This window comes from Prosthecochloris marina, assembly GCF_003182595.1.
GTDB lineage: Bacteria > Bacteroidota > Chlorobiia > Chlorobiales > Chlorobiaceae > Prosthecochloris > Prosthecochloris marina.
This window is the reverse complement of sequence record NZ_PDNZ01000001.1, coordinates 1-230,686: the sequence shown is the minus strand read 5'-3', so window position 1 is coordinate 230,686 and position 230,686 is coordinate 1. Positions and strand designations below refer to the sequence as shown.

217 protein-coding genes and 1 tRNA gene (1 of these 218 cut by a window edge) are annotated in these 230,686 nt (G+C 46.3%); 94 read left to right on the top strand and 124 right to left on the bottom strand.

Features of this window, described 5'->3' with window-relative positions:
• From CR164_RS01095 to folD, 3 genes are all read right to left on the bottom strand, one after another.
• A protein-coding gene (locus CR164_RS01095; protein ID WP_110022068.1) for a phage holin family protein crosses the window boundary here: on the bottom strand, positions 1–8 show its 5' end (the start). The gene continues 334 nt to the left of window position 1, outside the view; only the first 8 of its 342 coding nucleotides appear in the window; the start codon lies at positions 6–8; its stop codon lies off the left edge, out of view.
• Between the two features lie 270 nt (positions 9–278).
• Positions 279–1,646, bottom strand: coding sequence for a DNA repair protein RadA (radA, locus tag CR164_RS01090; RefSeq protein WP_110022067.1), 1,368 nt, complete (start codon positions 1,644–1,646; stop codon positions 279–281).
• Positions 1,647–1,654: 8 nt separating this feature from the next.
• A complete protein-coding gene (gene folD, locus CR164_RS01085; protein ID WP_110022066.1) occupies positions 1,655–2,551 on the bottom strand; it encodes a bifunctional methylenetetrahydrofolate dehydrogenase/methenyltetrahydrofolate cyclohydrolase FolD in 897 nt (298 codons plus the stop codon).
• A 118-nt stretch (positions 2,552–2,669) separates the two neighbouring features.
• Here folD and CR164_RS01080 point away from each other — a divergent pair, with 118 nt between their 5' ends.
• The 7 genes from CR164_RS01080 to CR164_RS01050 all read left to right on the top strand — a co-directional run bounded on the left by CR164_RS01080 (position 2,670) and on the right by CR164_RS01050 (position 9,006).
• Positions 2,670–3,221, top strand: coding sequence for a DUF3109 family protein (locus CR164_RS01080; RefSeq protein WP_110022065.1), 552 nt, complete (start codon positions 2,670–2,672; stop codon positions 3,219–3,221).
• Positions 3,208–4,653: an RNA polymerase factor sigma-54 gene (gene rpoN, locus CR164_RS01075; protein WP_110022064.1), complete on the top strand. Its 1,446-nt coding sequence runs from the start codon at positions 3,208–3,210 to the stop codon at positions 4,651–4,653. The genes CR164_RS01080 and rpoN overlap by 14 nt, the downstream gene beginning before the upstream one ends.
• A 60-nt stretch (positions 4,654–4,713) precedes the next feature.
• A complete protein-coding gene (gene hslV / locus CR164_RS01070; protein ID WP_110022063.1) occupies positions 4,714–5,262 on the top strand; it encodes an ATP-dependent protease subunit HslV in 549 nt (182 codons plus the stop codon).
• Between the two features lie 116 nt (positions 5,263–5,378).
• Positions 5,379–6,851 (top strand): ATP-dependent protease ATPase subunit HslU, encoded by a 1,473-nt coding sequence (gene hslU / locus CR164_RS01065; RefSeq protein WP_110022062.1) that lies wholly within the window; start codon positions 5,379–5,381, stop codon positions 6,849–6,851.
• Positions 6,852–7,051: 200 nt separating this feature from the next.
• Positions 7,052–7,783: a Bax inhibitor-1/YccA family protein gene (locus CR164_RS01060; protein WP_110022061.1), complete on the top strand. Its 732-nt coding sequence runs from the start codon at positions 7,052–7,054 to the stop codon at positions 7,781–7,783.
• Positions 7,783–8,229 (top strand): type II 3-dehydroquinate dehydratase, encoded by a 447-nt coding sequence (gene aroQ / locus CR164_RS01055; protein ID WP_110022060.1) that lies wholly within the window; start codon positions 7,783–7,785, stop codon positions 8,227–8,229. Before CR164_RS01060 ends, aroQ begins: the two co-directional genes overlap by 1 nt.
• Before the next feature lie 168 nt (positions 8,230–8,397).
• Positions 8,398–9,006 carry an outer membrane protein gene (locus tag CR164_RS01050; RefSeq protein WP_110022059.1) on the top strand — a complete coding sequence of 203 codons (609 nt, stop codon included), beginning with the start codon at positions 8,398–8,400 and terminating at the stop codon, positions 9,004–9,006.
• A 163-nt stretch (positions 9,007–9,169) separates the two neighbouring features.
• Here CR164_RS01050 and CR164_RS01045 read toward each other — a convergent pair whose 3' ends face one another.
• The 6 genes from CR164_RS01045 to rlmN all read right to left on the bottom strand — a co-directional run bounded on the left by CR164_RS01045 (position 9,170) and on the right by rlmN (position 15,834).
• Entirely contained in the window at positions 9,170–10,015 is an 846-nt protein-coding gene (locus CR164_RS01045) for a tetratricopeptide repeat protein (RefSeq protein WP_110022058.1), read from the bottom strand.
• A 111-nt stretch (positions 10,016–10,126) separates the two neighbouring features.
• Entirely contained in the window at positions 10,127–10,627 is a 501-nt protein-coding gene (locus CR164_RS01040) for a DoxX family membrane protein (protein ID WP_110022057.1), read from the bottom strand.
• Between the two features lie 180 nt (positions 10,628–10,807).
• On the bottom strand, positions 10,808–13,237 hold the full coding sequence (gene priA / locus CR164_RS01035) for a replication restart helicase PriA (protein ID WP_110022056.1): 2,430 nt from the start codon (positions 13,235–13,237) through the stop codon (positions 10,808–10,810).
• An 81-nt stretch (positions 13,238–13,318) separates the two neighbouring features.
• The gene (adk, locus tag CR164_RS01030) at positions 13,319–13,975 is read right to left on the bottom strand and encodes an adenylate kinase (RefSeq protein WP_110022055.1); all 657 of its coding nucleotides are present in this window, start codon (positions 13,973–13,975) and stop codon (positions 13,319–13,321) included.
• A gap of 20 nt (positions 13,976–13,995) precedes the next feature.
• Complete coding sequence (locus CR164_RS01025; protein WP_110022054.1) at positions 13,996–14,730, bottom strand: hypothetical protein; 735 nt, start codon at positions 14,728–14,730, stop codon at positions 13,996–13,998.
• Positions 14,731–14,745: 15 nt separating this feature from the next.
• A complete protein-coding gene (rlmN, locus tag CR164_RS01020) occupies positions 14,746–15,834 on the bottom strand; it encodes a dual-specificity RNA methyltransferase RlmN (RefSeq protein ID WP_110022053.1) in 1,089 nt (362 codons plus the stop codon).
• A gap of 167 nt (positions 15,835–16,001) precedes the next feature.
• On the opposite strand from rlmN, the gene CR164_RS01015 reads away from it, so the two are divergent.
• Entirely contained in the window at positions 16,002–16,373 is a 372-nt protein-coding gene (locus tag CR164_RS01015; protein ID WP_110022052.1) for a winged helix-turn-helix domain-containing protein, read from the top strand.
• Here the strand turns inward: CR164_RS01015 and CR164_RS01010 are convergent.
• Entirely contained in the window at positions 16,333–17,217 is an 885-nt protein-coding gene (locus CR164_RS01010) for an SDR family oxidoreductase (RefSeq protein ID WP_110022287.1), read from the bottom strand. The genes CR164_RS01015 and CR164_RS01010 overlap by 41 nt on opposite strands.
• Before the next feature lie 202 nt (positions 17,218–17,419).
• On the opposite strand from CR164_RS01010, the gene CR164_RS01005 reads away from it, so the two are divergent.
• The 9 genes from CR164_RS01005 to CR164_RS00960 all read left to right on the top strand — a co-directional run bounded on the left by CR164_RS01005 (position 17,420) and on the right by CR164_RS00960 (position 26,363).
• Positions 17,420–17,746, top strand: a complete 327-nt coding sequence (locus CR164_RS01005) for a hypothetical protein (protein ID WP_110022051.1) — start codon at positions 17,420–17,422, stop codon at positions 17,744–17,746.
• Between the two features lie 288 nt (positions 17,747–18,034).
• The gene (locus tag CR164_RS01000; RefSeq protein ID WP_110022050.1) at positions 18,035–18,286 is read left to right on the top strand and encodes a UPF0175 family protein; all 252 of its coding nucleotides are present in this window, start codon (positions 18,035–18,037) and stop codon (positions 18,284–18,286) included.
• Complete coding sequence (locus tag CR164_RS00995) at positions 18,279–18,767, top strand: PIN domain-containing protein (RefSeq protein WP_110022049.1); 489 nt, start codon at positions 18,279–18,281, stop codon at positions 18,765–18,767. Before CR164_RS01000 ends, CR164_RS00995 begins: the two co-directional genes overlap by 8 nt.
• Before the next feature lie 358 nt (positions 18,768–19,125).
• Complete coding sequence (locus CR164_RS00990) at positions 19,126–21,660, top strand: DEAD/DEAH box helicase family protein (RefSeq protein ID WP_110022048.1); 2,535 nt, start codon at positions 19,126–19,128, stop codon at positions 21,658–21,660.
• Positions 21,661–21,672: 12 nt separating this feature from the next.
• The gene (locus CR164_RS00985) at positions 21,673–24,111 is read left to right on the top strand and encodes an N-6 DNA methylase (RefSeq protein WP_110022047.1); all 2,439 of its coding nucleotides are present in this window, start codon (positions 21,673–21,675) and stop codon (positions 24,109–24,111) included.
• Positions 24,108–24,371, top strand: a complete 264-nt coding sequence (locus CR164_RS00980) for a hypothetical protein (protein ID WP_193525185.1) — start codon at positions 24,108–24,110, stop codon at positions 24,369–24,371. The genes CR164_RS00985 and CR164_RS00980 overlap by 4 nt, the downstream gene beginning before the upstream one ends.
• Positions 24,372–24,515: 144 nt before the next feature.
• A complete protein-coding gene (locus CR164_RS00975) occupies positions 24,516–24,806 on the top strand; it encodes a hypothetical protein (RefSeq protein WP_110022046.1) in 291 nt (96 codons plus the stop codon).
• A 5-nt stretch (positions 24,807–24,811) separates the two neighbouring features.
• Positions 24,812–25,183: an HNH endonuclease gene (locus CR164_RS00970; RefSeq protein ID WP_110022045.1), complete on the top strand. Its 372-nt coding sequence runs from the start codon at positions 24,812–24,814 to the stop codon at positions 25,181–25,183.
• 247 nt (positions 25,184–25,430) lie between these two features.
• Positions 25,431–26,363, top strand: a complete 933-nt coding sequence (locus CR164_RS00960; protein ID WP_110022043.1) for an HpcH/HpaI aldolase/citrate lyase family protein — start codon at positions 25,431–25,433, stop codon at positions 26,361–26,363.
• A gap of 101 nt (positions 26,364–26,464) precedes the next feature.
• Here the strand turns inward: CR164_RS00960 and CR164_RS00955 are convergent, their stop codons facing one another.
• Together CR164_RS00955 and CR164_RS13335 are read right to left on the bottom strand one after the other, a co-directional pair.
• On the bottom strand, positions 26,465–27,001 hold the full coding sequence (locus CR164_RS00955) for a flavodoxin domain-containing protein (RefSeq protein WP_110022042.1): 537 nt from the start codon (positions 26,999–27,001) through the stop codon (positions 26,465–26,467).
• A gap of 93 nt (positions 27,002–27,094) precedes the next feature.
• Positions 27,095–27,322, bottom strand: a complete 228-nt coding sequence (locus CR164_RS13335) for an AbrB/MazE/SpoVT family DNA-binding domain-containing protein (RefSeq protein ID WP_420820789.1) — start codon at positions 27,320–27,322, stop codon at positions 27,095–27,097.
• Positions 27,323–27,524: 202 nt separating this feature from the next.
• Between CR164_RS13335 and CR164_RS00945 the strand changes: the two genes are divergently transcribed.
• Positions 27,525–27,881: a hypothetical protein gene (locus tag CR164_RS00945; RefSeq protein WP_110022041.1), complete on the top strand. Its 357-nt coding sequence runs from the start codon at positions 27,525–27,527 to the stop codon at positions 27,879–27,881.
• 163 nt (positions 27,882–28,044) lie between these two features.
• Here the strand turns inward: CR164_RS00945 and pepN are convergent, their stop codons facing one another.
• On the bottom strand, positions 28,045–30,588 hold the full coding sequence (gene pepN / locus CR164_RS00940; RefSeq protein ID WP_110022040.1) for an aminopeptidase N: 2,544 nt from the start codon (positions 30,586–30,588) through the stop codon (positions 28,045–28,047).
• 82 nt (positions 30,589–30,670) lie between these two features.
• On the opposite strand from pepN, the gene CR164_RS00935 reads away from it, so the two are divergent.
• Positions 30,671–30,874, top strand: a complete 204-nt coding sequence (locus CR164_RS00935; protein ID WP_110022039.1) for a hypothetical protein — start codon at positions 30,671–30,673, stop codon at positions 30,872–30,874.
• A gap of 154 nt (positions 30,875–31,028) precedes the next feature.
• Complete coding sequence (locus CR164_RS00930; protein ID WP_110022038.1) at positions 31,029–31,775, top strand: Fic family protein; 747 nt, start codon at positions 31,029–31,031, stop codon at positions 31,773–31,775.
• Positions 31,776–31,848: 73 nt separating this feature from the next.
• Here the strand turns inward: CR164_RS00930 and CR164_RS00925 are convergent, their stop codons facing one another.
• Positions 31,849–32,739: an SDR family oxidoreductase gene (locus CR164_RS00925; RefSeq protein ID WP_110022037.1), complete on the bottom strand. Its 891-nt coding sequence runs from the start codon at positions 32,737–32,739 to the stop codon at positions 31,849–31,851.
• 193 nt (positions 32,740–32,932) lie between these two features.
• Here CR164_RS00925 and CR164_RS12975 point away from each other — a divergent pair, with 193 nt between their 5' ends.
• A complete protein-coding gene (locus CR164_RS12975; protein WP_153303682.1) occupies positions 32,933–33,103 on the top strand; it encodes a hypothetical protein in 171 nt (56 codons plus the stop codon).
• Here the strand turns inward: CR164_RS12975 and CR164_RS00920 are convergent.
• The 3 genes from CR164_RS00920 to CR164_RS00910 form a co-directional block, all read right to left on the bottom strand.
• Positions 33,090–34,019: a hypothetical protein gene (locus tag CR164_RS00920; RefSeq protein WP_110022036.1), complete on the bottom strand. Its 930-nt coding sequence runs from the start codon at positions 34,017–34,019 to the stop codon at positions 33,090–33,092. The genes CR164_RS12975 and CR164_RS00920 overlap by 14 nt on opposite strands.
• A 181-nt stretch (positions 34,020–34,200) precedes the next feature.
• A complete protein-coding gene (locus tag CR164_RS00915) occupies positions 34,201–35,472 on the bottom strand; it encodes a nucleotide disphospho-sugar-binding domain-containing protein (RefSeq protein WP_110022035.1) in 1,272 nt (423 codons plus the stop codon).
• A 6-nt stretch (positions 35,473–35,478) separates the two neighbouring features.
• Positions 35,479–35,823, bottom strand: a complete 345-nt coding sequence (locus CR164_RS00910; RefSeq protein WP_110022034.1) for a hypothetical protein — start codon at positions 35,821–35,823, stop codon at positions 35,479–35,481.
• Between the two features lie 102 nt (positions 35,824–35,925).
• On the opposite strand from CR164_RS00910, the gene CR164_RS00905 reads away from it, so the two are divergent.
• The 8 genes from CR164_RS00905 to CR164_RS00870 all read left to right on the top strand — a co-directional run bounded on the left by CR164_RS00905 (position 35,926) and on the right by CR164_RS00870 (position 46,467).
• Complete coding sequence (locus CR164_RS00905; protein ID WP_110022033.1) at positions 35,926–37,230, top strand: TolC family protein; 1,305 nt, start codon at positions 35,926–35,928, stop codon at positions 37,228–37,230.
• Entirely contained in the window at positions 37,223–38,182 is a 960-nt protein-coding gene (locus tag CR164_RS00900; protein WP_110022032.1) for an efflux RND transporter periplasmic adaptor subunit, read from the top strand. Before CR164_RS00905 ends, CR164_RS00900 begins: the two co-directional genes overlap by 8 nt.
• Before the next feature lie 8 nt (positions 38,183–38,190).
• Positions 38,191–40,149 carry an ABC transporter permease gene (locus tag CR164_RS00895; RefSeq protein WP_110022031.1) on the top strand — a complete coding sequence of 653 codons (1,959 nt, stop codon included), beginning with the start codon at positions 38,191–38,193 and terminating at the stop codon, positions 40,147–40,149.
• A gap of 316 nt (positions 40,150–40,465) precedes the next feature.
• On the top strand, positions 40,466–41,830 hold the full coding sequence (locus CR164_RS00890) for a hypothetical protein (RefSeq protein WP_110022030.1): 1,365 nt from the start codon (positions 40,466–40,468) through the stop codon (positions 41,828–41,830).
• Positions 41,824–42,396, top strand: coding sequence for a nucleotide exchange factor GrpE (grpE, locus tag CR164_RS00885; protein WP_110022029.1), 573 nt, complete (start codon positions 41,824–41,826; stop codon positions 42,394–42,396). The genes CR164_RS00890 and grpE overlap by 7 nt, the downstream gene beginning before the upstream one ends.
• A complete protein-coding gene (locus CR164_RS00880) occupies positions 42,380–43,999 on the top strand; it encodes an Hsp70 family protein (RefSeq protein ID WP_110022028.1) in 1,620 nt (539 codons plus the stop codon). The genes grpE and CR164_RS00880 overlap by 17 nt, the downstream gene beginning before the upstream one ends.
• The gene (locus CR164_RS00875; RefSeq protein ID WP_239994414.1) at positions 43,996–45,612 is read left to right on the top strand and encodes an AAA family ATPase; all 1,617 of its coding nucleotides are present in this window, start codon (positions 43,996–43,998) and stop codon (positions 45,610–45,612) included. The genes CR164_RS00880 and CR164_RS00875 overlap by 4 nt, the downstream gene beginning before the upstream one ends.
• Positions 45,613–45,636: 24 nt before the next feature.
• Complete coding sequence (locus tag CR164_RS00870; protein ID WP_110022026.1) at positions 45,637–46,467, top strand: formylglycine-generating enzyme family protein; 831 nt, start codon at positions 45,637–45,639, stop codon at positions 46,465–46,467.
• 93 nt (positions 46,468–46,560) lie between these two features.
• Here CR164_RS00870 and CR164_RS00865 read toward each other — a convergent pair whose 3' ends face one another.
• From CR164_RS00865 to CR164_RS00855, 3 genes are all read right to left on the bottom strand, one after another.
• Positions 46,561–47,385, bottom strand: a complete 825-nt coding sequence (locus CR164_RS00865) for a M48 family metallopeptidase (protein ID WP_110022025.1) — start codon at positions 47,383–47,385, stop codon at positions 46,561–46,563.
• Positions 47,386–47,406: 21 nt separating this feature from the next.
• Complete coding sequence (locus CR164_RS00860) at positions 47,407–48,357, bottom strand: DNA glycosylase (RefSeq protein ID WP_110022024.1); 951 nt, start codon at positions 48,355–48,357, stop codon at positions 47,407–47,409.
• A 255-nt stretch (positions 48,358–48,612) separates the two neighbouring features.
• On the bottom strand, positions 48,613–49,917 hold the full coding sequence (locus CR164_RS00855) for a KamA family radical SAM protein (RefSeq protein WP_110022023.1): 1,305 nt from the start codon (positions 49,915–49,917) through the stop codon (positions 48,613–48,615).
• A 284-nt stretch (positions 49,918–50,201) separates the two neighbouring features.
• Between CR164_RS00855 and CR164_RS00850 the strand changes: the two genes are divergently transcribed.
• From CR164_RS00850 to CR164_RS00790, 13 genes are all read left to right on the top strand, one after another.
• Positions 50,202–50,420: an AbrB/MazE/SpoVT family DNA-binding domain-containing protein gene (locus CR164_RS00850; RefSeq protein WP_110022022.1), complete on the top strand. Its 219-nt coding sequence runs from the start codon at positions 50,202–50,204 to the stop codon at positions 50,418–50,420.
• Entirely contained in the window at positions 50,371–50,784 is a 414-nt protein-coding gene (locus CR164_RS00845) for a type II toxin-antitoxin system VapC family toxin (protein ID WP_110022021.1), read from the top strand. Before CR164_RS00850 ends, CR164_RS00845 begins: the two co-directional genes overlap by 50 nt.
• Positions 50,785–50,896: 112 nt before the next feature.
• Positions 50,897–51,826 carry a cache domain-containing protein gene (locus CR164_RS00840; protein WP_110022020.1) on the top strand — a complete coding sequence of 310 codons (930 nt, stop codon included), beginning with the start codon at positions 50,897–50,899 and terminating at the stop codon, positions 51,824–51,826.
• Between the two features lie 189 nt (positions 51,827–52,015).
• Entirely contained in the window at positions 52,016–53,371 is a 1,356-nt protein-coding gene (locus CR164_RS00835) for a uracil-xanthine permease family protein (protein WP_110022019.1), read from the top strand.
• A gap of 35 nt (positions 53,372–53,406) precedes the next feature.
• A complete protein-coding gene (locus CR164_RS00830) occupies positions 53,407–55,095 on the top strand; it encodes an AMP-binding protein (RefSeq protein ID WP_110022018.1) in 1,689 nt (562 codons plus the stop codon).
• Between the two features lie 291 nt (positions 55,096–55,386).
• A complete protein-coding gene (locus CR164_RS00825) occupies positions 55,387–56,412 on the top strand; it encodes a hypothetical protein (protein WP_110022017.1) in 1,026 nt (341 codons plus the stop codon).
• 3 nt (positions 56,413–56,415) lie between these two features.
• Positions 56,416–57,768: a radical SAM/SPASM domain-containing protein gene (locus CR164_RS00820; protein WP_110022016.1), complete on the top strand. Its 1,353-nt coding sequence runs from the start codon at positions 56,416–56,418 to the stop codon at positions 57,766–57,768.
• Between the two features lie 211 nt (positions 57,769–57,979).
• On the top strand, positions 57,980–58,249 hold the full coding sequence (locus tag CR164_RS00815) for an RNA recognition motif domain-containing protein (RefSeq protein ID WP_110022015.1): 270 nt from the start codon (positions 57,980–57,982) through the stop codon (positions 58,247–58,249).
• A gap of 186 nt (positions 58,250–58,435) precedes the next feature.
• A complete protein-coding gene (locus CR164_RS00810) occupies positions 58,436–58,738 on the top strand; it encodes a TetR/AcrR family transcriptional regulator (RefSeq protein ID WP_161953464.1) in 303 nt (100 codons plus the stop codon).
• A 64-nt stretch (positions 58,739–58,802) separates the two neighbouring features.
• On the top strand, positions 58,803–59,435 hold the full coding sequence (locus CR164_RS00805; protein WP_110022013.1) for a TetR/AcrR family transcriptional regulator: 633 nt from the start codon (positions 58,803–58,805) through the stop codon (positions 59,433–59,435).
• A gap of 58 nt (positions 59,436–59,493) precedes the next feature.
• Positions 59,494–60,891, top strand: coding sequence for an efflux transporter outer membrane subunit (locus CR164_RS00800; protein ID WP_110022012.1), 1,398 nt, complete (start codon positions 59,494–59,496; stop codon positions 60,889–60,891).
• A 3-nt stretch (positions 60,892–60,894) separates the two neighbouring features.
• The gene (locus CR164_RS00795) at positions 60,895–62,052 is read left to right on the top strand and encodes an efflux RND transporter periplasmic adaptor subunit (protein WP_110022011.1); all 1,158 of its coding nucleotides are present in this window, start codon (positions 60,895–60,897) and stop codon (positions 62,050–62,052) included.
• Between the two features lie 39 nt (positions 62,053–62,091).
• Complete coding sequence (locus CR164_RS00790; RefSeq protein ID WP_110022010.1) at positions 62,092–65,235, top strand: efflux RND transporter permease subunit; 3,144 nt, start codon at positions 62,092–62,094, stop codon at positions 65,233–65,235.
• 78 nt (positions 65,236–65,313) lie between these two features.
• On the opposite strand, the gene CR164_RS00785 is transcribed toward CR164_RS00790, so the two are convergent.
• Positions 65,314–66,759: a DUF4403 family protein gene (locus tag CR164_RS00785; protein WP_110022009.1), complete on the bottom strand. Its 1,446-nt coding sequence runs from the start codon at positions 66,757–66,759 to the stop codon at positions 65,314–65,316.
• Positions 66,760–66,899: 140 nt separating this feature from the next.
• Positions 66,900–67,076: a hypothetical protein gene (locus CR164_RS12970; RefSeq protein WP_153303681.1), complete on the bottom strand. Its 177-nt coding sequence runs from the start codon at positions 67,074–67,076 to the stop codon at positions 66,900–66,902.
• A gap of 270 nt (positions 67,077–67,346) precedes the next feature.
• Here CR164_RS12970 and CR164_RS00780 point away from each other — a divergent pair, with 270 nt between their 5' ends.
• Positions 67,347–68,123, top strand: a complete 777-nt coding sequence (locus CR164_RS00780) for an SDR family NAD(P)-dependent oxidoreductase (protein WP_322113418.1) — start codon at positions 67,347–67,349, stop codon at positions 68,121–68,123.
• Positions 68,124–68,291: 168 nt separating this feature from the next.
• Positions 68,292–68,561: an RNA recognition motif domain-containing protein gene (locus CR164_RS00775; protein WP_110022008.1), complete on the top strand. Its 270-nt coding sequence runs from the start codon at positions 68,292–68,294 to the stop codon at positions 68,559–68,561.
• A gap of 78 nt (positions 68,562–68,639) precedes the next feature.
• Here CR164_RS00775 and CR164_RS00770 read toward each other — a convergent pair whose 3' ends face one another.
• Positions 68,640–69,110 carry an RDD family protein gene (locus tag CR164_RS00770; RefSeq protein WP_110022007.1) on the bottom strand — a complete coding sequence of 157 codons (471 nt, stop codon included), beginning with the start codon at positions 69,108–69,110 and terminating at the stop codon, positions 68,640–68,642.
• 273 nt (positions 69,111–69,383) lie between these two features.
• Between CR164_RS00770 and CR164_RS00765 the strand changes: the two genes are divergently transcribed.
• The 3 genes from CR164_RS00765 (at position 69,384) to CR164_RS00755 (ending at position 72,984) form a co-directional block, all read left to right on the top strand.
• Complete coding sequence (locus tag CR164_RS00765) at positions 69,384–71,102, top strand: cation:proton antiporter (protein ID WP_110022006.1); 1,719 nt, start codon at positions 69,384–69,386, stop codon at positions 71,100–71,102.
• 22 nt (positions 71,103–71,124) lie between these two features.
• Positions 71,125–72,069 carry a universal stress protein gene (locus CR164_RS00760; RefSeq protein ID WP_110022005.1) on the top strand — a complete coding sequence of 315 codons (945 nt, stop codon included), beginning with the start codon at positions 71,125–71,127 and terminating at the stop codon, positions 72,067–72,069.
• A gap of 108 nt (positions 72,070–72,177) precedes the next feature.
• A complete protein-coding gene (locus CR164_RS00755) occupies positions 72,178–72,984 on the top strand; it encodes a phosphatase PAP2 family protein (RefSeq protein ID WP_146204121.1) in 807 nt (268 codons plus the stop codon).
• A 22-nt stretch (positions 72,985–73,006) separates the two neighbouring features.
• Here the strand turns inward: CR164_RS00755 and CR164_RS00750 are convergent, their stop codons facing one another.
• On the bottom strand, positions 73,007–73,861 hold the full coding sequence (locus CR164_RS00750) for a GNAT family N-acetyltransferase (protein ID WP_110022004.1): 855 nt from the start codon (positions 73,859–73,861) through the stop codon (positions 73,007–73,009).
• 139 nt (positions 73,862–74,000) lie between these two features.
• Between CR164_RS00750 and CR164_RS00745 the strand changes: the two genes are divergently transcribed.
• Both CR164_RS00745 and CR164_RS00740 read left to right on the top strand, forming a co-directional pair.
• On the top strand, positions 74,001–74,684 hold the full coding sequence (locus tag CR164_RS00745; protein WP_110022003.1) for a DUF1847 domain-containing protein: 684 nt from the start codon (positions 74,001–74,003) through the stop codon (positions 74,682–74,684).
• 137 nt (positions 74,685–74,821) lie between these two features.
• Complete coding sequence (locus tag CR164_RS00740) at positions 74,822–75,847, top strand: NAD(P)-dependent oxidoreductase (RefSeq protein WP_110022002.1); 1,026 nt, start codon at positions 74,822–74,824, stop codon at positions 75,845–75,847.
• A gap of 151 nt (positions 75,848–75,998) precedes the next feature.
• Here CR164_RS00740 and CR164_RS00735 read toward each other — a convergent pair whose 3' ends face one another.
• From CR164_RS00735 to CR164_RS00720, 4 genes are all read right to left on the bottom strand, one after another.
• The gene (locus CR164_RS00735; protein ID WP_110022001.1) at positions 75,999–77,168 is read right to left on the bottom strand and encodes a radical SAM/SPASM domain-containing protein; all 1,170 of its coding nucleotides are present in this window, start codon (positions 77,166–77,168) and stop codon (positions 75,999–76,001) included.
• Between the two features lie 14 nt (positions 77,169–77,182).
• On the bottom strand, positions 77,183–77,365 hold the full coding sequence (locus CR164_RS00730) for a hypothetical protein (RefSeq protein WP_146204120.1): 183 nt from the start codon (positions 77,363–77,365) through the stop codon (positions 77,183–77,185).
• 135 nt (positions 77,366–77,500) lie between these two features.
• Positions 77,501–78,091, bottom strand: a complete 591-nt coding sequence (locus CR164_RS00725; RefSeq protein WP_110021999.1) for a YdcF family protein — start codon at positions 78,089–78,091, stop codon at positions 77,501–77,503.
• 86 nt (positions 78,092–78,177) lie between these two features.
• Positions 78,178–81,870 (bottom strand): hydantoinase B/oxoprolinase family protein, encoded by a 3,693-nt coding sequence (locus CR164_RS00720; protein WP_110021998.1) that lies wholly within the window; start codon positions 81,868–81,870, stop codon positions 78,178–78,180.
• A gap of 362 nt (positions 81,871–82,232) precedes the next feature.
• Here CR164_RS00720 and CR164_RS00715 point away from each other — a divergent pair, with 362 nt between their 5' ends.
• The 4 genes from CR164_RS00715 to CR164_RS00700 all read left to right on the top strand — a co-directional run bounded on the left by CR164_RS00715 (position 82,233) and on the right by CR164_RS00700 (position 85,310).
• A complete protein-coding gene (locus CR164_RS00715; RefSeq protein WP_110021997.1) occupies positions 82,233–82,496 on the top strand; it encodes a hypothetical protein in 264 nt (87 codons plus the stop codon).
• Positions 82,497–82,511: 15 nt separating this feature from the next.
• Positions 82,512–82,703 carry a 4Fe-4S dicluster domain-containing protein gene (locus CR164_RS00710; protein WP_110021996.1) on the top strand — a complete coding sequence of 64 codons (192 nt, stop codon included), beginning with the start codon at positions 82,512–82,514 and terminating at the stop codon, positions 82,701–82,703.
• A 511-nt stretch (positions 82,704–83,214) separates the two neighbouring features.
• The gene (locus CR164_RS00705; RefSeq protein ID WP_110021995.1) at positions 83,215–84,282 is read left to right on the top strand and encodes a DUF4332 domain-containing protein; all 1,068 of its coding nucleotides are present in this window, start codon (positions 83,215–83,217) and stop codon (positions 84,280–84,282) included.
• Positions 84,283–84,428: 146 nt separating this feature from the next.
• A complete protein-coding gene (locus tag CR164_RS00700; protein WP_110021994.1) occupies positions 84,429–85,310 on the top strand; it encodes an SDR family NAD(P)-dependent oxidoreductase in 882 nt (293 codons plus the stop codon).
• A gap of 9 nt (positions 85,311–85,319) precedes the next feature.
• Here CR164_RS00700 and CR164_RS00695 read toward each other — a convergent pair whose 3' ends face one another.
• From CR164_RS00695 to lipA, 3 genes are all read right to left on the bottom strand, one after another.
• A complete protein-coding gene (locus CR164_RS00695; RefSeq protein ID WP_110022283.1) occupies positions 85,320–86,027 on the bottom strand; it encodes an SDR family oxidoreductase in 708 nt (235 codons plus the stop codon).
• A 240-nt stretch (positions 86,028–86,267) separates the two neighbouring features.
• Positions 86,268–86,846 (bottom strand): hypothetical protein, encoded by a 579-nt coding sequence (locus CR164_RS00690; RefSeq protein ID WP_161953463.1) that lies wholly within the window; start codon positions 86,844–86,846, stop codon positions 86,268–86,270.
• 59 nt (positions 86,847–86,905) lie between these two features.
• Positions 86,906–87,757, bottom strand: coding sequence for a lipoyl synthase (lipA, locus tag CR164_RS00685; RefSeq protein ID WP_110021993.1), 852 nt, complete (start codon positions 87,755–87,757; stop codon positions 86,906–86,908).
• Positions 87,758–87,884: 127 nt separating this feature from the next.
• Here lipA and can point away from each other — a divergent pair, with 127 nt between their 5' ends.
• Positions 87,885–88,508 (top strand): carbonate dehydratase, encoded by a 624-nt coding sequence (gene can / locus CR164_RS00680; RefSeq protein WP_110021992.1) that lies wholly within the window; start codon positions 87,885–87,887, stop codon positions 88,506–88,508.
• A 51-nt stretch (positions 88,509–88,559) separates the two neighbouring features.
• Here can and CR164_RS00675 read toward each other — a convergent pair whose 3' ends face one another.
• The 4 genes from CR164_RS00675 to CR164_RS13120 form a co-directional block, all read right to left on the bottom strand.
• On the bottom strand, positions 88,560–89,051 hold the full coding sequence (locus CR164_RS00675; RefSeq protein WP_161953462.1) for a Spy/CpxP family protein refolding chaperone: 492 nt from the start codon (positions 89,049–89,051) through the stop codon (positions 88,560–88,562).
• A gap of 69 nt (positions 89,052–89,120) precedes the next feature.
• Positions 89,121–89,615 carry an anti-sigma factor family protein gene (locus CR164_RS00670; protein WP_110021990.1) on the bottom strand — a complete coding sequence of 165 codons (495 nt, stop codon included), beginning with the start codon at positions 89,613–89,615 and terminating at the stop codon, positions 89,121–89,123.
• On the bottom strand, positions 89,602–90,153 hold the full coding sequence (locus tag CR164_RS00665; protein ID WP_161953461.1) for an RNA polymerase sigma factor: 552 nt from the start codon (positions 90,151–90,153) through the stop codon (positions 89,602–89,604). The genes CR164_RS00670 and CR164_RS00665 overlap by 14 nt, the downstream gene beginning before the upstream one ends.
• A gap of 242 nt (positions 90,154–90,395) precedes the next feature.
• Positions 90,396–91,313, bottom strand: coding sequence for a hypothetical protein (locus tag CR164_RS13120; RefSeq protein WP_193525184.1), 918 nt, complete (start codon positions 91,311–91,313; stop codon positions 90,396–90,398).
• Between the two features lie 258 nt (positions 91,314–91,571).
• Here CR164_RS13120 and CR164_RS00650 point away from each other — a divergent pair, with 258 nt between their 5' ends.
• Positions 91,572–92,123, top strand: coding sequence for an META domain-containing protein (locus CR164_RS00650; RefSeq protein WP_110021988.1), 552 nt, complete (start codon positions 91,572–91,574; stop codon positions 92,121–92,123).
• 263 nt (positions 92,124–92,386) lie between these two features.
• On the top strand, positions 92,387–92,794 hold the full coding sequence (locus CR164_RS00645; RefSeq protein ID WP_110021987.1) for a GNAT family N-acetyltransferase: 408 nt from the start codon (positions 92,387–92,389) through the stop codon (positions 92,792–92,794).
• 97 nt (positions 92,795–92,891) lie between these two features.
• Here CR164_RS00645 and CR164_RS00640 read toward each other — a convergent pair whose 3' ends face one another.
• The 8 genes from CR164_RS00640 to CR164_RS00605 all read right to left on the bottom strand — a co-directional run bounded on the left by CR164_RS00640 (position 92,892) and on the right by CR164_RS00605 (position 101,853).
• On the bottom strand, positions 92,892–93,875 hold the full coding sequence (locus tag CR164_RS00640; RefSeq protein WP_110021986.1) for an NAD-dependent epimerase/dehydratase family protein: 984 nt from the start codon (positions 93,873–93,875) through the stop codon (positions 92,892–92,894).
• Positions 93,872–94,150 (bottom strand): nucleotide pyrophosphohydrolase, encoded by a 279-nt coding sequence (locus tag CR164_RS00635; RefSeq protein WP_110022281.1) that lies wholly within the window; start codon positions 94,148–94,150, stop codon positions 93,872–93,874. Before CR164_RS00635 ends, CR164_RS00640 begins: the two co-directional genes overlap by 4 nt.
• Positions 94,151–94,313: 163 nt before the next feature.
• Complete coding sequence (locus CR164_RS00630) at positions 94,314–95,822, bottom strand: efflux transporter outer membrane subunit (RefSeq protein WP_161953460.1); 1,509 nt, start codon at positions 95,820–95,822, stop codon at positions 94,314–94,316.
• 19 nt (positions 95,823–95,841) lie between these two features.
• Positions 95,842–96,981, bottom strand: coding sequence for an ABC transporter permease (locus tag CR164_RS00625; protein WP_110021984.1), 1,140 nt, complete (start codon positions 96,979–96,981; stop codon positions 95,842–95,844).
• Positions 96,978–98,132: an ABC transporter permease gene (locus CR164_RS00620; protein WP_110021983.1), complete on the bottom strand. Its 1,155-nt coding sequence runs from the start codon at positions 98,130–98,132 to the stop codon at positions 96,978–96,980. The genes CR164_RS00625 and CR164_RS00620 overlap by 4 nt, the downstream gene beginning before the upstream one ends.
• Positions 98,129–100,081 carry an ATP-binding cassette domain-containing protein gene (locus CR164_RS00615; protein ID WP_204901771.1) on the bottom strand — a complete coding sequence of 651 codons (1,953 nt, stop codon included), beginning with the start codon at positions 100,079–100,081 and terminating at the stop codon, positions 98,129–98,131. The genes CR164_RS00620 and CR164_RS00615 overlap by 4 nt, the downstream gene beginning before the upstream one ends.
• A complete protein-coding gene (locus CR164_RS00610; RefSeq protein ID WP_110021981.1) occupies positions 100,078–101,187 on the bottom strand; it encodes an HlyD family secretion protein in 1,110 nt (369 codons plus the stop codon). The genes CR164_RS00615 and CR164_RS00610 overlap by 4 nt, the downstream gene beginning before the upstream one ends.
• A 45-nt stretch (positions 101,188–101,232) precedes the next feature.
• A complete protein-coding gene (locus CR164_RS00605; protein ID WP_110021980.1) occupies positions 101,233–101,853 on the bottom strand; it encodes a TetR/AcrR family transcriptional regulator in 621 nt (206 codons plus the stop codon).
• Between the two features lie 353 nt (positions 101,854–102,206).
• Here CR164_RS00605 and CR164_RS00600 point away from each other — a divergent pair, with 353 nt between their 5' ends.
• Entirely contained in the window at positions 102,207–103,070 is an 864-nt protein-coding gene (locus CR164_RS00600; RefSeq protein WP_110021979.1) for a hypothetical protein, read from the top strand.
• An 88-nt stretch (positions 103,071–103,158) separates the two neighbouring features.
• On the opposite strand, the gene CR164_RS00595 is transcribed toward CR164_RS00600, so the two are convergent.
• Positions 103,159–104,991 carry a citrate/2-methylcitrate synthase gene (locus tag CR164_RS00595; protein WP_110021978.1) on the bottom strand — a complete coding sequence of 611 codons (1,833 nt, stop codon included), beginning with the start codon at positions 104,989–104,991 and terminating at the stop codon, positions 103,159–103,161.
• 59 nt (positions 104,992–105,050) lie between these two features.
• Entirely contained in the window at positions 105,051–106,247 is a 1,197-nt protein-coding gene (locus CR164_RS00590) for an ATP citrate lyase citrate-binding domain-containing protein (protein ID WP_110022280.1), read from the bottom strand.
• Positions 106,248–106,481: 234 nt separating this feature from the next.
• Between CR164_RS00590 and lgt the strand changes: the two genes are divergently transcribed.
• Positions 106,482–107,339 carry a prolipoprotein diacylglyceryl transferase gene (gene lgt / locus CR164_RS00585; protein WP_110021977.1) on the top strand — a complete coding sequence of 286 codons (858 nt, stop codon included), beginning with the start codon at positions 106,482–106,484 and terminating at the stop codon, positions 107,337–107,339.
• Between the two features lie 144 nt (positions 107,340–107,483).
• On the opposite strand, the gene CR164_RS00580 is transcribed toward lgt, so the two are convergent.
• The 3 genes from CR164_RS00580 to CR164_RS00570 form a co-directional block, all read right to left on the bottom strand.
• Positions 107,484–108,275: an ABC transporter permease gene (locus CR164_RS00580; protein WP_110021976.1), complete on the bottom strand. Its 792-nt coding sequence runs from the start codon at positions 108,273–108,275 to the stop codon at positions 107,484–107,486.
• Positions 108,272–108,940: an ABC transporter ATP-binding protein gene (locus CR164_RS00575; protein ID WP_110021975.1), complete on the bottom strand. Its 669-nt coding sequence runs from the start codon at positions 108,938–108,940 to the stop codon at positions 108,272–108,274. Before CR164_RS00575 ends, CR164_RS00580 begins: the two co-directional genes overlap by 4 nt.
• Positions 108,941–109,021: 81 nt before the next feature.
• A complete protein-coding gene (locus tag CR164_RS00570; protein WP_110021974.1) occupies positions 109,022–109,681 on the bottom strand; it encodes an ion channel in 660 nt (219 codons plus the stop codon).
• Positions 109,682–109,884: 203 nt separating this feature from the next.
• Here CR164_RS00570 and CR164_RS00565 point away from each other — a divergent pair, with 203 nt between their 5' ends.
• A complete protein-coding gene (locus CR164_RS00565; RefSeq protein WP_110021973.1) occupies positions 109,885–112,440 on the top strand; it encodes an ATP-binding protein in 2,556 nt (851 codons plus the stop codon).
• A gap of 36 nt (positions 112,441–112,476) precedes the next feature.
• Here the strand turns inward: CR164_RS00565 and CR164_RS00560 are convergent, their stop codons facing one another.
• From CR164_RS00560 to CR164_RS00535, 5 genes are all read right to left on the bottom strand, one after another.
• Complete coding sequence (locus tag CR164_RS00560; RefSeq protein WP_110021972.1) at positions 112,477–115,521, bottom strand: efflux RND transporter permease subunit; 3,045 nt, start codon at positions 115,519–115,521, stop codon at positions 112,477–112,479.
• Between the two features lie 12 nt (positions 115,522–115,533).
• Positions 115,534–116,634, bottom strand: a complete 1,101-nt coding sequence (locus tag CR164_RS00555; RefSeq protein ID WP_161953459.1) for an efflux RND transporter periplasmic adaptor subunit — start codon at positions 116,632–116,634, stop codon at positions 115,534–115,536.
• Positions 116,635–116,707: 73 nt separating this feature from the next.
• Complete coding sequence (locus CR164_RS00550; protein ID WP_110021970.1) at positions 116,708–118,090, bottom strand: efflux transporter outer membrane subunit; 1,383 nt, start codon at positions 118,088–118,090, stop codon at positions 116,708–116,710.
• A gap of 501 nt (positions 118,091–118,591) precedes the next feature.
• Positions 118,592–119,233, bottom strand: a complete 642-nt coding sequence (locus tag CR164_RS00540) for a TMEM165/GDT1 family protein (protein ID WP_110021968.1) — start codon at positions 119,231–119,233, stop codon at positions 118,592–118,594.
• 79 nt (positions 119,234–119,312) lie between these two features.
• Positions 119,313–119,798, bottom strand: coding sequence for a lipocalin family protein (locus CR164_RS00535; protein ID WP_110021967.1), 486 nt, complete (start codon positions 119,796–119,798; stop codon positions 119,313–119,315).
• A 161-nt stretch (positions 119,799–119,959) separates the two neighbouring features.
• Between CR164_RS00535 and CR164_RS00530 the strand changes: the two genes are divergently transcribed.
• The 3 genes from CR164_RS00530 to CR164_RS00520 all read left to right on the top strand — a co-directional run bounded on the left by CR164_RS00530 (position 119,960) and on the right by CR164_RS00520 (position 122,679).
• A complete protein-coding gene (locus tag CR164_RS00530) occupies positions 119,960–120,421 on the top strand; it encodes a GNAT family N-acetyltransferase (RefSeq protein ID WP_110021966.1) in 462 nt (153 codons plus the stop codon).
• A gap of 135 nt (positions 120,422–120,556) precedes the next feature.
• The gene (gene rd, locus CR164_RS00525; protein WP_110021965.1) at positions 120,557–120,721 is read left to right on the top strand and encodes a rubredoxin; all 165 of its coding nucleotides are present in this window, start codon (positions 120,557–120,559) and stop codon (positions 120,719–120,721) included.
• Between the two features lie 317 nt (positions 120,722–121,038).
• Positions 121,039–122,679 (top strand): glutamate synthase-related protein, encoded by a 1,641-nt coding sequence (locus CR164_RS00520; RefSeq protein WP_110021964.1) that lies wholly within the window; start codon positions 121,039–121,041, stop codon positions 122,677–122,679.
• Between the two features lie 89 nt (positions 122,680–122,768).
• On the opposite strand, the gene CR164_RS00515 is transcribed toward CR164_RS00520, so the two are convergent.
• From CR164_RS00515 to CR164_RS00500, 4 genes are read right to left on the bottom strand one after another with little or no spacing between them, the layout of a single operon-like run.
• Positions 122,769–124,028, bottom strand: coding sequence for an FtsX-like permease family protein (locus CR164_RS00515; RefSeq protein WP_110021963.1), 1,260 nt, complete (start codon positions 124,026–124,028; stop codon positions 122,769–122,771).
• A 50-nt stretch (positions 124,029–124,078) separates the two neighbouring features.
• On the bottom strand, positions 124,079–125,344 hold the full coding sequence (locus CR164_RS00510; protein WP_110022279.1) for an ABC transporter permease: 1,266 nt from the start codon (positions 125,342–125,344) through the stop codon (positions 124,079–124,081).
• A gap of 36 nt (positions 125,345–125,380) precedes the next feature.
• Positions 125,381–126,730: a GGDEF domain-containing protein gene (locus CR164_RS00505; protein WP_110022278.1), complete on the bottom strand. Its 1,350-nt coding sequence runs from the start codon at positions 126,728–126,730 to the stop codon at positions 125,381–125,383.
• 56 nt (positions 126,731–126,786) lie between these two features.
• Positions 126,787–127,707, bottom strand: coding sequence for a PstS family phosphate ABC transporter substrate-binding protein (locus tag CR164_RS00500; RefSeq protein ID WP_110021962.1), 921 nt, complete (start codon positions 127,705–127,707; stop codon positions 126,787–126,789).
• A gap of 249 nt (positions 127,708–127,956) precedes the next feature.
• Here CR164_RS00500 and argC point away from each other — a divergent pair, with 249 nt between their 5' ends.
• From argC to argH, 8 genes are all read left to right on the top strand, one after another.
• Complete coding sequence (gene argC, locus CR164_RS00495) at positions 127,957–128,973, top strand: N-acetyl-gamma-glutamyl-phosphate reductase (RefSeq protein WP_110021961.1); 1,017 nt, start codon at positions 127,957–127,959, stop codon at positions 128,971–128,973.
• Entirely contained in the window at positions 128,951–130,252 is a 1,302-nt protein-coding gene (gene argJ / locus CR164_RS00490) for a bifunctional glutamate N-acetyltransferase/amino-acid acetyltransferase ArgJ (protein ID WP_110022277.1), read from the top strand. Before argC ends, argJ begins: the two co-directional genes overlap by 23 nt.
• A gap of 26 nt (positions 130,253–130,278) precedes the next feature.
• Positions 130,279–131,160: an acetylglutamate kinase gene (gene argB / locus CR164_RS00485; RefSeq protein ID WP_110021960.1), complete on the top strand. Its 882-nt coding sequence runs from the start codon at positions 130,279–130,281 to the stop codon at positions 131,158–131,160.
• Positions 131,161–131,181: 21 nt separating this feature from the next.
• Complete coding sequence (gene argF, locus CR164_RS00480) at positions 131,182–132,189, top strand: ornithine carbamoyltransferase (RefSeq protein WP_110021959.1); 1,008 nt, start codon at positions 131,182–131,184, stop codon at positions 132,187–132,189.
• Between the two features lie 13 nt (positions 132,190–132,202).
• Entirely contained in the window at positions 132,203–132,649 is a 447-nt protein-coding gene (locus tag CR164_RS00475; RefSeq protein WP_110021958.1) for an arginine repressor, read from the top strand.
• Between the two features lie 11 nt (positions 132,650–132,660).
• The gene (locus CR164_RS00470; protein WP_110021957.1) at positions 132,661–133,869 is read left to right on the top strand and encodes an argininosuccinate synthase; all 1,209 of its coding nucleotides are present in this window, start codon (positions 132,661–132,663) and stop codon (positions 133,867–133,869) included.
• 180 nt (positions 133,870–134,049) lie between these two features.
• Complete coding sequence (locus tag CR164_RS00465) at positions 134,050–134,973, top strand: hypothetical protein (protein WP_110021956.1); 924 nt, start codon at positions 134,050–134,052, stop codon at positions 134,971–134,973.
• Between the two features lie 413 nt (positions 134,974–135,386).
• On the top strand, positions 135,387–136,787 hold the full coding sequence (argH, locus tag CR164_RS00460; protein ID WP_110021955.1) for an argininosuccinate lyase: 1,401 nt from the start codon (positions 135,387–135,389) through the stop codon (positions 136,785–136,787).
• A gap of 104 nt (positions 136,788–136,891) precedes the next feature.
• Here argH and CR164_RS00455 read toward each other — a convergent pair whose 3' ends face one another.
• The 18 genes from CR164_RS00455 to CR164_RS00370 all read right to left on the bottom strand — a co-directional run bounded on the left by CR164_RS00455 (position 136,892) and on the right by CR164_RS00370 (position 151,530).
• The gene (locus CR164_RS00455) at positions 136,892–138,889 is read right to left on the bottom strand and encodes a carboxy terminal-processing peptidase (protein WP_239994413.1); all 1,998 of its coding nucleotides are present in this window, start codon (positions 138,887–138,889) and stop codon (positions 136,892–136,894) included.
• A 346-nt stretch (positions 138,890–139,235) separates the two neighbouring features.
• Complete coding sequence (locus CR164_RS00450; RefSeq protein ID WP_110021953.1) at positions 139,236–139,694, bottom strand: hypothetical protein; 459 nt, start codon at positions 139,692–139,694, stop codon at positions 139,236–139,238.
• Positions 139,691–140,254 carry a glycosyl hydrolase 108 family protein gene (locus CR164_RS00445; protein ID WP_110021952.1) on the bottom strand — a complete coding sequence of 188 codons (564 nt, stop codon included), beginning with the start codon at positions 140,252–140,254 and terminating at the stop codon, positions 139,691–139,693. Before CR164_RS00445 ends, CR164_RS00450 begins: the two co-directional genes overlap by 4 nt.
• 2 nt (positions 140,255–140,256) lie before the next feature.
• Complete coding sequence (locus tag CR164_RS00440; protein WP_110021951.1) at positions 140,257–140,574, bottom strand: hypothetical protein; 318 nt, start codon at positions 140,572–140,574, stop codon at positions 140,257–140,259.
• 589 nt (positions 140,575–141,163) lie between these two features.
• Positions 141,164–141,880 carry a hypothetical protein gene (locus tag CR164_RS00435; protein WP_110021950.1) on the bottom strand — a complete coding sequence of 239 codons (717 nt, stop codon included), beginning with the start codon at positions 141,878–141,880 and terminating at the stop codon, positions 141,164–141,166.
• 1 nt (position 141,881) lies between these two features.
• Entirely contained in the window at positions 141,882–144,284 is a 2,403-nt protein-coding gene (locus CR164_RS00430; protein ID WP_110021949.1) for a hypothetical protein, read from the bottom strand.
• Complete coding sequence (locus tag CR164_RS00425; protein ID WP_110021948.1) at positions 144,281–145,534, bottom strand: phage head spike fiber domain-containing protein; 1,254 nt, start codon at positions 145,532–145,534, stop codon at positions 144,281–144,283. The genes CR164_RS00430 and CR164_RS00425 overlap by 4 nt, the downstream gene beginning before the upstream one ends.
• Complete coding sequence (locus tag CR164_RS00420; RefSeq protein ID WP_110021947.1) at positions 145,534–146,499, bottom strand: hypothetical protein; 966 nt, start codon at positions 146,497–146,499, stop codon at positions 145,534–145,536. Before CR164_RS00420 ends, CR164_RS00425 begins: the two co-directional genes overlap by 1 nt.
• Positions 146,483–146,686, bottom strand: a complete 204-nt coding sequence (locus CR164_RS13330; RefSeq protein WP_353844495.1) for a hypothetical protein — start codon at positions 146,684–146,686, stop codon at positions 146,483–146,485. The genes CR164_RS00420 and CR164_RS13330 overlap by 17 nt, the downstream gene beginning before the upstream one ends.
• 23 nt (positions 146,687–146,709) lie before the next feature.
• On the bottom strand, positions 146,710–147,066 hold the full coding sequence (locus tag CR164_RS00410) for a hypothetical protein (RefSeq protein ID WP_110021945.1): 357 nt from the start codon (positions 147,064–147,066) through the stop codon (positions 146,710–146,712).
• Positions 147,066–147,473: a phage tail tube protein gene (locus CR164_RS00405; RefSeq protein WP_110021944.1), complete on the bottom strand. Its 408-nt coding sequence runs from the start codon at positions 147,471–147,473 to the stop codon at positions 147,066–147,068. The genes CR164_RS00410 and CR164_RS00405 overlap by 1 nt, the downstream gene beginning before the upstream one ends.
• 18 nt (positions 147,474–147,491) lie before the next feature.
• Positions 147,492–147,842 carry a hypothetical protein gene (locus tag CR164_RS00400; RefSeq protein WP_146204119.1) on the bottom strand — a complete coding sequence of 117 codons (351 nt, stop codon included), beginning with the start codon at positions 147,840–147,842 and terminating at the stop codon, positions 147,492–147,494.
• Positions 147,843–148,230: 388 nt separating this feature from the next.
• On the bottom strand, positions 148,231–148,452 hold the full coding sequence (locus CR164_RS00395; RefSeq protein ID WP_110021942.1) for a hypothetical protein: 222 nt from the start codon (positions 148,450–148,452) through the stop codon (positions 148,231–148,233).
• 2 nt (positions 148,453–148,454) lie between these two features.
• On the bottom strand, positions 148,455–148,904 hold the full coding sequence (locus CR164_RS00390) for a hypothetical protein (protein WP_110021941.1): 450 nt from the start codon (positions 148,902–148,904) through the stop codon (positions 148,455–148,457).
• On the bottom strand, positions 148,873–149,799 hold the full coding sequence (locus tag CR164_RS00385) for a DUF4373 domain-containing protein (protein ID WP_161953457.1): 927 nt from the start codon (positions 149,797–149,799) through the stop codon (positions 148,873–148,875). Before CR164_RS00385 ends, CR164_RS00390 begins: the two co-directional genes overlap by 32 nt.
• A gap of 749 nt (positions 149,800–150,548) precedes the next feature.
• Positions 150,549–150,875 carry a helix-turn-helix domain-containing protein gene (locus tag CR164_RS00380; RefSeq protein WP_110021939.1) on the bottom strand — a complete coding sequence of 109 codons (327 nt, stop codon included), beginning with the start codon at positions 150,873–150,875 and terminating at the stop codon, positions 150,549–150,551.
• A 121-nt stretch (positions 150,876–150,996) separates the two neighbouring features.
• Positions 150,997–151,212 carry a hypothetical protein gene (locus CR164_RS00375; RefSeq protein WP_146204118.1) on the bottom strand — a complete coding sequence of 72 codons (216 nt, stop codon included), beginning with the start codon at positions 151,210–151,212 and terminating at the stop codon, positions 150,997–150,999.
• Positions 151,213–151,272: 60 nt separating this feature from the next.
• Positions 151,273–151,530, bottom strand: coding sequence for a hypothetical protein (locus CR164_RS00370; protein ID WP_110021937.1), 258 nt, complete (start codon positions 151,528–151,530; stop codon positions 151,273–151,275).
• Positions 151,531–151,630: 100 nt separating this feature from the next.
• On the opposite strand from CR164_RS00370, the gene CR164_RS00365 reads away from it, so the two are divergent.
• A complete protein-coding gene (locus tag CR164_RS00365) occupies positions 151,631–152,365 on the top strand; it encodes a LexA family protein (protein ID WP_110021936.1) in 735 nt (244 codons plus the stop codon).
• Between the two features lie 384 nt (positions 152,366–152,749).
• Here the strand turns inward: CR164_RS00365 and CR164_RS00360 are convergent, their stop codons facing one another.
• Positions 152,750–153,844 carry a tyrosine-type recombinase/integrase gene (locus CR164_RS00360; RefSeq protein WP_110021935.1) on the bottom strand — a complete coding sequence of 365 codons (1,095 nt, stop codon included), beginning with the start codon at positions 153,842–153,844 and terminating at the stop codon, positions 152,750–152,752.
• A gap of 241 nt (positions 153,845–154,085) precedes the next feature.
• Here CR164_RS00360 and CR164_RS00355 point away from each other — a divergent pair, with 241 nt between their 5' ends.
• On the top strand, positions 154,086–155,060 hold the full coding sequence (locus tag CR164_RS00355) for a class II fructose-bisphosphate aldolase (protein ID WP_110021934.1): 975 nt from the start codon (positions 154,086–154,088) through the stop codon (positions 155,058–155,060).
• A 91-nt stretch (positions 155,061–155,151) separates the two neighbouring features.
• Here the strand turns inward: CR164_RS00355 and CR164_RS00350 are convergent, their stop codons facing one another.
• The 5 genes from CR164_RS00350 to CR164_RS00330 form a co-directional block, all read right to left on the bottom strand.
• Positions 155,152–156,384: a M20 metallopeptidase family protein gene (locus CR164_RS00350; protein ID WP_110021933.1), complete on the bottom strand. Its 1,233-nt coding sequence runs from the start codon at positions 156,382–156,384 to the stop codon at positions 155,152–155,154.
• A gap of 36 nt (positions 156,385–156,420) precedes the next feature.
• Positions 156,421–157,110, bottom strand: coding sequence for a CBS domain-containing protein (locus CR164_RS00345; RefSeq protein ID WP_110021932.1), 690 nt, complete (start codon positions 157,108–157,110; stop codon positions 156,421–156,423).
• Between the two features lie 206 nt (positions 157,111–157,316).
• The gene (rpiB, locus tag CR164_RS00340; protein ID WP_110021931.1) at positions 157,317–157,745 is read right to left on the bottom strand and encodes a ribose 5-phosphate isomerase B; all 429 of its coding nucleotides are present in this window, start codon (positions 157,743–157,745) and stop codon (positions 157,317–157,319) included.
• A complete protein-coding gene (gene ppk1 / locus CR164_RS00335; RefSeq protein WP_110022276.1) occupies positions 157,742–159,880 on the bottom strand; it encodes a polyphosphate kinase 1 in 2,139 nt (712 codons plus the stop codon). The genes rpiB and ppk1 overlap by 4 nt, the downstream gene beginning before the upstream one ends.
• A gap of 14 nt (positions 159,881–159,894) precedes the next feature.
• Positions 159,895–160,485, bottom strand: coding sequence for a 5-formyltetrahydrofolate cyclo-ligase (locus tag CR164_RS00330; protein WP_110021930.1), 591 nt, complete (start codon positions 160,483–160,485; stop codon positions 159,895–159,897).
• 303 nt (positions 160,486–160,788) lie between these two features.
• Here CR164_RS00330 and CR164_RS00325 point away from each other — a divergent pair, with 303 nt between their 5' ends.
• The 3 genes from CR164_RS00325 (at position 160,789) to CR164_RS00310 (ending at position 164,988) form a co-directional block, all read left to right on the top strand.
• Complete coding sequence (locus CR164_RS00325; RefSeq protein WP_110021929.1) at positions 160,789–161,514, top strand: fumarylacetoacetate hydrolase family protein; 726 nt, start codon at positions 160,789–160,791, stop codon at positions 161,512–161,514.
• Between the two features lie 27 nt (positions 161,515–161,541).
• Positions 161,542–162,864, top strand: a complete 1,323-nt coding sequence (locus CR164_RS00320; RefSeq protein ID WP_110021928.1) for a dihydroorotase — start codon at positions 161,542–161,544, stop codon at positions 162,862–162,864.
• Positions 162,865–163,077: 213 nt separating this feature from the next.
• Complete coding sequence (locus CR164_RS00310; protein WP_110021926.1) at positions 163,078–164,988, top strand: hypothetical protein; 1,911 nt, start codon at positions 163,078–163,080, stop codon at positions 164,986–164,988.
• A 106-nt stretch (positions 164,989–165,094) separates the two neighbouring features.
• Here CR164_RS00310 and CR164_RS12915 read toward each other — a convergent pair whose 3' ends face one another.
• The 5 genes from CR164_RS12915 to CR164_RS00290 all read right to left on the bottom strand — a co-directional run bounded on the left by CR164_RS12915 (position 165,095) and on the right by CR164_RS00290 (position 168,956).
• Positions 165,095–165,346, bottom strand: a complete 252-nt coding sequence (locus CR164_RS12915) for a hypothetical protein (protein ID WP_146204117.1) — start codon at positions 165,344–165,346, stop codon at positions 165,095–165,097.
• A gap of 84 nt (positions 165,347–165,430) precedes the next feature.
• The gene (locus CR164_RS00305; protein WP_110021925.1) at positions 165,431–165,769 is read right to left on the bottom strand and encodes a hypothetical protein; all 339 of its coding nucleotides are present in this window, start codon (positions 165,767–165,769) and stop codon (positions 165,431–165,433) included.
• A gap of 122 nt (positions 165,770–165,891) precedes the next feature.
• Positions 165,892–166,893 carry an L-histidine N(alpha)-methyltransferase gene (gene egtD, locus CR164_RS00300; protein ID WP_110021924.1) on the bottom strand — a complete coding sequence of 334 codons (1,002 nt, stop codon included), beginning with the start codon at positions 166,891–166,893 and terminating at the stop codon, positions 165,892–165,894.
• A 42-nt stretch (positions 166,894–166,935) separates the two neighbouring features.
• Positions 166,936–168,204, bottom strand: a complete 1,269-nt coding sequence (locus tag CR164_RS00295) for a rhodanese-like domain-containing protein (protein ID WP_239994412.1) — start codon at positions 168,202–168,204, stop codon at positions 166,936–166,938.
• Between the two features lie 104 nt (positions 168,205–168,308).
• Positions 168,309–168,956: a CDGSH iron-sulfur domain-containing protein gene (locus CR164_RS00290; protein ID WP_110021922.1), complete on the bottom strand. Its 648-nt coding sequence runs from the start codon at positions 168,954–168,956 to the stop codon at positions 168,309–168,311.
• 219 nt (positions 168,957–169,175) lie between these two features.
• Between CR164_RS00290 and CR164_RS00285 the strand changes: the two genes are divergently transcribed.
• Positions 169,176–169,874 carry an alpha/beta hydrolase gene (locus tag CR164_RS00285; RefSeq protein ID WP_239994411.1) on the top strand — a complete coding sequence of 233 codons (699 nt, stop codon included), beginning with the start codon at positions 169,176–169,178 and terminating at the stop codon, positions 169,872–169,874.
• 9 nt (positions 169,875–169,883) lie between these two features.
• On the opposite strand, the gene CR164_RS00280 is transcribed toward CR164_RS00285, so the two are convergent.
• The 11 genes from CR164_RS00280 to CR164_RS00230 form a co-directional block, all read right to left on the bottom strand.
• Complete coding sequence (locus CR164_RS00280) at positions 169,884–170,873, bottom strand: radical SAM protein (RefSeq protein WP_110021920.1); 990 nt, start codon at positions 170,871–170,873, stop codon at positions 169,884–169,886.
• A gap of 257 nt (positions 170,874–171,130) precedes the next feature.
• A complete protein-coding gene (dsbD, locus tag CR164_RS00275) occupies positions 171,131–172,948 on the bottom strand; it encodes a protein-disulfide reductase DsbD (protein ID WP_110022275.1) in 1,818 nt (605 codons plus the stop codon).
• Between the two features lie 72 nt (positions 172,949–173,020).
• Positions 173,021–173,611, bottom strand: coding sequence for a TlpA family protein disulfide reductase (locus tag CR164_RS00270; protein WP_239994409.1), 591 nt, complete (start codon positions 173,609–173,611; stop codon positions 173,021–173,023).
• A complete protein-coding gene (soxB, locus tag CR164_RS00265) occupies positions 173,611–175,365 on the bottom strand; it encodes a thiosulfohydrolase SoxB (protein WP_110021919.1) in 1,755 nt (584 codons plus the stop codon). The genes CR164_RS00270 and soxB overlap by 1 nt, the downstream gene beginning before the upstream one ends.
• A gap of 51 nt (positions 175,366–175,416) precedes the next feature.
• Entirely contained in the window at positions 175,417–175,722 is a 306-nt protein-coding gene (locus CR164_RS00260; protein WP_110021918.1) for a SoxAX-binding protein, read from the bottom strand.
• A 13-nt stretch (positions 175,723–175,735) separates the two neighbouring features.
• Entirely contained in the window at positions 175,736–176,587 is an 852-nt protein-coding gene (soxA, locus tag CR164_RS00255; RefSeq protein ID WP_110021917.1) for a sulfur oxidation c-type cytochrome SoxA, read from the bottom strand.
• 25 nt (positions 176,588–176,612) lie between these two features.
• Entirely contained in the window at positions 176,613–176,918 is a 306-nt protein-coding gene (soxZ, locus tag CR164_RS00250) for a thiosulfate oxidation carrier complex protein SoxZ (protein ID WP_110022273.1), read from the bottom strand.
• A 30-nt stretch (positions 176,919–176,948) separates the two neighbouring features.
• Complete coding sequence (gene soxY, locus CR164_RS00245; protein ID WP_110021916.1) at positions 176,949–177,410, bottom strand: thiosulfate oxidation carrier protein SoxY; 462 nt, start codon at positions 177,408–177,410, stop codon at positions 176,949–176,951.
• A gap of 45 nt (positions 177,411–177,455) precedes the next feature.
• Positions 177,456–177,806 (bottom strand): sulfur oxidation c-type cytochrome SoxX, encoded by a 351-nt coding sequence (soxX, locus tag CR164_RS00240; RefSeq protein WP_110022272.1) that lies wholly within the window; start codon positions 177,804–177,806, stop codon positions 177,456–177,458.
• A gap of 65 nt (positions 177,807–177,871) precedes the next feature.
• The gene (locus CR164_RS00235; RefSeq protein ID WP_338053110.1) at positions 177,872–179,155 is read right to left on the bottom strand and encodes an FCSD flavin-binding domain-containing protein; all 1,284 of its coding nucleotides are present in this window, start codon (positions 179,153–179,155) and stop codon (positions 177,872–177,874) included.
• A gap of 110 nt (positions 179,156–179,265) precedes the next feature.
• The gene (locus CR164_RS00230) at positions 179,266–180,393 is read right to left on the bottom strand and encodes a putative porin (RefSeq protein WP_110022271.1); all 1,128 of its coding nucleotides are present in this window, start codon (positions 180,391–180,393) and stop codon (positions 179,266–179,268) included.
• A gap of 450 nt (positions 180,394–180,843) precedes the next feature.
• Here CR164_RS00230 and CR164_RS00225 point away from each other — a divergent pair, with 450 nt between their 5' ends.
• Together CR164_RS00225 and CR164_RS00220 are read left to right on the top strand one after the other, a co-directional pair.
• Positions 180,844–181,038, top strand: coding sequence for a hypothetical protein (locus CR164_RS00225; RefSeq protein WP_110021914.1), 195 nt, complete (start codon positions 180,844–180,846; stop codon positions 181,036–181,038).
• A 281-nt stretch (positions 181,039–181,319) separates the two neighbouring features.
• Positions 181,320–182,099 (top strand): class I SAM-dependent methyltransferase, encoded by a 780-nt coding sequence (locus tag CR164_RS00220; RefSeq protein WP_110021913.1) that lies wholly within the window; start codon positions 181,320–181,322, stop codon positions 182,097–182,099.
• 129 nt (positions 182,100–182,228) lie between these two features.
• Here the strand turns inward: CR164_RS00220 and CR164_RS00215 are convergent, their stop codons facing one another.
• The 5 genes from CR164_RS00215 to CR164_RS00195 form a co-directional block, all read right to left on the bottom strand.
• On the bottom strand, positions 182,229–182,927 hold the full coding sequence (locus CR164_RS00215) for a 3'-5' exonuclease (protein ID WP_110021912.1): 699 nt from the start codon (positions 182,925–182,927) through the stop codon (positions 182,229–182,231).
• Positions 182,920–184,872: a DUF294 nucleotidyltransferase-like domain-containing protein gene (locus CR164_RS00210; RefSeq protein ID WP_110021911.1), complete on the bottom strand. Its 1,953-nt coding sequence runs from the start codon at positions 184,870–184,872 to the stop codon at positions 182,920–182,922. The genes CR164_RS00215 and CR164_RS00210 overlap by 8 nt, the downstream gene beginning before the upstream one ends.
• 12 nt (positions 184,873–184,884) lie before the next feature.
• Positions 184,885–185,886 (bottom strand): SDR family NAD(P)-dependent oxidoreductase, encoded by a 1,002-nt coding sequence (locus tag CR164_RS00205; protein WP_110021910.1) that lies wholly within the window; start codon positions 185,884–185,886, stop codon positions 184,885–184,887.
• Positions 185,887–186,471 carry a hypothetical protein gene (locus CR164_RS00200; protein ID WP_110021909.1) on the bottom strand — a complete coding sequence of 195 codons (585 nt, stop codon included), beginning with the start codon at positions 186,469–186,471 and terminating at the stop codon, positions 185,887–185,889. It lies immediately after the preceding gene.
• An 88-nt stretch (positions 186,472–186,559) separates the two neighbouring features.
• A complete protein-coding gene (locus CR164_RS00195) occupies positions 186,560–187,570 on the bottom strand; it encodes a BMP family lipoprotein (protein ID WP_110021908.1) in 1,011 nt (336 codons plus the stop codon).
• A 329-nt stretch (positions 187,571–187,899) separates the two neighbouring features.
• Between CR164_RS00195 and CR164_RS00190 the strand changes: the two genes are divergently transcribed.
• The 3 genes from CR164_RS00190 (at position 187,900) to CR164_RS00180 (ending at position 190,356) form a co-directional block, all read left to right on the top strand.
• Positions 187,900–189,456: a CHAD domain-containing protein gene (locus CR164_RS00190; protein ID WP_110021907.1), complete on the top strand. Its 1,557-nt coding sequence runs from the start codon at positions 187,900–187,902 to the stop codon at positions 189,454–189,456.
• Position 189,457: 1 nt separating this feature from the next.
• Positions 189,458–190,201: a ParA family protein gene (locus tag CR164_RS00185; RefSeq protein WP_110021906.1), complete on the top strand. Its 744-nt coding sequence runs from the start codon at positions 189,458–189,460 to the stop codon at positions 190,199–190,201.
• 84 nt (positions 190,202–190,285) lie between these two features.
• Positions 190,286–190,356: transfer RNA gene (locus CR164_RS00180), tRNA-Cys, on the top strand.
• A 94-nt stretch (positions 190,357–190,450) separates the two neighbouring features.
• On the opposite strand, the gene CR164_RS00175 is transcribed toward CR164_RS00180, so the two are convergent.
• Positions 190,451–190,990, bottom strand: a complete 540-nt coding sequence (locus tag CR164_RS00175) for a DUF2939 domain-containing protein (protein WP_161953456.1) — start codon at positions 190,988–190,990, stop codon at positions 190,451–190,453.
• Between the two features lie 387 nt (positions 190,991–191,377).
• Here CR164_RS00175 and CR164_RS00170 point away from each other — a divergent pair, with 387 nt between their 5' ends.
• A complete protein-coding gene (locus CR164_RS00170; RefSeq protein ID WP_110021904.1) occupies positions 191,378–193,207 on the top strand; it encodes an AMP-dependent synthetase/ligase in 1,830 nt (609 codons plus the stop codon).
• Here the strand turns inward: CR164_RS00170 and CR164_RS00165 are convergent.
• The 8 genes from CR164_RS00165 to ffh all read right to left on the bottom strand — a co-directional run bounded on the left by CR164_RS00165 (position 193,204) and on the right by ffh (position 199,418).
• Entirely contained in the window at positions 193,204–193,953 is a 750-nt protein-coding gene (locus CR164_RS00165) for a Mut7-C RNAse domain-containing protein (RefSeq protein WP_110021903.1), read from the bottom strand. The two genes, CR164_RS00170 and CR164_RS00165, sit on opposite strands and share 4 nt — an antisense overlap.
• 38 nt (positions 193,954–193,991) lie before the next feature.
• Positions 193,992–194,807, bottom strand: coding sequence for an HhH-GPD family protein (locus CR164_RS00160; RefSeq protein WP_110021902.1), 816 nt, complete (start codon positions 194,805–194,807; stop codon positions 193,992–193,994).
• A gap of 36 nt (positions 194,808–194,843) precedes the next feature.
• On the bottom strand, positions 194,844–195,743 hold the full coding sequence (locus CR164_RS00155) for an MBL fold metallo-hydrolase (protein ID WP_239994408.1): 900 nt from the start codon (positions 195,741–195,743) through the stop codon (positions 194,844–194,846).
• 88 nt (positions 195,744–195,831) lie between these two features.
• Entirely contained in the window at positions 195,832–196,191 is a 360-nt protein-coding gene (gene rplS / locus CR164_RS00150) for a 50S ribosomal protein L19 (protein ID WP_110021901.1), read from the bottom strand.
• A 16-nt stretch (positions 196,192–196,207) separates the two neighbouring features.
• Positions 196,208–196,921 (bottom strand): tRNA (guanosine(37)-N1)-methyltransferase TrmD, encoded by a 714-nt coding sequence (gene trmD / locus CR164_RS00145; protein ID WP_161953455.1) that lies wholly within the window; start codon positions 196,919–196,921, stop codon positions 196,208–196,210.
• 85 nt (positions 196,922–197,006) lie between these two features.
• Complete coding sequence (rimM, locus tag CR164_RS00140) at positions 197,007–197,513, bottom strand: ribosome maturation factor RimM (protein ID WP_167392925.1); 507 nt, start codon at positions 197,511–197,513, stop codon at positions 197,007–197,009.
• A 95-nt stretch (positions 197,514–197,608) separates the two neighbouring features.
• A complete protein-coding gene (rpsP, locus tag CR164_RS00135) occupies positions 197,609–198,025 on the bottom strand; it encodes a 30S ribosomal protein S16 (RefSeq protein ID WP_110021899.1) in 417 nt (138 codons plus the stop codon).
• 43 nt (positions 198,026–198,068) lie between these two features.
• Positions 198,069–199,418, bottom strand: a complete 1,350-nt coding sequence (gene ffh, locus CR164_RS00130; RefSeq protein ID WP_110021898.1) for a signal recognition particle protein — start codon at positions 199,416–199,418, stop codon at positions 198,069–198,071.
• A gap of 221 nt (positions 199,419–199,639) precedes the next feature.
• On the opposite strand from ffh, the gene rfaE1 reads away from it, so the two are divergent.
• Positions 199,640–200,617, top strand: a complete 978-nt coding sequence (gene rfaE1, locus CR164_RS00125; protein WP_110021897.1) for a D-glycero-beta-D-manno-heptose-7-phosphate kinase — start codon at positions 199,640–199,642, stop codon at positions 200,615–200,617.
• A gap of 104 nt (positions 200,618–200,721) precedes the next feature.
• On the opposite strand, the gene CR164_RS00120 is transcribed toward rfaE1, so the two are convergent.
• The 3 genes from CR164_RS00120 to CR164_RS00110 all read right to left on the bottom strand — a co-directional run bounded on the left by CR164_RS00120 (position 200,722) and on the right by CR164_RS00110 (position 203,769).
• Positions 200,722–201,345, bottom strand: a complete 624-nt coding sequence (locus tag CR164_RS00120; RefSeq protein ID WP_110021896.1) for an START domain-containing protein — start codon at positions 201,343–201,345, stop codon at positions 200,722–200,724.
• 74 nt (positions 201,346–201,419) lie between these two features.
• Positions 201,420–202,076, bottom strand: coding sequence for an START domain-containing protein (locus CR164_RS00115; protein WP_110021895.1), 657 nt, complete (start codon positions 202,074–202,076; stop codon positions 201,420–201,422).
• Between the two features lie 58 nt (positions 202,077–202,134).
• A complete protein-coding gene (locus CR164_RS00110; protein ID WP_110022268.1) occupies positions 202,135–203,769 on the bottom strand; it encodes a S41 family peptidase in 1,635 nt (544 codons plus the stop codon).
• A gap of 22 nt (positions 203,770–203,791) precedes the next feature.
• On the opposite strand from CR164_RS00110, the gene CR164_RS12965 reads away from it, so the two are divergent.
• Positions 203,792–204,073, top strand: coding sequence for a hypothetical protein (locus CR164_RS12965; protein WP_153303680.1), 282 nt, complete (start codon positions 203,792–203,794; stop codon positions 204,071–204,073).
• A 116-nt stretch (positions 204,074–204,189) separates the two neighbouring features.
• The gene (locus CR164_RS00105) at positions 204,190–204,678 is read left to right on the top strand and encodes a DUF192 domain-containing protein (RefSeq protein WP_110021894.1); all 489 of its coding nucleotides are present in this window, start codon (positions 204,190–204,192) and stop codon (positions 204,676–204,678) included.
• A gap of 5 nt (positions 204,679–204,683) precedes the next feature.
• On the opposite strand, the gene CR164_RS00100 is transcribed toward CR164_RS00105, so the two are convergent.
• On the bottom strand, positions 204,684–205,154 hold the full coding sequence (locus CR164_RS00100) for a RidA family protein (RefSeq protein ID WP_110021893.1): 471 nt from the start codon (positions 205,152–205,154) through the stop codon (positions 204,684–204,686).
• Between the two features lie 120 nt (positions 205,155–205,274).
• On the opposite strand from CR164_RS00100, the gene CR164_RS00095 reads away from it, so the two are divergent.
• The 3 genes from CR164_RS00095 to thiD are packed head-to-tail and all read left to right on the top strand — an operon-like array spanning position 205,275 to position 207,379.
• A complete protein-coding gene (locus tag CR164_RS00095; protein ID WP_110021892.1) occupies positions 205,275–205,907 on the top strand; it encodes a thiamine phosphate synthase in 633 nt (210 codons plus the stop codon).
• Positions 205,908–206,534 carry a thiamine phosphate synthase gene (thiE, locus tag CR164_RS00090; protein ID WP_110021891.1) on the top strand — a complete coding sequence of 209 codons (627 nt, stop codon included), beginning with the start codon at positions 205,908–205,910 and terminating at the stop codon, positions 206,532–206,534.
• A complete protein-coding gene (thiD, locus tag CR164_RS00085; protein ID WP_110021890.1) occupies positions 206,522–207,379 on the top strand; it encodes a bifunctional hydroxymethylpyrimidine kinase/phosphomethylpyrimidine kinase in 858 nt (285 codons plus the stop codon). Before thiE ends, thiD begins: the two co-directional genes overlap by 13 nt.
• Here the strand turns inward: thiD and CR164_RS00080 are convergent.
• Positions 207,328–208,680: a UDP-glucose dehydrogenase family protein gene (locus tag CR164_RS00080; RefSeq protein ID WP_110021889.1), complete on the bottom strand. Its 1,353-nt coding sequence runs from the start codon at positions 208,678–208,680 to the stop codon at positions 207,328–207,330. The two genes, thiD and CR164_RS00080, sit on opposite strands and share 52 nt — an antisense overlap.
• Positions 208,681–208,904: 224 nt before the next feature.
• Here CR164_RS00080 and CR164_RS00075 point away from each other — a divergent pair, with 224 nt between their 5' ends.
• Positions 208,905–210,395, top strand: coding sequence for a dicarboxylate/amino acid:cation symporter (locus CR164_RS00075; RefSeq protein WP_110021888.1), 1,491 nt, complete (start codon positions 208,905–208,907; stop codon positions 210,393–210,395).
• Here the strand turns inward: CR164_RS00075 and CR164_RS00070 are convergent.
• The 4 genes from CR164_RS00070 to CR164_RS00055 all read right to left on the bottom strand — a co-directional run bounded on the left by CR164_RS00070 (position 210,376) and on the right by CR164_RS00055 (position 214,584).
• Positions 210,376–211,230: a Cbp1 family collagen-binding glycoprotein adhesin gene (locus tag CR164_RS00070; RefSeq protein ID WP_110021887.1), complete on the bottom strand. Its 855-nt coding sequence runs from the start codon at positions 211,228–211,230 to the stop codon at positions 210,376–210,378. The genes CR164_RS00075 and CR164_RS00070 overlap by 20 nt on opposite strands.
• A complete protein-coding gene (locus tag CR164_RS00065; RefSeq protein ID WP_110021886.1) occupies positions 211,212–211,916 on the bottom strand; it encodes an esterase/lipase family protein in 705 nt (234 codons plus the stop codon). Before CR164_RS00065 ends, CR164_RS00070 begins: the two co-directional genes overlap by 19 nt.
• A gap of 9 nt (positions 211,917–211,925) precedes the next feature.
• Positions 211,926–213,443, bottom strand: a complete 1,518-nt coding sequence (locus CR164_RS00060) for a leucyl aminopeptidase (protein ID WP_420820787.1) — start codon at positions 213,441–213,443, stop codon at positions 211,926–211,928.
• Between the two features lie 70 nt (positions 213,444–213,513).
• On the bottom strand, positions 213,514–214,584 hold the full coding sequence (locus CR164_RS00055) for a DHH family phosphoesterase (protein ID WP_110022267.1): 1,071 nt from the start codon (positions 214,582–214,584) through the stop codon (positions 213,514–213,516).
• 217 nt (positions 214,585–214,801) lie between these two features.
• Between CR164_RS00055 and secA the strand changes: the two genes are divergently transcribed.
• Genes secA through CR164_RS00040 form a run of 3 tightly spaced genes read left to right on the top strand, consistent with a single transcriptional unit; the run spans position 214,802 to position 221,827 of the window.
• Positions 214,802–217,909: a preprotein translocase subunit SecA gene (gene secA / locus CR164_RS00050; protein ID WP_110021884.1), complete on the top strand. Its 3,108-nt coding sequence runs from the start codon at positions 214,802–214,804 to the stop codon at positions 217,907–217,909.
• 33 nt (positions 217,910–217,942) lie between these two features.
• Positions 217,943–220,225 carry a phosphoribosylformylglycinamidine synthase subunit PurL gene (purL, locus tag CR164_RS00045; RefSeq protein WP_110021883.1) on the top strand — a complete coding sequence of 761 codons (2,283 nt, stop codon included), beginning with the start codon at positions 217,943–217,945 and terminating at the stop codon, positions 220,223–220,225.
• 6 nt (positions 220,226–220,231) lie between these two features.
• Positions 220,232–221,827, top strand: coding sequence for an NAD(P)H-hydrate dehydratase (locus CR164_RS00040; RefSeq protein WP_110021882.1), 1,596 nt, complete (start codon positions 220,232–220,234; stop codon positions 221,825–221,827).
• Positions 221,828–221,934: 107 nt separating this feature from the next.
• On the opposite strand, the gene CR164_RS00035 is transcribed toward CR164_RS00040, so the two are convergent.
• The 4 genes from CR164_RS00035 to CR164_RS00020 form a co-directional block, all read right to left on the bottom strand.
• Positions 221,935–223,158: an LL-diaminopimelate aminotransferase gene (locus CR164_RS00035; RefSeq protein ID WP_110021881.1), complete on the bottom strand. Its 1,224-nt coding sequence runs from the start codon at positions 223,156–223,158 to the stop codon at positions 221,935–221,937.
• Between the two features lie 234 nt (positions 223,159–223,392).
• Complete coding sequence (gene sbtM / locus CR164_RS00030; protein ID WP_239994407.1) at positions 223,393–224,973, bottom strand: thio(seleno)oxazole modification radical SAM maturase SbtM; 1,581 nt, start codon at positions 224,971–224,973, stop codon at positions 223,393–223,395.
• 330 nt (positions 224,974–225,303) lie between these two features.
• The gene (gene sbtA, locus CR164_RS00025) at positions 225,304–225,564 is read right to left on the bottom strand and encodes an SbtA family thio(seleno)oxazole RiPP natural product precursor (protein WP_110021880.1); all 261 of its coding nucleotides are present in this window, start codon (positions 225,562–225,564) and stop codon (positions 225,304–225,306) included.
• A 179-nt stretch (positions 225,565–225,743) separates the two neighbouring features.
• Complete coding sequence (locus CR164_RS00020; RefSeq protein ID WP_110022265.1) at positions 225,744–229,352, bottom strand: DUF3683 domain-containing protein; 3,609 nt, start codon at positions 229,350–229,352, stop codon at positions 225,744–225,746.
• 745 nt (positions 229,353–230,097) lie between these two features.
• On the opposite strand from CR164_RS00020, the gene CR164_RS00010 reads away from it, so the two are divergent.
• Positions 230,098–230,370 carry a CopG family ribbon-helix-helix protein gene (locus CR164_RS00010; protein ID WP_110021878.1) on the top strand — a complete coding sequence of 91 codons (273 nt, stop codon included), beginning with the start codon at positions 230,098–230,100 and terminating at the stop codon, positions 230,368–230,370.
• A gap of 37 nt (positions 230,371–230,407) precedes the next feature.
• On the top strand, positions 230,408–230,611 hold the full coding sequence (locus CR164_RS13325) for a type II toxin-antitoxin system RelE/ParE family toxin (protein WP_420820786.1): 204 nt from the start codon (positions 230,408–230,410) through the stop codon (positions 230,609–230,611).
• Positions 230,612–230,686 lie beyond the last annotated feature (75 nt).

Sequence of the window (230,686 nt, the reverse complement as noted above, 5' to 3'; positions counted from 1 at the left end):
TAAGCCATAATCGTCCTCTGCTTGAATCTAAGTTGATTGTATACCGAACTAACAGTGCCTTTGCATTGAACTAAGCATAGGGCCAGAAGAAATGTAAGGCTTTTCAGTCTGAAGCCAAACCCGATCGTTTAACTATCTAGACCCCTTTGAAACGATAGGATATCTTGCGCTTTTGATGTCTGATACCTGATCCTTGAGTTCTTGTCGGTCTCAAAGTGATGAGTATTTTAAGAAGTGTAAATTATTTACAACGTCCCCTATGGTGTAGAGCTTTGAGTTTAGAGGTGCATGTGATTCAGGGCTTCTTGTAGGGAGTTGCAGCCTGTTACCGTAACGGGAAGTTTGCGGATGGAGGTTTTCAGTTCTCTGGTGTTCGCTTCCGGCAATATAATCGTGTCGAATCCGAGGTGGGCGGCCTCGCGTATCCGGCGTTCTCCGTCGCTTATCGCTCTGAGTTCACCCGAAAGTCCGATTTCCCCCGCACATACCATACCGGGGGATAGAGCGGTATTGCTGACTCCGGAAGCGACCGCAGCCGCCACCGCCAGATCCGATGCGGGTTCAACCAGTTTCAATCCTCCCGCTACCTTGATGAAAACATCCTGTCCCCAGGTAGGTATACCAAGCCTTTTTTCGAGAACGGCGAGAATGATTGTTATTCGTTTCAGATCGACCCCCGAACTTATTCGCTGTGGCATCGGGTAGTTTGTTTTACTGACCAATGCCTGCACCTCTACCAGCACAGCCCTCGATCCTTCAATGGCGGCAAGCACCGAGTTTCCCGGTACGCCGGTGGAGCGGCCGGATATAAAGAATTCCGAAGGATTTTTTACTTCTTCGAGCCCTTTTTCATCCATCCGGAATACACCGATCTCGTTTGTTGGTCCGAACCGGTTTTTGACCGAACGGATCATTCGGTACCACTGATAGCCTTCACCTTCGAACTGGAGAACCGTATCGACCATATGTTCGAGTGTTTTCGGACCGGCAAGTGAACCGGTTTTGGTGATGTGGCCGATGACGAGCAGGATGAAGTTGCGGCTTTTGGCTGAGCGGATGAGCTCCGAGGTGCATTCTCGTATCTGCGTTATTGTTCCGGCCGAACTTTTGTATTCTCCGGAATAGAGCGTTTGTATCGAGTCGATGATGACGATATCAGGCTGATCACGTTCGATGACCCCGATTATTTTTTCAAGATTGACTTCCGGAACAAGCTTCAGGTCATTGGATATGATGGATAGTCTTTTGGCACGGTCCCTGATTTGTGACGGCGATTCTTCTCCCGAAACATAGAGAATATTCAGGGGTGAAGTATGTCGGGCGAGCTGGAGCATCAGGGTTGATTTGCCAATGCCCGGTTCGCCGCCGATAAGGATTGCTGAAGCCGGCATCAGGCCTCCACCGAGTACCCGGTCAAGTTCTCCGATTCCTGTTGAAATTCTTTGCTGAGACACAGAATTTTCAGGGTGCTGCAACGTTTCCGAAGCGGGTAGAACATTGTCGGTGGAGGTTTTGCCCGCCAATGGTTCTTCGATGGCCGATTCTTCAAGGGTTCCCCAGCTCTGGCAGGCAAAACATTTACCGGAATATTTAAGCGAGACTGCACCGCAACTGGTGCAGATATAGCGGATTGCTGATTTTGCCATCTCGTATGTTACAGGGCTTCAATGGAATTGGCTCGCATGAACGACTGGAGTGTATTTTTCAGCAACATGGCTATGGTCATCGGGCCGACGCCTCCCGGAACCGGAGTGATGGCCGAAGCGTTTTCGGAGACAGGGTTGTAATCCACGTCGCCGACAAGCCGGTAGCCGGATTTTCGCGATGCATCTTCAATTCGATTCATGCCGACGTCGATGACTACGGCACCGGGTTTGACCATATCTTTCGTGATGAAATTTGCTCTGCCGATAGCTACAATCAGAATATCCGCCTGCCTGGTCAGTTCAGACATGTTTTTCGTTGCCGAGTGGCATATGGTGACTGTACAGTTTGTTGCTTCGAGTTTTTGCAGCATCAGGTTCGCCATAGGTTTCCCGACGATGTTGCTCCTTCCGACAACGACACAATGCTTTCCCCTGGTTTCGATGTTGTATCGTGAAAGCAGTTCGAGAATGCCATAGGGGGTACAGCTCAGGAAGCATTTATTCAGGTTGCCGAGCACCATCTGACCGACGTTTTCCGGATGGAACCCGTCTACATCCTTTGAAGGGGAGATTGCCATGGTGACCGCGTACTCGTCGATATGCGGGGGAAGCGGTTGCTGAACGAGTATGCCGTGGACTTCCGGGTCTATGTTCAATGCTTCTATTCTGGAAAGAAGCTGTTCCTGGGTTATTTCTTTCGGGAGTTCTATGACTTCGGAGTTCATGCCGATTTCTTTGCAGCTTTTAGCCTTGTTTCGTACATAGACCTGTGATGCAGGGTCTTCCCCGACAATGATTACGGTGAGACCCGGTACGGCATTGACTTGCTGTTTGCATGCCGCAACGGAGGTTTTCAGTTCATGTTTGATGTCGCTTGAGATCTTTTTACCGTCAATGATTGTCATAGTATGCTTCTTACTGATAATTGGATTAATACGAATGGTTTTTAACCTTGCTATATAAAAAAATAACTCTTGATGATGAGTAAAATAGAATTTTATACAACGATTTTTTCTGACCTCGATGCTTGCTATTGATGACGTGCTCATAGATGACGGGGTTCCCGGGGCATTTTTTTCTTGTGATCTTGTTTTGTGCAAGGGTGCATGTTGTGTTGAAGGGGAACTCGGAGCTCCGGTGTTGGAAGAGGAGGCGGATTCTCTGCGTGAAATCACAGGTACGGTCACTGAAAAACTTCCGGAAAAAAACAGACGCTATATCAGACGTTACGGCTGCCTGGAAATATATCAGGGTAACTTCTATACCCGAACCATAGAAGGACGTGAATGTGTTTTCGCCTTTCGTGATAAGGAAATAACGTTTTGCGCCATAGAAAAGAGAAAACCGCTCTCATGCAGGTTGTTTCCGATCAGGATTAAAAAAAAGTTTGGATTGGATTATCTTGTCTATGAGCGGCATGCAATGTGCCGGCAAGCTGCAAAAGGAGGGATCGACAAAAGTGTTCTTCTTGTTGATTATGTTGCAGAAGCCTTGATTGAGTGTTACGGCTTGACATGGTATCGCCGCTTGAAAGACTTATTAGCGAATTCTCCCATGAATTATGCCAGACATTAAGCTTCAGCAAAGCCAGAGAACTCAGCTGTCTTCTCAACAGATTATGACAAGTCAGCTGCTCCAACTTCCGTTAATGCATCTCGAGCAGCGGATTTTCGATGAGTTGCAGGATAATCCCATGCTTGAACTCGAGGAGCAGAAAGGGGAATCGGTAGATGATTCCGGTGGAAAGAGTGGTGATGAACCTGAAGAGGGGATGTTCGATTCTGTCGATCGCTTTGAAAAAGACGGGGCGGGGGAAACCGATGGAGGAAAAAAGGACGATCAGGAAGGAAGGCTGCAGTTTACCATTGATAATCGTCCGAAAGAGAGTTTTATCCAGGCGGTTCAGCAGGATTCGTGCGAGGAAAAACTGTTGAAAGACCTTTCATTACAGGAAGGAATCGGTACCAGGGAGTTGCTGATAGCAATTGAAATTCTCGGAAATCTCGATGATGACGGTTATTTGAAGGAAGATTTTCCGGTTATCGTCTACGGACTCGGACAAAACGGTATCGAAGTTGATGAGTGGGAAGTGAAGAGCATTCTCAAAAGGATACAGTATCTGGACCCTCCGGGTATAGGTGTTCATAATCTTCAGGAACGGTTGCTTATTCAGCTTGAAGCGAAAACCGGTAGAGACAAGACCCCGTCCGATACTCTGGCCTTGCATATTCTTGCAGAGCATTACGATGATTTTCTCAATAACCGTTATGAGCGGATCCTCAAGCAGTTACAGATCAGTCCGTCACAGCTGGAATCGGCAATAACTGTCATTTCCACACTTGACCCTCATCCTTTTGTTGCCGGGGTCAGTGCTGACGAATACATCGTTCCCGACTTCATCGTGACATATGAAAACGGTCGCCTTACTGCAGTGCTGAATGATCGAAGCAATATGACGGTTCACGTCTCGGGAGAGTACCAGGATGTTCTCAAGAGTAGGGGGGTTCCCACCGAAGACAGGAAGTACATGCGCCAGAAGTTGAGTCGTGCAAAAGAGTTCGCAAGTGCCATTGCCCAGCGTCGGAACACTCTCATCAAGGTCATAGAGGCTTTGATGAATTTTCAGTATGATTTTTTTGTTACCGGTCCTGAGAAACTCGTGCCTCTCGTTATGAAAGACGTAGCTGAAAAAACAGGGTTCGATCTTTCGACGATCAGCAGGGCGGTGAATGGCAAGTATGTTCAGACCAGGTTCGGTACCTTTGAACTCAAATATTTTTTCAGTGGTAGCTTGCCTACCGAAGAGGGTGAGGATCTTTCGACAAAGATCATCAAGCAATATATAAAAGAGCTGATTGATGCCGAAGACTCTGCAAAGCCGCTGAACGATGATAAGCTTGCAAAGATGCTTGAGGAGAAAGGCATAAAGATTGCTCGCAGAACGGTTGCAAAATACCGTGAACAAATGCAAATTCCAGTAGCAAGATTAAGAAAAAAAATATTTTAATGCGTTCGAGTCTGTTTATGAAGCAACAGGCTCTGGCACAAGTTTGGAAGAGGAGCAGTAATGGAGATGAATGGGAAGCCGAAGCTGAGAGCCACAACGGTCCTCGGTGTTATCAGAAACGGGAAAGCGGCTCTTGGCAGTGACGGCCAGATGACTCTTGGAAACACGGTTATTAAACACAGTACGAAGAAAATACGAAGATTGCGTCAGGCAAATCTGATTACCGGATTTGCCGGAGCCACCGCGGATGCAGTGACGCTTCTTGACCGCTTTGAAGAAAAGTTGCAGGCTTACGGTGGCCAGCTTGAAAGAGCTGCCGTTGAGTTGGCCAGAGACTGGCGTACCGATAAGTATCTGCGTCGCCTCGAGGCGATGCTTGCGGTTGTGGGCCAGGAAAAAGCGCTGATCATATCAGGTACGGGTGATGTTATCGAGCCTGAAGACGGTATCGTTGCAATTGGCAGCGGAAGCATGTTTGCTCTTGCTTCGGCTCGTTCATTGTTGAAACACACCGCATTGGAGGCATCGGATATTGTAAGGGAGAGCCTGAAGATCGCAGCTGACATATGTATTTATACCAATGACCACATTATTCTTGAAGAAGTATGACTCTGCCTGAGCATTTCTCATTGTTTCGTCCCGGCTTTGCCGGGGTTGGATCGATAGTGGGGTCAAACGCAGTTCTTATCAACACATTTTATTATTGTAAACGAACGTAAACGGATATGACAGATCAAAAACAGCCAAAAGTTCTTGAAATAGCTGAAAATACAACAGTGAATAACTCTTTAATCAGTAACGAATTTCTTACCCCCAATCAGATTGTTTCTCGCCTGGATAAATATATCATCGGTCAGCAGGAAGCAAAGAAAGCCGTCGCGATTGCGCTCAGAAACCGTTTGCGCCGTCAGAATGTCAGTGAGGAACTGCGTGATGAGATAATGCCCAACAACATTATTATGATAGGGCCTACCGGGGTTGGTAAAACCGAAATTGCACGCAGGCTTGCAAAGCTTGCAAATGCTCCTTTTGTCAAGGTTGAGGCTTCCAAGTTCACGGAAGTAGGATATGTGGGACGTGACGTCGAGTCGATGATCCGCGATCTGACGGATCAGGCGGTCAATATGGTGAGGAATGAAAAATCCGAAGAAGTCAAGGAAAAAGCAGCCAATCTGGCTGAAGAACGCTTGCTCGATATTTTGTTGCCGACAGTACCGTCATCCCCTTATGAAAGAGAAGAAGATGATGCAGTGGATGGTGCCGGAGATGAAAAAGCAAGTGCCGATCTTGAAGATGCCATCAACAAAAAAAGCCGGGAGAAGATGCTGGAACGCCTCCGTTCGGGAAGAATGGAAGATCGTCAGATAGAGATGGAACTGAGTACCGATTCACAAGGCGGAATGATGCAGATTTTCGGTCCTCTCGGACAAATGGAGGAACTTGGGGGAATAATGCAGGATCTGATGAGTGGTCTTCCGAAAAAACGCAAAAAAAGAAGGGTGACGATCGCTGAAGCGAGAAAGCTGCTTGAGCAGGAGGAAGTGCAGAAGCTTATCGATATGGATGCGGTTATAAAGGAGGCGGTTTGCAAGGTGGAAGATTCCGGTATTGTGTTCATCGATGAAATCGATAAAATTGCCGCTCCTACAACCGGTGCCGGTGGTAAGGGGCCGGATGTCAGCCGGGAAGGCGTCCAGCGTGACCTGCTTCCTATCGTTGAAGGTTCCAATGTCGCGACGAAGCATGGGATGGTCCGGACCGATCACGTTCTTTTCATCGCTTCGGGGGCGTTTCATGTGGCCAAACCTTCCGACCTGATTCCTGAATTACAAGGGCGTTTTCCTATTCGTGTTGAACTGAAAAGTCTTACCGAAGAAGATTTCTACAAAATCCTTACCCAGCCGAAAAACGCTTTGATCAAACAGTACAAGGCTCTTTTACAAACCGAAGGGGTTGAGCTTGATTTTACTGATGAGGCAATCAAGGAGCTCGCGGCCATTGCCGCTCAGGTCAACGAATCGGTTGAAAATATCGGGGCGAGAAGATTGCATACCATCATGACCAACCTTCTTGAGGAGCTCATGTTCGCCATTCCGGAGAAATGCAGTGATGAAAAAATCGTCATTGACAAAGCGATGGTTGGCGAGAAGCTGAGTGTGATAATCAAGGACAGAGATTTGAGCCAGTATATCCTTTAATGAAGAGGGAATAAAAAGCTCTGAGTGCAGTGCTAAGTGTTTCATCGCAGGGTGGCTTGAGGGTGTGTCGTCCCAAGAGTGGAAACAAAGGATTGCAGATCGAGGGTTGATTCTTCAACATAAAGAGAGAGTGCATGTTGCACTACTCGTATAGTCATTAGTCGATAGTCAATTATTAACATGAACAACGAACAATACATATGATACAACGTAACCAGATGGCTCAGTCTGCAGCAGCAGGAGCCGTAGCGGCACCGAGAGTTTCAGTCGACGTACAGACGAGGGTGGTCAACCAGGTGTATACCTGGATGACGCTTGGACTTGCATTGACGGCAACGGTCGGCTACTATGTTTCGGGAAATGAAATGCTCAGAAACATCATTTTTTCGAACAATCTCATCTTGATCGGGCTGGTTATAGCGCAGCTCGGAATAGTTGTTGGCTTGAGCGCAGGGATCAATCGCATGTCCGGCTCAGTGGCAACGGGTCTGTTCATTCTTTATTCCGCACTGACCGGTCTGACCTTTTCTGCTATTTTCATGGTCTATACTTCCAGTTCCATTGCGAGCACCTTTTTCGTGACATCCGGGACGTTTGCGGCCATGAGTGTTTTTGGGCACACGACCAAACGTGATCTTACAAAGCTTGGCAACATTGCTTTCATGGCGCTTATCGGTATTATTCTTGCTTCATTGGTCAACATGTTCATGCAGAATTCCATGCTTGAACTTGTTATAAGCGTTATCGGTGTTCTGTTGTTCACCGGTTTGACTGCTTATGATGCTCAGCGTATTAAAGAAATGGCTGCCATGGTTACTGATGGAGAATCCGAGGCGAAGGTATCGGTAATGGGAGCATTGTCGCTTTACCTGAATTTTATCAACCTGTTTCTTATGCTTCTCCGTTTTCTGGGAGTGGCACGTGATGAATAATGGATATTATTTCAATTCTTATACTCAACGGCCCGAACCTTTCGAGGCTTGGCAAACGTGAGCCTGAGATATACGGCAGTCGTACCCTCGATGATATCAACAAGGAACTTGTCGATACTTTTCCCGGGGTATCGTTTGATTTTTTCCAGTCCGAAGAAGAGGGTGAGCTTCTGGAAAAGCTCTTTCATTGTGAAGACCTGGGGGGATACAGTGGGGTAGTGCTCAATGCCGGAGCGCTGACCCACTACTCCATTGCATTGAGGGATGCGATCAGTGCGATCACGATACCTGTCATCGAGGTTCACCTTTCCAATATCTATGCACGTGAGGAGTTTCGAAGAACATCTGTGATTTCAGAGGTTTGCAGTGGTGTCGTCAGTGGTTTTGGGGCAAACAGTTATCACCTTGGGGTTCGTGGGCTTATGGGTATGCTTGAGCTCGACTGAATGTTTTTTCGTTGAATCCTATGGGATTCAACGAAAAATATTATATTATCCCTTTAATATAGGTATCGTGTGTACGATTGCACTGTGAACGGAGAGTAATGTGTGCACAGATATGTCACTGAGTGTTGTTAAGTGACGACTGTGTATCTTTATTGCTCGGGAGGATGAATGGTAAGAAAGTATACGAAAGGGATATTGTGTCTTATCGGTGTTATTTTCTCTTCTTTTCCAGCGCAGGCAGCTTCCCCTTATGCCGGATTGACTGTTGGGCTGGCGTATTTAAATGATTCAAGTCTTAAAGGTTCGAAACGTGGTGATCTGAGCTACGAGGATGGTGAGGCTTATAGCTATGCTCACGGTCTTGACCTTGGTTGTTTTCGGCTCGAGGGGGAAATCGGTTACCAAAAAAACGATTTCGAGACATTCGAGCCTGGAGGTATAGCTACTGACGGTGACCTTTCCATTCTTTCACTGCTTGCAAACGGCTATTACTATTGTCAGATCGGTGACAGCAGAATTGTTCCCATTCTCAGTGCCGGTATCGGTGCTGCAAATGTGGAGTATGAGGATGAAATTGACGAATTCAGCGAGGATGATATCGTGCTTGCCTATCAGGTTGGTGCAGGATTGGGCATAAAGGTTTCTTCTTCGGTGAGTGTTAATGCAATGTACCGATACTTTGCAACACAGGATGCCAGTTTTCGTGAAGGCAATGAAGACATAGAGCTCGATATCTCAAGTCACAATGTGCTGATCGGTCTGAAAGTCAACTTCTAAGGCACACCAAAAAACAGGCTTGGCATTCCGATAGCTGTATTGGGAGCTACTCGGAATCCTCATCTTCCAATGTACACACTCCGGTTCCTGTGTTTCGTCCGCTTTGCTCTCGAAACGTCCGCTACGTTTTTTCGATGCGCCATTCAGCCAGCCAGTTCTCTCCTTAACCATCGATCTTTTTTGAAAGTTTTTTGATCATCTTGCGGATATTTTGAAGTCTTCGCTCGTCACTTTTCATCAGTACCGGTTTGTTTAAAGCTTCATTAAGCACTTCGACCGCCTCCTCGTACCGTTTCATATCCTTATACAGCTTTCCCAATTCATGGTAATGTCTTATGATCCGAGGGTTTATAGCTATGGCTTTTTTGAGCATTTTTTCTGCTTCTTCCTGGCTCCCCTTGGGTAAAGAGCCTAAAAATGTTTTGGCAAAAACTTTTTCAAACCATCCCATATCGGCAATTTCACGGTTGAAAGAGCCAAGAATGGATAGGGCGACATCATCATGTGGGTTGAGTTCGAGTGCACGGTCGAGTTCGCTTTTAATGATATTGGCACGTTTTATTTTCTCTCTCGGGCCTATATTGTCTGCAAGAACTCCAAGAGATGCTGCAAGCCAGGTGTGCCCGTCCGCAATATTCTCATTATTTTTAATGCTTACTTCGGCGTGTAGGACCGCTTTTTCGTAGTATGGTTGACGTTCTTCCGGTTTTTCGGGAGGAAGGGATTCCCCCATGCTGACATAGAGCCTGGCAAGTTTCCAGTTTGCGTCAGGGTTTCCCGGATCGGTTTCGAGCACCGAAGAATAGAGCGAATCGGCAGCCTCGTAATTCATTGCGTAAAAAGCCTCATCAGCTTTGCCGATGGTGTATGAGAGATCGTGTCTGGATGAAGTCTTTTTGAATTTCGAGGCGTAAGAGACGTTTGCGCCGGTTAAGAAACCTGAAAAGACCGCACAGAAGATAAGCGGGGGCAGCAAAATAAAAGCCGGGGTCTTTGTAATGCAGCTCATAACTCTCTTTGAATGTCCCGGTTAACGTTACTAATACATGTTTTTCCAGTTTTACTACTGATTGGGGTGTAATGTAAACGCAGTTTCGTTTTGATATAGTTCCGCTTGCCGTTACTGGAACCAGAGTGAGTTCGGATACTTTTCGTGAAGCTTTCTGTCCATTCCCAGCCAGTGTCCTGAAGGAAGAAGCATCATGAGCACTGAGTATACCATGAACGGCGGAAGTGTAAGGTTGTAGTATCCTCCCGCAGCGAAATTAAGTACCAGAAAGAGAGCGAAAGCCGCATTTACACGGACAGTGAGTCCGAGAACAAGGCATATGCCAATGATAAGCTCGCCGACAGTAACAATCCAGGCAATCGGCATTGCCAGCGGGATGGCGAACTGTTCGAGATAAACTGCCTGAAAAGAACCCGGAACAAGTTCGCCAAGTCTTTCGGTGAAATGGCCGTGCATAATGTCGGTCCAGAGCCAGCCTTTGACAAGTTTGTGCCAGAAGCCATAGAGAAAGAACGCCGCAAAAAGGTATCGGCCTACAAGGAAAAAGAAAATACCGATGGTTTTAAAAGGATACTTTTTCAGGTAATCTGACGACCATTCGAAACTTGTCATGACAGGAAGTGTAAAGCATTAAAGAAATTACAACAATATAAGCAATCCAGGAATTCGGAGTGAATGACTTGTTAAAGGCAAATGGCAAAAGTGCATCCTATGGAGTCGATGTGTTTGATTGACGGGTCGGATATGAAGGTGATTGAAAAAAAGGTTCTGCAACTAAGCTTATCGTAATCCTCACATCATACTTTGCGGATCGACATCGATGGTGATGGACAGATTGTTCCTGCTGTATTTACTCATCAGAGAATACCTCATCTTTTTCAGGAAGTCTGCGGAAATTTTTTTACCGGGAAGCTTCAGCAGAACCTGATAGCGGTAACGCCCTCTGATACGTGCTATACCTGCCGGAGCCGGTCCAAGCACAAGAAATGTTGCTGAATGAAGGTGAGGCTTGAGCGCTTCGGCAAATTCTTCTGAAGCTTTTTGTGCGATGTCTTCTTCCGTTGAAGAGAACTCACAGGAAACAAGCTTTGCATAAGGAGGGTACTGCAGTGCTTTTCTTGCCTGCATGTCCAGATGATAGTATTTTTCATAACTGCCGCGCAGAAGAAAGGAGAAAACATCGTTATCGGTATTGTATGTTTGAAGATAGACTTCTCCGGGAATCTTTGATCTGCCCGCACGGCCCGCCACCTGCATGAGAAGCGCAAAAAGCCGTTCTCCAGCCCTGAAATCCGGAATATTCAGTCCAATATCGGCCATCAGTACGCCGACAAGGGTGACATCGGGAAAATCGAGACCTTTGGCGACCATTTGTGTTCCGAGAAGTATCCGGGCTTTCTTTTCATGAAAATCATTCAGGATCATCGCATGAGCTCCTTTGACACCTGTGGTATCGACATCCATACGGAGTATCTTTTCTTCCGGGAAAAGTTTGTGCAGTTCCTCTTCAATACGTTCGGTTCCACTGCTTTTATAAAGAATGTTTGCCGAAGAGCAATGAGGGCATTGTTCGAGGTAGAAGACCGTATGACCGCAGTAATGGCAGCGTAACTGCCGGGTGGCAGCATGATAAACCATAGGGATGTTACAGTGTTTGCAAGTGGGAATCTCGCCACAATCAAGGCAGAGCAGGCTCCCTGCAAAACCCCGTCTGTTCTGCAGGAGTATAACTTGTTCGTTGCGCTCGAGTCTCTTTTTGATTTCCTCGTAGAGAACCTCCGAAATGGAAAAAGAGACCTTTCTGTTTTCCCGCATGGGAATTAGCTTTATGGAAGGCATTGTAGCGCCATCGACTCTTTCCGGAAGAGTTAACAGGCTGTATTTTTTGCTCTTCGCATTGTAGAACGATTCGAATGAAGGGGTAGCCGATCCGAGAACACAGAGGGCTCCTTCAAGTTTTGCGCGCATGACAGCAGTGTCACGACCGTTGTAACGTGGCGTTCTGTCCTGCTTATAAGCCATGTCATGCTCTTCGTCGACAATGATGGCTCCGACATTTTGAAGTGGTGCGAAAACCGTTGAACGAGCCCCAAGCGCGATCTTTGCCTTACCCGAGCGAAGTTTTTGCCAGGCATTATATTTTTCCTGATTGTTCATTGCACTGTGCAAAATCTGGATATCGTTCCCGAAGTACTGACGGAAACGGGATGCGGTTTGGGGGGTTAACGATATTTCCGGTACCAGGACAATAGCGGTTTTGCCTGCAGAAAGGACCTCTTTCAATAGCTCGATATAGATGATTGTTTTACCGCTTCCTGTAATGCCATGCAGGAGATACGTCGCGAAACTTCCGGATCGAAATCCTGATAAAAGACTGTTCAGTACGCGCTGCTGTGAGTCGGTAAGATGTTTGATGGTTTTTTTTGATTCTGAAAATTCGGTTGAAAATTCAGTCCCGGTTTCAACCTTTATCGGCTCGAATATTCCTTTTTTAACCAGTTCTCGGGCAATTCCTGTTGTAATACCTAATTGTTCGGGAAACCCCCATGATGTTTCCAGGGCATGCAGCTGCTTAACGGCTGCCGCTTGACGAGGTGCGCGTAGCAACTCTTGCTGCATGTAGGGTTGCCGAAAGCGGTAAGCTGTTTTGGTTTTGGGCTTTGCGACTTTGAATGCTTTTTTTAACGTCACCAGTCCACCTCGTTCCATTTCGATCAATGTTCGGTAGAGATTTTGCTTTCCGAGCTGGTTTTCAAGTTGCTTTACCGTCAGCTTTTTCCTCTGTTGCAATAGCTTCAGGATTTCTTTGCGCAATGAGGTCGAGACAACCTTTCGATTATTGCCGGCGGTGAGCTGGAAGTCGGTCAATTCGACTGTTTCACTGACTTTTGTTTTCAGCGGGGCAGGGAGGATTGCATTGATTGCTTCTATCGGATGCGTCATGTAATAGTCGGCTATCCAGATCGAGAGCTGTAGGGTTATCGGGGTAAGAACAGGTTTTCCGCTGTTGAGAATATCGGTTATGATCCCCTCCGGCTGATTTGGCTGGGGGGGATCGGTTATCTCGGTCACATAACCGATAACACTCCGTCTGGTATTGTTTACCGGGGAAAACAATACCTGGCAACCCGGCTGTAGCTCTCCAACCAGATCGTCTCCAACGGTTACGAGTAACGGTTCATCACGTAAATAATTGTTGGCGTATAATAATGCGAAGTGCATGGATAACGGGTGTACAATAAAAAAAGTCAGTGTGCCTTTTCTACACTGACTTCTATAATAAAAAAATGTGAGAAGATAATCTCAGGATCGTAAGATATCCAGGATAGAGTTCTTGATCTGTTCGACACTTCCAGTGCCGTTTACACTGCTGAACCGAGGGGCTTCCGGGTCTCCGCTCTGCTCCCATTTTTGATAGTAATCGATAAGAGGAGCTGTTTGGCAGTGATAAACTTCGAGGCGTTTGCGAACGGTTTGCTCACTATCGTCTTCACGCTGAACAAGTGGTTCTCCTGTTACATCGTCAAGGCCTTCCCGAACAGGAGGGTTGAAGAGAACATGATAGGTTCTGCCGGAGGAAAGGTGAACACGCCTGCCGCTCATGCGTTTGATGATTTCGTCGTCATTGACATTGATATCTATGACATGATCGATTTTTATAGAGTCGTTTTTCAGGGCTTCAGCCTGTGCGATTGTGCGGGGAAACCCGTCGAACAGACAGCCGTTTTTGCAATCGTGTCTATCCAGCCTTTCTTTTACCAGTTCCAGAATGATCTCATCCGAAACCAGCTTACCATCATCCATAATTTTTTTTGCTTCCATGCCTAGCGGAGTCCCCTCATTGATTGCAGCTCGAAGCATGTCACCGGTTGAAATCTGTGGAATGTTGAACGTAGAGGAAATAAACTGAGCCTGAGTCCCTTTGCCTGCGCCGGGTGCCCCAAGTAAAATAATTCTCATTATGCCGGGTTGTTAAATTACTATTTTTTAAGTGTGATAACCTTTACCTTCGATCTGGATGGTTTATTCCCGGGTGAGGATTTTTCGCTGGTTGCTACAGGATTGGTCGAGGTTTCGGGTTGTTGTGGAGGAGAGTTTTTTTCGGAAGTGCCGTTCGATTTGGAAGAGGCTTTGAATGGAATTGCTTGTTTTGCCGTTTTTTTCTTTTTTTCTGCCGGTTTGTTCTGAGTATCGTTTTTATCGAACTGTTCCTGAAAATTCAGAATCTGACCTTTTGGATCAAGCGACCGAAAAAGGTATTCATCATCTCTGACAAGTGCTTTTCTGAATTCAAAATCGAGAGCTGACAGCATCATTCGAATAACCCGTCGGCTTTCTCCTAAATCTCCTTTCGATGCAATTTCGGTTTCGGCTTTTGAGTTGATTGTGGTAATTGGTTGACCGTTGCGGTCGATTTCTTCAGTCAGCCCGAATGTCACTGCGATTTTTGTGCCGAGGAGGGCGAATGAAGACACTTCGGCGCGAATCATCGTCATGCCTCCAACAGAGGTTTTTTTGCTTCTGAGGTCCCAACCGATCCAGTGCTCTATTTTTTCGACAATGAAATTTGTGGTTTGAGAAAGCGGCCTTGCAAAGCGCCTGACTTTCAACTCATCGAAAACAGGATTCTCCGAGGTTTGGTTAGCGTTGTCGGTAAGGCCGTGGTACGCTTTGTTAAACTCGTTCTTAAAGGGGAGAAAATCCAGTAAATCCATAATGTGCTGTGCGGTTTATTTAATGAAACGGTCAGCAGGCAACGTTTTTTCTTTTAATGCCAATTGACCGCACGCTGCATTTATCGATGTCCCATAGCTTTTGCGTACAGTGACATTCAAACCTGCACCGACAAGAATCCGGATAAAACGGTCTCGCCACTCTGTTTCGACAGGCTTGAACTTCATATTAACGATAGAATTATAATCAATCAAATTTATTTTGCATAAAAAACCACTGCAGAACGCTACAAGGCTTTTTGCATCCTCCATCGTGTCGTTTATTCCTTCAAGAAGCATGTATACCAGCGTTACGGGTTTGCCTGTAAGGTCAACATATCGCTCAAGAGCATTATGCAGACCGTCAAGAGTATGTTCCTTTGCTACAGGCATGAGAGATGCCCGCTTTTGCTGATTCGCTGCATGCAGAGAAACCGCAAGTTTTGTTTTAATACCGGATCGAGCAATCGCATCTATTTGAGGAATCAGCCCGACGGTTGATATTGTTATTTTGCGTTGGGGAAGTGAAAAACTGTAATCCTTATCGGAGAGGGTTTCGATTGCTTCAATAACATTGGAGGTATTCAGCAGGGGTTCTCCCATGCCCATGAATACTACATTGGTAACGTGGTTTGTGGGGGTGGCTGTAAGAAGGTTGTTGACGAGGTAAACCTGTTCGGCCATTTCCGCCGCATTGAGATTGCGTGTGAATCCCATGTAACCTGTCGCGCAGAAGGTGCAGCGGAGCGGGCAGCCTACCTGGGAAGAGACGCATACCGTGTTTCTGTCTTCTGCCGGAATGAGCACGGTTTCCACGGTTTGCTCGTCATGAAGTTTTACCAGAAACTTCGATGTTCCCATGCCGTTTTTTTTCTCCGGATCAAGCTGTTTTTTTACAATCGAGCATGATTGAATGACATACCGGTTCGAAAGCCTGTTTCTCAGTTTTGCTCCGAGATTGGTCATGCTTTCGAAGTTTTCTACTTGCTCATTGAAGAGCCACCGATGTATCTGGTTTGCGCGGTATCCTGGTTCACCCAATTCAGCAACAACATGTTGCAGGTCTTTGCGTGAATATGACTTGATGTTGACTTTTTCAGTGTGCATACATTGATATTTAATCCAAATATGGAAAAAAGTATAGCAAATATTTCTTTGGCTTTTTTGATGATTCTTGTTTTTGAGAGTACTTTATTAAATAAAGAAACATCCAGCAAAAGCAGTGTCATGCTTTTGAGACTCTTTTCAAAGATATCGATTAATCGGCATGCGCTATGAATACTCAATCCAAAGTGCAGGGGAGTGACCTGCAAAACGAAGAGAAAGATTACAATTACAAACAGCTCGACAAGGTGATCCATTCCAGGATCCGTTTTGCAGCGCTATGTTATCTTGATTCTGTCGATCAGGCGTCTTTCGTTGAAATCCGTGACGGTATAAGTGCCACCGACGGTAATCTCAGTGTGCATATGAGAAAGCTCGAAGCTGCAGGTTATGTATACTGTGATAAAACATACAGCAAACGGGTGCCTTTATCGACATATCGTATAACCGATACCGGGAGGAGTGCGTTTACGGAATACCGCAGTAAACTCGGTGATTTTTTCAGCCTGCCTTTTTCGACAGTTCACGATAAAAATCTTTGAGATAATGCGTTCCGCTCATAGGGGCGACATTGTCGATTCTATTGACCGTTATCGCAAAAGAGAGCAGTCCGGCTAATGTTTTGCTGAAAAAGCCGGTGATGAACAGGGCAGCATCCCCCATCCATAGGGGAATGTGTGTTATCCATGGTTTCTTGCCGACGGCATCGAAGGCCATGCTGATGACTTCATTGAACGTAAAGACCTCGGGTCCTCCTGTTCCAACTTCTTTTTCGTGACTTTCAACCGCATCGACACAGACTTTTGCCAGGTCTGCGCCATGTATGGGGTTGACCTTGTTTTCACCATCTCCAAGCAAAAACATATGACCTGACTTTACCATCGAAAAAAACATTCCCATATCGGAAAAGTAGCCTGTGGGTCTTATGATAGCATAATCCATATTGGATGAGGTGAGCGTCTCGACGAACAGTTCATGTGCCTTGACAACATCCACATCGGACATTTTCGAAGCATTGAAAACCGAGACATAAATGAATTTTCGGACTCCATGCGACAGTGCGTCATCGAGAATAGCCTTGTTGCCGAGGTAGTCGATATCGTAATTCGTTGCATTGCCCTCTGGCATGGTCAGGCCCATAGCGGAAAATACGACATCGATGTCTTTGCATACATCTTTCAGCGTTTCAGGTTTGGTTGCATCTCCGGTCACGATCTCATCGGCAACATTTGTAATCGAAGGTTCGAGATTCGGGCCTTCCTTGCCAGCTTTTTCCGGATTTCTGACCAGCGCCCTGACGAAATACCCCCGTTTCTTGAATTCATGTACGGCGTATCGCCCAAGATAACCCGACGCTCCTGCTACAAGCACTTTTTCTTTTTCCATGATCATGAGCCGTTGATTGAAAATATCTGCCTATTCTAACGAACAGGAGCGGTTAAATGTTCTTTACCGAATCGACCTTGTTCATTCGTTTTTTGTTCGTAACTGTCGGTAAAATAATGTGAAAATGATGAAAATAAACGAAATGTCGCTATCATTGGTGGAAAGATGAAACGTGAATCTCAAAATCTATCGGAGAAAAAATATGGAACTCGAAATAACCTGGGGAAGAGTGATTCGTGTCTGGTGGGCATACCTGTGGCGCAACTTGGTTGCTATTCTTGTGGCTACGATCTTGGGCGCAATAGTCGGAGGGGTAATGGGGGCCATTCTCTACATGTCGGGAGTTACCTCCGTTGAAACACTCCAGCTTGTTATAACACCGATTAGCATCGCTATAGGTTTGGTTATTTCATTATTTCCGATCAAAATGATTCTCGGGAAGGATTTCGGAGAGTTCCGGCTGGTACTGGTTGAAAATGGTAGCACGACAGAAACAAAATCAGGGGAATTAGGGGGAGTGGTTCAATAAGGATAAAAGGGAAAAGGCTGCCGAAGAAATCAAAATATTTCTGAATAACAGGAAGCGCAGTATTGGTGTCGGAGGATTTGAAGGCGGGGTATGCGCCTGGTTGATGGTGAATGGTTTTTACAGTGGACTTTTATCGCTAATAAACAACGTTCCCTAGTCTTGCTTCCTTGGTTGTGAACGTCCCTCATAATACTCAGGGGGCGAATTATTGATAAGTTTTATATGTTATTACAGTTGTTAATAACAAGAATGATAGTTCATTAACCGAAAGTGTAAAGAGGGTAAATCATGGCTGCTCAGCATATTACAGTTGATATTCCTGAAAAGATATTGCTCGCAGAAAAGACCGATGCTCATGCTTTTGGAAAGGAGTTGCGTGTGCTTGCTGCTGTCAAGTTATTTGAAATGGGACGGCTTTCTTCAGGTCGTGCAGCCGAACTTGCCGGAATGGGCCGGGTGGAGTTTTTACTCAGCCTGAGCCGATACAATGTTTTCCCCCTCGCTTCCGAGTTACACGATTTAGAAGAAAATCATGCTTAACGCAATAAGCAACACCTCTCCATTACTTTATCTATATCGTATTGAGGGCATTGAATGGCTCCCAGAGCTTTTCGGGGAAATTTGGGTGCCTGCAGCAGTAAAGGCAGAACTACAGGATGGACGAAATAAAGGCTATGATGTGCCAGATCCAAAAAATTTTTCTTGGCTAAAAACAGTCAACCCAAAAGTGCAATCTTCTGAATGGTTGTCTTTAGATCTTGGTCCAGGCGAATTGGCTGCAATGTCTCTTGCGCTTGAAAATCCACAATATGTTGTTTTGCTTGATGATATGCTTGCCCGACGAACAGCTCGTGCGGCGGGTTTGCAAGTTTGGGGAACCCTAAAAGTATTATTGGAAACAAAAAGTAGGGGGTTCATCAAAAAGGTTGAACCTTATGTTGAACGTTTGATAAGTGCCGGGATGTGGATTACCGATGATGTGAAGCAGAGAATTTTGGTTTTGGCTGAAGAAAAGGATTGATTGCAGCTTTCTTACTTATTCAACAATCACCATATCTCAATTCCCCGTAGGCCGCGCTGGAAAGGTATACTCGTTATCGTTTCAACGCATGTGCCCGTGGATGGGTGCTGCCACTTCTGAACGCTGAATAACAGGAAACGTAGATTAGGAGCTGGAGGATCTGAAGGCGGGATAGGTGCCTGGTTGATGGTGAATGGATTTTAAAATAGACTTTTATCTCTAATAAACAACGTCCCCTAAAATGCTATACCTTTTCTATTCTCATTGTTTGCCGTGGTTTTAAGGTGATTTATTATTTATTTTGTTTTCAATGAGTTAAGGGTGGAATTTTTTCTGCATTGATAAGACTGTATTTCCTATGGCAAAAGAAGCAGCAGCCAGAATCAAAATCAACAAGCTACTGGAAGACGCCGGTTGGCGTTTTTTTGCTGATGAGCATGGACCTGCCAACATACAGCTTGAGCCACAGGTTAACATAAGTAAGCAGGAGCTTGACGAGTTTGGAGAGAACTTCGAAAAGACCAGCAAAGGGTATATTGATTTTCTGCTGCTCAATGAGAAAGGATTTCCACTGCTCGTGCTCGAAGCAAAGTCAGAGGATAAGAACCCGTTAGTCGGAAAAGAGCAGGCAAGGAGGTATGCTCGTGACCAGAACTGCCGTTTTGTTATCCTCTCCAATGGCAACCTGCATTACTTTTGGGATCTTGAGCGAGGCAATCCCTATATCATCACTACGTTCCCTACACCGGACTCTGTTACGGGATATCAGAAAGTCAGTAGTGACCCTGTTGTACTGGTCAATGAGGGGATTGAGACTGATTACATCGTACTTACCCAGCACCCCCGATACAGTAGTGATGCCGGGTGGAAAAATGAAGAGGAGCGTTCCCGCTACATACAGGAAAACAAGCTCAGATTTCTGAGGCCATACCAGTTGCAGGCTATCAGGGCATTGCAACAAGCGGTGAAAAATGGCAAAGACAGGTTTCTGTTTGAAATGGCTACGGGTACAGGAAAAACCCTTACTGCCGCTGCTGTCATTAAACTGTTCCTGAAAACAGGCAATGTTCAAAGGGTGCTGTTCCTTGTTGATCGTCTTGAGCTTGAAGATCAGGCAAACAAGCATTTCAAGGCTTATCTTTCCAATGACTATAAGAGCGTCATTTACAAGGAAAACCGGGATGACTGGAGACGTGCCGAGATTGTTGTCAGCACTGTACAGTCTCTGCTTGTCAACAACAAGTACCAGAACCTGTTTTCTCCTATGGATTTTGATCTGGTAATTTCAGATGAAGCTCACCGTTCCATTGGAGGTAATGCCAGGGCTGTCTTTGATTACTTCATAGGCTACAAGCTGGGACTCACAGCAACTCCTCGTGACTACCTGAAAAAATATGATGGTTCCAAAAACAGGTCAAAAGACCCTCGTGAGCTGGAACGTCGTTTGATGCTCGACACCTACAGAACCTTCGGATGTGAAAACAGTCAGCCTACGTATCGGTATTCCCTGCTTGACGGAGTCAGAGACGGATTCCTTATCAACCCTACGGTTATTGACGCACGTACAGAGGTAACGACCGAGCTGCTATCACAAGAGGGTTTTATAGTATCTTTCACTGATGTTACCGGTGAGGATATAGAGGAGACATTCCGGCAGCGTGAGTTTGAGAAACGCTTCTTTTCTCCAAGCACCAATATGCTGTTCTGCAAGACATTTCTTGATAATGCCTTACGTGACCCTGTCAGTAGTGAGATCGGCAAATCCATTATCTTTGCCGTAAGCCAGCATCATGCAGCAAAGCTTACGCAGATCCTTAACGAGATTGCCGACAGGATGTATCCCTGCAAGTACCAGTCTGATTTCGCAGTTCAGGTAACTTCCCAGATACCTGATGCTCAACAGTTCACGATCAACTTCACGAACAACAACCTGCTTGGTTCAGGCAATTTCCTTGAGACATACAAAACGAGCAAGGCAAGGGTGTGTGTCACTGTTGGCATGATGACCACAGGGTATGATTGCCCTGATATCCTGAACTTGGGATTGTTCCGTCCTATCTTTTCTCCTACAGACTTTATACAGATTAAAGGCAGGGGAACACGCAGGCATGATTTCCGCGAACAGCTCTTTGATGATGAGTTGAAAGAGAAAATACTGAATCCTGAAAAAATAACCTTCATGCTCTTCGATTTTTTCGCTAACTGCGAGTACTTCGAGGAGAAATACGATTATGATAAGGTCATAAAGCTTCCTCGTGGAAAATCAGGAAAGGGTGGTGAAGGGCCGAGGCCAGGACCTGAAGAAATTGAAACTTATGAGCATCTTGGAACCGATATTCTTGCCACTGTTAGGGAGGAACCTGTAGGACCTGAAGGTATGAGAATTGACAGGATGTTTTTTGAGCAGTTTGAAGACACTGTAAGGGAAAATGATTTTATAGTTCAGAGTGTTGAGGAAGGCAAGTGGGATCAGGTAATTGATTACGTCAACAAGGAGGTATTCGACAAGCCTGAAGAATATTATAACCTCGACAAACTCCGCAAGGCAGCTGCTATTGACAGGAGACTGACCCTGAGGGAGATTCTGGAGAAGATTTTCGGGCTTATACCCCGGTTCAAGTCAAAGGATGAATTGCTTGAAGAGGAATTCTCAAAATTTATTGCAGATTATAAGCCGGAAGAGGTAAACGCTATTCCGGCTATGAAACATTTTTTCAAGGCATATGTGACCAGTGATCAGATACGTCATATCATCAATAACAAGCATTATAATGAACTGTACACCAATCCTGTGTTCTCAGCACGTGACCTGAAGGCTGTTCCCCTGAAGTACAGGGAGATTATACCCGAGTACATTAAAGATTACGTTTCTCTCAATCAGTTTGCAGCATAACGAAGTACCCAGATGCTCGATACCAACACAAAGCGTCGTATTGATACGGCTCGTGACATCCTTGTCGGAAAAGTTCCTGACCCGAAATCTCAGGTTGAGCAAATTACTATTGCCCTGATCTACAAATTCATGGATGACATGGATGCAGAAAGTGAAGAATTTGGTGGTGAGAGAAGGTTCTTTTCCAATGGGTATTCAAAATACAGCTGGGCAAAACTGATGCGTTCAGGTCTTGGCGGGTATGAGACTCTCAACCTCTATGCGGAAGCAATTGCAAAAATGCAGGAGAATCCAGCTATTCCTGTCTTGTTCCGTTCGATTTTCAAGAATGCTTATCTCCCTTACCGCGACCCTGAAACCCTCAAAAGCTTCCTGAAAGTCATTGACGAGTTCGAGTATGATCACTCAGAGCGTCTTGGTGATGCATTTGAATATCTCTTGTCAGTCCTTGGCTCACAAGGTGATGCCGGGCAGTTCAGGACGCCACGGCATATTATCGACTTGATGGTAAAGATTATCAATCCAAAAAAGCATGAGAAAATCCTCGATCCGGCATGTGGAACGGCAGGATTCCTGATTTCATCCTACAAACATATTAAAGATGCTAATAAAGAGACTCCACTGACTCCTGATGAAATGGGCTCACTTGCGGCTAACATCAAGGGCTATGACATTTCACCGGATATGGTGCGTCTCTCGCTGGTGAACATGTATCTGCATGGGTTCTATAATCCCCATATCGAGGAATATGATACACTTTCATCTCAGGATAAATGGAATGAGTATGCTGATGTTATCTTAGCCAATCCTCCCTTCATGTCTCCAAAAGGGGGCATCAAACCCCATAAACGGTTTTCTGTGCAGAGTAAGCGGAGTGAGGTTCTGTTCGTGGATTACATGGCAGAACACCTCACGCCTACCGGCAGAGCTGCTATCATTGTTCCTGAAGGGATCATTTTCCAGAGAGGAAAGGCATACCAACAACTACGAGAAATGTTGATTAATGACTTCTTGATTGGTGTGATATCATTGCCATCAGGAGTATTCATGCCCTACACGGGCGTAAAAACATCCATCCTCGTTCTTGATCGTGTAACGGCTAGAATAAAAGATGATATCCTCTTCTCAGAGGTTAAGCATATTGGTTTTAGTCTTGGTGTCAAACGAACCCCAAGTAATCACAATGATCTCCCCAATATTTTGAATGACTACGAAGCATACCACAACGAAGGTGATTTATCGGCATGTTCTTGGGTGGCTTCTCGGCAGGAGATTTTAGAAAACGATTGTGTTTTAACAGGTAGCCACTATCGCTCAATTGATATCAAAGGAGAAGAAAGGCTGGTATCACTTTCTGATGTTTGTAGATTCACAAAAGGAACATTCTCAAGCACAAAAACAGAGCCAGGACCCTACCCATTAATACTCACTGCTGCAGAGCCTAAAACAGCCTCAAAATACCAGCTAGAAGGTTCTTCTGTATGTTTACCTTTGATCTCTTCATTAGGCCATGGCAAAGCAGCACTCCACCGAATACACTTTATCACTGGCAAATTTGCGCTAGCCAATTTGTTGGTAGCCTTACAGCCTCTTGATGACAATGAACTTAATACCAAGTACCTTTTTTTCATTCTTGATGCAAAAAAGCCCGAAATTGCATCTTTAATGCGCGGGGCAGCTAATGTAGGAATGAAGCCTCAAGATCTTGCGAGATTCCAGATCCCCCTTCCCCCTCTCGAAATCCAGAAGGAGATCGTGGCAGAAATCGAAGGCTACCAGAAAGTTATCGACGGAGCCCGTGCTGTCATCGACAATTACAAGCCTCAGATTCCGATTGATCCTGAGTGGGAGATGGTTTCAGTTGCCGATGTATGCATGGTTAATCCAAAAAAATCCGAATTGAGAGATTTGGATGAAAATACTGAGATTTCTTTTGTTCCGATGGCAGACATTGGAGAGAACTCGATGAGCTTTGAGCCAAAAAAAACCAAAAAGTTGAGAGAGGTAACAGCCAGCTATACCTATTTCAAGAATGACGATACCCTTATTGCCAAAGTCACACCATGCTTCGAGAACGGAAAAGCTGGTATTGCTCAACATTTGAAAAATGAAGTTGGTTTCGGTTCAAGCGAGTTCTATGTGCTAAGGCCAGACAAATCTAAGATAGTCCCTGAATGGTTATATCTGACTGTAGCAACACCAGCATTCCGTGCTTGGGCCACTCCACAGATGACAGGTACCGGTGGGTTGCAACGTGTGCCTCGATCAGTCCTTGAGGACTATACTATTCCTCTGCCTCTCATTGAAAAACAGCAGGCAATCGTCGCTGAAATCAGAGCTGAACAAGCACTGGTAAACGCTAACCGTGAACTTATTGAACGCTTTAAGAAGAAGATACAGGCAACTATAGCCCGTGTATGGGGTGAAGATAAAACCGAATCAGAATCATGAAGAGCTATTACCGTGTAATGCTGGGGCGAAAAAGTGCTTATGCGTCAGACTGTTTTCGTGATGAGTGCATTGGCGCTGATTATACAATTAAGGAAGATCTCAGCAGAAAGCTGCCAGAGGAATGGCGAGACTTCAACAAGCAGTATATCCCTGTGTTTCTTGCCAACAATCCTGATAAAACAAAGATCGGTGCAGGACTCGCTTGTGGGGCACTATGGACAGTATCAAAAGGAATCAAGCAGGGAGATATCATCCTTTGAGGAAAGTAGTAGTAGGGGACGTAGTTTATTATGTTTAAAAGTCCAGGTGCTCTTTCCATTTACTCTTTCAGCGCCTTGACGGAGATGTAGGTTTAACTTCGCTGATAGGTTTGGAGAAATAATACTGTTACAATCAAAATTACAATGACTGATAACGACAAGCCGAAAAACTTCAAAATCTCTGAAGGGGTCCGGAAAATCTGGGAAGACCCTACGGTAAGGGAAACAAGGCGTCAACGCTATGGTGTCAGTGTGCTCAGAAATAGAGTATCAATTGGTGAGTACACATCACTTTACCAGGCATTCAAGGCATTGGGTCTGCCGGAAAAGAAACACATTCCCTTCCGCAACAAGTTGAAACAAGCTGGTTCATTGCCGTTCTACGACGGTGATAACATTTATGCATTTACCATCATTCCGTCATTGAAGAAATAGTGATCATGCTGACACAAACAGAGGCAATTTCAATACTCAAAAATGAGCTTTCATGGTCCGACGTACAAGTTCAAATAGGCAGGCGTGCTGGCTTTCGATGCGAATACTGTGGCAAGGATTTACTCGCCTCTTATGAGAATTATGATCTCTGGCAGGTCGATCATATAATCCCCAACGGAAACAACGGAATAGAGAACCTCGCACTGAGCTGTAAACTCTGTAATTTCGTTAAACGGGGAACTGATCCATCAAAGACAGCAAAGTCGAATCAAAGAGACGACCTTATTAATGCAGCAAAGGAGATTATCAATATTAGGCGAAAGCAGAAAGAGGCCGTTTATGTCAAAACCCTTGAGGCTGTGATCACTTTACGTTAATGACAAGGGGACGTAGTTAATTAGGTTTAAAAGTCAAAGCACTACTCCCGTTTGATCTCTCATATCCCTGGAAATTATGTCATGTATTTCCTTGGATTGATTGTTGATATGATTCTCCAGGGTATCCTTAAAAATAGCTGCTCTATGCATATATTCCGTCAACACACCCGCCCACCTTACAGGGAGAGGGTGTGACGTTCCCGACCTGTGTCGAGGTTGGTATTTCATTGCAAAATCCCTGTTCCTGATGATTTTCAAAGCCATTACCTGGCTGGACAGTGCCAGTATTGAAGCGATCGAACAGCAGTTGCCTGAAACTGTTTCCCGGCGTCCCCTGACTCGCGGTCTGCGCCGAAGCGCCCTTATGGTTTCGGCCCATCGGGTCAACCATCTGAACAAACTGGATGTACTGGCAGCTGATATGGCTGTCATCAATCTGGAGGATGGCGTTGCACCGCAAGAGAAGCCCCGCGCTCGTGCTCTGGCCGCGCTGTTTACCGCCCATGCCCGAGAGGCGAAAACGGAACTGATTGTACGGGTCAATCCCCTGGGTGAAGGGGGAGAAGAAGATATCCGGCTGATCAACCGGGCAGTGCCGGACGCAATCCGTATCCCCAAGGTCAGAACCGCTCAGGAAGTCGAACAGGCTTGTCGCCTGGTAGATCCTGCGATTCGAGTCCATCTCTCTATCGAGACCGGTGAGGCGCTGAAGAAACTTGCCGATCTGAGGGTTGAGGAGCGGGTGGATACGGTCTATCTGGGTATTCTGGATTTATGTGCCGATCTCGGATTAACCCAGTCGGTGATCACGCCGGGGAACCCAACGGCCAGCTATCTGCTTTCACGCTTTCTGGTGGATGCCCTCACAGCAGGTTTTCATCCGGTATCGTTTGTCCATCAGGAGTACAAGGATCTGAAGACCTTCGAAAAATGGTGCCTCCTGGAACGGAGCATGGGCTTTTCAGCCAAAGGCTGTATCTCTCCGGGGCAGGTGGAGTTGGCCAACCGGGTTTTCGCTCCCAAGCCAGAGGAGCGCGCGCGAGCAATAACCATTGTGCGCTGTTTTGAGGAGGGGGCAAAAAAAGGCAACACCGGCTTTGTGCATGAGCAGTACGGGTTTATCGATGAGCCTGTTTACAGAGGAGCATTGGCTGTCCTGGCTGCAACCGATCAGGAGTAGGAGACATCCGTAACTCCAATAAGTCGAGGAAAAAAGATGGCCGATGCTATACCATCGGCCTTACCATTGATACACTGGATTAGCTATTAACGAGCATATCTTTATGCAGGCGATACCTGCCCGATACCCTCTTTCTTGAGCGTTTCTGCAATATCTTTAGCCCAGGCATTGATCTCGTCCCATCTGCGGAAATCACCAACAGGTACTTTTGCGACCTTGATCATAAACTTATGCAATAAGCTGAGCTTGTCTTTATCTATTTTGCCGTGAAAGACCGCAATATCCCGGGGGGCAATGCGGTCGGCTATGGGCTGAAGCTTTTGAGGGAATCGCCAGCCTTTGGAATCTTCTTCAACAGACCCTTCGCCAAGCGGGCCGCTGGAAAACAGCCACACCATCTTTTCCGAAAGCACCTTTTCATTGGTTTCAAGGAATTTAGCCGCCTCTTCGCACCAATTGCCGGTAAAAACCGCGCTTCCCAAAATGACGGCTTTGTAGAGCCCGAGGTCGCTGATCTGATCAATGGAGAAAACATCGGCACCCAGGCCGCCTTCAGCAAGCACTTCTCCGATCTTTTGGGCAATCTCCCGGGTTGCGTTGTACTTGGTCTCGTATGCGATGATGATCTCATTAGCCATAATGAGCTCCTTTTTAATAGTGAGGGACGTAGTTTATTGGGTTTAAAAGTCCAGGTGCTATTTCCATTTACTCTTTCAGCGCCTTAACGGAGATTATTTCAAGGATGTTGTCTGAGTGAATGTTGAGGTCGTTTTACCCCATGTTCCTTTAGCGACACCGGCATATGCCATCACAGATCGTTTATTTCCTTTCCTGCCGGCAGGAACTATGGTTACAACATCATTTATGTAGGTGATTTCAAGTACGTCGTCCGGCTTGATATCAGCTTCTTCGGCAATGCGATGCGGGATGGTGATCTGGTTTTTTTGTCTTACTCGTATCTTTGGCGTAAAGCATGGGGTTTGTTGGAAAATCCAACTTCAATATGCCATTCTTACTCATGCTATCCAAGAGCGAGAAAATGGTGGGGGGAACTTCCGGTGGCGCGTTCCGATGAATTAAAGGGTTTTTGTTGTATGTTATTTTTCTTTGGACCATTTACACGTTTTCGCTCACAAGAAAACCCTTATATCAGGAGGAACTATGGCAGACGAGAAGAAACAAGGCGGCTGGTTTTCACGATTGAAGAAAGAGACACCGGCAGGGGCTCCTTCGGCAAAACCGGCACCTGCTCCAAAACAGACCGCGGCATCTCCCAAGCCTGCCCCTAAAGCAAAACCGGCATCTGCATCACAACAGGCAGCTCCGGTCAAGAACGCTGAAAGCCCGGAAAATCCTGCAAAGAGAGAGTCTGTCGATACAGTGGCATCATTCCAGTACTATATCGACAGCCTTATAAGCCTGAGTGCCAGCCAAATAAAGATAGTGGGAATGGTGCTGCAGGGAGTCTCCGACTTTATTGAAAAACAGACACTGAGCCTGAAAGAGAATCAGAAATAGCTTTGATATGAGTTGGTGAGTCGGGGGCTTTACCTCGCGATTGCGTCCAGGCTTCTGAATCTCCCCGAAATTGGATATTGAGCCGATTCGTTCTTATACCTATCGGCTCAACTCTTTCTGTGATAGCGTTCTGATGGTTAAAAATGTGGACTAAGGTGCTTACCTAGCCCCGTTGTTTCTCCAGGATCGGCAAGATCCGTTTCAGGTCGTCGGCTTGTTCGATCAGCTGTTTTCTGAGCAAGGCAGGCAAGCGGTCGCCGTTTTTGCCATTCTCATCCAAAAAGGTCTCAATTTTGTTGAGCATGTCCGGTGTTTGATGCCAATGGGGAAAGAGGTCGTGGCCAAAGGCTCCGGCGTAATGCACATCGCGCTCGGTATAGATTTTTTCAACTGCCTCAAAAAAACTATCGACATAGGGCGCCAGCAGATCTTTCTGCATGTGCCAGTGAAAGCCTTTCATGCCGTAGCGGAGAAAATCCGTGGAGCGGGAAGATTGTTCTGTAAAAACCTGCCAAGAGGTTGCCTTTTCTGTGCTGTCGGGCCTCGAGGCCTGCACCATAAAGGCTTTTTTCAGCCCAAGGTCGCTTTTATCCAGCTCTTTTTCGTTGCTGAAGAGGTTTTCGGCTTCACTGTGGCCGCAGGCCATCAGGCGGGTAATGATGTTCCAGCGCTTTTCCTTGTCGATCTCGAGCGAAGCTATGGACTCGGCCCCTGTGACAAGGCCGTGCAGGTAATCCAGCTCATCGGACAGGAGAGCGGTTTCAAGCAAGAGACCGAACCAGATGATCTGTTCTTCTTCACTGTTATCAGTCTTGGCCAGGCGTTCGTGGGCTATGGTGTTGAGTTTGGGCATCCAGATCGCTCTGTTTTCATCGGTCAGGTACACCGACACGATGGCTTTGATCTTTGCGATAATATGGCTGTTGAGGATGGACAGATCCTTTTCTTTCATGGCCAGTTCAATACCCATCTCGATAAATTCGGTCGGGGCGAAGGCGTTGTCGCGCATCATCTGCCAGAGGCTTCCCCAGACGAGTCGCCGGGCAAACGGATCTTCAATGGTATGGAGAGACTTGCGGGCGGTGGCGAGAGCAGTCCGGCTGTAAAACACTTTCACGTAATCGTGATCGTGCGTATTGAGGATCACGAACGCTGTATCGGGTTTCAGCGGCGCGTCGGCGGTTTTTCCGTCAATGATGATTTTCTGAGTTTCATTTTCGACGAGTGCGCTGCCGCTTTGGCGGTAACCGGTGAATTCTATGGCATGCTGCCGGATGAGGTTGTTGTCGGCCGAGCCCTGTTGCTCGATCCTGAGCCTGCCGTTCTCGATACGGCTCATGAGGGTATTGACACCGGTGGTTTGCAGCCATTGGCGGCTCCAGGCTACGATGTCGATGCCGCTTTTTTCCGACATGATCGAAAGAAAATCTTCAAGGGTGGTGTTCTGTTCGGCGAACCGTTTGAAGTATTGGCCAATGGCGGTGCGGAAGGCCTCATCGCCGATGTAGTACTGAAGCTGGCGAAGCACCGAGGCACCCTTGGAGTAGCTGATGCCGTCAAAATTGCTGAAGGCCTCGATGGTATCACGGGCCGAAGCGGCTATGGGGTGGGTAGTTGCATACTGATCCTGCTGATAGGCCCATTCTTTGCGAACATACAGATGTTCCAGCGCATCACCGAACAGCGTGCCTTTGGACATGGCGAAATAGGAAAGGTAGTCGGCAAAGCTTTCGTTGAGCCAAAGGTCGTTCCACCATTTCATGGTCACCAGGTCGCCGAACCACATGTGCACCATCTCGTGGGTGATGGTGTTGGCGCGGTTCAGGTGCTCGCTGTAGAGCTTTTTATGGCGAAAGATATAGTGTTCGGTAAAGGTGACGCAGCCCACGTTTTCCATGGCCCCGAAATTGAATTCCGGGACAAAAACCTGGTCGTACTTGTCGTACGGATAGGGGTAGTCGAAATAAGCCTCCAGGGTGGCCATGGATTCCCTGGTGATGGCAAAGATGTTCTCAGGGTCCATGTATTTTTCGAGCGACTTCCGGCAGTAGATCCCAAGCGGTATCCGGTTGTAGCGATCTTCCCACCTGGCATACGGACCCACAACCAGAGCAAAGAGGTAGGTGGAAAAGACAGCCGTGCGTTTGAACGTGATCGTTATCTCGTCACCCTTTGTTCGGGTATGCTCCGGCAGGGTGTTGTGGATATACGTCCATTTTGATGGCCCGTTTACCGTGAGCCGGTACGAGGCTTTGATATCGGGCTGATCGAAGCACGGGAAGAGGCGGTGCGCGTCGTAGGGCTCAAAATCGGTATGCATGTACTCTTCACTGTCTTCGGGATCGTGAAACTTGTGAAAGCCCGAGCCGGTGTTGTCGAACAGGCTGGTATAGGTGATCTCCAGCGTATTGCGGCCCTCTGTCAGATGATCTCCTTTGAGATAGAGGGCAAAATCACCGTTGAGATACTCCTTCGCAGGTTTGCCATCGAGCGTAACAGCATGGATCTGTTTGGTAATGAAATCAAGCTTGAGGTACTCTATACCGCCCCGGCGGTAGTCGAACTCGACAATGCAATGCCCCTGGTACTCGGTGGCGTGCTCTTTCAGGGTGAGTTCAAGGGTGTAGCGGGCATTGGAAACCAGGTTGCTGCGGGTTTCAGCCGCTTCACGGGTGAGAATGTTTTCAGTATCAATGGAATATGTCATGTAAAACGCTTTACAAAGAGAGGCTTAGAGAGATGCTGGTTATTTATCAGGTGCACTTTTTTATCTGTTTGTGGTCTGTTGTTTGGAAAATAAGATACTTGGTTCAGCAAAAAAAAAGTCCAAGCATTATTTTCATTTCCTCTCTCAGCGCCTTGACAGAGAGTATTTCAAGGATGTCATCTTTGTGATTGTAGAAGTCATTGGTGATGAAAAAGGAGGCGCCGGAGCGGATTGCAGTTGCAATTATCAAGACCTGGAAGAGAATGTGCAGGGCATTGTTCGATAAGTGAAAAAAGATTATAAAGTATTAGGTGTTTAGTCCTTTTAATAGGTTAGAATAGAATTGCTGAGGTCCGAGGGAGAGTTTTGGACCGTAACGGTTTAATGCGAGGCACGTCCCAACGGAGAGGTGATTTCGCTTGAATTTGATATTCTGGATAATGCCTGATTTTGAAAAGATAGACATACTCAAGAAAACACTTGACTCGTATCGTCCTCTTCCGCCTGAGATTGTCTCCAATCTTCATGAGGATCTGGTTCTTCGATGGACGTATAATTCAAATGCTATCGAAGGTAATACGCTGACGCTCAAGGAGACCAAAGTGGCTCTGGAGGGAATCACTGTTGGCGGGAAAACCATGAGAGAGCATTTCGAAGCGATCAACCATCGTGAAGCCATCTATTTTGTCGAAGATCTGGTTAAGCGGAACGAGCCTCTATCGGAATGGCAGATCAAATCCATTCACCAGTTGATTTTGAAAAATATCGACGATGAATATGCTGGTGTCTACAGAAGAACCAATGTGATCATTGCCGGTGCCGATCACATGCCGCCTGACGCATTGCATGTCGAAAGCGAAATGCAGAGGTTCATCAACTGGTACAGAAAGCAGGCACCTGCGCTTCACCCGATTGAACGTGCGGCTCGTGTCCATGCAGACTTTGTAAAAATCCATCCCTTCACAGACGGAAACGGCAGAACATCTCGTCTCCTGATGAACCTTGAGCTGATGAAGGACGGTTATCCTCCGGTCGTTCTTCCGGTAGAAAGGCGATTGGAGTACTACGAGGCTCTGGATGCTGCTCATACGAAACAGGATTACAAACCATTTCTGAATCTGAGCGTTGAAGTAGTCGAGGCCGGATTCAAGCCATATTGGCATGCTTTGGGAGTGAAGCCAGTGTAGATGCAACCAGGGGAATTGGTTGAATAAGTTAAAAGTCCCTGCCATATTTCACTTCATACGATATCAGTAAAGCTCAGTCTGTTCTGTTTTTTCCTCCAAACGTTTCAAAGAAATCCTTCATATGCCGTTCGCCGTAACGTGGCGCGGTGTTGTCGATTTCGTTGACGGCAATGGCGAAAGCGAGCATGTCGGCGATACGGGCGTTCAGGGGTTTTATGAAGGAATGAAGGCCTTTGACGATCCAGAGGGGGATGAAGATGATTCGGGGTTCCTTGTCGATCGTTGTGAAGGCAAGGGTGAACATCTCTTTATAGGTAAAGATATCTGGTCCGCCGATATCGATTTCCTGATGACCGGGAGCGGCTGTATCGACGCAGATATCTCCCATATCCTCTCCATGGATCGGGTTGATGCGTAAGCTACCGTCACCTGGCCAGATGATAACTCCCGAAGTTGCCATTTTCTGGAACTGCAGCATGTCGGAAAAGTAGGCGTTCGGTCGCAGGATGGAGTAGTCGATGCCGGAATCCTTGAGCGCCTGGACAAAGTCTTCGTGAGCCTTGACGATCTGCATTTCCATCATTTCATCGGCTTTGAAAATCGAGACATAGATGAATTTCTGCACATCGTGAAGCATGACTTCCTGGAGAATATTGGCGTTGCCGAGATAATCAATGTCATGGTATGACATGCCGGGCTTTGAGCTTCTGAGGCCCATGGAGGAAAAAACCGTGTCGATGCCGTCTGCGATACCGAACAGCGTATCGGGTTTGGCTGCGTCGCCTGTTACGATTTCATCCACCACGCCTTCAAGCAAGGGTTCTCCGAATGGGCCGGGACGTTTGAGTTTTTCAGGGTCACGTACCAGCACACGCACAAACCAGCCCCTCTTTTTGAAAGCAAGAGCTGCATACCGTCCGATATGTCCCGAAGCTCCGACTACAAGCACTTTTTGCATTGCCATCTCGTTGATCTGTTACGCATCATGAACTCTCCGTTGCTTCCGGCAAACAGGATCTCTGTCAGCTTTATTGTCGGGTCGTCACGATGATTCATGGGGATTGCCGCGAATTTGCGGCAATGTTCTGTTGCAATGATAACGTAGATGACCGGTGTTTCGTTGAGTCCGTGACCGGAAACGGGTGATAAAAATAAAAATGACGAAAAAATCCCCGGGCAAGACCGGTGAAATAGTTGTTTATGATTTCAAGGATCGAGTCCGGGGATGGCGACATAAAGATAAGGGCACCTCTATAAATTGTCGTGAGCGCCTTGAGTACAAGGCGAACGGAGCGCTGGAACCGGAGAAGTGTGTCAGGGGGTCGTGACTTCGTAACTGTAGTCGAGCTGCAGTTTATCCGGTGTGGTGATTAATGAATTCATCGGAACGCACACATGAAACCATTTGCCTGCCATCAGGCTGGGCTTGTTGAATGAATGCGTTTGTCCGGGCCATAAGGTGAACAGTATTTTTGTGTTTTGACCGGGAAAGCACTTTGCGCCACCGGTAAAAAACTTGTCTTTAAAGGTCATTTTGACCTGTGTGTTATTGGTGACGCTCAACAGTTTTGCATTTTTTATCGAGGGTATACTTCCGGAAAATGGAAGATCCGCAAATGTCGCTTTAGGATCGTTTTCCTTGCGTAATGTCACAATATCGTTTTTGGTTACTGTGATTGGGTCCGGTGGGGGCGAAGTTTTTTTGCAATTGTTCAGGTATTGTTCTCTTTGTGTATTGTATGACTCTACACCCAGAGCGTTCGTTCCTTGGATACACCATTTGTAATGGTATTGGTAGTTGGAGCTCCACCAGTCCGGATTATCTCCTTTCGGACAACCTGACGCGATTCTTTTCTCGTTTTGCGCTACTGCTGTTTTGGCATACGTGTCACAATTGTTCGATATGCATTTTGCCAGAAACGCTTGTCGAGGCTTGATATCAACGGCGTTTCCCTGGAGGCATTTTTGATAGTAGTATTGATAAGAGTCCGAGTAATTGAAGCTTGGTCCGCAATTCCCGAGTTGTTGCAATGCCTTGGATATTTCCAGGTTATCCTTTGCGTTTTTATCGCAGTAATCCTCTTTTGTCATAATATGCTTTTCAATCCCGGGTGCTTTCTCGGCCTGAGTTACGACGTTTTTCTCCTGTTGCTCGAACATTGGAGAAGGTGCAGCAAAGCCGTTACTGAAAAGCAGTACAAAAGATACCACAAAAGCTGCTCCGATCGATAGCGGTGATTTCATATATCTGAAAGAAGAGATTTTACAAAAGGTGCGGAAAGCAGTAAGATACAAAACAGGATTATAATGGGGTAGTGGTTATGTTCAAATTTCAAAGGCCAGGACCGGGGACGAGAGAGGCATTGATGCAGTTCTTTCCGGTAAGGTGGTAGATGATCGTGGTCATTGCAGACCTTTGTTGCGTTTATGGAAGATCGTGCCGGGGTTTCAGTTCTCCCTTTTCCAGCGCATGAAAGAAGTTTCTTATTTTCTGATTGCGCGATCCCAGCCATGCTTTGAGGTGATCGGCATAGTGCATGGCCGATGTTTTTGCATTGCTGTCGGTCAATAATTCCAGAATGGCCTTGTTTACAGATTCTGAATCGAGCCGTGTTCTTCTTATACGGTGAGCGAATCCCTTTCTGACAAGACAGTCGATATTGTATTCCTGCTCGTACATCATTCCAATGCCTAAAACGGGTTTTCCTGCCAATGCGGCCGTCATAACGGTGCCGATTCCTCCATGAATGACCGATATATCGGCAAGACGACTCACGTCGAGCGCCGGAAGCCAATCGGTCAGGAGAACATTCGGCGGCACTTTTACGTACAGCTCCTGCAGCTTTGTTTTCATCGGTGACACCACATTGAATGGTTGATCCCGGAATCCTTCCAGAATCCTTTTGATGACTTGCGGCTTTCCGGAGCTGCCCATGGAAAAATAAACCAGCGGCTCTTGCTTCGCTGCAAGCCGGTTTATCTCTTCTGGAACAGGGCTGGCTAAATCAGCGATCAGTGGGCCGATGTAGTAGTAGGTGTCCGGTACGCTTGACAGGCCGGAAAAATCGGGTGGTTCGGCAAGAAGATTGTGGTCGCCCTGCCAAAGGTCGCGAAGATCGTACAGTTTTTCAATGCCGTACTCTTTTGCGACAGTGTTCAGCGGACGAAGAATTGTCCCGCCAAGCCAGGAAAAAGTCTGCCTGGTAAGCCATTTCAGTACAGCATCCGGCAGCAGCCTGAGCCCGGCCATGTCCAGGTCATCGGCATAGGCTCCAAGCCCTTCGTCGATCATGGCCTGGATGTCCCATGTCGACTGGGTCAGCCAGATCAGTGGTACATCGGCAGCCCTGCTGGAAAGTGTGATGGTTACGTTGAATCCCGTTACGGCAGCCAGCGGCCGCTCGTTTCGCAGAAAAGCAGCTTCCTTCTCGACCCGTTGCCGGGTTTGCTTTACCGTAAAGAACGATCCGATTTTTTCACCCTGGTCAACCTGGTAGAGATGCTCGATCTGTTCGTCGGTAAGTCCCGGTTCAAGGCGTGTCAGAGGAAAACCTTCATTTTCGATAAGCTCTTCGAACTGGCCGCCGTGAGTGGCAAATACGATATTGAATTCATTTCTGCAGGCTTTTGCCACTTCGAGCGTCCGGGTGGTTTCAGCCAGATTCCATGCTGCAGGAAACATTGCAATTGTTTTCATGGGGATTCAACCATTCGATGGGGTATGAGCGAGAAAAGGCTGACGGTCTCTTTTTATATAAAAACTTTTCAGAACATTCTCTTTCATCACCATGGTTTGTTTGCCGAGCTTTTGTCGTTCTTTGAAATCCCTGCGTAAAGGCGTCTCGGCGATCAAGATCGGGGGCTGCATGCCTCGTCGGTAAGGCCACATTGTGGAAAAATGAAAAAAATGAAACCTTTTTGCATGTTCGAGCATAAGATAAATGATGATGGCTGATAGCTTTCCCCTGATCGAAGTGAAGACCGGTTCGGGTAAATGAACATGGGGAGATAATGCAAGCAATGCGGGAGAAGAAGTGATGAACAACATGGTGAGTGCACTTTTGTCAAGGCTTTGGGGCAAGAGGATACGTGGCGGCAGGGTTGCTGTTTTTTGTTTGATGGTTGTCCCGAAATGTGAGGCTCGGAGGATATGAGAGACAGTAAGGGCGCGGTGCGTTGTTTTACAAAAACCGGCATGTTGTTCATGCTGTTTTTTATTCTCCAGAGTTGTTTAACGGGACACCCGGTTTATGCTCAGGAAGTGTTGCAATGGCAACAGTGTGTCAGTGAGGCGCTGCAGTCCAGGCCGGATCTCGCTGCCGCCGAAGCATCGCTGCAGCAGGCTGAAGCGCAGAAAAAAATTACCACTTCGGCTGAACGTCCTCAGATAAACGCCAGCTTGAGTGGCAAACGCAGCGATTCGACTCAAGAAGAACTCGAGAGCGCTTCTACTTTTTCCTATGGTCTCTCGGCCTCACAGCTACTGTATGATGGAGGGGTTACCGGCAGTAAAATCGAAGCCAGTAAAGAAGCACTGAACGCTGAAGAGCAAGCGTATCGTCTCGCGTCTTCGGATGCCAGATTGTCGTTACGGCGAGCTTTTGTAGAACTTCTCAAGGCACAGAAGCTTGTCGTGCTTGCAAAAGAGATCGAGCAGCGTCGTCGAGAAAATGTAGCGTTTCTGAAGTTGCGTTATGAAGCGGGTCGGGAGCATATAGGATCACTACGCCGTTCCGAGGCTGATCTTGCCGAGGCGGAATTCGAAGTTGCCCAGGCCGAACGTGGTGTTGTGCTCGCCCAGTCACAGCTTGCCTCGGCCCTTGGGCGCGATGTGCGTTCCACTTTGGTTGCAGAGGGTTCATTTGCGGTTGAAGAGCTTGCTGAAAAATCTCCTGATTTTCCTGCATTAGCGAAAGAGCATCCTGAAGTTCTTCAGTTCGAAGCAAACACACGTTCTGCTCGTTACGATCTCGAAGCTTCGAAAAAGTCGTTTTTTCCCGAGCTTTCGCTCAATTCTTCTTTTGGTAGAAGTTCCTTTGAAAGCTGGCCGCCGGATGAGCTGGATTGGAGTGCCGGGTTTGAGCTTTCGCTTCCTCTGTATACGGGGGGAGGCACCAAGGCAGCTGCAGCTAAAGCTCTTGGGGTAGTCAATGAACAGATCTCCAGAAGCCGGGGCGTTTATCTCGAGGTGCTCGATACGCTTGAAGAGCGTTGGAAAAATGTTCAGGATGCCACCGAAAACCTCGAGGTACAGGAAAAATATCTTGAATCGGCCAATCTTCGATCTACCATTGCCAATGCCCAGTATTCGAATGGTTTGATTTCTTTCGATGACTGGGTGATTATCGAAGACAATCTTGTCAGCTTAAAAAAATCACATCTCGATGCCCAGGCCCAGCTGTTCGTGGCCAGGGCTGAATGGACACAGGCAAAAGGAGTGGGACTGAATGAATAAAAAAGTGCTTGTCGGTGCAGCAGTGTTTTTCGCAGTAATCGTATTTGCCGTTGTGTGGGGAATGGCTCTTCGGAAGCAAGAATCCGCCACCAAACTGCGTGAGGTGCAAGCTGGAACCGGAACGATTCGTGAAACGGTTTCTACTACCGGTGTCGTAGAGCCACGGAACAGATTGAAAATCCAATCTTCGGTAGCCGGCAGGGTTGAGGAGGTTCTTGTCGATGAAGGGGTCATGGTCACGAAAGGAGACCGGCTTGCGTTGCTCAGCTCCACCGAAAGGGCGGCTCTTTTGGATGCTGCAAGATTGAGGGATAAGAAAGAACAGGCTTATTGGGAGACCGTCTACAGTAAAGCAGCCATTCTGGCCCCAATTGAAGGTCAGGTGATCGTGCGCAGCATCGAACCTGGTCAGACGGTTACCACCAGTGACTCTCTCTTTGTGCTTTCGGACCGGCTGATCGTAATCGCTTATGTCGATGAAACCGATATCGGCAGGGTATCACAGGGTCAGGACGCGACAATAACGCTCGACGCCTATCCGGATATTGTGGTCAGGGGGAAGGTCGAACATATTCACTATGAATCACATCTTGAAAACAACGTCACCATCTACCATGTCGATATCATCCCTGAGACCATTCCAAAAGTGTTCCGTTCCGGTATGAGCGCCAATATCGATATCGTCGTCGATGAAAGAGAAGGTGCTGTTTTGATTCCGGCCGGGGCCGTGCAAAATCATGACGGCCAGAGTGTCGTTATGGTCAAGAACCTTCAGGGAGATGCACAGGGAACCTATGTCAAGGTCACTACAGGTTTGCAGGATGAAGATCTCGTTGAAATCAGGGAGGGTATCGAAGCAGGTACTACGCTTCTGGTTCATGACGATTCGTTTGTGCTGCCTGAAAACAGCGGTAGCGGCAATCCTTTTCTTCCGCAGCGAAAGAAACGGTAATTCCGGCAATGATTACACTTGATAACATTCAGAAGACCTATAGTATCGGTGAAAGCTCCGTTCATGCACTCAGGGGAGTTTCACTCACTATCGAGCAGGGCGAATTCATTGCCATTATGGGGGCATCGGGTTCTGGAAAATCCACACTCATGCACATTCTCGGCCTGCTGGACACGCCTGACACTGGCGATTACTTCCTTTCAGGGCGCAATGTCAACTCATTGAAAGAGGATGAACTTGCCGCTTTACGCAACCATGTAGCAGGTTTCGTGTTTCAGCAGTTTCATCTGCTCAAGCGTATGAGCCTTGTCGATAATGTCCGTTTGCCACATATCTACAGCGGTGAAGAAGGGGATTTCCGAAAGGAGGCGATAGAACGTTTACGACTTGTCGGGCTCGAGGACCGGACTGATCACAGGCCGAATCAGCTTTCCGGAGGACAGCAGCAACGTGTTGCCATAGCCCGGGCACTCATACGCAATCCAATGATTATTTTTGCCGATGAGCCCACCGGCAATCTCGATACGAAGAACTCTTCGGAGATCATGAACATTCTCAAGCGGCTTCATGGAGAGGGAAAAACCATCATCATGGTGACGCACGAGGACACCATTGCGGCATATGCCGATCGGATTATCACCATGTCAGACGGCCGGATTGTCAGCGATGAACGTAAAGCCGGAAGAACTGATCGGCAGTTGCTCCGGAAGGAGCCCGTAAATCCGAACACCCATATCCCCTTGTGGCGCAATGGCCGTTTTTCCGGTTTTGTCCTGCAGGCGATGCAGTCCATTCTTTCCAACAAAGTTCGCTCGTTTCTCTCCGTGCTTGGCATTCTGGTCGGAGTGGCGTCGGTTATCGCCATGTTGGCTCTCGGTGCTGGAGCGCAGGTGTCGATGGAGGAGAGTTTAAAATCCATGGGTTCCAACCTGCTTTCTGTCAGAGGGGGATCTGCATCCGTCAGGGGAGCTGCTCAGGGGGCGGGAGCCGTTACCCGTTTTACCTTCAATGATGTTGAAGGTATAGCTGCAACGACGTCACTTGTAAAGCGTGCTTCGGGTATTGTGAGAGGTAGTGCGCAGATCGTGTATGGCGGCAATAACTGGAGTACTTCACTAGATGGGGTTGGTTTCGAGTATGGTGAAATGCGTGCTGCCATTCCAACTATCGGGCGATGGTTTACCGAGCAGGAACTGAAAAAACGTGAAAAAGTCGCAGTTGTCGGGATGACGGTTGCCAAGGAGCTGTTCGGCAGCAGCATGAGTCCGGTCGGCAAAACAATCAAGATCAACAGGATCAATTTCACGGTTATCGGGGTGGCTCCTGCCAAGGGGTTTTCAGGGCCTCGTGATGGGGATGATGTCGTGCTGATTCCGGTGACTACGGCGATGTACAGGGTTCTTGGAAAGGATTACTTCGATGGTATCTACGTTGAGTCGGTCTCTCCGGCCATGATTGAACGGACCAAGGATGCTGTCGAGCGGATCATTCGCAAGCAGCATCGTCTTGGTGACGATGATGATTCTTTTTCGATCAGGGACATGACCGAGATTAAACAAATGCTCTCCAGTACGACTCAGACCATGAGCCTGCTCCTTGGGGCCATCGCGGCAATCTCTCTCGTTGTCGGTGGCATAGGCATCATGAACATCATGCTGGTATCGGTTACCGAAAGAACAAAAGAAATCGGACTTCGAAAGGCGATAGGGGCACGAAAAAGCGATATCATGCTGCAGTTTATTGTTGAATCCGTAGGTATGACCCTCTCAGGCGGTTTGTTCGGCATTGTTGCAGGAATAACCGTTGCATGGGGGCTGTCGGTTTTTGCCGGCTGGGCGGTGCAGACATCGATGTTTGCGATTGTGCTCGCTACGGGTTTTTCGATGTTGATCGGTTTGAGTTTCGGACTCTGGCCGGCAAAAAAAGCGGCCGATCTCAAGCCGGTCGAAGCCCTGCGGTATGAGTAGCCGTCATTGATATTTCTCTTTTTCCATTTTCTGTAGGGCACTTCTGCTTTTATTATTCCGAGCTTCAATTACTTCGTTGATCCCTGCATGTGTCGAGGAACTCTGGTTATCCATGTTGTTCCTTTGAAATGAGCGGCCGGATAAGATATAAGAATTATAAAGCAAGGATGACTTGTGATGGGAAAAACAATTCCTGTGTCCGGAAATTGCGGTTTTGCGGAAAAATTCTTTTTATACAAATCATCATGCAGGTGATTACTGGTGCAACGTCCTCATGCATTCGCAAAACAAACAGTTCTGTTACGAACATCGGTCAATGAACCTCGAACAAGCTAAAAAACGCCTTTTTAATGGCACTTTTCTTCTTGGGCGGAGTCGCAGGGGCAAAGCTGTCGATGCGTTATTTGCTTTCGGCAGTGCCGAGGCGGCGGTTGTGCTGGTTGACGCGGTCGGGCGTGAGCATCCTGAGGCCGATGGTATTTTGAGCAGGCTGCTGACGATTGACAGCAAAGCAAAGCACGAGATGCATGCGGCCGTATGGGCTTTCTGGAAAAGGCAACGTTATGCGACCCTTTTGAACAAGGCCCGGAGTTCAGAAGCATTGAGAAACGTTCTTTATGATGCCCTGCGTGTTATGCCTCGTGATGATGAAGGCGACAGAACGGTTTTTGCACTGTGGCATCGGCTTGATGACAAAGTGCTTGCGGAGATGATCTCGAACCAGTCGAGGCATGCACCAGGGCTTGAAATGGATGCTCTTTTCGGTTTGGCGCAAGGAGATGCAGAGCGTTATCTCGTTCTTGAAGATCCTGACTGTTCAATCTTCGAGAAAGCATATATCATGGCTTCGGATGATCAGAAACGCAGGATCAACAGTACGGTATTGAAAAATCTGGACCCCCGCCTCGTCAAAGCCTATGTTCTTGCCGGTGCCGGAGGGCATGAGCAGGAACTTGTGCTGGAAGCTCTCAAGATCTCCGGTGATCAGGACGGATTGTTCGAGCAGGTCAGAGGAATGACGCTTCAAAACATGCTTGAGCTTGTTGCTTACTGGGAGCACACCGGAAACCTTCCTGACGACTCTTCCCGAAAGAAAACGGTCGAGCGAGCAGTGGCCCTCTATCGTGAACTTTGTTCACTCAATTTCAAAGCATCGGACGAGGTTCCGGCTGGTACAACAGACATGATACACTTCTGGGAGAAGCGCGAGGTTTCGGATGAAAAATTGCAGGCAGAACTTGGATATGACGATCCCATGGTAAGGGCCGGGGCGATCTATATAAGCGCGAAAAGAGGACGCATTTCGCAATCTCGTCTTCGTGATATAGCCAGAACGGGATCGTGGCTTGAAAAACTTGCTGCAAGACTTTATCTGCCGGGTGAGTTTCCGGAAGAGGAGTATGAGCATGTGGTATGGCTCAGGAAAAACGACAGAATCGATGCACGTATATTCAACGCTGTCATTCCCGGAACGATAGATGACAGTCAATTCTTTCTGGACAGCATGCGGGTACTTGGCGAAAGTGAAGATGCTTCCGATAAAATGTTGTTTACACTTCTTGCCATTTTGACCACCTTTCAGGGTCACTTTTTGCGCGGTATCGTTACGCTTGACGAAAATGATGACGCTACGCAAAAAGGGGCGGTCGAAACTGAAGACGCACCAGGGATTGAATGGTAGGTGTTCAGATATCAGAAAAAGAAGCATTGGATACAAAGATGTACAAAGCGCTGCAAAAGCTCCTTTGCAAGGAAAGGGAAGGTAACAACTCGGGTGCGGCTCTCCTGAAAGTCGAGCTTCAGGAAAAAGAGGCCGAGCTGCAACGTCTTCGTCGGGAATCTCGTCTTGAAAGAGAGCGTACTACTTATCTGACTGAAGCCGGCATTGAAAAGGCACTCGAAGAGGTTATGACAAACATCGCGGGCCCTTTGGCAAACCTGTCCGCAATGCAAGCTCGTTATCGGCAAGAAGGGAATATCAAAGTGGCGGATTTACTGAGCGTTGCCATAAAAATTGAAGCCTCCCTGCATGATTTCGGGTTTGAAGCATTCGGTGCGGTAGGAGAAACAACCTCTTTCGATCCCGGACTTCACCACCTTCTCGATGCAGATATTCCCGTAGAAAGTGAACCTGTTGTTGTAAGGTTTACGGGATATCGTTACAAAGGCAGAACGATACGCAAAGCAATGGTGAGAAAGGTTTCAGAAATAACAAAAGAGCAACTACCGGATGGCACTGGCATTTGATTTCGGAACCAGCAATAGTGTTGTCGTGCGTTGGAACGAAGTTCTTTGTAAAGGGGAGGCAGTCATGCTGCCGAATCTAACCAGAACGTATCCTTTACGACGAGGCGGGAATGCCACAGTTATCCCTTCATTGATTCATTACGGAAAAAATAGTATGCCAATGATCGGTGCACAGGTCGAAGAGGCTGGTTTGGCAACCCATCCCGGTACTTTTCGTTGGTTGAAAATGGATGTCTTGAGGACAGGCGGAGCGAATCGAGGTCGTCGTGTCAACGGGGAGGTTATTTACCCTCGAAAAGCAGCGGACGAGCTTGTTGATCACATTTTGATGTTCGTGCGGGGCCATTATGGTGATCTCGATGATGAACTTGTGGTTACTGTTCCTGTTGAGGCATTCGATCATTACCTGGACTGGTTGCAGGAAGCTGCTTTGAAACGTTTCCCGGGTGGCGTCCGGTTTCTCGATGAAGCGACGGCCTGTATCATGGGTTATCTGGACCAAATTCTCGACCGTAAACCGTATTGTATCGTTGATTTTGGAGGTGGAACCCTCGATGTATCTGTTGTTCGTACAGATTTGTCAGCTTCCGGTAATACGCGATGCAGGGTGCTTGGTCGAGCCGGAGAAGAAATCGGCGGGATCATGGTCGATAACTGGCTACTGGAGTATATACAGAAGCGGGAAGGGCTGGATGATGAAGATATATCCGTTGTCGGGTCTGCACTGCTCCGGCAGATCGAACAAGCAAAAATATCGATTTCCAACGGAAAAGATAAAGCTGAGATCAGCCAGTACAACGATATAAGCGGTTTGCTGATCAACTGTACCATAACCCGTGAGGTGCTCCAAGAGGCGCTTGAAAAGCAAAGAGAGCCAAACAAGCATAACCTTTACCAGATTATCGTACGGACGCTCGATCGTGCGCTTGACCAGGCACGTGACCGAGCGGGGATACGCAAGACGGAGCTTGAAGGAGTTTTTCTCGTTGGCGGAAGCAGCATGCTACCGGGTATTCATGAGAAAATCCGGGACTATTTCCCTGACAGCGAGCTTCACGGTGATAATCCATTCGAGGCAGTGGCGCTTGGTGCGTGCCGGTATGGAGGAGGAATGATCGAGCAGGCTCTGGCGCATGATTATTGTATGAAGAGCTGGAACCGCGAACTGCGTGATTTCGAGCTTGTTCCGGTAGTGCCTCGCGGGACGCCATATCCAACTGAAAAACCGGTGACAAGCAAATATATAAAAGCTGCCTGTGATGCACAGCAGGTGCTTGGGCTTGTCATATACGAGCGTTCAGTCATGGAGCGACCTGTTATAAGTTATGTCAACGGTGCCGAAGGACTTCGCCCCGTGCGAGAGGAAATGAGACAGGAGGCCAGGGAGAAACCGCTCAATCCGGATGATCATGAATTCATTCATGCAGATCCCCCCTCTGTGGTTGGTGAACGACGGTTTATTGCAGGATTCGGAGTCGATGAGCATCGTCGCCTGACACTCTGGTTGCGCGACAATCTCGAGGGGAACAAATCATTTATTCAGCTCAGGGACGGGATCAGAATTCCTCTTCCTGTTGCCAATTTTCCAGTGGTTAAGCTATGAACAATAATCTGGCTGAGAGTGTAAAAAAGTCGATTGTGATGAAAGGCTGGCTCGACGAGCTGAAACTGAATATCAATGCTCGTATCGCTCTTCTACAGTTAGTGACGATTGACGAAGAGGATGCGATGCATACCCTTGATGCATGGACACATGCCGATGATTGGCCGCAAGAAGGCATGGGGCTCATATCATGGGATAGCGGAGATCAGTTTATCGAAATAAAAGAACCGGCCGTTCCATTCGGTAAGCGCTTGGCTTCGCCGGAAACGGTGCTTGGCATCATCGATGATTATCAAGGAGCTGCCATATTTATCCTGAAAGATTTTCATCGTGCCTGGGAGCATCGTCCATCCGTGTTGCGTATGCTTCGCAACCTCTCGGCCCGTCTTCCTGCACGGGAGCAGCCTGTCAATATTATCCTGACAAGCCCTGAGCGCAACCTGCCGGTTGAGCTTCGACAGGATATTCCGGCAATCGATGTCGGCAAACCCGGGACTGAACAGATGAGAGAGCTCCTCGAGCGTCTTTCCTCTTCGAGCAACGCACTCAGAAACGTATCACCCGGTCTGATGGAAAGGCTTGTTGAGAGCGCGCTCGGGCTTTCGGTCGTCGAGGCTGGACGGGCATTTCGTAAGGCCATAGTGCTTGCCGGGAAAGGTGGACTTGATGAGCGTGCAGTCAGGCAGGTGTTGAATGAAAAACAGCACATCATCCGTGAAAGTGGTGCTCTTGAATTATATCCCTACACCGGTATGATGAGCAATGTCGGGGGGCTGGGAGCGCTGAAAAAATGGCTTGATGAAAGGCAGGAAGCCTTTAGTCAGGAAGCTCGGGATTATGGTTTGTCAGCACCAAAAGGCGTCGCTCTTGTCGGGATACCCGGTACAGGAAAAAGTCTCTGCGCCAAGGTTACTGCAGGGCATTGGGGGATGACGTTGTTGCGCATGGATGTCGGCGCGGTTTTCAGCGGGCTTCTTGGATCGAGTGAACGCAATATTCGCGAGGCAATACGAATTGCCGAAGTGATAGCCCCCTGCGTTCTCTGGGTAGATGAAATAGAGAAGGCTTTTGCCGGTTCAACCGGGGACAGTGGTACGGCCAGCCGTGTTCTGGCAACCTTCCTTACATGGATGCAGGAGAAGAGTGCTCCTGTGTTTGTATTCGCGACGGCGAACAATATTGACCGGCTTCCTCCGGAATTGTTCCGCAAAGGACGTTTTGATGAGATTTTCTTTCTTGATTTGCCGACAAGAGCCGAGAGAACGAGAATTCTCGAGGTGCATCTTAAACAGCAGGGCATTAGCATGATATCTCAACGCTTCAACCTCGATGCGGTCGCAAAGATGACTGAAGGATTTGTCGGTGCGGAACTGCAAGCCCTGGTCAATGATGCCATGTTTCCGGCATTTCGTGATAACCGGCGGGAGATCGATACCGATGACCTGCTTGCTGCCGCAAGAGAAATGGTTCCTTTGGCAAAATCCCATGAAAAACATATTGAAACACTGCGGCTCATGGTTGATCAAGGGCTGGTGCGCAATGCTTCCGATAATCTTTCAGGTGAAAAAGTAGACCTTGAAAGCATCCCCGAAAGCCGCCCGCGTCTTGATTGACAGGACCAAGTCAGAATGAGACACATGACAAAGAGATCAACGAAAGAACAGAGGAGTATTGAACTGGAGAGGCTCCTTGCAGAACTCCGAAGGCGTTCACTGTACACCCAAAAGCATAGTCTGCCGCCACTTGTCGTCAATAACGTCGATGCATCACCTATGGTACTTGTCCCTGGCGGTAAATTTGAAATGGGGGACGGGCTTGATGAGGATTGTGGTAAGCATAGCGTCTATCTGGATTCTTACTATATCGGAATGTATATGGTGACGAATCGACAATACAAGGTTTTTATCGATGCTACAGGTCATCGGGCACCAAGCCAAGGGGCATGGATCGACGCGGTGAGTGTCTGGCAGGGAGACACATTCCCTGAAGAATTCGCCACACATCCGGTTGTTTGCGTTAACTGGGATGATGCGAAAACCTATGCCGAGTGGGCAGGATGTATGCTGCCGACTGAAGCACAGTGGGAAAAAGCCGCAAAAGGGCTACAGGGGTATCTTTATCCATGGGGTGACGATTGGGACGAAGACAAGTGCCGAAACAGGAGCAACCGTTTGCAGGATCCGACAAGTGAAGTCTATGGCTATCCAGATGGGGTATCCGGTTACGGTACATGGAACCAGAGTGGTAATGTTTATGAATGGTGTGCCGACTGGTACGGGGAACGATATCCTGAGACCGGTTCACGGGAAAACCCAGAAGGGCCTGATGAAGGATCTTTGCGCCATGAACGGGGGAGCTGCTGGCGCTATAGCGATTCATTGTCGTTTCGGTGCTCGAAAAGAAGTTTTTGCGTTCCGGGAGCGCTCAACGATTTCAGAGGATTTCGAATCGTGAAACGCCTTTCGTGACAGGCGATGCTTTGTATGAGTAAGCCAAACAAAACAGATTAACGTGTTCACCGTACCTGGATTCACAATTCAGGGATCGTGATGCCAAGCGGTTCACTTTTTATAGTATTTCATCGCATCCGGTATCGCGTTTCGAATCTGGCGGATTCTGGATGCATCGGACGGGTGAGTGCTTAAAAACTCCGGTGGTTTGCCTCCTTTTGAACTTTTCGACATTCTTTGCCAGAAGCTTACAGCTTCATTCGGGTTGTAACCGGCCATTGCCATGAAGATCAGGCCAATCTTGTCAGCTTCATACTCGTGCAGGCGACTGTAGGGGAGAACGAGGGCAACCTGTGAGCCGACACCGAACGCTGTCAACCAAAGACTGCGTGTTTTTTTTGGACTTGATTGTAAGGCGCTACTGAGAGCCATTCCACCCATTTGGGTCAAAAGCATCTGGCTCATGCGTTCATTGCCGTGTTTTGCTACGGCATGGGCGATTTCATGGGCCATAACCACGGAAAGTCCTGCATCGGTTTTTGTATAGGGAAGGATGCCGGTGTAAACGACGATTTTTCCACCGGGCATGCACCAGGCATTTGGTGATTTATTTTCTATAAGGTTGAATTCCCATGAATAATTTCTCAGTTCGGAATAGAGACCACGCTGACGGAAGTACTGTTCAACTGCAGTTTTCAGCTTGCGGCCAACCCGCTTTACCCTTGCGGTTTCGACACTGTTTTGGCTCCGCTTGTTTTTTCTCAGAAACTCATTGTATTGTTCGTTACTCAAAGAGAGCATCGATGAAGCGGGAACGATATTGAGCTGTGAACGCCCGGTCACCGGAACGGTTGCACAGGAACCGAGAAACATTGCTGTAACAAGCAGTGCAATGATTCTGCTCTGCTTTAAAACGGGTGAGCTTTTTCTTGTCATGGCAGCATGAGTGATTGGGGATTAGTAGGTTGTCAGATGTTTAATCTCTTTTCTCCAGCTGTGGAAAAGTATGTGTCCGGCAAAACCGGCAAATTCAGGTTTCAATAGGCGTAAGGCCTGATCCTGTAGAAAAAGATAATTCTTTTGGGTCAATGTTTGTAACGCATCACCGACTGAAAACCATGATGCGAGATACTGCCTTACGTGCGTGTCTATGGGAAATGCCGAGAAACGATGCAGTCCGAACAGCAAAATGCAGTCGGCTATTTTATAACCTATCCCCGAATGGGCACAAAGACGCTTTCTGGCAGTTTCCAGGGGCATTTCAGGGTCTTTGAGACATTCCAGATCAAGTACACCCGACGCAACACTCTTTGCCGCATCGATGATGTTTTTCGCCCGTATACAGTTGTTGTTCGTGCAAAGCCTGAGAGATTCAGGGTTTGTTCCCGCAAGGGTTTCCGGAGAGGGAAAACCATAATATATAAAGGGTTTACCCTCTAGGGGCACGGTGTATTGTTCACCATATTCTTTTGCCAGATACGATATCTGTCTCCGTATGATTTTCATGCCAAGTCCCTGTGCGCACATGAACGTTATCAGGGTTTCAAATGCATTTTGCCGTAGAATTTTCAACCCTAAATAAGGCTTTATGAGCTTCCATATTCCAGGATAGCGTTCACTGAATTCGACAGGGAAGAGTTCGTTTGGATCGATATCGAGACAAAAATAGTTATTCATGAATTCATGAAATGCTTCATCATGTGAAAAGTTTTTTGATGTTGTAATGGTATAGCTTGTTTGTTTAGCCTTTTTTATGATGAAGATATTGTCATCTATTACGCCAAAATATATCTGTTTTCCATTACGAAGATAATCCCATCTAAAGCATTGTCCGCTGAATAAAGATCCCTCAATGTCGATGGACCTCAAATCTTTTTTTACTGTTTTTAATTTTTCTGTTTGCGTCATTACTGTGCGATATATGAGAGTTTTTTTTGGTTATAATTTGTTTGCTCTATTAGTATTAAGTTATTTTAAAATAAGTCTTTGGTATCTTTTGTATAAACTTTTATTTATTATTCGTGGTGCTTATTTCTGTTTTTTTTATTTTTTTATTCTTTTTGTTTTTATGGTTCTTTAGTTGTTTTTCTTTAATGAAAAAAGCCAAAACAACTTTTTTGTGATGAGTTGTTTTGGCTTTTTTTACTTTCTCTTCAGCTGTTGTTAACAGTAAGAGTAAAGGGCTTCCATTTCTTTTTCAAAGAAGAATTCTTCATGACCAAATGCGGGAACAAGGTCATCTAACCATGAAGCTGTTTCGCTGTATTCGGCAAAGAATAACTTGTTCGTCCACTCGGGATTTCGGCTTTGAGTGAACTTGAGGGCAAATATTTTTTCTCCATTGATTTCCAGGATATCTTCAACAATAATTTTGCCCGGTGAACAGGACATCGATGGTCCGCGTACGGTGCGGCCGAGTCCCGACATCTTTTGATAAGCGCTATTGAATATTTCGACTGCTTGAGCAAGAGGGACTTCAAAATAGTGTTTGGCTCCGGTATCCCTTTCCAGGAACATATAATAGGGTATGATGCCCTCCTGAAGCTGTTTTTGCCACATGGTTTCCCAGGTGCCTACATCATCATTGATGTGTCGAACGATTGGTGATTGACTGCGTATGACAGCCCCGGTTGACCGAATACGCCGAACGGCGTCAATGGCTATGGATGTTTCGATTTCTCTAGGATGGCTGATGTGCGCCATTATGGCAAGATGTTTGCCGGAGGAGACGACCTCTTCGAAAAAATGAAGCAATTCGTCGGAATCGTGATCGGAGGTAAATCGATGAGGCCACCAGCTCAGTGCTTTTGTGCCGATCCTGATGGTTCTTACGGTAGGGATGTTCAAGAGGGGCTTGATATATTTTTTTATCAAGCCGGTGTTCATCACCATTGGATCACCACCGGTAAAAATAATGTCTTTTACCTCAGGATGCTCCTGAAGATAGTTGACCAGCAGGTTGATGTCGTTGTTTGCGAATTTAAGATTTTCAAGACCTGAAAATTGAGGCCATCTGAAACAATACGTACAATAAGCGTGGCAAACCTGGGCTTCGGACGGGAAAAACAAAACACTTTCCCTGTATTTGTGCTGAATGCCGTGAAGAAAGTCGCCATTCATGCGAGGAGTGTTGAGTTCCATTTGCCCGGCAGGATTGGGATTCTGCAAGAGTTGTATCTCCCTCGCAGCTTGTTGGATCGCTTCCGGTTCAGCTTCTCTTCGCACAAGTTCGGATATTCGTTCAAAATCTACAGGATCAAGCATTTCGCTTTGAGGAAAGCTCAATCTGAACATAGGGTCATCCGGGATGTTCGACCAATCGATAAGGTTTTCTGTAACGTAGTTGTTCACCCTAAACGGATAGACGGCGGCAACGGTTTTGACAACGTGAAGCTGCTCTTCCGGTATTTCTCCGTATTGAGGGAGTGTGTGAAGATTATGTGCTGCGTATGAGCGATATTTCAGCATAACAACTGCTTTTGATGGTTGCTAAAATATCGGCAGAGCGTAAAAGGAATTGTAAAGCTCTAACCTGTATGATTAAACAAGACTCCTCGATACCTACGAGGTAATCTGTACATATATGTACAATTATTGGGTCAATAAACCAAAACTCATAAGGTTCGATGGATGAGGATGTTATAAAGGTGTTTTTTACCATGATTGTTTATCGATTAGTGTTTCGTATTACGATAATTTGTTTCTAAATTATGTCGTATTACGCTTTTTTGAACGATAATGCTTGCTTTTCTATGCAACAGGTTACTATTTCACCAAAATTTCAGGTTGTGATACCTCGAAAAATCAGGGAATCGCTGAAGCTCGTTCCAGGACAGAAAATTCAGGTTGTTCAATACGGAGAACGTATCGAGCTTATTCCACATAAAGAGGCGCATGAAATGAGAGGGTTTCTAAAGAAATATGAGACGAGGTCCAGTGGTCCGGAGGGGGGCTATGAATCTTGTGGATAGTTCCGGCTGGATAGAGTTTTTCAATGATGGCCCCTATGCTTCCTACTTTCTTGAAGCGCTTCGTGATATGGATAAGGTTATCGTACCGACTCTCTGTTTTTATGAGGTGTTTTCCTATGTCATGAAAAATATGAGTGATGCTGAAGCGCTTCAGGTCGTGGCTTTCATGCAGCAATCTCAATCCGTTGACCTCACGGATGCTGTAGCAGTGCTGGCTGCGCGTTTGAGCGCCAAACACAATCTTCCATTTTCTCCCGGGATCACACTTGCTACAGCTCAGCTCAATCATGCGGTGGTCTGGACTCAGGATCCGTTTCTTAAAGATTTTCCTGACGTAAAGTATTATCCGAAAAAAAAAGACTGAGTTCTCTTTTTCCTCTTGACGGATTGAGTAAATCGTTTCCTTGTATCTATATTCCTATTCGGCTAAAAGCCTTAGTGACCAGAGGGTTTGGCAACAGCAGAAGTTTGCATCTATGAAATTCCAGAGCAGAAGGATTTGTCGTCAGCTTTCCCTTTTTCTTTTTTCGGCTTTTCTTTTTTCAACTTCGGGTTGTCAAAGCAAATATCCAGACCTCGGTCTCGGAATGTACCTGTACCGTGATACGAGGGATCTTGTTCGTTTTGTCTATGATGCTTCTCTTGTTCTGCAAAATGAGGGTATTCAGGGCATCGACCAGTTCAAGGATAACCTCACGAAGTATACTACTCCCGACTATTACCTCTATATTTATTCTCTCGATGGCACGAACCTCTTTCATGGCGGAATGCCGGAATTGGAGGGTAAGAACCTTCTCGATGTTACCGACAAAAACGGCAAGCAGATAACAAAGCTTATCCTGAGGGCTATTGAAAATCCGAATAACCGTCATGGGTGGGTTCATTATACTTGGTGGGAACCGGGGAAATTTTATCCTGTTCCTAAATCTTCTTGTCATTTCAAGGTTACTTCCATCGATGGCAAGGATTTTTTTATCGGGGGGGGAATTGATTATCCTCATGAAGAAAAAGAGTTTATCAGAATTATCGTTGATGATGCTGTCGAACGCATAAACCGTGAAGGAGCATCGGCTATCTCATCGATCGCCGATCCTTTTTCCGAGTATAATTACCGAGACGTCCGTGTTTTTGTGTTTCATGCGGATGGTACCGCATTGATTTCACCGGTTGTGAATAAGCAATTTCAGAAAAGGAACATTGTCGATTGTGTTGATGAAGCCGGACACCGGCCTTTTGAAAAAGCATTGAAACGACTGAATGAAAAAGAGGCGACATGGGAAGTTTTTCTTGCAAAAAGCAGATACCAGCGTGGCTTGATAAAAAAAAGCCTTTACCTTCGAAAGGCGTTTCTGGACGGTAAGCTGGTATATGTTGGTGCGGTTACCGATCTTCCACAGCCACCATGAGTCATCGGGCAGTGGAGCAGAGATAGATTGTTTGTGGATGGTTTCATCGTTGGGAGAGCTGCATGATGAAACAAGGATGGACATGACCAATAACTGTCTGCAATCGGGTTGATATTGTGATGTTTTTGTAAGTTTTTTGATTTGAAGGCTATATGGTTTTTTAGATGTTCGTTTTTAACCGGTAATTTTATGACATCGGAAAAAGATTCAGCTCTCGAGTATGCGGTCAACGAGGTACCTCCAGTCGGGCATTTAATCGTTCTCTCCATTCAGCATGTGCTGTTGATGTTTGTTTCGGTCGCCCTACCGATTATTTTTACTTCCCAGATCAGTGAGACTTCCGAGTTCGGTGCAACGCTGGTTACCTTTTCCATGATTGCTGCTGGTTTGGGCTCGATCGTACAGTCGGTTGGACTTCCGTTTATCGGTTCCGGTTATCTGTGCCCGAATGTTTGTGGACCATCCTATTTCAGTGTTTCGCTCTCAGCCGCCTGGATGGGGGGACTTCCCCTGATGCGCGGAATGATTCTTATTGCCGGTTTGATTGAAATGGCGCTTTCACCGGTTGTTCAGAAGTTGAAACGTGTTTTTCCGAAGTTCATTGTCGGGCTTGTTGTAGCCATGGTTGGAGTGAGCGTTATCAAGATGTCCGTTACATCTCTTTTCGGCCTGGAGTACAAAGGAGATGCAATTCGAGCGGAGGATATCGTTATCGGAATGATGTCTCTTATGGTCATGGTGCTCAGTAATCTCTGGGGGAAAGGGTTCGTTAAGATATACTGCTTGCTGATTGGGATGATTGCAGGATGGGTGTTTGCCGTTGTGCTGGAGCCGAAGTACCTGCATAGCCTCATCAGGATTGCAGAAATACCTCTTTTCGCTCTCCCTTCAGCGGGGCCGGAGTTTCGACACATTACTTTCGATACCGGTCTTCTTGTTCCCTTTGTGATTATCGCTGTCAGTGGTTCCTTAAAATCTTTCGGTAATCTTCTCGCCGCGCAGAAAATCTCTGAACCTGAACCTGAACGTGAATCGGTTGATTATGTGCCTATCAGGAAAGGACTGCTCGCAGACGGTTTTTCAACAGCGCTTGCAGGTTTGTTGGGAGGAATGGCGGTAGATACATCCTCCAGCAATATAGGGCTCGCCGGTTCCACCAAAGTGTTGAGCCGCTGGATAAGCGTTGCTGCAGGAATTATTTTTATTCTGCTTGCTTTTTGTCCTAAACTGACCGTGGCCCTGACGCTCATGCCCAAACCGGTCTTGGGCGCTTCTATCATTTTTGCCGGATGTTTTATGATCTGTACCGGTTTACTCGAAATGTTTGCCGAAGAGTGGGGACCCCGAAAAACGTTCGTCGTGGGTATTGCCTTGATGTTCGGATTGAGTACGGCTTTTCTTCCCGAGCTCTATGCGCGTGCCCCCGAACTGGTGAAAATGTTTTTCACCGATCCTCTGCCGACCACGACAATTCTTGCTGTGATTCTGCATCAGGTTCTGAATCTTGACAGACTGTTTACGAGCTTGAAGCACACTGCAGGTTGAGGTATCACCTTTTTCAATCAAACAAAAAATAATATATGGCTGCAGAACCATGGATCAAGCATTATGATGAGGGGGTCCCTCCTTCACTCCAACCTTATCCTCTTCACACCATTGTCGATATCGTACGCAAACGGGCTCGTAAAATACCGCAATGCCCGGCACTTTTTTTCAAGGGTGCCTCGATGACCTGGGGGGAACTTGAGCGGATAAGCAATGCATTCGCACTGGCGCTTCAGGCTGCAGGATTGAAAAAAGGAGGAAGGGTCGCTTTGCTTGTGCCGAATTCTCCCCAAATGATTATTTCCGAACTGGCGATCTGGAAAACAGGTGCTGTCGCTGTTCCGATGAATCCTCTTTATACCGAGCATGAACTTGTGTATGCATTGAATGAATGCGGTGCGGAAATAGCGATTGTTCTGACTCCTTTTTACGAAAAGGTCAGGTCGGCAATCCCCTCTACCAGTTTGCGAAAAGTCGTAGCGAGTAACATCAAGGAGTATCTTTCTCCACTTAAAAAAATTCTTTTCACCCTTTTCAAAGAAAAGAAAGATGGCCACGCGGTAACGCTTCATGAGGATGATCTTCTCTTTTGTGATATGATCAAAACTCATCTGGGGTTGCCGGAACCCGATATTTCGACGCTTCCGACCGATCCGGCGTTGTTTCTCTTTACCGGTGGAACGACAGGAATGCCGAAATGCGCTGTCTGTACCCACCATGCTTTGATTATCAGCGGTATGCAGATTGCCCGTTGGTTCAGTGTTGTGCTTGACAGGGGCAACGATATCGTCATGATCAATATGCCTCTTTTTCATGTTTACGCTCAGGTCGGCATACTCGGGGCTGCTTTAGTCGATGAATATCCTTTTGTGTTGATACCCAATCCCCGTGACCTCGACGATCTTGTCGCTACGATCAAAAAGTACAGGCCGTCCGTTCTCCCCGGCGTTCCGACATTGTTTAACGCCCTTGCCGATCATCCAGGCGTAAAAAAAGATCGTAAGGCCCTTAGTTCTCTGAAGCTTTGTGTTTCCGGTGCGGCTCCACTGTTGCTCGAAACGAAGAAACGTTTCGAGGAGTTGACAGGGGGGAGAATCATAGATGCCTACGCTCTGACCGAATCAATGATAGGAGCTGTTCTGACCCCTGTTCTGGGTACCTATAAAGAAGGTTCGGTCGGCATACCGGCTCCGGATGTGAAAATTAAAATCGTCGATCAAGACGACGGGAAGTGTGAGTTACCTCCAAAAGAGGTCGGGGAAGTGATCATGCGTGCTCCACAGCTTATGAAAGAGTACTGGCAGCGCCCTGGCGAGACCATGGAAACCGTCCGGGATGGCTGGCTTTATACCGGTGACCTCGGTTACCTCGATAATGACGGCTATCTTTTCATTATTGACCGAAAGAAAGATCTCATCAAGCCGGGCGGGTTTCAGGTTTGGCCAAGGGATGTCGAGGAGGTCATCGCAGCACACCCGGATGTGCGTGAAGTAGGGGTTGCCGGCGTACCTGACAGCTATCAGGGGGAAGCTGTTAAAGCGTGGGTCGTGCTGCGTGAGGGGGCTCGGCTCGATGCCGAAGACTTGCGTGAGTTTTGCAGAAAGGAGCTGGCTGCTTACAAGATCCCGAAATTTTTCTCTTTCACACGTAGTCTGCCAAAATCTCTGGTTGGCAAGGTATTGCGACGTGAGCTCGTCGAGGAGCATTGTCGAGAGGTATCCTGAGAACTCCCGGCGATTTTGCACTGCATGTTTTCTTTCAGCAATTGAACAATATGGTTCTGTCATTCAAGGAGTTGTTGCTCCCGGGCAGTATGTGAAACGTTCGAATTGAGCCGTTCATCAGAGCGAGGTCTATAGCAAAAAAGGTTTTTTACGTTATTTATGCTGTTGTTCTTACATTGAATGTAAAGCTTGGCCATAACCCTCAGGCAAGTATTACAGTTTTGACTTGATTTCCAAGAGGGGAGAGGTAGTGTGGTCTCTTTTGCATAATCAATTTGAACGGAGGTATCCATGTCTAACGCTATCCTGCTCAATTGGGTGAATTTGTCGAGTGCAATTTCTGCATTGCCGAAAAAAGATCAGCCTCTCGGCCCCAAAGCGTTACAACAGGTTTTTCATGATTTGGTCGAATGGTACAGAGCATTTACCGACATTGCTGATGCTGAGCTCAAGCAGGCTGCCGGGCAATATGAAAAGACGGTGAAAGAGGCTGGGAAAAAAAACTCGACCGGGTTGCATGGTGCTGTTCTTTCTGCAGTAGAGTTTTTGAGGGCCTATCAGGAACCGGCTGAAATCGTCAATATGGCCAGGTTTGGGGCCGGCAGAAAAGAGCGTACTGCTCTGGCGTCGATGACTGGACGAATAACTTCGTTTCATGTCGAGAGAATGAAGTCTCTCGACTGGCTCGTCGGATGGTTGGAAAAAAACGATCCACTGTTTCCATCAGCAACCTATAGAAACAAGCTGGCCTGCTGTTTTTCCGAGGTAAAGCAAAAACATTGTTTCACCAACTCGAGGGCATGTATTTTCGAGCCGGTCCTGTCCTGGATAAAGGTTCCGTCAGCAACATTTTCCGGCGCTACATCCAACGATGACTGTTGCCATGGTGCCACTCTTTCTTCGTGTTCCGGGGGAACGCTGAGTTGTGATTGCGTTGCCGGAAACACCGGCTGTGACTGTAAGGCGCCAAACAAACTTTGCGAGCAGAACAATAAAAATGTTCTGGTTGCGGCGGCTGGGTTCAGTGATGTCAATTGTTATGATCTGGCGACAGACGAACAAGAACCGGAACCGGGTCTGGTGAATTTACCGTGTCTGGTTTTTGATCCTGTTCGCAACAGCGGCTGTATGCTCGATCGTTCTGACATGCTCTACCGCGGACCTTTGTGTTCTCTGCTCGATGCCGGTAAAGGGCGTTTTATGATTGCAGCTTCGGGCATTCCTTTTAATCTCGGACGGCTTGTCTTACAGGCAAAGGACTGTGATCAAACGGGTTTTTGTCCACCGAAAGCTCCGGCCTGTACGGGGCTTTGCTGAGGTATGCTGTATCCATCCCGGTATAACGTGATTGTGCCTGACGGGGATGACGTCTTGCTTTTCAATACGCATTCTCTTTGTTTCGGGCGTCTTCGTGCATCACTCTATAACGATGCTCTTGAACTGGTTGAATCGCTTCATGCGGAGACTGATACGTCGAATTTCAGCGATCAGACAAGGGCTGTTGCCTTTGAAATGCGTCAGAAAGGTTTTTTCGTGCCGGATCCATCTGCCGAAAGCACGGTTGTAACAAACCGGTTCGAGCAGCGTAAAAACGCACGCAACCATCTCGGGTTGACAATAGCTCCTACGGTTGATTGCAATTTTGCGTGCCCTTACTGTTACGAGTATACGGATTATTCGATAATGCCCAACCGGGTTCAGCATGATGTAGCTGCATATATTGATAGAACTCTTGCTTCAGGCAGGTACAGGAGCATGCATGTTACCTGGTACGGGGGAGAACCGTTGTTGGGGGAAAGTTTCAGCGCGCTCGAATTTCTTTCAGGCAAGATCATAACGGCCTGCAGAAACAGCGATATTCCATATTCGGCGAACATTATAACCAATGGTTATCTGCTGGATCGGGAAACTGCCGAACGCCTTGCTGCATGTAACGTTTCGTTGGCCCAGATTACCCTTGATGGTCCCGGAGAACTTCACGATCAAACCCGAATGCTGAAAAACGGGCAGGAAACCTTTGACCGTATTCTGCAGAATATCAAAAATAGCCGTGATTTGCTTCGTTTCAGCATACGCATGAACGTCAATGAAGCAAATGCATCTTCAGTAATGCAATTGAAACAAATCCTGCTTGAAGAAAGGATTCTCGATGACAATGGACGGGTTGCATTTTACCTTTCTCCTGTCCGCTCCTACACGTCTTCATGCCAGAGCGGAGACTGTCTCAGCAATGTATCTTTTTACAAGCTTCAGCTCGAGCTTATAAAAAAGGGGATAAACAACGGCGGTTTTCAAGTTGTGGAGGAATATCCTGTATTGAAAGAAAGTGTGTGTACCGCTGTCGGCCCCGACTCTTACGTTATCGGACCGTCAGGCGAGTTGTACAAATGCTGGCTCGATCTCGGCCGCCATGAGCATTCTGTAGGACACATTGATCGCAAGGGGCTTCACCTCAATGCCCGAATAAACAAGTGGCATGATTTTCTGCCTTTCGACGAGGAATCACAATGTGCTTCCTGTACTATGCTACCGATCTGTATGGGAGGGTGTCCGGAACTGAACATTCGCAGCAGGTACGAGGAGGAAAACCGTGCATGTTGTAATTGGAAATACTATCTTCAGGAACATCTTCTTCACCTGGCAAATCTTGAAAAAAGTGTACATACCTTTTGAAGATACTATATGCGTAACCCTCTGTTTCATGACTTCTTAGCGATAATGAAAAAGCAACGTTCCCTTTTTTTCTTTTTGAATTCATTTCTGCAAAAAATTATATTATTGCGTTAGTCAATGGTTGGCTGAACGCTTTCAGGTGATTTGTGCTTTTGATTATTTGATGGCGTTTCTCTTTTGATCAAAGCACAAATTACCATGAGGTAAGAACATGAACATTTATATTGGCAACCTGGAGTACGGTGTAACAGAAGATCAATTGCGTGATGCATTTGGCGAATTCGGAGAAGTCTCCAGCTCGAACATCATCACCGATAAATTCACTGGCCGTTCCAAGGGTTTCGGATTCGTTGAAATGCCTAACGATGAAGAGGCTAATGCTGCTATCGATGCTTTGAATGATGCTGAATTAAATGGTCGTCCTATAAGGGTCAATCAGGCAAGACCTCGCGAAGAAAGACCGGCAAGGCCTCGCTACTGAAAACAGGATATTTCTTGAGATAGACCAATGCCGCTGTGCTTCTGCACAAGCGGCTTTTTTTTGGCACGATTAATCATCTTTTCTCTGTTTTTCGGGGAAAAATGTCACTTTGTATATTTTTTTTCGAACAAGTGTTTGAAACGTTTGTTCGTTTTTGTATATAGAGCTCAAAGGAAAATTTTAGCTATGTCAAGGAGCTCGGAAAAGGCAAGGGAGGAACTCGTCGAGGCGGCTCTTCGGCTGTTTGCCGAAAGAGGGTATTACGGAGTGACGGTGAGAGATGTTCTTGAAGAAGCCGATACACATCTCAGCGTGCTGAACTATTATTTCAGGTCAAAGGATGCTCTCTACAGGGAGGCGCTTTTGAGGGCATGCGAGAAAGCTTCTTTTTCTCAAAAAGACCGGGAGGCCTTGTTGCAGCTCGAACCGCACAGGGCGTTATACATTGTGAATTTACAGTTGAAAATTCAGGATGATAGATTTTTGTGAGGAAAAAAGTTTTGCAAGGTTTTTTGCACAACAAGATTTGTTCAAACCAGTCGAAAATTGAAATATGGGATCGACAAAAAGTTCGGAAAAAACAAGGGAAAGGCTCGTTGATGCGGCAGGCCGACTGTTTGCCGAGAAAGGTTTCAACGGCGTGACCGTAAGAGATATAGTTCAGAATGCAGAGACGCATCTCAGTGCGCTGAACTACCATTTCAGGTCAAAGGAGGCCCTTTACCGGGAAGCTCTTTTGACGGCATGTACCAAGGCTTCTTTTTCCCCAAAAAACCGCGAAGAGCTGTTGCAACTCGAACCATACGAGGCGCTGTATACCATTATCAACGAGTCGTTGAAATGGCATGATCAGAGGCCGGTAAAAAATTGGGAAAATGATATCATCGTTCGTGAATGTTGGGAGCCGAGCAGCGTTTTCGGGGAGGTTGTTGAAAAGTATTTCAAGCCTCAAGTGAGTTTCATGGCAGAGATCATTGGAAAAATTGCTGGTAAACCGCCTGATGATCCAAAGGTGCTTTATGCGGTAATTGTGCTCATAGGGCTGGTTGATACGTTTGGCGAGTACAGGCTTTTGATTGATTCCGTTGCACCAAATCTGACCGGCCATTTCAAGCAGGGGAATCTGCTTACCAAAGAACTGTTCAATACTGTGGTTCAAACAGTGAAAACATCTATCGATGAATGATGAAAAGCACCGGGAAAGAGCACGATGCGTTTTGTGATGACATAAGAAAACTTGGGCGATGAAAAAGCCTGTCACAGTATTGCTTGCGGCCAGTTTAATTTTCATCACTGCCTGCTCAGGCATACGGAAATTTCCTGAAACAAAACTTCCTGAAGATCTTCCTGCCGCATGGAAAACTGATTTCCCGATAGAAAGGTTGCCGGTAACTTCGGGTTTGCTCGATCTGTTCGACGACAAGCGCTTACGTGTGTTGGTTAACGAAGCGGTTTCCAGTAACCCGAACCTCAAGGCAACGGCTCTTCGTTTGAGGGCTTCAAATTATTTACTAAGTGGCATGGGATCAAAATTGCTGCCCCGTGCAGATATCGATTTTTCCCGGGAAAAGAGTGACCAGGGAGTGGATGCATTGACCGGGAAACGTATACATGAAGATAAATACAGGGTTTCTCTTGGGGTGAGTTGGGAGATTGATCTCTGGGGGAGGCTGGCGGATGAACATGCTGCATCGAAACATGCGTTTTATGCTCAGGAACACGATTATCTGCACGCAAGAGATGCGCTGGCCGCCCGCGTTATTCAAATGTGGGTTGAGCTGGCTGCCGTTCGCCGTTCATTGGCAATGGAAAAAAAACGCCTCGGTTTTTTGCAGCGTATCGAAGAGGTTGCGGTTGAACGGTACAGAAGCGGTGTCGGAACTTTTGGTGAATTATCGGACGCGAAAAGCTGTACAGAGGTTGCCAGAGCTGATATAAGTGAGCAAAAAGCAGCTTTTCACCGGTCAATACGGTCACTGGAGGTGCTGTTGGGGAGATATCCGACAGGACAACTGCTCTCGAATGAAGAGCTACCCTCGATTGCCCATCCTCACGTTGAAATTCCCGCTGTTACGCTCCTGAAACGTCCGGATATACGGGTGGCTCTTGAACGGGTAATATCGGCGCAACATCTTTCACGTTCAGCAGAAAAAGCAATGCTCCCGCAATTGAGTCTATCAGGAAAGATTTTCAAGGAGTCAGCCAGTCTAAATGCTATTGCCGGTTCAGCTCCTTACTGGGGTGTTCTTGGGTCATTGTTTCAACCTTTGTTTGAAAGCGGGCGGATTATTAACGAATCACGTGCACGAAAAGTCGAGGTTGAAGCTGAATTGGCGGAATTGTATGAAACAGTCCTTCGTGCGTTGAAGGAAGTGGAGGATGCCTTGAGCAACGAGCGGGAGCTCGAAATCCAGTCTCATGCGCTCAGGATCGCGGTCAGGGAGTCTGAAAAAAGCAGCCGCTATCATGAAGAGAGATATCGTCAGGGGCTGGACAATATACAGGACATGCTCAGGGCGAAAGAGCAGGAGGTTGCGGCAAGACTGCGCTTGAACGATGTGGATGCCAGGAGGTTAAGTAACCGGATCGAGATGTCTCTGGCTTTAGGGCAGGGTTTTTCCAATCATGTACAGAAACATTGAACGATGTCTTTTTGTAAACGGCATACATGGCAAAAAAAGAAACGGTTATGGGGATTTCTGGTGGTGGTGGCGGTGTGTGGTTTTCTTGTCGTTGTTGCGCTGTCATCGAAACCTCCGGAAAAAAGCGCTGCCGGGAAAGCTGATACGAAGGAAAGGGGAATGCCTGTCTCTGTCGAGCGAATTGAGCCGGGCACTTATTCGGCTGTTATTACCGTGTTTGGGGAGGTTGTCCCGTTATGCGAAGCTACTGTCAAGACGCAGGTTGAAGGACAGATTGTCTTTTTTTCGGAAAAGCTGTATGCAGGGAGCACTGTAACACGAGGTGAATTGCTCTTACAAGTTGAAAAGAGCAATTATGATATGGCTGTTGCCGAAGCGAAAAATCGTCTGGCAGTGGCTAAGGTCAATTTGTTGACGGCACAAGGAGAGGCCCGAGAGGCAAAAAAGAATTGGCAGAGATCGGGAATAAAGGGTGAACCCGCTTCTCCGCTGGTATTTCGTGAACCGCAACTGAAGGCTGCGCGAGCTGAGCTGGATGCAGCCCGTTCAGCACTTGTGCATGCTGAAAGGTTGCTTGCAGATACGGAAATTCGTGCTCCGTTTGATGCTGTCGTTATGCAGCGAAACGTTAATCCCGGGGAATCGTTGTTCGCCGGTGATGAAGTGGCTACGTTGTTCGGCATGGAAACTGTTGAGGTGTCGGTTCGGCTCAATCCTGACCAATGGGCTCTTTTGCCGGAATCGATATTCGGTACCGAGGTCGTATTGAAAGATTCTTATCAGCATGCAGAATGGAGGGCTGAAGTTGTGCGTGACAGTCGCCGTCTGGTTCGTGAATCACGCATGCGGACGATTTTTATGCAGGTGAACAAGCCTTTTGAGCAACGATCACCTCTGTTGCCCGGAGCGTTCGTTCGGGTTGAATTGACCGGAAAGGATATACCTGATTTATTACGCATTCCCGAAGCATCACTGACCAAAGAAGGATTTGTATGGTTCGTGGATAAAGATAACAGGCTGCAGGCTCGAAAACCTGAGCCGGTGTTTTACGGGCAAGGGGAGATATATGTCTCTGTTCCGAAAAACATGGAAGGGCCTCTGAGGGTAGTTGTATCACCAAACTCGAGTTTTGTCAGTGGTTTGGCTGTCCGGCCGATCTAATGAATAAGTAGAGGGTAAAAAAAGTAGAGGGTAAAAACGATGCATGCGTTATCGTCCTGGTTTGTCAGGAATCCCGTGGCTGCGAATCTTTTGATGCTGTTGGTTCTTGTTGCAGGTTTTTTTTCACTCCAGTCAATCAGGATTGAAGGGTTTCCAGCTTTACCTCCTACATCGGTATCGATAACAACCGTGTATCCCGGAGCCAGTGCCGAACAGGTGGATCGAGGGGTTTCGCGCAGGATTGAAAAAGCGCTGGAGGGCATGCCCGGCATCAAGAAGATCTCGTCAGTTTCCCAAGAGGATCTTTCGACCCTTATGGTTCAAAAAGTGAGCGGTTTCGATATGAACCGTTTTCAGAACGAGATAAGAGCAAGAGTCGATGCTATCGGCAGTTTTCCTCAACTGGCCGAACGCCCTGTAGTGGCCAGGGATGAATTCAACGTTGAAGCTTTGCTTGTACAGGTTTACGGCGATGTTGACACCTATACTCTGCAAAAAGTGGCACGTAGTGTTAAAGCTGCCCTGCAGGAGCACCCCGCTATTACAAAGATGACTCCTTTTGGTTTGTTGCCTTATGAGATTCGTATAGAAGTCGATGATAGCAAGCTTCAGGCCTATGGTATTGCAATCGATGATGTCAGCCATGCGATTGAAAATGCCTCTCTGGATTACCACACAGGAAAGCTGAAAAGCGAAGCTGGCAATGTGGTGATCCGGGCAGACCGGAGAGCCTTTAACTACACCGAATTTGCTTCCATACCATTGTTGACCCTGTCCGATGGAACAAGGATTCAGGTCAAGGATGTAGCAAACGTTATCGACGGGTTTGAAGAAGAAAATCTCTTTGCCCGTTTTCAGCAAAAACCTTCGGTCGGTATGCAGGTTTTTACAAGCAAGAAAGGGCACTTGATAGCGGTAAGCGATGCGGCTCATGAGATCCTGGAAAACATCCGTCCACAGCTTCCTGAAGGAGTGGAAGTTGATATATGGGGAGAGTACAGTGTTTATATGAAGGCAAGGTTAGCCCTGCTTGCAACCAATGCGTGGCAGGGGCTGTTGATTGTTTTTGTTCTGCTTGCGGTTTTCCTCGATTTCAGGTTGGCATTCTGGGTGGCAATGGGCGTTCCGATTTCTCTCGCAGGTACTGTTGTGTTCATGGGAGATCGGTTTATCGGCACATCCCTTAACGATCTTACGACATTCGGTATGATCGTTGTTCTTGGAATATTGGTGGATGATGCAATAGTTGTCGGCGAAAGTGTTTTTGAAACAAGAAGCATGAATAAAAACCCGGTTGAAGGGACCATCCAGGGGGTAAAACGTGTATCCACTGCAACGGTATTCGGATGTTTTACCACCATAGCCGCTTTTTACCCTCTGCTTTTGATTGACAACGAAATAGCAAAAATCTTTGCCAATATTTCTCTTGTTGTCATTGTTGCTCTTCTTGTATCGCTTATTGAAAGCAAACTTGTTTTGCCGGCCCATCTTGCAGCGGTTCGTATTGACGGCATGCATGCTCATAAAAAAAAATTCCGCCTATGGCAGCGTATTCAGTCAGTTAATTCCGATTTTTTGTCTTTTCTGAACAACAGGGGGTATCAGCCGTTGTTGCGCATGGCATTACGCAATCGCTTCGCTACGATGGTGATTCTTCTCACCGTCGCTGTATGTGTTATCTCGATGATTTTCAACGGATGGGTGCGGACGGTTTTTTTTCCTGAAGTTCCCGGGCAGATCATTGCTGTAAACATGGCGATGAAAAGCGGCAGTTCTCCGGGGCTGACAATGAAAAACGTCACCACCATCGAAAAAGCTGCTGAAGCTCTGAATGTCGAAACAATGAAAGAGTTTCAGAGCGATAAACCTCCCATAGCCCGTATTATGACAGCAATGACCGGGCCATACAAGGCGGAAATATACGCTGAACTTCAAAATGAAAAGAGCCGCAAACTTGAAACATTGGAAACACTGCGTCGCTGGCGTGAACGGGTTGGAACACTCGAAGGGACTGAAGAATTAAGCTTCAGCGGGTCGTTCGAAACAGGCGGCGGATTTATTATCGAACTGGGCGCACGTGATGAGGCGGTACTACGTGATGCGGTTGAACGGTTTACCATGGCCTTATACCGTATCGATGGGCTTTACAATATCCGGCATGACTTCAGGCAGGGAGAGCCGCAGATAATGCTGCATCTTAAGCCTGAGGCTCAGCATCTGGGTCTTACCACTGCAGATCTGGCTCATCAGGTCGGCGATGCTTTCGGTGGTCTTGAGATCCAGCGACTTCAGCGCATGGACGATGAAGTGAAGGTGTTGGTTACGTACAAGGAACAGAAAAGACGTTATATGCTCGATATGCTTGATATGCAGATCAGGACAAATAGAGGAGTGCTGGTGCCGCTTACTTCTGTAGCAACGATTGAGACCGGATATGTTCCTTCGTCGATGCATCGTCACAATGGAAGGCGGGTGGTACAGATAAGCGCTTCACTCGACAGGGATCGTATCGGTTCTGGTGAAGCGTTTCGGATGATCAAAGCAACCATAGCTCCTGAACTCACCTCTCTTTATCCGGGTCTGACTATCAGGGGGGCGGGCGAGCTGGAAGAAATGGGGGAAATCAAGGGAGACATGAAAGGGGTCTTTGTTATGATTTTAATTCTGATTTACGCTCTTCTTGCTGTGCCGCTCAAGTCATACTGGCAACCGTTGGTGATTATGTCCGTGATTCCGTTTGGTTTTGTCGGTGCAACCATTGGGCATGCTGTGTCAGGGTTTCCGCTCAGTATCGTTTCTTTTTTCGGCATGCTTGCTCTTATGGGTGTTGTTGTCAATAACAGTCTTGTATTGCTGACCAGATTCAACGAAATGCATCGTGACGGAACCTCTGTCGGGGACGCATTGGTTCTATCGGGCGGCAGCCGTTTTCGGGCAATCATCCTTACCACGGTAACGACGGTTTGTGGATTGACTCCTTTGCTTTCCGAGACTTCCGAACAGGCGCAGTATTTGATACCTGCAGCGATCTCGATTGCGTGGGGCGTACTTTTCACCGCACCGATAACGCTTTTTATTGTTCCGGTACTGATCAGCCTCAGTCATGATTTCAATATTATGATGATGAGAGGCGAGTTGTCCCGCATCCTTTACAAAAACAATCAAAACAGGAAACAAGGATAAGGAGCAGGAGTAGTATGTAACGGTGAATAATGCTGGGGAAAAGAGAGAAAACAAATTGTTATGCACAACTGATAAAAATCAATTGTCAGTAATGGTAATTCTTTTGCCGGTTTTTATTCTTTTCAGGTGTATATTCGCTTCTGTAAGCACATTGGCTACGATGTGGATTTTTTCTGCTCCCAATGCGATATCACAATTTTTAATGGTTAATCCGTCGAGGGTTAGGCTGATTGTTTTTCCTGCTTTTTCTTTGGAAACAGCTTGATGGACCAGTTCGGGGACTCTTTCGATTACCGAACCCAGGTTTACGTTGAGTCTTGATGTGATGGCCTCTTTTATATTGTTGTGCAGGATTTCTTCCCCTGCTTGCATGAACATGTTTTTTGATTCGATGGTAAAATCGAAGTTATGGATTTTCAGTTTTTGAGTTGAAGCTTCAAAAACAGGTTGTCCACTGATAAAAAAACTGCTATTGAGAATTTTATCTGTTTCCACTTCGACCGTCAGTCCGTTTACAGAAGCATATGCCCGTATGTTTTTTATACGAGTACTGAAACCTTCTGCTGAAAAGGATTTGTTTCTGAGAAAACGGTTTAATTGTTCATTTAATGTATCGAACGAGGTATAGGCGTAGATGAAAATATCGGATTGCCTCGTTTGTCTATCTTTGTCCAGAGTCTTGAATGATGGTAACGGTAGAGGAGTGGAGCTCTTTGTCGTGTCGGTGATGATCAATGGTTTGGCTTTCAGGCTGGCGAAGCAGGTGATTTTTTCCTGATCCAGTTCTATGTTTCCCTGTATATCTTCACATACAAATTTTAACCAAACAGCAGTCGGTCTTTTATTGATGAGGATCGGTCTTTGCAGATCTTTCCAGACTCCTGCCACCGTCGGTTGGAGGGAAACTTCTTCGTTGATCTGCTCGTCAAGCATTCGGGTCAATTCATGGCTTTTCTGCTGTATTTCCTTATCGAGATGTTCTTTAATGTCTATTTTAAAAGGCCCTATCTGTAAAATCGGCTTGCTCAGCCACTCGTATCCTTTTATTTCAAAACGGGTGGAAAGGTTCCAGTTGCTGTCCAGACTAACCGGGGTCGCCAATGTAATGGAAAGGCTTGTTGAAACCGGTTTGAACAGTTTGGAAAGCGTTTTTCCCAAACTGCTGTTAATCAGTGTGCCGTCGACGGTCAATGGCAGGGTACAGATCAGTTGTTTGCCTGTCGAAGAAACGGTTATTTTCTCTTTTTTTGTCAGAGTCAGGTAAATCTCTTCTTTTCCAGAGTTTAGAAAAATATTTTTTTCGAGAAAGGTGCCGGTGATCTTGTTGTTAAGATAGTTGGCAAGCTGTTCGACCTGATAAGTGATCGGCAGATTGATTGTCGAGGCAGGAACGGTAACCGAAACAGTTTTTTGGACAGCTTGAGGAGGTTTGGGCTGCTGTATTTCAATGAATAGAAGAAAGGCCAAGACTATTGAAATGGTTACAGCAAAAAAAATTCCGATTATAATGAATGCTTTTTTCATTGTAATCTCCTGCAGGTCGTCGGATATGCAAATGATGTTCAGTTATTGGTCGATTATCACATAGGCAACAATTCACCACTCTTTTCCTTATAGTGAAAATGCTTTTCAGGCACCTTTTTTTGTGACTGTTTTGTGTTGCTTTATCGATAGTATTTAAAATATATCATCATTGTGTTAATATCACTGGCCATATCTTTCATTTCGCCAACAGCATTTTCTGATGATTTTAAGGCGTTATTGACAGTGCTTTTCGCTGCATCATAAATGGCTCCTGATGCGCCTTTGGCGCCCGATGCGACTACGTCGAATATGTCCATAGTGTTTTCAGCGTTGAGTGTTGAAAAGAGAACGGTCGTCGTTATTTTTTTGCATGAAAAACCTTAGTCAATGTGCCATAGACAAATACACAATTTATAAGGGCGCTCTTCGATAATCATGTTGAAGACGTTTAGTCATACCATGAAATTTGAATAAGATCGCTAACTAAAAGTATACGTTATTTTTTCCGTCACTCTCTTTTTTTTAGAGGTCTCTTATCGGAGCAAGCGGTCACAGTAATAGCTTTTGATGTAATCGGATAAGCGTAAATGGTTTATATTAACGGCATGAAACTTCCTGGAAAAACAGCTCTGGTTACCGGTGCCGCCGGGGGAATCGGCAGTGCGGTCGCGCAATGTTTTGCTGCTGAAGGGGCATCGCTTGTTCTGAGTGATTGTAACCGGGAGGGATGCTCGGCAATTGAGGAGCAGATCAGGAAAAAAGGCGGGAATGCACAGGTGATTCTGGCCGATGTCACCAGGGAAGACGAGATTCTTGATCTTTTTGCGGAAATTGAGGATTCTTTTTCCTCTCTTGATATAGTTGTGAACATTGCGGGTGGTGATGTTGAGCCGGTGGTTGACGTTGAGGCGATCGATTACGAACGTATGAGCCTGAACCTCGATCTCAACCTGAAATCATGCATTCTGATTTGCCGAGAAGCCTGCAGAAAAATGCAGCCGAGAAAGTATGGCCGGATTGTAAATATGAGCTCGCTGGTTTACCGCGGCAGTCCGGGACAATTTTCATATTCTGCGTCTAAGGGTGGTATTTTCTCGTTTACCCGTTCTTTAGCCATGGCAATGGGGAGCCACAATATTACTGTCAACGCACTTGCTCCGGCCCTGGTCGATGTGCCGGTTTTCAGCAAGGTGCTCGGTGAAGGGCGCTGGGAAAAAATGGCTGAAGAGGCTGCGGCACGTTATCCGCTGCAAAGGATAGCTACCCCTCTTGATGTCGCAAAAGCGGCTCTTTTTCTTGCTTCTGACGATGCTTCGTTCATAACAGGTCAGATTCTCGAAATTTCAGGTGGAGCAAGGTTGTGAAGAAAAAGCAGATACTGATTTTTTTTCTTCTTGTTTTCCGAACAGTAAAAGAGTATAATCATGATTCAGCCAATGGTTGGCTGAACCGCTCTCAGGTGATTTGTGCTTTTGATTATTTGATGGCGTTTCTCTTTTTGTTTAAAGCACAACTTACCATGGGGTAAAAACATGAATATTTATATTGGCAATCTCGAATATGGTGTAACTGAAAACGATCTGCGTGATGCTTTCGGCGAGTTCGGTGAAGTTTCCAGCGCAAACATCATCACCGATAAATTCACCGGTCGCTCAAAAGGTTTCGGTTTTGTCGAAATGCCGAACGATGGTGAAGCGAATGAAGCCATCGAAGCTCTTAATGACAGCGATCTCAACGGTCGTTCGATCAAGGTCAACCAGGCACGTCCCCGTGAAGAACGCCCTTCAAGGCCGCGCTATTAAGCCTGAAAAATATTCTCTTTGAATATATTTGCTTCTCGAGCCGTCGTACAATCCGTACAGACGGCTTTTTTTAATTCTTTATTTGCTTGTATTTTCATCATGGATGACGAAAGTTCCGGCCATAATATCATGGAGTCCCCGTTTCCTGCTTGTCCAGCCGACCATCATGTACCCTATGCAAAAAATTGCGGCAGAAATAATTGAAGCAAAATATCGACCGGTTGCACGTCCGAAAGAAATGCGGCGCCCGTTTTCATCCACCACTTTCAGGCCGACGACTTTTTTCCCTAAGGTGGCCTGCCATGCAGAAGACTGAAGTGCGGCGCAGTAAATCCAGTCAAAGATTAAACTGTTAAGAAGAATACTGAATTCTTGCGCTATCTGATCAATTTCGGTGGTTGCCCCTTGCGTAAGTTCACGCTGGAGAAAGGCAAAAAGCATACTGGGGATAAGAAGCACTATATAGTCGATGATGCTCGCAGCGACACGAATCCAGAATCCGCCGTACTTAACGGGTTCCCGGTATTGATGGATTGACGGTGCGCTCATTATTTCGCTTTGTTTTTATCCTTTGTTGATTGCGGGTTCGAAATAATCATTCCAGTTTCAGGCTTTTAATTTTTTGCGTAACTCAAATTAAAAAAATAAGATACGTCTTTTGTCCCTTATATCAACGCGATTATCGTTTTTTAAAAAAATTTGAGAACATAATCCCTTGGCCAATTAACGCTTATAAATAGTTGAGCAAGCATGAACTTTTCCACCCTGGAAAGGTATTGTATGTAAGTGTATTGCGTAGTTATTGCAAGAGAAATTTTCAGCATGCCCGATCTCAGTATTATTCATACTATTCCGTTTTACGAGATTACCTCATTACTCGTGCTGGCTGCGGCAGTCGGCGCCTTGAGTCTTTTGTTGCGTCAGCCGATGATTGTGAGTTTTATCGCTGTCGGTATACTTGCGGGTCCGTCCGCGCTCGATATAGTACAATCGAGCGAAAAGGTGCAGTTGTTGGCTGATCTCGGAATTACACTTCTTTTGTTTCTGGTTGGATTGAAGCTCGATCTCAAGCTGATACGTTCAATGGGTCTGGTATCATTGGCGACTGGCCTGGGACAGGTTCTTTTTACATCGGTCGCCGGTTTTTTTATCGGGCAGTTGCTCGGGCTTGATACCACAACTTCTTTGTACGTTGCCGTAGCGCTTACGTTTTCCAGTACGATCATTATCGTCAAGCTGCTTTCCGACAAGAAAGAGGTCGATTCACTGCACGGGAGGATTGCAATCGGGTTTCTTATTGTTCAGGATCTGGTTGTTGTGCTTGCGATGATCGTTCTTTCGGCTTTCGGGGTTGATTCCCAGCCGGGTGTTGAAAGCAGCGCCCTGATGAGGACCGGGACAATCATGATCTACGGTATCGCCATGCTGTTGTTTGTCGCCGTTTTCATCCGCTTTGTCGCAACACCGGTAATCAGTCGAATGGTGCAGTCCCCGGAATTGCTCGTCACCTTCGCTATAGGATGGGCGGCTCTTTTGGCTTCGCTCGGCAGTTATTTTGGCTTCAGCAAGGAACTCGGGGGGTTGCTTGCCGGCGTTTCTCTGGCTTCGACCCCTTTCCGCGAAACCATCCTTTCGCGTCTTTCCACGGTACGCGATTTTCTGCTCCTTTTCTTTTTTATCTCTTTGGGTATGCATATCGAACTTGCATTGCTCGGGAGTCAGATCTATCCGGCGATTCTTTTTTCATTGTTTGTGCTTATCGGTAATCCGCTGATTGTCATGATCATCATGGGATTTTTGGGTTATCGGAAACGAACGTCGTTCCTGGCAGGGCTCACCGTGGCACAGATCAGCGAGTTTTCCCTGATTTTCATTGCAATGGGGCTCAATCTGGGGCATGTTTCTTCAGATGCTCTCGGCCTGGTTACGCTGGTAGGATTGATTACCATAGCGCTCTCCGTTTACATGATAACCTATTCACATATGCTCTATGCTTTCCTGGAGCCCGTGCTGGGAGTTTTTGAGAAACGTGTTCATAAAGGTCAGGAGGTGGCAGATCGGGAAATGCTTGGGGCAAGGAGTTATGACATCATACTTTTCGGGTTGGGGCGTTATGGGTCAGCGGTTGCGCAGTATCTGAAAAATGATGGTTACCGTATTCTCGCCATTGATTTCAACCCCGATGAAGTACGCAGATGGAAAAAGCAGGGATTCGATGCTGTGTATGGTGATGCTTCCGATCAGGAATTCATAGGTTCATTACCTCTTGGAGGTGTGCAGTGGGTTGTTTCATCGGTAGCACAGCATGATTTTCTCGGGTTGACTCATGAGGATCCCCGCATCGCACTGATCGATGCGCTCAAGCAGCAGCGTTTCAGAGGAAAAATCGCCGTGTCGACACAAAAGGTCGATGAGCGGGAGATATTGATTTCCAAAGGAGCCGATGTTGTGTTTTTGCCATTTTACGATGCTGCGGAACGTGCTGCAAAGAGGTTGGCTGAGGCTATGCAATGTGAGCTGCCGATAGCAAAGGACATTTAAGAATCTGGCCAGGAGGTGGACCATGCGAACATTTAACTCGATCCTGTATGTTACAAATGGGATCTTTGATGAAACTGCAGGACTGAGGCAGGCACTGCAGCTTGTTATGTCAAACAAGGGAACACTTGATGTTTTACTTGTCTATCCTGCTCTCCTGAAAGCGCAGAAAGCTTATACCGAAACGTATTCGAAGTATCTCGAAGAGCAGCTTCACCTGGCTCTTGAAAAGGCTTGTGAGGCACTGAACTTCGACAAAGACAAGGTACCGGTTCGTATCATACAGGAAGAAGTTGTCATTCCTCCTGCGATAAAGGTGATTCGACATGTTCTTCGTGAGGGATATGATCTTGTGATCAAGGAAGCCGAGCCAAGAGAGCACGACAAAGGCTTCGGGGCGATGGATATGACGCTTCTTCGAAAGTGTCCCTCTACCGTTTGGCTTGCAAGACCCGTACTTCACAAACAAGAAAAATTCAGGTTTGCGGTGGCTATTGATGCGGAAAGCCGAGAGCCTTCAGAAAAAGCGCTTTCCATAAGGCTATTGGAACTTTCACGATCCATGGCTGATAAGTTTAACGGATCGTTAAGCGTTCTTTCCTGTTGGGACTATGAATATGAACAGTTTCTGCGTTACAAGGCTTGGGCGAACATCTCTGAAGAAGAACATGAAAAGAACATCAAAGAGGCGGATTCCGATCATCAGGCGCTTTTGAATGCATTGATTGAAGAGTCGGGTATTGGTGCCAATCATGAAGTTTTCCGTATGAGAGGATGGCCTGATACTCTTATTCCTGAATTTGTCGAAAGAGAGCATGTCGATATTCTTGTTATGGGAACGGTTGCCAGAACGGGTATTCTCGGGTTTCTCATCGGAAACACGGCAGAAAATATTGTAAACACCATGAATTGTTCCTTGCTGGCGTTGAAGCCTTCCGGTTTTGTTTCGCCGGTAAAGGCATTTTCCTGATGCGCCACATCGCTGGAAAGTATAAGAGGATTGAATATATTTTCCTTTTTTAGCCAAAAATAAACGCCTATTGCCGGGAATTGAGGCATTGGCGTTCTAACCGGGAAAATGAAGAACAACTTTTTCAGAGAATTTGCCGTTTCGCTTGCTTTTTTTGTGTTGCTTACCGCACCTTTTCTGGTGTGGGATATTGATATTGCCCTGCAAAAAATGCTTTACAGCGATGGAGAATGGGTGTTTCGAAACCAGGCGCTATGGGTGTTTTTATACGATTACGGTCCGGCTCCGGCCATGATCATCTCTATCATCGCTCTCTTGTTGTGGTTCATCGGCACATTCACCGGTTTTCAGAAGCAGAACAGGAGAGTTTTTGCATTCATCGCCATGCTTATGGTCTTAGGGCCGGGGCTATTGGTCAATGCGGTGTTCAAGGAATACTGGGGACGACCGAGACCGAGGGAAATTGTCGAATTCGGGGGACAACGTGCTTTTGTTCCTCCTCTTGTAAAGGGAGAGTTTGTCAGTTCACGGAAATATGAAAAAATGCTTGAATCCAGTCAGGGGGCTGTCGAGTGGGATATCTTTCGCAATGTGTACCGGATAAAAGGTAAATACAACTCGTTTCCCAACGGACATGCTTCAGTAGGATTTTTCATGATATTTCCATACTTCATTTACCGGCACAGGAAAAAAGTGCTGGCGATGGTCTGGCTTGCAGGGGGAACCTGTTATGGGATATTGATGGGAGTCGGCAGGATGGCGCAGGGAGGCCATTTTGCAAGCGATTTTCTCTGGTCTTGCGCTATGGTGTATCTTGTTGGGATTGCACTGTATTATGCTCTGCGCATGTACGAACAGGATTTCAGCTTTAAGGAGTTCCTCGCCGGTTTTTTACCTAAAAAAAAGCCTTCCTGACCGTAGCGATACCAAGTCTGCTTCAGCCAAGCTCAAAAGATGTAACCCCGAAGATCCTGTTCAGAGGAAGCCTGGGCGCTTTGCCTTTATACATGCGGGCTGTTTCAAACACAGTCTCCATCTTGTGCTTTCCTGCCATTTCCAACGCCGCATGATTTGTTTCAGGGAGATCGAGAAAAACCGGAGAGCCTTCGGGTACTGAAGATGTGAGGGCACAGAACAGTTTTTCGGCAAGGTCAGGTTTATCGGCAAAAAGAGGGCCGATCTTATATCCGGAACGGCAGGAACGGATAACCCCGTATCCGGCAAGTCGGTCATGGTCCATTACCCCGAGTGCCGTGCAGTTTTTCTGGTTTATCCAACACTGCAGAAACGCTTTTCGTTTATCGGGAAAGAAGCTTTGATCATATGCATTGACATCATCGAACGGGAGTTCAGAGAGCAACCCTATTTCTTCATGTTTGGATTTTGTTCTACCGCTCTTTCCCTGAAATCGAATATTACGATAAGCCAGGGTGAATCCGGATTTTTTGTAATTATCCTGCTGTGCGACAACCCCGTCGAGCCCTATCGATCTGCCTTCAAGCCTTTTCAGACCAGCGTTCCAGATGTCAAAACCCAGGCCCATACCGCGAAATTCCTCACGGACAATGAAAAAACCGAGAAAACCAAAAGAACTACCATACTTGACTGCTGAAATAGTGGCTACGGGTTCACCGTCAAGTTTTCCGATAAGAAATCCTTCAGGATCGGTACGAAAAAAACATTCCGCATCACCGATTCCGGGGTTCCAGCCTTCTTTGGCTGCCCAATCAATGGCTATATTGACTTCGTCACGGGTCATGGTTCTGACAGTGTAGTCCGGGTATGTTGTCATCTATGTAAGTTTGAGGAGTAACACTCTTCTTCATTGAAGATATGCGGGCAAAAAAAGTAATCTTTCAGGAAAATGTTTATAATCGTTATTTGACCATCTTTGCCTTGCATGAGCAAGGTAAGCAACTGTTTCTGTTTTCATGAGTTCGAAGAAAAAAAATAAAAAGAATGGCGGAGATTACAAGATTGGCTGTTCCGAATGTGGTTTTTTGAACTGTTATCGCCAGGAGAAAAGTTTTCCGGATTTCTGCCCGGGAAAAGCTGTTGAACCGAACGATCTCGCAAACGTCACGCTCGAGTATTGTGAAGACTCTGGCGATGCAAAGATTGCACGGGCTGCTGCTGAAGTTGAGGGGCTCTATTATGGTAAGCTGACCCGCGTCGAAGAAATTCTTGCGTTTGCCAGACGTCTCGACGCCCGTAAAATAGGGCTTGCAACATGTATCGGACTGATCGAGGAGACTCGAATTTTTTCAAAAATAGTGAAAAAAAACGGTTTTGAGCCCTATGCTGTACTCTGTAAAGTCGGTTCTGTCGACAAGAGCGGAATTGGGCTGGATGAGAAACTGAAAATCAGACCTGATAGCTTCGAGGGAATATGTAACCCGATCCTGCAAGCAAAACTGCTTGATGAATGGGGGGCGGATCTCAATGTGGTTATCGGGCTCTGCGTCGGTCACGACGCGCTTTTTTGCAAACATTCCAAGGCGCTCGTAACAACGCTTGTTGTCAAGGACAGGGTTTTGGGGCACAATCCTGCAGCTGCCCTCTATACAAGCAATTCATATTATAACCGGGTGTTGGAGAAAGGGCGTGAGCTGTAGCGGTTCAACCGATACGAATCGTTGCAATCGTTTTTGAGGACGTTGGCTGGTCAACTGAAATATTTGCTATATTTCACACCCGTTTTTGAAATCAAACAGGCATAAAAGCTTTACTAACGACAATCCTTCATTGAGCCGTGAATTCATTTTCTCCATCTTCCGGAACAAAACAGTCGAAACGTGTTTTTGTGGTAGGGGCAACCGGATATATTGGCAAATTCGTTGTTCGTGAACTGGTTGCCAGAGGGTATCAGGTGGTGAGTTTTGCCCGTGAGCGTTCGGGTGTTGGCGCTTCGACGAGCGCTCAACGGACCAGGGAAGAACTCAAAGGGTCCGAGGTACGTTTCGGAGATGTGACCGAGCTTGATTCACTCATGAACAACGGCATCTGCAAAGAGCACTTCGATGTTGTCGTGTCCTGCCTGACATCTCGTACCGGAGGCGTAAAGGACTCCTGGAATATTGATTATCAGGCTACAAGAAACGCACTCGATGCAGGACTTTCTGCTGGCGCGAAGCAGTTTCTGTTGCTTTCGGCAATCTGTGTTCAGAAGCCCCTTCTGGAGTTTCAGAGGGCTAAACTGAAGTTTGAAAAAGAACTGATCGAATCCGGACTGACCTACTCGATCGTGCGTCCAACGGCTTTTTTCAAATCCATAGCAGGTCAGGTAGAATCGGTGAAAAACGGGAAGCCGTTCATTATGTTCGGCAACGGTGAGCTGACCTCTTGTAAACCAATCAGCGAGGCCGACCTTGCGCGTTTCATGGTCGATTGTTTGGAAGATCCTTCAAAGCAAAACAAAATTCTTCCGATCGGCGGACCGGGAGATGCGATTTCCGTCAGGGAGCAGGGAGAGATGCTTTTCGAGCTTCTGGGAAGAGAACCGAAATTCAAACGTATGCCGATTCAGATGTTCGGCATCATTATTCCGGTATTGGGTTTTCTTGCGAAGATTTTCCCGAAACTCGAAGACAAGGCGGAATTTGCCCGTATCGGTAAATACTACTGTTCTGAATCGATGTTGGTGCTGAACCCTGAAACAGGACAGTATGACGCTGATGCCACGCCTTCCTACGGAACCGATAAGCTGAGGGATTTCTACAAGCGTGCATTGGAAGAAGGGCTTGCCGGACAGGAACTGGGTGACCACGCAATGTTCTGAAAAACCCTGTGACAGGCTTTCTTATCCTTTTTCAGGATACCGCTATTTACTATGCAGTGCATCATGATTACTTCGTTGGGTGCTCAAAATCCTCATGCACTCCGGTGCGCTCCGTACGCATACCGCACACGACAATGTATAGTGGTATCCTTCAGTCATTGAGCGGCATGAAGGATTTTGGTTTCATGGTGATTTGTTCCATAAGGAAGTCATACCGGTCAGCTTGTTTAAACCACTCTATTGTTTCAAGGCAGATGCTGTGCCATATGTTCATGAGTTTTTGCTGCTGCAGCAAGGGCATGGTGAACAAGCCGTTGATTTCCTGGTGAAGAGCTATGCAGCCTCCAGCACAGAAATTTTCCGCTGGGCACTCTTCACAACGGGTGTAACAGCCAAGGATATGGCGTCGGTCATATCGGCGGAAGGGAAGGGTTTTGACCGGATCGATTCCGTCATAAACCGACCCGAGTCTGAATTTCATGCGGTCGGAACCGGTATAACTGACAAATCGGTGGCATGGATAAATATTGCCTTCGACATCCACTCCCACGAAAGTTTTACCGGCACCGCAGGCGACATCGACTTCATGGTTGCTGGTGATTTGTTCAATACCGTTATCGAGAAAGTGCAGGTGAACGTAGTCGTTCACGATGGCTTTTTCAGTGACATATACGGCGGCATCACGGCATTGCCGGTCGAAAGCTTTCCACGATTCATGATCATCTATCTGTTCGAGTGCCGTGCAGGGAGAAATGAACCGAAAGCCGAGTTCTTCGTTGAGAAATCTGATGTTCGAAGCGAGGGCAGGAATATTTTCCTTTGTAACCGTCATCCGGGCGGCAACATTGGGGAACCGCTCAAGCAGGCGTAACGCATTGTTGCAAATTGTTTCAAAAGGGCTCGAACCATCCTTGTAAAGTCTGAAACGGTCATTGGTTGCCTTGTCGCCGTCGATACTGAAAAGTACACTGATATTGTGTTCTTCAAAAAAATCGAGCATTGCTGTGTTCAACAATGTTCCGTTAGTCGTAACGGAAAAAATCATCTTTTTTCCGTACCGGTCTTCGTGTTGCTTGCTGTATTCGACAAGTTGTCGGAGGAGAGAAAATCGTAACAAGGGTTCACCACCGAAAAAAGAGACAATCAATGGATCTTCATGAAACCCTTTGGTGTTCTCGTAAAGCCAGTCTATTGTTTTCCTGCCGGTTTTCAGGCTCATGGAGTCAAGACCTGTCCTGCTTGCAAAACAATAGCTGCAACAGAGATTACAACTGTTTGTCAGGAAGAGAACCGCATAAGGCACATGCCATTTTCCAGCCATTCAATACTGTGTCTTTAAACGTCTCCGCCTGGAATTTTAGCGCATTCCATGCACTGGCAGATTTTGCAGCTTAATGAACATGCGGCAAAGGTGTCTATCTCTTCGGTTTCCATGAGATCGAGCATCGACTCTTTCTCGAGGAGTTCTTCGAGAAAAGTGGTTTCAGGGCTGATTGTCGGAAAAGCATGCTCTTGCATGATTATCTCCATTTATTCCGTGAGCAGGATTATGAGAATACATCAAACATACCATGTTGTAATTTAAAAACATAACCATTAAATCCCAGGATACGATAGAGTTCTGTGGTTCCTTGATACAAAAGAAACGGAAAATCAGAAATGCACGACGGCGTAATAGAGATTTTTCTGGAGTTCGCTGACCACAAACCGATAACTCGTTTTGTTGCTCCACCAGAATAAAGGGTCCCACCATTCCGGCTGTGTCGAAATAAGAATGATTTTTTTCTGAGAATCCTCGACAGCTCTTTTCCACGTATGGTGAAGACGAAACATGTGTGGAGGATCACTGACCACGATTGCTTTTTTCCAGCCTTTTTCAGTCATCGTCTCAACCGAGTTCATTGCTTCTTCCCAAGTTGTCTCCGACCTGATGTCAACCAGGATAGCCTGCTCGGGAACACCGATATCCAACAAACGACGTTCACGCCAGTTTGGTTGTGAAGGTTTGTAATATCTGCTGTCGATGCCTGTCACCAGAATGTTCGGTGCATATCCTGCCTTGTACAATTCACCGCCTTGTTTTACCCGAAGCCCGTCATCTCCTCCCAACACAATGATTACATCGGCTTTTTCCGGTGTTCCCTGGTATAGAGAGACCAGAAAGCCAAGGCTTGAAAATGCCGTTACCCCTATGATGCTTGCGATTACAAGCAGTGTCAGGATTTTTTTGAAAAAGGCTTTCATAAAAAAGGGGTTGCTGTCCTTGAGGTCTTGCTTCTATCTTATAAAAAAATGACGATAAATCAAGCTACATCGTTTTCATAGTGCAGTTATGTGTTTGGCTTTCCATATCCACCGCCTCCTGGGGTCTTTATCAAAATTGTTTCTCCAGATTCGAAGATCCGATCGACCTTGTGTTCGAGCCTGGTTTCTGTGCCATCGGGAGAGATGAGCAGGTTGATTCCCTTGGCTCCGTCACTACCGTTATGAAGACCGAACGGAGCCGTAACCCTTCGTTCGGAAATGACGCTGACATGCATGGGTTCGTTGAATCGAAGGGCCCTTTCAATACCCTCGCCTCCGTTCCATCTGCCGGTTCCGCCTGAACCCTTTCTCATTGCAAAACGGGTTATGCGAACTGTCGGGAAGCGTTGTTCGAGTATCTCGGGATCGGTAAGTCTGGTGTTTGTCATGTGCACTTGTACGCCGGATGCACCGTTATGACCTTCCGTAGCACCGCTGCCTCCGGGTATGGTTTCGTAGTACTGGCTCCCGGTGTTGTCGGGTTTTCCGAACAGAAGGTTGTTCATGGTTCCTTGTGATGCAGCGGCTCTTCCAAGAGCTCCGAGCAGTACATCGACAATCCGTTGCGAGGTTTCAACGTTGCCGACAGCAACAGCCGCACCAGAAGAAGGATTGAGCAGTGAGCCTTCCGGAATGATAATGGTAACGGGTTCGAGGCATCCAGCATTCAGTGGTATATTTTCTTCGATGAGGCACCGAAGTGCGTAGAGAACAGCTGCTGTCGTAACTGCGGCAGGGGCGTTGATGTTCCCTTGATCCTCCGCACTCGTGCCTGTAAAGTCAACCACGATTTTTGGTTCCGTTTCTGCAGCGGCGGTTATACGAATGGATACGGCGATCACGGCACCGTTATCCATGCTGTCGGAAAACGTTGACTCGAATGTTCCCGTCGTGCCGGCAAGCCTTTCGAGAGCCCGGTTAACTGCATGCTTTGCATTTTTTCTGATGAATGACATGTATCGCAGAACCGTTGGGGTTCCATAATCAGTATTCATTCTCATCAGTTCTGTCATGCCTTTGTTATTGGCGGCTACCTGTGCTTTGAGATCGGAGAGCCTTTCGGAAAGGTTTCTTGCCGGGTGGTCTCCGGATGAAAGTAGTTCAAGGACTTCTTTTTCGCGAAATGTTCCTTCACGAACGAGAAGAAAGGTTCCCACTACGATGCCTTCATCTTGAATGGTTCGGCTCGAGGGTGGCATGGATCCGGGAGTGATGCCGCCGATATCTGCATGATGTCCACGATTGGCCAGATAATAGGATGGTGTGTTTTCTTCGCAGAAAACAGGAGTGACTATCGTGATATCCGGCAAATGAGAGCCGCCTTGATGGGGGTTGTTTGCGAGATACATGTCACCTTTCTTCATGGTGTCACGGTTTTCTTTTATGATGTGCCGAACCGTAGCTTCCATGGCTCCTAAATGCACCGGTATGTGCGGAGCGTGAGCGATGAGCTTTCCCTTGTCGTCGAACAATGCACATGAAAAATCAAGACGTTCCTTCATGTTCACCGAGTGAGCCGTGTTCGCGAGGGTGTAGCCCATCTGTTCGGCGATGTTCATGAAAAGGTTGTTGAAAACTTCGAGCATTATCGGATCAGGTCTCTCGCTGTCGTTTTGCTGTTTTGTATTCATCGTCTCAGAGGTATGGGTTTCATCCCTGAGAATGAGGTTATGCATGGCGTCGATCGTGGTTTCGAAACCTTCCTGAACGAAAAGTGTCAGCTGGTCATCGACGATCATGGCGGGTCCGTCGATCTGATGACCGGGTTTCAGCGAGGTTCTGTCTAACACGGGGACCCGTCTGTATTTTCCCGATATCCATACCATGCATGAAGAGCGCGCATGAGCTGGTGCCGGTTTATCAGGTAGCAGGGAAGGGGTGTTTGCCGATGGTACAAAAGAGGCTGAGGAAACTTCGGTACGCATATTCACCACCTCGATAGTATCGGCATCGGGTCTGAAGCCGAACCTGCTGAAATATTCCTTTTTGAAACGTGAAACTATATTCTTCATGTTTTCGAAAGAAGCGGATTCGCGACCTGTTCCTGCCGGAATGGAAAGCCAGGAATCACTCCCTTTTGGCCTGAGATCCAAAAAAAGCCTTGTTGTTATTTCCGCTTTGTTTCCTTCATCTCGAAGTCTCTCGGCGAGTTTTCCGGCCTCGGTTTCCGCTTTTTTTTCAAGACGTTGAAGCAATCGGGTCGTCAAAACCTCCATGACAGCCAGTACTGTGCGTTCAAGCCGGTCAGCCAAGGCTATACCGTATGCTGAAAGAACGCTTGAAAAAGGATGAACGATGATTGTTTTTATGCCGAGTATTCTGGCCATGTCGCATGCATGCTGGGGGGCCGCTCCTCCAAAACACATGAGAGCATGGTCCCTGATGTCATAGCCTCTCGATATTGAGATTTTCTTCATCGCTCTGCACATTATTTCATTCGCTATTCTCAGGTAGCCTTCAGCGAGTTTTTCCGGTGTGTAGGTATGGCCGGTTTTTGCACTGACGGTGGTGGCAAGAGCCCTGAATTTTTCTTTTGTCTTTTCCTTATCGAGGCGTTTATCATGGCTTGTCCCGAATACATTGGGGATGTATTTCGGGATTATCCTGCCAAGCAGAAGGTTGGCATCGGTAACTGTTAATGGTCCGTCGAGTCCGTAACAGGCAGGGCCGGGATTGGAACCGGCGGATTCAGGTCCTACGAGGAGCCGTTCTCCGTCAAAAGAAAGAATCGAGCCTCCTCCGGCTGCGACGGTCTCCACATCGAGCATGTCGGTGTAGAAAGGAACTCCAGCCACTGAACTTTCAAAAACATGGTTAAGGTCACCGTCGTAACGGGATACATCGGTTGATGTTCCTCCCATGTCGAATCCTATGACTTGTTCAACACCGAGTTGTTCGGATAGTCTCGCTGTACCGGTCACCCCACCTGCCGGTCCCGATAGAATCGTGTCTTTTGCATGGAGATTGTCGGCGCTGACAAGCCCTCCCGAGCTCTGCATGAACTCGATTTTTATCGGTCCAGCCAGCTTTTTCAGGGTGTTGGCATAGTTGAAGAGAACCGGGCCGAGGTAGGCCTCAATCATGGTTGTTTGTCCGCGTTTGAGAAAGTTAATGAGCGGCATGACTTCATGAGATGCGACAACATGGCGAAATCCAGCTTTTTGTCGGGCTATGTCGATCAGTTTTTTTTCATGCAAAGGGTTTATCCAGGAGTGTTTCAACACTATTGCAAGGTTTTCGTAACCAAGTGAACGGATTTCCTGAAGAGATTTTTCCGCTTTTTCAGGATCGAGTTCGGTGAGGACAGCGCCACTGGTATCTATTGTTTCCTCGATACCGCAAACATGACTGTAGATCGGTGAGGGTTTGTCTATTCCGAGATTGAAAAGCTCCGGGCGGGTTCCATTGCCGATAGCAAGAAGATCTTCAAAACCTTTCGTTATGCAAAGTGCTGCAGGTGCACCCTTTCTTTCGAGGAGGGCATTGGTGGCAACCGTTGTTCCTATACGGATCGACCCTATCAGGTTGGGATCGAGAGGGTTTTCAGGTGAGAGATTCAGGATTGTCCTGATTCCTGCAATTCCGGCATCTTCATATGCGTCGGATATGGATAGCAGTTTGTGAGTGTGTGCCCGTCCTTCCGGATCGAAACTGACGATATCGGTAAAAGTACCGCCTCTGTCTACCGAGAAATACCACTGTTTTTCGTTGCTGTTCATGTGCGCGATCTGTCTGAAAGTAGCCCTGTTTCGATAGGAATTTTTTTTGAACGGCACCTCTATTCATTTACTGCGCACTATGATTACTTCGTTGATCGGTACTCAGAATCTTCATGTACTCGGTGTACACTCCGTTTTCTTCCCCCCATCTCCTCGTACTCAAGCCGCTTGTGACATCGTATAGCGGTGCTTAAAAAAAGAGTATTGGCGCAAAGTACCTTTTTCCATTGTTTTTTGCCTAAGCCATTTTTTTCCTGTTCAGCGGAATTTTTTAAAAAAGTTGATCATTATATTTGATATTTATGGGCATATGCTTATAATTGTGTTGTGGCTTTGTAAACATCTATAAACGGAGTTCTATTATGAAAGAGAGAATGTTCTATTGTGCGGACTGCAGACATACATGGTCGGTTCCGTTTGGAGCCGGAAGGCCTCAAACCTGTCCGAAATGTGGCAGTAATGCGATTCACAGGGAGCATGTCGATGAACCTGCCGGTCCTCTTGGGCTTGGTCAAGCAAGGCGTTCCGGTAGTGGCTTCGGCGGCCGGGGAGCATGTGGCGCCGGGCGTCCCGGAAGAAACCGCGGAAGAGGTTTGGGGGCAGGAAACGGATTTGGCAATCATTAACAAGGAGAAAACCTGATGGCGTACAAGATTCTTGAGAGTTGTGGCTGTTGTGGCGTCTGTGTCGATGAGTGTCCGGTTCAAGCGATTTCACCAGGTGATGATATCTTTGTAATCGATGAAAAGGCGTGTGTTGATTGTAATGGATATTATGATGAACCGGCTTGCATTAACGTTTGTCCAATGGATTGCATTGTAAAGATGTCCTGAATTCGTTCATACGATCAAATTGTTTCAAGCAGGTTGACAATGATGGAGATCGTTTTGAAAGATTGGTAAGCCATTTTCTGAAACGATCTCATCCCTGTTTTTACCCATTATCAGTAGATAATTTTGTGCGCCGTCAGGCGGAAACAATAACCTCCGGTAATGAACCTCAGGTCTTTGTGAATGGAAAGGAACATTGGGGTGGACATAAATGCGCTCTTTCCTGAGGCATGATAATAGATTGACTTGAAATTAGTTCTTGTGGCGATGCAGACGGTCACGGAGGACGAATGTTGAAAGCATAAGCGTATAGTCCGTTTCTTTACAAGTTTCATCGGCATTGGTATTGGGTTGGAGGCTGCCACAAAAGGGCAGCCTCTTGTATTTTCTTTTCACAGAAGACCTTTAGTCGATATCCCGACCGGCTTTTTGCCGTTATTTTGCTAAATTTCAAATAAATATTGATGAACCAGTGATCTGATTTTTTATATAACCGATTCAATTAAAAATAGTTATGGATATCCTTATCAATGACAAGTCATGCACGGGAGAAGTTGGTGAGAAACTTTCCAAAGTGGCGCTGGAAAGCAAGGCTCATGTTGGTTATGTTTGTGCCGGTCTCGGGATCTGTCAGACATGTTATGTTACTGTTCTCGAGGGAGGGGATTGTCTTTCCGGCTTGAGCGATGTCGAAGAAGCTTTTTTATCCGAGAAGCAGATAAAAGATGGAGCGAGGCTGGCTTGTCAGGCAACCATTGAAAGGGATGGGACAATACGCATTCTTTCCCGTCCTGAAGAGGTTCGGCGTATGGCTTTAAGTAATCCTCTTTCCCTTTTCAGCTACAGTGTTGAAATGGGTAAGGCTGCAGCTGAAAGATTTGTGCCCGGGGTTACCAATGTGATAGACAGGATACAAAAGGGGGAGGTTCGTGGTCAGGCTGCATTGGATGAAGCGTTTTCAGGAATGGGATCGGCCCTGCAACTCAGTATCGATACGGCTACCCAATCAATTCCTTTCAAAGAACAGATAAGCGGTATGGTTGATTTTTGCAAAAAAATGCTCCCTTTTTCCGAACGTTCTCAACACCCGGCTATAGATGAAAATATTCAGCATGTAGCATTACATCGCAAAGGTGAACAACAGGAAACCGGAGCAGATGATCCCGTTGCTGACAGCACAATCGAAACAGCCGGGTTCGAGTCGCTCGGATTCGTTGTTGCCGACAAACTCGGAAGCGCAGGCATTTTCACCTTTACAGACTTGCTCGAGCGGGGAAAAACATCGAAGGGTAGGGGAGAACTCTCGTCCATTTGCAATTTGTCGAAGAAAGAAGTGCTTACACTGGTTAATTATGCTGATTTGTGCAGGGTAAGAGGGATCGATGTACAAACAGCGACGCTTCTCGAGGCGTCTGGGGTCGACACTGTTCCGGAACTTGCACATCGTAATCCATCCAACCTTTATGAGAAAATCCTCGAGGTCAACAAAAAGCAAAGCATTATCGCCTGTGATCCTTCACAGCAGGATGTTGATTCATGGGTAGCTGAGGCTAAGACTCTTCGAAAAGTCATTACTTACTAAATAAGATTGTTTTGTGACCGGCCTTTATGAATACTTTTTTGTTCAAATATAAAGTACTTTAAAAAACAAAGCCCTTTGCACAAACCCAAAAAAGTACTAGAGCAGGCATTTTCCTTTGCGGATGGAAAAATATTACTTTTATATCTATGGACTTACCCTACACAGAGTCCCAAGAAGCTCTCGGTATCGTCGTCACGGGTGGCAGCAGAGGGTTGGGTTATGCACTTGCGCGAGAATTTCTTTTGAAGGGTGATCGCGTCATTATCTCCGGAAGGAACCCCGAGCACCTCGAACATGCTGTTGAATCACTCAAAGCCGAGATCCCAGGATGTGAGATTTATGGAGTTTGCATGGATGTCGGTAATCCTGAAGAGCTCGACTTGTTCACCTCTTTCATCATTACACGCCTTGGTCAGGTTGATCGATGGATAAACAACGCCGGTACATCGGGTCTGCGCAAAGCTCCTCTTTGGCAACTCGAAGCCTCCGATATTCTGGAAACTTGTACAACCAACCTTGCGGGCTCAATGCTGATGTCGAAAATAGCGACTGAAATAATGAGAAACCAACCCAGCGAAGATATACCGTTGTATCACATATTCAATATGGGTTTTTCAGCACCCGGAGCTAAATTTTCCCGATCAAACATTCCCCACAAAGCCTCGAAACTCGGTGTTGCCGCTGTAAGTCATTTTCTCTGCCGGGAATTGCATGAACAGGGAATAAGGGGTATCGGTATACACGAATTGAGTCCCGGTCTGGTAAAAACCGATCTGCTTTTGCGTGACACATCTCCTGAAACGAAAGAATTTCTGGACTTGATAGCTGAATCACCGGAAAAAGTCGCTCGAAAACTGGTTTCGAAAATCAGAGAGGCAAATGGAAGGAAATCACACATCCGTTATCGATCGATCGCCGGTATGGGTCTGCATGCATTAATGCAACTTACTTTGAAAAAAGTCGGCAGTCCGTTGAGGGAGAGGATTCTCGATCTCAGCAGCCGGAAAAGAGGAGATGAGCCACTATGAGGAACAAATTCACCGGCTTTGAGTAGCCTGTTTGTAATAAAGCTCAAACGAATCCTGGGAGAGTGCATTCTGCTGGATAAGCTCGAACGTCAGATTTTGGGCCTCCTGAACCCATAACGCCTCAACAGCGGCTTGAGCTACATCGCTACGATTGATCTTACCTGTCTCGATTCTATCTCCGGTATCGAATAACATCGAATGCTCTAAAGGCCCGTCTTCGTCGATCAAACCGCCTGGCCTTAGAATAGTATAGCTATATCCCTTTTCCCCGTAAAGTCTTCGAACCTCGTTCTCCCCCTCGAGCTTCATGGTTAACACGTTGCCATATTTATTCAGCGGATGATCGGGTTTCGTAACCGCCAGAGAACTGACAAGAATAAACTGCCTTACACCATGCTTTTTCGATCGATGAGCAAGTCGTATAACACCATCTCTGTCGATAACTGAAGGAGGTGGTTGATCGGGGTCCATAACATTTCCTCCGATAGCGCAGATCACTGCATCGGCACTCTTCACCGCAGCATCTATCTCATATTCATTTTCTATACTCCCGATAGTGATTCGATCGACAATCTCCGGTCCGAATGTTTCAAGAGCTTTTTCGCCAGAACGCACGAAAAGGCGATAGTCTATACCATAGTGCTTCAGGCGTTTCACGACCCATTGACCTGTTCGTCCGGTAGCTCCGGCAACCAAAACTGTTCCCGAGTATCTCATATGCTTGAAGTCAAAATTCAAAAAGTAAAAGCCAAAAGCGTGATGCAGCCTAAGAGCTGCCCTGCGCTTGACGCGGAGCATAAAAAGCTTTTCACAGAGCCATCAAACACTACATCCCAAAAAGCCGTTGTGAGCATTCCAAGAACAAGGCGGACAGAGCAGAGGAACCGGAGTGTACACTAAGTACATGAGGATTCCGAGCACTGCCCAACGAAGCTATTGAGATGCGCAACAGGTTTTTTAACCGAAAAGAGAGAACTTCACATTCAAGATCATGGTCAAATCCACCAAACCATGCAGCACGAACACCGACGGCAGATCGCGGTACCAGAAAAAGCTCAACGCCCAGCTTCCAGCGATGAGGATCTGCGTAGGCATGAACAATGGCTTGAGAGGACTCTCCTGGTTGACATGCTCGGGTAACAATTCAATCCAGAACAATCCGTGAATCAATCCGCTATAAACCATAAAAAAAACAAAGCCCCCAATGAACAGCGCCATGGAATTTTTGGAAGCAAAACCGACAAGCTTTTCACCGATGACAAACGCGGCATAGAACATGAAGGTTTCCGCAATACCGTTTCCGACAGTAAAGAGCAGAACAGAAGCAATGTCGAGAGGCCTCCCGCCGTCATAGGTCGAGTTGGTATAGACAAAAGCATTGAAAGCGACAATCAAAAGTGACAAGGAAAGCAGCACTTTGCGGCGCGTATCGAAATTCGCATTGAACGTGAAGGTTTCTTTCCTGAAAAACAGCAGCCCGACAACAATGGCGATGAACCAGTAGGCAAAAATTTTCATCGGAATCGACCACTCCATAACTTATTTTATTTTAAATGTTTAAAAAAACCGAAAAAGAGAATTCAGCCTCTGTTTTTTTACACAGTTTCAGCGGCATGATAGGAACTCCTGACATACGGTCCCGACTGCACTTGCTGTATTCCCAATTCATGTGCATAGATCCTGTAACGCTCGAAACAATCCGGCGTAACATAGGAACGAACGGGGAAGTGCCGTAAAGATGGCTGGAGATACTGGCCAATGGTAAGATGATTGCATCCGATACCCGCAAGATCATTCAATACTTTTTTAACCTGCTGTTCCGTTTCCCCCATTCCAACCATCAGCCCCGATTTGGTCCTGAGATCATATGTTCGTTTTGCAACCCTCAGTACTTCAAGGGATCGAAAATAGTCCGCCTGTGGCCTTACCGAATCATAGAGAGCGGGAACGGTTTCTACATTGTGATTCAGGACATCAGGCTTCAAACTCATAACCCTGTCAAGATCTTCATATTTTCCCTCAAAATCAGGAATAAGACATTCGATGGTTACATCCGGATTTTCCCCTCTTACTGCCTTGATGGTTTCCGCCCATGCAGCCGAACCGCCATCAGAAAGATCGTCGCGGGTAACACTTGTCAGAACAACATGGTTGAGCTGCATCCTCCTGACTGCATGGGCGATTTTTCGAGGCTCATCGTCAGAGGGTAACGGCAGCTGAGTTGCTGATGCCGTTATCGCACAAAAACGACAACTCCTCGTACAGACGTCCCCCAACAACAGAAACGTTGCCGTACCTGACGACCAGCATTCCTGCAGATTCGGGCACATAGCCGATCGGCAGACCGTATTGAGCCCGTACTCTCCGATCAGCTTTTTCGTTGTAGCAAAATGCTCAGTTCCTGAAAGCCGTACCTTCAACCATTCCGGTTTTTTCAGAATCTTCATATCAAAACATACGTTGCCGATCCTCTTTAAAAATCAGAATATATAAAAGATACCGCCGTTTTTCCGTACTTTTCAGGGAAAGTTTTGTGCACCTTATGATAAAAAACATTATCAAGCCATACATACTATGAGAGTTCTGAAAAATCTTTTCGAACAAAACAAGGAATGGGCGGAAAAAGTCAAAGAATCAGATCCTGATTTTTTTTTGAAGCTATCCAAACAGCAAAGTCCGGAATATTTATGGATAGGCTGTTCGGATAGCCGTGTCCCCTCAAACCAGATTGTAGGCATGCTGCCAGGAGAAATCTTCGTGCATCGCAATATTGCCAATGTGGTGGTTCCTTCGGATCTGAATTGTCTCTCTGTTATTCAGTACGCAGTTGAAGTGCTGAAGATAAAGCATATCATAGTTTGTGGACACTACGGATGTGGAGGAGTCAAGGCTGCCTTGGAAAGCAGGGAACACGGACTGATCGACAACTGGCTCGAGCATATTCGGGACGTCTATCGAACACACAGCGAAGAAATAGATGCTATCGACGATAAGAACGAAAAGCTGGACAAGATGTGTGAGCTTAACGTTATCGAACAGGTAATCAACGTCTGCAACACGACTACTGTTCGAAACGCATGGAAATCAGGTCAGAAACTGTCCGTTCATGGATGGATATACGGTATTGAAGACGGAATTTTGCAAGATCTGAATATCTGCGTAACCGGCCTCGAAGAAATTCCCGGTCATAACGGCTAAAAAAAACCCCATTCGATCGTAAAATCGAATGGGGTTTACACCGTTTCCGATCTATCGTCTTTTACCTCCCGTTTTCATTCCCCGCATCATGCCGAATTCCAAACGATGAGCATCCATAATCTTTCTTTGATCATCGTTCAAAATACTTCGCAGGTAAACAATCGACTTTATCCGTTCGGCCGTCATTTGTCCATGAATATTCCCGACTTTTCTTGACATAGCGTCTATTGACTTCATATCGGGATTTTTACGGTTAGCTGCTTCCGCAAGATCAACCTGCAACAACTGTAGCTGCGAATGCAGGTTTATCATGGTTTTTCGCTTCTCAACCTTTTTCTTCTCGAGCAGGTCAATCTGCTCGGCAGACAGATTCAAGTCATTCATGACTTGCGGTCCGGCAGCCATCAAACCTGGCCCCCCTTTAGGACCACCACCCGCATCGAAACCCTGCCCAGCGCCAAAAGGCTTTGCCTGAACAACCGACAATGGTAAAACAATAGCAACAAGAACTGCCGTGAATAGTCTTTTCCTAAGTTGAAACACCGTTTCCCTCCTTTTTTTCAGATTTATCAAAATATGCAGACAGTTGTGATTAAAAATATCCGGGTCTCTTTACTCAATGAGATACTCGCTTACCGTATCTGAAACCCCGTAATGTTCATAATTGAATTCAGTGTTATACATGGTGTAATTGTAGTCGTTTTCCATACCGGTGGCTTCGAGGTCCTCTGCATATGCTTCGAGAACTTCAAGTCGCGTCATATCGCTGCCGTTACCCGAAAAAAACATGGGGCTGATGACAATGGCAAGAAAAACTGCCGCTGCCGCCAAAACCGGCACTCCAAGCTTCAGCAGCTTAACGTTATGGTTGCTTTTTCTCTCCAAACCCGAAGAAACAACACTAACAACACTTTCAACCTCTTCCGCAGAGATCATCCTTTCAGAAACTCCGGCCTTTAGTGCTTCCACTGCAACAGAATAATGCTCGGCTTCCTGCCGACAGTGAGCACATACCGAAAGATGATCCTCCAACTCTTTTCTCTTGCTTTCGGAAATAAATCCAAGAGCCATCTCTGCAATTACATGTTCTGCCTCAGTACACTTCATTGAGCCCTCCTACTTTTACATAGGCTTCTTTAAAAGCCATCAATCCTCTTCGTAAACGGGTTTTCACTGTTCCAAGTGAAATACCCAACGTTTGTGCAATCTCATGAAGCTGCATATCGGCTTCAAAGCGTAATGCAAGACACTCACGATACTTTGGCTTCAATTTTTGTAGCGCATGCCGGACCAGATCCTGTCTCTCGCCCTGAATAAAACTCCGTTCAGCTGTTTCTTCGACCATTTCTACCGGCATGGATTCACTCCTCGGCACTTCACGCCTCTTTCTTAAACGCTGCCTACCAAGATTCAAGGCAAGTTTATAAAACCAGGGTTCAAAGGGCCTATCGGGATCATACTTCTGTCGTTTTTCATACGCATGTACAAACACATCCTGACTGTAATCCTTTGCATCTTCAACTGTACCCATAAGCTTGAGACCAATCCCGAATACAGAACCCTGGTAATTCTCAATAATTTCTTCAAGAGCCTTCAAGTCTCCGTCATGAAATCTCTGTGTGATGTCTCGATCGATTCCTGTCATTGGCTCTTTTATAGTTTCTATGCATGAAAGCATAGAAAGGTTTCATTTTTTTTCTGACTTAAGACATTTGACGTCATGAAGACAAGAGAGCATTCGCCGTAAACAGGAGGGTAGGGAAGTATAAAGCAGGGAAGAATTTTGCTGATCACTGAAAGCCCCGTTCCCCGAACACACAGCAGGGCGGATAGCACCAACGACACTATGAGTTCGGGATTGGCAAGAAAAAATAGGGGTATGCAGTATCAGTTTTCCTTGTCAATGAACTGGATGACATTGCCTTGTTCATCAAGAACGCAGACACCTTTGTGATATCCAGCGGCTACCTTGACACGATAACGACGGTTCTTTTCGTTGAAACTCGAGCTTACCGGGGTTGCGCTTCCACGCCGAAGCCCCCAGAACTTTTCGGCTTCGTGAAGTGCACTTCTTTTGATCCGGCCATCAGCGGCATGTCGGTTTTTCTCCCATTCGTTACGCCGATTGTGACCGATGCGAAGATCACGTTCATGCTGTCCTGACTTGTAACCGTCACGGTAAGCCTGTGTTTTATTGTAGTTATTCGATGAAGCATTGTGCAGACCATCACGGTACCCCCTTTCGAATTCTGCCTTGTCCTGATGGCTATCATAACGGGTGCCTTCGGAATAATGCCCGTCATGGTGGGAGAGTGCGGCAATACCCAGTAGCGCGGCGGCTGCAATAGCTGTAGCGGTACCATTTCCGTCACTGACAGAGGTTGTTCCGCTCACACCGATATTCAGGGTGAAATTGGCTGTTTCGTTTCGGCGAGCGGCATTCCGCATCAGATACACCTGAATGGTGTATTTACCGGACGCTGGCAGTTTACCTGAAAAGCTGTTGCCTTTAGTCGAACCGATGTACATGGCCTGGTCACCCGGCCCCTTGCCGGGTTTGTAAAGGTTAAAATAGTTTGAAGTGTTATTTGTCTTCAGATCGACAGTCATGGTCTGACCAGCTTTTGCATCAAGAGTGTAATTGACTGACTGATAACCGGTTATCGAGGACTTGATAGCTGTACTGCTCGCCCCACGCGCGAACCGTACTTTCTCGTAGCGTTCCTCCTGAGAGTACGCATCGAAAGAAAAAACCAAGGCAAGCACCATGAGAAGAAACAGCCTGAAAGGGTTTCTCATTTCCATTTTCAATCTCCATTAAATTGATTATAACAGAAACAAATAGATTGAAATACAAACAGCTTATAGATAAAAAGAACATTTATAACGCAAATAATTCATTATTTTTTTCAATAATTTACAGCAAACGTAACATGTACTTTCTACCCGCCCTCAGAAACTGACGAAAAAGACGAGACAGACGTTGCCGGAACCTCGGGAGTTGATTTACAGTTATTGATAACACAAAAGGCGTTTTTACTGGATCACAAAATTCTGTTGATCATGAAGAGATATTTTCAGCTTTCACCGGCTTTCCTGATGGTATTTTTGCTGACATCATCCCTGTTCCTCCTTTCTTCCTGCAGCCCTGACGGTGCAAAAAGCGAAAAGGAGGCTGTAGTAGCTTCGAAAGAAGATGAAGGTGCCGTGAATCAGGATGTTTCAGAAAAAAATGTCAATCCTCTGGTCGAGACACAATGGCGTCTGGTGGAGTTCCAGTCGATGGATGATGAAATAGGAATACAAAGGCCAAGCGACCCATTGCTCTATACCATGGAGCTGAAAGGGGACAGTACGGTTCACATGCGTCTCAACTGTAATAACGCAAGCGGCACCTGGACTTCTGAAGCTTCTTCCGACCCCTCGAACGGCAGCTTCGAATTCGGTCCTCTCGCGACGACAAAAGCTCTTTGTCCTCCTCCAAGTATGGACGAGCAAATCGCCTCGCATGCTCAATATGTCCGGTCTTATCTGCTCAAAGAAGGAAAGCTTCACCTGAGCCTCATGGCTGACGGTGGCATCTACGTCTGGGAGCCCCATGGGGAAACACCTTAATATGTCACTTAAGGTCACCTCCCGGAAATAATCCGGATCGATCATATCAGCAAACGATCAAACAGCTACTCAAGCAAGGAAATGATTGTTTTTGTATAGCCGTTCCTTTTGCGCGTGAGACTTGAGCAGTCTGAATGCGCGATCAAAATCATCAAAGCGCTAAAAAAACAACGTCATCGGTGGAATGGAACATTCATCAGTTCAAGGGGGGAGAAGGGAAATGTATTATATTTCAATAATTTAAAATCAAAAACAAATTTCGAATGAACGTTGAAATTAAAGAAACAAAAGAAATACCTCCCGAGTCCATTCTTGAACTCTATAAGCTCAATAAATGGTCATCCGCTGAGAAACCAAACCTTCTCTATCAAGCTTTGATACACTCAAATACACTCATTTCCGCCTGGATAGATCAGAAACTGGTAGGCATAGCAAATGCGATCTCCGATGGCCATCTTGTCGTTTACTACCCTCATTTTCTTATACACCCGGACTATCAGGGCAAAGGTATTGGCAAGAAAATAATGGAAGCCATGCAAAACATTTATGGAAACTTCCATCAGCAAATGTTGATGGCAGATGAAAAAGCAATCGGGTTTTACAAAAAATGTGGATTCGAGAAAGCTGGCAAGACAGAATCCATGTGGATCTACCAAGGAAATGACCATTGAATATAGCGACTCTGCAGACCCTGAGACACCTGTTTTATAACACCTAATTATGTAAAGCTTATGCACAAATTTACATAATTTATATTATACAACAAACTCATTCGACAGGGAAAGGACAATCATCAAACTCCGTAGAATGATAACCCTTCACCCCAATGATGTGCGCTAAAGGGCTCAGTAGTTTTTCATTCGCTTTCAGCCTTTCGAGGACATTGCTGAAATTATGTTGAGGAACCCAACCGAGCTCGTTCCTTGCTCGTTCGTTGACATAGATCCTATCAATCGAGGGAAACATTTTCCAGCCACGACGTTTATACTCGGCTTCATAGTCAGGAACTCTTCGTTTGAGCACCGCAGCTGCGTCAGAACGTAACTCAGGCAAATCATCTTGTAAAAATGGAGTCGTTGCACTGATGACATATCTGGCAAAACCCAATGTTGTTGCTTTTTCCATAGCCAGTAAATGTGCCGTCACTACATCTTCAATATCGACCCGGCGAAACAGAAATTCATTGGCTTTGACATTACTATCCTCATATTCTTCTCGTACTTGTTTTTTATCGTCTTCTTCCGGGAAAAAACGAGAAGTCCTCAAGATTAGACACGGAAGATGATGGTTACGATGAAACAGTTGACAAAGATTCTCCGCTGCTACTTTGGTCACTCCATAAATATTTTTGGGAACTGGCATCACATCCTCGGTTATCCAAGCGGCCGAAGCACCTGCAGTGGGAATCAACGCATCACCAAAGGCGCTGGTTGTACTCGTATAGATAAACGAGTTTACTCCGGCTGACACTGCCGACTCTAAAAGGCTGAGCGTTCCTGTAATATTGCTATCAATAAAACTTTGCCGACAATGAGTGACAACATGAGGCTTGTGCAAAGCTGCTGTATGGAAAACGGTATTTATTCCTTCCATACATTTTTTGACAAATTTTTGGCTCGATATTGTACCTACTTTATCGGTAAAATCGGAATCAACAATATCGATGCCTACAACATCATGCCCCTGACATTTCAGAGTCCGAACAAGTGCTTCCCCTAAATGACCGGCACTACCTGTTACCAAAACTTTCATAATAGTTTAGGGTTGTTTCTATGGCGGTCTTTATCACGCAGAGTTTTTTTCTCGAGATTTTTTTTAATGGCCTGTGTCAAGTCCACCCCAGTCTGGTTGGCAAGGCAGCAGACAACAAAGAAGACATCAGCTAATTCATCGCCCAAGTCAGATGAATCATCTCCGGGTTTGTAACTCTGATCCCCATAGGATCGTGTCATGATCCGAGCTACCTCCCCAACTTCCTCCATGAGAATACCAAGGTTGGTCAATTCACTGAAATATCGTACTCCCATGGTTTTTATCCACTCATCCACAAGCTTCTGACAGCCACTTACGGTTAATTCCTCCAATCTATCTCTTTTCACAAGCCAGACCCTCCCAAAAAGTTACCTTTTAGCGCTCCCAAGCCTTTTTCAATGAAAATACTCTTGAAAAGCAGTATTTCAAGCAGTTCGATCATAATGCTGTTTTCTTGCTACCACTCCCCCAGCCGCCGCCAAGCGCTTTATAGAGTGAAACCAGCTGAACCGATAAAGAAATCTCGTTTTGCACCAGCTCATCCTGTGCAACAAGAAGCGTACGCTGTGCTTCAAGAACTTCCAGAAGATTGAATTTCCCTTTGTCATACAGCTCTTGCGACAGGTCCGCGGTACTCTGCAGCTTTCTTACTCTACGATAGAGCTTTTCATGGCGACGTTGCTGGGCACTGTACGTCGCAAGGTTATCTTCAACTTCTTTATAAGCAGCGAGCACGGCTTTCTCGTACTTGATCAATGCCTGCTCCTGTTGTGCCGTTTTTACATTGATGTTTGAGCGAATACGGCCGGCATTGAAAATAGGCAAAATAAAGCTTGGCCCGAAGCTTGAAGCGCGACTGTCTGAATCTGTAATCCGGTCAAAGTCGAGAGCTTCATAAGCAAACAAAGCACTGAGACTCAATCTGGGCAGCAAATCAGCCTTGGCAACGCCTACACGTTCTGTAGCTGCAGCCAGCCGCCTTTCCGCCTCCCTGATATCCGGGCGGCGATCCAGCAGTTCAACAGGCAAACCTACTTCAACATCTGCAGGTAAATCTGGCAAAGGTTTTTCCAATGAAAGCCGTTCAACATACTTCCCGGGCAATTCTCCGAGTAACGTTGAAATCGCATGTATTCTTTGACGAACCTCTCCTTCGAGAACCGGTATTTCAGCAGTCAGCCCAGCCAAGTTTGCAGACACTTCATTCACCTCGACTTCCGACGCCAAACCTGCCTGAAATCTTTTTTCGGTCAGCATCAATCTTTTCTGTACGGTAGCCATATTCTTCTCGATCAATGCCACTCTTCTTTGGAAGCCCCGCAACTCAATGTAGCTGCAGGAAACCTCACCAATGACCGAGACAAGAACATTGCGCAGATCTTCAAGGGCAGCACCTTCTTCGGCTTTTTTTGCTTGCTTTTCATGACGAGCACGCCCCCATAAATCAATCTCCCACGACGCATCGAAACCCACCCTGTACTCGTTATAATCGAGGTCGGACAAATAGCCGTAAGGACCATTTTCACTCTCATGCTGACGCTTGTAACCCGCACTGCCCTTCAACTGAGGATAAAGCGCGGCCTTTGAAACCCCATAAGCAGCCCTGACTTCACGCAGCCTTGCTTCGGCCAATCGAAGATCATGATTCGAATCGACTGCTTTCTCAATGAGCTCCCCCAACATCGGATCGTTGAAACAATCCCACCAAGAGACCAGATCGACCTGCTTCGATCCCCGGATTCCAATGGGGACTCCCGGCTTATCATCAATCATCGGATTCTGGAGTGTTGCCCAGCCATCGGGTGTTTCAACCGTAGGCTTTGTATATTTCGGCCCAACCATACAGCCTGAAAACCCCATGGATATAATGAGGACAAACAAATAGAAGGACTTTTTGGAATTAATATTCAAACCGTCGATACAGCAAACTTTCTTCGTCTTTTCCATTATCACAACTCCCCTTCTGTTAGCGTTTAACATGCCACAAACCAAACCCAAAAGCTATAGCCCCTATAGCGGACAAACCAAGAATGGAATGCCATATTTGCCCTAAACCAGCATCTCTGAATATGATCCCCAAACCTGCTTCGAAATAATGATAAAGCGGTGAAACGATCATGATTTTACGAGCTATATCAGGCATGGCTTCCGGCGGTGTCCAGGAACCCGACAACAGAAGCATGGGCATGACCAGCAAAACCACCAGCATGGCAACCTGGCCCTGGGTACGCACTATGGATGCCGCTGCGATACCAATTCCCGCCGTCGCAAATGCATAGAGCGCGGTGACAAGGAAAAAAACCGGCAAATTTCCATGAAGCGGCATATCGAAAAACGGATGAATTACGAAAAAGATGCTGACAAAAGTTCCTCCAAGAATCACCAAAGTCATGGACAATATTTTTGGCATGATGATAAGCATCGGGGAAAGCGGAGAGACTCGAAGCTGTTCGATAGTACCCTTCTCTTTTTCACGCACGTACGCCGCTGCCGGCAGCATGATGGACAGTATTGATATAATGGTGAAAAGCTCGATGACGGCCATGAACCAGGAATCTTTGAGATTCGAATTGAACCATACACGTACCTGATCGTCAACCTGTGGAAGGGTAGGTATATCCGATCCCGAAAATCCTTTAGGATACATACCTGCTGCCTCGAAACCGTAGTCGGAAATTATCTGCTCTGCATAACCTGAAAAGAGTAACGCCGGCACGTTGTTGGTTGCATCGATATTTATCTGAACTTCCGTTTGCCGACCTTCACGGAGGGACTCATAAAAATCCTGTGGGATTTCAAGTCCGGCCAATGCTTTCCCACGGTCAAGAAAGCCCATTGCTTCTTCCGCCCCTTGAACGTCAGCTACGAATCGAAAGATCGGTTCATTGAAGCGTCCTGTCAACTCCCTGGAAAATTCGGAACGATCGTTGTCCAGCAGAACAAAAGGAGCGTTTCGAAGTTCGAAGGTAAACCCGGCTCCAGCCAGGTACACATCGAAGACAAATCCATAAATAATAAACAGCAGCAACGCTGTATCTCTGCCAAGTTGCAACAGCTCTTTGCGGGTCATGACCCGCAACCGATTGAACCAGAGAAACCGTGTCATGTTTTTGGCCTTTTTGTGAATTTAGTGTATCCCACAACCAGCAAAAGAGCTGAATAAACCGCCAAAACAAGCAGGTTAGGCCATAGAACAGTCAACCCGACATTCCTCAGAAACACACCGTCAACAATTTCAGTGTAATACATGGCCGGCAGGAGATGGCAAAAAAGCTGATTGTCTTCCGATAACATACTCACCGGTGTAAGCACCCCGGAGTAAAGTGTCCCGCCGACAATGGTCAAAATTGCCGTAATCAATACTCCGGCCACCTGCGTTCTCACAAAAACAGAGATGACCAAACCAATCAAGGTCGTACACAAAACATACAGCAGCGTAGCAGCGACGAAGAGTACGGCACTTCCCTTGAAAGGTGCCTGAAACATCACTACGGCGATAGCCCAGAGTATGAAAGCGTTGATGGTTGCAATGATCATATAAGGCATTAATTTCCCGATCAGATACTCTGTTCGGGAAACATTGGATGCGTACATATTGTATATGGAACCATTTTCCTTTTCGCGCACGATACCGACAACGGTGAGAAAAGGAGAAGCGACCAGGAGTACAAGAACCATGAGCCTTGGTGGAAGAGACTGAGAACTTTCTACCGCCTGGCTATAGAGATAACGGATTTGGACCTTGATTGGTGTAAGCTGTTCGGTAACTCGCTGAGGGGGTACTCCAAGGCATTTGGCGAAAAAATTGATGAGGATGTCTTTTTCAAAAGCACGGGTAATGGCCGTCATATAACCCTTTACGGTCCTCGCGCGAGTGGTGAAGGTACCATCCAGCAGATGCTGCACCGGCGAAGGTCGTCCTTCAAGAAGGTTACTCTGAAAATGTTCCGGAATCACAATTGCCGCGCGAATGTGCTGTGTCGTCAACAGTTCGTCGATTTCATCGGGATGTTCGAGATATCCCTTGAACTTGAAATACCTCGAATCTTTAAAACAGTGGATGTATTCACGGCTCAGTTCACTCCGATCCTGGTCAAGAACGGCAATTGGAATATCTTCCACATCCAGCGACAGACCATAGGCAAACGCGATCATCATCGTGATAGGGAAAACAAAAGCCAACGAAAGAAACAGACGATCCCGGTAAATTTCTTGCCATTCACGCTTTGCGACGGCAAGGATACGTTGATAGTTCATGCTTGCTGCCTCTGCGATGCGTGTTTCTCCAGAGCCATTACCCTGTGTACAAAAACATCTTCCATACTGATAGGTATCTCGTCGACCTTGTGTAAAGAGAGGTTGTTGGACTCCAAAAGGAACCGAATTTTCAACACGGTATCACCGATGTTTTTGGTCAGCAAGTGTATACAATTCCCGAAAATCGCAGCATCACTCAATCCATTCTCTTCAAGTACTTCAAGAACCCGCACCGGTCGGTCCACAGTCAACTCCAAAAGCTCTCCGGCCTCTTTTCGTAGTGCCAGCTTCATCCCTGCTGGTGTTTCATCGGCAACGCTCCGGCCGGCATACATGAGAACCAGATGATCGCAATGCTCGGCTTCGTTCATGTAATGAGTCGTTACCAATATGGTCACCCCTTCCTCACGGGACAATTGAAACAAAATTTCCCAAAATCGCCTGCGACCAAGAGGATCGACTCCCGAGGTAGGCTCATCGAGGAAAAGGATAGATGGACGATGAAGCAGAGCACAGGAAAGAGCAAGCCGCTGTCGAACCCCCATCGGCAACCCCTGAGTCATTTCACTCTCATACCCCTGCAAACCGGTAAGAGCCAGAGTTTGCCTGATCCTTTCTTTCAGTCCAGTACCGGACAAACCATAGATACCTCCATAGAGTTTGAGGTTCTCGTGAGCGCTCAGATCTTCATAAAGGGAAAATGCCTGCGACATGTATCCCACACGCGACTTGATAGTTTGCGCCGCCTTCTGCATATCGACGCCCGCAACCTGACCGTTACCGCTACTGGATGGGAGAATTCCTGTCAGCATCTTTATAGCCGTTGTTTTTCCTGCGCCGTTGGCGCCTAACAAACCGAATATTTCACCCTGTGAAACTTCAAAGCTCAGATGGTCGACTGCCCGAAAGGCACCGAAATTCTGCACCAGATCTCTCGCCACAATTGCAGGGCCATTTCTTTTCCCGTTTTTTCTGCCCATTGTCTTGAAGACCGGACCCGAACCGACATTTTTATGCTCATTCCGGTCGATAAGCATAGTGACAAGGACATCCTCAAGTTCCGGCCTCATCGAATAACATTCTGCAATTTCCAAGTGGGACAAGCTGTCTTTCACAGCACTTTCTGCCTGTTCGGAATTTTGTTTTCCAACAAAGACACGAAGATGATGCCCTATCGGTTGTACTTGCGGGTACTGAGATTTCAGAATTGCAAACGCTTCGATCTGGGAAGATGCCTTGACGACAACAACTGTGCCGGACACTAAAGCACGTATTTCTTCCGGTTTACCCTGCGCAAGCATCTCACCTTTGTACATAAGAGAGACACGATGAAATCGAGAGGCCTCGTCCATATACGCTGTCGAAACGATGGCCGTAGTACCGTATTCTTCGAGCAACTGAGAAAGGATTACCCAGAAGTCACGTCTCGATACCGGATCGACACCGGTTGTCGGTTCATCGAGAATAATCAGTTCGGGCTGATGTATCAGGCTGCAGACAAGGCCTAATTTCTGTTTCATTCCTCCCGAAAGATGCTTCATGGGCCGCTCCCTGAACCGCTCCAAGTGAGTCATTTCGAGCAGGCGGGTTTTTCTCGGCTCAAGATCCGCCGGAGCAACCATACGCAGTCGAGCAAAAAAGTCGATGTTTTCCTCCACAGACAGCTCCGCATACAGGTTCTGCCCCAACCCTTGTGGCATAAACCCGATACGCCCTTTGATCCGTTCCGCTTCTTCCTCCGAATTCACTCGTTGACCGAACACCCGGATAATACCGTGCTCGAAGTCAAGCACACCGGCAATCGCTTTCAAAAGGCTGCTTTTCCCGCTACCGTCCGGCCCGATCAGCCCATGGATTTCTCCCCTTTGAACCGTTACGCTAACATTGCTGATGACATCGAGTCGCCTGTACCGCTTACCAAAATTCTCAACATCAATGATCGTACTCATTGTACCGGCAACCTCCATGAAACATCTTCTTTCCAGCGAATAAGGGCATCTGCCGGCATACCCGGCGACAAACTATGTTCGGGATTTTCATTCAGATACAATTTCAGGGCGAAAACCTGTTTGACACGCTCCTCCTTGGTTTGCACCTCTTTGGGAGTGAATTGAGATCGCGAAGCTATGTAGTCGACTTCAGCAATAAATGGTTGGTCCGGAAATGCATCGGTAAACACATGAGCTTCCAAACCACGTCTTATTTTACCAAGATGCGGTTCGGGCAAGTACGCTTTCAGATACAACTGATCGAGATCGACCATGTCGAACAGTGGTGAACCTTGCGCGAGGGTCTCGCCAAGCGAAACAAGCTTGGCGGTCACAGTACCGGAAGCAGGTGCCCTGATGATATATTTATCAAGCACACAGCGAATTTCTTCCACAGCATTTTGTGCCTTGTCCCGTTCGGCATACAATGCTTCGAGTCTCGATTGCTGTGCCAGAATGCGCTCCTCCTCCAGTTCCGCTGAAGTCAATGCCGCTTGCGCTTGATTCAAGGAAGCTCGTGCAATAGCGGCATCCCTGCCAGCAGTATCCAATAACAATTCGACTTTTTCAAGGTAATCTTCGGATACCGCCCCGCTCGGGCGAAGTTCACGGGCACGCTTTGCATCACGCAGTGCCTTTTTTTCCTTTGCCTCAGCTTTCTCGAGAGCTGCTGAAGCTTGCAAGACACCCGCTTCCGCCTGCCCTATGGTTAAAGGCATTTCCTTTTTCTGAATACGCAGGTTTGCTTCATCGGCTCTAACCTGCTTCTGAAGGACCTCGAAAGCATCTTTTGCCTGTGAAAATTGCTTCTGCAGTCGCTCATTATCCAAACGCGCCATTATCTGTCCAGCCTCAACCAGGTCACCTTCTTTAGCATCGAGTTTCCAAATCTTCCCGGAATATTCAGTTGAAACGGTAATCCGATCCCCTTCGAGCCTGCCGTTTACCTGGATAAGCCCTTCAGGCAGGGAATCCTTACTGATGAGCCATAGACTGGATACAACAATGATGATGATCGCTCCCGGCAATACGTACCGTTTGAAAGTCGTGGTAGTGTTAAAACGCATTATCTGCTCCGGTCTCCAATGAAAAAAAACTTGCTTCCATTATTGCTATCCCTTGCGTAAATCTGGTTTCATGCCTCGAACAAGAACATCGAGAAAGCTGTTCATGTAACTCGAGATATGTATAGAACGATCGAACAACGACTGCAACAATACCCCATCGAATGCACTGACCAGCATTATAGCTATTGCCGTTACATCCATATCCCTACGAAATTCTCCGCTTGCCTGTCCTTCCCGAAGCATCTCCTCAATAGAGGTTCTGAAAGACGCATACATTTCCTTCAAGCTTGTGGAGAAACGTTCGTTATCCGATCCGGTACTTGCCATAGCCCATACTTCGAGCGGGATCGGACAAAAATCGATATAACGAATCACCACCTCCGTCCAAACGCGAGCAGCTGTCCGTAGCTTCTCCTCCGAACCGGTACACTCTTTCAAGGCTTCGGCAGCTTGATCTATTGTCATCTTCATGAACCAGTCGAAGCAGGCATAAAAAAGATCTTCTTTGCTTCCGAAATATTCATATATAGTTCCCTTACCGATACCCGCACGCAGGGAAACTTCTTCCATTGAAGTCCCCTTGAAACCTCTTTCCGAAAAAACACCAACGGCAGCTTTGACCAATTGTTGGCGCTTGAGCTTTTTATCCACGATTTTTGGACACATGCATATTTCCTTTAGTCATTTTTCCTTTCTTATGTATAGCCTTTATTGACCGACTGGTCAGTCAATAAAAGCTAAAAAAAGTCCGGTCTTTTTCAAGCGCTTTTTTAAAAGAACGTTAACCTCTTTTCCCTTTCCGCCGTTTTTTCTCCCGCAGCATCGTTTATGAAGCGCGGGGGTGAGCGAGAAAAAATACAAAAAGCTTTTTTCATGCGATTATGCTGAAGCGACAGATATAAGTACATTTATTCTCGATCCGACAGCCGAAAAGCTTTGTCAGAAGACTTGAAAACCTGAACTGTATACTTGCCTGGCAGAGCCTTGTTGTTATTGTTTTCGATATAAACTCGAGCATTATGAAAATGAAAAAACCGTTTATCGGCACCACTGCTTTTTTTATCGTTCTGTTGACAATGCCTCTCGGGCATGCGGCTGTAATTTTGATCGAAAAGGGGCTGGGCCTCGAGAATGTCTATTATGGAGCGGTATTGCTGGGTTGCCTCGGAACCGGTTTGCTTTTGGCGGGAATGAATACAACCAATGCGTTGATAGCTACCCTTCTGGGTATGTTTGGCGCTCTTTTTGTGTGGGGAGGATGGATAGAGTTTGCCTTTTCGTACTACGCCAATCGAACCGGCGTTCAACCGCTCATGCAAAACGGCGAAATTATCACCAAGGCTGAATATCTGATCATGCCTTCTTCTTTGGGATTTTTCGCTGTCATTATGCTTTACTATCTCTTCGGAGTCCGCAGTGGATGCCGTTTTTTTCTCTGGTTACAGCGAGCATTGAAAATCGACAAGATGATCGAACTGGCGAAATCGTCTCGAAACACAGCGATGGTAACGTTCATGGAGTTCATTGTGCTTCTGTGGGGGTTTTACATGATGCTGCTTTTGGCTTACGATCAGAATTTCGCCGGGGACAGGCACCCGGTAACATATTTTATCGCTTTTGGCTCAGCTTTATGGTCATTCATTTTGTTCGTGAAGCTTATAAAAATCAGCCAGCTGGCCTATGCTATCCGCTACGCGATACCGACGGTAATTATTTTCTGGAATTTTGTCGAGATACTCGGAAGGTGGAACGTGTTTACCGAGGTATGGATCGAGCCGTCGAATTACCTGCTGGAAATAGTGCTCATGGTGATTGTTTTGCTTGTCTTGACCGTCACTGTGTTGTTCAGCGAAAAAAATGTGCAGCAAGAGGCAAGTCAGTAATAACCTTTTATCGGCTCATAAAAAAAGCATGGCCACCAGAAGTTGGCCATGCATTGCAAAACAGAATAACGCTTTATTTAAAAAGCATTTACTTTTTGTCAGGCACTTCCCTTTCATCTTCAACCGCGTAGTTGATGAGATAGTCGTAGAGCCTTATCAGGCGTGAGTTCTGTTCGTTCTGATCGATCCAGTGGCCTATCATACCGATCGTGCGGGCAAGAACGAAGAAGCCGTTCAACGAATGAATCGGGAAACCGAGGTCCATCAGGATGGCACCCATGGTTCCGTCGACGTTCAGGATAAGGTTATCCTTTTTCGCTGTGGTTACCTTCTCAACCTCAAGTGCAAAGTCGAGACACGGCGTATGGAGCGAGGTCTCGTTCTTTACATAGGAGATCAGATATTTTACACGCTTGTCAGGATTTTTCAGGCTCTTGACACGATGGCCTATACCGGGAACAGGACCGACGTTTTTCTTCATCCAGGCAAGAAAGCCGGGGATGTCGTTCGGGAAGTCCTGGACACCTTTCTGGAAGTACTTTCCGGCATTGGTTACCGCACCGCCGAAGCGTGGGCCGATCATGGTCATACCGGCAGAAACAGCCTGAGGCATGTCGATTCCGGCACAGGCACCGAGAATGGCCCCATAGGCACCTGAAACAGCAGGACCATGGTCTGCAGAAATCATGATGATTCGTTTGATGATCTCGGATTCTTCCTTTGTCGGAAGTTTCTTGTTCCAGAGAAGACCGATGACATCTTCCATGCCGTAACCTTTTTCACAAAGCTCTGAAGCCGCATAGCCTCTGTAACGTGGCTCTTCGCCTCGGTCGTCGGAAATGGTAGTCCTGACAAGAGGCTCGACGATGACTTCACCTTCTTTTATAACCTTCTGAACTTTTGGCGGCAGATCCGGTAGCAGGTCATCGGAAATCGGTTCTTCAGGCGCAATAGTGCCGTCTGCAAGAAGTTCGTCATAAACCTGCTTGATGGCTTTGCTCAACCCACCGAATGTGTCAGGCACAAGCGCACCAGCCTCTCTCAGCGCGTTCATTTTCGAACGTGCAGAACCTGCGCCTTTTTTCCCTTCTTTCGCACCGGCATGACCGAACTTCATGCCTTGGGGGAGCACTTCCTGGCAGGTACCGCCAATAGCGGCGACGACTCTTATGCGGCGTTTTTCCGCGGCAAGCCACTCTGCAGCTTCCTCTTCAAGTGAGCCGCCGACCTCGCCGATGATGACAACCGCTTTGGTATCGGGATCTTTTTCGAACATTTCAAGATACGTGACAAAATCGGTACCGGGATAGGCGTCACCGCCGATAGCCACTGCGGAAGTAACCCCGTTTCCATTCTGGGCACACAGCCACATTGCCTCGTTGGAAAGACCGCCGGATTTGGTAAGAACACCGAAAGAACCCGGCCTGTAGAGGTTACATAGTTTGAGGTTCTTGTATTCACCGCCGATCACGCCCAGGCGACACTCACCTGCAGACATGACACCGATAGAGGACGGTCCGTTGAGGATTTTTCCTTTTTTCTCGGCAAGAATACGAAGTTTTTTAGCATCTTTTTCAGGAACACCTTCGGTAATAACCGAAACAAGCGTGATGTTTTCAGACTCGAGGGCCTCCTGTGTAGCCTTGGTCGCGCGTGATGCGCCAAGATAGACCAATGCCGTATTGATCTGCGGGTTATGGGCAAGTGCTTCTTCAAGCGTGGAATACACTTTGACGTTTTTGAGTTCACCACCAAGGAAAATCTCTTTCTGCTGGCCTTCTTCGGGAGGATAGACAAATGCCTGTACGGTCAATGGGCGTTTTACAAGAAAGTCGAATTCGGCCATCTTCTTTGCCGCATTCACGCCTGCTGCTCCACCAATGATGACAGCGCGTGTTTCTTTATTGATTACAATGCTCACAGTTCTTATCCGGTTTAATGAGTTTTCAATGCTATTCTTTCTTTATACGATGTCTCGTATCAGGAATTCAGAGCCAGATCGACGATATCGGTCATCGGCATGTTTCGGTCATAAACATGGATGTCGAATCCTTCATCCTTGAGTTTGCTGATTGCAGCAAGCCCCTCAGCCTCGTTCGGGCCTCCACGACGAACCCATATTTTAACACCTTTCAGATAACCGTTCGCCTTGCTCTCACGCAACCCGTTGATAATACCGCCGAATGTCGCCTTCACATCGGTAAAGTTTGCGATAGCACCGCCAACAATGATATGTTTGATGTTCGGGAGCCTGGATAGCGTCTCGGTCAAAGCTTCAACAGCCCAGTCCGGAGGCGCACCGGAATATTCGGCATAGTTGGCGATTGTACCGCCACGAGCAACAACCGCATCTGCATAAAAGACCGAAGCACCTCCACCAGCAGTCAGCAGAGCCACTTCCCCACCAGGAACTTCGACGAATTTTACGGAACCTTTGATCCGTGAATCAAGCTCCATCATCTGTTGCTCGGCTTCTGTGTATGGACGCCCGATTTCCGATACCGGTTTGAAATCCCAATCAGGATGACGGAACCTGGCATCCCAGTCCACGTTCATAACCGCGTCAAGTGCGGCAAATCTCATATCGCTTTTCCGAATCACAAGCGGATTGATCTCTATGGACTGAGCGTCTTCATTGTCAAAGCAGAGAACCAGCCTGGAAGCGATCTTTCCAACACGTTCTGCAATTTCACCCTCAAAACCCGCCGCTTGTGCAAGAGCGGTCAAACTCTCGATGGAAGGCGCTTCGTCAACAGGGATATGGATACGCTTGACTGTATCCCAGTTATCCTCGATATCCACTCCACCTTTGTTTGAAACAAGCAGTTCAGCACCATCCTTGTTCCCGCTCATCGACATATAATACTCGGCATCGTGATCGAGCATCTCGGCAACGATCACCTGGCGAATCTCGGCTGTACCAACTTTTTTACCGATCATTTCGCGAGCTGCAGCAACAGCTTCTTCAAGGTTAAGGCCAAGCTTGACAAGGCCTAGTTTATACCTTCCGCCGATAGCCTCATGAGCTTTGACAACGAGTTTGGATTCCCTGAGCCATTTGTTCGCCTCACCAAGCTGAGCGAGCCTGTTCGGATCCATGACAACAACATAGTTCGGCACCGGAATGCCCCACTTGTCGAAAAACTTCATAGCCGAACCTTCAAGTATCTTTGCCATTCTATTCGTATTTTTTTTGTTAAACAGTACGAAATTGAGAAAAGTAAAAAAACGCAAAACATTAATATAGCTATATTTCTTCTCGTACCAAGCATTTTTACCTTGCAAATGAACATACTTGTAGCTTTTTTATGCCTACGTTCCCTGAGAACGGCCTTTTTTGTAGGTTTTCCTGCTCAATCAAACACCAGCTACCCAACATTGTAGTTTCAAAACTGTCATATATGTAAGGCTATGGATAATTTTATTTTCTGGTGGCAAACACTTCCTTCACGGATGGACCCCGTTATCTTTACCGTAGGAAATTTTCCGGTTCGCTGGTATGGAATGATGTACATCATTGCATTTGGAACCGTTTACCTGCTTACGCAATACAGAATAAAAAGTGAAAACCTTTCCTATTCCCCGGCTTTTGCCGGTGACGTGCTTACCTGGGCAATCGTAGGAGTTCTACTGGGCGGTCGATTGGGTTATTTGCTGTTTTACAGTTTCCCGGAATTCATAGCAAACCCACTCGGCTCGATCATTCCATTCAGTCTTTCGGGCGGGAGTTGTAGTTTTTCCGGTATTGCGGGGATGTCTTACCACGGAGGTGCTATTGGTGTGATCATAGCTGTATGGCTTTTTACCAAAAACCAAAAAAAACCTTTTCTGACAACAATTGACCTCTTCATTGTATCACTCCCCCTTGGCTACACCTTTGGCAGGCTCGGCAACTTCATAAATGGAGAACTATACGGCCGGGTAACCGATGCAGCAATCGGTATGCATTTCCCTATGGCCCCAGGCAATGAGCTCCGTCATCCTTCACAGCTCTACGAAGCCTTCTTCGAAGGGATATTCCTTTTTATCATACTCTGGACATTGCGCAAAAAAGCCCCATATCCCGGCTTTCTTTCCGGCCTCTATCTTTTCGGTTACGGTTTTGTCCGTTTCTTTATCGAATTTTACCGCGAACCGGATGCGCACCTGGGCTTTGTTTTCATGCAGTTCTCCATGGGGCAGCTGCTTTGTCTTGCCATGATAGCCGGTGGTATCGGCGTTATGATCTTGTGCAAAGGGCTGGGCGGCAAAGTAGCCAGTAGCCAGTAGAACGAGAATAGTTACTCAGAAAACTGCTGCGACAACAAGAAAGTCGAGGTTGTCTCATTAGTCTTGCAATGAGTCTTTATGTAGGGCACCTCTATAAATTGTCGCGAGCAGCATGAGTACGAGGCGAACGGAGCACAGATTTATTTACTTGTCACTTATCGACAGCAGCAGTTCCTCTCCCCTGCCGAAACAGCGCTTTCTTACAATCAGAATGGAAATAATTGACGTCGTTGCGGTTGAACCTACCAGCATGAGCATAATGATGATTTGATAACGAATTGCCTGGAGCGGATCCGCTCCGGCAAGAATCTGACCGGACATCATGCCTGGAATAAACACAAGCCCAACCCCCATCATAGCATTGATTGAAGGAATCATTCCGGCAGTAACTGCATTTTTAAACATCTCCGAGCTTGCTTCCTTGTAATTGGCCCCCAGACAAAGCCTGGTTTCAATTAGCCCTTTCTGCTGACGCATCTCTCTGAAAAGGCGCTCAAGCGCGATTGCCAGGGCCGACATCGAGTTACCGATAACCATTCCTCCTATCGGTAAAAAATAACGGGGCTCCCACCATGGCGTAACACCGATGATAAGGCCGGTAACGAACAATGCGGTAACGAAATAGCTGATAAACATCGTCACAAAGGTCGGCAGTATGTAGGGAACCTGCTTTTCTTTTACCCTTCCCCGTACAATGAAAGAGGCCGAAACCGCCATAACCACGAAAATACCAAGAGTAAACCATAGGTTTTCCAGTTGAAAAATAAAGGTAAGTGCGTAACCCATGAGAAAAAGCTGGGCAAACGTTCTTACCGTGCCGACGGTTATGTCACGATTCAGGCCGAGATGGTGGACAAAAGAAGCTATCTGGGCAATGAGAATAAACAACAGACCCAAAAAAAGCTGCCAGAGGCTGATTTCGACGATCTGGTTCATATTTTTCGAAGTTTACTCTGTTCAAGCAGGTATTCGACCGGCGATATAGTGCTCAGTGAGCGGTTGCTGTGCGTCACCATAATGATTGTTTTTCCCTGTCTTGTGTTCAAGTGCTCGACGATTGAAAAAACCATCGATGCACTCTTTGCATCGAGCGCCGATGTCGGTTCGTCAAGAAGTAGTATTTCCGGATCAAGCAAAAGGGCTCTCATTAGGGCAATGCGCTGTTGTTGACCGACTGAAAGGTTTCGTGCCTGCTGAAGCAGGCTGACATCCTGTAAATAAAACTGTTCGAGCATTTCTGTAAGCCTCGCGTCAGCAGGCTCCGCCATACTGCCGTTAACGGCGAAAGAGAATGGAAAAAGAAGGTTCTCTCTCACACTTGCATCTATCATCGAAGGAATTTGCGCCACATAGATGATAGACCGGCGAAGCTCGGCAGGCTTATAAGACTCTATACTTCGGCGCTTGAAAAGAATATGCCCTTCATCATAAGCCTGAAGCCTGCAGATAAGGCGCAACAAAGTAGACTTTCCTGTTCCGGAAGCACCTTTTACAACGATAAACTCTTCCTGGCCCACAGAAAGGTTCAACTCACTGAAAACAGGCGAGAAAGCGTTTTCATAGGAAAAGCCAAGGGATTCGATTTCCAGCAAAATCGGCATAAAATTTTGTTAAATAGCAAAGTGAGTCATCCATCTATAAACAGACTCCAAATAATAGCGCTCATACAAGACAGCTCTCCCTTATGTTTTCTGCTGCATATGCAGTCCAACAAGCCTTGCAATGATAACAGTCAGATAAATCTGACCTACCAGAGCCTCCATTGCTGCAAGTGACCTGGCCGAAGCAGACAATGGCGTGATGTCACCATAGCCGAGAGTTGTCAATGTTACTATGCTGTAATACATGAAGACATTCATATCAACCGATGACATCTGTTCACCCGCAACGTCGTAGGAGCCTGGCACGTACGCCTCTACCAACCCATGCAGTAAAGCCCATACCACACTAATCAGAAAATAGACACAAACAGCTCCGAGAATAATATTTATATCGATCACTCTTGATGTGAATATTTTCTTCAAGAGCATAACGATGACATATATAAAAAAAAGGGCCGAACTAAACGCCACCAAAACCGGAAACCCCTCTTTTGTATACAAAAAAGCCGTAGCATTGGAAATAAGCATCGGCGCACCCAGGAGTAGAGCGACGAAAAAGCTTATTTTGGTATCACCGACAATGATTACCGAAAAAACCAGCATCAGTACGAGAAAGACATTCAATAGCCGGGAGGCTGTCTCCTCTTCTTGAAGAAAAGGTGTAATTGCAAAAGTGAACACAATGCAGAGTAACAGCGCAAAAAAAATATTCCGTTCCCAGAACGAGGTATTAAATCGCATATTTTATTTCTCCGGATTTTCTTGAACCGTGTCTCGTCCAAGCTTGTTATTGAAGGTTCACCGGAAACAGAGTTTAAAACATCGGCCTTTTTGAAAAATAGACATCTCTTAAGACTAATTACACCTTGGCAGGCATTCTGATGACTCGATTCAGGTAAAAAAATGCAATTGTTTTGACATTAAATTGAAAGGGGTAGTGCCCAATGATTATGTCCACTGAAAAGCTCGGATCTTTTTTCCTCGGCGATCAATATGACCTGACGGCTAAAAAGCGCCTCGATGTCCCCATACACTACGATTCACGCGATCTTACGACCCATGCAGTATGCGTGGGCATGACGGGAAGCGGTAAAACCGGATTATGCATAGGATTGCTTGAGGAAGCGGCTCTTGATAAAATCCCGACGATCATGATCGATCCCAAAGGGGATATCACCAACCTTCTCCTGCAATTTCCAGAACTGAAACCGGAAAATTTCAAACCATGGATAAATGCGGACGATGCACGAAGAAAGAATATGAGCATCGAGGCCTACGCCAAAGTAACTGCTGAAAAATGGAAAACCGGTCTTGCCGACTGGGGCATCGGTTCGGAACGCATGAACGCCCTCAAGGACTCTGCTGATTACACAATCTTCACGCCGGGCTCAGGAGCCGGCATACCGGTCAGTATTCTTGGCAGCCTCGCTGCGCCCAAGCTTGATTTCGAATCCAACAAGGAATCCATCCTGGAACGCATTAATGGTACTGTCACCGCTCTTCTGGGTCTTGCCGGCCAGAACGTAGACCCGCTTAGAAGCCGTGAAGCAATTCTTCTGGCAGGCATTTTTGAGCACTTTTGGAAAAAGGGACAAAACCTCGACCTCGGTAAACTCATTCTTTCGATCCAGGAACCACCAATGCAACAGGTCGGAGTATTCGACATCGATACCTTTTTCCCCAAAAAAGAGCGCTTCCAGCTTTCCATGTCGTTCAACAACCTGATGGCTTCCCCAGGGTTTGAAAACTGGCTTCAAGGAGATACGCTGGACATAGACCAAATGATGTTTACAGCCGACGGCAAACCCAGACACAGCATTTTCTACCTGGCCCACCTGCCAGACAGTGAGCGGATGTTTTTTGTCACCCTGCTGCTCGAAAACATGCTCACCTGGATGCGGACTCAACCTGGCACTACAAGCCTCAGAGCCCTGCTTTATTTCGATGAAGTCTATGGATTCCTTCCTCCAGTTTCCGAACCTTCATCCAAGCGTCCGTTGATGACCATGCTCAAACAAGCACGGGCATTCGGACTTGGCTGTGTCCTCGTCACGCAAAACCCTGTCGATATCGACTACAAAGGTCTTACGAATGCCGGCACGTGGTTCATAGGAAAACTGCAGGCGGAACGTGATAAGGATCGTGTACTGGAAGGATTGAAAAATGCTATAAACGAAGCTGGAGGAAACAGCGAAGCCGTCGATTATGATAGTATGATCGCCCAGCTTGGTAGCCGTATCTTTCTTTTACATAACGTTCATGACGATAAACCCATCGTATTCCATACCCGGTGGGCGATGAGTTACTTACGAGGCCCCTTGACAAAACCACAGGTCCGGGAACTCATGCAGCAAAAAAAGTCGTCGACCAACCCCTCTGCCCAGCCTTCTCTTTCAGCGAAAAAGCCAGTGCGATCCGACATACCTGTGCCTCTCCCCGATCTCAAGCCTGCAACTCCTGAAGGTTATTTACCCCAAAAACCTTCTCTCGACCCATCCATTCGCCAGATCTTTCTGCCGTTGATGGTTAGCCCTCATGAAGCACTTCAGTCAGTCGAAGAAGGGTCTTTGAGTAACTCGTATTCCATTGGATTGATATATCAACCTGCACTGTTCGGTCTTGCCGATGTGTATTTCGTCGACAAACGAAGAAATATCAAGGAAAAAACCGAAAAAAAACTGCTGCTTCGACTTACTGAAAACAGCATCGTTCCCGACTGGAACGATGCCGAAGAGTTGATGATCGATACGAAACTGATGAACCGTAACCCTGAGAGACCGGACAATGCTCTCGGCCCCTTCTTCAAACCCCTTAAAGACACTGTGAACAGTGAGAAAAAGATCCGTACACTGTCCAAGCAACTCGAAGACCAGCTTTATTACAACGAACGAAAATCCATTGCAGTCCATGATGATTTGAAGCTTTTCCAGCACCCGGCCGAACCCTTCAGGGATTTCATGATTCGCATTTCGCAAGCGGCGAGGGAAAAAAGAGATGAAGAAACAGATGCACTCGAGGCTACATTTGAAAAACAGGTGGAACGGCTGGAAAAGAAACTTCGCAAAGAACAACGTGAGCTTGCCGAGGATGAATTGGAACACGAGAACCGCAAAAGGCAGGAGTTGTTCAGTATCGGAGAAACCGTATTGGGTTTTTTCATGGGCAAGCGCAGCACCAGCAAAATCGGAACTGCCTTGAACAAACGCCGTATGACTGCCAAAGCGAAGGCCGATATTGAGGAATCACATGAAGAAATCGAAGAACTCCGGGAAGAAATAGAGGAGCTTGAAGAGGAGCTGAAAGCAAGAGTCGAAGCAATCACCAACAAATGGGAAAACATTCGGGAAACTGTCGGCAAAGACGAACTTGCACCGCGCAGAACCGATATTGTCATCCATTCAGTCAACCTTGCATGGCTTCCCTTCTGGTCAATCGCATGGGATGACGGCGTAGTTGAAAAAAAGAAAACGATAGAGGCTTTCCGGCAGTTAACCAGCTGAGTGGCTTCCTGATTGTTCGTGAAATTAACGGCAGTCTCACGTCTCTGTGAAAAACAAGCTATAGAGTACAGGAACGAACCCAAGCGTCAGGATCGTTCCCACTGCCAGACCTCCCATAATGGCCCAGGCCATCGGATACCACATTGCTCCTCCAAAAAGGGCCAAAGGAACAAGCCCTAAAATTGTGGTCAATGTTGTAATTAATATGGGACGTAAACGAGCCTGACACGCTTCGAAAATGGCTTCCCGAACACGTAATCCCCGGGTACGCTCAAGATCGATGCGGTCAATGAGCACAATGCCATTGTTCATAATGATGCCGACAAGACTGTATATTCCCAGAATCGCCGTAAAGCTTAAAAAAGCGTTGCTTACCAGTAAACCCAGAACCGCACCTATAATCACCAGCGGAATGGTTAGCATTATGATGGCCGGGCGACGGAAAGAGTTGAACTGTATAACGAGTAATACGATCATACCCAAAAGAGCATACGGCAGGTTTGCAGCGAGAGCGCTGTTGCCTTTTTCGGAATTTTCTATTTCTCCACCAACGTCTATGTCATATCCTTCAGGAAGAGTCAAAGTCTGAATAAACGGCCACAATAACGTATGCAATTCTGCTGCTTGCATAGTCGTGTGCAAACAGGAAACCGTAAGGGTGCGCTCCTGATCTTGTCTGATTAATTTTCCGGGTGCGATGTAGCTTTTAAAATCCGCGATCTGCATAAGGGTCACAGACTCGCCGTTTTCAGCTCTAATTGGCAAAGTCCTCAATCCACTCCAATCATCACGGGTTTCATCGCCTTGCACAACAATCGGAATTATCTTGTCCCCTTCTCGAAAATCACTTATCTGAACTCCTTCGAAATATGCATTCAAGGCATTGGCGATAGATTTGCTGGTCACTCCTGCACGCCGGGCGCGGTCCTGGTCGACTTCAACCCTTGTGCGAATTACCGGCTCATTCCAATCATTTTTGACATCAACCGTTCCACTGATGCCGTTCATCTCATTTTCTATAGAACGGGCAATACGGTAGAGTTCCGTAACATCTTCACCGGTGATCTTGTATTCCACTATGCCGATCTCCCCTGCCCCCAATGACATCCTTTTCGACCGCCCTCTAGCCTCGGGAAGATTCTCGAGAATAAAGCTATCGACCTTTGCCATGGCAGGGACGACCTCTTCGGTAACGTTTGTGTTGACAACCAGAAAAGCCACATTGTTGCTTGGATTGGGTGGAGTGAGTGTAAGAAAAAAGCGGGGTCCGCCATAACCCATATAGGCGATATTACTTTGAATATCGGAGTTTGCCTGAGAATCGGATAGCCACCGCGTTAAGCGCCTCGTGACCTTGGTCGTTTCATCGATATGCGTTCCGGCGGGCATATCGATGTATACTAAAAACTGATTACGGTCTGAATAGGGCATCATCTGTTTGGGAATGAGCGAAAAACCATTAACGGCTAAAATAAGAGCAGCACCGAGAAAGGCGATGAACCTGACTCTATAACGCATGAGCATCTCAAGGATTGCCCTGTATACCACATACATGCGGCTGTTATAAGAAGAAGGCTTTTGCTCTGCGGCTTTTACTTGTTTTTTCTCGTCGAGAAACCAGTAACAGAACGTCGGTGCCGCAAACATCGCTAAAAACCATGACGACAGCAACGCAATAATTACCACCTGGGAAAGAGAACGCAAATATTCACCTGAAACATCATCGGCCAGCATGAGCGGCATGAAGGCAAGAATGGTGGTCAGAGAAGAAGTCAAAAGCGGTACACCGAGACTTTGAGCCGCGTTTACAGCGGCTTCTTTTTTGTTTACTCCCATATCCAGCCTGCGCTGCATATCTTCAGTAATGACAATACCGTTATCAACCAGAAGACCCAGCGATATGATGATGGCAGCTATGGACATGCGTTGCAAATCTATGCCCCAGATACCCATAACAATAAAAGACAGCAGAACGGTGAGAGGAACGATTGTGCTGACGAGAATCCCTGTACGAACCCCCAGGAATGCAATTACCACAATCAGTACTACCACCACCGTCTGGAAAAGATTGTTTACAGCACTATCGACAGCTTTTTTTACCAACGAGGGTTGATAGGTGGCATAGTCAAGTTCGATTCCAACTGGCAACTCTTTCTCCAGCTCATGAATTTCAGTCGTGACTTGTTGGCCAAAATCTTCAATGTTGTATCGAGGTACCATAGAGATAGCCAAAATCACAGCGGGCCTATCGTTAAAAAAAGCTGCGTATTCGGATGGCTCTACATAGCTGCGCCTGACATCGGCGATATCCTGCAGATAAACAACCTGTTCAGTGTCCGGAACCTGTACCTGAATGTTCTTTATATCTTCGATTGTCCGAAAGTTACCGGACGGTTCGATCACGATAATGCGCCCTTCAGCGTTGATGCTACCACCCGGCAGAACTACATTTTGATCGTTCAGTTCCTGAACGATACTGCCAAATGAAAAACCGTAATATGCCAACCTGGCAGCATTGATTTCGAGATAGACACGCTCTTCCTGTATACCCATGACATCGACTTTATCGACGCAATCCATCGCATTGATCCTATCCTGCATATACAAGGCGATTTCACGCAGTTCCTTCATGGTAAAGCCGTCTCCAGTCATAGAGACCGTAGCTGAAGAAACGCGGCCGAAATCATCATTGACAATAGGCCCGATCGACCCTTCCGGAAGGTCTTTTATTACGTCATCCATTTTGTTGCGCAGATCTTGCCAGATCGGAGCCAAATCAAAATAAGAGTCATCAACTTTAGGCTTGATCAAAACCTCCCCGGTTTTGACCGTGGTATTGATCTCGCTTACTTCCGGGATTTCATTGATTTTTTTCTCTAAAGGCTTTGCGATGAGGTTTTCAACCTGGTCTACGGGCATGCCGGGAAAATAAACACTGACCTGTGCATCTCGGACAGTAATTTCCGGATCCTCCCGAGAAGGCATTGTCAGAAAAGCTTGGATACCGACTATAACGATACAAGCAAGCACTAAAATCGTGACGCGGGAATTCTCGATAGCAAACTGTGTGATGCGACCCATACCCGTTCAGAATTACTGTGAAAGATTAATTGTCGCAGGAACGTTATAAGCAGGTTTCCACTGTTTGACTTTCTGACCCTCTGTCAGGAACGGCACACCCGCAACAATGACCATATCTCCAGACTTGAGACCTTCTTTTACTTCCAGTTTGTTGCCGAAGATATCACGAATAATGACTTTACGCTTTTCGACAACGTTTAGATCCGGATTAAAGACATAAACCGTAGTCTGTTGTTTGACACTTTTTTCTCCCTCTACAGGAATTCGCACATCGAGCGCAGAAACGGGTATCAGATAAACCGGCGCATCGCCAGCTTCGCCAAGATTGAAAGTAACCTGTGCCGTCATGCCGGCAAAAATATCGTAAAAAGTTCGAGCCAGTTCTGCAGTCACAATAAACGCATTGCCTGTTTCAGCCTGTGCCCCTATCTGCGAAATCCTCCCGCTTACAATAGCTTTTTTTAATGTCGGAAACCTGACTTGGACAGGATCACCATAGTTGATGTCACGAATAAACGTTTCCGGCACTAAAACTTCAACTTCAAATCCCCCTTCGCCTTGCAATTCAAACGCTGTTTTTCCTGCAGTTATTTCAACAAAAGGGTCGATCAGACGTTTTGCGATCCTGCCGGAAAAAGGTGCCCGGAGCACCGTTTCGTCAAGATCATTCCGGGCGGTTTTGAGTCGTGTTTGCGCAACATCATAACTGCTTTCAGCAGCTTGATAAGCCGCCTGAGCCTGATCTACCGCAGCTTGAGAAACAAAATCTTTTTTCTTCAGGTTTTTCTGGCGCTGCAGCATATTTTTCTTTTCAATCAAATCGGCTTTTGCTTTAGCAAGGTTAGCCTGGGCTTCTTCCAGAGCCAGTGTGTAATTTTTTTGTTCCAGCGCAGAAAGAACCTGATTCTTTACCACACTATCTCCTGCTTTAACCTCGACTTTCGCAATACGGCCACCAACCTGAAAGCTCAACTCGGACTCATTTGTTGCTTTGACAACCCCTGCTATCTGCCGGGAGTTGGCATCACTTGCTTCTGATACGGTAAGAGTTTTAACAGCACGCACCGGTTCTTCAACAGCTTCTCCCCCCATACAAGCAGTTAGCAGCAACATTGGGATCACGAATAAAAAAAGTGTCTTCATTATCCCCCCTTTTGGCCAGATCTTTTTAAATTTTCGGCTTGTCTTAAAAACCTCCTCCAAGACCAAGATACAGGTTCACACGCTGGACAAGCAGATCATATTCCATTCTTAGATAAGCACTTTGCGTTGAAATCGTGGAACGTTGCAATTGAAGAACATCCAGAAGCTCCCCTTCTCCCATTTTATATTTTTCTATGCTTATCTCTTCTGCCAACCTGGCATGTTTATAAGCAATTTTCAGACTTTCAGCTCGTCTTCTGAATATTGTCTCATTCGACAGCGCAGTTTCAATCTCGCCGAAAGCTGCCAACGCTGTTTTTTGATAATCAGCCAGTGCTTGTTTTTGGAATGCCTCAGCTGCTTCAACCCTGCCCTCCAGCCTGCCTGCATCAAAAAACGGGAACATCAAACTTGAAACAACATTCCAAGCGATATTTGCGGGATTGGTTAAATCTGATAATCCATCGCTTACACTGCCCAAACTCCCGGTCAGGTCAATGCTTGGCAATCTTGCCGCTTTAGCTTCTCTGGTTTCATCAAAAGCTGCCGCTACACGACGCTCAGCAGCAATGATATCCGGACGGCGTTCAAGAACTTCAGATGGAATGCCGGCAGGAACCGGGGCAGGAAGACCCGGAAGATCACCTGCAATATCAACAGCCGCTGATGGGTAACGGCCCAACAATGTTTCCAGACTGCGAAGAGCTTGTAAATGAGCACTTTGAGCATTCCCTAAAGCATCTTCCGCAACGGCTTTTTCCGATCTGACGAGATAAACATCCTGAACAGAAACCATACCCTCATCGAAAAAAGCTTTTACTATTTCAAGCGTTTTGACATAATTAGCTACGTTGTTTTCTGCCAGTTGCTGCTGCCGTAAGGTTTCAATTGCCAGAAAGTAAGCTTTCGTTGTTTGCGCTACCAATGAGAGTCTCGCATACGCATAATCCATTTTTGCAGCAACAAGCTCTTCTATCGCAGCTCTCTGTCCGCTACGAATTCGACCCCAGACATCCAGTTCCCAGGCTATATCCAGAGAAACTCCCACCGAAGAAATATCTTCAGATAAGGCACTGTCCATATTGCCCTGATTGGTGCCCTGCAAGGCAAGTATCACGGCAGGACTTAAATCCGCTCCGGCTTGCTTTGCTAAAGCAGCTGCCGCTTCAATCTTGGCGGCAGCAATGCGAAGGTCGAAATTCCTTACAAGAACTTCTTTCACCAAGGCATTCAGCTTGGTATCGTTAAATATCTCAAGCCAGCCGGGTTGAAGACCCGAGCCAGGAGCCTCCTGTGCAGCAATGCTTCTAAAATCTGCAGGAATATCGAATTCAGGGGCAGTTGAAGGAGACTCCCTTTGCACTGTAGTACAATTGGAAAGAAAAGCGGTTAAAGCTATCAGTGTCGGTATCGTTAATCTTTTCATGCTTTTCAAATCCTACACAGCTCCATATGTAGTTGTCAATCATTTCCGATTCCGAACAATCAGAGAGCCATTAACCGTCCACATTTTTTTTAGTCTACAACATATGAGTCCTGCAAGTCTGACAGTGATAGCTGTGAGCTATAAAAATTGAACATTCTTCTTCGGTAACAGAAAGGACATCACATCGAAAACAAACATCGATATACTCAAGGGCACTTCTAATAATATCGTAATAATGAAGCACATTTTGGCACTTCCGGCAATAATTACGAAAAAACCCGAGACTACCACAAAGACTCTCCACTTGCTGCGGAACTATGCTTTTTTCTTGAAGAAAGGGGAAGATGGAAAAAGTAAAAAGACGATATACTTATCAGCAACACCGATCACAACTCTTTCTGGAATGACTATACAGAATGCGAGCACCTCGAAACGTCATACTTCTGGTATGAACAGCATACCGAGCGGCACAAGACAATAGAGGCTTCCGTCAGTTGACCGTTACGCAGCTTTTTTCCTGAGAAAAAAATAACCGGTCAACACAATAACACACAGGGCGACAAACCATACGCCGGGAGAAAAACCAGCACCACCTTCATACATGTTGAAAGCGCCAAAAATAAAGAAAATACCTGCGGCTCCGACCTTGATGATGTTTTCCGATAACTTTTTGCCAAGGACTTTCCCCACTACAATCGCCAGAGCATCGGCAAGTACCATGCCGAGGGTTGAGCCGATCCAGACAGGGAAAAAAGGGTTCGTCGTAGCAAGAGAAAGAGTGCTCAGCATGGTTTTATCGCCAAGTTCGGCAATAAAAAATGTACTGAATACAAGCCAGAAGGGATGAACCGCCGTTTTGCATGATCCGTTTCCATCATCGAGACTGTCCCCTCTCAATGTCCAGAAACCATAAACGATAAAGGATATCCCGGCAACGAACAGTACCCAGTCGACGGGAAGCAGTCCTCCTAAAATATTCCCGGCAGCTGTAGAAAAAACATGCACTACGATGGTTGAACAGAATATTCCCCACAAAACGACTTTCGCATTGAAGCAAGTGGCGAGAGTCAGGGCAAGAAGCTGTGACTTGTCGCCAAGTTCAGCAATAAATATCAGAGCAAGAGACAACCAGAATGCATCCATGGCAGGTACGAACAAGGCAATATTCTCTAATAACGGGGACAATATTATCGAAAAAAAGTGAGTTAAACAAGTAAGCCATTCAACCCCGTTGGTTGGTTTTCACAAGACGTGCTGTATCGAAACCGCGGTCTTTCAATCGCCCAATGATGTCATCATAGACTACTCCCTCCATATAAGGAGTACGGCTCAAAATCCAGAGACTTCGCGACGTAGGCGTCGATACAGCCGCCCAGGAATAATCGTCGGCAAGATCAACAACCCAGTAGTCACCTTTGAAAAATCTGAAAAACTGTACCTTGAGCTTAGCATTTCCACTTTCCGGGACGGAATATGCTTTTGCCCTTACAGATTTCTCCCTTCCTTTTCGTTGACACGAGTTGCGAACATCGACGTACCCTTCCTTGTTGAGGGTGTACTCGGCCTTTGTTTTTATGCACCCCTTCTCTTCTTTCGGGGCAAAAGAAGCTATCTCATACCAGGTCCCGCAATATCTTACAACATCAACTGACGGCACTGTCGATGGTTCTCTGGAGGGAGTTTTTTTTCGGAAGATTTTCTTTAACATAGCGCAAAGTAATTGGTTAGGGTAACAAGATCATAAATCATTTTTTCCCACACAATCCCCGACTCATTTCACCTAGCCATTAATTGTTTATTTTTTATTGTCATGCAGACATGGCACTTTCAAAAACATTCGATGTAACTCCAATCTTTAAACGATAGTGCATGATTATTCGATCCGCAACCCTTGACGATATCGATCGCTGTATTGAACTCCTCATCTGTCTTTTTGATCAGGAAGCTGAATTTTCCCCGAACCCTGCACGTCAGAGAAAAGGACTGCTTATGATCATTCAAGATCCTTCCCGAGGAACCATTCTTGTTGCTGAAGACCCGAAAAGGGGGTTCATTGCAGGCATGACAGTCCTGCTTTATACCGTCAGTACCGCTCTCGGCAGGAAAGTCGCACTTCTCGAAGATCTTATCATTGACCCTGCGTATCGTTCACAAGGCATTGGAACACACCTGGTCACACATGCAATCCACCTTGCTGAAAACGAAGGATTCGCTCGCATCACCCTTTTAACGGATAAAGATAATGGAACAGCTCAGGATTTTTATCAAAAGCAAGGATTCACCAGATCCGGTATGGTTGTTTTCAGAAGAATAATTTCACCTCTGCGATGAACTTTTTACCCTTGAAACTATTTTAGATGAATATCTTTGGAAGATGATGATTCTGATTCATCGCCAACCCAGAAAAACAGATGTTCTTTTTGTTCCTTGTTTTCTTGTAATTCATAAACCAAAGGAGAAACAGCTATGGATAAATGGATATGTGAACCATGTGGTTATATTTACGACCCTGATTACGGAGATCCTGATAACGGCATAGAACCTGGAACCCCCTTTGAGGATATTCCCGATGATTGGGTATGTCCGGTTTGTGGTGTCGAAAAGAGCTTTTTCGTAAAAGAAGAAGAGTGATCGACCCTGTTTTTGCACTCTTTGCAAGGCGGCGTCATCATCGAAAAACGCCGCTTTTTTCTTCCCTCCCGTTCAACCGGTATTTCCGCCTATCCGGCTTTATGCTTCAACGTTGACAACCCTGCCGCAAAAAAGCCGTGCGAAAAATGCGGTTAATTTCACGATCTACAGTGAAATAACTATTTTGGGCTATATTTTCTGTTCTTTACTGCAAGCATCTCTACAGCCTATGCCATTCTTGATTATCCCTGCGCAGCATGCTTTTCATGGAGAAACCGCTTTTTATAGACCTGCCAGTAACTTTAAGTAGAAAAATCATGAAACAATGGCGCAAAAGAAATGACGCTCTTGGAACAGTCAACCGGGGTGATCCCTGTGAATCGGGGCTTTGCACACTCTGCACATCCGACTGCAAAGGCAAATGTGAAACCTGGCTCAGCTCACTTATGGGCAGAAAACTGCTTTATCCCCTACATTTCGGAGAGACAACCTCCGGCTCTGCTTCGGTAACTACCGAAGGTGCCGGATATCATGCCCTTAGAATTCAAGGCTATGCATACGGAGCCGAAGGTCTTCCGGAAGGGCTTTCCAATGATCCCGACGACTGCATTTTCCCAAACGTATCCATTGAAACCTCATTTGGAACCGAGACTGAAACCAAATGCCGCGTACCAATAATGACAGGTGCCTTGGGATCGACATTCATCGCAGCAAAATACTGGAACAGCTTTGCCGTTGGAGCGGCTATTTGTGGTTTTCCAATTGTGATCGGTGAAAATGTTGTCGGTGTTGACAGGAATTCGGTACTTAACAACGGTACCATCAGCTCAGCACCCGAACTGGAGCGTAGAATAGACATTTTCCAACGCTATTATGACGGCTACGGTGGTATTATCATACAAATGAACGTTGAGGACAGCCGAAACGGTGTTGCCCGCTACCTTGCCGAAAAATATTGCGATGATGTAATCATTGAACTGAAATGGGGACAGGGAGCAAAAGATATAGGTGGTGAAATACAAGTAAGCGATCTGCAATACGCGAGGTTTCTCAACGAGCGGGGCTATGTCGTCGACCCCGACCCATTCAACCAGCTCTCGGTAGCCTCGTTCGAGAATAAATCCCTGACTTCCTTTGCGAGGCATAGCCGCCTGGGAGCAACCGGTATATTATCTTCTGATGAATTGCGTGAGAGGTTCAGCGAAAGTGTTCGAGAATTACGGGAACTGGGCTTTAAACGTATCACCCTCAAAACCGGGGCTTATGGAATGGAAGCGCTTGCCCTGGCAATCAAATGTGCATCGGAAAACAACCTCGACCTGCTTACCGTGGACGGAGCAGGAGGAGGTACCGGCATGAGTCCATGGAACATGATGGAACAATGGGGAATCCCTTCATTGCAATTACACGCGAAAACGTGGGAATACTGCAATATCCTTGAGAAAAACGGCATAACCGTACCAGACATCTCTCTTGCAGGCGGGTTTGCTCGTGAAGATCATATTTTCAAAGCTCTTGCTCTCTGTTCTCCTTATGCAAAGCTAGCCTGTATGGGAAGAGCTCCCATGATTCCTGGCTTTCTCGGCAGCAACATTGAAGGCGTATTCAAACCTGACAAAAAAACCGAGCTTTTCGGCCAGTGGGAAGAACTGCCTGCGGCAGTGAGAGAAAACGGCACAAGCCCTGAAGAAATCTTCGCCGGATGGGAAGCCGTAAAAGCAAAAGTCGGCACCGAAGAGATGGATGCGATACCTTTTGGAGCGATTGCCCTTTACGGTTATGTTGATAAGCTTTCCTGCGGATTGCAGCAGTTCATGGCAGGAGCGAGAAAATTTTCGATTCCATCGATCCACCGTAGCGATATAATGGCTGCAAACCTTGAAACTGCGGAAGTAACCGGAATCCCTTACTTGACCGATGCCCAGAATGATCTGGCGAAAACCATACTTCTCAGCTGACATCCCATTACAACTTTCCGGGCCGGGCCTCTGGTCAAAGATTTCATGACAGGCCTTGCCCGGTTTCCCGGTGGTAACGGTTACCCGCGTTAGTTAGCCTGATCTGAAAGGTTTTTACTGCCGGCAATTCCTGCTGCCTTGAACGCCGGATAGAGACTTACCAACAGCGACACGGCAATGGTTGCCACGGAAACGACCACAAAATCGGAAGTCTGCATGCTGACCGGGTAGGCTTCGATGATAAAAGCACTTTTCGACGGAAGCTCGATCAATCCGAAAGTCTTTTGGACTGAGCAAATCACCCAGGCAACAGCTGCCCCGATCGCTGTTCCCGCAAACCCGATCATTCCTCCCTCCATGATGAAAATCATGATAAACTGAGGTTTCTCCAGCCCGAGACACCGCAAATAAAACAGCTCTTTACGCTTATCTATGGCCGTCATGGTAAGAGAGCCGGTCAGGCTCAGCGCAGCCACTACGATAACCAGCATCAACACACTGAAACTCACCCATTTCTCAATCTCCATCACCCCAAAAATATCCCGGTATTTTTCTTCTAAAGGCCGAATCACATAAGAGTCTTCCAAACCATTTTCCTGAACCCAGGAACGGAGATTACGTACAAGTGCTGCATGCGTCGCGCGGTCATCACTTCCTCTTACATCGATACCCGAGTAAAGGTTTTCTTCCTGAAGAAGAATCCTTCTCGCCATTTCTCTCGATGTCAATACGTAGTGATCATTGAAGATACGTTGCAGGGAAAAAACCGACTCGACCTGCACGACAGGAAATGTCAGGGCAGGAAGAAGATAGGGTTGAGAAAGTGACTGCAATCCGAGAGCTATAAGCTCCGGGCTGAAGATTTTTACTTCGGCAGCCGGAGCCAGTTTGGCCTTGTATGCCAGCACCTCTCCAACAGAAACCGTCTCTCTGCTAAAATAAGGCACTTCCCGGCCAGTCTGTTTCATCAAACGATCATGCGCATTCCGGGAAATTCCCTTCACCATGACAAGTTCACTGTTCTCTTTACCAGAAAGAATCGCGGAACCTTCTGCAAACGGTTCCGCCGATACAACACCCTCGATCCCGCCAATCTGTGCAAGAAGTGAATCGGGAACTTCCATATGCGTTCCTTCTGCCGGCAATACCTGTGCAGGACTTTCAACTGTAACGAAAAGATCCCAGGCAATTTGTTGAAAACCATTCAAGACACTCATGACGACAAGCAGAGTACTGACCCCGAGAATAATTCCCGTCAGACTGATTGCAGATATGATATTGATAACCCTGAACCGCTTTCTTGCGAAGCTGTAACGCAGTGCTATCCATAAACCCGGAGCGAAACGCATGAATACGTGTTGAATTATTTATTATGCATTGAATTTTTGGAAGTCTTTCATCAGCTTAACAGTGCTGTGCCCGGCTTCAAGGCAGCTGCCACCCTCGCTGGAATGAAGGCAAAAACAAGCGTCAACAGGCCGACAACACAAGAAACCATGAGGTAATCGAACAACTCTATCTGGATCGGAACATGTTTGATGAAATAATTCTTTTGAGGCAATGTTATAAGATGAAAATGAAGCTCGAACACCGAAAAGCCCAAAGCAAGCATGTTTCCTACAAGGATACCTATAAGGGCGATCAAAAATGCCTGGGCAAGAAATATTCCGCTGATTTTTCCCGGAACAAGTCCTAAAGCACTCAGCATGCCGATCTCTTTTGTCTTTTCAATGATCAACACGAGCAGTGTGGAAATAATATTGAAAACCGCCACCACCGTAATGGTTATGATCAGAAGCGGAGTGATGTTCCGCTGCAACTTCAACCACTCGAAAAGGTTGGCATAGCGCTCAAAAACCGTATAACCATAAAAAGGATAACCCAGTGCATCAACAGACTCGGTGGCTGTGGCATTCAGCCGTTCTATGTCTTTCACCATAACCTCGTAACCGCTAAGGAGTGCTTTTTCAGCATTGAAAAAACGCTGCATCGCTTCAAGATCTGCGATGACCATGTAATCATCAAATCCTTCGTTGAGTCCTGTTTCATAAATACCACTGACTGTAGCCAACTCGAGTTCCATTGAGGAAAGAAGATCGACAATATTGTCGCCAGCCTGAATCAGTTTTCCTGAAGTCCCTTTTGCAGTGCTGATTATCATGACTCTGCTGCCCGGAGACAGCCGAAGAGATTCAGCGAGGGGTTTTCCCACAAGGATATGCAAAGACGGCAACGTTTCATCGGGAAACCAGGCTCCGTCAACGATGTTCTTCTGCAGAAATGCCGGAGGATTTTCTCTTGAAACCCCCTTGAGCATGGCTGGTTTAATCAGTTCATTCTCTCCCTCCCTACTCTGGAGAATGATACTTTTTTCCATGAAAGGAGTAACGGAATCGATATTTTCGATGTTGTTCAGACGAAGCGTATCGGCAGGAAGAGGATAAAAAAGATTTCCCTGAGCCTGTCTGATCTGAAAATGTGAGCTGAAGCCGATCAGCTTGCTTTCAATCTGTGTTGAAAAACCCTTGACAATAGAAAGGGTAAGAATAAGCGCAGCAGTCCCCAACGCAATTCCCGCAACCGCTAAAAACACGATAAACGTCGGCTTCGATGATGAACGGGGCTTGAAAGCAAACCTTCGTGCAATGTATAACTCTGATTTCATACCTGGCATCTATCCTCTATTACCCAACCACTTTTATCACTCGCCCGCTTTTTTCTCTTCTCCTTTCTCTTGCTCACTCTCCCCTTCTTCTTCTATCTCAACCTCTCTGAAATGAACAACCTTGTTCCGCCCTGTCTGCTTAGCCCGATATAGTGCTTTATCCGCCTTATTTATAAGAGAATACCAATCAACCGCATCATCAGGGTAGGTGGCAATTCCCGCACTTATCGTCAATTGTCCACCAGGAACCGCTTTTTCATGATAAAACGGTTCTGCCGCTATTATCTCCCTTAACCGGTCAACGATGTCAATAGCCTTTCTGCTGTTCGTACGGGGAAACAAGATCGCAAACTCTTCCCCGCCAAATCGAGCAGGAATATCGGCTTCTCTGCACTCTTCACGAATGATTCTTGCCATTCGTTCCAGAACGATATCACCTGCGACATGACCATTTGCATCGTTGTATGCCTTGAAACGGTCGATATCGATCATTGTCATGGAAACCCTCTCATTATAGCGTTTCGCCCTCGCTACATCAACGATGAGATGATCCTTGAAATGGCGGTAATTGTATAAATTTGTTTTTTCATCTTTTATAAAAAGCTCGTCAAGCTTCTTGTTTTTCAGTTCTATATTCTGGCAAAACCTTACGATTGAATCCGTTATCTCGTTTACATCATTTGAGAACTCTTCAGGTCGTATATTTTTCTTTACCTCTTCAGCGGTATCATGAAAACTTTCCGGAAGCTCCTCGTTGAGCATTCGCAGTTTTTCCGCTAACTGATTGAGCGGCATGACCGTCTGTCGATAGTTGCTGACAATCACCCATCCTGCAGAAATAATGATAACCACAAGAACGGCAAGCACAATGAAAAAAAAGAGCTGAACCGTATCGTAAACTTTTCCACTTGAAAGTCTTACGTCAATAGCGGTTTTCAGAATAATATCATCGAGCTCAAGAATCATCAGGGAAATACGGTTCCCCGCCTCAACTCTTTTCATTTCGATATCGACAATCATTTTTTCCAGGACCAACTGGTTCGATTTCATCCAGGAAGCAAGATCATGCATACGATTTTTTTCGGCTCGAGCTTGAAAATTGATCGAACGGAACTGAAGCAGCTTGGTATTCCGGATAATGTTCTGCAAAACCTCGGGACGATCGTGCGTAACACTTAACTGCTGATCTATAAGCGTCAGGGTTGATCGAAAATCGAGAAGATCCTTGTAAATCATCTGTACCTCGTCGGCTCTTTTCTGCAGCTTCCCCTCATAAACAATGAAACCCGCTGTCCCGCCGAACAGCAAAATGGCAAAGAGCACCCCGGCATAGATCGTCGGCTTGAACGAGATAGGACGAAAAGATGTTTTAGCGGTTTCAGGCATGTAAGACATAGCTTACTTTTGGATACTCATAGCTGCTCGCGGTTGAATATCATGGTTCATTTAAGCTGGATGAGATATGCAGGATTTCTATAAGGAGCCAGAGAGCTGCTTACAAACCCTTTCTGCCCCTCTTTTGCCAACCAGGCACCGAAACCCGCGGCCAAAGCTCTTTCCTTTCGATACATATAATAAACAATAAAGCTAAGAGGATATTTTCCTTGATAGATCATGTCCTGCGAAGGCATTACCGGAGCATCCCCTTTCTTTTTGCAGAGAGGCACCACCCTGAATGCCGAAGAGACCTGCCCCGAACTTCTTCCCCCCTTCAGCCTTGACAAAGGCAGGATACCTATAGCACCTTTCTCTCCTGCAACAAGCTGCATGACTTCTTCGTCATTTTCTGCATGCCATGCAGTCAACGTGCTTTCAGTTGGAACCGCCATTGCAAGAAACTGTTCCTGCAGTCTGAGATCCTTATTGTTAAGATATGCCTTGATCTCCCCACCGTTATCCCAGTGGACTTTCCTTGCTGTGTAGATCTTCGCCAGATCCTCTACACAAAGAAATGGAACAGGATTGGCTTCGTTGACAATGCAAACAACCGCACTTCTGGCGACGGGTTCCAAACGATAGTTCATTTTTTTCCTTTCAAGAAGAGAGACTTCATATCCCCCCGGCTTGCCACTCCAAAGCATCGCCCCGATGTCTTCCTGCAGAAACCGGTTAAAAAGATCGGTAAAAAATCCAGTTTCAAGCACTATTGAAGCGTCGGGATAATAATGGCTGAAAACAGGAACAATATCTTCTGCAGTCACACTGAGAGCTTGTTCGACACCGACTCGAAGCAAACCGCTTTTTGCAGTTTCAGTCGTAACCGCACTACCAGGCCGGTTGCTCGCTATTCTGAAAATAGCGACTGCAGCGACACAGATGACAGCCAGCACCACAACAAAGACAAATCTCTTTTTGCCGAGCATACCAAAACCTCATATCTACGTTGTTCTGTTCATCATATTTGAGCAAAGATAGAGAAAAAACCACCTTCCTAAAACCTTGCAATCAACACAGAAATCGCTATTTTATCCATATTAATGAATATTAATTCACAGAAAGAATATATATTCAATATTATAATTCATTTTATTTCAATAAATTACCTCAAATTCATCCATTTTTACGGATAGTATCTCAAGCGATGAATAGGTTTTCAATGTAATAGTAAAATCATGAGAGGCTACAAAAAACCCACAGTATCGGTTATCGGTGCTTCAGGTTACTCGGGTGCAGAACTGACAAAAATTCTTCTCAGACACCCTTCGGTAAAACTTGAAAAACTCTACGCACATACTCAAGCTGGAAAGAAGGTTCAAGACGTTTACCCTTTTCTCGATACCGATGCTGTCTTTGAATCTTATGGAGGAGAAAAAGACACAGACATTTATTTTCTTGCCCTGCCTCACGGAGAGGCGTCCTCGATAGTTCCCAAACTCGCTGATGCGGGAAAGCTGGTAATTGACCTTTCGGGGGATTTCCGTCTGAAAAACCCGGAAGAGCACTTGAAATATTACCTGAAAAGCAAAGATCCCGATGCTGTTCTTACCTATGCAATGCCTGAGCTTTTCCATGACGAGATACAACAGGCCAAAGCAGTAAGCAATCCCGGATGCTATGCAACGAGCATCATCCTTGGAATTGCCCCGCTTGTTAAAAAGCCGTTGAACAGTGCACTGGTAAAAAGCATAAACTGTTCAGCCATATCCGGAATATCAGGTGCCGGCAGGTCGAGTAAAGTCGAGCTTTCTTTTTCGGAAATGAGCGGAAACATACGTGCATACAAGGTAGGCAAGCATCAGCATACCCCTGAAATTCTTCAAGCGCTCGATACGGATACCGTTGAACCACGTTTTGATTTTCTCTTTACTCCGATGATTGCCCCGCTTGTCAGAGGAATCTACGCGGTTTTGAATATTCAGCTTGATAAACATCTTCCGGTTTCACAAATTGAGAAGCATTTCAAGGAATTTTACCGCTCGGCTCCCTTTGTCCGGGTAAGACCAACCATGCCTGAAATACAACATGTGGCTTACACCAACTATTGCGACATCCATATTGCAGAAAGTACCGATAACGGTTCAGCGGTGATTGTCACGGCAATCGACAACCTGGTAAAGGGTGCTGCAGGACAGGCGGTACAAAACATGAACATTTTGCTCGGCTATGATGAAACTCTCGGATTACTCTAAAGGACACAAAGCTGTTTCAGCTATCAATGCACTTGCCACCGAAACAATCTGGCCTGAGCACACAACGCCTCTCAATACCAGGGATGCTGAAAAAAAGCAGTTCTGGCCAAAAGGTTTTTCTGCCGGCACAGCACATGCAGGAATCAAGCCGGCCAAAAAAGATCTTGTGATCATCAAGTCTGACGAACCTTCGTCGGCAGCAGCTGTTTTCACCAGAAACCTTTGCAGTGCCGCACCTGTAGTTGTATCGAAAGAGCACCTCGAGCAATCGGCTTCTTCGATACGTGCCATAATCTGCAACAGCGGCAATGCAAATGCCGCTACCGGAGAAAAAGGATTGACGGATGCCAGAACAACGGCAGAAAAAACAGCCCGAATCCTTGGCATATCATCTCAGGAAGTCCTTGTTTCGTCAACTGGTGTCATCGGCTCCTTCCTGCCGATGGAAAAGATAAACAGCGCGATCGACTCACTTTCAGCGGTTCTGTTCGAAGCTTCGTGTGCAAAAGCTGCCGAAGCAATCATGACAACCGACACCTTTCCGAAATATTTCGGGCTGGACATATCACTTTCAATCGGCACCGTTCGTCTCTCGGGCATAGCAAAAGGATCGGGAATGATCTGTCCCGACATGGCGACTATGCTCGCTTTTCTTGTGACCGATGCGAAAATAGAACAGAAGCTGCTTCAGGAAATGCTCTCGAAAGCGAATGAAAAAAGCTTCAACACCATTACGGTCGATGGTGACACAAGTACCAACGATATGGTAGCCTTGTTGTCAGGATCGTCTTCGAACACCAGGATTCTACCCGGCAGCCGCGACGCTCAAGTATTCTATGAGGCACTGGAGAGTCTCATGACGTTTCTCGCAAGACTGATCGTCATGGATGGCGAAGGCGCGACCAAACTGGTGAAGATCCGAGTGGAAGGAGCCGCAACCGATCTCGATGCTCAAAAAGCTGCACGAACCATTGCCAACTCCAGCCTGGTCAAAACCGCTCTTCATGGAGAAGATGCAAACTGGGGTAGGATCATCGCGGCTGCCGGAAGATCGGGTGCCGTCTTCAACCCGGAAAACGCCTCGATACAATTTGACGATCTTCTCATTCTCCAGCCGGGCTATGTTTCGGATTTCTCGGAAGAGAATGCAAAAAAAATTCTCAGCCGCAACAGCTATACGATTATCGTATCCCTGGGTGACGGAGCGGGCAGCGCTGTGGTCCACACCTGCGATTTAAGCAAGGAATATATAGAGATCAACGGCAGTTACAGAACATGAAAAACCTTTAATTCGGCAGGCGTTCAATGAAAGAATCTCTTGAAAATCTCACTCAATCCACCATTGGTCAGGTACTCATCGAAGCCCTGCCCTATATCCGGAAATTCGAGGATAAAACCTTTGTGATCAAGTATGGCGGTGCCGCCATGAAGGACGAGGTGCTCAAAGATGCCTTTGCGCAGAACATCACCCTTTTACGCAAAGTGGGTATCAACGTCGTTTTGGTTCACGGTGGGGGTGATGCAATTACCAAAACAGCGGAAAAGCTCGATGTGTCGACGCAATTCATCCATGGAAAAAGGGTCACCGACAAGGAAATGATCTCGATCGTGCAAATGACCCTTGCAGGAAAAGTCAACCAGGATATCGTCCGCCTCATCAGCGAACACGGAGCAAAAGCCGTTGGTGTAAGTGGTCTGGATGCAAATACAATCAAGGCCATCCCCTGTAAGGAAGCGGCATCACTCGGTCTTGTTGGTGAAATCATCCGAATAAACACCGGTTATCTCGACCTGCTTTGTCATGCCCGACTCATCCCGGTTATTGCACCAATCGGGTTCGACGATGAAGGCAACGTTTACAATATCAATGCAGACGATGCTGCCAGCGCAATCGCCATTGCGCTCAAGGCGGAAAAACTTATTTACGTCAGCGACGTTGCCGGGGTTTATCATGGCGAAACAATCCTGAAAAGCGTCTGCAAGGCAGAAGCCGCCGACCTTATCGAAGACGGAGTGATTTCAGGCGGTATGATACCTAAAGCACTTTCAGCGTACAAAACACTTGATGGAGGCGTCAAAAAAATTCATCTTATCGACGGCAGACTCATTCACTCTCTACTGCTGGAAATTTTTACCGACCAGGGTATAGGAACACAGTTCGTTACGGAAAGAGATTCAGACCTTTAACCACATTCATGGAGATATCTATTGGAAACTCATAGCGACAAAAGGGATTTTCTCGGCTTTTCCCATTTGGATGCCGGAAAAATCATAGAGCTCTTCGACTTTTCCCTGTTTATCAAAAAACAGCGCCAGGCAGCTTCTTCCTCCGAGTCCTACAAACCCTTATCAGGGAAAACAGTTGCCATGATATTCAACAAGCCATCACTCAGGACAAGGGTTTCATTTGAGATAGGCATACACGAGCTTGGCGGCTATGCTGTTAACCTTGAGGGAAAATCAATAGGAGTCAACTCACGCGAAGCTGTCGAAGACATTGCCCAGCTTCTTTCACGTTACAATGATGCAATTGTCACGAGGCTTCACGAACACAGCGTAATCGAGTCGCTTGCCGAAAACGCCACAATACCTGTCATCAACGCACTTACCGACCTTTCTCATCCTTGTCAGATCCTTGCCGATGCCTTTACACTCTATGAAAAAGGATTGTGGAACGACAATATCAAGGTGGTCTTCGTCGGTGACGGCAACAACGTAGCGAATTCCTGGATAGAACTTGCCGGGCGGCTTCCCTTCCATTTCGTTCTTGCATGTCCTGAAGAGGAGGAGCATCAACCTGATGCCTTCATTCTTGAAACAGCAAGAAAAAACAGTGCGAGCACCATAGAGATCATTCATGACCCAATGAAAGCGGCGCGAGACGCTGACGTTCTTTATACCGATGTCTGGACCAGTATGGGCCAGGAAGATGAAACCGAAAAACGGCTTGAAACCTTCAGTAAATACCAGATAAACTCCGAGCTACTCGGCGTTGCGAAACCTTCTGCAGTGGTCATGCACTGCATGCCGGCTCATCGTGGCCAGGAAATAGCCGCGGAAGTAATGGATGGCCCACAATCCATTATCATGGACGAGGCAGAAAATCGCCTTCATGTCCAGAAAGCGGTTCTCGTTAAACTTCTCAACCATGAAGAGTATCGAAGGTTTCATTTGACCCACAGGCTTCAGAACGTTGCAAGCAAACTCACCTCCTGATCCCGGAAAAGCCATGGGAAAACAGAACCGGCAACGAAAAATCAAGGAGCTCCTTCAGAACAATGAGGTAGGGAATCAACATGAGCTCCTGCAACTGCTGCTGAACGCTGGCATCGATATCGCTCAGGCAACATTGTCGAGAGACTGTTCTGAGCTTGGTGTCATTCGTTCGAGGACAACGAAAGGGTACCGTCTCGTGTTCCCCGAAGACACTCCCGGACAGATGATCAAAGGCCTCGTGGAAATGGAAATACAGACCATCGATGCCAATGAAACAACGATAGTCATCAAGACACTTCCCGGTAGAGCACATGGTGTCGGTTCTTTCATCGATCACTTCAAGCATCCGAAAATTCTGGGAACACTCGCAGGAGACGATACGGTTCTTGTCGTCCCGGCGTCCGTTAACGATATACGCTCAATCCTTGAGTATATTCAATCCAATCTTTTTAAAACCTGATCAAAGAGCATATGAAAAAGGAAAAAATTGCTATCGCCTATTCAGGCGGACTCGACACCTCCGTTATGATAAAGTGGCTGAAAGATAAATACGACGCCGATATCGTTGCCGTTACCGGTAATCTCGGACAACAGAAAGAGATCGAAAATCTCGAAGAAAAGGCCATCGCTACAGGAGCCTCGAGCTTTTCTTTTTTAGATCTCCAAAAGCCGTTCGTCGAAGAATACATCTGGCCCGCACTCAAAGCTGGAGCCCTCTATGAAGATGTGTATCCACTTGCAACGGCTCTTGGACGTCCACTGCTTGCCAAAGCCCTTGTAGACGTAGCACTTTCCGAAAACTGCACCATGCTTGCGCACGGCTGTACCGGAAAAGGAAACGACCAGGTTCGATTCGAAGTCACCTTCGCCTCTCTTGCGCCACACCTCAAGGTGCTCGCCCCTCTTCGTGAATGGGAGTTCACATCAAGGGAAGCGGAAATCGCCTATGCGGAGGAACACAATATCCCGGTATCGGCAACAAAGAAGAGCCCTTACTCCATCGATGAAAATATATGGGGGATAAGTATCGAATGCGGCGTCCTCGAAGACCCTATGGTCGCTCCACCTGAAGATGCCTATCAGATCACGACATCCCCTGAAAAAGCACCGGACAAGGCTGCGGTCATCGATATCGAATTCGAACAGGGTGTTCCCGTTGCGCTCGACGGGAAAAAAATGGAAGGTCTCGATCTCATCCTGGAACTCAACAAGATTGGTGCTGCACATGGAATCGGTCGTCTCGACATGGTTGAAAACCGCGTAGTGGGAATCAAATCGCGGGAAATATACGAAGCTCCAGCAGCAACCATCCTGCATTTCGCTCACCGCGAGCTCGAAAGGCTGACGCAGGAAAAATCCGTCTTTCAATACAAGAAAAACATCGGTCAGGATTATGCCAACCTGATCTACAACGGAACATGGTTCTCTCCAATGCGAGAAGCCCTGGATGGATTTGTCGAAGCAACCCAGAAAAACGTCACCGGCCTGGTGCGCGTCAAATTGTTCAAAGGCTCGGTCACACTGCTCGGCAGAACCTCACCATGGTCACTTTACAACGAAGAGCTTGCAACCTATACCGAAGCCGACACATTCAATCACAAGGCTGCAGAAGGATTCATTCATCTTTACGGCCTTAGCCTGAAAACCTACAGTGAGGTTCAAGCGAAAAACAGATCTTGAAACAAGCAATCAAGAACACAAAAAACCGACCACTACGACGACTCTCACTACCCCGGTCTTTCTTCGGCCGGGGTTTTTGTCGCCCCTGATTGCTTTTCATTCTGAGGAACAGTAACTTTAACTATCTCTCTTTCAAATAGTTCCGCCCTCTTTACCAATCCGTATCCCAGGAGGTTTTACATGAAAAAGACCATTGTAGCCGCATCGTCGTTCGTGCTCTTGTTGCTGCTCCAGTCTGTCAGTTGGGCATCAGCCAACCAATTCACCGGCACATGGATCAATTCGGACACGAACACCCGTGGAATCACCAAACTCGAAATAATGCAACAGGGCTCCGCTCTCAGAATGCATGCCTGGGGCAAATGTCAACCTGACGATTGCGACTGGGGCGAAGTCGCTGCCGCAATTTACGCCTCCAGCACTTCGGGCAACATGATACAGACAGGTAAAGTCATGTCGGCAATTTACACAACCGGCTCCAACCAGACCCTCATTGTCGTCAAACCTGCCGGCAAAAACCGTCTCAAAGCAGAAACGTTTACCCGTTTCACCGACGGCAGCAACCGTTCCAACTACACCAACACTTACACGTTCAAGAGGATGCTCCAGCTCATGCCTCTGCCTATCCCCACACTGCCAGTTCCTGTAATTCAGGAAGATTGCATCTCCTTCAACCCACAGACAGCAACGGTCAAAAAAATCAATGGCAGCTGGAAAATTGTCGACGGTAATCACTGGATGTTCGACTTCGGCAATAAGAAAAACGAAGCCTATAGGTCGCTTAAAATCATCAAGCACTACGGGATGAACCAGTCGTGCTTTGTCGGTCGACCTGACCCGAGCTTCCAGTATATGCTGGTTTCAGGACAAGCTCCACAAGGCGGAATCCCCGGTGAAGATTGTATAGGTTTCAATCCCGATACCATAGAGGTGAAAAACATCAATGGACGCTGGAAAATTGTCGACGATAATCATTGGATGTTCGACTTCGGCAATAAGAAAGCAGAAGCGGAAAAAGCCTTTGCCATCATTAAAAAATACGGTTTCAACCGCACATGCTATGTCGGAAGACCTAATGCAAGTTTCCAGTACCTGAGAAAATAACAGCCTGCATTATCACATAAGGGCACCTCTATAAATTGTCGCGAGCGCCTTGAGTACGAGGCGAACGGAGCGCAAAAACCGGAGTGTACACAAGCTACATGAGGATTTTGAGCACCGATCAACGAAGTAATCATGATGTGCAGCAAATTAATAGAGGTGCCCATAAGCAAAGCTTTCCGGTCTCTTCGTAAGGACCGGAAGGCTTTTTTTCTTCTTCATTTACCAGCTCATTCACTCACCCCCCTTTGATCATGAGTCAACTGCTTCCCCGTATAACTTGTTTGTTTTTTTGTATTATACTTTATTATTTAAAGTACTTTACCATCAAAAACCAATAAAGCCCCAACTTTTTGGACGGAACAATATTTCTTATCTTCCGCCTTATATACTTAACCAACTTGATCTTAAAACCGATGAGCACGAAAAAAGGCAGCGAAAAAGAACTCTTATGGCAAAGCAGATTCAGCGAACCTTTCGACCGGGAAGCCCTTCTTTTCTCATCCTCCGTCGATGTGGATAAAGCGTTGTATCAGGAAGATATCAAGGGTTCCATCGCTCATGTAACAATGCTTTCGGAAGAAGCTATACTACCTGTTGAAGAAGCGAGATTGATTATCGAGGGACTTGAAGAAATCGAGCAGGAAATCAGTTCAGGCGCACTTGTGCCCGACTGGGAAGATGAAGATATCCATACGGTTATCGAAAACCGCTTGAAGGAAAAAATCGGACCGATAGCAGGTAAAATGCATTCGGGAAGAAGCCGCAACGATCAGGTAGCAACCGATACGAGGCTGTACTTGAAACGTACCATAGATGAACTTCGCTCGGCACTCGACGCACTGAAAAGCCTGCTTCTTGAAAAAGCCGAAACCTACCGCCACACGATCATTTTCGGCTATACCCATCTGCAACGAGCTCAGCCGATATCCGCGGGGCATTACTACCTCTCATACTTCAACATGTTTCTTCGAGACAACCAACGGCTTGACGACCTCTTTAAACGTGTTGATATTTCCCCGCTTGGAGCCGCCGCATTCGCCGGAAGCACACTGCAGCTCAATGCACAAAGAAGCATGGAACTGCTTGATTTCAGCACACTGTTCGAGAACAGTATAGACGCTGTCAGCGACAGGGACATCATCATCGAGTTCATCTCGGCCTGTTCCATTATCATGATGCACCTTTCGAGATTCTGTGAGGACCTCATACTTTGGAGCAGTTCGGAGTTCAACTACCTCGAAATCAGTGACGCTTTCGCGACCGGCTCCTCGATCATGCCCCAGAAAAAAAACGCAGATATTGCCGAGTTGGTCAGAGGGAAAACAGGTAGGGTGTACGGCGACCTGATAAACATCCTGACCATCATGAAAGGACTTCCCCTCTCCTATAACCGAGATATGCAGGAGGACAAACCACCACTGTTCGATGCTGCGAAATCGACAATTTCAAGCGTAAGAATTTTTTCAAAAATGCTGGCTCATACCAAGCTGAACGAAGAAAGACTCACAAAACTCACAGCCGAAGACCTCAGCCTTTCAACGGAAATCGCCGAATATCTTGTAAGAAAGAATCTGCCCTTCCGCGATGCACACAGGATAACGGGGAAAATCGTCAGCCATGCAATTGAATCGGCGACATCTTTACCGAATATCCCTCTTGAAACTTACCGGAGCTTTTCCGAGCTGTTCGATAGTGACCTCTATGATGCGCTTCAACCTGAAGCGAGCGTCAACACGAAACAATCACATGGAAGCACCTCTTTTTCATCTGTAGACGAGCAGATAAAAAATGCCAGGAAAAAACTGAACAGGTAAAACGAACGGATGCCGACAGGTGAAAGAGATGTTCGAAATTCACCTGTCGGCATCACAGCACCTACACTATGATATGAAAACAGCAACCGTTTTGCCCGGCCAGTTCACTTTCCGTTTACCTGCAAGGGAGCGACTTCTCTTTCAGCCATACTTTTTCCCGATAAATCAGCCATATCTGCGACAACTGCCGCTGACTGGGTAAGCAGAATATCGGGGTCGTCCTCCTCGTTCCACTGAGCATCAAATCCCTGAATACGATCCATTTCCACCTTGAAATCCGGTTCATAGAGTGAAATGAACTCTTTTTTCCTGAAACTGCTCAGAAGATCCAGGTCTTCGAGGTAACGAACATAAAGAGAATCTTTATCGACTCTCTCATGATACTTCTCGTTGAGAACCTTGATATCATCACCTGAAAGCCAACCGGTTTTTAAATGATCGGTAGCCGACACAACATCCCATTGGAGACTGCTTGGATAGGCATCTTCACCGACAACCTCAGTGTCGATAAATGAAGGTATTTTGATATCCGGCGTGACACCGAGATTCTGGGTGCTTTCTCCGGAAACACGATAAAACTTGGCAATGGTCAGCTTGACTTGTCCAAGATCATCATTTTTCTTGTAGAAAAAATTGAATGGCCTGTTGATCTTGAGAATACTCTGTACCGTCCCCTTTCCAAATGTCCTTCCTCCTATAACCACACCTCTTCCATAATCCTGAATTGCTGCAGCAAGGATTTCCGATGCCGAAGCACTGTAACGATTCACAAGAACAGCAAGAGGACCATCATATGCAACATCAACTTCTTTATCTCGAAGAACCGTCATCCCTCCATGCGAGTTCTTGATCTGCACAACCGGACCTTCAGGAATAAAAAGACCCGTAAGCTTAACCGCTTCTTCAAGAGCTCCGCCACCGTTATTCCTTAGATCCAGAACAATTCCTTCAACACCTTCTTTTTTTAATTCCACAAGAATTTTTCTGACATCCCTGCTTGTGCTGCTATAATCAGGCTTTTTTTGTTTCTGACCCTCGAAATCCAGATAAAAAGCCGGTACGGTAATCACCCCTATTTTTCGACCGTTGGTGATGATGATTTCCTTTTGTGCCGACTGCTCTTCAAGCTTAACCTCGTCTCTGACAATCTGAATAATCTTAGCGGGTCCCTTGTTTCCCTGACTGACAGGAAGAATCTTCAGGCGTACAACCGATCCTTTCTTCCCACGGATAATCCGGACGACATCGTTGACTCGCCACCCGACAATGTCGACAACATTGCCTTTTGTACCCTGACCCACGCCAATGATCCTGTCGCCTTTCTTGAGCAAATCACCTCTGAACGCGGGGCCACCGGGAATCACTTCATTGACAACCGTATATTCGTTTTCATTTTGAAGTTTTGCACCGATCCCTTCGAACGAATGGCTCATATCGATCTGGAAGTTCTCATAGTCCAACGGCGAAAAATAGTTGGTATGCGGGTCGAATGATGTCGTCAGGGCATAGTTGAATGCCCGAAACGCATCTTCATCGTTCTGTTGTTCAAGCAAAGAAAGACGATTTTTATAGCGTTTGACAAGCACTTCACGAGGCTCTCCATCCGGCTCTTCTCCGGAATATTTCAGATTCAGGATCTGATATTTAGCTTCCTTTCTCCAGCGATCCTGAAGCTCGGCCTGATCGGAAGGCCATGCAATATCCTCGCTTTTGAGATTGAAGGTTTCACTCACACTGAAATCGAAACGGGCGGTATCGAGCAGGTCGATCATGAACCGCATTTTCTGTTTCGCCTGATTCAGAAACGTACCATAGACCATGAACCCGGCATCGACCTTACCGGCAAGGAACTCATCATCTATAGAATTGCCGATCTCTTTCTGAAATGACTCTACCTGTGATGCCAAAAAGTAACTCCTGGTTTCATCGAGCTGATCGAGAAAACGCGAAAGCACCTCCTGGGAAAGAGAATCGTTAATCGGCACCCGCCGAAAATGATACTGCATGAGGTAACGGCTGAGATACCTCTCCGCTTCCTCCTGAACAGGAGAAGCTTTGAGCGCAACTTCACCATGAGGTATGGCCGCTGTCTTTGATTGCACATCAGTAACCAAAAGTGCTAAGGAAATCAGAAAAACAGCACCGAAAATTATATATCTGTTTAAACGTCTTGACATGGACAACTTTTAGCTGACTTTGAGTAACAAACACATGTTGAATGTGGTCATAAATATAATATATATACAACAAACCCCTACCATAAAAGGCTTTCAATAATTTGAGGTACAAATAAAAGTCAATACAAGTATTCTTTTGATTCTGGTATAGTTTAAAAAAACCGATGCCGACAATCTATTAATTCCCTGAATTAATCCTTGCAATAAAAAAGCCTGCTCATATACAGCAGGCCCATACTCTTCCAGCTTTACACATTTCCCTCTGAAAAGGTTACTCGACTACCCTGTTTCTGTATTTTCTTTCCATCCACACGATCAAAGGCTGTATCAGCCAGCGCAACCCAAAAACAAATGCAAGTATACCCCATAAAATAATCTGATACCAAACAGGAAAATCCTCTAAAGCGCTTACAGCCTCTTTAATGATTGGCACTTTTTCAGGCCAAAACATAGCACAAACAAACAATGCCCCTACCGGAAAGTACATGAGGATCATTAGCACTTCGTCTTTCCAGGATTTTGCACTGTTCTCAAGCGCTATTCTATCCCAATCTTTCTGCTCTACTTGCCCATTTCTTGCTGCTTCCCTTCGAGCTTCAGCGTTAATCTTCTGTATTTCTTTATCGAGTATAATGGCCTCTTTTTTTCGCTCTTGGGCAATTTTGAACGGTTCAGCAATTGGGGAGATTATCGAGCCAAACCCGGCTTTGATTGCTGGCCAAATGCTCATTGCCGTATTCCAAAGTATTGATTGACGTTGATAAAATCATCGAGCATTCTTAGATCACGCTTCAACCATCCTCGTATGAATTTTAATTGGCTTCGGTTTTGGGATATTCTTTTCAGCCGATGTCCTATTCTCATCAGTACGTGCTGGCTCACGAACAATTCTATTTCTTCTCTCGACATCTTGTTTATCGCTCCTAATGTTATTGGACCGATTTCACCATCCGGCTCACAGTCCAGGCAGTATTGTGAATACATGAGGCTTTTTTTTATGCTACTATTCATGCCAAAATTGTAGATGGTTTCTGCCACGGCCTGATGCTCGATTTCGTCACCCCGCATGGCGTCCCAGTACTTCGATTTGTAAAACGCTCTGACCTGTTCCCTGCATTCTTCGGTTTGCCCTTTCCCTGCATGGACGAGGGGCCATCCCGACCATTCCGGATGGTAGTTTTTCGCTATGCCGGCAAAGGTGTCTCCACCTGCATCACCGCTAACGTTGTGTAGCGTAAACCCTCCTTCGTCACCGATTGTCTCGAGATAGGCTTTCTGAAATTCCGCCATGCTTATTTTTCCTCTTTCTCGTCCAGTCTTTTTCGAGTGAAAAAATGCCGGTATATCTCTTCTTCGCGTCTGTACATCTCGTTGATGAGACGGTCACTCAGCAGACCGGACAAAAAACCAACAACTAAAACCGCTTTACTGTCGAGCATCATAGTTTCACCGACTAAATACGCAATATAGAGTGAACAGAATCCAAGACCGAAATGCAGTAGCACTTTTTTCCAGTTATGTTGCACGCCCTTTTTAAGCGCGTGAAGCAGACTCGTAATGATTCCCGCGATCCCACTTATGATTAGTCCGAATAATTCAGGTTTTTCCATTCCGCACTCTCATTTATCAGCTTTGGCACACCTATAGAAGGACTAATGTCCATATAGTAACGGTCATTGGCTATTTCTTTACATCATCTATAGCTCGAGAACATCACCAAATTTTTTATACTGTGCACGGGGTGCCTGTTGAATCTTCCTGGGGTACCTTTTCCAGCAACGATTTGTCACTAGTTTCTAAGTATTGCGGGAGAAAACATGATGCTATTCTTGGTACCGACAACGTGCATTCCGAGAAATATTGTGTTGCGGGTTCTTCTCCACTTGCAGACAGCCTGGTTTGGAGCGCTTCTTTACTGTTGGAGGTGTTTTGCCAATGCTCATCAAGTATGGAAATGTTGTATACTGGAGTGCCTAAGAAGCATTGTTCACGCGTGGTTTTTTCAGTTTATTCCGCATTCTATTATTGTGATGATATAGTCCGGTGTGTTGACAAAGACAAAAACCAGACTACATATGCAACCTGCAAAAAATGTCCCATTTCCAACTCTCAGGCCTACATGTTACGCAGAGTCAGTAACAAGTGGCACTTGCCTTGACGAATCACTATCGTTATCAGTGCCTGCATATTTGTTAACCGTTATTTCTCTTTATATATCTCTACCTGTGTGTATTCTTCCACTTCCCCAGAATAATCACATGACAAACCAAACCCTATATTTGATTTTGTCCCATCACACCTATGTCGGATTTCAAACGTTGTACTTGTTGATATTGTTATACGTGCAATTCCAAAGCTTCTGTTTGCACCATTCTGTCCACTTGGCGCATACTCTGAACTACCTACGTATGTATTATCTCCTGTTACATCATATAATTTCGAACGATGCGCATTAACGTCGTAAACAGGGGTTGACCATTTAATTAAATAAGACCCAGCCGCAAGCGAAAACTGATTACTACTCAGAGATACAATATTGTCAGGATCTGCTTTTTTAGTATTTAAATCTCTTGTTTGATCCGATCCACTTGTGAACGTTCCCCCGTCTGTTCCTTGTGATTTTTGATCAGCCAGCAATGCATACGATATAAACGCAGATTTACTATGCATTTCAGACATATCTTTTATATCGAAAGGACTGAACCCTCTAACCACGGTTTCATTCCCCGCAGTTTTCTCTGCACTTGACACCTGAACAGGCAAAATATCAAATACAGTCCCCCCCGCTGTACTGCCATCATGCACCGCAATCTGCTTGGTATCTGTTAAATAAACGATTGTCCCTTCTTCAAGCGTTACTGCAGCATTTTGGCTTGCCGTTCCTCTAAGCTTCTTTTGTGGATTTACACTTGCCATATTAATTTATTTGTGACCCTGCTATTGTTCCTGTTACCTCCCATGTGACGTAGCTGTTGCCATCAACAGCAACACCAGCTAGACCGCCATCGCCATTAAAAAGTAATCCCGAGCCGTCGAAGCCATCTTGACCAAGATCACCGCCAGAACCACCTTGTACACCGAGTATAGCATATCCTGCCGAACCCCCTTCTGTAATTGTCCCGTCCGATCCTAAATTATCATCTTGATCATGCATGTACCCAGACCCGCCGATACCGAAGAGATAACCTGCTCCACCGCCGCCACCCGAAGAATACATTGCTCCCAACAGGGTTACAACACCAACACCACCACCACCACCTCCTCCGGCGATAGTGCCATTGTTGATGATAGTTACCGGTTGACGAGTATATAGAGCGTCAGCTCCATCTTCGCCGTCTTTTGAGCCGGGATAATTACCTCCGTCACCACCCTTACCTACTATGTAGCCGTTGTTAATGATCTTAAGAATAACCCCCGGCTCGCTCCATGTGCCGACAGTGAATGCAAAACCTGTATTTGTGCTTGTACCGATTTTTACGCCTGACTCGATCAAACAGGTAACTATGTCACCGCTTTTAGGAGCTGCATATGCTTTATCGTATTCGGTCCGGAAATTATAATCAGTCTCGTCGTTTGTAACGACAACCATCAAACCCTGATCCGGTTGATCGTCATATGTATGCCAGCTGATTTCTTGCGCTTCTACCTTTACAGATTCATCACCCGGCGTGGCTTTAACGACCTGAGCAGGCACTGGTACCTGTTCTCCGGTCCCTGACTGAAACGCCCACATCGACACATTATACCGCCCGGCAAGAGCCGGTACGCTCTTGCCAAACCGCCAAGCTGACCATTGCACTAATGACGGTGGATCTCGGAATCTCGAAAGCATCTTATAACACAAATCCGTTCCTGTAGGCCGAGTAGTTATCCATCTACTGTATATTTTTTTGATCGCCGGTTGTCCACCATACAGAGTCTCAGCTAACGTATCAACATGAGATACTGCTGCTCTGTAGTTTATCCCTTCATCAAGCTGCTCTAATGGATTGCGTAACCCATACCAAACCCACACTTGCGACAACCGTTTATCCAACTGCTTTTTACAGTCAAAACTGTTTGATATAATATTGTCTTCATCATATAGCTCAGTTTGGGTAGTCAGTTCCCTAACAACGTCTAATCGTATTTTTTGGTTTAAATCATCTGTATATAGAATTAAACCTCCCTGCTCGAGCAATTCATTGATAAGATCTTTAACGCTTGTCGGCTCCGCTACTAAAGTGTAGTAACGCCTCCCATTGAGATAGACATTTGTTTTTTGCTGCCAATCTGCTAAGTTAATCCAACTTGCTGGTGTTGTTGTATAATTGACAAGCAAATCATAGATAATATCCGCCGGATCAAGACCATTTGGACCATCAAAAAACTCTTTACACAACTGCACTATGTCATTTCGATCATGTGCTGAAGCTTCGGTGTTAAATTGTGCCCGTGTTAAAGTCAATACATCACCTGATCGTGTGAAACTGCAAATCTCTTTCCCACCTATCGCAACATGCCCGGTAGCAGGGTATTCATCATCACCAACGCCTGAAGGTGAAAGCGTTGCTGATGTTACAGACTCAGCTAAATCAGCACTCAACCTACCAGTACTCAATACCGGACATTGTGCCTTTTTGTCATCAGCAAGCTTGAGAATGTCTTTTGCCGTTATTGAAACCATCCCATTTTTATTAGGGCCAGTTATCTTTTCAATGATAAACGTCCGGCACTCCATATTTTCTATGTTCTGCCCTTCTTTACCAACGATATAACGGATAATGGCACCCTGCATTTTCGGATAGTGACGAGCCAGCCATTTACCCCAAAATGTACCTTGCTCAAACGGATTATACCCTCTTTGCGCCCAATACGGATCCCCAGCCTCATGTGTGTCTGAATCACGATGGTCACGAAACGTACAGGTAATGCTTGCACGAACGCCCATATCACCTTCAAGGCTTATCTGTTGTGGCCTGTATGACACAGATTGTAAAGATGGTATATAATCTATGCTACCTTGGTCATCAGCGTCTTCATAACCAAACCTGACGGTGTTTGTTATCTCGCTGTAATGGCCAGCATCCTGGCACGTATTAAGCGAATTGAAACACTCACCCCCACCTGGCAGTAGCCCCTCATCGTTGTAACTCAAGTTTGCAAAAGTAGTCCCCTCATCATTATACGTCAATCCTGTAAACGAGGAACCCTCATCGTTGTAGCCGGGGATACTATCATTGATATCTGAAGTAGAATACTCTGCAGCGCAAGGGCTTGCACTGAACTGCAAGCCGCACATCGGCACATCGATCTCGACAAATGTAACAACCTTGGTCATGCTAATCCGCTAATGTTGAAACTAACACTCATCATACCATTTGGCCCAGTGTTATCTGGCACTGGAACACCTCCGATAACCCAGCAATACCCAATCTCTGTAGCATAATCTGTCAACCTCCATGCATAGAAAAACGGCTTGGTTTTACTGACCTTAACAAATGTGTCAAACGTTGATCGGTACCAATCCTTTGTCATATGCTGTATCTTAACCTGACTTTTGTACGTAGTACCTTTAATTATACGGCCTAAAAACTGACCTGACTCACTGAGCCTGTTTACCGCATTTATACTACGCGCATATGGAATTGGAGTGTGCCCAACATAGATATTCCTTTGCATTTGCATAATCTCGCCGGTATAGACAACAGCCATTTGTGGCCTGATGCTTCCACCTGGGGTTATCTTTATGCGAACACCGTAATAATCGCCAGATGTAAATGTTTTTAAAATCGGCTTATTATCAGATGTTAAAGGTGCATACCCTTTTATTGAAGACCCTATATCGACTTGTAAATCAGCCATATAAAAAAAATCTGTCCCTGTGCCTGTATAGCTAACATCACCATTGGCATTTATGCAATTGATGTGTATTTCATCATCCACTGTCGATGTAGCTGTAATACTTATCAGATATTCGCCATTACCTAAATTTTGAATATTACCACTTCCTGATAGTACGTTACCAGAAGACAAGTCAAATTTTGTTACTTCTCTTGATCCATCCGTTGGATTATAAAATTTAAGTCTACACTTTGTCAGTGTACCGGCTTTTACAACTAATGAAACCGTTCTTGTCGCTGCACCGGAATAACTCCTTGAAAGACCATGAAGGCCACTAACTGCATTATCAACTAATTTCCAAAAATCACCATGCCTTGTAGATTTGTTAGATGTTTGTTCGGTGGTAGCTTTATGGGTTGTATACTCACTATGATTAAAATTCCAGCTAGATGGACCAAAATCCGGAACAATTGTTGACCACGCACCCCCATCTACGGTTTGGCCCTGGATTTCTATATCACATTGGGCTGTTCCAAGATTGTGTCTTGCGATTCCTATGTAATCGCAGCTTTGTTCTGCATCAATATCGATCGTTACATATTGAGCAGAAGTGCTGTCAGATTTCCACAACAAATTAGTGGCCGGGTTTGCAAGATTCGTTGCGGGATAGTTTGCCTGTTCGCTATCCGCAACAACATTGCCGATAGTTACGGCATTATTATACCCTATGTATTGCTGTATCGACATTACTTTATATAGATTTTTCCGCCGTCCGCCATGTATTCATTCAACCCTTCTGCAATTGCCTCAATCTGATCGCCAGAGTACAAGCTGTTTTTATCTATACCGTAGACTGTAATTGCATTAGTTTGAACTGGTGTTTGAGATACATCCGAAACCGAAGTTGCTCCCATTGAACCCGCTGCAGAAGTAGCACCACCTTTGCTGCCCCCACTGTAGCTTTGGCTTGCAATGGATTGTATATTGGCCATTTGAGCCATACCAGCCGCCGCAGCATAGACAGCACCCAAAACAGGACCACCATGTTTAGCGCCTTCTTTGTATGAATGAACTATTGATTCAGCAGCAGAGATATATGCTGCTGCCAGAGCCGCAGCCTTCTGGATGTTGAACATCTTTTTTGACTCATCAAGGTTCATTTTAGAAAAAGCAGTTAAAAAATCGCTCGCGCCTTTCGTTATCGCCTTTCTTTTTGCCTCCTCGATCTTAGCCTGTTCTTCAGCCGCCTCTTTTTTTATAGCAACCAGTTTTTTCTCATGCTCCCCTTCAATCTTCTCCTTCAGCTCGTTATAATCAACATCTTTACCAATTTTTGCCTCTTTCCACTTTTCCAAATCCTCCAGTTGCTTTTCATATCTCTCCTTCTCAAGATCCTCTTTTGATTTAAAGTAATCTTGTAACGCCTGTAATTCCCTTTCCATCGCAGGCACGCCATTTATCGCATCGAGCTTTTCTTTGTACTCTTTTGCAAGATCTATTCTTAATTGTTCACCTGCCGTAACTTTATCAGCACGGTCTTTATAATACTTGTCTATTAGAGCATTATTTTCAGCATACCATGCCTCATGTAGAGCTTTTTCGTCCATCAAGCTTCTGCGAAGAGTGTCAATGCGACTTTTGAGATACTCTGTATCTGCTCCATCAAAAGTATTATTGATGCCTATGACATTGGTTTCATTTTGAGCAGCCATGTTTTTTCTTATAGTTATCCAATGTTTCCAGCAGAGATTCTCTTTCTTTTTCAGTTAACCTACCGGGATTTTCCAGCATCCTGTTTTTTTCTATACGTTTGTCGTACAACCTCCAAAATTCTTGTGGACACATTTGCCAAAACTCTGAAGGCTGTATTCCTAAATCATCAACAGCAATGTCGTACAGATTCCCCCATTCAACATCAAGAACTATTTTTTTTTATCACTTTCTTCAGTTACCTCATTTTTCGATAAAGGGAAACTTGCCGCTGCAATCGCATTGACATATTCCCGTATTGAGGCATCTTCACTCGTAAACAGCTCGACATACATCTCTTCACCCGAGACAACAACGTCCTTTGTCTGAAGCAAATAGGCAAGAATGCGAGCAATCTCCGTTATCGGTACGTCTCCATGATTCGCTCGTGTGATAAGGCCAGGCAAACTTATTCCAAGCCCACCAGCGACTACAGGCATCTCAATCTTATTGATGGTCTCAAACTTGAGCTTGATGTTGTGCTTTTCGCCTTTGTACGCAATCGACAGTTCCTTGAATACTTCTGCCATTATGAACCTGCCTGATACGTTATAGCCCCAGCCGACTGCAAAGACATTTCAAATGTTACTGTGCCATTATATTCACCTGTTTCGGAATAGCTTGCGATAAAGCAGTCGCCGTAGACGTCAGCACCATCTTCCCAGGTCAGTTTCCATTCATCGACAACATCGCTTGCACTAACTGCTGCAGCAAGGGCTGTTCTGTCCGTTGCAACGCCAGAAACAGAAAAATCGATAGTTTTCTCTCCAGGCGTATCAAGCAACTTTCTCCAACCGCTTGAATCATCACTGGATACATCTACAGGAGTATTGTTGACGGCGATACCTTTTGTACGCACACCGGCAATAGCAGTACCTCCGGTCCCCCCGGAGCTACCTTTGACGAGTACAAGATTCCTTCCTAATTGTTCTGCCATGATTATTTATATTTAGTTTTATAAAGCAATTTCAGGCTCGCCTCTTGTTATTGTGTAGAGCACTGTATAGACCATCTTGATAGTTCCGTGCTCAATTTGAGCATCTTCGTTGTACTCAGATTCCGAGCTTGTGTAATTCAAATCAAGAGCAAGACCATTGAAAAACCTTTCTGTTGAACTGCTATAATCCCCGTACAACGCTTCTTCAACTTCAGCCTGGATTTTATCTATATCAGCATCAAAATCTGATCCTGATACATAACCATCAATTGAAATGGACAATTCTTTTGTCAATAAATTGGTGGTTTCTTCCTTTGTCTCTTCTTCAGGACAATAAACACAGATACCAGGCATTGTGATCTCAGTCATGGGATGGACACGGGATTGGTATACACGATTCCCCGTTGTCGTGAGTCCGGTAAGGATCGTCATTACCCTGTCTCTAATCTGTGTTCTTACATGCGCCACTCTTAAACCTCCATAATATGGATTGTAATTCCGGTTTCATCCAATCCGATACTGAAAATAGCGTTCATTACATCTGCTCTCTTGAAGTAATACAGCACCAAAAGCTTTCTTTTCAGACGATATGCAAAAGGATTTTCAGCAATTTTTGATATTGTCTATCCAAAATTCTGAAATAGAAAACTATCTCACAAGAGTAGAAAAATATATTGGGGTTATATAACTTCACATTCTTTCTGAGCCTTTGCTAACAGGAGTTAGCAAAGGAAGTGAAAATTCTTTAATCATATCTTCAGGAAATATCCTCAGAACTATCTCCTTTCATCTTTCCTAACAGACTCCACAGGTTTTTTATTGTAACCTGCTTTTCGCTAAGCTGACGGAGAAGCTTTGCTCTTTCTTTTTTCAGTCTTACCAGTTGAGACTGCAAAGTGACAACACGCATCCTTGCTTCCTCAACATCAAGAGCCATTGCATCATCGCGTTTGATGTAGTTGTTATAGTCATTATTCATGTTTAGCTTTCTTTTTCAATCCCCGAAACCACCCATCTTTTCAGTCCAAATCTTGTCGAATCTTCACGTTTCACCCACCTGGGCTTCTCCAGTCCAACATCAACGGCCACGTAATCATCCCATGCAATTTCCCCCTTATCGTGCTTGAGATTTAATTCACGGTACGTCAACGTGTTAACACGTCGGTCAAAGCCGATGAAATTTGCAATATTGGGAGTTTTGTTCCATCCTTCATAGTTGTCGATAACATGGTTCACAGCATCAATTGCTCGTTGATCCGTAAAACCGTTCTCGATCATGCGGTCCTTCAGAAGTTCAAGCTGCTCTTTGCTCAACAACGGAAAAGCCTGTGATGCCCGCCCAAGAGCCCGAATAAGACCCTCTGCAGTAAGCTCGTCACGATATACTGCAATCGTCCCATCACCTTCTAAGGCGAGGATCGCTTGCGACACTCGCCGCAACTTCTTCTGCCCCTGCTTTGTCAAGAGGTTTTTGATTGCCAAGTCTGCCATTCTGGGTTCCATTTTCCGTGTATTTTGCTTGTTTCATCTTCGCCAAGAAAATGTCTATGTACATTACCTTATCCTCATTACGTTTCCGCAACTTGAGCGGACTGAAAAAATTGGTTGACCAGAAAGGATCGGCACGTGCCCACTGAATTGCCAGTTTCATCTCATCGGGATTCTTCCTGTCATCAATCCTTCGCAATTGCTCCCAGACCTGAGCCCATGCATCTCGATCAAACGTGACTGATTCCGGAGCAAGAGTACGGAACCAATCCGCAAAATCATAAGCCTCTTTTCGAAAAGGTGACTTCAGAAAAGAACTTGAAAGAAATTTTACTCGATTCTCACCTTCTAACGTGCTAACAGAGGGGAAAGAAACATTCTTTCTTTTACATTCCTTTACTTTACTTTGTGTACTTAATCCGGTATTTTCCGGATTATTGTTCACAATAAAGAGGTTTTTGTATTCACAAACATCAATAAGCAGAAATTCCAGTATTACTCTAACCTCCTTTCTACGCTCAGTGATCGTTAAATATCGTTTTTGAATACCCGCTGAAGTCAAAATCCCATAGCTGCCGTACATGCTTTTATCGAAAATTCCACGCTTAAGAGCATTATTGATAACATTTTCAATAGTTTCTGCATGCGATAATGATGCTCTTCTTATCCTTAACACAAGGTCGTTATCAAACTTTATATAGTATCCTTCATCCTTGTAAATCAGTCTCCAGAGAATCACCAATATCCCAAAGCCTTCAGCGCCATTTTCAGCAATGAACAGTTCGAGCTTACCATCCGGAACACAATCCAACGGGAAGTAATCAAGTCCTGTTTTCATCGGTCGAGCCATAACACATGGGGTAAAATCATTTTCGGAAAAGCATTCTATGACATATGCACCATTATTTCTTTTGAGTTTTATTATACCATAAAAACAAGTAATTAATGTTTGTTTGATTTCCCTGACAATATTAATCCTTGAAACAAAAACTCAAACGACCCACCTTTAACTCTTATTTTTATTCCTCTTAGCAATATTATAAAACAATCTTCCATAAGCGGAATTACGGAAATAACATGATTAAATATATCTTTTATTTCCAACACCTTCATCTTCTAATCAATCATATAACTCATCTTTCCAATATATATTTTATCACATATCCCTTAATATTCTTGATCAATTGAATTATGAATTTATTTTATCGTATCTCTTACATTATTTTAATTACTACGTCACAATCAGCCCATCTTCATAAAGGCAATTCATAAGTGGATTTCTATTACCACAATCAGATAAAATTTATTGAGTAATACCAGGAAGGATCTCCAGTAATCCTAAAAAAATATTAACCAGAAAGCATCACTTTGCAGATCACACTCTATATGTACTATACAAAGAAGTTTGCATTAACAGGATTTAATAATGAAGGCTGGCACATCTATGAAGCTCAGAAAAAAAACAACTTTAAACTTCTCTTTTTGTAGACTATATGTCAAACAGTTGATCTAATAACCAACTTAAAACTGGCATAAAATATTATTAAATTCCTTTCGACCGCACATTTAGACTACGATTTCTTGTGCTCATCTTTTATCAATACCTGTACTTATCTTGTTATCTTGCAAATATTTTTCAAGTTCTTTTCTGAGGTAATACCGCGAACCTGAACCATCATCGTGCACTGGCACAATTCCTTCATCTACTTTACGAATCAATGTCGAAACATGTATACCTAAAAACTTTGCCGCTTGTTTTCCATTGAGCCGTTCTGAAACCAGAACAGTTTTAATTTCTTCAAGCACATCATCACGACTCTTAACCTCCTCTCTAAGCCATTGAACCTCTATGATTAGCTCAGCAAGAGCTGTCGGAATATCATTAAATGTGTATTCTTTCGTTACTTCATTCATAATCGATCATAAACATTTTTGCATTTACAGTCTTTACCATACAGGTAAACCAGAAAAATTTTTATTCACACTTTAAATGAAAAATATTTGGCTTTAGCAAAAGCTATCAATACTAATCCAATCATGTTGCCATACATTCCATATCGTCACTTTCGCACCGAATAGCACTGGTTTTGTCTTCTAACAGTCCTGATACCTGAATATACCTAGCCATTATTGTAGCATTGTCCTCTCTGAGCCTTAAAACTTGCTCTCTCTCAAGATCAAGCATTTCTTCATATCGATCGTTGACCTCTCGAAGCATTCGGTTCTCTTCCATAATTTTTGCAAGTAACATTATCATGCCCCCTTTTAAACTTTCATTGCATAACACTCAAAATTCCTCAAAGAAATCTCTTCATGCTGTTTTTTTACCCTGCATTTTTTTTTCAAGCTGTTCAGTAACCTCTAAGGAGCGGTTGTATTTCATCACAGCCTTTTCGAAATCCCTTGCCCTACGCTCACGCAAGTCTGAGTATATGCCAAGCACTAAAGGATCATTTTTACGTCGAACACGCATAATAATAGCACCTTTCTTAAGACTTACGCCTTTTTTTTCTAATTCATACTGAATCTCATCGAAAATCCCTCGATGCAATACCCTTTCACTGATCATGTTTTAGCTTTTGTTAACTTTAGTTAAACACCGTTCAAAAGAATAGTACGAAAAAATCACGCGATAGTCAAAAAAATTTTGACAACAAAAGAAAAAAAAGATGAAGAAATCGTCTCGAGCAAAGCTAGTAGATGCGCTACTAAAAGCCTCCAATAGCTCATCTGATAGTGAACTAGCTAAAATTCTAGGCATAAAAAAACAAAAAATATCGTATTGGCGTTCAGAGAAAGGAAGTCTCGACTATGACTTGTTATTAGAAAAATTCGGTCGAGAAACTTTAAAATTTCTGTCAAGTGAACACGGATTTGATATCGAGACAAGAGAAAAAGAGCGCGAGGCAAAGGCAGGACAACTTCTTGCTGAGGCTATCCGCCTTTTATCAGAGCAAACAACAATAAAAGGCAGCATTATAGAAAAAAGCCATCAGTGCAACCAAGAATCCGAAACAGTCAAACTCCCCTTTTTTCTTCATACCGTAGCAGCCGGCCTTCCTGTAGACACCACAAGTCCGGTAGATGACTATCTGAATCTTCCACTACATATGATAGCGCACCCTGCAGAAACTTACGCAGCAAAAGCATATGGCAACAGTATGATAGGGGCTGGTATTAAGGAAGGTGATATTCTGATAGTAGACAGGCGCTTGGAACCACAACATAAAAATATTGTCATAGCATCAGTAAACGGTGAACAAACCGTTAAGCAGCTATGGATTGAAAACAGAAAAATAAAATTGATACCAAAAAATCGCCATTACAAACCCATTGAAATCACAAAGGAAATGAAATTTGATATACAAGGAGTCGTAATCTGGGTGCTTCGAAAAACAATATAAAAATCAAAACCTTATTACCATTATTTATCTATAACATTTTCTTGCTATACCCCTAACATAAGCAAGAAACAAAAACGCCTAATCCTCAGAAAAACATCTAATAAGCCAAAATGATAGCTTATATAGTAATAAATATAATTATAATCCAGACATTTATTACCTCTTATGCAACAATTCGTATACCTTGATAATAGCAAAGAAAACTATTGGTTCAACAATTTATTTACAAAGAATAGCCTCAAAAAAAAGCAGGAAATTGTTTAAATGACTATAAGTAAACCGTCCTATAACTATATAAAGAAGTGACCCCTGCCCTATCAGGTCAAGCTTGGATTTGTATGCAATCCTGTTTGGTTATTATAGTTACAAAAGGATCTTACCACCTTATTTTTTTGGCAATTTAATCTTCATTTTTTCGGCAGCCTTTCGTTTGCTCTCATCGACCAAAGTAAGATATGTCTCAGTGGTTTTTACATCGGTATGATTCAACATCTTAGATACTGTGTAAATATCCTCACCCTGACTGAGTAACTGCACTGCAAATGCATGGCGGAGCATGTGAGGATGTACACGCCTTTCGATACCGGCAACCTTTGCCCATTCCTTCAGAAAAGTGCGAAATGTTCTATAGGAAATTGAAAACACTCTCTCATTGTCACAGCCCCGCATCCCCATTAACTGCCTAGCCTGTACAGTAATTGGTTTACGATCGAAACTTTCGGTTTTCTTGACAAAGAGATTCAACGCTGGGCCAGAGAGGTCACTCTCAATAACCCGCTCCCAAGTCAAGCGTATAACATCCGAACTTCGCATGCCAGTTAAAGCAGCAAAAAGTACCGCTGCCCGATGCTCAGGTTTTCCGATATCTGTATTTGCAAGCAAGTTGATTTCATCGATCGTCAGAAAATCACGTTCAGTTTTTGCAAAACGTAAGGGATCGAAAAAAACATTAAGATTTTCAGTTAACAGCTTGGTTCTATATGCCTGTCGCAGTGCAGCTCGAAACATCGCAAAGTAATTTGCGGCAGTGTTTTGCATTAAAGTCCCTTCCCTGACAAGACCAGTAAAATAGTCTCTAAACCCTATGCAATCAGTAACCTTCAAAGACCGTATCTGAACATGTTCAGGAAAGTGCTGTTGAGCATGAAAGATCATATTGTTCCAGATCTTTGCAGTCTGTTGCTTTCTCCTTTGAGCTTCAGCACACAAATAGTCGATCACTGTTGTATCATCCCGCCTCCCGTTGTATCTTTCTTCCTGAATTTCGATCTCACGCTCAGCACGAACCTTTTCTGCGAGCTTCAATGTACTCCGGTTATGCTTGCGTTGCTGAGGTGTAGTAGGCTTTTGATAAACGTAGAGTTTGAGAAATTCACGACGGGATTGTCTGCCTTGAGAATTGAGAACAGGAGGCCAGAAGTCCAGATAGATACTCTGACGGCCCTTAGATATATTTTTAAGTCGAATGCTGACACTCATTTTGTACCGATTGAGGTGTTTTAGGTACAAAATAAGGTACAAAAATTGAAGAAGAATTGCAGTTTTTTATATTTGCACAGTTTAGCATAAATGGATCAAGAAACCTAATAACAAGCACTTAAACACTTTCACAAGCTCTTTATTTGTCATCTTTGAAAATATAATATATATACGACCAGTCAATAAAGAGCTCTATTTTTCAGCAATCGTTGGCACCACATTAATCAATGGAGACCTTTTGATGCAAAAGCAACCCACCAGCTATAAAGAGCTAGGCCTCGTTAACAGCAGAGATCTGTTCGCCAAAGCCGTGAAAGGCGGTTATGCTATCCCTGCTTACAACTTCAACAACCTTGAACAGCTACAGGCGATTATCATGGCTTGCGTTGAGACAAAATCGCCGGTAATTCTCCAGGTCTCAAAAGGCGCACGCAACTACGCCAACCAGACACTCCTTCGAAACCTCGCCCGGGGCGCTGTTGAATACGCCGAAGAACTGGGAACCCCGATTCCCATTGTACTCCACCTCGACCACGGAGATAGCTTCGAGCTTTGCAAAGACTGCATTGAAACCGGTTTTTCATCCGTAATGATCGACGGTTCTCACCTCAGCTACGAAGACAACGTAGCCTTGACCTGCAAAGTTGTTGAATACGCCCACCAACACGATGTCACCGTTGAAGGAGAACTTGGTGTTCTTGCAGGTGTTGAGGATGAAGTTGCTTCTGAAACACATACATACACACAACCTGAAGAAGTAGAAGATTTCGTCACCAAAACCGGAGTCGACAGTCTTGCAATCGCTATAGGAACATCACATGGGGCTTATAAGTTCAAGCCCGGGGAGGATCCGAAAATACGCCTCGATATCCTCGAAGAAATAGAAAAACGCATCCCCGGCTTTCCAATCGTTTTGCACGGCTCATCCTCCGTGCCTCAGGACCTGGTTGCAACGATCAATGAACATGGTGGCAAATTGAAAGATGCGATAGGTATCAGTGAAGACCAGCTCAGAGAGGCATCGAAATCAGCCGTATGCAAAATCAACATCGATTCCGACGGCCGTCTCGCCATGACTGCGGCAGTTCGAAAAGTACTCGACGAAAAACCTGAAGAATTCGACCCGAGAAAATACCTCGGCCCTGCAAGAGATTCGCTGAAAGAACTCTACAAGCACAAAATCATCAACGTTCTTGGCTCGGATGGCAAGGCGTAACACACACGCATCTTGAAGAGGCTGTCCTTTTGAGGAGGCAGCCTCTTTCCTGTTTTTTACTTTCTAAAATAATGCTCAGCAGGCCAAGGATTCATTGTTGAGCATTATTGATTGACGTCAGCCAACTGAAAGCAGCATAGCTCATCGCTCCCATGCCCGTTGCGATCGAAGACTCATCGGGGTCGAAAAAGGGAGAATGCAAAAACATGTCTTTTTTTCCCGCAACATTTCGCCCTGTACCGAGTTTCATGAAAACCCCAGGACAATACTGAAGATAGTTCGAAAAATCTTCAGCGGTCATTGACGGCTCACATTCTACAACATCTTTCATTCCGAAATAATCAACCAAAGACTCTCGAAGTGCACGGGTTGTCTCGGGATCATTGACAACGACCGGATAACCCTTGACAATTTCAAGCTCCGCCCTGCATCCCAAACCTTTTGCGACATGTTCAACCGTTTCTCTGAGACGTTCCTGGATCTGTGCCCGCACCCCCTCGTTCATCGCACGTAGGGTACCCGATATAGCTACTTTGCCGGGAATGACATTGGTGGCGTTTCCTCCCTTGATAGAGCAGAGAGAAACAACAACCGGCTCATAAGGCGATGTCACCCTGCTGACAAGATGCTGAACGGCAGTGATAATATGTGCTGCAGCAAGAATGGGATCCGCTGCCTTGTGAGGGGCCGATGCATGACCGCCTTCACCGTAAACGGTAATGTAGAGCTCATCTGCAGCTGCCATGACCCCACCCTCATGCAGAGCCACTTTCCCCGCAGGAATATCCGGAAAGCAATGAAGAGCGAAAACCGCAGAAGGATCGTACTCTTGGAAAAGACCGGCATCGATCAGCAATTTCGCACCCCCCGGCGCTTTTTCCTCGGCTGGCTGAAAAATGAAAAGCACATTACCTGGAAGTTTTTCCCGTATTTCCGACAGTACCGCAGCAGTACCGAGCAAAATAGCTGTGTGCATGTCATGCCCGCAGGCATGCATCCGGCCTTGTTCTCGAGAACAAAAATCATGGGTATTTTCTTCCTGCAGCGGAAGAGCGTCGATATCTGCCCGAAGTGCAACAAGTGAGCTTGCCTTATCGCTTCCCCCACCTTCAAGAAGAGCGACAACACCGGTATCGAGAAAATCATGCTCTACCTTGAGACCGAGCTTCAGGAGATAGTCACGAATCAAAGCCGTTGTGCGAAACTCCTGAAACGAAAGTTCGGGATGACGGTGAATCTCACGCCGAATCCCGACAATCTCGGGATAAAGCTCGTCAACCCTTTTCCTGATTTTTTCAACAATGAACAAAGAATTATCAAACATACATCAAGAAGTAGGAAGGATTGAAGAGAAACACCGCTACATGTCGATATAGCGCATGAATTCAAGGGCTTTTTCACGGAGCGCATCGGCTCCTGCGCCAGTTGAAGGCTTTGCGTAACGGATAAGGTAACCGTACTTTTCAAGATTGGTAACGAGACGGTAGATATCCTGACACTGAATTCTGAAAGTCATAACCATCGTCTGGGCTCCGGGTTCCGGCTCGGCAACACCGAAACTCAGCACCATAGCATCGTTTTTTTCGATCACGCTGATGACCTCAGAAATTTTTACGCCCAGTGCAGGTGCTTCAATCTCAAGAGTAGACCCTTTTTCTGAAAAATGAAACAACAGTGCGATGTCCCGAAGAAGTCCGGATTTCGTGACAATCCCTTCATACTCGCCATCCTCTCCTTTAACCGGAAGAATATCGAATAAACGGTTATTGCTCACTTGCTCGAAAACGTCAAGCAAGTGTTGATCGCCATGCACTGTTTCAGGCTCCTCGAACGAAAGGTCTTCAATCCTCTGCACGTTTCCATCCCCTTCATGAGCCCTTGCAGCCTCATGCAAATCATCTACAGAAACAAGAGCAACAAGCTTACCGTCTTTCAGAACCGGCGCCTCATGCAGCCCATGCTCCTGGAGCTGTACAAGAGCATTATCAACCTTTTCCGATGCCTGAAGTACCGGGTAACGGTCATCTATATGTCGCTGTATAACGCTCATCGAAAAAAGTCAAAAGTAAAAAACTTAACTTAAAATTTTAAAAAGCGTAGATCCTGTCGAATAATTTACGGTTTACTTAGTATTCAACGAAATCATGCTTCCCTTCCCTAACACTTCGACCGGGAACAAATCCGTGCCTCCCAAGTCCATTTACCATTACCGTTTTCTACCCAGCACTACAAACAATCTCTCATCCGGTAAAATTCCTACGGCTCTATTTTTGCCACTCGACGTTGATGCCGCCCCCCCTCAAACTCAGCTGCAAACCAGTTTTCGAGACTTTTCTCTATAGTCTCCGAATCGCTGTAACGGGCGGGAAAACACAAAACGTTCGCATTGTTATGCTGCCTCGCAAGGCTTGCTATTTCGGGGTTAAAAGCCAGCGCTGCACGAATTCCCTTTACCTTGTTGGCTACAATCGATACACCAACCCCACTTCCGCAAAGCAATACCCCCTGATCGTATTCACCGTTTGCCACAGCTTCTGCAACCTTACGGGCATAATCCGGATAATCGACAGAATCATCTGAATATGTTCCCATATCGTTTACCTTGTAACCGTTCCTTTCGAGCCAGGAATAAACGGTTTTCTTTAATTCATAACCTGCATGGTCGCTTCCAATAGCTATTTTCATAATCCGTTGACTTTAAATTTACTGATTGATTTTCTCTTCGACGCCTGGTTGAGAAAAATTTTCTGGCTGTTTATCTCTGGCTCATTATTCGTCACTCTGATATAGGCTCCTTGAGCATTCATTTCCCAAGCCTTGACATTATCACCAAGGATAAGTTCAAGCTCCGATTTTGCAACGTCTATCAGCTCCTTGTCCATAATAGGAAACAATGCCTCCACTCTATGGTCAAGATTTCTCGGCATGACATCGGCACTTCCGAGATACAGCTCATCCATACCGCCGTTCCGAAAATAATAAGCTCTGCTGTGTTCTAAAAATCTTCCTATAACACTTATAACACGAATATGCTCACTAACCCCTTTTATTCCTGGAATGAGGCAGCATATCCCCCTGATGATCAAATCAATCGAAACCCCCGCACATGAAGCTCTGTAAAGTGACTTGATGGTTTTTCTGTCAACAAGAGCGTTCATTTTCATGATTATCCTGCCATTACCTTCTTTTTCATGCCATTCAATTTCACGTTCGATCATTTCGATAATTCTCTGACGGGTATTGACCGGAGAAACGATCAGTTTCCTGTACGTTGTATGCTTGGAGTAACCTGTCAAAGCATTGAAAAGCTCGGACACGTCGTTTGCAAGTACATCGTTTGCAGTCAGGTAACTGTAATCGGTATAAATCTTGGCCGTAAACGGGTTATAGTTTCCGGTACCGAGATGAAGATAACGCTTCAGCTTATCATGCTCCTTGCGGACGATAAGCGTCAGCTTTGCATGCGTTTTAAGCCCCACGAGGCCATAGACGACATGAGCCCCGACATCCTCGAGCGCTCTTGCCCAACCGATATTGTTCTCTTCATCAAAACGCGCTTTCAGTTCAACAAGAACCGCCACCTGCTTACGCTGTTCGACCGCGCTCATCAGTGCTTTGACCACCGGTGAATTGTTTCCGACCCTGTAAAGGGTTTGCTTGATGGAAAGCACTTGCGGATCATTTGCCGCCTGATTGATAAGATCGACAACCGGCTGGAATGAATCGTACGGATGATAGAGCAGGTGATCCCCCTGACGTATCGCACAGAAAACATCCCCTCCTACTTTCTCCTCGATAGGATTATGAGGAGCAAAAGGCTCATCTTTGAGCTCTGGCTTTTCAATCTTCATCATCTCCATCAGGTCGCTCATACCCAGAACACCGGAAATCTCATAGAGGCTTTGGGAATTGACTTCGAGATTTTTTATCAGAATTTTCCTCACCGATTGCGGCATCGTCGGTGTCACGTCCAAACGAACGACTTTACCGTATCTTCTCGAGCGTATACCTTTTTCTATGGTTTCGAGCAGGTCTCCAGCCTCGTCTTCTTCAATCTCGATATCGGCATCGCGAATAACCCTGAACGGATGGCTCTGTACAACCCGCATATGGGGAAACAGTTGTTCGAGATTGTTCTGGATAAGATCCTCCAGCCAGAGTAAACGTATTTTTTCATCCTTGAAATCAAGCCCTTCGATTGTATCAAGGCGAAGTATCCTCGGCAAAATACTCGGGACCTTCACTCTTGCGAACTTCAGAACCCGGGTTTCAAGGTCCTCCAGCTCAACAGCGAGATTAAGGGAAAGATTCGACACAAAAGGAAACGGATGGCCCGGGTCAACCGCAAGTGGAGTAAGAACCGGAAAAATCTCGTTGCGGAAATATTTTTGCAGCCCCTTTTTTTTGTTTTCATCGAGCGCCTTGTATTCGACAAACTCGATACCGTTCTTGTTCAGCTTCGGACAAATATCATTATAAAAACAGTCGTTTCTCTGGCGAAACTGTTCGATGACTCTCTCACGGATTTTTTCGATTTGTTCCTGGGGCGTAAGTCCGTCGACCGAACGATCCTGTATACCGGCCTCGTACTGATCTTGAAGCCCAGCGACCCTTATCATAAAAAACTCATCAAGGTTCGAACTGAAAATCGAAATAAATTTCACTCTTTCAAACAAGGGATGTGCGTCCGGAGACAATGCTTCTTCAAGCACCCTCTGATTAAAGGATACCCAACTCAATTCACGGTTTACATAATAAGCGATGTCCTCAAAATCATGCAGCTTTACTGAAGTCTTTACCGACTCTGCGTTCTGGTCCATTGTGAAAACTGTTTTCACGGTTTATAAATTCTTACCACATCTGTTTCAGTAACAATACAATCAAGTCCCTCATCCCAGGGATCATCAGGCAGCAAAGAATCGAGAAGTTGAAATGAAAAGACAAGAGCGATGATAAAAGGATTCCCGCCCTTTTTCCGAAGCCCTGAAATGAAACGATCGTAATACCCCATTCCATATCCGAGACGCCTTCCTTCCCGATCAACGGCAACAGCCGGAACAATAACCACCTCCGGCACTTCTTCGATACCGGTTCTTGCATGAAGAGGTTCAGGTTGACCGAATCTACCAGCAACAACCGGGTCACTTTTGCTGAAAGGCACAGCACAAAGAGTCCTGTCACAGGATACCGGTACAAATGTGCTGACAGTATCCTTAGCGGTGACAAGATTTATGAGAGGAGCTGTATCAACTTCACGCCGGTCGTTCATCGAAAGGTAGAACATAACGCTATCAGCATGACGAAGTTCCGGAACCTGAAAAGCTTTTTCAGCAATAAGAAGACTTCCTGATCTCCAATCATTAACGTTCATTGACGCCCGAACATTCCTCAACTCATTTCTGATAGCATCCTTACGACTCACCATACAGTAAACATCCTTTCAGGATTCAGTGCTTTATAGCATAAACTTGTAAGATACTAATTTACTTTTTTGTTCACGCCACTGTAACAAAGGCGTGACATTTGTAGTGCCCCGAAACGATTAAATTATCGAATTATCACTCTCACGCTCGCCGAAACATAACCCATCCGGTCAAACCGATATTGAGCAAACAGGCAGGGGTTACCCGAAAACCAAACTCCGACTGTTGGAATAATTCATACATTTCCCCTATTTGCAGAAACCGCAAGAAGCACCTTTATATGCATTATTCTTACTGTCATTCACATGAACCTCATACCGGCATCCTCTCTCAATCCCTCTTCAATTTATTGTGTCGGCAAGAACTACTTGCGACATGCAGAAGAAATGTTGCAATGGGAATCGAACGACGAGAACGTCAAAAGAAGCACGAAAAAACCTGAAGAACCGATCATATTCCTCAAACCGGCCACAGCTCTGTCCCGCAACGGCAAAGTACGGGTTCCGCATTTTCATGGAAAACCGATATCGAAAAACCTGCATTACGAAGCAGAGTTAGTAGTACTCATCGGCAAGGATGCTGAAAACATCCCTACAGAAAACACCATGTCCTTTATTGGCGGATATGGCATCGGGCTCGACATGACATTACGTGATGTTCAGATGGACGCAAAGGAAAAAGGAGAACCTTGGTTGAAATGCAAAGGGTTTAAAAGCAGTGCTCTGTTATCGGATATGGTTCCGGCAACCCACATTCTCTCTCCTGAAACGCTTGTATTCTCACTTTCTCTCAACGACGCAATTGTCCAGAAAGGTAAGGCTGAAACGATGCTGTTCAATATCCCTGAGCTGATCTCTTATTTATCGTATATTTACGGATTGCAGGCAGGAGACCTTCTGTTCACAGGAACCCCTGAAGGAGTAGGAAAAGTAAACAACGGCGATATGCTGCACGCTGAACTCTTGCAGAACAACTGCTGCAGGGATTTCACCCTTCTGACCTCGCTCGATGCAGTCGTAGAAGCAGTTTAACAACCAACCATCCAGGCTAAAGAAAACATGAACGTAATTTTCCAGAACGCGAGACTTATAAACCCAGCACAGAACCTCGACATGCAAGGGTCGATAAAGGTTTCAGAAACAGGGATGATCGAAACGATTACCTTTGGCGATGAATCCATCCCTTCTGACCCGAATGACCGCGTCATCAATATGGGCGGTAAGGTTATCGCATCAGGACTGTTCGACATGCACTGCCATTTCAGAGAACCCGGACAGGAATACAAAGAAACCCTCGAAACAGGTTCCAGATCTGCAGTTGCAGGAGGGTTTACAGGGGTGGCCGTCATGCCCAACACAAAACCGGTAATCGATAGTCCCCTCGGCGCAGCATTCATCAAACACAATGCAAAAGATCTGCCAATCGATATCGAAATCATTGCAGCGATGACCGAAGGAAGCGAGGGGGAAATGCTTTCACCCTATGGAAAACTTTGTTCTTATGGCATCCGGGCGATATCGGATGACGGTACCGCTGTTCAGACCAGCCGGATGATGAGGCTGGTTTTCGAATATGCCGCAAGTTTCGGTCTGCTTGTGATTCAGCACTGCGAAGATACCTCTCTCTCTTCGGAAGGCATCATGAACGAAGGGAGCTACTCTGCACTTCTCGGGCTGAAAGGAATTCCGGATGTTGCTGAAATCATCACATTGGCAAGGGATATCAACCTGATGGAATATCTTCAGAAGCACAAGCTCAATCCACCGATAGCATCACCGAAGTACCATGTAGCCCATATCAGCACTGCAGGAACTCTCGATCTTGTCCGTCAGGCGAAAGCCAAAGGCATGCAGGTTACCTGCGAGGTAACCCCTCATCATTTCACACTCACCGAACAGGACCTTTTCGATGCCGAAGACAAGGGCAACTTCATTATGAAACCGCCTCTGTGCAGCAAGGAAAATCATCAAGCCATTCTCGAAGGGCTCTCTGACGGCACGATCGATGCGATAGCCTGCGACCATGCGCCACATGCACGCCACGAAAAAGAGTGTCCTGCAGATCAGGCGGCGTTCGGCATCATCGGCCTTGAAACATCGGTCAGTCTGACGCTTTCAGAACTGGTGCATACCGGAAAAATAACGCTCTACAGGGCTATCGAACTCCTCTCTTCCAACCCGAGAAAGATCATGGGACTCACACCCATCCTCTTCGAACCCGGCAGTCCGGCAAATTTCACCTTCATCGATCCCGAAGAAACTTGGACCTACACTGAAGATCTCATTCACTCCAAATCAAGAAACACCCCGTTTCTCAACCGAACCATGAAAGGGCGAGCTTTAGGCATCTACCATAAGGGGATGCTGCATGGTTTGGAGTAAGAAAAGCCGAACCTCCTGAACTTGCATCTTGATCGATTTGCCGGTTTTTCCCCTGGTGAAAAACCGGTTTGAGCTCACAACAAAAGAAGCGAGCCTCTTGCACATATCAAATTTTTCGCCTTTGTTTTCCCTGCCCATAAATAACAGGGCTTTGTGTTCTTTGTTTTTCGTCGATTCATACTTCATTACCCTCTAAATAAAAGGAGTACCTTTATGCCGTTCAAACTGCAAGATGAACTCATGAACGCTACATCCCGAAATCACATTGCAGGTGTTTACTGGTCAAGCCGCGACATGGGCCCCGGACCGTTGGGAAACCATCATTTCTTCACTTTTGTGTATACCGATGAAGAGCAAGCTCGGCGGGTAACCGGCCGCTGGAAAGGCTGGAACGTTCGTTACCATCAGGAAGTCAACGATTCCGGCCTGGTTATATTCTTCACGACAGTCGGGGTTGACCAGGACTCGAACAAAAACATCGTTTACAAATTCAATCCCGAATCCGATCTCTGGTCGATTAACGAAATCGCAAAAGAAGGCAATACAGACCCCGGAAGTGTCGACTGGGATTTACAGGCTCATCGTATTTCACACCAGGCATCAACGACACATTTCGCTTCGTATGAAGCCCTTATGGACGCTATCCTTGAAAAAATCTTCAACTTCAAGGAACAGCGTGAAATCGGCAACACAGTACCTTACACGCTTCGAGATGAAAACTGTGCGGCCGGTGTCAACTCGGTTCTTGCTTCGCTCGGTTATCCTGAACCCTACAGAACAGCTGTTGGAGAGTTCAGTGGAATAGACTGGGGCGAAGAGGATATCATTCCAGCCTCACTCTACAGGATGAACTATGTCGGCAACAAAAAATCTCTTGAACTACACTCTTCAGGATGTGAGTATGTAGCACGGATGCATTCCGAAAACAAAGAAGACTTTACATCGATCGTCGGTGCAATGAACAACGGATATAACGGCTGTGCGTACTGCCTGAAAGAGTTCGATACCGATACACTGCAACATCCGCAAAAAATCTTCAAACTTCACCTGATCGGACTCGCCTGTAAAGAAACCGAAGACTTCACAGGGGCCGACAGTGCCTATTTACGTGTAAACGGCATACGAGTCTGGGGGCCTGTACGGATGAACAACGGCGACGCCAAAACCCTTACCGATGTCCCACCGATTGAATTTAGCGGAAACGCAAAAGTCGCGTTGTTCGACAAGGATTCAGGAGCGTCGATTGATTACTATGTCGGGAACCAGCCTCTTGATGAAGACGACGAGTTGGGTGTCGCAACGATATCTTCAGCTCTTTCAGGCGCAGGGGAAAAATCTTACGTCTTCAATAAGGACGGGGCGAATTATACATTGATTTGCAAAGTCGTCGAATACGATGTCAATACAGGTACTCCCGTTCCCGCGACAAGCTATGAACTCTTCCTTGAATCGCTTACCTGCTTCGAAACGGAAGACTTCACCGGAGCTGATGAAACCTACCTGCTAGCAAACAATATGTTGAAGTGGGGGCCGAAATCGATGAATGACGGCGACACGAAAGATCTTTCAGAAATCGGAGCCATCGAGTTCCACGGAAGCGTTCGACTAGACCTCTACGATCAGGACGGCAGTATACCTTCTGATGACGATGATCACCTCGGACATGTGCTGATCACACCATCAGCCAACGGGCTCGGAACACAAGGGCACAGATTCAAAGGCGATGGCGCTCATTATCTCCTGAAATACCATGTCGGGCAACGTTCAACGGAAGATCCGATCAATAGTGAGTGCCGTTTGAGGCTGATTTCTCTCAAATGCCATGAAACGGAAGATGTCACCGGAAGCGACCATGCGTATCTGCACGTCAACAACATCCTGAAATGGGGGCCGAGGGCGATCAATAACGGCCAAACCAGAGACCTTACCGGTGTTGAACCGATCAGCTTCCGCGACACAATCCGGATTGATCTCTATGACGAAGATACCGGCAGCTGGTTCGATGAAGACGACCATATCGACAAAGAGATCATTTCCAAAGCCGACGCGAATCTGGGCGTCAAAGAGCGCAAGCTCAAAGGTGACGGAGCCAGTTATACTCTGAAATACGAAGTTCTGCTCTGATTATTCAAATCAACGATCAAAAAGCGCAAGGGAGAGGGTGCAAGAGCTCCATCTCCCTTGCGAAGATATTCCCAAATAGATTCTCCCGATGAATTGGACGTATAGCTCAGCGCGATCTCCAGTGACCTGAAACCCAGCGCCCGTGTGGGTTGTAATGCCCAGGAACCCAGACCCGATGACGCTGGGGAGGCCCGACATACTTCCAGTGTCCATAAACAACCACACCTGCAGGTGTGGTGTAACGCTCTACCCACACGAAATCCGGACCAGGCCGTTGCGGTCTTGTCACTACGCAAGATTCCAAAGGAAGCAAAAAAACCAGCAACAACAATACCGATAACATTCTACCATACTTCATAACCCTTTCTCTTCCGACAGGTTCCAGAAACACTGTTCCTTTGTTCTATGCACACGAAGGAAAAAAGGTTTCAAAACACACCGATCACTTTTCTATCAACCCTTTCGAAAGTAATATCTCTTCGACTTTTTCACCGTTCTCAACCGTAAAACCGATATCCATCCTCTGGTTCTTCAGCGACATGATGAAAATTCTGTTACGCTTGGGACGATTTACATCCATCGGAAACCACGTCTTGAAACCCCCTGTTCCGTGCAATCGCCACTTTCCCCGCCGAAGTGACGGTTCTCCGACAGTTATCCTCTCGATGTCATCAAACTGCACTACCTTTTTTCTCCCGGTCGGGAAATAATAGTTACGGAAGATGATTTCCTTATCGGCTATCGTTATGAGCTTGTCCGAATATGTGTTGTCCGAGATCATGTGTTCACACTTTTTTCGGCAATAAGATGAAGTTACCCAAGAATAATGTTTATCGCTTACACCGTTAACCACCTGCCTAATTTGAAAATCTTCAATAAAAACTGAATTTTAGAACTCTTCTATCAGATTTTCCTGTAATTCACCAGACTGAACCACTGGTTTTCGTCAGGAAAGATCCTGTTGACCGCAAGCTCTGCATGTTCCCCTATAAGCTGAATGTCCTTTTCCTCGAATTTGTGCGAGTTCTCGGTGTGGATGGTTTCTTCCTTTTTGATCACAATATCCTTTTTTGAAAACGGACTTTTGACATGTAACGTTTTCTTCGCTTCAAGATACATTTCGATACGCCTTTTATCCTCGTTGTAAAATGCTCTGTGCTCGAAATCTTCGGTGTCAAAATCCGATTTGATCAAACCGTTTATGACGTTGAGAATATTCTTGTTGAATTGTGCCGTCAGGCCTTGAGCATCGTTGTACGCGTTTTCAAGAATCTGCACCTCCTTTACCCGGTCGAAGCCTATCAGAAAGCTGTCCCCGGAATTCATCGTTTCGCTGACATCCCGAACAAACTGCACAGCCTCTTCCCTGTCGAGATTGCCGATGGTGCTCCCGAGAAAACAGTAGAGCTTCTTTCTCTCTCCGGAGACAATATGCATCTGATGAATATAGTCGGCGACGATCCCCTGAACTGCAAGCCCAGGAAACATGCAGATCAGTTCTTTTATGGACGCTTCGAGTGCCGGCCGACTGATATCGACCGGAAAGTATCGAACTCCCTGCATTTGCTTTGCCGGGATCTTTTCCAGGAAAAGAGTGATTTTACTGTGGTCGCCACTGCCAAGCTCTACTATATCGACCTCGGAACAATCGGTAATCGCACCAAGCGGCAACACCCGAAGAATGCTCTTTTCTGTCCGTGAAGGGTAATATTCATCGAGAACGGTTATGTTTTCGAAGAGTTCCGATCCTTTTTTATCGTAAAAGTATTTGCTTGCTATCCGTTTCGGCCGGGCATGCAAACCAGTGATTATTTCTTCAATTGCCGCCTCGAGACCAATTTCCGGAAGATAGTTGACGATGGTCGCTGAACCGCATTCGAAAACATTTCTGGTCGAATAATCCATGGGGGGTAGTTGTTAATTCAGGGTAACCGATCAGTATCAACGTCATTTCGGATCACCTGTTTCATAGGGATTGTCAGGATTGTTGCTCCACTCAAACCATCCGCCGTCGTATACCGACACTCTCGGCCATCCCATCAACAATGCATTGAACCATGCCTCACTTCCCCGCCAACCGGTTCCACAGTAAAATGCAAGGTGCTTTTCGGGAACAATCCCGGACTGTTTCCAGACGGCGTCAATCTCATGGTACTCACGCGTGGTGTGATCGAGATTACGATAATTTTCCATGTGATAAGCATCACTACCACAATTGGCGAACACCGCCCCAGGGATGCGTCCTTTCTTTTTGATATAGTTGTATCCGCTTACCTCACCTATATACTCAGGGTAGCTTCTAACGCAAACCAGATCGGCATCTTTTGACCGAAGCATCTCTTTGGCTTCAGGCGTATCGACCGCGAGTTCAGGCCTGACCGGTATCACGGAACCGAACGATTCGACCGGTTGCTTCGGCACATCGTCCATACTGATCTCATAACCGGCATCCGCCCAGGAACGATAGCCGCCATTCAACACACGCACATCTTTCACGCCGGCATACATCATGATGAAGGCAAGCCGGATGGCTCCGATATGCCCTGCTGCGCTGCCTGGAAAATCATCGGCATTATCAGGTTGCATGAACTTGCCGTAAAGAACAACCGTTGTATCGGCGGTAATCCCATGCTGTTCGAGAGCAGCTTTCAACTCCTCCGGACTCCGCCGGTTCCATGTTTCAGGCGACTCGAGCGACAGTGTATCCATATCGACAGCTCCCGGAATGTGCCCGCTTAAATACGCATCTCGGTTCCGGTAATGAGCATGACAAACAACAAATCTATCGTTACCATACCCTTCAGGTGTTTTCCCGGCAATCAGCGTATTCACCCATTCAGGCGAAACAAGTTGTCGATAGTTCGCAAGCTTCTGCATCGGCAATGCATCGTTCCCCGACCATTCCGATACAAACTGGTTATACACAGAAACCTTTTTGTATCCATTTTCCCTGAACTGTTCAGCCGTTCTATGACTTTGTTTCGGAGTATACCCGTATACCACAATGGCATGATCCGGCAAGATGTTCTTGAACTGCAAAATCCTGAGCCATTCAGAGAAGTGAAACCATTTTTCGGGTACTGTTTTTGCCCCTTTAATATGTCCTCCTCGCGCCTCATTCTGCATCCGCCAACCGTTATAGGCATCTATTGAACGCACGTCGATGATTGTTACATCGTTATTATCCAGAAGCTCCTGTAATGCTTCTGTTCTCATTTCTTCTGATTCGGGCATGGTATTTTTTGAATTCGATTGTTGCAGCTGATCGGTTATTTTCTCAATAAATGCCTACTACCGGTACCTTTTCATTCAGCGGCACCTTATTCAATCGGCTTTACCTTGCCATCATCCCTGAAACGTTTGAACCAGTGTTGACCGTCACAAAAAGGCTTGTTTCTGGATCGGCCGCACCGGCATAATGCGTAGTGTTCATCGGATTCAGGCTTGTCTGCATCATGAAGAGGAATGCTGCCCTTTATGTAATACGGCCCGTTTTCAGCAATACGTATTTGAGGGTTTCCGGAAAAGTTATCGTGCAACCTCCCTTCAATAGAATAGCTTAACGCACCAGAAGGGCACTTTTCTATTGTCTCGATGATTTTCTCGAAGCCTTCCCCATCGGGATCGATCCAGGGTTCATCTTTCTTTAAAAACACTTCTGGCAAATCATCTGTGCAAAACCCTGCGTGAGAACAGATTCCACGATCATCGTGAATGATGATATCCTTTCCTTTGTAGCTATCACTTCGCCTCGGCGGCCTTCCTTCCTGCTTCTCATCTGTCCACCCGACCTTCGCATGCGTACCGTCACAAAAAGGCTTGTGCTCCGATCCACCGCAACGGCAAAGAGCAATGACCGGAGTACGCAGAGGAAAAATATCTCCGTTCGATTCTGTAAGGCTTTCGATGTTTTCCACAATCAACGGACCATTTGGCGATGGCGCGATCGTAATTTCATTTTTTCCCATATATTGACTCTCCTGAACATGTTTTTCTGCTTGACTTGCCTGGCAGATTATTTCAAACCCTCATTCAATTTGAGTAATTGTACAGTATTGTCCAAGAACCAAAAAGAATTTACAAAAGCTCACTGCTTGTGCTGAACTCCATCCCTTTCCCAGAAACAGCCATAAAAAAACCGATAGTTTTGACTCACTGATTTTCTGGGATATATTAACCAGCAAGAAATGTACACAAGGCTTCCTTGCCCAACATGCAATGATCGTCAATCTCCCTCGATGCCTGAACACTACTTTATAAAAACCGAGATCTCGGGCCGCTACGTTATTCAAAAACCTTCGGGTGAAGATCCCTTTCACCTCATTGTTGGCTTTCACGGATATGGTCAGCTTGCCGAAGATGAACTTGCTCTTCTGAAAGGTATGACCGGAAATTCAGCTTGGCTCTGCTGTGCTGTCGAAGCGCTTCATCCATTTTACAAACAGAAAGGAATGGTTGGTGCAAATTGGATGACGAGCCGTAATCGTGAATTGATGATACAAGAAAACATCAGCTACGTCACCGCCGTGATAACCGAACTGGAAAAAAGGTATTCTTTAAGTGGCACTCTCGTCTATCACGGCTTTTCGATGGGGGCAGCAATGGCAGCCCGTTCAGCACTTCTTGGCAACCATGAACCGACTGCCGTCATGTTCCTTGGCGGCAATATTCCACCTGAGCACGAGAAACTCGGAAAAATGAAAAAAGCGCATATCGCAAGGGGTAACGCCGATCGGCTTTATACACAAAATGAATTTGAGCGGGACAAAAAAAGATTGAATGAATCAGGGGTTCCTTTTGAACATTGCTGTTTTCCCGGCGGTCATGAGGCTGACGAACAATACCTTGAATCGGCCGGCGTGTTTCTCGAACAACTGCTCGGTTGACCTGAACGCTTAAAAACTTCCTGCTTCCAACTTCAGGTTATGTTCCGGAAAGCTGTTATCCAGAAAAGTTGAAAATTGAACCATGTTTTCAAAAAATGTCTCGATCTGAAACGTCTCTTCGATAAGTTTTCCACGCTTCCAGCAGCTGAACGTGTCCGGCTTGGCAAAATCGATCAAACATATTTCGATTTTTTGACTATGGTGGTATTCATAACAACCCATACATCCGAAACAACGATTACCCGGTGTAGCATCCAGACCATCGAATTTCACCTTACGCTCATAGTTTTCATCTTTCGGAATCTGCTCATCGACGACACGTTTGAGCTCTTGCAATGAATACGGTTCTGAATCGATGAATCTGCCAACCTTGCCGACGGACCGGTAATGAACATATCTGACGTTTTTATAAAGCCTTGATAAATCCATCAATTGCGTGACAACCCCCTCGTTGACATCACGGACAATGATAGCTGTAATCGCTATACGACCAATACATTCCTCATCGAGGTTTTTCAGAGCCGTCAGTTTTTCTTCAGCCACATCGTCATTATCTATAAACCGGTACCATTCATTGTTTTTTCCTCCATTCATCGATAACGTTGCGATAACAGGAACACCTGTGTTCTTTATAGACCGGACGAAGGAAGAATCGGCCAGCATGGTCCCATTCGAAACAAATGAAACCATATGATTATATTCGTTTGCCGTTACAATGAATTCCAAAAATTGCGGGTGCAGGGTTGGCTCACCACCCATAAACCTGAAAGCCACACGGTTCGGCAATCGCCGACAGACCTCTCGAAAATAATCCAAAGACATGTCCGGTAATGATCTGACGGGATTATAGCAGTAATTGCAGTTGTAGTTGCAGCGGTGCGTCAGATCGACATAGATGAGAGGAAAAGGGTTTTCGTCAACGCTATGAACTATCTTTGAGCCAAGTTTACCTGATGGATACTTTTTTAGCTTGGGTATACTGTGCAGTCGCCCTGGCATGGATTTCAATTTTGTGTTGATCGGAGAAAAACACCTTTTTTAAAACCACATTTCTCAATCGATCCATGACTATCTGTGATTTAAAATAAGGGGGTAAAACGAGAAAAGCTTACCTATAATTTCGCTATTCCTTTCGAAACAGTCAAGAAAAGAGTGAACATGTCCATTCATTTTCAATAAGCAGGGGTTGCTTCTTCGTGAAATGCCGAACCGTTTGTAAGTAAAGAGATACCGTAAAATCAAGCTTTTTACATGGTCTATTGACCTATAAAACGCTCGATATGTTCGATAAAATTGGCAGTATTAATAAATCCGGCTATCCGGCTTTCGGGGATTTCCCTGCCGGAACTGTCGAAAAAAACGATACCGGGTGGCCCGAAAATGGAGAAACGTTTCATGAGTGCACGCTCCTCCTCGGTATTTGCAGTAACATCGGCCTTGAGAAGTGAGATATTCTCGAGTTTTTCAACCACACGCGGATCACTGAACGTGAGATGCTCGAGCTCTTTGCAAGAGACACACCAATCGGCATAAAAATCAAGCATGACGGGACGTTGAGAAGATTCTAAAGCCCTGTCCAGTTCTTCAACCGAATGAATCATGGTAAATCGAAGCGGATTTTCTGCCTCGGTATGCATCTTTGGACCTCGTGAAATACCGGACAAAGGTTCGAACACACTGCGGCCTCCGGAAGCGGCACCAGCGAGTTCCAGAACACCGACTATGAGAAAAAGAACTCCTAAAGCTTTTCTGAAACGTGCGCCTGCCGTCGGCTGCCCGGCAGTGTTTTCAAAAACCCCAAGAAACACCGAACAGAGTAAAGCAAAGAATCCCCATGCCAGTAACACCGCCCACATGGGCAGCACAGGTGTAACGATCCAGATAGCAACAGCTATCAGAAGAAAGCCGAAAAAATATTTCACCCCCGTCATCCATGCTCCTGCACGCGGCAGGAGATACCCTGCCGATAGCCCTACAAGAAGCAGCGGAACACTCATACCCGATGCCATGGAAAATAGTGCAAGTCCTCCTGTAACGACATTTTTTGTCTGACTGATATAAACCAGAGTTCCCGCCAAAGGAGCAGCGACGCACGGACCGACGACGAGTGCCGAAATGGCCCCCATGAAAAAAACTGCAGGAAAACGCCCTCCTTTCATGATCCTCGATGTCCCGGTCAGTCTTGTCTGCAGCGTCGAGGGCATCTGGATTTGGTAGACATCGAACATCGAAAACGCAAGCACAACAAGCAGTACAGAAAAGATTCCCAACACTTCAGGACGCTGCAGGAAACCGGCAAGTCCCTCTCCGGCAAGACCGGCCAGCACTCCTAAAAGAGTGTAGACGGTAGCCATTCCGAGACTGTAGACAAGCGCAAGGAGAAAACCTCGCAAACGAGTAACCGATCCCTCGCCGACAATGATCGATGACAGGATAGGAACCATCGGAAGGATACAAGGTGTGAACGACAGCAAAAGTCCGAAAAAAAGGAACATCAGAGAAATTTTCCATAAGCTCCCCTCCTCGAGCGCAGTACTGAAAAAGCTCCCCTGTTCAGGGGAAGAAATGCCGCGGGAAGACTCCGTTGCTGTATTCAGAGATACGGCTTTTGACAAAACGCCGTCGGTGTTTTCCGTCACAAGAGGGCCGGGCTGTTGAGGATCGACCAGGAATTTTTCCGTTACCGGAGGATAACAGAGCCCCCCTTCAGCACACCCCTGATAGGTGACGTTCAAAGTAAAAGGTTCCGACACCGAAACAAGCGGAAGGGTAAGGAAAAGAGTATCGTGATATATTTCCGACTTCCCGCCTGTCAGGGGGTCGGCAAACATCGTTCCTTTCGGGAAAACAAGTTCCCCAAGCACAAGAGCACCATCTTCAACCGATACATCAACCTGTTCACGATACAGCTTGCAGCCTTCGGCTATTGTCCAATGCAATGTAATCGAACCCGAATCACGCAGCTCCGCCTCGAGTCTGAATGCTTCGTTCGGGTCAGGAAATTCCGAAGCATCGACCTTCCAAAGAGCAGGAAGCGATAACAAAACCATCCAGGCGAGAAAAGCCGTGCGCATGAAACGAGAAACAATAAAGGCAATCACCGTTTTGCAAAATAAGATTGATATGAATCGACAATCGTAATTTTATTACTGAATCGCGGCCTCTTTCTCTTCGCCTGTTTCAAGAGCCTGCAAAATCAGTTGCTCCAGGGCTTCCCTGTTCTGGAACCCTTGAGCGACCGTGATTAGAGAGCCATCCCGGCCAATGACAAATGACACGGGAATCGCCTGTAGTCCGCCGGGGATGTAATCACCAAAGGTAGAAATCATCGCCTGATCTCCGATCATAACGGGATAATTAATGCCATACTCCCAGATAAAGTCGCTGATACTCTGTTCTTCATCCCTGAACCCGACGCCGATAAAGGTGAAACCATTCTTACTGTACTTCTCCTGCAGTTCAACCATATCCGGAACTTCCTGACGGCATGGGGGGCACCATGAAGCGAAAAAATTAACAATGTAGGCTTTACCCGCCAGGTTCCGGCTCGATATTTCCGTTCCGTCAAGGGCTTTGGCGTTTATTACAGGGCCGGAAACCGAAGTTTGCGGACTTACCATCATAACCGCCAAAAGCAACATGGAGATTCCAAGTCCTGAAAATGCTGTGCTCAACTTGTGCATATTCATATCGTCGTTTATCAGTATCTTTTCATTGACTTCATCGAAAAAATTCATCAGGAAAAATCCGCACCCGGATTGGATTCAGCATGTTTTACAACCGGTGACCCTGACCTGTTTACTTCAACGGTCTTGACATCCTTTAAATATTCGGCAACGCTCTCCCAAACCGGTTCCCCGGGAGACTGAGCTCCAACCGTAGCCCAGCCCGCTACCCGGTACTTGGCCGAAGCATCGATGGGTTTACCATCGGAAAGCCGCATATTCTCAATGCGTTTTCCAAATACCGCTGAGGGATTGATAGTGTACTGCATACCCCCAACACGTACCATATCCCCCCCCTGCTGGTAGTAGGGATCGGCATTGAAAAGGTTGTCTGCGACATCTTCCAGAATAGCCCCGATCTGGGCACCGGTCATATCACGCACATACGTTTCCGGATAGGTCATACAGGTTTGATCGAGCACATGCTCCATAGTGACGGTTTGACCGGGCAGAAGCGTCGTTCCCCAGCGAAACCCGGGTGAAAGGGCTATCTGGGCGTCGTTGCGGGCAATAAGCGCATCACAGATAACCTTGTCGAACGGGCCGTCGAAATTACCTCTTCGGTAAAGCAACGAATCTGTTGTTGCAAGCGGTTGATGAAGCTTGTCGAGGTAAGGCTTGCGAATATCGTCGATCATCGCTTTCATATTCCGGTCTTCTCCGAGTTCGTTCGAAAAGACGGGTAAAAGCCGGTAACGATAATCCCGTACCGTTCCGTTTCCGAGCTCGAGATCCATCACCCCCAGAAACTTGCCGTTCGACCCTGCATTGGTTACAAGAGTACGGCCACTGGCATTACGAACTTCAAATGGGCGTGGAACTGCATCATGGGTGTGGCCACCGAAAATCACATCGATACCGTTGACCTCTCCTGCCAGTTTGACATCGACATCCATACCGTTATGAGAGATAAGTATAACAGCATCGGGCCGTTCATCTCGACGGATCTTGTCGACCAACTCCTGAAGCTCCATGCTGTTGATACCAAACGTCCAGTCGGGAATGAATCTTTGCGGGTTGGCAATTGGAGTGTAGGGAAAAGCCTGACCGATCACGGCTATTCTGTGCCCGCCGAGTTCTTTCATAACGTATGGCCGGAATGCATGCCCTGTCATTTCATCGAATGCCTCTACCCCGTCGAAAAGCGCTTCTTCCTTGACCTTTACGTTCTGGGCGACAAAATCTCCCTTGAACCTTTCGAGGTTGCTGCGAACAACCTCGGTTCCATGGGTGAACTCCCAGTGACCCGTCATCACATCAACACCGAGAAGGTTACAGACATCGACCATATCGGTTCCTTTTGTCCACAATGCCGTCCCCGAACCCTGCCATGTATCACCGGTGTCGAACAGAAGTGTTTTTTCCCTGCCGAACTCACCCCTCATTTTGTCGACCAAGGTCTTCAGATGCGCAAACCCTCCAAGCTTTCCGAACCGCTGAGCGGCATCGACATAATCGAGAGAAGTATACGCATAAGCAAAAGGACTGCCGGCGGAGATTTTGTAATATTCAAGAAAAGCCTGACCAACCAGATGAGGAGGCCGTCCGAAAGCCTCTCCGAAACCCAGATTCAGGCTTGGTTCACGGTAATAAACCGGCATCAGTTGTGCATGGGTATCGGTAATATGCAGCAGACGGATATCTCCGAACCCCGGAAAACTGTACATATCAGCAGCCGAATTACAACCTTGAATACCTGCCGGCAACATGCCGGCGACACCGGCCATACCAAGAATACGAAGAAATTCACGGCGTGAAATTTGCATAGTTCTTTCTTTTTGAATGAAAGTCTTTACTCTGCCAGAAAAAGCAACAGCTCAGTGTTCCGGAATAAATTCCTGCCAATGGTTGTGCATGAAAGTCCCTTGCTCGATAGCCAACTCTCCCTGGCGCAATGCCTCTCCTGCAAGCACAGCAGCCTGCTCCTCCAGACCTTTTTCCAGTGCCTCGCGGGCCTCGGCTATAAGGGAGGCTGTATCCCTCCATTCAAAGCCCAGATCTGCCGCTCCTTTCCTGGCCTCCTCTGCCTGCAGGATAAGTTGCTCTGCAGAAGGAGCAGCATAAAGCGCAGGACCTGACAGCAACAATATCAGAAAGCAGCACCATGGCATCAGTTTCTTCATCACTCTTTTCTCCTTATTTGCGTGAAGCCGGACCATTGAAATGCATGCCATTCGACATCACGGTTTGGAAAAATTCCAGGTTACGGTATTCCTCACCCTGTATAGCCAGAGGTTTTGCCCCGATATTCCTGTTGCATCCCGCGTAACGCCTGTGAAGTGTTCCGATCTCTCCCCATTTCAACCGAAAAACAGGAAAGTGGACCGGGTGGCCCAGCGCGGGGCTTATGACCTCGGACCGCAGACGCCTGCCGGAGTAACGCATATGACAGCCGGCACACGACATGTTGAGCTGTCCTCGTTTCGCATAGAAAAACTCCTTACCTTTGAGATATGCCTCATAAGCACCTTCACTCGCGACCTTCACCTCAACGGGTTCGCCTCTGCTGATATAAGCCATGTAGCTTGAAATTTTGGCAATATCCCCTTTTTTGTACTCGAGTTTTTTTTCACCGTTTGCCTCACGGCATTCGTTGATGGCCATCTCGAGGGTAACGACCATGTTGCGTTGTTCGTCGAAATAGGGATAATTGTGACGAACGGCACCTCCTTCAGGAAAACAGTCTTTATAGGTTTTCCCGTTCGAGAACGATTTCTCGAACAAAGCCTGGCCCTCCTCAACTGCGATGGAGTATGGCGGGAAATCCTCCATTGCCAGCCATTGCTCCCGTGCATTCTCGTTTATGGCATAGACACCGTCCGCGAAATCATCGAGCTCAACATCAGGAAACCTTTCGGAAAAGTACGCCCTGAACTCCTCGATATCTTTGTTGACAAGGGCATTGTAATCTTTTGTCTGACATGACCATAGCATAATAACCGGCAGAAGCAACAGCAGGAACACGCGACTCTGTGATATTTTCTTCATAACTGTTCCGATAAATGATATTTGATTAGGTACCGCCGATGACCGCATCGACACTCTCACCTTGCCCCTTGTTGTCAACCCAGCTTAGTGATATCGAATCTCCTGCTTTTGCACCGTCAAAAGTAAAGGCCAGATAAGGATCCATCGAAACACCCGGACCAAGTTCGGAATGGAAAACGACCTCCCCTTTGAATTTCACAGTCACCTCGGTGATATAGTGCGCCGGAATCAGATTTCCTTCCGCATCCTTGCGACGTCCCATTTCCATTGGATGCTTGATAAGCATTTTTACAGACACTGCATCTCCTTTGGCAACAGCTTTTACTTTCATCGTAACCCCCATTGTATGTTTTTTAAATTTTTATCCGCCACAGCCGCCGATGGTAACCTTGACCTCACGGGTAGCCCTGTAGAGCTTATCTCCTGCCTTTACGAGAACGGTGATATCCGATGTTTTTGCCATACGAATCCTCAAGGAGACATCAGGATGCATACGCGGCAAAACGTCAAACGATGCAACAAGCGGTGAAAAATTAGCTTCGGCAAAAATGCTGATGCTGGTAGCACCCGGTATACCTGTGGATATCGTAACAGGAACAAACGCACCGTTTTCAGCAATTTCCGGCGCCTTGATCTGTATCTGGCTTGAATCCTCTATCGGCAAAGAGCCGTATTTCGCTTTGATTGCTTCCTCAAGACTCCCCGACTGGAAAGCCTCGTCACTCCTTTTTGCTAAAACCTGAACGGGAATCGTGGCGGCAAGTGCCACACAGGCCAGAGATCCTCCGACTGTCCTTAAAAAACGACGTCGCGAAATGGTCATGTTTACCTCCTGTTATCGGAAAAATGGTTTTTGAAAAAAGAAAAATCATAGAGCGTACATGTAATCAACTACGGCATCCATCTCTTCCTCGCTAAGAATACCATGTTTGCCGAATGGGGGCATGATGCTTTTGGGATTTTTTTCCGTAGCATCCCAGATCTGACGATGAAGGACGGACCTTTCCGGAAACCTCGCTTTCATCTGGATCAGAGGAGGACCGAAATTACCCGGCTGTTCTCCTCCCGACATCATGTGACAGGCAAGACAGTTCCCTTTCATGCTGTCGAAGGACACCTTCCGGCCAAGCTCGATCTGTTCTTCACCAGGCTCATCGGCCACGAGAGACATGGGGAACAGGAAAAAAACAGCTGCAGCAATCATGCAGATATGCGTCATAGTCATCTTACGTTTGATTACAGAAAAACATCTCACGACAACAGCACCACCGCTCATGGCACAATTCACCCCCAGGTACTTTTTGTAATGTCCCGATACCATGTCACAGCCTGGTCAGCCTCTTCACGATAACGTGCATCAGAAGCATCGATCGGCGTCATCCCACTCTCTCCCTGTACAACCGTTATCCGGCCTGAATCGACCGAAAAGTTACCTTTCGCCGAAAAGCCGTATCCCTGAGTGACAAGACTGTAACAGATGCTGCCGAATGAAGGTGACTGTGGCAGTTCTCCGTTGAAAAGACGTATCACTGCCGATGCAGCAACTTTTCCCTGACTGCCTGCGGCAAATCCTGATTTCGGCATAGGTGCAGCGCCGCATGCATCACCTATCACGTGAATCCCGGGATGAATGGTTGACTCGAGCGTCAGCGGGTTTACCGGGCACCATCCGGTAGCATCGGCAAGCCCGGTATCGAGGGCGATTTCCCCCGCTTTTTGTGGAGGAATGACATTGACCACATCGGCGAACTCATCGCCGAATTCGGTAACAACACTCATTTGCTCTGGATTGACGCTCTCCACCTTCCCACCGGCAAAAGCCCCGCGCCATTCGATCATTCCCGGATAAAAGCGCTCCCATCCTTTCATAAACTGATCTTGGTCGGAAAATCCATCCTTGCCATCCAGCACGAGAATACGCGATTTCGCCTTGTGCTTTTTGAGATAATGGGCAATCAAACTTGCCCGTTCATATGGAGCCACAGGACATCGGTACTCTCCACCGGGCGGACAGATGATCACGGTTCCTCCGTCCTTCATTGACGTGAGTTGTTTTTGCAACAACAGCGTTTGCTGACCAGCCTCATAGGCATGAGGCATTTTGCTCTCGGCAACCTTCTCGCTGTAACCGTCAATGGCGTTCCAGTCGAAACTCACTCCAGGCGAAACGATAAGACGATCGTATTCCAGAACCTTGCCTTTCTCGAGTCTGACTTTGTATTTAACCGGATCGATTGCATATGCCCTGTCTGCAATGACATCGACCCCATAACGCTCCTTCAATAACTTGTATGTTTGTGCTAACTCTTGGATACTTTGCAGCCCGCAGAAAACCCAGTTGCTTAAGGGACAAGTGTAATACACCGATTTTGGCTCGACGAGCGTTACCGCAACAGAAGGGTCGATTTCCCTGATATGTCTTGCGGCGGCTGCACCTCCGAACCCACCACCAATAACGACAACGTTCTTTGTCGAGGCATAAACCCTTTTCGGTATACCAAGAGGTCCCATTACCGTCCCGGCAAGACCGGCAAAAAAGAGTCTGTTAAAATCTCTGCGCGTAATCATCGCCTTCATAATCATTTCTATTTTTCTACCAGGCGTAAAACCGAGCCCCCAAAATTATACAACTATGTAATTATATAGTAATAAATAGTGAAACTTACAAGTATTTTTCCCTAAAACTTGACCACAAGGTCAGCCTGCCAGATATCAAGCCCTTCTCCTGCTTCTTCTGAACCAACGCCCTGATCATGGTTATAGTACTTGAGACTTACCATCAAGTTTTTTACGAGCAGATATTTACCACCTAACTCGAAACCTTTACCGTCAGTCCCTCCTCCAAAACGAGTACCGTCGGTGAACGCCCCGAGCAAGGCATCTTTCTCGATGTAACAATAATTGGCGTCGATTTCCCACCGCCCCGGCTTTGTTGCCTTACCAAGTTTTGCTCCAAACAAGTAAGCCTTGTTTTCCTCATCGACGTCCTCGGCTACATTGATGGCACATTGACCGTAAACTTTCAAAGGAACCTTCCCAGTCAACCCGGCATCGAAATGCATGAAGATTTCGAGCACATCATAATCGTACTTCAGCGTAGCCGCAGGGGTGCCGCTACCTGTACCGCTATTATTGAATAACTTGTCTTTATATGCCCAGCCAGAAACATTGGTACCTGCAATATTGAGGTAGTTGTAAAAGCCCGCACCAATCATAAAATTGTTATTGTCGACGTTTCCATTCCAGGCCAATTGTGATACCCAGAAAGCAGGATCGTTTTCGATATCGCCTGACTCATCGATCAAATAGTAACCCAGAACCGCGCTCAGACCTGCAGGATGTTTCCTGCCGTCCTTACCGTAGTGCAGAGATATACCTTCCATGGTAAGATCGGCATCCCACAAAAGATCATTGACTCGAATAATGGACTCGTTTACAGCACGCTTCCCGAAGATGATATCCACATGCCCGTCAAGACCATATGCCATAGGGTGAAAATCAATATAGGCCTGGTTGAGCTTGAACGACTTTGCAGTGAAACCTTCACCAAGAACCTGCATTCGCGAAACAGGGTTGCTCCCTCCCGTCGAAAGCTCTATGCCGGCACTCAATACGTCGCTTATTGCAGGAAAGCCTCCTATACGAACACGCAGGCGATGGCTGTCACGATTATTATCTTTCGTTTCCGGATTGTCAATCTGGTAACGATACATGACATCACCTTTCCAGTTCCAGTCCACTGCCAAAGCATCGATCACCGAGCCGGCAACTGAAAAAAAGACAAGCAGCATGAAAAAATTCTTCATGGCAAAAACAGTTAAAAATGATACTATACAATCCCCCACTGTTAATGCCCGCAGAATTCTTCATGGCATGTGAAGTAATCGTTATCGCATCAACGCTACACGATACTTTCAACTCCACTCCAGTTATTTACCGATTGCCGAAATTTCAACCAGGAAAAGTCAGGGAAAACCATATAACTATGAAATTATATATGAAATAATAGAGCATTCTACAAGTATTTAAGACGTATAAACAGCAAAAAAGAGAAGAAAATCATTACAAATCGTTCGTAAATACAGATCAATCATAGAGACCGATGCACCTCCTGACAAAAGAGAACGCATATCTGAATTCCCACTTTTCAGCTTTTACCAGGCACTTGTCCTTCAACAGTTTTTTTGTTACATTACCTCTCAATTTTTTGCAGGGTTTATCCTGCTGTACGATCACATGTAACCGATTCCTGAGTTATGGCCAAGAAACAAACGTTCGGCGACAAGACAGCAAAGAAAGGAGGAAATGATTTCAAGGTTGCGAAACTTGTTTACTCGGTAAAGTCTGAGAAAACAAACGCCTGGAAATTCATGGAAAAAAACGTTCGCATCCCAAACGGCGAGAACGACCAGAAAGTCCTTACTGACTTTATCAGTAAAGCAACCAAGTGAGCATAGCTTTTTTGCGATGAAGAGGCTGTCAAAAAAGGGCAGCCTCTCGTATTTTGAGTATGCGATATCCGCTCATGGTTAATTATACTTAACCCGAGGACCCATTAGTATCTCCGTTTTTCTCTATGGATACAACATCCATGTGAAACCCGAACCTGTCATTTCACGGGTCGTCACGGCTCTGGCGGAAACGGATGCTGGAATAAGATAAAACCTCGCTTTTTTCGCTCTATCCACATCGCACCGGGGGAATCCGGAAGAGACGTTAAACATCGATATTTATGATCGATAAACCTGAAAAAGAATGGTTTGCCGAGTGGTTCAATCATCCCTTGTACCTGAAAGTATACAGCCACAGAAACGACGACGAGGCAAGAACCTGCCTGGAAACCATTATCAGCAAAACCGGACTGGAAAGCTTTGAACCGTCAGGTATCGCAGTCATGGACATCGCGTGCGGTGCAGGACGCCATGCGTTGGAACTTGCCAGGCAAGGCTTCAGAACAACGGCAAACGATCTCTCCCCGTTTCTGCTTGAATGTACACGTTCACAAGCCGAGCAGGAAAACATCTCGATCGAGTGCACCAGAGAGGACATGCGGCATATTACCGCGGAAAACCGTTACGATCTCGTTGTGCAACTGTTCGCGAGTTTTGGTTATTTCAAAACGAAAGAGGAAGACCTTCAGGTTTTGCAAAATGTTTACAGGTCGCTGAAAAACGATGGCTGGTACATCCTCGATCTGATGAACCCCGTCTACCTGAAAAAAAACCTCATCCCCACTTCTTCCCGAAACATTGAAGGCCTGAACGTTTCCGAACAACGCAGCATTAAATCCAATCGCGTTATCAAGCAAATAACGATACGCTCTTCTGACGAGTCGATCTCTTTCGAAGAATCGGTCAGGCTCTACTCATTGAAAACCATGGAAGACATGCTCGAATCGACCGGCTTTATAATTGATGGTATTATTGGGAATTATAAAGGGGCGGCGTACAATACGGAAACGTCACCGAGAATGATGATTTTCGCAAAGAAAGAGGAATTGAAAAGAAGTTGAATTCAAAAAGAAAAAGGATCCCAAAAGCTTTCTTTGTCCCTGCTTGCTACTGTAACCGAAAACATTCGGAAACAAGAACTCGGTATTGAGAGTTTTGTAGAAAATACCACGGTTATCTCTCCCTGACCCTTACTTCAAAAGCAGTTCCCGCAGCGTTTTGATCCCGGCACGCCTGGCTTTCATAAGCAGCATCTGAAAAAGCTGTGCAGTAAGAAAAGCATCACCTGCTGCGGTATGCCTGTCATAGAGGCGAATATTATAGCGTTCCAGCAGAACATCCAGCCTGTACTCCCCTCCTTTGTGTGCAAGATTGTAGTATGGTCCTTTCTCAAGCCTTTTGGCAAGACTTGCCGTGTCGATAACCTGATTGAACAACTCGAATCGGTATCGCTGCTTCAATATGCGGTTTATCATGGCAACATCGAAATCGGCATGTTGGGCAACAAGAACACTGTCTCTTGCATATTCAAGAAAGCCGTTTATCGCTTCATTTTCATCACTGCCCTCATGGAGATCCCGCAAAAGAAGTCCATGAGTGGTCACTGCCTCACAGTCACCCACACTGTCTCTACGGATAAGCACTTCAAATGAATCCTCTACGTTGATCTGGACACCGTTGAGAGCAATCGCTCCGATCGAGATAACCAGGTCCGTTGCACTATCGAATCCGGTTGTTTCGGTATCGAAAACAACAAATCGAGCCTTTTCCAGGGGCAGATCAAAACTTGAAGATCCTGCAAAGCTGTTAACATAGCCGCAAATGATTGCAGGAAGTTCACCACACCGGCAACGGCGCAATGCAATTCTTTTTGCAAGAAAGTTAATCACGAATATAATCAAGCTGGAACCTCAGGTTCAGCGCTTTTTGTACCTTTTCTATGGTTGAAAAAACGTTTCTGAGATTCTGCCGCTCAATTTTGTTAAGGGTTTCCGGTTTGATGTACCGGCCTGATGAAACGTTGGCGAGACCGTTTACGGCTCGCAAACGCATCAGAAATTCATATCCTGCCGCAGCTTCAGCTCCAAGCTCCTTCATACCCGGCACAAGAACCTGAAGACGCTTGAAACGTTCGACAGTGCTGAAATATTCAGGGATTTTCTGTTCGTAGGCCAGAACCCTGGCAGCATCGGAAAGAGGCATCATAGCACGAGCCTTGATATCGAACTCATTTGCATGATCACGGCTTTTTTCAACAAGAAAATTGCGAAAAAACCCGAGAGGAGGTGGATTTTGCAAGGCGTTTTTAGCAAAAAAACCAAGGAATCCCCGGTTTTTTGCTATAAGGCTGAAAATTTCCTGCTTCAGTTCAGCAGCGAGTTTTGCCTGGCCATAAACAGGCCTGAAATCAAAGAAAATTGTCGAGTGCATGACCGCTTTCGGTTCAGGCGTAACGATCCATCTGGAAAAATAACCTTTCCATACGGATAAAGGCTGACACCAAACCGGGTTACTTGCCATGATGTCTGCCGGGCACACCACAAAACCGCAATGCTGAAGGATACCGGTTACCTTTCTGCCAAGAGCAAGAAAATACTCATGAGCCGCTTCTTTTTCTCCTGCAGACGGTTCAGCATAAAGAATTGCATTATCCTGATCGGTACGCAAGAGCTGTTCCTTGCGGCCTTCACTGCCAAGTGACAACCAGCAGAACTCGATATTCGGGCGCATGAACTCCTTTTCCGTTTCTAACTCTTTCAAGGAAAAGTCAATCGCTCTGGTGATGATTGCATCATTGATTTCCGTCACGATATTGGAAATAAAATGCACGGCCACCTCTTGCTCCATGTAAACCTGGAGAAGATTTTCCGTTTTGTCTCTCTGCTCCTTGAGTTGGTCACGATCCGAAGCCTGCATGATTGCCTTCATGATAACGGCGGGATTGTTACCTTCAGAGGTGATGATATCATGCTCTGAGATAATCCCCATAACAGGGCTGTCAGGTGAACCGTCCTCAGTTATACAGAAATGGCGCAGCTTTGTTTTCACCATGAGCATCACCATATCGGCAATGGTTTTGCCGCCGCTAATCGTATAGACTGGACTGCTCATGATACTGCTTACCGGCTCTTCCTTGATTGAGCCGGGCCTGGAAACAACTTTTTTGGTGAGATCGGTATCGGTAATGATTCCAAGAGGGCACTTTTGAGGAGAAACAATGATAATAGAACCGATATTCCGTTCAGACATGATCTTTGCTGCATCACGGATGGTAATATCCGGTAAACAAGTGATTACATCCGTAACCGGCTTTACCTCGAGAGTCTCGTTCTGCAGAAAATTGTTATATGACTGTTCTCTGCAAAGACGCTGCCCGATACCTAAAGCTTCGGTCAGCGTGTGTTCGATCTCCTCGACACTTTTCGCAAAAGCGCCGGCAAAGAAAAGGGATACCCTGGGATTTGTCTCTAAAAGATGCCTGATTTTATCAACCGGAAGCTCGAACAGCAGACTTTCTTCCGCGACTTGCGCTGTCAACACATAGTCCTGATGGGCGAAGATGGCTCTTACACCGAAAATATCCCCCTCGTCGCAAAGATCAACCAGCACCTCCTTGCCGTCAACATTGTCGAACAGGCGCACGGCACCCTTCATCACCATGAAGGCATGTTTTTTTAATGTATCACCCTTTCTAAAAAGAATTTCCCCTTCTTCATGGTAGGTAAGGGAAACCGACTCGGCTAGCTCCTGCAAAATATCAGAAGCGAGTTCGTCAAAAGGAGGATATTTTTGCAGATCCGCAACGACCCTTTCAACTATGGTATTTGAAGGCATATACCGGTATGTTTAAAGCAACCCTTCCTCTTTATACCAATTGAAGGCACGCCGTATACTATGCTCGATAGGCTCGGTTCTCATATCGAGCTCACGAATGGCCTTCTCTGAAGAGAAATATAAGAACTCTGAAGCCACTCTGAACATCGTGGGGTTAAAAAGCTTGGAAACTCGGCTTTTGAAGTGCAGCGTTACCAGCAAAGCATGCAGGAATTTTGTAACGAAAAACGGAAGGGGCATCATGAACATCGGTCTACCGGTAACGCGAGAGATTGTATCCGCCAGCTCCTTGTATGTAACATTATCCCCGCCAAGGATGTAACGCTCTCCGGTACGGCCCACCTCCATAGCACGAACAACAGCTTCGACAACAATCTCAACATCGACAACACAAACGCCACCAAGAGGGTAAAACGGCATTTTTTTATGATAGGCGTCTTTTATGAGGCGCCCTGCATTGAAATTGACATCGCCCGCACCGAATACATAAGCCGGGTTGACGATAACACAGTCGAGACCTTTTTCGACAGCTTTTTTGACCTCGATTTCCGCTTGTCTTTTTGTTTCAGCATAGTACAAGCCAACCTTATCGAAATTCCACTGCGACGATTCATTGCACGGGGGACCGCTCTTTGAAGCAATCCCGACAGCAGTTATGGAACTGACATGAACAACTCTTCCGACCTGCTTGTCGAGAGCGGCCTGCATGACATTGCGGGTTCCATCGATATTAATGGAGCGGAGCAGGCCAACTTTGCCGTTTGACCCACCCATATAGGTATACCCCGCCGAGTGATACACCTGGTCCATACCATCAAACGCCTCTCGAAGAGAATCCGCATCCGTAATATCGCCATTGACAATATGAACATCATCCGCCACGTCCGAAAAGAGTTCAAGGTTTGAACTCTTCCGGACAAGGGCATATACTTCCTGGCCGCAGGCAAGAAGCTTTCGTACAAGACGTGAACCAATAAAACCGGTAGAACCGGTCACTAATACTTTTCGTGACACTTACTCGGCAGACTCCGATGTTTCAGAAAGCACCGTCTCTTCAGATACATCGGTTGTTTGAGAAACAGTATCCTCTTCAGCCTGAGTGGAAACTTCCGGGGTCTCTTCAGCTCCTAACTCGTCAAGCTGATCGGCAAGATCGTAAAATTTCTCCTGAATAGCCTCGTTTTCCCCTGCAAGTTCTTCGAAACGTTCACGATTTTCTTCCAGCATTTCTTTCATAAGGCTCATGCTGTACTCAAGGGGAGCACCACCGAGTTTATCCTGATAACCGGCAACAACATCATATATGCCATTCATTTCGTCAATATTTTCTTTCAGCATCGAGAATTCGCTTCCATATTGACTTACCAGCTTATCGAGTTCCTCGCTGTACTCCCATTTAAGATCTTCTTTCAATCCGTCAAGAACTCCTTGCTGCTCCATTGTAACAGCTTTCAGAGCTGTAAGCTCATCGCTTATTTCTGCCAGAGTCTGTTCAATTTCACTCCTTAACCCTTCTTTTTCCGCACCTCCGCAGGCTGTAAGACTGACAAACAGAAGAAGAACGCATAGCTGTTTTAGAAATGTAATAGACTGCTTCATGTTTCACCTGTGTTTTTATGTTAAGGGTACATGCACAAGCTGTTCCGCACCCATGATTATTACGAAGTAACTTGCATTCTAAACAAGGTCAATCGGCACTCAGCTCACCATCAATGATCTGCTGGCGAATTCCCTCAACCCTGACGTGTACGTCATCACCGATCAATGACGCATTGTTTGTATTGTAAACATAATCGGTATAGCGGCCATCCAATCCAAAAACGTTCATCCGTCCGCCCTGAAACGTTCCCGACTGAACCTGCTCAACGGTTGTAAAAACAGTTCGATCGATCGCTTTCGTGATACTGGTCAGCACATACCCCGGTGCGAGCTCTCCCTGATCACGGTCTGTCCCGATAACCAGATTACCTGTCTCACGAGCAGCTTCAACAACCCCGACGCCGCTCAAACCTGCAGCCTGGTAAATGATATCGACTCCCCTGGCATACTGCCCAAGCGCCAACTCCTTTCCTTTGGCCGGGTTTGCAAAGGCACTCCCTGTCATACCGATATACCCTGAAATGACTTTAACATCAGGATTCACATATTTTGCTCCTGCTGAAAAGCCATTTTCAAACCTTTTGATAATATTCGACTCCATCCCCCCGATAAATCCTATAGTCCCGGATTTTGTCGACAAACCGGCAAGTGCTCCTGCAAGAAAAGATCCTCGCTTGTCTTCAAATGCAATGCCGGAAAGATTCCGGGGAATCATCGCCCCTGCTTTCGGCTGATAATCGATACACACAAAATATTTTTCCGGAAACTCTTCAGCCATTGTAGAGATATCTTCACTGAAAAGAAGCCCCACGCCAAAGATAACTTCGATCGCCGGATCGGCTGCAAGCTGTCTCAATGCAGCTTCTCTGTCAGCCCCTTCTCCAGACGGTTCTATGTAAACAATATCCACTCCGAGTGAATCCCTTGACATTTCAAGCCCTTTATAAGCTGCATCGTTAAAAGATTTATCGCCTCTGCCGCCAACGTCAAAAACCATACCGACGGTCATGTTGCCGGAAATATCATCTGAAGGGGTTTGCGACGAGCACCCGACCAGAAGCATTATCACTATGCCGAGTAGCGTGAACGAATATTTCATGAGGCAATGTTTAATGCTTGCTTGAATACAAACAGATAAAGGTATAACCTAAACCGAGAGACTGCCCGAACACCCAAAAAGCCAGGTCAATTTGAAACATTCGATGCTCGGTTCAGGTAGAAATTACAGAGGCTTAACATAAGAAAAACTTGGCCTTTTTAAAAGCGATTGCACAAGTTGAAACGATTACTATCCAGAGACAAAGGAGCCTTGCAATACGAAAAGATAAACACCATAACAGTTCACATTATGGAAGCACTATACCCAAGTATTCAATGAAGTAATTAGTATATTGGAACGTATTGGTTGATACTCATTACTCCATTCTCATGAAAACAAGCCTTTACCCTCTTTTTTTCTTCGTTTCAGATACCTTTGACATCCCTGCGTTCTTCAAAGGCAGACCTGACTCTTTCTCCTTTCAGGCAGAACCGCCAAAAAGCGAAACGCTTCGTTTTTACGACACATTTGACTGGAAAGGCTGGAACCAAAAAAAAGCAATCGTGCACTGCGGTTACCGACTGAGTGTCGTAGAAATGAAAAATGGCAGGGAATTAGGTTCTGCGTCACTAAGAAAAATCCCGCACAGTTTTTTTGCAGGAGCTATCGGTGAAAAAACAATTGCAACGAGACTTCTCAACCTTTCAAAACTCAGAGCTTTTATCTGCTTCGCAACCGTTGAAACCGAAGTCAAGAGATGGCGGGTTCTTGATGAAAACCAGAAAACCATCGCATCTATCGAACTGCGTTCTATACAGTCGAACTTCCAAGGACCTGGAAAAATAACTGTGAAGCTTTCCCCGATAAGAGGTTATGGAAAAGAACTTGAAACTGTCGCCGAGCACTTGAAACAGAGTCCGGATTATCTTGAAAAATCCTCTTTTCTCGATTTTTACACAACGATACTTGCTGCAACGGCAACCGTCCCGGCAAACTATTCGCCGAAACCCTCTTTCAGGCTAAAACCAGGTAATACCATTGATAAGTCGGCAAGGGAATTACTGCTTTCAACGCTCGAGGTCATTCACACCAATGAGCAGTGGATCCCCAAGAACATCGATACAGAGTTTTTACACGATTACCGTGTAGCTACTCGCAGAACCCGTTCGATCCTTGCCCAATTAAAAGGAATCTTCCCCCCTGAAGAACTGTATCATTACAAACAAGCATTCCGGGAGCTCGGCAAAAGGACAAACAACCTTCGAGATCAGGACGTTTATCTGATTCAGGCAAAAAAGTTCAAAGACCTTCTCCCAATCAGCATGCGTGATTCGCTCGATCCCTTTTTCACCGACCTTCGGAACCGTCATAAAAAAGAGCTGAGAACCTTTTCACGATATCTTGGCTCGGAAAAGTACAGGCTTTTGATGCAGGAATGGGAATCGTTTCTAAAAAACGAAACATCACCGGACTTGAAAACCACCCCTGATGCCGAAAAGAAAACATCCGATGTTGCTGTACTGACGATTCAGAAAGCATGGAAGAAAGTTATCCGTCACGGCAGGAACATCAGTCGGATCGCAACCGATACAGAACTTCATGCCCTACGTCTCGACTGTAAAAAGCTGCGTTACTTACTGGAATTTTATGCCTCCCTTTTCCCGGCCAAAACGCTTCAGAGTGTCGTTCGCCAGTTAAAAACACTACAGGACAATCTCGGAACATTTGTCGACCTTTCCGTACAGCAGAATTATCTCGATGACTATCTTTCACACCTCGAATCCACAGCCAAAAACATTCCTTTTGCCGCTTCGCTCGGCGGCCTGGTAACTGCATTGTATCATGAACGAGAAAAAGTTCGTTCACATTTCCATAGTGCTTTCGACGCTTTTGACAAATCTGAAACCGAAGCCCTTTTCAACGAGTTGTTCAACAAATATCGCTGATATGAAAACCATCGCACTCTACAGCATCAAGGGTGGTGTAGGCAAAACCGCTTCTGCAGTTAATCTGGCGTACCTTTCCTCTCTTGCCGAACCGCCAACGCTTATATGCGATCTTGATCCGCAAGGGGCGAGTTCCTTTTATTTCCGAATCGTTCCGAACAAAAAATACTCCAGCAAAAAATTCCTCAAGGGAAACAAAAAAATCTATGACAATATCAAAGGTACGGATTTCGATAATCTCGACCTTTTGCCGGCCGATTTCTCATACCGGAATCTGGATATAGAACTGCAGGAAGAAAAAAATCCCCAAAAGAAACTGAAAAACAACATTCGGGAACTCAACACCGAATACCCTTACATCTTTTTCGATTGCCCACCGAATCTCACCCTCTTGTCCGAAAGCGTTTTTACAGCTTCGGACATCATCCTCGTTCCACTCATCCCGACAACCCTTTCCTTGCGAACCTTCGAACAGTTGCTTGATTTCTTTAAAGCAAATAAACTCGATACATCGAAAATCAAAGGTTTTTTCACCATGTTCGAGCGCCGTAAGGCTATGCACCGGGAGATTGTCGAGGAATACAGAGGAAAAAAACGTTTCCTCAACCAGATCATTCCATACAACTCGGAAGTTGAGAAAATGGGCATCTACCGTGCTCCCCTCAATGCTGTCAGGCCGCACGCGTCGGCGGCAATAGCCTACGAAGAGTTATGGGAAGAGTTATCGAACGAGATCGAGCGGTAATGATGGATCAGAACATAATAACAGAACCTTCCGTCATTTGTAATCATTGATCTTTTTCTATACATTAACTTCCCTATGTAACAAGGCGAAGTGGCCGAGTGGCTAGGCAGAGGTCTGCAAAACCTTTTACAGCGGTTCGAATCCGCTCTTCGCCTCAAACAAGAGAGAAGCTGTCTAAAAAGGGCAGCCTCTTGTATTTTAAGCGGACATTCGTTTTCAAAGCCTACATTTGCAGCCTCCACTCTTTTGTTACAGCGGAAGCATTATGTCTGAAAGCTTCCAGCCCATCCCCCTGCGGCTGAAAATATATTTCACCTCCTTTCCCGACTCACTCTCTGGAAGAGTAACCACAAATTTATTGAACGACTCATAAGACATAACAGCATCGGCGAAGGGCTCCTTTTCAATCCGATCTGCAGAAGTATCGCCAGTACCCTCGACCCCGAATTGTTGATTCTCCATCATCCGTGTCATACCGGCCGGAGTAACAATGGCGTCAATCATTCTTTCCGCCATCATTCCTCCCAAAGCTGCCCCAAAAGCAGCGAACTGATTTTCTTCATCTGCATTTTCCGAAGATATGTTATCCAAAATGTTCGCATTGAGCTGATCTTTCAAATTCTGCCGTAATGCAGGAAAATCGACATGCACAGACAACGCATCAGCATCATGATTCTTGACAGCTGCCTTCATCTGGTTGACAGTGATATAGGGTGTAGCGAACATATACCCCAGCAGAAGAACAAAGGCGACAACAGCAAGTACAGCACCAGCTTTTACATTTTTCATTTTCTTTTTTTGAGTGTTTACTATTTGACGGCAAAATCGCTTGATTATCATCTGAGAATCTCACCATATCTAATGAAAAAGTAGAGAAATATCTATTGTCATGCCACCGCATTTACAGACACGAGACAGACACCAGCCTCTTTTCCGTCAGACATCTTAAGGCCCGAAGCACGTTGCACGGAAAAAATGTAAGGAAAATCACAAATCGAAGTTTGCAATTTGCAAAGGTTATAAACTAATGTTAAATATTTTTTCGGGCACATAGCTTGTCCACCTTAGTGGCACTCTACCGCACCTGGTTTTCCCCGCCTGATGTCCCGTTTTTTCGGGAAATGCGGTTGGTCACGCTGAAGCAGTAAACTCGACATATCAAAACCAGGTTACTTTATGGGTCTCATTTATCCTGATTTCCAGACACTCCCAGAACTTTTCACACAGGTTTTCCGCCATTACAAAGGACAAAAGAAAAAATTCCCCATCGCCAGAAAGGTAAACGATACCTATGAACCGATCTCTTATGACTCCTTCAGTGAAGACGTTTCTGCACTTGCCGCGTTTTTGAAACATAAGGGTATAGAAGCAAAAGATCGTGTCGCCATTCTATCGGAAAATCGTCCTGGCTGGTATCTTGCAGACATGGCGATCCTTGGCATCGGGGCGGCCGATGTCCCTCTTTATCCTTCTCTTCCCCCCAATCAGATAGAATACATTCTCAAGGACTCCGGCTCCAAGGCTATAATTGTCTCCAACATGCTTCAGCTTGGAAAAGTCCTTTCTATCTGGCAAAACCTTCCTGATCTCGAATTTATTATCGTCATGAACCGGCTTGACGAAAAGGTCGATAGCGTTACGGAACTTTCTGAAGCGAAAAAAACCGGTCATGCCATCCTTGACAGCACACCGGACTACGTAAGCTATACAATGCTTAAGCCGGATGATATAGCAACGATCATTTATACCTCAGGAACAACAGGCCTTCCAAAAGGTGTTATGCTGACCCATGGGAATATCTGTGAAAATGTCAAGTCCTGTTCTTCCATTATTCGACTCGACGAGTCTGATCGGAGTCTTTCTTTTCTTCCACTCTCCCATTCTTATGAAAGAACCGGTGGCTACTATCTGCTTTTTGCATGCGGTGCCCAAATTTATCTCGCCGAAAGTATTGAAACCGTCTCGTTGAACATTGCAGAAGCAAAACCCACGATTATTTTTACGGTCCCACGGCTCTTCGACCGGATCAAGGCCAATATTTTGAAACAAATAGAAAATCAAAGCCCTGTCAAACAAAAAATATTCAAATGGGCCTTCGATACCGGAATAACATACCACAAGCAGGACCGAACCAGCAAACCCGGGACACTGCTTTCCGTGCAACACAGCCTTGCAAACAAACTTGTTTACACCAAGATCAAGGAAAAATTTGGAGGGCATCTGCGTTACTTTGTTTCAGGCGGAGCCGCTCTACCAATAAAAGTCGGTGAATTCTTTCAGGCTCTCGGCATTGTCATTCTTGAAGGGTACGGATTGACAGAAACTTCACCCGTAACCAATGTAAACCGTCCTGAAAAGGTAAAATTCGGCACGGTGGGACCGGCAGTCGACAATGTAGACATTGCAATCGGCACCGACGGAGAAATACTCTTCAAGGGACCGAACATTATGAAAGGTTATTGGAACGACGAGGAAGCAACCAAAGAAGTCATTTATGACGGCTGGTTCCACACTGGTGATATAGGTGAACTCGATGAAGACGGATACTTGAAAATAACCGACCGCAAGAAACATATCATCGTAACCTCCGGGGGCAAGAACATTGCACCACTCCCTATCGAGCAGTTGATTGCCGAAAACAACTATGTTGACCAAGTCATGGTGGCCGGAGAAAAAAAACCGTTCCTTATCGCCCTGATCGTTCCCAATTTTTCCGAACTGGAATCGTTTGCTGAAGAAAGACAATTGAACTGGACAACAAAGAATGATCTTGTCGAGCTCAAACAGGTCCGTCAAATTTACGAATCTCTTCTCCGAAACATCTCAAGACAGCTTGCAGCCCACGAAAAGGTAAGAAAATTCCTGTTAATGCAGGATCCTTTCACCATTGAAAATGGCTATATGACTCCAACACTGAAACTGAAACGGAAATCAATAAACAAGACCTTCCAGAAAGAGATCGATTCTCTGTACAGTACGATGAATACCCTCTATAACTCCGATTAGCCAAACCTTTTTACAACATCAGCAACAAAGGCTCCCAGTTTTTCGGCATGAGAACCATGCCAGTATATTTTCCTGCATGAAACACAGCGAAGAAAATCACAGTAATAACGTTGTGTTTTTGGCTCGAGCTGATTCATAAGCAGCTGTTTGTCCACTTTTTCAAGCAAGCCGTTGCAAGAAGGACATCTGGAAAATGGATTAATGCTCCCCGCCAAGGCAAACCGCCCGATAACTTCATACACCTGTTGAACAGCATTGTCAGAACGAATACAGTAACCCGAACGAACAATACGATGCATGAGCAGACGCCTGTCCCTTGTCAGCAAAATACGGTCGAAACGCTGCATCGCAAAAAGCAGCTCCTGATCCTGGCCCCCTGAAAAAAGAAGCGTATCAATGCCGAGCACCCTGAGTCTCCGTACCAGTTTGGAAAGATGCTCATCAGCGATAAACGCCGCACGTTTGCCAGGCATCGGCTGCAATCCGAAACCTTCAGCCGCTTCCGGATCGACATCGCCAACAGTCACCCTGTCTTCCGGAAACATATGATAATTGAAATCAACCGCTCTGCCGTTCACCAGTATCAGACCAATCTCCGTATGAGGAACGCCGCATGATTCGACGACATCTTTCACGGTCGTGGCATGACGCAAGCGTTTGCGTATTGTTTTCCCGTTTTTTCCTTCTTTGAGGAAAAACCTCAAATTCGGACTGAAATCAAGATAAACGATGAAGCTGCTCACCATGGCCCAATCGCTCAAAAGCTTTTGAAAGCTGACTCACATCATTCCGGAATTCTGTAACAAGCACCTGACTCCCCGACTAAAGAACGCTCGACAAGACCTTCCGCTTCGAGCTGTTCGAGAACACCGACAACCTTTTTACCGTACCGTTCGATCAACTCCTCCAGCTGCATTGCTTTAACCCCGACAAGGTCCTTGACAATTCTTCCCCTGTACCAGCGTGTCGATCCCTTGAATTTCGATTGCCTGGTTAACGGCCGTATCCCTGTTTTTTTCCCTGTCAGATAGAGCGCCCCGTAGTCCATAAGTGCATTATGCCAGTCACGGCTTCTCCCTTGTGGCAAAACTGCTTCAGCAACCGAGAGAAACTCAGCCGCCCCTGAAGATTCAGACAATCCAAGCTCATGGATCAATATCCTTCGTATGTTGGTATCGACAGTTGCAATATCGAGGTTATCAGCAAAAATCGGAATGGACCGAGAGGTGTAAATCCCTATTCCTGGAAGGTCGATCAGCTTTTCGGGTTCCGATGGTACAACACCGGCATATTGACTGACGATAACCTTTGCACAACGATGCAGACGCTGCCCCCTTGCATTGTAGCCAAGTCCACTCCAGTAAGACAATACCTCTTTCAGCGATGCTCCAGCCAAGGAAGGGATATCGGGAAAACGTTCAAGCCATGTAAGATATTTCTCAACAACCCGCTCCGCTTGGGTCTGCTGAAGCATAACCTCACTGACAAGAACAGCATAACGGTCAGTTGTCTCACGCCAGGGGAACGTTCTTTTATTGCTTTTGTAAAAAGAAAAAACTTTTTCCTGCAAACCGCCTATTTTTTCCTGCTCGAGCTCCACGAACCATCTCCTTTTTCAACAAATAAGCTGATGCCTTTACACCGCTACTTCTCTATCGACAACAACATGTTTCTCGCCTTCGCGAAGTGTAGCGGCTGTAATAAACGGATCATGAGCAAAGTATAATATCCAGTTGCCAGAAATCAGGTTGTCCAGCAAGGCAATTTTTTCACGGATTACCTCGAGAGGGGCAATATCATAAGCAAGTCCCCGTATCACACCCAGGTGTGCGGACGAAGGAATCAAATCACCACCATGAACAACGGTTTTTTCCTCTCCGCTGATTTTCACCAGCTGATGTCCTGCTGTGTGCCCATGGCCCATGGGCACCATTTCTATTCCGGGTGACAACTGAACGATTCCATCAACAAGTTCCATTGATCCCGACTGCCCCAATGCCCTTATAAACGAAGAGGGGTAGCTGGGTTTCTCCTTCATGTTCGGATGAAATGCTGTTTCATAATTTTCCTTTTGAACGTAGTAACGGGCGTTGGGGAAAACCGCTGCAAGCTCTCCGTCCTTCTCTTCGAAAGCCCCCCCTACATGGTCGAAATGCAAGTGTGTGAAAATAACGTCTGTGATCTTTTCTCGGTTCAAACCGGCCTTTTGCAGCTCTTCATCGAGACGCCATTCGGAAAGATCGTAAATGGACCTCATCTTGCTACTCCAGGCCGTCCCCATCGCCGCATCGACGAGGATGTTCCTACCCTTCCCTCTGATCAGCAAAATCCGCATCGACAATCGTACCCGGTTGAGATGGTCAGGGGGAATGACTTTCTCCCAAAGCACTCTTGGGACTACGCCAAAAACAGAACCGCCGTCAAGGCTGAACTCCTGCACATTGAGTGTCTGCAATGTATAATCACCGACTGAAAGCATAGAGCAGAAAGAAGGCAAAATTAAAAAAAGCACTGCCCCACCAACCTTGATAAACATGAAAAGCCCGACAAACGTCAGGCCTTTTCATACTAATAAAATTACCGATGTCCGGCAACAAGAAAGGGTCTACCAACTGAAAAGCGATCTATGATGTAACCATTTTGCGTTCTTTGACTTTCAGAGCAGCCTTACCGGTACGTTTTCTGAGGTAGAACAGTTTTGCGCGACGCGTTTTGCCGTTTTTCAATACCTTGATGCTCTCGATATTCGGTGAATTCAAAGGAATAATGCGCTCAACACCTATACCGCTGGAAATCTTACGAACAGTGACGGTTTTGGATGCTCCAGCCCCTCTTTCACTGATCACAACGCCTTCAAAAGCCTGCAAACGCTCTTTTTCACCCTCAATAACCTTTAGCTGCATTCTCACTGTATCTCCCGGATGAATCTCCGGCAGGTCGTTTCTCTGCTGTGCTGTTTCAACCAACTGAATTAACTGATCCATGATAAATATATTAACGTTATTTTTTCCTTAACTCTTCAATACTGTCACCGTCGAGAAGATCCGGTCGCCTTTCCTGCGTTCGTTTCAAAGCGTTTTCACTTCGCCATTCCTCAATTTTTTTGTGATGTCCGGACAAGAGAACTTCAGGAACGCGCATCCCCCTGAACTCTGCCGGCCTCGTATAGTACTCGCAATCGAGCATACCCGTCTGAAAAGAATCGGTCAAGGCCGACTCACTGTCCCCTAAAACTCCAGGAATAAGCCTTGCAACGGCATCCATCAACAATAATGCCGGAATCTCCCCACCCGAAAGAACAACATCACCGACCGAGATCTCCATGGTAACGAGCTTTTTCCTGATCCTTTCATCGACGGCTTTGTAATGACCGCACAATATAATCAGATTTTTCAGTCTTGAAAGCCGGTTAGCTGTTGACTGATCAATACGGTCTCCATCCGGAGTCATGAAAATAACAGCATCATACGATCGTTCAGTCATCAACGCTTCAATACACGCAAAAACCGGCTCGGGCCTGATTACCATTCCAGCTCCACCCCCAAAAGGAGTATCATCGACTTGCTTGTACTTTCCCAACCCGTAATCATGAAGATTATGAACATACACCTGGACATGTTCCTTTTTTCGAGCTATACCAAGCAACCCTTTTTCAAGGGATGACTCAAAAAAACCGGGAATAACGGAAATGACATCTATCCGCAATGACACCATGTAAAGAGACTTTTCCTGAATTGAACCTCTGCTCGCTCCGGCTCTTCCAGGCTTTCAACAAATTGCACGGGAACTGCTCGAGACTCTACAGAAACTCTTCAAGCCGTTTCAACACCATGTATCCTTTTTCAATGACAATCTCTTCAACAAACTCTTCGACAGCCGGAACAAGAACAACCTGTTCACCACATTGAACCTCATATACCTCATGAGCCGGCATTTTCAGCACATCGAGAACAACCCCAACCTCTTCAAAAGACTCGTTGAGTACCTTCAACCCCTTCAGTTCATGCAGGTACGCCCTGTCGTGAGGAAGAGGAATCAAGTCATCAACAGACACATAGACTTTTTCCCCGGCTACCGCTTCAGCTTTCTCCCTCGTATCGATACCAAAGAACAAAAGATAGGCGAAACCTTTTCGCAATGTTCCCTGACGAACAACCTGACGAACCGCATCGCTCTCATTTTTCCCTATATAAAAAACCTTTCGGTCAAGAAAACTTTCAGGATAATCTGTAATTGGCAAGACCTTCATCTCACCTTTCAAACCTTTTGCCTTGAGAATCTTGCCGACAAGGTAAAGTTCTTTCATTATGTCAGCACCTCAAAAATGATTTTTGCCAAAACAATATTCATCTTTCAAGATGCTTTCAGAATGTTCTTCAAGCCGTTGAGAAGAGTTTTTTATTATTCCCCTTCTGTTGCCTGTGCCTGCGCTTCTGCTTCCGCAGTTTTCTTTGCTTGACGGCGACGGGTCTTTACAGCAAGTCTTTTTTGTTTCCTTTCAGTTTCACGAGCCTGCCAATTCTCCATTTCAGCAGCGATTTCTTCGTCGCTCTGCCCTCTTCGTTTCATATTCAACTCATGGAGCAAACCGGTTGCACGAATCAGACTGCGGACGGTTGTTGTCGGCTGAGCACCAACACCAAGCCAATAAGCTGCTCGCTCCTTATCTATTGTAATTGCATGAGGCTTCGCTGTCGGCTGGTAGTTACCGATCACTTCAAGAAATTTACCGTCTCTCGGGGCACGTGCATCAGCAGCAACGATCTGATAATAAGGCAACTTCTTTCTTCCTGCTCTTCTAAGTCTGATTTTAACCAATGCTAATATGGATTTAAGTTATAATTGTATACGAAACAAAAAGTTAACGTTTTAAAAGCTTTTCGAGTGGCAAGTTCTGCGGCAATATCTTACGGCCTGAATTTGTCATCTTGGTTACGGAACCCATCATCTTCTTCATCTCTTTGAACTGCTTGAGCAGCATATTGACATCCTGAACACGTGTGCCGCTGCCATTTGCGATCCTCTGACGACGGCTGCCGTTGATAATTTCAGGTGTCGCCCTCTCCTGCTTCGTCATGGAAGAGATAATAGCTTCAATAGGTTTGAAGTCCAAACCGTCAAGGTCCTGTTTCGGAATCATTTTATTGAGCCCCGGGACCATTTCAACAAGGCCCTGTATGGATCCCATTTTTTTAAGCTGCTGAAGCTGATCAAAAAAGTCATCGAGATCAAATTCATTTTTCAAGAGACGCGACTGCATTTTCCGCGTTTTTTCAAGGTCTAGCGTCTCCTGCGCCTTTTCTACAAAACTGACAATATCACCCATACCAAGAATACGCTGGGCCATACGGTCAGGATAAAACACATCCAGATCATCAACTTTTTCACCGACACTCATGAATTTGATCGGCTTGTCGACGACCTGTTTGATTGAAAGCGCCGATCCCCCTCTGGCATCACCATCAAGCTTTGTCAGCACAACACCATCGAAATCGAGCCGATCATTGAAAACTTTGGCAGTATTGACCGCTTCCTGCCCGATCATCGCATCGACAACGAACAACAATTCTTCCGGTTTCAACTGATCCTTGAGTGCTTCAGCCTCGACCATCATGTCTTCGTCAACCTGCAAACGCCCGGCGGTATCGACAATCACGACATCATTACCGTTCTTTCTTGCCGAATCAACGCCTTGATGTGCTGTCTTCAATGCATCCTGCTCACTCAAAGCAAAAACCGGAACATCGATCTGCTCTCCGAGTGTTTTAAGTTGATCGACAGCAGCAGGACGATACACATCAGCAGCTACAAGCAATGGATGTTTGCCGTTTTTCTTCAGGCGCTTTGCCAGCTTGGCACAAAAAGTGGTTTTACCAGAACCCTGCAAACCTGCAACCATGACAATGGCCGGAAGTTTTTTCGTATTCAGGTCGAGAGGCTTGTTTTCCCCTCCCATGATCTCGGTCAACTCGTCGCTGACTATTTTCACGATCATCTGAGCAGGAGAAACGCTTTTTACAACATCCTGGCCCAGAGCCTTTTCCCGAACCTCTTCAACAAATTTTTTGGCAACCTTGTAATTTACATCGGCGCTCAGCAAAGCCCGCTTGATATCGCGCATGGCTATGCCGATATTCACTTCATTGATCGTTGCCTGACCGGCAAGCTTTTTAAAAGTAGCCTCTAACTTGTCGCTTAAATTATCAAACATTGCAGATGACTTTTTTCTCTTTTGCAACCCAAAAATGGATAGCTTTAATTATAGTAAAAAAAAGTAAAAATTCAAAGTTTATAACCATCCCCCGAAGCCCTCATACTTTTATATCCCGACTGCTTTTATATATTTCCCTACAGTGAAAGCTTTGCATCGACACTACACCATAAGGAGTCGTAATAAACCTTTATTGCCGCAAACATCCCGCCCTGCATCCCATGGATATCGAAAAAATATTTAATTCGTTCAATAAAAAGAAGATAGCTGTTGTCGGAGACATCATGCTCGATAGGTACATTTTCGGTCATGTCTCGAGAATTTCTCCCGAATATCCAGTCCCCGTCGTTGATGTTTCTCACGAAACGCTGAGACTGGGAGGAGCTGCCAACGTTGCCGTGAATATCCATGCAATGGGCGCAAAAACCATTTTGTTTGGCATAGTCGGCAATGATGACAATGCAAGAACTTTGAAAAAGTTAATGCAAAACCACGGGGTATCCCCGGAACATCTTTTTCATGACCCCGAAAGGCCGACAACATGCAAGACAAGGATTCTCTCCCAGAACCACCATATTGCCCGAGTCGATTACGAAAGCCGTGACGAGGCCACTGCTGCCGCTGAAGAGTTCATCGATCGGCACTTCAAAGCATCCATTGATTCACTCGACGCCATAGTACTTCAGGATTACAACAAAGGAGTGCTCACCCCTTCACTCATCAACAAAATCATAACGTTAGCATCTTCACGTTCAGTACCGGTCTTCGTAGATCCCAAACTAAAGGGTTTTTTCAACTATAGCGGCAGCACTGTTTTCAAACCCAATCTATCGGAAGTCGCATCTTCCCTTAGTATCACGTTGCAGAATACCGACCATGACATTGAGCAGGCCTGCAAACAACTGATGACAAAAATGCGTTGCCAGCATCTTGTTGTAACCAGAAGTGAAAAAGGTTTAACGATATGCAACGACCGTTTTACCCATATCCCTGCCTCGTCACTCGATGTCGCTGATGTATCGGGGGCCGGTGATACCGTTATCGCCATCCTCTCCCTGAGCTTTGCTGCCGGACTTGATATCGAGACAAGCGCAGAGATTGCAAACATTGCAGCTGGAACAGTTTGCCAGGAGGTAGGTGCGGTTCCTGTCAGTCCGGAAAAACTCCTCAAAGCCTGCCGCGAGTATTTCAAGGCATGAATTGCATAAAAAAAACGCCTGTCCGTCCTTTGCACTCTTGGACTGGGCAGTTAACCGCAAACTGAAACCCCTGCAGACTACTACAACGTGCTACTTTTCCTCACTCAGCCTTCCCCTATGGAGATATACTCATCAACCTCTTCAGGATATGGAGGATTATAAGCCCTGTCACAAGCAAGATTTCTGAGACCTTGCAACGTATAAAACGGCACCTCGAACATTGCTGTATTACTCATTGGCGGGGGTATATCATTACCCGGATCAACATACATAATGAACGTTATCCGAACGACGTCATCTTCCTTTGGCTCGAAAACCCAACGACCATAGGTTTCCCTGATTCTGTAATTTCCGGATCTGACAGGTATATAATCAGGATCGGACTTCATCGTTACCGCTATGCCATTATCCCCTTCGGTATCAAGTCCGGTGCGCACGACCATTTCCCGCTTCGGAAAGGGCCATGGCGTGTTTATAGCCTGATAAATGACATATTCGAGATTCTCTCCCTTTTCAAGCACCTCTATACTTGAAAGCTGATGAACCCATCGTATATAATTGCCGGTATCATGAAAAAGGCTTATGAGCCTCCTCAGCGATACAGGAAATTCCACCACCCCCTTGAAACCAAGGATATGAGAGTCCCTTATTTTGGCGGAATACACAAAAATATCCTTGTGCTCAACTCGAAACTCCCAGTTGCTCTCCCTTGCCCCCTCAATATCCATGGCACTTCAACTCTTGTAAAATTGACAAACCTTTACTCCCGACACAACCCTTGTAGAATAGCATAATAAAAAACCTATTCAACAATAAAATCTTTATAGTTCTGGTCGATATTTTCAGGCGAATCCAAAAACGGTGCCTCGATCGGCGTTTTGTACTTTTCGCGCTTGACCATTTCACGCATATTGTTCAAGGTGTTGTAAGGGGTATCGATCACGGCTATATTGGCCAACCAGGATGGAATTTCTCCCCCGGGCTCGATATGCAGCCTAAAAACAACCCTGCACCGGTTTTCCGAGATGGGCATAATATTCCAGGCCCCTTCAAGCTGGCGAACACGGACGTAATTTGCATTTTCAGGAAGAATATCCGGCTCAGCAGTCATTTTAATAAAAATTTCGGAGGTCTTGGCATCCTTGTACCCCTGAGAACGGCTGATGATTTCACGATCGGATATCGGCCATGGAGCCGTCACCCTTTGGTAGACGATTCTCCCCTGATTGTCGGGCAGTTCCTTGAGAATCTTCATCTCATCGGTTTTCCATACCCATTCTGTAGCGGCATCGACATCGTAGAGCAGATGCAGAACACTATGCTGCGGCACATCCATCACGGCAATACCGACAAACGAAAGAAACTCGGATGTAGGCACGGGACAAGTGTAGATTTTTAGCCAGTCTTTCTGCAAGCGCATCGAGCAGGTATTGCTCTGGATTTTCTCAAGTAAAGACATAGGCAAAAGTTTTTGATTTTTCTCAAACGTATACCTGGCAATTCACTTATAATCCTTTTTATGCAGCATCACGACGAATATAATCATGGGCAAAATGCAGCATTTTATCTGACTCCTCGGCAAGCACCCTGATCTGAGCATTGATACCGAACAACTGACGGGCGATTCGAGACTTTATCGAGCTGAGAATGCTTTCTTTCTCGTCAGCGAACTGTTTCTCGTTGAAAACAATCTCCTTTTCACTGCAAATTTCACGGAGGTACCTTTCCGCTCTTTCATTCTCGGCATAGGTATCGATAAAACCATCAACGTCTTCATCAAATCCTCGCACAGAACTTGACGGATCATCGATAATCATCAATGCCGTCTCATCCAGAACCCCCATAGTCAGTAACGTACTGTAGAATTCATTTATTGAAGGCTCTACAACCCAAAAATTCGGAACGATACCTCCCGAAGATTTGAACAGCTCCTGTGAGGGTCTGAAAACAGTTATGCCTTCTATATCACTATCAACCTCTAAACTTCCTGCTTCACTAAAGAGTTTCTCCCCATCCCTGCTTTCATGGCTTTCGAGATAATATTGCTCCCTGCCTTCACTACCGGGACTGAAATCGCGCTGTATTCTTCTACCGGAAGGGGTAAAGTACCGTGCAATTGTCAAACGTACAGCAGAACCATCATCCAGGTCGAACTGACGCTGAACCAGACCCTTGCCGAAAGTCAACTCGCCGACAATCATAGCCCGTTCGTTATCCTGAAGAGCGCCTGCAAGGATTTCAGCGGCAGAGGCGCTCCCTCTATCCGCAAGAACCATGACTTCACGCCCCTCGAAAAGCCCACCTGAGGTTGCTGAATAGCGCATTTCATCAGGCCCTCCGTTACGGCTTTTCGTATACACTATCAGCTGTCCTTCACCAAGAAATTCGTCGGCAACCTCGACCGCCTGGTCCAGATAGCCGCCAGGATTTCCCCGTACATCGACAATGAGTTTTTGCATCCCCTGTTCCAGCAGCTTTTCCATTGCAGCCCTGAACTCATGAGCTGTAGTTGCCACAAATCTGCTCATCCGTATATATCCGGTTATATCGTCGAGCATAAAAAACGCGTCAACACTGTAGGTCGGTATCTTGTCGCGTACAATATCGACCGTAAAGTTTCGAGAGGTATAAGGCCTGTAAATCTTAAGCGTGACAACCGAGCCCTTTTTTCCCCGCAGCCTGTTCAGCACATCCATGGGAGAAAGGCCTATCGCAGAAAGAGTGTCTATGGCAACGATCCTGTCCCCTGCTTTTATTCCCGCGGTTTCACTCGGACCACCTGCGAGCGGAGTTACAACAAGGAGAGTGTCGTGTACAATATCAAATTCGATACCTATCCCCTCGAAGTTACCCTGAAACTCCGAATTTGAAACACTGACTTGGTCTGCCTTCAAATATGTCGTATGCGGATCAAGAGCTTGCGTCATCCCTTCAATTCCCGAATCAACCAACTCCCCTCCATCGACTTCATCGACATAAAGAGCAGAAATTATGCTGAAAACTTCATGAATTTTCTTCTGCTGCTGACCGAAAATTGCATCAGAGGCTCCCCCGTGATGCCTCTGGCTGAACTGAATACCGAAGAATCCGCCGATCAGAACGCAGAAAAGCAGTATTGCCAATATCAATATAACCTGTAAAACCCGGGGCATAATAAGTTGTATACCGTCTATTGTGAAGAGAAATAAAAAGCAGGCAACCTCATTCTTCATTATTTTACCTATAGACAAGCAAAAACCCAAAAAAAGAACATCAAACTCACCGGACTGCTCTCCCCCGACTGAATATTCACTTCTCTTTCAGGAACACAAAACAACAAAAAAATACACAAAAACAAAACACAAAAATCAAATAAAACAACAAAAAAACACAGCACAAAAAAAAGAAAAAACAACAATAAAAACATCAAATAAAACAAATAAACATGACAAAAAAATTACTTTTAAAACAGATTAAAAAGAATAAAAACAAAATAAACTAAAACAGAAGTAAACTAAACTAATAACTTTTAATAAAAGAAAATAAATAAATAATCACCAACATTTATTTACTCAAAAAACTGACATTTTAAAATGAAAAAAGCAAAACAAAATAAAACCAAAAACAAAATGGTAATAACATTAATTATGTCAATATTAATCACAATTATCATGAATTTTATTTCGTCTTATTCACAAGAAATTGCCAAAATAAAATCACTGATAACGATTCAGGGACACAACATTACTGCTGAGATTTCGGATACAGAAAAGACAAGAGAAAAAGGGCTGATGTGGAGAAATCAACTCGGTAAAAATGAAGGGATGCTGTTCATCTATAACGATAGTGCAACACGGTGTTTTTGGATGAAAAACACTTTTATTGCACTTGACATGGCATTCATTGACAGCAATAAGGTTATACGAACCATCCATACCGCCAAAACCGTGAATGACTCGACTACCTTTTATAGTTCATATGTACCCGTAAAGTACGTTCTTGAGGTTAACAGCGGCTGGTTTGAAGAGCATGGCATCAGCCTTGGTGATACTGTTTTATTCAGCCATCCCAAACGGAAATGAAAGTATCAAAAAGAACAACCAACAACCAGCTCGAGCTCGAGACTTGCACCAAGCGGAAGCTCAGAAACACCGATAGCGCTTCGAGTATGCTTTCCATTCTCACCAAAAGCCTCATACAATACGGCAGAAGCACCGTTTGCCACAATGTGTTGATTGGTAAAAAATGACTCGCTTGCCACAAATACAGTCAGTTTCAAGACCTTTTCAACATTATCGAGATCCTGTACCACACTTTTTACCGCAGCAAGAGCATTGAGCGCAGCCACACGAGCGGCAATTGCAGCCTGAGCCTGATTGATCTCATTTACTTTTCCCCTTCCTCCCTGCTCCATCAGCACCCCCTCTACAAAAGGAAGTTGCCCGGAAGTGAAGACAAGGTTGTCTAATCGCAAAGCCGGTACATAAATTCCTGCCGGATTGGCTATATCAGGCAATGCAAGCCCTGCGTTGCAAAGTCTTTCTTCGGTTTCTGACATGATTTACAGTATTTGATGAACCTTTTCATCCATTAATGTAATGTATTTTCAAAGGCTTTTTTTAAATAAGCGAAAAATCATTATTGTGAGAACGTAATACATGCAACAGAATAACCGGGCATGGTAAAAAGAACTCTTCCCCGGCTTTACATGGTAAGCAACAGCCCTGAGCGTCCTTACCCTGCACAAGAACTTCCGGCACTTGTCCGGCAGCTGACAGCACAGCTGCCAGCTATCGTTCAAATCAGAGAAAAACATCTCGATGCGAAAACTCTTTATGAGATGACCTTGCTGGTGAAAAGCCTCATGCATGACAGTAACTCCCTGCTTTTCCTCAATGAGCGATTCGACATAACCCTTGCAACAGGTGCAGACGGAACACATTTTCCCGAAAACAGCACTCCCCTTGGAAAGGTCCATGCCGCTGCACCCGACATGCTTTTGGGTAAGAGCACCCACTCCCTTCAAAGTGCTCTTTCTGCAGAAGCGGAAGGAGCGGATTATCTCATCTTTGGCCCGGTATTCGATACTCCTCTGAAAAAGCGTTACGGCTCCCCCATGGGACTTGAAAAACTCGAAAAAGTATCTCGAAACGTCTCTATTCCGGTTTACGCTATCGGAGGTATCACTCCGGCAAACACCCGGCAATGTCTGGATCACGGTGCATATGGCATTGCCGCTCTGTCGATTTTTCATATCTCGGAAAATCTTTCCGTCACGCTCGAAAACTTTAAAAATGTGCTCGATCAATAAATGCAAATAGAACGCCCTACCCTCTGCTATATAACTGCAACAAACTCATCATGCCCTGTAGAACAGTCTGAAAAAGCGCTTGAAGGCGGTGCACGCATGATTCAGCTCCGCAATAAAACAGCGCCAGGCTCAGCTCTTTACGACTGGGCTGTAGACATACAAAAACTTTGCCGCGTCTACGACGCCATATTTATCGTCAATGACCGGGTCGATATTGCTCTTACCGCCAATGCCGACGGTGTTCATCTTGGCCAGCGAGATCTCCCAGTTGCTCCGGCGAGAAAGCTTCTTGGCAAAAACAAAATCCTTGGAATGTCGATATCATCACTCGCAGAGGCTGAAGAAGCAGTCCGGGCTGGATGCAACTATGTAGGGTTAGGGCACATCTATCCAACTTCCTCGAAACAAAAAACCGGCAAACCGCTTGGGACAAGCTGCATTACCGAGGTTTCCCGACATATATCCATCCCTGTTATAGCCATCGGAGGGATTACAGCTTCAAATGCCGGTGAAGTAATCAGGGCTGGAGCGACAGGAATTGCGGTTATCTCCGCTGTGGCTGAAGCACCGGATCCCAGAAAAGCGACCTCGGAACTCATACAAAACATGCAGTCATGCCTCCAATAACAAAGACAAACTATACCACGGTCCTTTCCATTGCGGGTTCTGACGGCAGCGGTGGAGCAGGGATACAGGCGGATCTCAAAACCTTTGCCGCTCTCGGCTGCTACGGTCTGAGCGTCATAACCGATGTCACCGCTCAGAATACACGTGGTGTATTTAACTCGGTAGCACTTTCAGCATCTTTTGTGAAGGAACAGATCGAGGTACTCACGGATGACATAGCAATCAATGCAATTAAAATAGGCATGATTTCATCAGCATCGACGGTCCGGACCGTTGCCGATACCCTCCGGCGCCTTCCCTCGATACCGGTGATTGTCGATACGGTACTGAAATCTTCCGACGGAACCGGACTTGTTTCAGACGAAGCGAAAAGCGCGATGATCGAAGAGCTCTTTCCCTTGGCAAAACTTATCACACCCAATCTTGCTGAAGCTGCAACGCTGTCAGGCTCTGAAAATATCCCATCGACAAGAAGCGACATTGAAAAAACTGCAGAAACATTGAAGAACAAAGGAACTTCTGCAGTTCTTGTAAAAGGAGGACATATGACCGGTGATATCTGCAAAGACTACCTGCTGACGGCAAAAGGAGGTGAATGGTTCTCTGCACCAAGGGTCTCGTCAATAAATAACCATGGAACCGGCTGCACTCTCTCTTCCGCCATAGCAGCATATACCGCAAAAGGCTGTGACCTTTCCGAAGCCGTCAGGAAAGGCAAGCAGTTTACCCAGGAAGCATTACAAGCAGGAGCCAGCTTTATCCTGGGTAATGGCGCAGGACCTCTTCATCACCTTTATGGCTGCTGGGACAATCCCTCACCTCGCGGGATACGCCCAATCGAATAGTAGGTAATCCCGAGCTGCTCCATCAGGTCCGGATTGTAAATATTCCGTCCGTCAAAGATCACCGGGCTGCTCAACTCCTGCTTGATAACCTCGAAATCCGGGCTCCGGAACACCCTCCACTCTGTGACCACTGCGAGTGCATCTGCACCCTTGAGAGCATCTTCCGACGTTTCAACCAACTTAAGATCTGCGCGCTCTCCGTAGATCCTGCGAGCCTCATCCATTGCAACCGGATCATAGGCCCGCACCGATGCGCCGGCCGCCCATAGCTCCTCGATAACTCTACGGCTGGGAGCCTCACGCATATCATCGGTGTTCGGCTTGAATGCCAGCCCCCACAAGGCAATGGTCTTGCCCTTTAACTCATTCCCGAAATGCCCCTTCATCTTATCCACCAGCGAAACTTTCTGGTCATGGTTGACTGCCTCGACGGCCTGCAGTATCCTGGCATCATAGCCGTATTTCACCGCTGTTTTTTCCAGCGCCTGCACATCTTTCGGAAAACAGGAACCACCGTAACCGACGCCGGGATAAATAAACGAAAATCCAATTCTCGAATCCGATCCGATTCCGTGACGGACAGCTTCGACATCAGCCCCGACACGCTCGGCAATATTAGCGATTTCATTCATGAAGCTGATTTTCGTCGCCAGCATAGCATTTGCCGCATACTTCGTGAGCTCTGCTGAACGCACATCCATAGCGATGAACCGTTCATGGCTCCGGTTGAACGGCGCATAGAGATTCCGTAACAGCTCTTTAGTTCGTGGATTATCCACACCGACGATAATTCTCTCGGGCTTCATGAAATCGCTGATGGCGTCACCTTCCTTGAGAAACTCGGGATTCGATACGACATCATAATCGATCGAAACACCCCGCTCCTCCATCGCTGATTTCACCTGCTCACTGACCAAATCGGCCGTTCCCACCGGTACTGTTGATTTATCGACAATGATTCGGTAATCTTCCATATTGCTGCCGATGGTTTTGGCAACACTGAGTACATGGCGAAGATCGGCTGAGCCATCTTCATCCGGCGGAGTCCCCACAGCGATAAACTGAAACAACCCGAAAGCCACACCTTCAGCTGGATCGGAAGTGAACCGCAGACGACCCTCACGTGCATTGTCAACAGCCATATCCTCAAGACCAGGTTCATAAATCGGTATCTCCCCTTGCTTCAAACGACTGATTTTTTCTTCGTCGATGTCGACACACAGCACATCGTTTCCAACTTCTGCAAAACATGCGCCGGTTACCAATCCAACGTAGCCCGATCCGAATATGGTTATCTTCATAGTTTACAAGTAGTGATTAGTTAAACGGAAACCGCTGATAGACAAAGATAAGTCTTTTCGTTTCATCGATCTATCGCCTATTTCCCAAGTCCATTTTCTTTACAACACGTGTACGACGCGACCCCGGTAATCTACCAACGCCGGCATATTATATAAAAATTATAAGAAAAACGGTACTTTCATTATACAGGGTTACCACAAAAAAGTCATAATAATACAAGAGGTTGCGAAACAATAATAAACTACTTGCAGGTATAGTCGCCGGAATTGTCGCAGGCTCTCTCCTTGGCGGAATCTATCCGGAAGCGGGTTTGAAGGTTCATTTTATCGGCCACCTGTTCATCAAATTCCTGATGATGATCGTCATGCCGCTCATTATTGCAGCAATGATAAGCGGCATATGCAGGTTCGGAGATGTAAGAAAGCTCGGCCCTCTTGGTTTCAGAACAATCTTCTACTACCTGGGGACGACCGCACTTTCCGTTCTGACGGGTATCTTGCTGGTTATAATCATTCATCCGGGACAATTTGCTTCGACAACCCAGCAAATTGAAACACGCGGAGGCGTCGTCGTACAGGATGCTCCGTACACCGTTACAGGGAACACCGTCGTCATTGACGGTGTTTCTTTATCGAAAGAATACTCTTCATCCTATTCCATAATCCTGCTCGACCGCGATATCTCGGGCAAAATCACCTCACAGCATGAAGGGAACATCATCGAGGTTTCAACGTGGAGAAAGAACAAAAACAACCCTGTTTCATTAACGGGAAAGGGGAAAGGCATCGCCATCGACAAGCTTCCGGCAGAGAGGTTTATGCAAGAACAAAGAGGCATAACAGATATTTTGAAGGAAGTACTGACCGGCTTGATCCCGGCAAACCTCTTTAAAGCCATGTCGGAAAATGACATTCTTCCTGTTATAACCTTTTCACTTCTTCTTGGTGCGGTGCTATCGACACTTGGTGAACAAGGCAAACCGGTGATCGATTTTTTCAATGGTCTTAACGAAGCGATCATGAAAATCATTCACCTCGCCATGTATGCAGCACCTGTCGGCATTGGAGCCCTTATTGCCGGTAGACTTGGTGAGGCAGGAGGTTTTACCGGTTTCCTGCCTGAATTACTCCAGCTTGGAAAATATGCTCTTACCGTTATTACGGGATTGATGATCCACAGTATGATCATTTTACCACTTATTCTTAAACTTTTCGGCAAAACCGACGTGGGACGCTTTGCTTACAACACCACCCCGGCACTCCTGACTGCATTTTCAACAGCCTCGAGTTCAGCGACCCTGCCATTAACCGTGGAATGTGCAGAAGAGAAAAACGGGGTTTCTCCACGTACTGCAGGATTTGTTCTTCCTCTCGGAGCAACGATCAATATGGATGGAACAGCACTTTATGAAGCCGTTGCGGTTATTTTCATAGCGCAGATGAACGGAATCACTCTTGGACCGCCTGAACTCACCATCATTTTTCTTACTGCAACACTCGCAGCGGTTGGTGCAGCGGGAATTCCCGAGGCGGGACTGGTAACGATGGTGCTCGTGCTGAAAGCCGTCAACCTACCTATTGAAGGGATATCGCTTATCCTTGCTATCGACTGGTTCCTCGACCGCTGCAGAACAACGATCAATGTATGGGGTGACAGCATCGGGGCAAAGGTTATCGACAGATACGTTTTACGATCTAATCATCCGTCACGATGACAAGACAGCGGGATTTTTTCCAGAATTCAGATTCATCCGTGATAAGAAGCAACGAAGAAGTTCTGCCCCCGACAAGTTCATAAGAACCTTTTGTATGGGGTGTTATGATCCTTAGATTCTTTACCGACTTGTTAAAATAAAGGTCTCTTGTCTCCGTGATATCGATCCTTTTGAAAAGCGAAACGTCAAAATCCTGCGCAAGATAGTAGTCGGTATCGAAAATTGTCGATAAAGGACTACCCGGTTTCGACAAAATCCCTTTTTCTGTCAGCTCATCATAACTCCCCGATATATAGTATGCGTAGGAAAGAATATCTTCCTGTTCGAGAATGAACTCATCGAGGACATCGACTGTCTCCAACAGTTCAGACACTCTTGCATCGAGTTGTTGAACTTCTACCTTGAGTTCACGGATCTCTCTGTCTTTATCCTCGAGCGTGTTACGCATCTCGGCAACCAGATTATCGAGAGATTCTATGCGGTAAGCCGAACTCATGTTTTCTTCTTCGAGCTTCTGAATCAGATTTCTGCTGGCTGCAAGGGTAGAATCGATAAAACGAATACTGGCATAAATATCCTTGCCGAGTTGATCGACACTGCTGCCCTCCTGTTTTTCGATGTTTGACGAAAGCTTTTCGACAACCGCCTCTTTTTGCTGAATCCTGCCGAGATTTTTCTGAACCTGCGTCAGAATGGTCATCATGGAGTCAATATGCTGCTGCTGGGACTGCGTCTCTTCTTCGGATCTGCCACACCCCGTAAACAGCTGAATGAACAGCAGGAATACGATGAAAAAGAAATGGCCGGTATTTTTTCTTACAACCATTGTACCCATTGTTCGATCCCCTCTTTAGTGCCATACCAGGTTGTATGGGGTGTAGGAAGATGCTCTATCCCCGAAATTGTGACATTTTTCGCTCCTTTCAAAAAACAGCTTTTTACCGGCACGATACCGTCACCGGCAATGTTCCCCTGCTCCGAAACATTTTTATAAAACATGTAGCACATCCTTTCTACAATGCCTTTCTCCAGTGAACCGGTGTAGCGGTCGCTGACAACGGATACAATCTTGCATCTGTCAAAGAAGCCCGGAGAAAGATGTTTGCGTATAAAATCGGTTTTTATCCTTGCATAATACTCTGTTGTCTGAAAGGGTGTTCCCAATGTAATCAGTTTCCCAACTGAAGAGCTACGCTTGTAAACATCTCCCTGAAAGGGACGCTCAAGAAGGTAAACCAAAGCAACCGTTCCCCCACCGCTATGCGCCACAATCGTTATTTTTTCATCAGGATAACGCTGCTGTACCGAGGCAACTGTCCGGTCAAGAGCAGCCATCACACGATTGGTTGATTGTTCGGGAGAGGGCGGAAACCCTATCCAGTCAAGAATATTGACCGGCACAACAGCAATTTTTTCTTCGGGAACATAGGCAGCAAGTGCCTTTTTCATCCCTGCGTAAAGGTTGTCCCAGAAAAGAACGCCAGGGAGAATCACAACCGGATTTTGAGATGTTTGGCTCATTCTCTATAACTACTCCCAGTCTCTGAGAAGATCTACAAGCAACCGAACACCAAATCCTGTCCCCCCCGGGATTGTCTTCCCTTTCTTGGCAGAAAAAGCAGGACCCGCAATATCAAGATGTGCCCAAGTCTTGTGACCGTTGATGAATTTTTCAAGAAACTTTGCAGCCGTGATCGATCCAGCGCCTTTTGCCCCTGCATTGTGAACATCCGCCACTTCCGATTTAATCAGCTCGTCATACTCTACCCAGGTGGGCATACGCCATACCTTTTCACCTGATTTCCTGCCCGCTTCGTATATCTTCCCTGCAAATTTGTCGTTATTGCTGAAAAGCCCTGCCACTGAATATCCCAGAGACACAATACACGCACCGGTCAGCGTCGCAAGATCGATAACAGCATCAGGTTCATACTTTTGAACCGCATAGGAGAGCGCATCAGCAAGTATAAGCCGGCCTTCGGCATCTGTATTGCCTACCTCGACCGTAATGCCTGAATATGTAGTAATAACATCACCAGGGGTCTGTGCCGCTCCCCCCGGCATGTTGTCCGTAGCCGGAATAAAACCTATGACACGTAAAGGCAGACCCAGCAGAGCAACCGCCTCAACAGTCCCGATAACTGATGCCGCGCCTGCCATATCACACTTCATCTCATCCATTGCGCTCGAAGGCTTAAGAGATATGCCTCCCGAATCAAAGGTAACTCCTTTGCCGACAAGGGCAACGGTTGCGACCGGCTGATCGGCCGGTTCATACTCCAAAACCGTAAATGTCGGAGGAGCATAACTCCCCTTATTGACGGCCTGAAGCCCACCCATGCCAAGCTCTTCAATTTCCTCTTTATGAAAAACCGTAACTTTACAACCGGATTTCTCAGCCGAATTCCTGGCAGCCTCAGCGATATCTTCAGCATTCAGCAGGTTGCCCGGCAGATTGACAAGGTCACGAGCCAAACATCTTGCGTCAGCGATAATCCGACCAGAACGGACACCGTCCTCCACATCTTTCACATTTCCTGCATTGACACGGATCTTCAGTTCTCCAATTCGAGCTTTTTCTTCTTTCTCTTTTCCTTTCTTCTTTTCGAGTTTACCGCTCTTCAAACGATCGAAACTGTACAAACCGTAAAGAATCGAGTCGACAAAAAGTTCTGCCATCATGCTGGTTGATTCCTTGATGGAATGTGCCCAGGAACTAACCGAGGAACAGTCCAGTACGAGGTTTTTCACTCGCAGTGACTTTATATGACGAGCGACAGCTGTAGCCGATTTACGCAGATCCTCAGCTTCGCCCATCTCTCCGAGACCCAACAGCAGAACCCTGGGTGCTTTCAGCTTTGAACCGCCTGAATACAATACAAGCGAATCACCAGACTTACCCTTGAAATCCTTCAAGGCCCCTTTGTCCAGCCCAAAAGCTTCAAACGCCTTTTCAGCATCTCTCCTGAGCTCTTTTACCGTAAAGGGCATAACGAGCAGATCACTTTTAAGATTTTTGAGCGAACTTTTTGTTACCGTTATATTCAGCATGGCATTCTTTTTGTTTGTGCATGGACACAAAAGCAACGGGTCTTACACGTCACTGTATGAGTCTGTATCACTTTTTATTAACGATTTCCGAACTTTTCAGAAAACTTCTCACTTCGGAAAGAATCATCTGAGTTGCCTTTTCGGGCGCATAGCGAAGGAGGCAACCCGCTGCGTTCTTATGCCCCCCACCTCCGTATTTTTTAGCTATCCTGTTTACGTAAACATCCCCTCTCGACCTGAAACTCACTTTTGTTCTGCCATCCTGCATTTCAACCATGAGAACGGCAATCCGAACACTCCGAACGCCCAGCAGATATTTGATGATGAGATCGGTGTCAAAAAGTTTACTGCCTGTTTCGTTGAGCATTTCCTGAGAGATAAACAGCCAGGAAATCTTGTCGCCATCGATCAGTCTGATTTCAGAAAGTGCAGCCCCAAGAAGCCTGAGAGCCTGGGGTTTGAGAGAATTGTATACCTGGTCGTATATTTCGTTCGGATCCGCGCCTTTCGCAACCAGGTCGCCTGCAAGAGCATAAACATATGGAGTTGTCTTGGGAAATCGAAAAGACCCGGTATCGGTCATGACAGCCACATACAGTCCCTCCGCGACACCCTGTGTGATCAGCTTTTTTCCAACATGCACTTCCATTGCCGTTATGAGATCATACATAAGCTCTCCTGTCGACGATGCGTAGGTCTCACATACCATCAGATCAGCAAAGTCTTCAGGATCAAGGTGATGATCGATGCAAAGTACTTCCAGCTTGCCAAGCTCACGAGCAAAGCTCACATGGTTCCAGATGCTGCCCATACGCTCACTCAGATTTGCATCCAGCAGCACCACCAGATCGGCAAGTGAAATTTCTTCGATCAGATCTTCACCCTGCTCGTCGAATACGCTTATATCGGCAATATTTCGTAAAAAGTTATAATTGGTAGGAACTTCTGTAGGATTGACAATCGACACTTTTTTACCGAGGGTTTTTAAAACAGCGGCAAGGGCCACCTCGCTACCAAGACCGTCTCCATCGGAATTCATGTGCGTTGTAAGAACAATATGCTCACCGGAAAGCAACATATCGATACACGGTGCCCACTCGTTTTCATCAAGCCTTCGTCCATATTCAGGTATAATCATCAGCTCATAGTTCAATTTATCGGAATATTTAATTTACTGCTAAATTATCCCGTTGACAAACCTTCAAGAAAAAGCGCCAAAATGCTGTTTTTTTCTCAAGGGGTAATTCAATACCTTATAAAACAATTATACATGGAAAATCTCTCGGAAATTATACCCCAGGAATTTTCTCAAGTTCTTTTATTACTGGAAAATAACCATATACTGATTGTATCGGATGCTTAAAATTTTTGAAAAAATATTTGGTTCGAAACACGATAAGGACGTAAAAAAAATCCAGCCTCTCGTTGACCGTATCAACGAAACATATAGAACACTTCAAGAGCTTAGTGACGACAAGCTACGTGAAAAAAGCCAAGCCCTCAAATCCGGCCTGCAAAAAAAGCTGGGTAAAATTGAGGAACAGAAAAACGATCTTCAAAACAAGCTCGAAAATCCCGACATTGCCCCAAACCAGGTTGAAAGCATAAACAGGGAGCTTGACGAACTCGAGGCAATGTATGAAAACGAAACGAAAGCCGTACTCGAAGAAATCCTGCCTGAAACATTTGCCATTGTAAAAGATACCTGCCGAAGACTGAAAGGACATACCTATGAGGTCATGGGACATCCCATGACCTGGGACATGGTTCCCTACGATGTTCAGCTGATAGGAGGAATTGTTCTGCACCAGGGAAAAATAGCGGAAATGGCGACAGGTGAGGGTAAAACCCTGGTATCAACATTGCCGGCATTTCTCAATGCCCTTACCGGAAGAGGCGTTCACGTTGTTACCGTCAATGATTATCTAGCCCAGCGTGACCGGGAGTGGATGAACCCGATATTCGAATTTCACGGATTGACAACCGGAGTCATTCTTGCGGGCATGCGACCTGATGAACGGAAAAAAGAATATCAATGCGATATAACCTACGGTACAAACAACGAATTCGGTTTCGATTATCTCCGGGATAATATGGCTGGATCACCCAATGAACTTGTTCAGCGGGACTACTATTTCGCTATTGTCGATGAAGTCGACAGCGTTCTTATTGATGAAGCGCGAACCCCTTTGATCATTTCGGGACCGGTTCCGAATTCCGATACAGGAAAATTCACAGAAATCAAACCCTGGATTGAACGCCTGGTCAAGACCCAGCAAAATCTGATAGCAGGATACCTCACTGAAGCAGAAAAAATTGTCAGGGATGATCCGGGCAACTTCGAGGCAGGTCTTGATCTCCTTCGTGCAAAACGAGGTCAACCGAAGAACAGCCGCCTGATAAAAGTATTGTCGCAAACAGGTATGGCAAAACTCATGCAAGGTGTTGAAAATGAATATCTCAAGGACAACGCAAGACGTATGCATGAAGTCGATGACGAACTGTACTACTCTATCGATGAAAAATCAGGATCGATTGATTTGACTGATAAGGGACGTGACTTTCTCAGCAAGCTTAGCCAACAGGACAGTGACCTTTTCCTCGTGCCTGATGTTGGCGCTGAAGTAGCGGCGATAGAAAGCAACCCGTCATTCGATACCCAGCAAAGAATCAGTAAAAAAGACGAAGTGTACCGGCTTTTTTCCGAACGTTCGGAAAAGCTTCACAACATCAGCCAGCTACTCAAAGCATATTCGCTTTTCGAAAAAGATGATGAGTATGTCGTTCAGAACGCTCAGGTTATGATCGTCGATGAGTTCACCGGCCGTATTCTTCCAGGAAGACGTTACAGTGACGGGCTCCATCAAGCAATAGAGGCAAAGGAAAACGTCAAGATAGAAGGTGAAACACAAACCCTCGCTACAATCACCATTCAAAACTTTTTCCGTCTCTATAAAAAACTTGCGGGTATGACCGGAACGGCCGAGACGGAATCGGCTGAATTCTATGATATTTATAAGCTGGATGTGGTCGTCATTCCGACGAACAGACCGATTATCCGAAAAGATCAGGATGATTTTGTTTTCAAGACACGCCGGGAAAAATACGCAGCCATTACCGGCAAAATTATGGAACTGCAGAAAAAAGGCCAGCCGGTACTTGTCGGTACCGCCAGCGTCGAAGTTTCCGAAACCCTTTCGCGAATGTTGCGTGCAAAAAAAGTGATGCACAATGTTCTCAATGCGAAACAGCACGACCGGGAAGCCGAGATTGTCGCTTCCGCAGGCCAGAAGGGTGCCGTTACCATTGCAACAAACATGGCAGGACGAGGTACCGACATCAAGCTTGGCAAAGGGATAAAAGAAATGGGCGGCCTTTTTATCCTCGGATCGGAAAGGCATGAGTCAAGAAGAATCGACCGTCAGCTTCGAGGCCGATCGGGTCGACAGGGAGATCCCGGTGAATCGATATTTTATGTCTCTCTCGAAGATAACCTGATGCGGCTTTTCGGTTCGGACAGGGTTATTTCCGTCATGGATAAACTCGGTCATGAAGAAGGGGATGTCATCGAACATTCCATGGTGACAAAATCGATTGAACGGGCTCAGAAAAAGGTGGAAGAGCAAAACTTCTCGATTCGAAAACGACTTCTCGAGTACGATGATGTACTCAACCAGCAGCGTGACGTTATTTACAAACGGCGGCGCGGCGCACTGATTAAAACACGCTTGACTGCCGATATATTCGACCTGCTTCATGATTATTCGGAAAATATCGTCAATAAGTACTCCAGAGACTTCGATGTCCAAGGTCTCGAGGAACAGGTTCTCAAAGATCTATCGGTGGAATTCCGGATAGAAAAAGCAACCTTTGAATCCGACGGTGTAGAAAAAACCGCTGAAGCCCTTTACACCGCTGCTCTTGATTTTTATAAACGCAAAGAAACCGCCATCCCGGAAGAGATTATGCGGCAGATCGAAAAATACGCTGTTCTGAACGTCATCGATCTGAAATGGAGGGAGCACCTTAGGGAAATAGACACACTCAAGGAAGGAATCAACCTCAGGGCTTACGGCCAGAAAGACCCACTTCTCGAATACAAGCAGGAAGCATACAAGCTCTTTGTCGGTATGCTTGGTGAGATAGAGCATGAAACCCTTTCACTTGCATTCAAGCTTTTCCCGGTAACCGAGGAAGCTCAGCAACAGATCGAAGCTGAACGCCAAAAATCGCAGCTACGGCAGGATCGCCTTGTTGCCCGTCACGATGAAGCGAAAACCGCCTATGACAGCCCCGGAAATACACAGACAGAAGGAAGGCCGGACAGAAAGACGCAAAGTCGCAATACCAGAGAAAATGCTGAACAGCCTCAACAGCCTGTACGGGCGGAAAAAACCCCTGGCAGAAATGATCCATGCCCGTGCGGAAGTGGAAAAAAATATAAAAATTGCTGTGGCAAGTAAGGTCTTAAGCAGAAAACAACACCTATAAACATCATGCACACGGAACCTGAAGTAACGCTCGATCTTGCAAAGGAACACGGACTCAATGAAGAGGAATACCGCAATATTCTCGATATTCTCGGACGAAACCCTACGTTTACCGAGCTGGGTATTTTCTCTGTTATGTGGTCGGAACATTGCAGTTACAAAAACTCTATCGCTGTTCTGAAAACACTTCCCAGGGAAGGCGGAGCCCTGCTCACTTCGGCGGGAGAGGAAAATGCAGGACTTGTCGACATCGGTGACAACCTTGCCGTTGCATTCAAAATCGAGTCGCACAACCACCCCTCCGCTGTTGAACCTTATCAGGGAGCGGCAACCGGCGTGGGCGGTATACACCGCGATATTTTCACCATGGGAGCAAGACCGGTTGCCGCACTGAATTCCCTTCGGTTCGGTTCACCCAAAGATCCGAGAGTACGCTACCTCGTCGATGGTGTTGTCAGAGGCATTGGTGATTACGGTAACTCATTCGGTGTCCCCACTGTCGGTGGAGAAATTTATTTCGAAGACTGTTATACCGGTAACCCCCTTGTCAATGCAATGTCTGTCGGTCTTGTACAACACGACAACACTGTCAGTGCAACTGCCGAAGGAGAAGGAAACCCGGTGCTGATTGTCGGATCAGCTACAGGAAAAGACGGTATTCACGGAGCGACCTTCGCTTCCGAAGATCTGAGCGAAGCCTCCGAGGACAAAAGACCCAGCGTACAAGTCGGGGATCCTTTCGCAGAAAAGCTCCTTCTCGAAGCGACGCTTGAAGCAATTGCCACCGGGCATGTTGTCGGCCTTCAGGATATGGGTGCTGCAGGAATTACCAGCTCCACCTCGGAAATGAGTGCAAGAGGCATCGGAAAAAACGGCACCGGCGGGATAGAAATAGACCTGGATTTCGTTCCTGTTCGCGAAAACGATATGAGTGCTTACGAAATTATGCTTTCCGAGTCACAGGAGCGAATGCTCATCGTCGCAGCCAGAGGATTTGAGCAGGAAATCATCGATGTATACAGAAAATGGGATATTCATGCGGTTGTGATAGGCAAAGTAACCACGGACAACCTTCTTAGGGTCCGTCATCATGGCTCTGTGGTTGCTGAAATACCGGCCGAATCGCTCGTACTTGGAGGCGGAGCTCCGGTTTATATTCGGGAAGCTCTCGAAAAAAAACCTGACACTCCTCAAGCAGATCTCGCCCCGGACAGCTCGCTCGACCTGCGTTCAGTGAGCCTTCAGCTCCTCTCCAGCCCGAATATCGCAAGTAAACAATGGGTTTATCAGCAGTACGACTCCATGGTTCAGACAAATACCGTCACGTCCACCGGCCAAACCGATGCCGCAGTCATCCGCATCAAGGGAACGCAAAAAGCAATAGCGATGAAAACGGACTGTAATGCCCGTTATGTCTATCTCAATCCGAAAAGAGGTGGTATGATCGCTGTCGCCGAATGTGCGAGAAATATCGCGTGTTCAGGAGCAACTCCCCTTGCCATAACCAACTGTCTGAATTTCGGCAACCCTTACAAACCCGATGTCTATTATCAGTTCAAGGCATCTGTCGAAGGAATGGGAGAAGCCTGCAGAGCGTTCAACACTCCGGTTACCGGTGGCAATGTGAGTTTTTACAATGAATCGTCTCTCACCGGCACAGCGATCTACCCGACTCCTGTTATCGGCATGATCGGACTTCTCGACAACATCAATCACCTTACCGGTTCAACGTTCAAAAATCCCGGTGATGCGATTCTTCTGCTCGGAGACCCGGAACTGACGCTCGATGGCTCCGAATATCTTGTCATGCAATACGGAACCCAGGGTCAAGATGCACCCTCTTTCGACCTGAATCATGAACACAAGCTCCAAAAGCTTCTTGTTTCTCTTGCAAAAACAGGTCTTTTGCATTCCGCACATGACATTTCAGATGGTGGATTGTTCACTGCGCTTGTCGAGAAAGCCGTACTCGAACAACACAACCCTCTCGGATTTGCAGTCGACCTTGAATCGAGTGAGCAAAGCAGTTCATTCATTCAGGAGCTTCTTTTTTCCGAAGCCCAGGGACGTGTTCTCCTGAGCCTTGCTCCCGAAAACGCCGTAAAGGTGATCGACATGGCAAACAATCATGGCATTGCAGCAAAAGTCATTGGTCAGGTCAGGGAAAAAAACGCATCGATAGAGATCAACGGCAGGCAAACACTTTCATTCGCCACTGAAGAGCTGTCTCTGGCCTACTACCAGGCTCTTGAGGAAGCGTTACATCTCGACGAACTTGAAACAATCTGACAATTCATGCAACCGATTCTGACAGCTAAAGAAATGAGCCGGGCCGACAAGGCTGCCATTGAACAGTTGCATACTGACGAATCGAGGCTCATGGAACTTGCCGGGCGTGAAGCATCCCGGATTATCCGTAAATGTTTTGCCGCCGAAGAAACGGGCCTCGATGGGTTCGCATTTCTGATTGTCTGCGGAAAGGGCAACAACGGCGGGGACGGCTTTGTTCTTGCGAGGCATTTGATCAATCTTGGGGCAGTTGTCGATCTGATCCTTGTTTATCCTCCTGAAACTTTTTCGGCACTGAACCGGAAAGGCCTTGCAATTCTGGAAGCCTATTCCGCCAACACCGAAAGCATCCGGATTTTCAAGAGCCACGAAGAAGCATTGCCTTTCGTGGCTGAACGGCATTACAACGGCATTGTCGACGCTATTCTCGGAACGGGTCTGAATCTGAAAACAGAAGGCGATGCACTCAAAACCCCTGTCAAACATGCCGCGGAACTCGTCAACAGTATCCATGAAAGAAGCCAGGCCGTTACCGTTTCCCTTGACCTCCCCAGCGGACTTGACGCCACCACCGGCTATGCATCCTCTCCTGTGGTACACGCTGACGTTACCATCAGCATGGCTTATCTGAAAACCGGCTTTTTCTTCAATTCAGGACCTGGAGTTTGCGGAGATGTACATATTGCAGAAATTTCGATCCCTGAATTTCTTGTACGGCAATCAAAGTGCCATCTTATCGATAAAGAATTTGCCTCTGATAACTTCCTTCTCCGTGATCCGGGAGAAGCCAAGCACAATAACGGTAAACTGCTCGTCATAGCCGGCTCGCAGCACAACGAGAGCTCCATGCTCGGGGCTTGCCTGCTTGCCACGAAAGCCACTGTCAACAGTGGAGCAGGCTATGTCTGCGTCTCGCTGCCAGTAGAACTGGCAGGACCATTACACACCTATGTTCCCCCTGCAACGGTAATCGGCAGAGACTTCGGTTCTCTCCGTGAAAAAGCCTCCTGGGCGGATGCAATCGTCATGGGATGCGGACTTGGCAGGGAAAAGGAAACAATTTCACTGGTACAGAAGCTCCTTACAGATCCGGTTGTTGTATCGAAAAAGCTTATCCTCGATGCAGACGCTCTTTTTGCCCTTTCGCAAAACGGTTTCTCTCTTGACAAGCAGAATTTTCAAGATATTCTGCTCACTCCTCATGCCGGCGAATTCAGCAGACTCACCGGCCTTACTGTCGATGAAATAATGGCCAACCCTCTGGACACCGCTCGCGGGTTTTCCGCAAAAAACAAGGTAAATCTGCTGCTGAAAGGCAATCCCACCTGCATCATTCAACCTTCGGGAGACGTCCTTATCAACAACACCGGAACAGAAGCCTTATCGACAGCCGGAACGGGAGATGTACTTTCCGGCATGATCGGCGCATTTGCAGCTAAAGGCATCGACACCTTCCACGCCGGCGGTGCTGCGGCATGGTTCCACGGCCGTGCCGGCGATCTTGCAAGCGATGTTTCAAGCCTCGTATCGTCCGAAGATGTACTCGGTGCCATCCCTGCCGCTATCGGCGAAGCGTTCGATATCGAAGAACTTCCGGAATGATCGGTTCGGCAGCAAAAGATAGTCATGCTGCATTCTGGGAATATTAGTGGAACCTCGAAATGGCTTAGGAGAGATGGCTATATCGATCCATCCGTATTCAGGTCTCTTCAATCCTGCCCAACCACATCTTGCGATTTCAGAAACTTCCTGACATTCCGTGCAGCCTGGCGAATTCTTTCTTCGTTTTCAATCAGCGCCATCCTGACATATTCATCACCATAAGGCCCGAATCCTACACCGGGACTGACTGCTATCTTCGCTTTCTTCAAAAGCTCTTTGCTGAACTCCAGACTGCCGGCTTCACGGAAGGGCTCCGGTATTCTTGCCCACACGAACATCGAGGCCCTCGGCTTCTCGATATGCCAACCGGCATTTGCAAAGCTTCTTACAAGAACATCCCTGCGTTTTCGGTACGTTTCTCTTATTTCGTCAACGCAGTTCTGATCCTCGTTCAACGCAATGGTTGAAGCAACCTGTATCGGAGTGAACATTCCATAGTCAAGCCAGCTTTTGATTCTTGTGAGCGCCCCGACAAGCTTGGGATTGCCGACAAGAAACCCGACCCGCCAACCAGCCATATTATAGGTTTTTGAAAGGGTATAGCTTTCAATGGCAACATCCTTGGCACCCCGCACCTGAAGGATCGAGGGTGCACGATAGCCATCGAAAGTTATCTCCGCGTACGCAATATCGCTGATGATATAAAACCTCTCCTTCCGGGCTATTTCGACAAGCTTCTCATAAAAGTCAAGCTCAACCGTCGCGGTTGTCGGATTGTTGGGAAAATTCACTACCAGATACTTCGGTTTCGGTGACGACTCGCGCATGGCCGTTTCGATATTGCGAAAAAATGCCTCTTCGTCAAGCGAGAAATCATCGTTCAGAACAAGCCTGAACCGATGGACATTGCCGCCGGCAAGGATAAAAGCCTGGGAGTGGATAGGGTAACATGGATCGGGAACCATGGCTACATCGCCAGGATTTGTAATAGCCTGTACAAGGTTTACATACCCTTCTTTCGACCCCATCGACGCGACAACTTCACTATCCGGATCAAGCTCGACTCCGTATTTTTTGAGATACCAGCCGCAGATTGCCAGACGAAGTTTATAAATACCCTTTGAAACAGAATATCCATGTGTCCTTGGTTTCTGTACGCTGTCGACAAGCTTGTCGATTATATGCTGGGGTGTTTGACCGTCGGGATTTCCCATCGAAAAATCTATTACATCCTCTCCAGCCCGCCTTTCGGCCATCTTCAGCTCGTCAACAGCAGCAAAAACGTATTTTGGAAGCCGTTTTATCTTTTCAAACTCAATTTCATCAAACATGCCTTGTTCAGTAACAAATTCATAGAAAAACAAAAACTAATCTTAAAGAAAAAGAATGAGACGACAAATAGATTATTGCCGCCTATTACAAGCATAATCCGGAAAATCAAACATCAAAAACAAATAGCCGGATTGTACGTCTCTCGCAAAGAGATAACCTCCTTCCCGCCAGCCATACCGCCCAACATCCACAACCACGCTCCGCCTGTCCCGGTTCAATCCGAATCCCTGGAGTTATTCACCGATAAAACAAAAAGGATCTTTTTCTTTGAAAGGATCAAGCCCCATACCGTAAACAACAGCCATACATCCACCACAAACCGGACGAAGCCTGCATGTCTGGCAGGCCTCAGGCCCTTTTCTGTACCGTTGCGCTTCCGATGACTCGTATAAGGTTAAAAAATCTTGCTGAAGAATATTGCCGATCAGCGAGGGAAACTTCCTGCAAGCATGCACCTCTCCGTCAGGCAGAAGTGCCACGAAATTGAACGCCGCACCACATCCGAAACCTGTACATCCTCCAAAAGGTGACAATCCTCGATGCTCACGAAGAATATTGATAAGGTTATCCTTGAGACCAATCACCGGATTGCCATCAGCCGCAGCAACATACTTTTCGAGAAACCGCCTGTAAGCATCCCTGCCTGGAAGTGAAAGGCCCGCTCCCTCACCAACCTGGGAAAGACGGTTGAACGTGAAATAATCAGCCTTGTGCCGCAATATCTCTGCAAGAGGAAGCACTTGATCCAGATTCGCATCGGTAAGAGTTAACATAACGGCTGAAGAGATCTCTTTTTTCCGAAGAAGATCGAGAAACTCCATCACCCTTCGGTAGTAACCTTCTCCTCTGATACAATCATTGTGCGCCTCAAGTCCTTCCATACTGACCTGAAAATATTCAGGTGTACCGATATCACAGAGACGTTGCAAGGCATCTGCATCTACAGGGTTACCGAGCAGAGAGGTTGCAAATCCTTTATCTATTGCAGCTGCGTACAAACGGAAAAAATGTGGTGACATGAAGGGGTTTCCACCTGAAAAGCAAATGTGGCCCCGCACATTCTTCTCCCGGCAAAAACGTTCAAAGTCATCGATGATCCATAGCCCCTGATCAGCTGTCAGTGGTGAACGTTTCTCTCTGTCATAACAATGCTTGCAATGTAAATCACACGCATTGGTAATGTGCCACTGCAAGGTAAAAGCCGATGCAGTAAAGTAACGTTTGGGGATCTTTTCTCCCTCAGGGAACCCTTGGAGAATACGTGATACAAGATAAGGCGCTTTGAGAACCACACCTTTACGCGCAGCGTAATCGATAGCCTGATTGACAATTCTCAGACGGTATCCTTGCAGTTCAGGCTCCTCCTCCGAGAGAAATTTCAGAGCAAGCAGCATCTGCTCGTCTGCTTTTTCAACATAAAGCTTTCCCGACTCCGGCCCTTTCCATACAAGCATCCAGCCCTCATATTGCTCGATAGTATCTGGCTGCAGCGATATCTGCTCTCGGAAAAACGGGATTATATCATTGGTTACCGGAACAATCTGCAGCAATGGATTGATAACCGCACCATGAGACGGACGGCTGAAATCCTTATTCATATGCTCTACGTTCCAGCAGGCATATTCGACACTGGCCAGATCGGCGAGAAAAGCAAACTTTGAAGAACGAAGAAAGGTGCTACGGAGAAAATCCAGGAATTTTTCGGGACTCGCTCCATAAGATTGCTGCATTTGTGTACTCGACAAAATGCCATTCCCTCCCCCATGCATCAGTGTCAGGGGAAAAATCTTTTCAACAGGAGCTGCTGTAACCATAGATTCACTCTCGCGTCAAAATCAATATGTAACGTCCCCTTTATCGCCAATGTAGATTCTATCGGGATACAAAACAGGAAAAACACGGTAGAGAGAACAGGGGACGAGACTCTCTGAAAAGGATTGCACGGTTTCTCTTTTCTGCCATCATCGAGCCTTTCCTGGAGATCCGTTCTTGACGTTTACCTTTTTGGTTAGGGGGGAACAGACTCTCTTCAGGCGACTGACGAAAGTTGCTCGATAGCCGTAAGGCTGTCTCAAAAGCAAAACCGAGACAGCCTTTCTGGGAGTCAAAAAAAGTGTTCAGAACTCTGGTCTACGATATGAATGCTACTCGTTCGAGCCCTCACCAGCCGCTTTGCCGTCTTTCATACCGGCGCACGACCCTGTACCGTGAGCTGAAGTATCTTCCATCCCTGAACACGAACCGGTTCCCTTCGCAGCATCTTCGCCCTCGACCTTCTCGGTTTTACTACAGCTTCCTGCACCACAGCTACCGTTAGCCTTTTGACATCCTGTGAGGGTCACGCTTGTCACAAGACCGGCAATACTCAGACCGGCAAGAACTTTTTTCATTGCATTTTTATCCATAGGTCTCACTCCTCTGTTTTCGGTTGATGAGAACTGTTAACACCATATCAGAGGCATACACACTCATACTATCAATATACATAAATGAAACAGGAACGAACAAAATCTCATGTGCAGACCACTCTTGGTGGCCGAAAAATCACCGGATGCTCACCTCGTCCGGGCACGAATTCACACCCCTAAAACCTTACGGCCGTCGCTTTGAGAGCCTGGTCCTTAAAGCGGCTTTTCCATACTGAACCGGATATCATTTCAGCGATTGCAACAGTAATATGACGCGGCTCCACACCCAGATCCCTGTTTCTTCCAAGTCCCTGAACACATGAAGGACAGTTGGTCAGAATAACGGTTTCCCCTGTCTCCTCCTTTACCTCACTGATTGCACTTCTTTTACGCTGCAGCATTGAATCGGTAATATCAGGCCTTGAAAGAGCAAGTGTTCCAGCTTCCGAACAGCAGTGATCGATCGGGGTCACATTTCCAAACCCACCTAACGCTTTCAATTTTTCCAAAGCTTTACCCCCAAGCGAATCATGACATGGTGCATGGTACATGCAATGCTCGTCACCATTCAGTCTGAGCCCCCGAGAAACCGCATAGCTCATGACATCTACAATGGTTCCACCGAACAGTTTTCTTGTCTCCATTCCATCCAGCGCTTCCATACATGTCCCGCAGGAAACCACACATGCATCGAAATCCAGATAAGCCAGCATTTCCTGAATCTGGGTAAAGATCACCGTATTGCGTAGCACAATTTTTGAATGCTGTTCGTTCTGGGCATTCACATGAGCAGGAAATCCGCAGCAGAGAAAAGGAGGCGGCAGCACAACCCTCACAGATGTTTCGAGAAGCAGATGAATCGATGCCATTGAAATGGATGAATGCAGTCTTTCCGATCCGCAACCAGGGAAATAAAAAACCGTTGCAACAGCATTTTTCTCCGGCTCGAAAATCAGCGCCTGATCCGGATCGCAATGTGGAATGAGATCACGCAATGTTTCATCGGGCACCTGAGGCGCCGCCGAACTCACCATCTTGAGTGGGTAAAAAGAAGACAGAGCTTCCATCGATTGCAGAGGCTGTGTAATCCTGTTACCAGCACGTAATGCTGCACTGCCAGCACGCAAAACGCCTTTACGGAACATCTTGTTGACAAGGGGTGAGCGACTTTCAAGATATTTCAATGTCATCTGCGTAACAGCGGAAAAATGCTTGTACCCCCTCGATTCAAGAATATCACGCTCGAGAACGGATACCTCTCCTGTGTCGATATCGACCGGGCAGGGCTTCAGGCATTTATGGCATATGGTGCAATGATCTGCAACATCCTCCAGCCATTGAAGCAGCTCAAACTCCGTTGACCGTTCACGCTGAGCCACGTAGAGCAAGGCTTCTATGAGCGAACCAATTGCGAGGTTCTTGTTTCTCGGATGGTAAAACATCCCTCGTGCAGGATAAAAAACACAACAATCTGTCTTGCACTTGCCACAACGAATGCAAAAATCAACATGCTTGGACAACTCCTCGATCTTGGCCCTTTTGAGAATCTGAGCTTCGAGCTCAAGAAGATTGAAGGAAGGAGTGAAGATATGATCGAGAACCTCGAGATTATCCAGTTTTCCAGGATTCATCATCCGGTCAGGATCGACTGTCTTTCTGTATGCAGAAAGCTCATCGATCCGCGCCTTGTCCATATACTTGAGCTTTGTAACACCGATACCGTGCTCACCGGAAACAACACCACCGAGCGAAACAACTTTTTCCATAACCTTGTCGACAACATGATCGGCACGGCGAAGCATCGGCTGATCATTCGACAGAACCGGAATATTGACGTGAACGTTGCCATCACCGGCATGCATGTGTGTCGCAATGACAATGCGCCGGTCCCTGACATACTGAAACGAATCGTCAAGCGCCGACACGATATGGGGATAACCGTGAAAAAGCTCATTGAGCTTATTTCTGAACTCCTGTATTTCCGAAAGAGAACGTAGAGCGTTTTCATCGGCCGTCTTCAGCTTTTCTCTCGTCACCGCACTTAACTCATCCGCCGGAGACATCTTCGCCGCAAACTGGTCACCATCCTCCTCAACAGTAACATCGTGAAGCAAAGCAAGAGCGCTATCGATAAAACCAAGTTGGGAGTACCGCTCTTCCTCGATATTCAAAGCATCGACGAAGCGGGCGAATTCAGCAAGGGCATCGAGAGGAATAACGATATCTTCATTCAGCTTGAATGCGTTGGTTCTCCTTGCAATCGCACTGAGCTTTTTCCTGTCGGCCCAGAAACGTTTCGCTTCTTCAGCGTCACGGGCAATAAAAAGCAAGGTGTTGGGATGCTTTTCGAGCAGTCGTTCCACTTTTTTCACTCCCTCCTGCACAGAATCCCGATCATGCCCGGCTATATCGATCAGAAGCACCGCTTTCGGCATGCTTGTTCGAGCGGCTTTGACCTTGTAATCAATAGCTTTTATATATTCGTCATCGAAATGTTCCAGAGCAAGCAATGCCTCCGAATCATCTTTCGGAAGAGGGAAAATACGCGACAATTCAACGATAACACAGCTTGCCTCATCCATATCGGGACCAAAAAATTCAAGGCAGAGTGTTGTCGTTTCCTCATACTTCGGGTAGAGAACAAACAACGCTGAAGTAATCACACCGTCGGTTCCTTCTTTCTGCAAACCCGGAACCCCCCCAAGTGTCTTATTGGTAATATCCTTCCAAAGTCCCTTTTTACGTATATCGGTACCCTGAAGCCGTATCTGCTTGATTGATTTCGCCTTACTGTCCAGAACCTCATAGGTAACGGTATCTTCAGGCAGGATTTTGCGAAGCCTGTGATCGGTTCTGCGAACTCTCCAGCGCTCTCCCGAGGGCATCGCCATCTCCCACTCAAGAAGATTGTCGATGCAGGTCCCCCAGCGAACCGCTTTCTTTCCTCCTGCATTTTCTGCAATGTTACCGCCGACAGTGCAAGACCATTCGCTTGTCGGATCCGTGGCAAACACAAGCCCGTGCTCAGCGGCATAATCCATGGCTTTTTCGGTAACGACACCAGTCTCAACCTCGATAACCGGAGCGGAAACACTATCCCCGCCATCAAGCTCGAATTGGCGCTGGCCAATCCCCCTTACCCTGTCAAGCTTTTCAGTATTGATGATCACGCAATCGGGCCGAAGCGGAACCGCTCCTCCGGTCAAACCGGTTCCAGCGCCGCGGGGAATAGCTTTGAGCCCCAGCTTTCCTATTACCTGTAACAATGGAGCCACCTGAGCCTCATCATCAGGAGTGACAACGGCAACCGGAAGATGCAGACGCCAGTCAGTGGCATCGGTTGCATGAGCAACCAGCGAAAAAGGATCGAACAAAACGTTTTTTCCACCAACAATCGCTCCGAACTCTCTCTTCAAACGTCTTCTGAACTCCGGGACCCGCTCAACCTCAGCCTGGAATTCATCAAAGAGCGCTCTGAGAGCCGCCACGATCGACAATACCCGCTGCTCTCCATTTGCAGAACTCTCGATGGTATCAAGATCCTTGAAAGCCTGATGTAACAGCCTGGTTCTGCGCGCCGGAGAATTGACAAGCTCCTGAAAGAGATACGGATTCCTCCGATGGATAAGCACTCCACCGATAATGCGCATCAGAAGCCTTGCCGAACGCCCGGTAACCCGGAGATCTCTGAGTTCATCGAGCATTCTGACGCTATCCTCTCCAAGAAGATAGGAAAGAAGCTGTCGGTCAGTCGCAGATGTATAATTATATGGTATTTCTCGCACTGATGTTGTATCCACAATAACAATAACTAAATCCGAGCTTCTGCTTAAAGCTCAATGCACCTGATAGTTAGCCTTGAAGTCAGCCAAATATCAGAAAAATTATGCTCATATCCATGAAGGTTCACTGACAAACCAAACGGAAGTACAAGAGCAAACCGATAAAAAGCTTAGAAAATTCATTCGTAGGGGAAAAGGCTGGGGTAAAAAGTCAAAGGTCAAAAGGAAAAAGTTAAAAGTGGATGGAAAGCTTGTTGGCTGGATAGCTCAATAGCGAGATGGCTTGTTAGCCTGATAGCTGTTTTGAATGTCATGCCGAACCTGATGCGGCATCCATACTCGTTTTCTGAAAAAGCTGGCTTTCCGGCTCAGGCATGAAGATGAGCAGCAAAACAAAATCAGCACTCTTTGCCCATTGCTCAAAATGTAACACTGAGAACTATTTTTGAATGCGCAATCAGTAACTTATTCATATAAGAAATTTTATTTTACAATTTTCAGTACCTGTTAGCTACTCCCCAATTATAGGACCAGTTTTTCCGATACTGATACTGTGGTTCTTACTCATCGTCTTGATCAAAAACTCAATTTGTCCAGTCAAACTGAGCTCTGTAACGAAGGCTCAAGGATGAAGATATTGTAGTGTTTTCTTAGCTTCCAAATACCACTACCGTTTTACCACCTGTATTGCATTCATCTGCACTATTTGGTATTTTGTGTTTCAGTGAAATACAAAATACCAGCAACGATGAGCATACCGACAAAGAAAACTGAGAAACGGGAGCAGATCAGCTTTCGTATCGCCTCCAGTGAGAAAAAGCGGATCGAGAGGCTTGCCCGGGCTCTGAACCGAAACAAGACGTTCGTTTTCAAGGAAGCCATCAGTCACTATCTGGATATCAACGAATGGCAGATAGCCGGCATTCAGGAAGGGTTGGAAGACCTCGAACACGGACGAGTCGTTTCACAAGAGGAGATCGAGGAGGAATGGAGGCGCAAGAGTGAAGGTTCAGTGGACTGAAAAAGCACAGAAGCGACTCCAAGAGATCGAGGCGTACATGATCGCAGAAGAGTACACCCGGACGAGAGCAAGCAAGATTATTTTTTCGATCATCCAGAAAACCAACGGACAGCTCTCAGAATACCCACAATCAGGCCGACCAGGCAGAGTAAAGAACACCCGTGAACTGTTCTTTACAAACAGTCCTTTTCTGGTCGTTTATACGGCACGGCAACAGGTCGTCACCGTGCTTTCAGTGTGAGTCTGTGAGATAAAGTGTGTAAACGGTCATAGTTTCCTATCATGTAAAAAGGAGAACAGCTATGACCAGAAAAAA

What these genes read in the sequence shown, in the direction of transcription:
- CR164_RS00360 (WP_110021935.1), bottom strand. Translation starts at nt 153,844, where the DNA reads ATGAGTGTCAGCATTCGACTTAAAAATATATCTAAGGGCCGTCAGAGT.
- CR164_RS00225 (WP_110021914.1), top strand. Translation starts at nt 180,844, where the DNA reads ATGGCCAAGAAACAAACGTTCGGCGACAAGACAGCAAAGAAAGGAGGA.
- rd (WP_110021965.1), top strand. Translation starts at nt 120,557, where the DNA reads ATGGATAAATGGATATGTGAACCATGTGGTTATATTTACGACCCTGAT.
- CR164_RS00770 (WP_110022007.1), bottom strand. Translation starts at nt 69,110, where the DNA reads ATGAGCGCACCGTCAATCCATCAATACCGGGAACCCGTTAAGTACGGC.
- CR164_RS00920 (WP_110022036.1), bottom strand. Translation starts at nt 34,019, where the DNA reads ATGAAATCACCGCTATCGATCGGAGCAGCTTTTGTGGTATCTTTTGTA.
- CR164_RS00640 (WP_110021986.1), bottom strand. Translation starts at nt 93,875, where the DNA reads ATGAAAGTTTTGGTAACAGGTAGTGCCGGTCATTTAGGGGAAGCACTT.
- CR164_RS00565 (WP_110021973.1), top strand. Translation starts at nt 109,885, where the DNA reads ATGATTATGTCCACTGAAAAGCTCGGATCTTTTTTCCTCGGCGATCAA.
- CR164_RS01025 (WP_110022054.1), bottom strand. Translation starts at nt 14,730, where the DNA reads ATGGATTTACTGGATTTTCTCCCCTTTAAGAACGAGTTTAACAAAGCG.
- CR164_RS00840 (WP_110022020.1), top strand. Translation starts at nt 50,897, where the DNA reads ATGAAATTCCAGAGCAGAAGGATTTGTCGTCAGCTTTCCCTTTTTCTT.
- CR164_RS00945 (WP_110022041.1), top strand. Translation starts at nt 27,525, where the DNA reads ATGGCAGACGAGAAGAAACAAGGCGGCTGGTTTTCACGATTGAAGAAA.
- CR164_RS00725 (WP_110021999.1), bottom strand. Translation starts at nt 78,091, where the DNA reads ATGAAAGCCTTTTTCAAAAAAATCCTGACACTGCTTGTAATCGCAAGC.
- CR164_RS00345 (WP_110021932.1), bottom strand. Translation starts at nt 157,110, where the DNA reads ATGAGCGTTATACAGCGACATATAGATGACCGTTACCCGGTACTTCAG.
- CR164_RS00425 (WP_110021948.1), bottom strand. Translation starts at nt 145,534, where the DNA reads ATGTCGATACAGCAATACATAGGGTATAATAATGCCGTAACTATCGGC.
- CR164_RS00590 (WP_110022280.1), bottom strand. Translation starts at nt 106,247, where the DNA reads ATGGCAAAGATACTTGAAGGTTCGGCTATGAAGTTTTTCGACAAGTGG.
- CR164_RS00825 (WP_110022017.1), top strand. Translation starts at nt 55,387, where the DNA reads ATGTCTAACGCTATCCTGCTCAATTGGGTGAATTTGTCGAGTGCAATT.
- CR164_RS00375 (WP_146204118.1), bottom strand. Translation starts at nt 151,212, where the DNA reads ATGTTACTTGCAAAAATTATGGAAGAGAACCGAATGCTTCGAGAGGTC.
- trmD (WP_161953455.1), bottom strand. Translation starts at nt 196,921, where the DNA reads ATGGTGTCATTGCGGATAGATGTCATTTCCGTTATTCCCGGTTTTTTT.
- CR164_RS00185 (WP_110021906.1), top strand. Translation starts at nt 189,458, where the DNA reads ATGAAAACCATCGCACTCTACAGCATCAAGGGTGGTGTAGGCAAAACC.
- CR164_RS00875 (WP_239994414.1), top strand. Translation starts at nt 43,996, where the DNA reads ATGAACAATAATCTGGCTGAGAGTGTAAAAAAGTCGATTGTGATGAAA.
- CR164_RS01010 (WP_110022287.1), bottom strand. Translation starts at nt 17,217, where the DNA reads ATGGAAAAAGAAAAAGTGCTTGTAGCAGGAGCGTCGGGTTATCTTGGG.
- CR164_RS00170 (WP_110021904.1), top strand. Translation starts at nt 191,378, where the DNA reads ATGGGTCTCATTTATCCTGATTTCCAGACACTCCCAGAACTTTTCACA.
- CR164_RS00960 (WP_110022043.1), top strand. Translation starts at nt 25,431, where the DNA reads ATGATTTTCAAAGCCATTACCTGGCTGGACAGTGCCAGTATTGAAGCG.
- CR164_RS00115 (WP_110021895.1), bottom strand. Translation starts at nt 202,076, where the DNA reads ATGTCTTTACTTGAGAAAATCCAGAGCAATACCTGCTCGATGCGCTTG.
- CR164_RS00865 (WP_110022025.1), bottom strand. Translation starts at nt 47,385, where the DNA reads ATGACAAGAAAAAGCTCACCCGTTTTAAAGCAGAGCAGAATCATTGCA.
- CR164_RS00820 (WP_110022016.1), top strand. Translation starts at nt 56,416, where the DNA reads ATGCTGTATCCATCCCGGTATAACGTGATTGTGCCTGACGGGGATGAC.
- CR164_RS00720 (WP_110021998.1), bottom strand. Translation starts at nt 81,870, where the DNA reads ATGAACAGCAACGAAAAACAGTGGTATTTCTCGGTAGACAGAGGCGGT.
- CR164_RS00325 (WP_110021929.1), top strand. Translation starts at nt 160,789, where the DNA reads ATGAACCTCATACCGGCATCCTCTCTCAATCCCTCTTCAATTTATTGT.
- soxB (WP_110021919.1), bottom strand. Translation starts at nt 175,365, where the DNA reads ATGCAAATTTCACGCCGTGAATTTCTTCGTATTCTTGGTATGGCCGGT.
- CR164_RS00175 (WP_161953456.1), bottom strand. Translation starts at nt 190,990, where the DNA reads ATGAAAAATGTAAAAGCTGGTGCTGTACTTGCTGTTGTCGCCTTTGTT.
- CR164_RS00650 (WP_110021988.1), top strand. Translation starts at nt 91,572, where the DNA reads ATGAAGAGATATTTTCAGCTTTCACCGGCTTTCCTGATGGTATTTTTG.
- rplS (WP_110021901.1), bottom strand. Translation starts at nt 196,191, where the DNA reads ATGGATCAGTTAATTCAGTTGGTTGAAACAGCACAGCAGAGAAACGAC.
- CR164_RS00395 (WP_110021942.1), bottom strand. Translation starts at nt 148,452, where the DNA reads ATGAATAATGACTATAACAACTACATCAAACGCGATGATGCAATGGCT.
- CR164_RS00320 (WP_110021928.1), top strand. Translation starts at nt 161,542, where the DNA reads ATGAACGTAATTTTCCAGAACGCGAGACTTATAAACCCAGCACAGAAC.
- grpE (WP_110022029.1), top strand. Translation starts at nt 41,824, where the DNA reads ATGGTAGGTGTTCAGATATCAGAAAAAGAAGCATTGGATACAAAGATG.
- CR164_RS01040 (WP_110022057.1), bottom strand. Translation starts at nt 10,627, where the DNA reads ATGACAAGTTTCGAATGGTCGTCAGATTACCTGAAAAAGTATCCTTTT.
- CR164_RS01060 (WP_110022061.1), top strand. Translation starts at nt 7,052, where the DNA reads ATGATACAACGTAACCAGATGGCTCAGTCTGCAGCAGCAGGAGCCGTA.
- CR164_RS00870 (WP_110022026.1), top strand. Translation starts at nt 45,637, where the DNA reads ATGACAAAGAGATCAACGAAAGAACAGAGGAGTATTGAACTGGAGAGG.
- CR164_RS00070 (WP_110021887.1), bottom strand. Translation starts at nt 211,230, where the DNA reads ATGGGTACAATGGTTGTAAGAAAAAATACCGGCCATTTCTTTTTCATC.
- CR164_RS00560 (WP_110021972.1), bottom strand. Translation starts at nt 115,521, where the DNA reads ATGGGTCGCATCACACAGTTTGCTATCGAGAATTCCCGCGTCACGATT.
- CR164_RS00760 (WP_110022005.1), top strand. Translation starts at nt 71,125, where the DNA reads ATGCGAACATTTAACTCGATCCTGTATGTTACAAATGGGATCTTTGAT.
- CR164_RS00645 (WP_110021987.1), top strand. Translation starts at nt 92,387, where the DNA reads ATGAACGTTGAAATTAAAGAAACAAAAGAAATACCTCCCGAGTCCATT.
- CR164_RS00665 (WP_161953461.1), bottom strand. Translation starts at nt 90,153, where the DNA reads ATGACAGGAATCGATCGAGACATCACACAGAGATTTCATGACGGAGAC.
- CR164_RS13325 (WP_420820786.1), top strand. Translation starts at nt 230,408, where the DNA reads ATGATCGCAGAAGAGTACACCCGGACGAGAGCAAGCAAGATTATTTTT.
- CR164_RS00690 (WP_161953463.1), bottom strand. Translation starts at nt 86,846, where the DNA reads ATGGAGTGGTCGATTCCGATGAAAATTTTTGCCTACTGGTTCATCGCC.
- CR164_RS00190 (WP_110021907.1), top strand. Translation starts at nt 187,900, where the DNA reads ATGAAAACAAGCCTTTACCCTCTTTTTTTCTTCGTTTCAGATACCTTT.
- CR164_RS00230 (WP_110022271.1), bottom strand. Translation starts at nt 180,393, where the DNA reads ATGAAGAATTTTTTCATGCTGCTTGTCTTTTTTTCAGTTGCCGGCTCG.
- CR164_RS12970 (WP_153303681.1), bottom strand. Translation starts at nt 67,076, where the DNA reads ATGGACATATTCGACGTAGTCGCATCGGGCGCCAAAGGCGCATCAGGA.
- CR164_RS00745 (WP_110022003.1), top strand. Translation starts at nt 74,001, where the DNA reads ATGAGTTCGAAGAAAAAAAATAAAAAGAATGGCGGAGATTACAAGATT.
- CR164_RS00905 (WP_110022033.1), top strand. Translation starts at nt 35,926, where the DNA reads ATGAGAGACAGTAAGGGCGCGGTGCGTTGTTTTACAAAAACCGGCATG.
- CR164_RS12975 (WP_153303682.1), top strand. Translation starts at nt 32,933, where the DNA reads ATGACGAAAAAATCCCCGGGCAAGACCGGTGAAATAGTTGTTTATGAT.
- CR164_RS00570 (WP_110021974.1), bottom strand. Translation starts at nt 109,681, where the DNA reads ATGCGATTTAATACCTCGTTCTGGGAACGGAATATTTTTTTTGCGCTG.
- argB (WP_110021960.1), top strand. Translation starts at nt 130,279, where the DNA reads ATGAAAGAATCTCTTGAAAATCTCACTCAATCCACCATTGGTCAGGTA.
- CR164_RS00880 (WP_110022028.1), top strand. Translation starts at nt 42,380, where the DNA reads ATGGCACTGGCATTTGATTTCGGAACCAGCAATAGTGTTGTCGTGCGT.
- CR164_RS12915 (WP_146204117.1), bottom strand. Translation starts at nt 165,346, where the DNA reads ATGAAGTATGGTAGAATGTTATCGGTATTGTTGTTGCTGGTTTTTTTG.
- thiD (WP_110021890.1), top strand. Translation starts at nt 206,522, where the DNA reads ATGCCTCCAATAACAAAGACAAACTATACCACGGTCCTTTCCATTGCG.
- CR164_RS00630 (WP_161953460.1), bottom strand. Translation starts at nt 95,822, where the DNA reads ATGGAAAAGACGAAGAAAGTTTGCTGTATCGACGGTTTGAATATTAAT.
- lipA (WP_110021993.1), bottom strand. Translation starts at nt 87,757, where the DNA reads ATGAAGATTCTGAAAAAACCGGAATGGTTGAAGGTACGGCTTTCAGGA.
- CR164_RS00780 (WP_322113418.1), top strand. Translation starts at nt 67,347, where the DNA reads ATGGTTTATATTAACGGCATGAAACTTCCTGGAAAAACAGCTCTGGTT.
- CR164_RS01045 (WP_110022058.1), bottom strand. Translation starts at nt 10,015, where the DNA reads ATGAGCTGCATTACAAAGACCCCGGCTTTTATTTTGCTGCCCCCGCTT.
- CR164_RS00105 (WP_110021894.1), top strand. Translation starts at nt 204,190, where the DNA reads ATGAAAAAAGCAAAACAAAATAAAACCAAAAACAAAATGGTAATAACA.
- CR164_RS00765 (WP_110022006.1), top strand. Translation starts at nt 69,384, where the DNA reads ATGCCCGATCTCAGTATTATTCATACTATTCCGTTTTACGAGATTACC.
- rpoN (WP_110022064.1), top strand. Translation starts at nt 3,208, where the DNA reads ATGCCAGACATTAAGCTTCAGCAAAGCCAGAGAACTCAGCTGTCTTCT.
- CR164_RS00405 (WP_110021944.1), bottom strand. Translation starts at nt 147,473, where the DNA reads ATGGCAGAACAATTAGGAAGGAATCTTGTACTCGTCAAAGGTAGCTCC.
- CR164_RS00710 (WP_110021996.1), top strand. Translation starts at nt 82,512, where the DNA reads ATGGCGTACAAGATTCTTGAGAGTTGTGGCTGTTGTGGCGTCTGTGTC.
- CR164_RS00610 (WP_110021981.1), bottom strand. Translation starts at nt 101,187, where the DNA reads ATGCGTTTTAACACTACCACGACTTTCAAACGGTACGTATTGCCGGGA.
- CR164_RS00520 (WP_110021964.1), top strand. Translation starts at nt 121,039, where the DNA reads ATGAAACAATGGCGCAAAAGAAATGACGCTCTTGGAACAGTCAACCGG.
- hslV (WP_110022063.1), top strand. Translation starts at nt 4,714, where the DNA reads ATGGAGATGAATGGGAAGCCGAAGCTGAGAGCCACAACGGTCCTCGGT.
- CR164_RS00515 (WP_110021963.1), bottom strand. Translation starts at nt 124,028, where the DNA reads ATGCGTTTCGCTCCGGGTTTATGGATAGCACTGCGTTACAGCTTCGCA.
- CR164_RS00040 (WP_110021882.1), top strand. Translation starts at nt 220,232, where the DNA reads ATGCAACCGATTCTGACAGCTAAAGAAATGAGCCGGGCCGACAAGGCT.
- CR164_RS00260 (WP_110021918.1), bottom strand. Translation starts at nt 175,722, where the DNA reads ATGAAGAAACTGATGCCATGGTGCTGCTTTCTGATATTGTTGCTGTCA.
- CR164_RS00380 (WP_110021939.1), bottom strand. Translation starts at nt 150,875, where the DNA reads ATGAATGAAGTAACGAAAGAATACACATTTAATGATATTCCGACAGCT.
- CR164_RS00465 (WP_110021956.1), top strand. Translation starts at nt 134,050, where the DNA reads ATGAAAAAGACCATTGTAGCCGCATCGTCGTTCGTGCTCTTGTTGCTG.
- rlmN (WP_110022053.1), bottom strand. Translation starts at nt 15,834, where the DNA reads ATGCACACTGAAAAAGTCAACATCAAGTCATATTCACGCAAAGACCTG.
- egtD (WP_110021924.1), bottom strand. Translation starts at nt 166,893, where the DNA reads ATGGATTATTCGACCAGAAATGTTTTCGAATGCGGTTCAGCGACCATC.
- CR164_RS00435 (WP_110021950.1), bottom strand. Translation starts at nt 141,880, where the DNA reads ATGGCAAGTGTAAATCCACAAAAGAAGCTTAGAGGAACGGCAAGCCAA.
- CR164_RS00735 (WP_110022001.1), bottom strand. Translation starts at nt 77,168, where the DNA reads ATGGCTGGAAAATGGCATGTGCCTTATGCGGTTCTCTTCCTGACAAAC.
- CR164_RS00855 (WP_110022023.1), bottom strand. Translation starts at nt 49,917, where the DNA reads ATGCTGAAATATCGCTCATACGCAGCACATAATCTTCACACACTCCCT.
- CR164_RS00165 (WP_110021903.1), bottom strand. Translation starts at nt 193,953, where the DNA reads ATGGTGAGCAGCTTCATCGTTTATCTTGATTTCAGTCCGAATTTGAGG.
- CR164_RS00910 (WP_110022034.1), bottom strand. Translation starts at nt 35,823, where the DNA reads ATGTTGTTCATCACTTCTTCTCCCGCATTGCTTGCATTATCTCCCCAT.
- sbtM (WP_239994407.1), bottom strand. Translation starts at nt 224,973, where the DNA reads ATGGTTACAGCAGCTCCTGTTGAAAAGATTTTTCCCCTGACACTGATG.
- CR164_RS00100 (WP_110021893.1), bottom strand. Translation starts at nt 205,154, where the DNA reads ATGTCAGAAACCGAAGAAAGACTTTGCAACGCAGGGCTTGCATTGCCT.
- CR164_RS01050 (WP_110022059.1), top strand. Translation starts at nt 8,398, where the DNA reads ATGGTAAGAAAGTATACGAAAGGGATATTGTGTCTTATCGGTGTTATT.
- ffh (WP_110021898.1), bottom strand. Translation starts at nt 199,418, where the DNA reads ATGTTTGATAATTTAAGCGACAAGTTAGAGGCTACTTTTAAAAAGCTT.
- argC (WP_110021961.1), top strand. Translation starts at nt 127,957, where the DNA reads ATGAGAGGCTACAAAAAACCCACAGTATCGGTTATCGGTGCTTCAGGT.
- radA (WP_110022067.1), bottom strand. Translation starts at nt 1,646, where the DNA reads ATGGCAAAATCAGCAATCCGCTATATCTGCACCAGTTGCGGTGCAGTC.
- CR164_RS00530 (WP_110021966.1), top strand. Translation starts at nt 119,960, where the DNA reads ATGATTATTCGATCCGCAACCCTTGACGATATCGATCGCTGTATTGAA.
- CR164_RS00055 (WP_110022267.1), bottom strand. Translation starts at nt 214,584, where the DNA reads ATGATTATACCTGAATATGGACGAAGGCTTGATGAAAACGAGTGGGCA.
- CR164_RS00305 (WP_110021925.1), bottom strand. Translation starts at nt 165,769, where the DNA reads ATGATCTCGGACAACACATATTCGGACAAGCTCATAACGATAGCCGAT.
- CR164_RS00080 (WP_110021889.1), bottom strand. Translation starts at nt 208,680, where the DNA reads ATGAAGATAACCATATTCGGATCGGGCTACGTTGGATTGGTAACCGGC.
- CR164_RS00035 (WP_110021881.1), bottom strand. Translation starts at nt 223,158, where the DNA reads ATGTTTGATGAAATTGAGTTTGAAAAGATAAAACGGCTTCCAAAATAC.
- soxA (WP_110021917.1), bottom strand. Translation starts at nt 176,587, where the DNA reads ATGAAGAAAATATCACAGAGTCGCGTGTTCCTGCTGTTGCTTCTGCCG.
- ppk1 (WP_110022276.1), bottom strand. Translation starts at nt 159,880, where the DNA reads ATGGACCAGAACGCAGAGTCGGTAAAGACTTCAGTAAAGCTGCATGAT.
- can (WP_110021992.1), top strand. Translation starts at nt 87,885, where the DNA reads ATGAGAGTTCTGAAAAATCTTTTCGAACAAAACAAGGAATGGGCGGAA.
- CR164_RS00420 (WP_110021947.1), bottom strand. Translation starts at nt 146,499, where the DNA reads ATGGCTGCTCAAAATGAAACCAATGTCATAGGCATCAATAATACTTTT.
- CR164_RS00280 (WP_110021920.1), bottom strand. Translation starts at nt 170,873, where the DNA reads ATGCCAGGGCGACTGCACAGTATACCCAAGCTAAAAAAGTATCCATCA.
- CR164_RS00890 (WP_110022030.1), top strand. Translation starts at nt 40,466, where the DNA reads ATGAACCTCGAACAAGCTAAAAAACGCCTTTTTAATGGCACTTTTCTT.
- aroQ (WP_110022060.1), top strand. Translation starts at nt 7,783, where the DNA reads ATGGATATTATTTCAATTCTTATACTCAACGGCCCGAACCTTTCGAGG.
- CR164_RS01080 (WP_110022065.1), top strand. Translation starts at nt 2,670, where the DNA reads ATGCTTGCTATTGATGACGTGCTCATAGATGACGGGGTTCCCGGGGCA.
- CR164_RS00830 (WP_110022018.1), top strand. Translation starts at nt 53,407, where the DNA reads ATGGCTGCAGAACCATGGATCAAGCATTATGATGAGGGGGTCCCTCCT.
- CR164_RS00290 (WP_110021922.1), bottom strand. Translation starts at nt 168,956, where the DNA reads ATGGGAAAAAATGAAATTACGATCGCGCCATCGCCAAATGGTCCGTTG.
- CR164_RS00895 (WP_110022031.1), top strand. Translation starts at nt 38,191, where the DNA reads ATGATTACACTTGATAACATTCAGAAGACCTATAGTATCGGTGAAAGC.
- argJ (WP_110022277.1), top strand. Translation starts at nt 128,951, where the DNA reads ATGAAACTCTCGGATTACTCTAAAGGACACAAAGCTGTTTCAGCTATC.
- CR164_RS00365 (WP_110021936.1), top strand. Translation starts at nt 151,631, where the DNA reads ATGAAGAAATCGTCTCGAGCAAAGCTAGTAGATGCGCTACTAAAAGCC.
- CR164_RS00220 (WP_110021913.1), top strand. Translation starts at nt 181,320, where the DNA reads ATGATCGATAAACCTGAAAAAGAATGGTTTGCCGAGTGGTTCAATCAT.
- folD (WP_110022066.1), bottom strand. Translation starts at nt 2,551, where the DNA reads ATGACAATCATTGACGGTAAAAAGATCTCAAGCGACATCAAACATGAA.
- CR164_RS00925 (WP_110022037.1), bottom strand. Translation starts at nt 32,739, where the DNA reads ATGGCAATGCAAAAAGTGCTTGTAGTCGGAGCTTCGGGACATATCGGA.
- CR164_RS00285 (WP_239994411.1), top strand. Translation starts at nt 169,176, where the DNA reads ATGTACACAAGGCTTCCTTGCCCAACATGCAATGATCGTCAATCTCCC.
- secA (WP_110021884.1), top strand. Translation starts at nt 214,802, where the DNA reads ATGCTTAAAATTTTTGAAAAAATATTTGGTTCGAAACACGATAAGGAC.
- CR164_RS00195 (WP_110021908.1), bottom strand. Translation starts at nt 187,570, where the DNA reads ATGAAATATTCGTTCACGCTACTCGGCATAGTGATAATGCTTCTGGTC.
- CR164_RS00470 (WP_110021957.1), top strand. Translation starts at nt 132,661, where the DNA reads ATGAAAAAGGAAAAAATTGCTATCGCCTATTCAGGCGGACTCGACACC.
- CR164_RS01000 (WP_110022050.1), top strand. Translation starts at nt 18,035, where the DNA reads ATGGCTGCTCAGCATATTACAGTTGATATTCCTGAAAAGATATTGCTC.
- lgt (WP_110021977.1), top strand. Translation starts at nt 106,482, where the DNA reads ATGGATAATTTTATTTTCTGGTGGCAAACACTTCCTTCACGGATGGAC.
- CR164_RS00980 (WP_193525185.1), top strand. Translation starts at nt 24,108, where the DNA reads ATGAAGAGCTATTACCGTGTAATGCTGGGGCGAAAAAGTGCTTATGCG.
- CR164_RS00835 (WP_110022019.1), top strand. Translation starts at nt 52,016, where the DNA reads ATGACATCGGAAAAAGATTCAGCTCTCGAGTATGCGGTCAACGAGGTA.
- CR164_RS00510 (WP_110022279.1), bottom strand. Translation starts at nt 125,344, where the DNA reads ATGAAATCAGAGTTATACATTGCACGAAGGTTTGCTTTCAAGCCCCGT.
- CR164_RS00670 (WP_110021990.1), bottom strand. Translation starts at nt 89,615, where the DNA reads ATGAAGTGTACTGAGGCAGAACATGTAATTGCAGAGATGGCTCTTGGA.
- CR164_RS00475 (WP_110021958.1), top strand. Translation starts at nt 132,203, where the DNA reads ATGGGAAAACAGAACCGGCAACGAAAAATCAAGGAGCTCCTTCAGAAC.
- CR164_RS00155 (WP_239994408.1), bottom strand. Translation starts at nt 195,743, where the DNA reads ATGTTTATCAAGGTTGGTGGGGCAGTGCTTTTTTTAATTTTGCCTTCT.
- rpiB (WP_110021931.1), bottom strand. Translation starts at nt 157,745, where the DNA reads ATGAAAATAGCTATTGGAAGCGACCATGCAGGTTATGAATTAAAGAAA.
- CR164_RS00440 (WP_110021951.1), bottom strand. Translation starts at nt 140,574, where the DNA reads ATGGAAAAACCTGAATTATTCGGACTAATCATAAGTGGGATCGCGGGA.
- argH (WP_110021955.1), top strand. Translation starts at nt 135,387, where the DNA reads ATGAGCACGAAAAAAGGCAGCGAAAAAGAACTCTTATGGCAAAGCAGA.
- adk (WP_110022055.1), bottom strand. Translation starts at nt 13,975, where the DNA reads ATGAGAATTATTTTACTTGGGGCACCCGGCGCAGGCAAAGGGACTCAG.
- CR164_RS00635 (WP_110022281.1), bottom strand. Translation starts at nt 94,150, where the DNA reads ATGGGAGTACGATATTTCAGTGAATTGACCAACCTTGGTATTCTCATG.
- CR164_RS00995 (WP_110022049.1), top strand. Translation starts at nt 18,279, where the DNA reads ATGCTTAACGCAATAAGCAACACCTCTCCATTACTTTATCTATATCGT.
- CR164_RS00845 (WP_110022021.1), top strand. Translation starts at nt 50,371, where the DNA reads ATGAGACGAGGTCCAGTGGTCCGGAGGGGGGCTATGAATCTTGTGGAT.
- CR164_RS00990 (WP_110022048.1), top strand. Translation starts at nt 19,126, where the DNA reads ATGGCAAAAGAAGCAGCAGCCAGAATCAAAATCAACAAGCTACTGGAA.
- CR164_RS00715 (WP_110021997.1), top strand. Translation starts at nt 82,233, where the DNA reads ATGAAAGAGAGAATGTTCTATTGTGCGGACTGCAGACATACATGGTCG.
- CR164_RS00350 (WP_110021933.1), bottom strand. Translation starts at nt 156,384, where the DNA reads ATGTTTGATAATTCTTTGTTCATTGTTGAAAAAATCAGGAAAAGGGTT.
- CR164_RS00355 (WP_110021934.1), top strand. Translation starts at nt 154,086, where the DNA reads ATGCAAAAGCAACCCACCAGCTATAAAGAGCTAGGCCTCGTTAACAGC.
- CR164_RS00450 (WP_110021953.1), bottom strand. Translation starts at nt 139,694, where the DNA reads ATGAGCATTTGGCCAGCAATCAAAGCCGGGTTTGGCTCGATAATCTCC.
- CR164_RS01005 (WP_110022051.1), top strand. Translation starts at nt 17,420, where the DNA reads ATGGAACTCGAAATAACCTGGGGAAGAGTGATTCGTGTCTGGTGGGCA.
- CR164_RS00200 (WP_110021909.1), bottom strand. Translation starts at nt 186,471, where the DNA reads ATGAAGCAGTCTATTACATTTCTAAAACAGCTATGCGTTCTTCTTCTG.
- dsbD (WP_110022275.1), bottom strand. Translation starts at nt 172,948, where the DNA reads ATGCGCACGGCTTTTCTCGCCTGGATGGTTTTGTTATCGCTTCCTGCT.
- CR164_RS01015 (WP_110022052.1), top strand. Translation starts at nt 16,002, where the DNA reads ATGAATACTCAATCCAAAGTGCAGGGGAGTGACCTGCAAAACGAAGAG.
- CR164_RS00505 (WP_110022278.1), bottom strand. Translation starts at nt 126,730, where the DNA reads ATGCCTGAAACCGCTAAAACATCTTTTCGTCCTATCTCGTTCAAGCCG.
- CR164_RS00970 (WP_110022045.1), top strand. Translation starts at nt 24,812, where the DNA reads ATGCTGACACAAACAGAGGCAATTTCAATACTCAAAAATGAGCTTTCA.
- soxZ (WP_110022273.1), bottom strand. Translation starts at nt 176,918, where the DNA reads ATGAAAGTAAAAGCTGTTGCCAAAGGAGATGCAGTGTCTGTAAAAATG.
- CR164_RS00430 (WP_110021949.1), bottom strand. Translation starts at nt 144,284, where the DNA reads ATGACCAAGGTTGTTACATTTGTCGAGATCGATGTGCCGATGTGCGGC.
- CR164_RS13120 (WP_193525184.1), bottom strand. Translation starts at nt 91,313, where the DNA reads ATGGAAATGAGAAACCCTTTCAGGCTGTTTCTTCTCATGGTGCTTGCC.
- hslU (WP_110022062.1), top strand. Translation starts at nt 5,379, where the DNA reads ATGACAGATCAAAAACAGCCAAAAGTTCTTGAAATAGCTGAAAATACA.
- CR164_RS00605 (WP_110021980.1), bottom strand. Translation starts at nt 101,853, where the DNA reads ATGTGTCCAAAAATCGTGGATAAAAAGCTCAAGCGCCAACAATTGGTC.
- CR164_RS00310 (WP_110021926.1), top strand. Translation starts at nt 163,078, where the DNA reads ATGCCGTTCAAACTGCAAGATGAACTCATGAACGCTACATCCCGAAAT.
- CR164_RS00370 (WP_110021937.1), bottom strand. Translation starts at nt 151,530, where the DNA reads ATGATCAGTGAAAGGGTATTGCATCGAGGGATTTTCGATGAGATTCAG.
- thiE (WP_110021891.1), top strand. Translation starts at nt 205,908, where the DNA reads ATGCAAATAGAACGCCCTACCCTCTGCTATATAACTGCAACAAACTCA.
- CR164_RS00295 (WP_239994412.1), bottom strand. Translation starts at nt 168,204, where the DNA reads ATGAGAACAGAAGCATTACAGGAGCTTCTGGATAATAACGATGTAACA.
- CR164_RS00445 (WP_110021952.1), bottom strand. Translation starts at nt 140,254, where the DNA reads ATGGCGGAATTTCAGAAAGCCTATCTCGAGACAATCGGTGACGAAGGA.
- CR164_RS00785 (WP_110022009.1), bottom strand. Translation starts at nt 66,759, where the DNA reads ATGAAAAAAGCATTCATTATAATCGGAATTTTTTTTGCTGTAACCATT.
- purL (WP_110021883.1), top strand. Translation starts at nt 217,943, where the DNA reads ATGCACACGGAACCTGAAGTAACGCTCGATCTTGCAAAGGAACACGGA.
- CR164_RS00955 (WP_110022042.1), bottom strand. Translation starts at nt 27,001, where the DNA reads ATGGCTAATGAGATCATCATCGCATACGAGACCAAGTACAACGCAACC.
- CR164_RS00850 (WP_110022022.1), top strand. Translation starts at nt 50,202, where the DNA reads ATGCAACAGGTTACTATTTCACCAAAATTTCAGGTTGTGATACCTCGA.
- CR164_RS00580 (WP_110021976.1), bottom strand. Translation starts at nt 108,275, where the DNA reads ATGAACCAGATCGTCGAAATCAGCCTCTGGCAGCTTTTTTTGGGTCTG.
- sbtA (WP_110021880.1), bottom strand. Translation starts at nt 225,564, where the DNA reads ATGGATAAAAATGCAATGAAAAAAGTTCTTGCCGGTCTGAGTATTGCC.
- CR164_RS00815 (WP_110022015.1), top strand. Translation starts at nt 57,980, where the DNA reads ATGAACATTTATATTGGCAACCTGGAGTACGGTGTAACAGAAGATCAA.
- CR164_RS00400 (WP_146204119.1), bottom strand. Translation starts at nt 147,842, where the DNA reads ATGACTGAGATCACAATGCCTGGTATCTGTGTTTATTGTCCTGAAGAA.
- CR164_RS00800 (WP_110022012.1), top strand. Translation starts at nt 59,494, where the DNA reads ATGAAAAAGCCTGTCACAGTATTGCTTGCGGCCAGTTTAATTTTCATC.
- CR164_RS00805 (WP_110022013.1), top strand. Translation starts at nt 58,803, where the DNA reads ATGGGATCGACAAAAAGTTCGGAAAAAACAAGGGAAAGGCTCGTTGAT.
- CR164_RS00410 (WP_110021945.1), bottom strand. Translation starts at nt 147,066, where the DNA reads ATGGCAGAAGTATTCAAGGAACTGTCGATTGCGTACAAAGGCGAAAAG.
- CR164_RS00535 (WP_110021967.1), bottom strand. Translation starts at nt 119,798, where the DNA reads ATGTTAAAGAAAATCTTCCGAAAAAAAACTCCCTCCAGAGAACCATCG.
- CR164_RS00600 (WP_110021979.1), top strand. Translation starts at nt 102,207, where the DNA reads ATGAAAATGAAAAAACCGTTTATCGGCACCACTGCTTTTTTTATCGTT.
- CR164_RS00540 (WP_110021968.1), bottom strand. Translation starts at nt 119,233, where the DNA reads ATGGATGCATTCTGGTTGTCTCTTGCTCTGATATTTATTGCTGAACTT.
- CR164_RS00010 (WP_110021878.1), top strand. Translation starts at nt 230,098, where the DNA reads ATGAGCATACCGACAAAGAAAACTGAGAAACGGGAGCAGATCAGCTTT.
- CR164_RS00500 (WP_110021962.1), bottom strand. Translation starts at nt 127,707, where the DNA reads ATGCTCGGCAAAAAGAGATTTGTCTTTGTTGTGGTGCTGGCTGTCATC.
- CR164_RS00750 (WP_110022004.1), bottom strand. Translation starts at nt 73,861, where the DNA reads ATGACAACATACCCGGACTACACTGTCAGAACCATGACCCGTGACGAA.
- CR164_RS00095 (WP_110021892.1), top strand. Translation starts at nt 205,275, where the DNA reads ATGGTAAAAAGAACTCTTCCCCGGCTTTACATGGTAAGCAACAGCCCT.
- CR164_RS00330 (WP_110021930.1), bottom strand. Translation starts at nt 160,485, where the DNA reads ATGGTGAGTCGTAAGGATGCTATCAGAAATGAGTTGAGGAATGTTCGG.
- CR164_RS00930 (WP_110022038.1), top strand. Translation starts at nt 31,029, where the DNA reads ATGCCTGATTTTGAAAAGATAGACATACTCAAGAAAACACTTGACTCG.
- CR164_RS00700 (WP_110021994.1), top strand. Translation starts at nt 84,429, where the DNA reads ATGGACTTACCCTACACAGAGTCCCAAGAAGCTCTCGGTATCGTCGTC.
- CR164_RS00755 (WP_146204121.1), top strand. Translation starts at nt 72,178, where the DNA reads ATGAAGAACAACTTTTTCAGAGAATTTGCCGTTTCGCTTGCTTTTTTT.
- CR164_RS00385 (WP_161953457.1), bottom strand. Translation starts at nt 149,799, where the DNA reads ATGAAAACAGGACTTGATTACTTCCCGTTGGATTGTGTTCCGGATGGT.
- rimM (WP_167392925.1), bottom strand. Translation starts at nt 197,513, where the DNA reads ATGAAAGAACTTTACCTTGTCGGCAAGATTCTCAAGGCAAAAGGTTTG.
- CR164_RS00620 (WP_110021983.1), bottom strand. Translation starts at nt 98,132, where the DNA reads ATGAACTATCAACGTATCCTTGCCGTCGCAAAGCGTGAATGGCAAGAA.
- CR164_RS00705 (WP_110021995.1), top strand. Translation starts at nt 83,215, where the DNA reads ATGGATATCCTTATCAATGACAAGTCATGCACGGGAGAAGTTGGTGAG.
- CR164_RS00985 (WP_110022047.1), top strand. Translation starts at nt 21,673, where the DNA reads ATGCTCGATACCAACACAAAGCGTCGTATTGATACGGCTCGTGACATC.
- CR164_RS00110 (WP_110022268.1), bottom strand. Translation starts at nt 203,769, where the DNA reads ATGCCCCGGGTTTTACAGGTTATATTGATATTGGCAATACTGCTTTTC.
- CR164_RS00625 (WP_110021984.1), bottom strand. Translation starts at nt 96,981, where the DNA reads ATGACACGGTTTCTCTGGTTCAATCGGTTGCGGGTCATGACCCGCAAA.
- CR164_RS00210 (WP_110021911.1), bottom strand. Translation starts at nt 184,872, where the DNA reads ATGCCTTCAAATACCATAGTTGAAAGGGTCGTTGCGGATCTGCAAAAA.
- CR164_RS00790 (WP_110022010.1), top strand. Translation starts at nt 62,092, where the DNA reads ATGCATGCGTTATCGTCCTGGTTTGTCAGGAATCCCGTGGCTGCGAAT.
- soxX (WP_110022272.1), bottom strand. Translation starts at nt 177,806, where the DNA reads ATGACGCATATCTGCATGATTGCTGCAGCTGTTTTTTTCCTGTTCCCC.
- CR164_RS00550 (WP_110021970.1), bottom strand. Translation starts at nt 118,090, where the DNA reads ATGAAAAGATTAACGATACCGACACTGATAGCTTTAACCGCTTTTCTT.
- CR164_RS00915 (WP_110022035.1), bottom strand. Translation starts at nt 35,472, where the DNA reads ATGAAAACAATTGCAATGTTTCCTGCAGCATGGAATCTGGCTGAAACC.
- CR164_RS00065 (WP_110021886.1), bottom strand. Translation starts at nt 211,916, where the DNA reads ATGAGCCAAACATCTCAAAATCCGGTTGTGATTCTCCCTGGCGTTCTT.
- priA (WP_110022056.1), bottom strand. Translation starts at nt 13,237, where the DNA reads ATGCACTTCGCATTATTATACGCCAACAATTATTTACGTGATGAACCG.
- CR164_RS00900 (WP_110022032.1), top strand. Translation starts at nt 37,223, where the DNA reads ATGAATAAAAAAGTGCTTGTCGGTGCAGCAGTGTTTTTCGCAGTAATC.
- CR164_RS00575 (WP_110021975.1), bottom strand. Translation starts at nt 108,940, where the DNA reads ATGCCGATTTTGCTGGAAATCGAATCCCTTGGCTTTTCCTATGAAAAC.
- CR164_RS00270 (WP_239994409.1), bottom strand. Translation starts at nt 173,611, where the DNA reads ATGAATTTTTTCGATGAAGTCAATGAAAAGATACTGATAAACGACGAT.
- CR164_RS00730 (WP_146204120.1), bottom strand. Translation starts at nt 77,365, where the DNA reads ATGCAAGAGCATGCTTTTCCGACAATCAGCCCTGAAACCACTTTTCTC.
- CR164_RS00810 (WP_161953464.1), top strand. Translation starts at nt 58,436, where the DNA reads ATGTCAAGGAGCTCGGAAAAGGCAAGGGAGGAACTCGTCGAGGCGGCT.
- rfaE1 (WP_110021897.1), top strand. Translation starts at nt 199,640, where the DNA reads ATGGATATCGAAAAAATATTTAATTCGTTCAATAAAAAGAAGATAGCT.
- CR164_RS00860 (WP_110022024.1), bottom strand. Translation starts at nt 48,357, where the DNA reads ATGACGCAAACAGAAAAATTAAAAACAGTAAAAAAAGATTTGAGGTCC.
- CR164_RS00120 (WP_110021896.1), bottom strand. Translation starts at nt 201,345, where the DNA reads ATGGATATTGAGGGGGCAAGGGAGAGCAACTGGGAGTTTCGAGTTGAG.
- pepN (WP_110022040.1), bottom strand. Translation starts at nt 30,588, where the DNA reads ATGACATATTCCATTGATACTGAAAACATTCTCACCCGTGAAGCGGCT.
- CR164_RS00555 (WP_161953459.1), bottom strand. Translation starts at nt 116,634, where the DNA reads ATGTTGCTGCTAACTGCTTGTATGGGGGGAGAAGCTGTTGAAGAACCG.
- CR164_RS00795 (WP_110022011.1), top strand. Translation starts at nt 60,895, where the DNA reads ATGTCTTTTTGTAAACGGCATACATGGCAAAAAAAGAAACGGTTATGG.
- CR164_RS00775 (WP_110022008.1), top strand. Translation starts at nt 68,292, where the DNA reads ATGAATATTTATATTGGCAATCTCGAATATGGTGTAACTGAAAACGAT.
- CR164_RS00615 (WP_204901771.1), bottom strand. Translation starts at nt 100,081, where the DNA reads ATGAGTACGATCATTGATGTTGAGAATTTTGGTAAGCGGTACAGGCGA.
- CR164_RS00235 (WP_338053110.1), bottom strand. Translation starts at nt 179,155, where the DNA reads ATGATTACGCGCAGAGATTTTAACAGACTCTTTTTTGCCGGTCTTGCC.
- CR164_RS00975 (WP_110022046.1), top strand. Translation starts at nt 24,516, where the DNA reads ATGACTGATAACGACAAGCCGAAAAACTTCAAAATCTCTGAAGGGGTC.
- CR164_RS00695 (WP_110022283.1), bottom strand. Translation starts at nt 86,027, where the DNA reads ATGAGATACTCGGGAACAGTTTTGGTTGCCGGAGCTACCGGACGAACA.
- soxY (WP_110021916.1), bottom strand. Translation starts at nt 177,410, where the DNA reads ATGACCATTTCGCGACGTCGTTTTTTAAGGACAGTCGGAGGATCTCTG.